The organism is Dyella choica (genome assembly GCF_003977665.1).
GTDB classification, from domain to species: Bacteria; Pseudomonadota; Gammaproteobacteria; order Xanthomonadales; family Rhodanobacteraceae; genus Dyella_B; species Dyella_B choica.
Map to the genome: position 1 here is coordinate 57,672 of NZ_RYYV01000007.1, position 230,686 is coordinate 288,357.

The following is a 230,686-nucleotide window of genomic DNA, read 5'->3' on the forward strand; positions in this document are numbered from 1 at the left end:
CCTCAATCTGCGCCACGTCGACGAACTGCAGGCTTTTCTCGCCACGGTCAATCAACCCGGCAGCGCGAACTACCGGCAATTCCTGACGCCCGCGCAATTCAAGGCACACTACGCGCCGACCAATGCGCAGGTGCAGGCCGTGGTCAAGCATCTGGAGGCTTACGGTTTCACCAACATCAAAGTCGCACCGAACCATTTGCTGGTCTCTGCGGACGGCTCAGCCGCGAATGCCAATGCGGCCTTCAACGCGAACATGAAGACGTTCAACTTCAAGGGCGAGCGCCACTTTGCCAACGCCAACGACGTAACCGTGCCGCAATCGCTCGGCGGCATCGTGGATGCCGTGCTCGGTCTGCAGGACTACGTCAAGCCGCACGTGATGTCGCATCGAATCAGCAGCGATGTCGCTCATGCCCAGGCCGCGGCTGGTGTGGCTGGGCACAACCCGACCGATTTCCCGCAGATCTACGACGCCGGCAACACGCCGACTGGTTCCAATACGGTGGTTGGCATCATCACCTGGGGCGACATGACCCAGACGATCAACGACCTCAATACCTTCACCCAGAACGCCGGCATAGCGACGGTGAACACGAAGACCGTAGCTGCCGGCACCGGCACCCTGGCCAATGATGGCAACCCGGGCGAATGGGATCTGGACAGCCAGGATATCGTTGCCATGTCCGGCGGCGTGAAGCAGCTGATTTTCTATGCCGCGGTCAACGGCGACGCCAACGACAGCGGGCTGACGGATGCCGGCATCACCGCGGCCTACAACAAGGCTGTTACCGACAACGTCGCCAAGATCATCAACGTATCGTTGGGCGAAGACGAAACGGCGGCCAACAGTTCCGGTACGCAGGCCGCGGACGACAAGGTGTTCGCGCAGGCCGTGGCACAGGGTCAGATCTTCTCGGTGTCCTCGGGTGATTCGGGCGTCTATCAATGGTCCAGCGACCCGACCGAGCATGCGCCCGGCTATGTCGCCGATGCGAACGGCACGGTGCAGATCGATCTAAGCCACTACAGCGTGAGCGAACCGGCTTCCTCGCCCAATGTCGTGGCGGTGGGCGGCACCACGCTGAGCACCAATGGCAACACCACCTGGGCCGGCGAAACGGTGTGGAACGAAGGCCTTGCCGCCGTCGATCCGAACAACAACGACAACAACCAGCGTTTGTGGGCCACCGGCGGCGGCGTGAGCCTGTTCGAAAATGCACCGGCGTGGCAGACCACCGCACTCGGTTCTTCGGTGACCAAGCGCCAGCTGCCCGACGTGGCCTTTGACGCCGCCTCCGGCTCGGGCGCGCTGATCGTGATCAACGGCCAGGCCAATCAGCAGGTGGGCGGCACCAGCCTTGCCTCCCCGCTGTTCGTGGGCCTGTGGGCGCGTATCGAGTCGGCCAACAATAACTCGCTGGGCCTGCCGACCCAGAACATGTACAGCTATTTCCCGAAGGACGGCTCGCCGCTGCATGACGTGACCTCGGGCAACAACGGTTACAACGGCTACGGCTACAACGCGGCCGCGGGTTATGACAACACCACCGGCTGGGGCAGTCTCGATATCTCCCTGTTCAACGCCTATGTCACCAAGTACTGGGGTGGTACGAGCGGCGGTGGCACCACTCCAGGCAAACCGGCGGCGAACTTCACCGATGCGGTGAACGGGCTCACGGTGAATTTCACCAACAGCTCCACCGACACCGGCGGCACGATCAGTTCGTATGCCTGGAATTTCGGCGATAACAGCACGTCCACTGCGGCCAGCCCCAGCCACACTTACGCAGCGGCCGGTACCTATACCGTCACGCTGACTGTGACAGACAACACCGGCGCCACCAGCAGCAAGTCCGGGTCGGTGACGGTAAGCAGCAGCAGCAGCGGCGGCACCGGCGGCGTGTTCAGCAACAACAAGCCGGTGGTGATCAACGACAATGCCACCGTCACCAGCAGCATCGCGGTAAGCGGCTTGTCCGGCAACGCCTCGGCCACGCTGAAGGTACATGCCAACATCACGCACAACTGGTCGGGCGATCTGACCATCGAGCTGGTCGCACCCAACGGTGCCTACGCCGTACTGCAAAACCCCGACTATGGCGATGACGGCAACATCAACACCACCTGGACGGTGAACGCCTCGTCGGTGCCGGCCAACGGCACGTGGAAGCTGAAGGTGATCGACAACGATCCGCAGTACTACGGCGACTACGGCACGCTCAGCAGTTGGAGCCTGGGCTTCTGACCTCAAGTTTTGGGTGCGCAAGGACGCGTACCGTTTTGCGAGTACCGGCCCCTGCCAGCCGGACCTGGAGCCCGTCCGCGTGCGCGCGGACGGGCTCTTGGGTTATGCGGTTATGCAGTTTGGGCCGCACGGGCGTCCCGCCTTGCCCTATCATCGAACTGCCCGGAACATACGGGTGGGTACATGTCCCTTGGCGGGGATGGGACGGGGAGGCCGAAGACCGGAATGCGCTGGAGCTGTGGGGGATGGATGCCGCGGTTTCGTTGGCCGCGCATCATCGGTGATGTTGGAGCGCCTGCCTCCCTGCTTCGTCACGCCATGCCGTGCCTGCCCTCGCTGCTACTGGGCGGCGTCACCGTCCTGTCCGCACCGCCCCTGGCGCTTGCTGCCCCATCCATGGCCAGGGAGCAAACCTATGCCGTCGCGGCCGGCGCCCTGCGCAATGCACTGGATACATTTGCCGCGCAAGGCGACATCCAGCTCGTCTATGACCCTGCCCTGGTGGCCGGAAAGAGCACGCGGGGGGTGTCCGGACGCCTTGCGCCGGCTGAAGCACTGCAACAATTGCTGGCCGGCACGGGCCTGAGCTGGAAAGTCATCAACGCCACCACTTTCGTGCTGGAACCGGCGGCCGTCATGCATCAACAGCCAGACCAGACGGCTGCCGTTGCCACCATCGGGAAACCCACCACGCTCAACGCCGTCACCGTCAGCGGCTCCTTGATCAGCAACGCGAACATCCAGACCGCCACGCCCACCTACACCATCGCCGCGACGGACATCCGTGCGCGCGGCTACAACAACCTGCCCGACGTACTGCAGAACCTGGTGTTGGCGACGGGTTCGGTGCAAGGGCCGCAAGCCGCACGTTCGTTCACGCAGGGCGCCCAGCCGGTGAGCCTGTTCGGACTGGGGCCGCAGTTCACCTTGGTGCTGCTGGACGGCAAGCCGGTGGCGAATTTCGGGCGGCTGTACAACGCCTCCATCAATTTCACCAGCGTGGCCAATTTTCCGGTGAGCCTGATCGACCATATCGACGTGATGCCGGGCGGCGCTTCGTCGATCTACGGCTCTCAGGCGATCGGCGGCGTGATCAACATCATCACCAGGTCACAACAGGACGGCGGCGAAATATCGGTGCGGACAGGCCGCTATTCGGATGGCGGGGGCGCCAATCAGCGCATCAGCGGCGCTTACGGCCGGGACAGTGGCCGTTGGCGCGTACTTGCCGCGTTTGAATTCGACAACGACTCGCCGATATGGGGTTATCAACGTTCCCTGACTGCCAATGACATGCCGCAGCCCGTCGTGCAATCCGACATCCTCGATTACGGTGCCCTGAGTACCTACAACGGCGCTCCCCAAGGCCACCACAATCCGCCCAATGGCTGCGCGAGCCAGCTTTTCGGCGGCAGCACGATGCCAGTTGCCAACCCGCTCCTGCCAGGGGTTTATTGCGGGTCGAGCAAGGTGGATGGCTATACGACCTACAGCAATCAGCTGCGCAACATCGATGGCATGCTGAAGCTCTCCTACCGATTTTCCGATCACGTGAGGCTGTACGGCGACGCGCTGGTCAATCAACAGCAGCAGCGTTGGTACCCTGGTGTCTCGGATTGGCATCGATGGATCGAGGACTCTGCGACCGGCCACTATCTCTATCTGGAAAAAGTCTTTGCGCCGGAAGAAATGCCAGGTGGCGTAGCAGGCCAGATGGATCGCCAGAACGATCTGCTCTACCAGGCCGATATCGGCGCCAACGGGCGATGGGGCGACTCAGGGTGGAACTGGGATATCTACTATCTGCGCAGCGGCGATCGCACGCATGTGGTGGAGCCCGTCTGGATCAAGGCCGACATCAATGCGTACTTCACCGGCCTGCTGGGTCCGGTCGTCGGAGTGGATCCGCAATACGGCGTCAACATGATCTATAACCGGAATTACGCCGCGTTCTTCCGCGCGAGCACACCCGCGCAATATGCAAGCTTCGCTCGCGGCATCGATGAGTTCAGCAACAGCTGGATCAACGATACCCGCGCCACGCTCAGCAACGCCTCGCTGTTCGCCCTGCCCGGCGGCGATGCGGGGTTCGCCATCCTGGCCGAAGGCGGCAGCGAAGCCTGGTACGAGCCCATCATTCCCTTGTTCACGCAGAATGCGGTCTACGAACACGCAACTACCGGTGGCGGCGGGCGGCGATCGCATGCGGCGACAGCGCTTGAATGGAATCTGCCGCTGTTGAAGGCGTTGACGCTAGACCTGTCTGCCCGTTACGACTACTACGCGCTCGATCAAGGCAGCAACAATCACAAATTCACGTACAAGGCCGGCGTGGAGTACCGACCGGTGGATACGCTGCTGTTGCGGGGCAATTACACCACCTCGTTCAAGGCACCGGATCTTTCCTCCATTTTCCTGGGTCCCGCCAATTTCTTTGTCCCAGGCAACGATTATTACCTCTGCGCGCTGGCCCACAGCACGGCTTGCGGCACGAATTTCCAGCTCTCCTCCATCCCCGGCGTAACGCTCGCCAATTCAACGCTGCAGCCGACCTCGGCGCAAAGCTGGAGCATGGGTGTGGTGTGGTCGCCCATGGACCATTTCGATCTCAGCCTGGATTACCTGCACATCGCGATCCGCAACGAAGTGGTGCAACAGGACACGGACTTGCTGCTGCACACCGAAGCCAATTGCAGGCTTGGCCAGCTTGCCGGCGATTCATCCGAATGCCGTGCGGCGCTCGCCCAGGTGCAGCGCGCGGGCAGCCAGGGCCCCATTACCGGCATCACCACCTATTACGAGAATCTCGCCAATGAAGTGACCAAGTCCGTCATCGGCAGTGCGCGTTATCGCTTCGCGATTTTTCATTTGGGCACGCTCGACCTGCACCTCGACTACAACGACATGCTGCATCACAGCTACCAGAACGCCCCTGGCCAGGCGCCGGTCAATCAGTTTGCCGATGCGCAATCCAGTACCGAATTCAAGAGCATAGCCAGCGGCAGCATAACTTGGACCAGCCCGGGCGCACGTTGGAGCAGCACGCTATATGGCCATCGCTACGGCCCGTCACCCAACTACCTCGCCAACAACAACGGCATCGGCTATCCCGGTGCCGCTCACGTATCGCCATGGGTCACCTTCAATGCCAGCGCCACCTATCGGCCCACCCGCAACCTCGCGCTGTCGCTGCTGGTCAACAACATTATGAACAAAATGCCGCCCAGCGACGGCGGCTACGCGGAATATCCCTATTTCAACAATGAGAACTACAACATTTACGGGCGGGAGATCATGCTGCAGATGGATTTGCGTTTGGGTGGCAGCGGACGGTAAGGGAAAAGCCGCTCATTCACTTATGTGATGGTGCCAGGCTGTCCCGAATCAGTGGAAACGACGTAGCCAGGTGCCGCTGCGAGTAAGAGAACAGCCGCATAGGGTCAGCTCAAGCATGGCGGTTCTTCCCGACCGGCGGCTGAGACCTTCGAAATGACGCGGCAACGTTTGGCATGCCATATGCTTGATCTTTGCTGCCAACGCCGTATCAAGATTCGAAGATCTGGGGGAGCAGTACGGTCCGTTGGCAGGTCTTCCGCGCCAGCCTGATCCTATGGCGCAACCCCTTAAAGCATCCTCGACAAGTGAGCCACCATGCTGTGGTATGCCTACCGCCGCTATGTTGCCCTGTGCGGCATCTCGCTGACCTTTCTCCTCTACGCCCTGCTTTTGACGGGGCGTGGTATCGAAGCGCCGCATTTTGTATTGGCCCCGGGCAGCGACAGCGTCAGGCACGCCAACACACAGGTCTGGCGAAGGGTCAGCGACTTCCTGGCCGGCCGCAAGTACGCCGTGCTGGCGTTTGATGGCGGTCCGTACGGCTACGGCGTGGACGAAGCGATCATGACAACGCTGCGCAAGCACCACGCGCACGCCGTGTTCTTCCTGGTGCGCCGTCAAATCAACGCTGCGAACCATGGCGTGCCCGCCAAGCTCCAAAGCGAGGGTCACCTGATCGATAATCAATGCTACGACCACCTCCGGCTGGACCCGCTTGCCGAGTCGGCAATGGCGCGTCAGATCGATGGCTGCAGCCAACGCCTGACGAAGCTCACCGGAATGAAACAGAGGCTAGGGAATGCCAACAGCGAAGATGGCCGGACTACAAAGCCGGAGCCGATTCTCACCGGCAGCGTCGAGCGGGCCGAAAACCAGTCGATCCTGCTGATGCATGAAAAGCCGGCTACCGAGGCGGCGCTCGACGAAGTGCTCACCCAGTTGGAACAGCGCGGCTTTCTCTTCGTGCTGCCGGATCAGCTTTCCGAAAAGGTCGCGATCGATTAACGCGGCACCCGCAGAGACGAATGGCGCAGCGCATCTTCATGCTGCACTTCGTCGTGAGCGGCGATTTCGACCATGTCCAGGTCGCTGTGATGCGGGCCGTGCATGGCGCCGGGAGGATTGGCGCCGTCTGTGCCGCCTTCGTTGTTGATGCTGGCATCGGCGTTAGGCTTGGTGCTCATGCGTGGCTCTCGGCGATAGTCTGCCTATTGTTGCACGGGTTTGGCGTTGGGCCGATCCGTTCGCGTCAGCTGGTCCGCCGACCAGCCGCCGCCCAGCGCGCGAATCAGCTGCACACTGGCGCGCAGGCGCTCGGTGTCCAGCTGGAGCAGGCCACGTTTTTCCTGCAGCTGGGTGGTTTGCGCCAGCACCACCTCCAGGTAGCTGACCGCACCCTGCTTGTACTGGCTCATCGAAAGATCCAGTGCATGCTGGGCCGCGTCGGCGGCATCTTTTTGATTAGCGCTGGCGGTGCCCAGGTGATCGAGCAGGGCAAGGTTGTCCTGCACTTGCTGGAAGGCGCCCAATACGACACCGCGATAGTTGGCGCCCGCTTCATCGGTCTTCGCCTTGGCCGCCTGGATGGTCGCCTTGCGGTAGCCCCCGTCGAACAGTTCCAGCGCCAGCGTCGGCCCGAGCGCCCAGATGCGGTTTCCCGCAGTGAGCAGGTTCGCCCAACCGGCGCTTTGAAAGCCGGCCTGCGCGTTGAGCGTCAACGAGGGGAACCATGCTGCCCGCGCAACGCCGATGCCTGCATTGGCTGCCGCAACCCGGCGCTCCGCCGCGGCCACGTCGGGGCGCCGCTGCAGCAAGGTGGAAGGTACGTCGAGCGGAACTACCGGCACGTCGATGGAGTCGGTGCCCGCAGGCAAGCTGAAGTTCGCGGCATTCTCGCCCACCAGCACGGCGATCGTATCCTGCATCAGGGCTCGCCGGGCGAGCGTTTGCGACCACTGCGACTTCGCATCGGAAAGCTGCGTTTGCGCGCGCGATACGTCCAGACCGGACACGATGCCGCCAGTGTGCAGGGTCTGCGTCAATTTCAGCGCTTTCTCATACGCCTGGATGGTCTGCTGCAGCAATTCGATCTGCTGATCGAGACCCCGCAACTGCATGTAGCTGTCGGCAAGCTGAGCCTGCAGGCTCAGCTGAGCGGAAGCGAGATCCGCCTGCGCGGCCAGCGCATTGTCACCCCCTGCTTCGACCGTGTTGCGCACCCGGCCCCACAGATCGACTTCATAACTGGCCTGCGCACCGACGGCGTAGCTGTTGTATTCGCCGGGCGCCTTGGGATTGCGCATCGGTGGCGCATGGTCGGATTGGCGCTGGCGTTGCCCGGTGGCGCCGACGCCGATTTGCGGAAACAATTCGGAACGTGCCTGCAGCGCATACGCCTGGGCTTGCTGGTAGTGGGCCAGCGCGGCGGCGAGATCGGCGTTGTTAGCCAGCAGTTTCGCCTGCAGCGCATCCAGCTCGGTATCCCGGTACAGCTGCCACAAGCTTTCGCGCGGCAACTGATCGGCCGGCTGTGCGGCTACCCATGGACCGACATCCCGATACGCTTGCGCGGATGGCGTGGCGGGCGCTTGATACGGCGGCGCGAGCGAGCAGCCGCCCAACGCCGCGGCGATCGCGACGAAAAGCAGGGACTCAAGCTTTTTCATGCGGCTTGGCCATGGTGTCTTCGGTGGCGATCTTCACGGCGTCTCCGTCCTTGAGGCCGTCGGGCGGACTGTCGATCACGCGATCGTCGGCGCCCAGGCCACTGCCGATTTCCACCGTCTTGCCGTAGTCGAACAGAATGCTCACCTTCCTGAAGGCAACCTTGCCGCCAGTACCCAGGGTCGCCACGCGCAAGCCGGCGTTGTCGAAGATCAGCGAGCTGGCCGGCACGCGCAGAGCGGCGGCATCCACTGGCAGGTCGAAGCGCACGTGCGCGTAAGCACCCGGCATGAGCTGGTTGCCGCCATTGTCGACCTGCAATTGCACCAGGGTGGTGCCCGAGGTGGCGTTGACCGCATTGGAGAGGGCGACCACCTGCGCATGGAATTCGCGGCCAGCGTATTCGGGCACTGTAAGCACGGCGCTGCTGCCTGGACGAATCGACGGCCCATAACGCTGCGGTACCTGCACGTACACGCGCAACTTGTGGATGTCCGAAACCACGAACAATTCAGGGCCCGTGCCACCACCCGCGTTGATCAGTGCGCCGACATCGGTATCACGTGCCGTCACCACGCCATCGAACGGTGCCACGATGCGTGCGAACGCCTTGGCCGCTTCCAGACGATCCACGTTCGCCTGCGCAGCCTTCATCTGCGCCAGCTTAGCGGTGTAATCGGCGGTGCGTTGATCCACGTCCTGCTGCGCCACCGAGTCGCTGACCAGCATTGCCTGCCAGCGCTTGGCGGTGACCGCAGCCAGATCCGCATTCGCCTTGGCGCTCGCCAGGTCCGCGCGTGTCTGCTGCAGCTGCTGATCCAATTCCGGCGTGGAGATTTCACCCAGCAGCTCACCGGCTTTCACCGGTGTACCGATGTCGGTCTTCCACGCTTTCAGGTAGCCGCTTACCTGCGCATAGATCGGTGCTCGCGTATAGGCCTGCAGCTGGCCGGGCAGATCCAGCACGGGGCCGGATTTGCCGGGCTCCGGCATCACCACGGCGACCGTAGGAACGGCCTGCTCCTGGGTCCAGGTTTTCAGGCTTTTCGCCTGCGTGGCGCGCGCGATGAGTCCGATCACCACGGTCACCACCAGAATCGTGACGACCGCGATGCCGGTAAGGCGCAATCCGCGCCTGGAAAGCTTTTGGGAAGGACGATTGGTTGCTTCAGACGACATAGCTTGGCTCTCCGGAAGCGTCTGCGTTCTTTGCTGCATGGCTGTGACGTCCATGGACGATGCTGAACACCACCGGCACGAACAGCAGCGTCGCGCAGGTGGCAAAAATCAGGCCGCCGATCACCGCGCGACCGAGCGGCGCGTTCTGTTCGCCGCCCTCGCCCAGGCCCAGCGCCATCGGCGCCATGCCGATGATCATCGCCAGGGCGGTCATGCAAACCGGGCGAAATCGCGTGAAACCGGCTTCAAGCGCCGCCAAGGCGGCATCGCCGTGTTCGGCCAGCCGCTCGCGACAGAAGCTCACCACCAGGATCGAGTTGGCGGTGGCCACGCCCATGCACATGATCGCGCCGGTCAGTGCCGGCACCGACAGCGATGTATGCGTGGCGAACAGCATCCACACGATGCCGGCCAAGGCGGCAGGCAGCGCGGTGATGATCACGAACGGATCGCTCCACGACTGGAAGTTCACCACGATCAGCAGGTAGATCAGCACCACGGCGCCGAGCAGGCCAAACAGCAAGCCGGAAAAGGCGCTGTTCATGGTTTGCACCTGGCCCAGCAGCACCACGTGCGCGCCCTTTGGCTGCTGGCTGGCCGTTTGCGCAATTAGTTTCTGCACGTCGGCCGCCACCGCGCCGAGATCGCGGTCTTGCGTGGCGGCATAAATCTGCACCAAGGACTGGATGTCGTACTGATCGACCACGGCGTTGGTGCCATTGCGCCTGAGAGTGGCGAGGCCGCCCAACACCTGTGACTGGCCGTTGCCGCCATTGATCGGCAGGTTGCGCAATTGCGTCAGGCTGTCCAGTGCGTATTGCGGCGTCTGCATCACGATCGGATACGACACGCCGTTGACGGGATTGAGCCAGAACGTCGGCGCGACCTGGCTGGAACCGGCCAGGTTCACCACCAGGCTGTTGGTGACATCGCGCTCGGTGATGCCGAGCAGCTGGGCTTGCGTGCGGTCCACGTTCACTTCAAAGCTGGGATAGGCCTGCGACTCCTGGATGCGTGCATCGACCACGCCGGGAATGTGCTTGATCTGCCCCAGCAAGTTGTCCGCGTAGGCGAAATTGGCTGCCAGGTTGGGTCCGCGAATCTGCAGATCGATCGGCGCGGGCGAGCCGAAGTTCAGGATCTGGCCGACGATATCCGCCGGCGGGAAGGAGAACGTCGCCGTCGGATACTTGCGTGGCAGAAGCTCCCGCAATTTGCGCACATACTCGGCCGTGGGGCGATGGCCTGGGTTGAGTGCGATCTGGATATCGCCGTCCTGCTCGCCGATCACGCCGGTATTGTTGTAGGTGGTGTTGATGCTGCTGCCGGAAAGACCCATGTTGTCCACCACCGTGCCCAGGTCTTCAGGCGGAATCACCGTGCGCACGGTACTCTCGATGCGGCTGAACAGATTGGCGGTTTCTTCGATGCGCGTGCCGACCTGCGCGCGCGCATGCATCAGGATCTGGCCGCCATCGACTTCCGGGAAAAAGTTGCGGCCCAGGAACGGCACCAGCAGGAACGACACCAGCACGAAGGCAAGGAACCCGAGCACGAACGGCCTGCGATGTTCCAGGGCAAGATCGAGCACGCCGTGATACGCAGCACGAATGCGTTCGAAGCGCGCTTCGAACGCCCGCTGGAAGCGCACCAGCGGATTGCGCGACGGCAGCGGCGTTACGGCTTTGCCGTGCTCGTCGACATGCGGCGCATGCGGCTTCAGCAGGAATTTCGCCATCGTCGGCACCAACGTGCGCGAGAGGATGAACGAGCACACCATGGCGAAGATCACCGATTCGGCCATGGGCACGAACAGGAAACGGGCGACACCCTCCAGGAAGAACATCGGCACGAACACGATGCAGATGCATAGCAGAGAAACGAACGCCGGCGTCACGATCTGCTTGGCGCCATCCATGATCGCCGTTTCTACGTCCTTGCCGTGCTCGAGGTGCCAGTTGATGTTCTCGATCGTTACCGTAGCGTCATCCACCAGGATGCCCACGGCGAGCGCCAGCCCGCCCAAGGTCATGATGTTGAGCGTTTCGCCGAAGGCGGACAGCAAGGCGATCGCTCCAAGGATCGCCAACGGGATCGATACGGCAATGATCACCGTGGAGCGCCAGCTGCCCAGGAACAGCAGGATCATCAGGCTGGTGAGCGCGGCCGCGATCACGCCTTCGCGCGCCACCCCGGTGATGGCGGCGCGCACAAACAATGACTGGTCGCCGATCGGCGCCACCTTGAGGTTATCCGGCAACAGGCCCTTGCTGTCGGCGAGGCGCTGCTTGATGCCGGCCACAATGGCCAGCGTGGAAGCCGAACCGTTCTTCAGAATGGTGAGCAGCACGGAACGGCTGCCGTCCACGTGCACGATATTGGTTTGCGGCGGTGCGCCGTCACGCACGTGGGCCACGTCGCGAATGTAGATCGTGGTGCCATTCACTTGCCTGATCGGCAGATTGCCCAGCTCGCTGATGTCAGCCGGCGAATTGTTGAGGTTCAGTGTGTACTCGAACGTACCGATCTTCTGCGTGCCGACCGGAGTGATCAGGTTTTGCGCCGCCAGCGCATTGGCAACATCTTGCGCGGACAATCCACGCGCCTGCAGCGCTGTGGAATCCACATCGATCTGCACCTGGCGCGTCTTGCCGCCGTAAGGATACGGAATCGCCGCGCCCGCCACCGACACGAGCTGGGGGCGCAGGATGTTCTGGCCGAGGTCGCCCAGGTTCTGCTCGCTGAGGCCCTTGCCAGACAACGCGAGCTGGAGGATGGGCACGGTCGAGGCGTTGTAGTTGAGGATCAACGGCGGCGTCGTGCCAGGCGGCAATTGCCTGAGCATGGTCTGCGACACCGCGGCCACCTGAGCGTTGGCCGTCGCGATGTTCACACCCGGCTGGAAGAAGATCTTGATGATGCCGTAGCCAGCAATGGACTTGGCCTCGATGTGCTCCACGTCGTTCACCGTGGTGGTGAGCACGCGCTCGAATGGCGAAGCGATGCGGCCAGCCATCTGGTCCGGCGGCAGGCCGGTGTACGTCCATGCCACGGCGATCACCGGAATCTTGATATCCGGAAAAATGTCGGTGGGCGTGCGCAAGGCTGCCAGCGGCCCGACAATCAGAATCAGCAGCGCAAGAACGACGAACGTGTAGGGCCGCTCCAGCGCAAGCCGTACAATCCTCAGCATGGTGGGTGTACTCCGGGGATGATTCGTCGCAACGAAGGGAGGAACCGATGGGCCGCCTCGATGTCAAACGGCGCCTTGAAAATCAATGCCTGCATGTCCTTTGCGAGTGCTCGTTTTCTGCCCTGCCGTCGCTCCTGACGTTCGAAGGGCATGGATGAGGGTGTAGTTGCCGGTAGCCATTGGGGACTGGCCACAGTACGTGAAGATTAGTTGTACGACTTGCTAAGATCGATACAGTTCCGCGAATGGCTTGATACGTATGACGAATGATTACCTCGAGCTGCGGCATCTGAAGTACTTCGTCACCGTGGCTGACGAATTGCATTTCGGTCGTGCCGCGGAACGATTGGGCATTTCGCAACCACCACTCAGCCAGCAGATTCATGCACTGGAAACACGCCTGGGCGCCAAGCTGTTCGAGCGCAAGGGCCGTGGCATCGCCTTGAGCGGCGCTGGCAGCGCACTGCTGCCTCGTGCGCGCGCCATTCTTACCCAGGCCGAGCGCGCGGCCGAATCCGTCGCCCGCTCACAGCGCGGAGAATTAGGCGAATTGCACCTGGGACTGGTGTCCTCCGTCCCGTTCACGGTGGTGGTGCCGCGCGTGCTGGCCCGTTTTCGCGAACGTCTGCCCGAGGTACGCCTGCTGATCCATGAAATGGCCACATCGCTGCAGATCGACGCACTGGAGCAAGGCCTGATCGACGTGGGCGTGATCCGTCCGGAGGCGCTGCCGCGTGGCATCAAGGCCATGGAGCTGTTCAAGGATTCGCTGACGGTGGCGATGCATGCCAGCAATCCGCTGGCCGCCGCCGCGGGACCGATCGACCTGCACGAACTGGCCGACGATGATTTCATCTTCTATCAGCGCCACTTGAGCGTACGCCTGTACGACGAAATCATCGCGCTGTGCACGCGTGCCGGCTTCAGCCCGCGCATTCTGTACGAAGTGCGCGAACTGCCGACCATCATCGGACTGATTTCCGGCGGCTTTGGCGTGGCGGTGCTGCCGGGATCGATCCAGCGCATGCAGGTGGAGAACGTGGTGTACCGCCCCTTGGCGGGCACGGGGGCGACCACCGCCGTATGGGCGATCTACCGCGAAGATGCGCATGACCCGATGGTGCAAGCGTTCCTGGACATTACCCAGTGCCAGGTGTCCAAGACCCTGGAAAGGCGCTGATTCCTGGCTTACGTCCCCCTGTCGTTTGCTTGAATCCCCTCCGCAACATTGAGTTGCCGCAGATGACACAAATATGGCTGGCAAGCTGACTTAATCATTTGTAAACTTTCTAGTACATAAACGCCCTTTCCCGATCCCCTACATAGGCTTCCTTCATGCGCTTACATCCCTTTACACGCATCGCCGCCGCCGTGCTGATGTTTGCCTTGCCGGCCCTTCCCGCCATGGCAGCCCGCTTCGAACTGCAGGGCGGCGTCAGCTACGTGGACAGCTATAGCGCGCCTGCCGCCTTCGGCGAAGTGATCTTCGACGAGCATCAGTTCGGCAGCAGCAACTTCAGCTGGGCGCCCGACCTCACCGCCGGCTGGATCAGCGGCCGCAACCTCAAGCGCTTCGACAACAGCCGCTACACCACCCGCGACGACATCGGTCTGGTGGCCGCCGGCGTGCGTTTCCACTATGGTCCCGCCAATGCGTGGTACCGGCACCTGTTCATCAGCGAGCAGCCCACCGTGCATACCGGGCGCACCATGGCGCTGAGCAGCGCCTTCGAATTCACCACCACGTTCGGCTACCAGGGCGACCATTGGAGCGTCGGCCTTCGCCATATCTCCAACGCCGGCATCCATGAACCCAATCGCGGCGAAACGATGGCGGTGGTTGGCTTCGCGTTCTAAGCGGCGCATCTGTCCATTAAAAAAGGGCCTCACTCGCGTGAGGCCCTTTTTGTTGCGCCCATGGCAGCGGGCGCGAGACTCAATGCCCGCCGCCGCCTGCCCCGGCCTTCGCCGTGAACGGCGGCTTGGCCATCCAGATCACCACCACCAACGACAGGAAGATCCAGCCGAGCACGTGGAAGATTTCGTTGAACGAAATCTGCAGGCCTTGCGCGCTGATGGTTTGATTCAACATGGCGAACGTCGTCGGCGTGTCGCCGCTCTGGCTGATCGCCTGTTGCGCCGTCGGATTGTACGGCGTGATCTGCTCGGCCAGCTGCGAATGGTGCAATACGCCGCGGCGCGACCACATGAAGCTGGTGAGCGAAGCGGCAAAGCTGGCGCCCACTGTGCGCAGGAAGGTGGCCACGCCGCCGCCGGAGGCGATTTCATGCGGCTTGAGGTCCGACAGCAGGATGGTGGTGACCGGCATGAAGAACAGCGCCACGCCCAGGCCTTGCAGCAATTGCACCGAGGCAACGTGCTGGAAATCCACACCGATGTAGAAACCCGAGCGCAGGAAGCAGGTCACGCCCATCACAACGAACGAAGCGGCGGTCAACATACGCAAGTCGAAGCGCGCAGCATAGCGGCCTACGAAAGGCGTGAGGATCACCGGCAGGATGCCCAAGGGCGCCGCGGCGAAGCCGGCCCAGGTGGCGGTGTAGCCCAGGTTGATCTGCAGCCACTGCGGCACCAGCAGGTTGATGGCGAAGAACGCCGCATATGCCAGCACCAGCGAGATGGTGCCCATGCGGAAGTTGCGATGGCGGAACAGCTTCAGGTCGACGATCGGCTCCCGGTCGGTCAGTTCCCAGATCAGGAAAATCGCGAGGGCGATGGCCGAGACGATCGAGGTGATGATGATGAAATTGGAATTGAACCAGTCTTCGTCATTGCCCTTGTCCAGCACCACCTGCAACGCGCCGATGCCGATCACCAGCGTGATCAGGCCCACGTAATCCATCTTCGGGCGTTGCGTCACCACTTCGCGCAGGCGCATCTGGTTGGCGACCACCAAGCCGGCGAAGATGCCGATCGGTACGTTGATGAAGAAGATCCACGGCCAGGAATAATTGTCGGTGATCCAGCCGCCGAGAATCGGTCCGGCGATCGGCGCCACCACGGTCACCATCGCCAGCAGCGCCAGCGCCATCGGCCGTTTGTTGGGTGGGTAGATGGACAGCAGCAAAGCCTGCGTCACCGGGTACATCGGCCCGGCCACCGCGCCCTGCAAGGTACGGAACAGGATCAGCATGCCCATGCTCTGCGCGATGCCGCACAGCAACGAAGCCACCGAGAATGCCATCGTGGCCCAGACGAACAGCTTCACTTCGCCGTAGCGCCGCGTGAGGAAGCCGGTAAGCGGCAAGGCAATCGCGTTGCTGACCGCGAACGAAGTGATCACCCAGGTGCTCTCGTCCGAACTCACGCCGAGATTGCCGGCGATGGTCGGCAGCGACACGTTGGCAATGGTGGTGTCCAGCACCTGCATGAACGTGGCCAGCGACAAGCCGATCGTCGCAAGAACCAGGTTGGGTGGACGGAAGTGGCTGCTCATCGAAAATCACCTGACAGGCGGTAATAGACCCCTCCCCCGCGGGAGAGGGGCGACAGGCAGCACGTTCAGCGCCCGCCCATGTTCTCGTGAATGACCCGCTCGATCTGCGCGTTCGCATCGGCGAGCTGGTCCTTGTAGACGTCCGTGCTGAAGCGCGGCCCGGTGCGCGGCGACTGCGCCAGCGTCGGGCCGTTCTGGTCATGCAGGTCCACCTCGGTGGTGAGCGACATGCCGATGCGCAACGGATGCTGATCGAGCTGCGCGGGATCGGTGAACACCACGCGCACCGGAATGCGCTGCACGATCTTGATCCAGTTGCCGGTGGCGTTCTGCGCCGGCAGCAGCGAGAACGCACTGCCCGTGCCCACGCCGAGGCTCTCCACCTTGCCCTGGTACTTCACCGAGCTGCCATACACGTCGGAGCTGATTTCCACCGGCTGGCCGATGCGCATGCGGGTGAGCTGCGTTTCCTTGAAGTTCGCGTCCACCCAAACTTCATGCAGAGGCACCACCGCCATCAGCGCTGCTCCCGGCTGCACGCGCTGACCCACCTGCACGGTGCGCTTGGCAACGTAGCCGGTAACCGGCGCCACCATCACGGTGCGCACATCGTCCAGATACGCCGCTCGATACTGGGCCGCGGCGGCTTTCACGTCGGGATGCGAGGCGACCGCGGTGTCATCCACCAGCACCTTGTTGGTCTGCAATTGCTGTTGGGACGTCGCCAAGGCGTTTTGCGCCGAGGTAAGCGCGTCGCGCGCATGTGCCAGCTCCTCGGCGGAAATCGCGCCGGTCCTGGCCAGGTCGCGGCGACGATTATAGTCGGCTTGCGCTTTTTCCAGCGCGACCTTGCCCACCGCAACCTGTGCCTGCGCGCCGGACACGGTGCTGTACAAGCCGCGCACGCGACGCACGGTGTTGGCGAGATTGGCAGTGGCGCGCTGCAGTTCGACGTCGGCATCGGAGCGGTCCAGCCGCACCATTACGTCACCCTGCTTCACCAGGTCGCCGTCATCGCCGCCGATGCTGATGACCGTGCCGGCGATGCGTGGCGTGATCTGTACGATATTGCCGTTGATGTAGGCGTCGTCAGTGCTCTCATGCCAGCGGCCTGCGAGGAAATACCAAGCCGCCCACGCAACGGCGGCGAGCACGATTACCGCCAGCAGCAGCCGCAACAGGATGCCGCGCCGGTTGTCGGCCGGCGGAGCCTGCACGGCGGACGTGTCGGCGGTATTGGGATTCGGACTGGACATGGGGCTGCCTCAGAAACGTTGGATTACCTGGAGGAAAGTTCGGCGTCGGCCTGCGGACGGAAGCCGCCGCCGAGCGCCTGGATCAGTTGCACGTTGAGATCGGATTGCTGCGCACGCAGTGCGGCCATGCGCTGTTCGGCAGCAAGCAGTTGCTGGCGCACGCTGAGCGCTTCCAGGTAGCTGCCGATGCCGGCTTTGTAGCGCTGTTCGGACAGCTTCCATGCATCGTTGGCCGCATCCAGGGCACGCTGCTGCGCCTGGATCTGCTCCTGCATCGAGGCGACGGCGTCGTAGTCGTCGGCCACTTCGTTCACCGCGGACACCAGCGTCTTGTTGTACTGCGCCACGGCGAGGTCGTACTGCGCGTCATTGCTGTTCAGATTGGCGCGGCGGCGGCCCCCATCGAACAGCGGCAGGCTGATGGCTGGCGCCACTTCGTAGAAACGGTTGCGCAGCGAGAACAAGTTTGCGCCGCCGAGATTGATCAGCCCGGCCATCGCACCGATGTTCACGTTCGGCAGGAATTGGGTCTTGGCCGACTTGATGTCCTTGCTTGCCGCTTCCACCTGCCAGCGCGCCGCCACCAGGTCGGCGCGATGACCGACCAATTCCACCGGCAGGTTCGCCGGTACCGTCAGCATCGCCGGCGGCAGCAACTGCGGGCGGGCGATTTCAAGGCCGCGATCGGGACCCTTGCCGAGCAACACCGACAAGGCCGTACGGGCCGCATCCACGGCGCGGTCGGCTTGCGCCTTTTGGCCTTGGGCGCTGGCGACTTCCGAATCGCTTTGCTTCAACTGCATCTGGTTGTCGATGCCGGCGGCTACGCGCTGGCGCGTGAGGTCGCGCGCTTCGCTGGCGCGATTGAGTTCCGCACTGGCAACATCCTGTTGCGTATAGGCATAGCCAAGCTGCACGTAGGCACGCGCCACATTGGTGGACAGCACGATGCGTGCCGCCTGGGTATCGACTTCAGCCGCGCGCTGCCGCCCCAGTGCGGCTTCCCAGGCTGCACGCTGGCCACCCCACAGGTCGATGTTCCACTTGAAACTGGCATCCACGTATTTCAGGGCGCCGACGTGGCCCGTGCCGAGTACCGGGATGGAGGTGGGAATACGTGCTTCGCCGAAGCTGGCGCTGGCGTTGACGCTGGGCTTGCGCGAAGCATCGGCGGCGCCGGCCGCAGCCTGTGCTTGGCGCGCGCGTGCATCGGCCACCGCCAGGTTAGGGTTGTCACGCAACGCCTCGGCAATCAAGGCGCTTAACTGAGCATCACCCAGGCCGGTCCACCAATCCTGCTTCGGCCAGGCCGCATCGGATACCTCCACGTTCGCCAGGCTGCGCCCGGCCTTGAGCGACGAGGGCTCGGTCAGCGTGCCATTGGGATGCAGGCCGCCACTGCTCGCACAGCCGGCCAAGGCAAAGCTGAGTCCGACAGCAGCCGCAAGAATTTGCAGACGCATGGCTTTCAATCTCGAAGTTTGAGGTGGATGAAGCAGACCATCGGGCAGCTCTCCCTGGCCTTCCGATTCGCCTGTACCGGCGCGTGCCGGCTGGCGTAAGCGCCGCGGGCGGCTTTCGCACCCGGTGCGCCACGGATCCTCCCTGGATCCGTCAGCTCTTAATTCTTGTCGCGCAGGGCGTGCAGAACACGACTCAGGTAGTCATGCAGACGCTCCCGCTCAACTTCGTCCAACGATCCCTGCGCCGCGTCCAGCACGCGGTCATTGCAACTGGTCAGCTGTTGCCACAGCGCGTTGCCGCGGTCGGTGAGTTCGATGCGCAGAGCCCGGCGATCCTGTTCATGCGGGCGACGCCGCAGGTAGCCCCTGCCCTCCAGTTGGTCGAGCTGACGAGTCATGGCGCCGCCATCCAGCTCTACCGAACGGGCCAGCTCGGTGGCCGACATCGGCCCCAGCATGGCCAGCCGCTTGAGCATGACGAACTGGATATAGCGCAGGTCCAGTCCCTTGGCGGCGATTTCCGCCTCGATGCTGCGCACCAGCTCTACCCGGACCAGGTTGATCAGCAGGCCCAGGCTTTCTTGGTGGGAGGGAGTGACGAGCGGTCCGGCGTTCATGGCCGCGTATTCTATTGCTCGCAAAATATTTGTCAAGGCAAATATATGTTACGCACCTTTTGTTACAGCAAATGGACAGTCATGAATCATTGTCCGCATGACGCCAGCAGTTCGGCCAGCTCGTCGGCCAGCCAGGCTTTCAGGGCCGGGTCACGCAGCTCGAACAGCTCGAACACACCCAGCGCCCGCAATGCCGTCAGTTGCGCCAGCAGACGAGGCTCCATCGCGCGCCTCACCGCCTCGGGAGTGGCGGGATCGAGCATCTGATGGGCGCAGGCGACGAAGGTCTCGAGCGGGGATCGGGACACCTCGGACTTCAGGGAAACCAGTTGCAGCGGGGACATGGCCTTTTCCTTTTCGATACATCGGATCGCTCTTAAGGACGGACGAACGAGGCCTGCCGTGACAGACATGGGGCACGCCCGGGCTACACCCATTGGCGCGGTCAGTGGAGGCCCCTGGAGTTCATCGGAAAAACCGCGAGCGGCGGCAGCGGCGAGGCTGACCCATGCTGTCGTCTGGTCAGCGAGAACAAGCATAGGCAAAGCCCATGACAAGCTGATAACGTCATTTGGCCAAAAAATGTCGAGATTCGGCCATACCACGGACCAAACAGGAGCTGTTCCAGCTCATCGAGCGTCTCGATGGCCCGGCCGTCATCGCCTACTGGGATGGCGGCGAAGCCCTCAGCGAATACAAGCAGGACACCCAGAGCTACGACTGGCACAGCCACGCGCGCGGACAGTTTTTCTATGTGGAAAGCGGCCTGGTGCACATGCACACCAAGCATGGATCCTGGCTGCTGCCACCGCACCGCGCCGGGTGGATGCCGCCGGGGGAAATGCACAAGGTCAGCATCAACGGACCGCTGACCGGCTGGGGCGTGTTTCTGCACCCGGACATCGCCCACTGCCTGCCCGCACGGCCGGGGGTGATCGGCGTCAACGCGCTGATGCGCGAACTGGTCCATCGCGCCAGTTCGTGGACCTGGAACCCTGAACTCAACGGGCGGCAGGAACGGGTGATGACGGTGCTGCTGGATGAGATTCGCGATGCACCGCTCGAACCCCTGCACCTGCCGATGCCGACGGATCGGCGCCTGCTGCGCATCGCCCAGGCCGTGCTGGAGCAGCCCGATGACAATCGCAGCCTGGAAGATTGGGCGGCCTGGGCCGGGCTTTCCGCGCGCACGCTCAGCCGCCTGTTCCGCGCGGAAACCGCCTTGAGCTTTGCGCAATGGCGCCAGCAGGCGCGGCTCACCAAAGGCCTGGAGCAACTGGCCGAGGGCTTGCCCGTCGCCACCGTCGCGGATGGCCTTGGCTACGCCAGCACCAGTGCTTTCATCGCGATGTTCCGTCGCTGCTTCGGTCACCCGCCGGCACGCTACTTCGGGCAACGCGCAGTGGCGTAGCAAAGGCCGCCGTCTCATGTTCTGAGACGCCTGTAGGCTGGGATGACAATCCCGGCATCGCGCGGCTGCAAGCATGGCAATGCCGGGTTTCTCAACCCAGCCTACGATTGTCATTCCAGCCTACACGACTGCCCAATCGCCCCTATGTCATGATCCACGAGCCTTGAGCCCGTGCGACTACGGGTTACTATCGATGCCCTTGCAAAACTTCCATCCCGCAGTTGCCGCCTGGTTCGGCAACACTTTTCCGGCGCCGACCTCCGCGCAGGCGGCCGCCTGGCCGGCGATCAGGGCAGGGCAACACACGCTGGTCGCCGCACCCACCGGTTCGGGCAAGACGCTGACCGCCTTTCTTGCCGCCATCGATCAGCTGGTGCGGGAGAGCGTGGCTCGCGGCGGCACCCTGCCGGACGAAACGCGCGTGGTGTATGTGTCGCCGCTGAAGGCGCTGTCCAACGACATCCACATCAACCTCGAAGCACCGCTGGAAGGCATCGGCGTCGAACTGGAAAAACGGGGCCTGCCAGGCGCCCCCATCCGCACCGCCGTACGCACTGGCGACACGCCGCAGGCCGAGCGCAGCCTGATGCGCAAGGCGCCTCCGCATATCCTGGTGACCACGCCGGAATCGCTGTACGTGCTGATGGGCTCGCTGTCCGGACGCGAAATGCTCAAGAGCGTGCGCAGCGTGATCGTCGACGAAATCCACGCCGTGGCGACGAGCAAGCGCGGCGCCCATCTGGCCATTACGCTGGAGCGGCTGGAGGCGTTATGCCAACGGCCGTTGCAGAGGATCGGCTTGTCGGCAACCCAGAAGCCGATTGAAGACGTAGCGCGATTTCTCGTAGGGAAGGGGACTGGCTTGGCCCCCTCTCCGCTGAGAGGAGAGGGCTGGGGCGAGGGGCAAAACGCGCCAGATGCTCCCGAAGAACCTCAGCTGTTTACGGCAGACCTCTTCGCAAAAGCCGACTCTCACCCCAACTCCCTCAGCGTAGGAGAGAGGGAGACGTCGTGCGCCATCATCGACGTCGGCCACACTCGCGCCCGCGACCTCGCTATCGTAGTGCCGCCGGTGCCGCTGGAAGCGGTGATGTCCAACGATGCCTGGGAACTGGTCTACAACCAGCTCACGCAGCTCGTCGAACAGCACCGCACCACCCTGGTGTTCGTCAACACGCGGCGCATGGCCGAACGCCTGGCGCGCCATTTGTCCGAACGCCTGGGCCACGAAGCCGTAGCCGCGCATCATGGCAGCATGGCGAAGGAACAGCGCCTGGATGCCGAGCAACGCCTCAAGCGTGGCGAGCTGAAAGTGCTGGTCGCCACGGCCTCGCTGGAGCTGGGCATCGATATCGGCGACGTGGACCTGGTGTGCCAGCTTTCTTCGCCGCGCTCCATCGCTGCGTTCCTGCAACGCGCCGGCCGTTCCGGTCACGCGGTGAACGGCACTCCGAAGGCACGCCTGTTTCCGACCAGCCGCGACGACCTGGTTGAGTGCGCCGCCATGCTCGACTGCGTGCGCCGTGGCGAACTGGACACCTTGGTCCAGCCGCCGCAACCGCTGGATGTGCTGGCCCAGCAGATCGTGGCCGAAGTTGCCTGCGCGCCATGGGATGAAGATGCACTGTTCGATCTGGTACGCCGCGCGTATCCGTATCGCACGTTGCCGCGCGACACTTTCCGTGCCGTGGTGCGCATGCTGGCTGAAGGTTTCACCACGCGGCGCGGCGCGCGTGCCGCTTATATCCATCGTGACGCCGTGCATCACGCACTGCGCGCACGACGCGGTGCGCGGCTTACCGCCGTAACTTCAGGCGGCACCATTCCCGATACCGCCGATTACCTGGTGGTGCTGGAACCGCAAGCCACCATCGTCGGCACCATCAACGAGGATTTCGCCATCGAAAGCATGGCCGGCGACATCTTCCAGCTCGGCAACACCAGCTATCGCATCCTTCGCGTGGAGCGTGATCGCGTGCGGGTGGAAGACGCGCAGGGAGCACCTCCCAGCCTGCCGTTCTGGCTGGGCGAGGCACCGGGCCGCAGCAATGAATTGTCCGTGGGCGTGTCGCGTTTGCGCGAAGAGCTCGCCAGCCGCATCGACGCCGGCGGCGTGCAGGCGGCCTTCGACTGGCTGCGCGAAACGCTGGGCTTGGGCGAATCCGCCGCCCAGCAGATCGTGGAATACCTGGCCAAGGCCAAGGCCGCGCTGGGCGTGATGCCTACACAGTCCACCCTGGTCTTGGAGCGTTTCTTCGACGAATCGGGCGGCACCCAACTGGTGATCCACACGCCATGGGGCAGTCGCATCAACAGGGCGTGGGGCCTGGCGTTACGCAAGCGCTTCTGCCGGCAATTCAACTTCGAGCTGCAGGCGGCGGCCACCGAAAACGCCATCGTGCTTTCGCTTTCCACCAGTCACAGCTTCCCGCTGATCGAGGTCGCGCGTTACCTGCACAGCAATAGCGCTGAACACGTGCTGGTGCAGGCGTTGCTCGATGCGCCGCTGTTCCCGGTGCGTTGGCGCTGGAACGCTGTCACCTCGCTGGCCTTGCCGCGCTTCACGGGCGGCAAGAAAGTACCGGCCCCGCTGCAGCGCATGAAGAGCGAAGACCTGCTCGCCAGCGTGTTCCCCGACCAGGTCGCCTGCCTGGAGAACATCGTGGGCGAGCGGCAGGTTCCCGATCACCCGCTGGTCAACCAGACCCTGCACGACTGTCTGCGCGAAGCGATGGACGTAGATGGCTTGCTGGACGTCCTGAAGAAGATGGAGTCCGGCGCCATCGACGTCGTCGCGTGCGACCTCACCGCACCCAGCCCGCTGGCCAGCGAAGTGCTCAATGCGGCGCCTTACGCTTTCCTCGACGACGCGCCGCTGGAAGAGCGCCGTACGCGTGCGGTGCAGACACGTCATTGGAACGGCATCGAGGACACCGACGACCTGGCCAAATTGGATCCGCAAGCCATCGCGGCCGTGCGCGACGAAGCGTGGCCGCAAGTGCGCAGTGCGGACGAAATGCACGAAGCGCTCAATGGGCTCGGTTTCGTCACAGCGCAAGAGGCACACGCCCATCAAGGATGGATCGATTGGCTGCATAAACTCGCCAAGGTCCATCGGGCGACGCTGTTTGCTCCTTCCCAGGGCGTATGGATCTGCGCAGAAAAGCTGCCCATGTGGCAGGCCGTGCATGCGCACGCTGCCCTGTCCCCGCCCATCAGCGCGCCGGCCGAATACGCCGCGCAAACCTGGACTCGCGAAGACGCACTGCTGGAACTTGTGCGCGGCCGCCTCAGCGGCCTTGGCCCCAGCACCGTGACTGCGCTCGCCGCCTCGATGCAGGTGGAAAGCACCGACATCGACCTCGCCCTGATCCGGCTGCAGTCCGAAGGCTACGTGATGCAGGGCCGCTTCTCGCCGGACGCAAGCGAAACCGAATGGTGCGAACGCCATCTGCTCGCGCGCATCCATCGCTACACCATCGGCCGCCTGCGCCGTGAAATCGAGCCGGTCAGTCGCCGCGACCTGATGCGCTTCCTGCTCGAATGGCAGCACGCCACGCCCGCTGCGAAACTGCGCGGCCCGGATGCATTGAGCGCGCTGCTCAACCAATTGGAGGGTTACGAAGCCGCTGCCGGCGCCTGGGAAAGCGAACTGCTCGCCAGCCGCATCGAGGATTATTCGAGCCGCTGGCTGGACGAACTGTGCCGCTCCGGCCGCATCGGCTGGAATCGCCTGCGCAGCGGTGGCGGCAGCGGCGGACCGGTACGCGCCACGCCCATCGTGCTGCTGCCACGCCGGCAGTTGGCGGTGTGGACGGCCATGGCCGATCGCAATCAGGAACAGGAAGCGCTGCTTTCGTCGCGCGCCCAGGCGGTTGCCGAGGCATTGGCCGCCCATGGCGCACTGTTCTTCGACGAGCTGCTCGACGCGGCACATCTATTGCGAACCGAACTGGAGGATGCGCTAGGCGAACTGGTTTCCGCCGGTCGAGTGACATCCGACAGCTTTGCCGGCTTGCGCGCCTTGCTCACGCCTGCGGCCAAACGCGAATCGCCTCGCCATCGCCGCGTGCGCCGGCATGCCTTGAGCGAAATCGAGGATGCCGGCCGCTGGTCATTGGTACGCAAGTTGCCCGCTGTCGCGGCCCCCCGGGGAGAAGCGGCGGCTTCGCGGGATGGTGCCGCTGACGATCCCATCGAACACATCGCGCGCGTACTGCTGCGCCGCTACGGCGTCGTTTTCTGGAAACTGCTCGAGCGCGAAGCTCCTTGGCTGCCTTCGTGGCGCGAATTGCTGCGCGTCTACCATCGCCTGGAAGCCCGCGGCGAGATCCGCGGCGGCCGTTTCGTGGAAGGACTGGTCGGCGAACAATTCGCCCTGCCCGAAGCCATCGCCCAGTTGCGCAGCATCCGCCAGCGACCGGCGGAACAACTGCGCGCTACGCTCAGCGGCAGCGATCCCCTGAACCTGGTCGGCACCGTCCTCGCCGGCGACCGCTTACCCGCCCTGGCCGGTACACGCGTGCTCTACGAAGATGGCGTGGCGGTGGCTGCCCTGGTCGCCAACAAGCCGCAGTGGCTGATCGAAGGCGATCTGACGCAGCAACGGCGCTGGTACAACGCCCTACTGAGACGCCCGGAACCTGACGGCACCAGTGATGTGACATACGCTCATCGCTGATTTCCTCCTTTGTCGGTCGCAAGCCATGGATCTGAAATCTCTCGACGATGAAATGCTCAGCTTTATTGTCAGGAGAGCGCGCAACTGGCTTTTGACCTGATCGAAAGCCTGGAATCGCTTTCACCGTTGGAAATCGAGCAGCTCTGGACGCAGGAAGCGCTACGCCGCAGTGAACACATTGATGCTCAATGGGTCGCTCTGACAGGCGCAGACGCTGTTTCAGCCAAAGCTCACGCGTTGTTACAGTGAGTATCTGGTTTCATCCTGCGGCCTATTCAATCGCTGTAGTCGGCGATATAAATCAACCGGCCTTCGCGTTCGCGATATTCACTGCGCCCATCCAGCTCGATGCTTTGCCCGGCGCGCACGCCGTTGGGAAGATCGACGGCGAAGGTGCCCAGAAAATGGACTTGCGCATAGGCCACGCCGGCCGCTTCGCTGTAGGTCGTGATGGTCTGGTGCCGCGCCGAAAACAGATATGTTGAATTTTCAGCAAGCTGGCGCAGCTCATGGATGCCTTCGGTGCGTACGCTGAGCACGCCGGCGGTGTAGTTCTCGAAGATCACCTCGCTGTGCATGGTAGCGAGCATGGCATCGACGTCGATGCGGTTGTAAGCGTCGATGTAGCGTTCGATAAGGGCGCGCATGAGGTTTCTCCCGGCAACGTAGGGGAGCATACCGGACTTGCGCAGCCTGCTGCCGCAATCAAGACGGCAGGCGTAAGATCGGCCGTATCGAGGCTCCACCCAGGAGGTATTGCGATGAAAGCATCCGTCTTCGTGGGCGTAAGCGTCGACGGCTTCATGGCCAGGCTCGACGGCGGCCTGGATTTCCTGCCGGCGGACGGCGGCGAGCCGCACGGCTATGAGGAGTTCATGAGCACGGTCGACGCCCTGGTCATCGGACGCAAGACCTATGAGACCGTGCTTGGCTTCGGCGGCTGGGCCTATGGTGAGAAGCCGGTCTTCGTATTGAGCTCGCACGAGCTTGCGCCGCCGCCGGCTGGCGCCATCGCACGGCACATGTCCGGGGAGCCGGGGGAGATCGCTGCCAAGCTCAGCGAGCAGGGCATCCGCCACATCTACGTGGACGGCGGCGTAACCATTCGAGGCTTTCTGCGCGCCGGGCTCATTCAACGGCTCGTCATTACCCGCGTGCCGGTGCTGATCGGCACGGGCATCCCGCTGTTCGCAGCGATCGAACGCGACATCCGGCTGAAACACGTTGCCACGCGCTCCTATACCAGCGGCTTGGTGCAGAGCGAGTATGAAGTCGTGACGTAGGCTGGGATGGCAATCGTAGGCTTACGTTGCGAAACCCAGCATTGCCATCACGCAATCCGCGATGCTGGGATTGCCACCCCAGCCTATCTGGCTAGTGTTTCTTGACGTTGTCCGTCTGCGCAATGAAGCGCGCCACGTTGTCATGCAACAGCTTCAACGAATCCTCGTGCGCATACACCATGTGTCCAGAGGGATACCACGCGTAGGTGACATTGTTCATCAGCGCGGGCTGGATCGGCATGTGATGCATCTCGTAGTCGGCCGCGTAGAACGGTGTGGCCAGATCGTAATAGCCGCCGTTGAGGAATACTTTCAGATCCGGGTTGGTCTTCATCGCCTTGGCCAGATCCGGCATCACGTTGACCGAGCCATCGTGGCCGTTGTGCTTGAAGCTCCAGTCATTGGCATCGGCGAATTCGCGGTAGACCTGGTCCTGGCCGAACTTGAGGTCCTTGCGCACGTAGTCGTTGAAGGCGGCGATATAGGCGGAACTGATCGCGGACGATTGCGGATCGTATTCGGCTTCCTTGCTCAGCGGATCGAGCGACGGGCCGGCAAAGCGGGAATCGAGCCGGCCGGTGGTGTCGCCGCTATCGCCCAGCAGTTCGTGTTCGAACATGCCGCCGGTGACGCGCAGGTCGGCCTTCAACAGATAGGCCACGGGCAGGCCGGTGTATTGGTGCAATTTTTCGGCGACGGCCTGTTTGCGCGCGTCGTCCAGGCGCGAGCCTTGCATCAAGGCCTGCGCATAATCGCCCAGCGCAAATTGCTCCACTTCCTGCAGAAAGGGTTCCAGCGCTGCCGTTTGCTGCGGCAGCTTGTGATGATAGTACGCGGTAGCCGCGAAGGTCGGCAGCGCCACTTCATAGGGCAGATCGACACCCGGATTCTGGTCGGAGCCGTCGATGCTGGTATCGAAGTTCAGGATCTGCGACAGCAGGATCACGCCGTTCAGATCAACGCTGTTTTCATTTTCCAGGTCGTTGGCCAGCACGGCGGAGCGCGTGGTGCCATAGCTTTCGCCGAACAGGTATTTGGGCGAATTCCAGCGCCCGTAGCGTGAAAGGAACTGGGTGACGAACTGGGCAAAGGCATGGCCGTCACCATCGACGCTGTAGATGTCCTTGCGTCGATCCTTCATCTGCTCCTCGCGCTTGGCGGCATCCGGGTCGTTGGCGATCAGGCGGCTGAAACCGGCGCCGGGCGCGTCGATGAACACCAGATCGGAGGCATCGAGCAGGCTGTAGTCATTGTTTACCAGCTGATAGGGTGCGGCCGGCGTATGGCTGTCGTCCTTGGTGAGGACGCGGCGCGGACCGAAAGCGCCCATGTGCAGCCAGACCGTGGCCGAGCCCGGCCCCCCGTTGTAGATGAAGGTGACGGGGCGCTTGGCGGCGTCTGCGCCTTTCTTGAAGTAGGCCACGTAGAACATGCTGACACTGGGCTCGTTTTCCTTGTCGCCTTTGCCGTGCAGGACGATGGTGCCGGCCACGGCCTGGTAGGCGATGTGCTGGCCTTCGACCGAAACCGAGCCTTCGCTGGCGGAGGCCTGGGGATGCACCAGTGCCGCTTCCGGCTTCGACTCGTCCGGCGCCTTGTCTTTTTTGTCGGCCGCGGCAGCGTTGCCTAGCAGCAGCGCGGCCAGGGCGAGAGCGAGCGGAAGCTTGCGCATGCAGATTCCTTGGGTAGAAAAGCGAAGCGGGACTCGCAGCTTAGGCGGCCGGCACGGCAGTTTTCATACGCCAGAAGTCACTGTGCCGTCGTATGCGCGAAGCGCTCGCGATAGCGGGCCGGGCTCACTTTCAGCACACGGCGGAAGTGGTGGCGTAGCGTATCGGCACTGCCGTAGCCGCAGGCATCGGCGATCCGCTCTACGGGCCACTGGCTGCCCTCCAGCAGTTCGCGTGCGCGGACCAGGCGTTCCTGTGTCAGCCATTGCTTGGGCGAACAGCCGGTGGCCTCGTCGAAACGGCGCAGGAACGTGCGCTCGCTCATGCGCGCGCGTTGCGCCAGTTCGGCCAGGGGCAGCTGCTGGTCCAGATGGCGGCGCATCCATTCCAGCAGCTTGCCGAGGGCAGCACCCTGCTCGGGCAGTGGCGCGGGAATGAATTGCGCCTGCCCGCCATCGCGATGCGTGGGTACCACCGCGCGGCGCGCCACCTGGTTGGCGACACGCGGGCCATAATCGCGGCGTATCAAGTGCAGGGAAAGATCGATGGCGGCAGCACTGCCGGCCGAAGTCAGCACGTCGCCCTCGTCGACGTACAGGACGTCCGGCTCGATCCGGATGCGCGGGTGACGCTGCGCCAGAGCTTCCGCATAACGCCAATGCGTTGTGGCAGAACGCCCATCCAGCAGTCCGGTCGCCGCCAGCACGAAGACGCCCGAGCAGAATGAAAGCAATCGCGCACCACGCTTGTGCCCTGCGCGGATGGCTTCGAGTAGCGCTGATGGAGGTACTGCATCCACACCGCGCCAACCCGGCACGATGATGGTGTCGGCTTGTGCAAGCAGCTCCAGCCCGCTATCGGCTTGTACACGCAGGCCACCGGCGGCGCGCAGCGGACCACGCTCTACCGCACACGAGGCAAAGCTGTACCAATGTTCGAATTCCGGCCGCTTGAGGCCAAACATTTCCACGGCAATGCCGTACTCGAACGTACACAGCCCGTCGTAGACCAGCGCTACGACGCGATGATTGGCCGGCCCTTGCCCGGCACGGGAACGCTTTGGCGATTTTTTCATGATACCTGGCATTCTTGCCAATGTCGCCCGGCAGCGCCAGTGCCCACACTGTGCCCATCCTCAGCACGGAGCATTACCCATGAGCACGGTCGTTACCCGCATTCCCGCCGCCGCGAGCCAGCAGGCACTGGCGCATTTCGAAGCACGGCTCGCCTATGAGACCGATTGCGCCGACGTCTGGTACGCCACCCGGCACGAAGCGAAGGATTTCGTGCTGTTGGACGTGCGTACGCCAACGCTGTTTGCAGCCGGCCACGTCCCCGGCGCAATCAATATGCCTACTCGCACGATCAGCGAGCAGCACCTGGCCGAGTACGCGCCCGATACGCTGTTCGTGGTGTATTGCGCCGGGCCGCATTGCAACGGCGCGAACAAGGCTGCCGTGAAGCTGGCGCAACTGGGACGGCCGGTCAAGGAGATGATCGGTGGCTTGACCGGCTGGATCGATGAAGGCTTTGGACTGGAACGCTAAAGATGGAGACCTCCGTGCAGGTTCGCCGCGCCGTTACGGCAGACGTCGCCTTGCTATTGCCGCTTTGTGCCGAGCATGCGGCGTTTGAGCGGCTGGCCCCTTCGAGCGAAGGCGGCGTGGAGGAGCTTGTGCGGGCGCTTGGCGCAGCGTCGACGCTATATGCGTGGATAGCCATGGCCGGTGATACAGCGGTTGGCTATTCCAGCGCCACGCTGGATTTTTCCACCTTGGATCGCGCGACTTATTTGCACATGGATTGCCTGTTCGTGCGCGACGGCTGGCGCAATCACGGCGTCGGCCGTTTGTTGTGGAATGCGGTGCATGCGTTCGCCGGCGAGCGGGGGTGCCGCAACGTGCAATGGCAGACGCCGGAATGGAATGCCGACGCGACGCGCTTCTATCGGCGGCTTGGTGCGTTGGAGACGATCAAGCGGCGGTATGTGCTGCCACTCAGAAGTACGGTGTAGGCTGGGTTGCGAAACCCAGCATTGCCATGCATGCAGCCGCGCGATGCTGGGATTGCCATCCCAGCCTACGCATAGGGCTGGTGCGACTTAGCCGTGCAGGGCGGCAGCTTCGCGCGCCAACTGCTCGATGCCAGCCCAGTCGCCTGCCTTCAGTTTGTCCCCCGGCGTAAGCCAAGAACCGCCCACGCACAGTACGTTGGGGAGCGAGAGGAAATCTTTCGCCGTAGCCAAGGAAATGCCGCCCGTGGGACAGAAGCGGATCTGCGGCAACGGGCTGGCCCACGCACCGAGGAGCTTCGCGCCACCGGCGGGAACGGCCGGGAAGAACTTCAGGTGGCGGTAACCGCGCTCCAGCAATGCCATGGCTTCACTCGCCGTGGCGATGCCCGGCAACAAGGGCAGGGCGCTGTCGTCCGCAGCGGCAAGCAGCCTGGGCGACATACCGGGCGAAACCGCGAAGCGGGCGCCGGCTTTTTCAGCCGCCTGCAAATCGTTTGCCGTGAGCACGGTGCCCACGCCGATCACTGCGCCCTCCACTTCCGCGGCAATCGCCCGAATCGCATCGAGCGCGGCCGGCGTGCGCAGCGTCACTTCGATCGCCGGAATACCGCCGGCTACCAGCGCGCGCGCCATCGGCACGGCATGCCTGGAGTCTTCGATGATCACCACCGGAATGACCGGGGCGAGGCGCATGGTGGCTTCGACTTGCTGTTGCTTGGCTTCGATGTTCATCGTTGTTCCGTAATGTTCTGTATGCCGTCATTCCCGCGAACGCGTGAATGACAGTTGCTTCAAAGCACGCCAGCGCCCAGATCGGCCGCGACGGCATTGCGCCGGAACAGCGTGAACAGCTCGCGCCCCATGCCGTGCTGGTGCCTGGAAAGATCCTCGACCGCCGGTGTGCGGGCATCGAATTCAGCGGCGTCGACCAGCACGTCGAGCGTACCCTTCACCGCATCCAGGCGAATGATGTCGCCGTCGCGCACCTTGGCAATCGGGCCACAGTCGTCCGCCTCCGGCGTTACATGGATCGCCGCCGGCACCCGGCCGCTGGCGCCGGACATGCGGCCGTCCGTAACCAGCGCGATGCGATGGCCGCGATCCTGCAAAACCGCCAGCGTGGGCGTCAGCTTGTGCAGTTCCGGCATGCCGATCGCGCGCGGCCCCTGGAAGCGCACCACCGCGATGAAGTCGCGATTGAGTTCGCCGCGGTCGAATGCGCGCTTGATGTCGTCCTGGTCGTGGAACACCACCGCCGGCGCTTCGATGACCAGGCGATCTTCCGGCACCGAAGACACCTTGATCACCGAACGGCCGAGATTGCCGTTGAGCATGCGCAAACCGCCATCGGCCCGAAATGGTTCGCTTACGCCGCGCAGCACGCCGCGATTGCCGCTTTCCTTCGACACCGGCTTCCAGCTGAGCTGGCCGTTTTCCAGTTCCGGTACCGTGGCATAAGCCGACAGTTCGCTGCCCGCGATGGTACGGGCGTCGCCATGCAGCAAGCCCCCACTCAGCAGCTGATCGATCAGGAACGCCATGCCACCCGCTTCGTGGAATTGATTCACGTCGGCATAGCCGTTCGGATACACGCGCGCCAGCAGCGGCACTACCGACGACAGCGCGTCGAAATCCTCCCAGCGCAGGGCGATGCCGGCCGCCTGCGCGATCGCCACCAGGTGCAGCAGATGATTGGTGGAGCCGCCGGTGGCATGCAGTCCGACCACGCCGTTGATGATGGCGCGCTCGTCGACGACATGGCCGATCGGCAGATGCTCGCCAGCCTTGCCCAGAGCCGCGCAACGATGCACTGCTTCGGCGGTAAGTGCATCGCGCAGCGGCGTTTCCGGCGCGACGAAGCTGGCGCCCGGCAGATGCAGGCCCATGATCTCCATCAGCATCTGGTTGGAGTTGGCCGTGCCGTAGAACGTACAGGTACCGGGCGAGTGGTACGAAGCGGCCTCCGCTTCCAGCAACTCCTCGCGGCTGGCCTTGCCTTCCGTATACGCCTGGCGCACTTTCGATTTCTGTTCATTGCTGATGCCGCTGGGCATCGGGCCACTGGGCACGAACACGCCGGGCAGATGGCCGAAGCTCAATGCGCCGATCAGCAGGCCCGGCACGATTTTGTCGCAGATACCCAGGTACAACGCGCCGTCGAACATGTCATGCGACAACGCCACGGCGGTAGTCATGGCGATCAGGTCGCGCGAGAACAGCGACAGCTCCATGCCCGCGCGACCTTGCGTAACGCCATCGCACATCGCCGGCACGCCGCCGGCCACCTGGGCCGTGATACCGGCCTGACGCGCCACCGCGCGCATGAATTCCGGATAGCGCTCATACGGCTGATGCGCCGAGAGCATGTCGTTGTAGGAAGTGACGATGGCGAGATTAGGCGTGTGCCCCTCACGCAAGGCGGCTTTGTCTTGCGTGTTGCAGGCGGCAAAACCGTGGGCCAGGTTGCCGCAGGAAAGCCGCGCGCGGTGCGGACCATCGATGATGGCGTTGTTGATACGCTCAAGATACGCCGTGCGCGTGTCGCGGCTGCGCTCGCGCAGGCGTTCGGTGACTTTGGCAACGACGGGGTGCAAACTCATTTCATACTCCGGCCGAGCTTGCTCGGCGTTGATGCTTTGCTTGAACTTGCTCTGCCGTCATTCCCGCGAAAGCGGGAATCCATCTTGCTCTAACGCAAACAGCAAAGATGGATTCCCGCTTTCACGGGAATGACGGCCATGTGGGGCGCGCCGATGCATCGGGGTGTTCCGCATTACGGACACCAGTAGATATCCAACGGCCGACCGGCGCGCAGCACACTGGCAATCGGCAGCTCACTGCCCGGCATTTCAGCCTGCGCCAGCAACTCGCGCTTGTCCTGGCCTTGAATATGCAGATACAGCGCCTGCGCCTTCAGTAGCACCGGCAAGGTGAAGGTGATGCGCGGCTCGCCCGCGCCCGGCGCACGCATTGGTAGCACCAGCGCAGTGTTGGACAGATCCAACGCCTCGCTCAGGCGATCGCCACCGGGAAAAAACGAAGCCGTGTGCCCATCCGGCCCCATGCCCAGCACGATCACGTCGAACGGCTGCTTCAACGCTGCTACTCGTGAACGCACTTCGCCAATGCCTGCTTCGGGCGTGGCTGTTTCCACGTACAGGGGCATGAATTCAGCATCTGCGGCCTTGTGTTGCAGCAGTAGCGACTCCACCAGCCGTGCGTTGGAACGCTCGTCGGTGTCGGGCACCCAGCGCTCGTCGACCAGCGTGACGGTAACGCGCGACCAATCCAGCACCTCGCCGGAAAGTGCTTCGAACAGGCGCTTGGGCGTGCTGCCGCCGGAAACGGCAATCAGCGCTTCGCCGCGCGCCTCGATGGCCACACGCAACTTGCCTGCGATGCTGGCCGACAAGGCCTTGGCCAGCGCCTGTCCATCGTCGAACGCATGCAAGGCGCGCTGCTCGCTCACTGTTCGAAGTCCTCGTCCCAGGTGCGGCCGTCGCGTTCGATCAGCGCTACCGCGGCGCTCGGACCCCAGGTTCCGGAGGTATACGGACGCGGCGCCTCACCGCCCGCCGCCCACGCGGCCAGGATCGGATCGGCCCAGTTCCAGGCGGCTTCCACTTCGTCGCGGCGCATGAACAAGGTGGGGTTGCCGCGTACCACATCGAGCAGCAGGCGCTCGTAGGCATCGGGCTGCTGCACGCCGAAGGCTTCGGCAAAACTCATGTCCAGCGGAACGTGGCGCAAACGCAGGCCGCCCGGGCCGGGGTGCTTGATGGTGAGCCACAGCTTCACCCCTTCATCCGGCTGCAGACGCAGCACCAGGCGGTTCTGCGCCAGCGGGCCGGCGGAGGCGGTGAAGATGGAGTGCGGCACCGGCTTGAACGCCACCACGATTTCAGACACGCGCTCGGCCAGGCGTTTGCCCGTGCGCAGATAGAACGGCACGCCGGACCAGCGCCAGTTGGCGATTTCCGCCTTGAGGGCCACGAAGGTTTCGGTGCTGGAATGCTCGACCTTCGATTTGCTGGTGCTGTTCAGGTCTTCGATATAGCCGGGCACGCTCTTCCCTTCGCCCACGCCAGCGCGGTACTGACCGCGCACGGTGAGCTGGGAAGCGTTGGTTTCGTTGATGGCTTTAAGCGCGTGCAGCACCTTCAGCTTTTCGTCGCGTACCGCATCGGGTGAAAGCGAGGAAGGCGGCTCCATCGCCACCATGCACAACAGTTGCAGCATATGGTTTTGCACCATGTCGCGCAGCGCGCCGGCGTGATCGTAGTACGGGCCCCGGCGTTCCACCCCCAGCGTTTCGGCCACGGTGATCTGCACGTGATCGATATGACCGGCGTTCCACAGCGGCTCGAACAGCGCGTTGCCGAAGCGCAGCGCCAGCAGGTTCTGCACCGTCTCCTTGCCGAGGTAGTGGTCGATACGGAAGGTCTGCGATTCGGCGAACACGCGGCCGACGTCGTCATTGATGCGGTTGGCGCTGGCCAGGTCGTGGCCGATCGGCTTTTCCAGCACCACGCGCGACTGGCCCTGGTTGAGGCCATAGCCGCCCAGGCGCTGGCAGATATCCACGAACAGGTCGGGCGAAGTGGACAGATAGAACACGCGTACGTGGTCGGGACACTCACCCATCAGCTGGGCGAATTCGTCCCAACCGGCGTCCTTGCGGGCATCCAGCGGACGGTATTTCACCAACTGGAGGAAAGCGTCGAGCTGGTCGCCCTGCTTGGCGGCCGCCCCATTGAGCGCGCTGCGAACCTGGTTGCGGTAACCATCGTCATCCAGGCCTTCGCGGGCCACGCCGATGATGCGGCTGCCGGGCTGGATCTGTCCGTCGACATAGCGGTGGAAGAGGGCAGGGAGCAATTTGCGTACGGCCAGATCGCCGGTGCCGCCGAAAATCACCAGATCGAACAGCTCGACCGGTAGTGCAGGTGCAGTCACAACTCACCTCTTTGGAATGCGGGCAGCCGCCAGGACGCAGCCGCCAGGGAAGCCCGATGGTACCAATGCCGTACCAGGCAATACCAGTCCTTTGTGCAGTGCAATCGTATGCAATTTTTTCCTAAGCTGGGCGGGCCTGGCGTCGCCCTCCGGTTGTGGGAGTGGTTACGCATTGGTATTGTGCAAGCATGCAAAATGCCTTGGCCGAGGAATACCGGCGCCTGAGCCGCGATACCACCACCCACCAGCCGCTGGCTTACCTGCGGCTGCGGCGGGCCATACGCAATGTGATCCAACATCGCGACATCGAACCCGGCCAGACCCTGCCCAGCGAGCGCGATCTATCGCAAGCCCTGGGTTTGTCGCGGGTGACGGTGCGCAAGGCGATTTCCGGCCTGGTCGAGGAAGGCTTGCTCACCCAGCGCCACGGCGCCGGCACCTTCGTGGCCGAGCGCATCATCAAGCCGATGTCGCGCCTCACCAGCTTCACCGAAGACCTGCGCGCGCGGGGCCTGCATCCGCGCTCCGAATTCTTCGAACGCAGCGTGGGCGAGGTGACGCCGGAGGAATCGATGGCGCTGAATCTTTCTCCCGGCGTGCTGGTGGCGCGACTGCACCGCGTGCGCTATGCGGAAGACGAGCCGTTGGCGATCGAGCGCAGCGTGGTGCCAGCCAGCGTGCTGCCGGATCCGCACGAAGTCCACGACTCGCTGTACGAGGCGCTGGAAAAGTACGACTGTCGTCCGGTGCGCGCCTTGCAACGCTTGCGGGCAGTGCTGCTTGGCGCACGACAGGCCCGGCTGCTGCATGTGAGCGCGGGCAGTGCGGGATTGCATATCGAGCGGCGCGGTTTTCTCGACGATGGGCGCGTGGTGGAGTTCACCACGTCGTGGTATCGCGGCGATATCTACGATTTCGTCGCGGAGCTGCAGACGGATTGAGCGATACCCCTATCGCATGACTCGGTAGCGCGCAGGCTGGGATGGCAATCCCAGCATCGGGCTTTCGCGTGCAAAGCCGGGATTGTCATCCCAGCCTACATGCTACTTGGCGCTGACGTGCCATGGCATGGGAAAGTCGATCATTTGTCCTGCGCCTGCTTAACCGCTACAGTGGCGCCCGTTCCAGGTGTCCCAAGGCTCAAGCCTGAAGGATGAAACGGGAAGCCGGTGCGCTGTTCGCACAGCAAGGCCGGCACTGCCCCCGCAACGGTAAGCGAGCATTTCGAGCGATCACGCGCCACTGTGCTAGAGCATGGGAAGGCATCGTTCGGCGGCATGCAGCGATGCATGCACTCGCGAGTCCGGAGACCGGCCTGGAACAGGTTCTGGCGCTCGCGGTGGGCGAGGCACGGAGTTCGCGCCGCGGTGCCTTGCGCCTGCCCGCTTTTCCGTTCCCCTGGCCCATCCGGCACCGGCTCGCTCATGCTTGCGCCGCGCGGGGACGTGCGGCAGGGAAACATCCATCGTGCTGAAGAAAACTTCGCTGGCAGCTGCTTTGCTGCTTCCACTGGCCGCACAGGCTGCTTACGCCCAATCCACCGCTGAACAGAACGGCACGCTGGAGCCGGTGATCGTTACCGCCACGCGCACTGCCGTCACGGCCAATGAGACGCTTTCGTCGGTGAGCGTGATCACGCGCGAGGACATCGAACGCTTGCAGCCGGTGTCGATAGCCGACCTGCTTACCGGACTGCCGGGCGTATCGATCGGGCAGGCCGGCGGCGTCGGCGCGCAAACCTCGCTGTACCTGCGCGGCAGCAATGCCACCCACGTGCTGGTCCTGATCGACGGCGTGCGTATCGGCTCGGTGAGCATCGGGCTGCCGGCGCTGGAGCAGATTCCGATGCAGGCCATCGACCGCATCGAACTCGTGCGCGGGCCGCGCGCCAGCCTTTATGGCTCCGATGCGATCGGCGGCGTGCTACAGGTTTTCACCAAGCACGGTCAGGCCGATGGCGGTATTTCGCCTTCGGTGAGCGTCACCGGCGGCAGCCACGGTTACGTCAGCGGACAGGCCGGCGTGTCCGGCGGCGATGCGCATCTTTGGTACAACGCCAGCCTTGGCGGCACCTACACCGGCGGCATTCCCAATTGCCGCATGGGCGCGGCGGAACTGGGGGTGGCGTGCTACGTGGACGATCCGCGCAACGACACCTACCGCAACTGGAACGGCTTCGCCAATTTCGGCTATCGCTGGGACAACGGCACTGAACTGGCCTTCAACTGGCTGCGCAGCAAGAGCAACGCAGAATTTGCCGGCAGTCCCTACGTGGGCAACGACAGCATTGAGGAGCAATACGTAGCCGGCGCGCGCTTGAGCTTCACGCCGCTGTCGCTGTGGAAAGTCACGCTCAATGCCGGACAGAGCCGCGATGATCTGGCTTCCTATTACCAGGGCAGCTACATCGGCAATTACTACCCTCGTATACCCACGGGCTATTTCAATTCGCGCCGCAACCAGGCCTCGTGGCAGAACGACATCACACTGGCCGCGAATCAGCTGCTTACCGTGGGCGTGGACTACCAGCAGGAACACGTCGCCAGCGACACCCGCTTCGAACGCACCTCACGCGGCGATACCGGTACGTTCGTGCAATATCAGGGCACGTTCGGCCGCAACGAGATTCAGCTGGCGGCACGCCACGACCACAACGACCAGTTTGGCAACCACAATACCGGCTCGGCGGCATGGGGCTACCACTTCGAGCACGGCCCGGTGCTGTCGGTGAGCTATGGCAGTGCCTTTCATGCACCAACCTTCGACGACCTGTATTTCCCGCCGTATGGGGCCATTCCCACCGCCAACCCGGATCTGAAGCCGGAAACTTCACGCAGCGCGGAGATCGGCCTCACGCAGCAGTTGCAGCACTGGAATTGGGGCGTCAATGCCTACCAGACCACCATCAACAACCTGATCGTGCTGGACAACAACTACGTGCCGCAAAACCTGAGCCGCGCACGCATCCGCGGCCTGGAGGGCCAGTTCGGCTTCCACCTGGACGATTGGCGCGTCGAGAGCTACCTCACCCTGATGCAGCCGAAAAACCATGACGGCGGCCCCAACAACGGCAAGCTGCTGCAGCGTCGTGCACAACGCACCGCACGCATCGACGTCGACCGCAAGCTGGGACAATTCAACCTGGGCGCCAGCTTCTTCGCCGCCAGCCAGCGTTACGACGATATCGCCAACACGCGCCGCATGGGTGGCTATGCGACCACCGACCTGCGCGCCAGCTATGCCTTCGCACCCGGCTGGCAGCTGGAAGCGAAACTGGCGAACGTGTTCGATCGCAACTATGAGACCGTGTATTACTACAACCAGCTGGGACGGACCTGGTATTTGACACTGCGCTATGCCCTTTGATCGAAGGCATTTGAATTCCCTTCCCGCTTGCGGGAAGAGCGCCTGTCGACTCCCCGTAATTCAGTGCCAGATCAAATCAGAGGTCGCCGGTTCGTTTTGAACTCGAAACTCGGCAGGCGTCAGTCCGCCGAGGCTGTCATGGGGAATTTCCTGGTTGTAGTCGGCCAGCCATTGCTCGGTATGTTCCGTTACCGTTTCAAGTTCCGGATAGGCGCAACTGTAACTTGCGTCGTTTGGCGTAAAGGGCGACCCGCAGGCATGGTCATTTGGACCACGGCGGCAGGCACAAAATAAAGAACGCAGCGTGTCCAGCATTCCGCTACGCAGAGACGGCGCGGGCACGGTTTCGACCTGGGAGCTATTCGAGAGGTCTCGCGTGATGGCTGGAATCGGGCAGCCATCGTCATTGGGTTGTTCACTGGTATCTTCGAGCCACACTCTGAAAGCAGGCACTCACGTGTGTAGTGCCATGTAAATATCTCATCCCTTCATTTGCGTCGTATCGCGTAACGCGTAGCTGGGATGGCAATCCCAGCATCAGGATGTCTCACTTGCAAATCCGGTATTGCACCCATGCTTAGGCGCGACCACTACGAGCTAGGAAGGGCATGGCTTTACGTTGCAGTGCACGCCTTGAGCAAACTTAGGCTTAGTTCCCTTCTGCGCGTGCAAGAAGGGATCCGGCATGGGGGTCTCACATGCAAAGCCGGGATTGTCATCCAAGTACCTACGCGCTAACCATCTGGGGATATGGATGAATCAGAACGGTCGACTATCGCCTTCATAGTCAATCATCGCGCCTGTTACTCCATTGCCAGAACACCAAATAATAATTTGTTCATCCTCTTTGGCCGCCTCTTTAAGCAGATTAAACGTCATCCGCCCGCTTGGGGTATCAAGGCCGTAGCCTGGATCGCTGGGAGCCTCAAGATATCCCAGTCCATCTTTATCGTGGAAGCCGACCCTGAATTTAGTCTTGTCTGCATTTGTTCCAGCTTCAAGAAAAGTGATGCGGTCTGCCACCCTCGCGCCAATGTCGGTTCCTACTACGCAAGCCGAGTAAGTAGGTCCCGCGTAGCTATTCAAGCACAGCATCGCAATCGCCATCGCACAGGTAGCCTTTGTCATGCATTTCATAGTTGATCCTCGCCTTTTCAGGACGTAAAGATGAATAGCCACTAGGCCATTAATTAGGTGAAGTGCTTCCGTCCTGAGTAAGCCAAAGGCCATCGATAGAAGTACCATCACAACGCACTTTGACCGTCGCCCCGGTAGCGTATCCTGCCAAAGCGATGGCAAGCATGGCTTTCCCATACTCAGTTTGCACACCATAACTCGATGAAAGATTGGACCAATCACCAGGCTTCTGGCTGCTGAAGTGTATTCTTGGATTGTAGTTCTTATTGTCGTACTGGAGGCCAGTTATATAAATGGGTTTACTTTGATCCGGACAGGTCCATCCAGCAAAGGCAAAATCAGAAACGAGAAGTGTGGATAAAGCAACCCATACCACAATGGGTTTTAAGGGCTTCATAGGTATAATTTCCTGTCGTGACGTTTTTTAAATTTAGGCCCTTTCATCTGCCATGGACGCGTACCCGAGTCATCGATGCAGGACCAAGTTATCGCTTTCTTTTCAATCAGCCAATGCAATGCTTCGTTGGGGATAAGTTACGTTATCCGATACCACCGCAAGGATAGCCACATCCGTTTTTCAATGAGCGTCATACCAAACTTGCCAGGTTATGGTAAGTATTCAATGACCGTTCTACCATCAACTAGGTGGCACGCTACCCGAATCGCTCATCCAGATGCTATTCACTGTGGGAGCTCCAGAAGCCCCAGAATTAATTACACAATCTACCTTGATTTTTCTGCCCGTAACATACGCTGTCAACGCGGTGGCCAGCATTGACTTCGCATAATTGCTTCTAACACCATAGTGGTACGCCAAGTAAGTCCAATAGCCTGGTGGTTGGCTTGCAAAGTGAATCCTTGGTTGGTAGTACTTATTGTCGTACCCAACACCTATTACAACTTGTTCTTGGTCCTTATTTGGACAGCTCCACTCAGCAAGAGCGTAGTTTGAAAAAAAAACATGGGTTAACACAACCAATATCCACACTTGCTTTTTCTTCGTGGTATTCATTTTTTACTCCCGCTGTAACGCTCGTTTTTTCCATTTAGCGCCACTAACAAAACCTGCACTAGCGACACCGTCATTCCGGTGAAGGCCGAGACGCTTCACAACAGCGAAGCTGGTCAATCCACACTTTGTGTGCGCCATGGATTCCGGCCTCCGCCGGAATGACGGCTTGAGACATCCCCTTGAGACATTCCTAGTGGCTCTTAGTGATGAAATGGATTCCATTGCCTTTCGCCGCCATGAAAAATCTCCAACGACCTTGCACTTTGAACTCGGTATGCATCGATCAGCGCATGGCTGTCTAGGCTAGAACACCGTCAGGTTCTGCAGTAACTTACGCGCTTTGAAGCCGTTCGCGTCAATTTACCGATACTGGGTCCACACCACCCATTTCCGCCGCGTTCCTTGGTCCATTAAATTTTCTATAAGGCTTGTTACGCCAAGGCCCTGCATGGTTGATATGGCCGACATCAATCGCCGCATTTACTTACGAGTCACTATCGATCGTGTCACTTTGTGCTTCAGCGGCTGATGCGGTGCGATAACTTACACTCGCCCTCCGCCTCAATTGTCTGGAATACCGCCATCGTCGGTAATCGTGAAACCTTGAATATCAGCGTAATAATTTCTGCCGTCTGAAGAATTAAAAAAAACACCACATCGTGTCCTGACCTGTGCTTGAGTTGAATACGCTGTTAATGCAATGGCTAGCATGACCATCCCGCGTGGCGTATCTACACCATGGGCGCTTGATAGCTTCGACCAATCTCCGTATTTCTGGTCGTCAAATTGAATCCTTGGTTGATAATCAGCCACGCCAAACCCCAGACCGTATACATGTCGACGGCCACCTTCAAAACTATCTTTATTTCGACATTCCCACCCAGCAAAGGCGTAATCAGACGCGAATAGCGCGCATAACCCGGCGAAAATGGTCGCAGATCTGACAAATATCATTATAAATCCTCGTTTTGTAGCTGACTCTCTTGGGCTCGATCCCATATTGAATAGGTCCAACTCCTTTGAACTTGAAATGCGCTGACCTGCGCTAACTCAGCCGACATGAAGGGAGATCGTTGCTTCCTTGCCATACAGCCGCCTTGATCCCTCGTTGAGTTCAGCCAAGTTACCTGCCAGCTCTGACACTGTGCGTCAGTTCCAGGCCGGATCAAGATAATTTGAACCTGTTACTCAAATAATTTCGCCTTCGAAGAAATTGTTTCAACGGATTATGGAAAGGTGCATGATGCAGCCAGAGGGGCAAGGCCCTCGTCGTTCGCCGATGCTGGGATGCCGATCCCCGCGTCGTCACGATTTAATGTGACGTTGGGAATACATCCGGCCTACAACGACGCTCCGAGCCTGAACGAGCGGAAGAAAGGCATCCAGTCGACGGTATTTCCGCGCAAGGAGGCACGCTTGAGAAGGGTTTCGTTTCCATTACCTGTGAGATTCACACAACCCAGCGTTCCATGCCTTCCGGCACGGCCCGACTTCAGGCACATTTACCCTTCTGGCCCCCAAGGCATAAAGGTGCCCATGAATGCGCCCTTCTTTTTGCTTGCGCCACGGCCTGCGCGGGATGCCTGCGGCCGTGGCTTACGCTTGCCTGACGCCCTGATGCGGGTGACGGCATGAATATCTTTGCGCCGATCGTGCGCCGGCCCATCGGCACCTCGCTGCTGGCGATCGGGCTGGTGCTGGCGGGTTTCTGCGCCTATCTGATGCTGGGCGTCGCGGCGCTGCCCACGCTCGATTTTCCCGGCGTGTTCGTGACCGTCGCCCAGCCAGGCGCCAGTGCGCAGACAATGGCCAACACGGTGCTGGCGCCATTGGAGCGCCACCTGGGCCGCATCCCGGGCGTGCAGGAGATGTACGGCAACGCCAACCAGGGCAGCGCCACGGTGATGGTGCGCTTCGATTTCGGACGTAACGTCGACAAGATCGCCACAGACGTACAGACCGCGATCAACGCCGCCCAGCCCGACCTGCCCACATCGCTGCCGAGCCCGCCGCAGTACTTCAAGTTCGACACCTCGCAGATTCCCATCCTGCACGTGGCGCTGACCTCCAGCAGCATGCCGCCGGACAAGCTCTACGATCTCACTGATACCCTGATCAGCCCGGCCCTTTCGCAAGTTCCGGGGGTGGCGCGCGTGCAATTGTTCGGCGGCACGCCGCACGCGGTACGGGTGGATGTGAACATCGCCGCGCTGTCCGCCAAGGGGCTGACCGCTAACGACATACGCAATACGCTGCGCGCCGCCAATGTCACCTCGCCGCAGGGCATTCTGAGCGACGGCCGGACGCAAATGACGGTGACAGCCACTGATGCGCTGCACACGCCGGACGATTTCGCCAGGCTGGTGATTGCCAACCATAAGGGCGTGCCGGTGTATCTGTCCGATGTGGCTGCCGTCGGCGGTGGCGAACAGGACAAATACCAGGCCGCCTGGTTCAACGGCACACGCACCGTGGGTCTGGAGATCAACAAGCGGCCGGAAGCCAATGCCGTCGCCACCGCCGAAGCGATCCGCGCCAAGCTGCCTGAACTGCGCCGGCTGTTGCCGGCCGACGTCCAGTTGACGCCGATCTTCGACTTCACCGAAAGCACCAAGGGCGCGCTGCACGAAGTGGAGGTGGCGCTGCTGATCAGTATCGTGCTGGTGTCGCTGGTAATGCTGGTGTTCCTGCGCCGGCTGCGCCCCACCCTGATCGCCGCGCTCAGCGTGCCGCTGTCGTTGGCCGGCGCCTTCGTGGTGATGTGGTCGCTGGGCTACACGCTCAATACGCTTTCGCTGGTGGCGTTGGTGTTGTGTATCGGTTTCGTGGTGGACGACGCCATCGTGGTGATCGAGAACATCTTCCGCCACATGGAGCATGGCGAGGCGCCGCTGGAGGCCTCGCTGCGCGGTGTGAGCGAGATCGGTTTCACGGTGATCTCGATCACCTTGTCGCTGATCGCGGTGTTCGCGCCGCTGCTGTTCGGCAACAACATGCTGATCATGCTGCTGCGCGAATTTTCGGTCACGCTCACGGCGGCCGTGGTGATTTCCGCGATCGTGTCGTTGACGCTCACGCCCGCGCTGTGCGGCCGTTTCCTGCAACCGGAAGCCGCCTTGAGCGCAGCGCCGTCGCGTATCGAACTAGCCTTGCAGCGTTTCGATCGCTGGCTGCACAGCCATTACGAACAGGCCCTGGACTGGGCCATGCGGCATCGCCGGCTGATGCGCTGGCAGCCGCTCACCTTGCTCCTTCTTACCGCGTTGCTCGGTTTTGTCACGGCGAAAACCGCGGGCGCGACTTTCATGCCGGACCAGGATACCGGCCAGCTCGCCGTCATGCTGCGCGCCGATGCCAACATCTCACCTACGATGCTTGCCGCACGCGTGCAACAAGCCAACAAGGTTCTGCAGGACGACCCTGCCACCCTCGACGTGCTGACCATTCTGGGTGCCGAGAACAATGGCGGCGGCGCCGTGGGCAATGCCGCGTCGATGTATGCGGATCTCAAGCCGCGCGGCAACGGTCCGGGCCAGCGCATGGAAGACATCAAGCAGGTGATCGAACGGCTGCAGAAGAAGTTCGAGCCGCTCGCCGGCCTGAAGGTGACGTTCAATCCGATCCAGTTCTTCAACGGCGGCGGCGCCGGCGACAACGCGGGGCAATACGAATTCCAGATCCTCGATACCAGCGGCGGCCAGGACCTGCAGCCGGTCACGTTGCAGATGGTGCGCAAGCTGCGCAGCATTCCCGAGCTCACCGACGTGAGCAGCAATTTCGACCTGGTGGGCAAGCAGCAGCAGATCACGATCGACCGCGAGAAGGCCGGCCGGCTGCTGGTCAATCTCGGCGACATCGATTCGGTGCTGCTCAATTCGTTCGGCCAGAACCAGGTCTCGGTGATTTATTCGGACATCAACCAGTACCGCGTGGTGCTGACTTCCTCCAGCTCCGAGTCGATGAGCGCCGCAGCGCTGCTCAACCTGTATATCCGCAACAGCAAGGGCCAGATGATTCCGCTGTCCGCGTTGGCCACGATTCTGCCGGACATGAGCCCGCTCGGCATCCGCCACCACGACCAGCAACAGGTCTCCACCATCAACTACAACCTCAAGCCCAAGGTGCAGCAAAACGAGGGCATCGAACTGGTAAAGCAGGCGTCGCTCGCGATACACATGCCGCCGGGGGCGCGGCTGGATTTCACCGGCGCCAACCAGCGATTGCAGGAGGCGCAATCGAATGGCGGCATTCTGCTGCTCGCGGCTATCGTTGCCATGTACATTGTGCTGGGCATCCTATACGAGAGCCTGGGCCATCCGCTGACCATTCTGTCCACCCTGCCGGCGGCGGGCATGGGTGCGTTCCTGGCCATGCTGGTCACCCACACGCCGCTGTCACTGATGGCGATCATCGCGGTGCTGATGTTGATCGGCATCGTGAAGAAGAACGCGATCCTGATGGTGGACTTCGCCCTGGTGGCACAACGCGAACGTGGCCTGGCGCCGCCGGACGCGATTCGCCAGGCGGCCTTGGTACGATTCCGCCCCATCACCATGACCACGCTGGTGGCAATGGGCGCGGCGTTGCCGCTGGCGATCGGCTTCGGCATCGGCTCGGAGATGCGCCAGCCGCTGGGCATCGCGATCGTTGGCGGATTGCTGGTATCGCAGTTGCTGACGCTGCTGAGTACGCCTGCCATTTATTTGTGGTCGTATGACTATGGCCTGCGCAAGGCGGCGCGCAAGGAGCGGCGCGCGGAGAAGCGGCGGCTGCGCGAATTGGGGTCGCAGTCGCCGGCGATCGAGGTTGAGTGACGAGGCAAGCGCACCAGTCTTGCCTCATCGTCATTCCGGCGCAGGCCGGAATCCAGTTTCAATACGCCGTGCGAAGCACTCAGAGCCCGGTTTTGTGTCCTGCGGACGCATATTGAGACTGGATTCCGGCCTGCGCCGGAATGACGGCGGGGTCTAGCGGCGGCGTAGGCTGGGACGGCAATCCCAGCGTGCGTGAGCCATAAGGAAGGCGGGGATCGTCATCCCAGCTACCGTCTGCCAAAAGGCTTGCCATGCCTTCCGGCACGGCCCTACTTCAAGCACATTTGCACGATGACGCATCAGTGTATGAAATAGGCATGGATACCTATCATTCGCACCATAGCCGTTCACGCGGCTTGTACATGGACGTCTCGTGCGCACGGATACAGACGCCGGCATGAACCTGTTCGAGCCGATCATCCGTCGTCCCATCGGCACGTCGCTGCTGGCGATCGGGCTGGTGCTGGCGGGCTTTTGCGCCTACCTGGTGCTGGGCATCGCTGCCTTCCCGTCCCTGCAATTCCCTGCCGTGGCAGTGACTGCCTTTTTCCCCGGCGCCAGCGCGCAGACAGTGGCTTCGACCGTGACAGCGCCACTGGAACGCCAGCTTGCGCGCATCCCCGGCATCCAGCGCATGACCTCGGACTCGAATGCGGGCGGGATGCTGATCCAGATCCAGTTCGAGATGTCGCGCAGCGCGGACCAGGCGGCCCGCGACGTGCAGGCCGCCCTCAATGCGGCCGGTCCGGACCTGCCGCCGGAGATGGCGCTGTTCCCACCGCAATACTTCAAGGCGGATACGTCGCAGATTCCTGTGCTGCTGATCGCGATGACGTCCACCAGCATGCCGCCGGACAAGCTCTACGATCTGGCCGATACGCTGATGCGCCCTGCGGTGGCGCAGATCACCGGTGTGGCGCAGGCGCAGTTGATCGGCGGCTCGCCGCATGCAGTGCGGGTGTCGTTGAATGGCGCGGCGCTGACCGCCAAAGGCCTGACCGCGAATGATGTTTCCAACGCACTGCGCGCGGCCAACGTCGCCTCGCCACAAGGCGTGCTCAGCGACGGCATGACGCAAATGACCGTGTCGGCCAATGACGGCCTGCGCACAGCTCAAGATTTCGCAGCGCTGGTCATAGCCAACCGGAATGGCGTTCCCGTGCGCCTGTCGGACGTGGCCTCCATCAGCAACGGTCAGGCGGACTCCACCCAGGCAGCCTGGTTCAACCATCAACCTGCCGCGATCATGCAGGTGATGAAGCGCCCCGAGGCGAACTCGGTACAAGTGGTGCAGGAGATCAACGCCACGCTGCCGAAGCTGCGAAGGCTGGTGCCGGCCGACGTGCAGGTCACGCCGATCTTCGATCTAACCAAATCCACCAAGTCCGCCTTGCACGAAGTGGAAGTGGCCCTGCTGCTCAGCATCGTGATGGTGGCGCTGGTGATGCTGCTATTTCTACGTCGCCTGCGTCCCACCATCATTGCGATGTTCAGCGTACCGCTGTCGTTGGCGGGCGCCTTTGTGCTGATGTACTCGCTCGGTTTCACGCTCAACATGCTGTCGCTGATCGCCCTGGTGTTGTGCGTCGGCTTCGTGGTGGACGACGCCATCGTAGTGATCGAAAACATCTTTCGCCACATGGAGCAGGGCGCCAAGCCGCTGGACGCCGCGCTGACCGGTGTACGCGAGATCGGCTTCACGGTGATCTCGATCACGCTGTCGCTGGTGGCCGTGTTCGCGCCGATGGTGTTCGGCAACAACCAGATGGTCATGCTGATGCGCGAATTCTCGGTGACGCTGATCGCCACCATCGTGATTTCCGCCGCAGTGTCGCTGACCCTAACGCCTGCGCTGTGTGGCCGCTATTTGATAGAAGAAACGGGTACGCGGTCGGCACCCGGCAAACTTGAAGCGGCCGTGGAACGCCTGGATCGCTGGTTGCTCGGCATTTATCGGCGTGCCTTGGACTGGGCCATGCATCACCGGCGCATGATGCGCTGGCAGCCGCTGATTTTGTTGGTGCTGACGTTTGGCCTGGCGGTGGCGGTGGCGAAGACCGCCGGCGGCGCGCTGATGCCGGAGGGTGATACCGGCATGCTGCAGGCCAACGTGGTGGCTGACGCGAACATTTCCCCCGAGCTGCTCGCCCAACGCACGCAGGCCGTGGAAGCCGTGATGCTGGCCGATCCGGCCGTGCTTGACGTGGGCTCCTTTCTGGGCGGCAACAACACCAACGGCGCGGTCGGCAACGAGGCGACGTTCTTCATCGACCTCAAGCCGCAGGGTGACGGGCCAGGACAACGCCGCGACCCTGCAGACAAGGTGATCAAACGGCTCAACGAGCAATACAAAAAGCTGACCGACGTGAACGTCGCGGTCACCAGCCTGGGCTTTTTCACCGACAGCGGCGGCAGCGAGGCGAAAGGAAAATACGCCTTCGCACTTACCAGCACCACCAGCCAACCCCTGCAGCAACCCACTCTGCGGATGGCGCAGATGATGCGCAAGATGAAGCAATTCAAGGACGTCAGCACCACCTTCGACAGCATCGGCAAGCAACAATTGCTTGAGATCGACCGCAATGCAGCCGCACGATTGCAGGTGAGCATCGGACAGATCGACCAGGCCCTGGCCGATGCCTTCGGACAGACACCGGCGTCGGTGATCTACTCCGACATCAACCAGTACCAGGTGATCCTGATCGCCGACAACGCCCATTCGCTCAGCCCCGCCACGCTGCTCAACGTATACGTGCGCAATGACCGCAACAAGATGGTGCCATTGTCGGCCCTGGCGCGCATCCGTCCACGGATCGAGCCTATCGACGTGCAGCACTACAACCAGCTGGAATCGGCAACGATCAATTACAACCTGGCCGAAGGCATCAGCCAGACCGACGGCCTGAAGTACATCGACCAGGCCATGTTCGCCGCACAACTGCCGCCCGGCGTGGTCAAGCAATACACCGGCGACAACGAGAAGCTGGTGGAGGCGGCCACCAACGCGGCGATCCTGTTCCTGGCCGTGATCCTGGCGATGTATATAGTGCTGGGCATCCTCTACGAAAGCCTGATCCATCCGCTGACCATTCTTTCGACCCTGCCCGCCGCCGGCATGGGCGCCTTTTTGGCCATGCTGATCACCCATACGCAAGTCAGCACGATGTCGGTGATCGCCGTGCTGATGCTGATCGGCATCGTGAAGAAGAATGCGATCCTGATGGTGGACTTTGCACTGGTCGCCGAGCGCGAAGGCGGCCTCACACCGCCGGAGGCGATCCGCGAAGCCGCGCTGGTACGTTTTCGCCCCATCACCATGACTACGCTGGTAGCGATGGGCGCGGCGTTGCCCTTGGCCATTGGCTTCGGTATCGGTTCGGAAATGCGCCAGCCGTTGGGTATTGCCATACTTGGCGGCTTGTTTGTGTCGCAGCTGCTGACCCTGCTCAGCACGCCGGCCATCTACCTATGGCAGCATGATCGCCGTGTGCGCAAGGCGATACGCAAGGCGCGGCGCGAGGAGAAGCGCAGGTCGCGGCAATTGGGCAAGCCGATTGCCGTACCTGAAGCGGAGAGGGTTGGGTGAGTGCCTACTGCGCGCGCGTCTGACGCAGCGTAAGCTGGGACGGCGATGGTGGGATTGTCATTCAAGCCTACGTACGAAACAGATCTGCAAATAGAGTTCCTGACACGGAGATTCGCCAGAAATGCATAAGCCCCCATCAGCCCCTGCCGTCCGCACATGGGTGTTCATGCTCCTGATGTTCACCTGCCTGGGAGTATCCGCAGCCGGTCAGCCAGGACAGTTTGGCATCGGATTCAAGGTGGAAACCGAGGGCTTCATGCTCAATCCTAAACTGAAGAGCGTCGTGGTGAGCGATCTGCAACCCGGGCTTCCGGCCGATAAGGCCGGCATCAAAGTCGGGGATGAAGTCGTCGAGGCCGATGGCAAGACCATCGCCGGAGCGAGTGCGTTCGGCATGCGGTCGACCATGCACAAAGATGCTGGCCAGGCCTTGACGTTGAAGCTCAAGCACCCGACTGGCGATAGCTACACCATAACCATGGTGGCAGTTCCCAAAACCTAAGGATGCCAAATCAAGCGCTTACGCGCCTGATTTGCGGCGGGCCTTCCTTGGCCCGCGGAACCTCTGAACTTATTCAGAGGTTCCCTAACGGGCTGGCGGGGCATCACCGAGGAAAAGTTCACGGACCAGGCTGCTCGCCAGCCCGGTCCTGAGACTCATGTTTCTTCACCATGGGAAGCGAATGCTTATTTGAGTAGCGCGTGTTTTCCCCACAGCAGTGATCGCTCCACGAAATGACTAGCAAGGCTGTGTCGCCACGGCGTCGTCAGGTGAAGCAGCCATGGGCCAGGGCCTCGCGCAAGACAGCGTTGATCGAGTTCGCGAACACGGCATCATTGAACGGCCTGGCATAGAAGCCGAAGGGGTTCCCTTTGTAGGCTTTGATCATTGGCGTAACGGCTTTCACGTAAAACTCCACCTCATCGCCATCACCCGTCAATCCCAGGTCTTCTTGCGAGGCAATCACTGCGCGCAGCGACAATTGGGACAACTTGAGGTTCTCGCCCTTCAGCGCAGGATACTTCCTGCTCTTGTCCAGCTGGTTTTTAGGATCCTTGAAGACAAGAATGCCACGCGTCCCCCCCCTGTCCAATCTGAAGCGCGTCACTGACTCTTCGACCCTCCCTACCATCCATTCGATGAAGAGCGTGGTTGGATTTTGCTTGGGTGCGTCGGGACCCAGTTTGGCAGAGCTTTTGCTGCTGCCGAGAAAAATGCCGGATTCAAGAATCGGCATCAGCGCATTGGTGGAATGTATGTAGATGCCGCTCACGTAAAAGCTCCATGCAGTGGTTTGAGTAGTTAATACGATCCGTACGCTTACGTTGCGAAACCCGGCATTGCTGTGTCGTGCGCTACGAGGATAGTCATCTCGGCCTAAGAGCTAGACGACGCATGCCATAGGGGTTTGCAGGCTGCGCACGAACCGGGCTAACCATCAGCCCGGTTCGTGCCCCTGCAAAACGGGCCGTCAATGCAACTCGTTGATCGCCGGATCGCGTTCCACCTTGAACACTTCCGGCGGCGGCGTGGCCGACTTCATCAGTTTGAGATGGAGCCTGCTGGCCTTCACGCAGGCATTGCCGCCGCCATCGATGAAAACACCGCCTTCATTGCATTTCCAGTCGTAGAAGTTGGCGATGCCCTGGGCGAGCTGCAGGCTGTAATCGGTGCTGAGCGCCCCGGCATCAAGGGGAACGCCGGCCTCTATGTTCTGGAACCAGCGCATCCAGCGGTCCGATCCCACCGGTGGAATCCTGGCGGGCGACAGGAAGGTGGGGTTCATCGGCGATAGCTGCGGACTTTCAGCAGTCATGTGACAGCTCAGGCAAGCACTTACCGGGTTGTCCACCGGACCGTTCAGGCGTCCATTCCAGCCCAGATGCGTGGGCGGCAGTTCGGGTTTGGCGTTGATGGCCGATTCCATGATCGCCGGATTGATCTTGGTGACGGTGGGCTGCTTGTTGGTGTAGTCGTCCTTGTTGTTTTTCGGATCGTTGCCCCACATCACACCGACCGGCACCAGGTTGCCCCAGCCTGACTTGCCGGTGACCGTGCCGTTGTACTGGAACGTGCCGAAGATCCAGCCGGTGCCCGGGACACGGCTGTCACGCACGGCGAAATCCATCTGGATCAGGGCGACGTTCTTGATCTGGCGGTTGGCCGAACTGAAGGTGTCGGTCACATAGGCCTGCCACAACACCGGATTGACCAGGAACGGCACCTGCTTCAGGTCGATGTCGGCAAACAGGGGTTTGCACACCACCGTACCGTCGTGAAAGCTGTTCGGCTTGGAGGTAACACTGGGATCAGGATCCTGCGGGTTCTTCCATACCTGGCCGATGGTGTAGCCGCCGATGTCGTTGTAGATGCCGACGGCATAGGTCGTGCCCGTGGCAGTTTGCGTGGCAGCAAGCTGCTGGGATTGGATCGGCGCTTCCTTGGTGAGCCCATGGATGCCTTCACGACCCGACGGTCCATAGTGCTGCCAGGGAATGTGATACCAACGACGGACCTTGTTCCTCTGCACGTCCCAGTCGGTGTCGACATTGCCTTCCAGGCAATACTTTTTCACGGCTTCCGCGTACGGACGCCATTGCTCGAAGTCGTTGCTGAACTTGGCGGGCAGCAGCTTGAAGAAAGCCGGCAGGGGCCCTTTCGGTAGGACCGCCGGATAATTCTGGCTCAAATGAAAATACGGCCCTGTATACGGCGCCGGCGGCTTGTAGCCGAAATCCGGGAAGGTCCCTGCATTGGCAACAGCCGTCATCATTGCTAATCCCGCCACGGTACCGGCTATTACGCCTTTGACGAAGTACATGCCTTGTTTCCCCTCTGTTGGTCATCCTCACCTCACGCAAGCATTGCGCCCGCGCACGTTGTCCGGTTGGTTCCGGCCCGGACGGCCTCCCACGGCCTATCGCGCGGTAACTTGAAGTTGCCGACGTCGTGGAAACGTGAAAGACGATCCTTGAAGGCGGTACGGGTTCGATCGGATCCGTTGCTGGAATCGCGGCCGATTGGGTAGTGATGTGCATCCCCACGCAGGCTGCAGGCTGGGAAGGCAACCCAGCAGCGGGAAGCGCAATGCCGCAAACCTTCCGTTGCTGCAGCGATCACTGGATGGCGCAGACAGGACATGGGTCCACATTGCTTTCCATCCCGGACATTGGCATCAGCCAACAGCGCACAAGCCAGTCGGCGAAAAACTCGCGAGAGGGTCTGAATCCTAGAACGGCATAAGCCTAGTCCATACACAAAGCAAAGAAGTATGTGCTTGCCATAAAGCAGCCCACCGTTCCTCAAACAGACCGACACCATGAGACTTTGCGAAACAAGGACGGCTCATCCGCTCGGCTCAGGCTTGAGCGTATCCGCGTATTGCTGCAGGAAATACACGGCCGCATGCAAGGCGGTGGTTTGCACGGGATTGAGCGGCCAGGAAACGGTCGTGCCGTGCAAGTCCGATAGCTTGGGCTGCTTGAGGGTTTCACTGCGTTCCAGCAGAGTACCGACGACATGGGTGGCCCATGAAATGCCGGCGAGTTTCGCGGCGTAACTGGTCAGCTTCTCCAGGTCCCGCTCTACGGAAAGGTGGCGCGGGTTGAATGGATTGCGCAGGGAAGATGGGTCGTTGCGAATGGAAAAGCATGCGTGTGCCACGTGATCTGTGCACGCCACGATCAACACTCCTCTTGTCGGGTTTGGTCAGCAGGTCGGGGGAGCTGCTTTCGCTCGGATGAAAGCGTAGGCCAGGGGGACCGGCCCAGCTATAAAACAAATCCGAAAGTGCAGGGATTTTGGTCCCCGCCTAACCTTTTGAACGGGAGTATGCCCGGTGGGCTGGAATCAGTCGGCAGGTCCGGTGCACGCTGCAAGGCGCTGGCCTTCGATCTCCAGTGCCGGCTGGCCATCCAGCATCAGCGTGCCTGCGAAATGTTGGGCCGAGTCCAGCTGTATGCGCGCGGTGCCTTTGTGTGCATCACAGCTGAGCTGCCATGCCAGCGCCGTGCTGGTGCGATGCTCATCGCTGCGTTGGCAGTTTTCGTCCGGCTCGGCGGTGTTCGCAAAGCTTGTCCACGGATCCGCGCCGTCGTAGAAGCATTTCCATTTCACCTGTCGCTGCCCATCCTTGAGGGTGTGCAGGGTGATCTTCCATAGGCCGGGCATGGCCTGGAAGTCGGCAGGATCGGCATGCGCACTGCTGCTGAGAGTGCCGGATGCGCCGATCAGCATCAGGGCGGCGATGGGGTTGGACCAGCGGCTCAGATAACCGGTAGAACGGGCTAGCAGGCTCATCGTTCGGATCGCGGGGGGCGGAAGGCTCTATTTGATAGGTGTTTTGTTACAGCTTGCGGACGCAAGCTTCGCTTGCGTTGCCCTCCCCCGCAAGCAGGGGAGGGCACCACAGTGCGGGAGTCCGCTCAGTTTTGCGCGTTGTCGTCGCCGTCCTCGCCCCCATGGCGATGGAAACGGAACATGTCCATCAAGTCGCCGATGGCCGGTGCATTGACCGGTACATACGGGTTGTTCGGCAGCGCGATCGGGTTCGGCAGGTTGTCACGGCTGCGGTGGGAGATGGTTTCGTCCAGGTCCCAGTTCGCTTCCACGAATTTGTCGAACGACACGTGATCGTAGTACGTGTGCACCACGCGGCCGCCTTTGGAGTACTTCGACACCACCAGCAGCGGAATGCGCGTGCCGTCGCCGAAGAAGTCGACCGGCTGCACGTAGCCGGAGTCGTAGTAGCCGCCGCCTTCATCGAAGGTGATCATCACCGCGGTGTTGTCCCACAGCTTCGGATTGGCCTTCACCATGTCGATGATTTTCTTCGCATAGCCCTCGAACAGCTCCAGCTTGGACGAGGACGGATGGCCGTCCAGCAGTCCGTCCGGCTTGGCGATGGAAACCGCCGGCAGGGTGCCGTTCTGGATGTCGCTGTAGAGGTTGTTGAGATCCTGGTTGTGCGCGCGCAGGGCCGGGTTGGTCATGATCTGCATGGAGTACAGGAAGGGATCGCAGATGTTGCAGAAGGTGCCGGCTTCGCCGTCTTCCTTGCCGGCGTCCCAGCCTTCACCGTAGTACTTCCAGCTCACGTGACGGCGCGTCAGCAGCAGGCCGAGGTTTTGCTGGCGGGTCGGCGGAAGGGTGAACTGGCTGGCGCCCAGCGGTGCAGGCGTGCCATCGCCCAGGTAACCGGGGTTGTAGTTGTTCACCAGGTAGTACGCACCCTTCTTGCAGTCGCCATGGCGGAAGGCGTGGTACGGCAGGCTCTTAAGGTATTTGCGCACCGCGGCAACGCCCGGTTGCCCGTCGTCCGAACAATTCACATAGGAACCGCCGCTGTAGCCATCCTGCACCCACCAATCGTTGGTGCCCGCTTGGGAATTCGGGTTTTCCACCTGGTTGGACGGCGGTACCGCCGGTTCGCCGTTGGCATCGGCGTAATAGATCAGGTCACCGAAGCCCAGCATGATGTGGTTGGCGCCCGTGCCGCCCATCACCGACTGGTGGAAGTTGTCGCTGAGCGCATATTCCTCGGCCAGCTGCTTGAAGTACGGCGCATCGCCCTGGGCCATGTTGAGGAACTGCATGGCGGTAGAGCCTTCATGCGTGCTCTGGTCGGTGAAGTTGGCCGGCTGTTGCTTGCCGTTGTTGCCGGCACCCAGGGTCACTTCCACCCACGGGAACAGGTCGGCGAGGCAGCCGCTGGGGTTTTTCCGCGTGGCGTGGCTCGCGTCGCAATCCAGCTGCTGCCACATCTGGAAGAAGCGGTGCACCGGACTGCTGGCGTAGTCGTTGTAGCTGATCGAGGCATGCATATCGACCGGCGCATTCGGCAACGTGGTCGGGAAGCGCGTATCGACCACGCCGTTAGGCAGTCCCGTGCCGCCTTCGGCCAGATAGGGGTAATAGTTCGTCGGCAAGCCCGGTTCAATCGCCTGGGCCTGGGCGGCCGAAGCAAGATAGGGCTGGGTGGGTGCGCCGCCGGTGTTGATCGACGGAAGGTTGGTGTAGGCGCTGGTCCGCTTGGGCGCCAGTTCAAAGTCACCGGATTGGGTGGCCTGCCATTGCTGAGCCAGGTCCACGTGTGGGCCGGGCGTGCCGTCGACATTGACGATGCCCTTGGACAGCAGATTGTCGACGGTTTGCCCGTGCGGCGGGGTGTAAGTGCCGTACACGTGATCGAAGGTGCGGTTTTCGCCGATCAGCAGGATCACGTGCTTGATCGGAGTGCGGGTGCGGGTGCTCGCGTCCTGCTCGAGATCCGGGCTGTAGAGGGTGACCGGGCCACCGGGCTGGCCGTTTACGGGTTTGCTAGCGGTGGCGGGTACGCTGGCGCGAAATTTTGCGTCATTGGATGCATCGGTATTCTGTGCGTTCGCCACCCCTACGAGACTGGTGATGAGCGCGCCGAATAAAAAAGGTTTCAACCGGGTACGGCCAAGCTTGGTGGGCATAGCTGGTGTCTCCTGCCGGCCTGTGGCGCAGGCCTGCGCAAATAGTCCCCCTGATTGCGGTCTGCGTTGTGCAAGGCCTCCGCAGACCGATCGGAAGTCTGCGCCGCCTACATGACGCAGCGTTGGCAGGAACGCGACACAGCGACACGGCGTGATGACAGTGCCGAGACAAACGTGACAAATGGCACGCGGGATTGACGTTATGTTTACGAATGCGCCGGCAACAGCTCAAAGGGCCGCATCATTTCGTTGTCCTCGTGCTCCAGGAAATGGCAATGCCAGACATAGCGGCCCGGCTCACCCTCGAAACGCATGGCGATGCGGGTGACCATGCCGGGATCGGCGCGCACGGTGTCCTTCCAGCCAAGTTCCTGCGCTTCCGGCGGCAGCGGCGGCCCGGTGAACACCAGCTTGCGATGCGCATTCCAGGCGAACAGATCGAACGGGCGGCGATCGATCACCTGGAAGCGCACCAGATGCAAATGGATCGGATGCGCGTCGCCGGTGAGATTGACGAAGCTCCAAGTTTCGACGCTGTGCTGGCGAGGGGTTTCCGTCACCGGATCAGACCAGCGCTTGCCGTCGAGCAGCATCGTCATGGCGTTGCCATTGGCGTCGTCGGTTTCGTTGAGGGTGAGGATACGGTTTTGCACCGCACTGGCCGGATCGATGCGTGCAACCGGGCGTAGCGAGGTCGGCACGGCGGATGTATCGCGATGGCCGTTGTCGCGGACACGAAACTCCAGTATGCCTAGCGATTCGTGGCGCAATTGCAGGGACTTGCCCGCAAAGCTCGAGAAGTCGATGACCACTTCGGCGCGTTCGGCGGGATACAGCTCGATTCGCGCCCGTTCCAAGGGCGCCGGCAGCAAGCCCTGATCGCTGGCGACCTGTTGCATGGCCTGATCGTGCGATAGCGAAAGATCGAAGAAGCGCGTGTTGGCGACATTGATCAGGCGCAAGCGATAACGTCGCGGCTCGACTTCCAGATAGGGAAATAGCTTGCCGTTCAACAACACGAGATTGCCGTTGCACTGCATGACCCACGGCGCGTCGGGGTCATCCGAAACCGGATAGTAGAGTTGACCGTCCTGCGCGACGAACCGGTCGCACAGCATCAACGGAATATCGTAATCGCCCGTGGGCAGGTTGAGCGCCTGTTCTTCCGCATCACGCACGATGTAGGCACCGAACAAGCCGGCATAGATGTTCAGACGCGTAATCCCCATCGCGTGGTCGTGGTACCAAAGCGTGGCTGCATCCTGCCCGTTGGCATAGCGATACAGTGCCGAGTGTCCCGGCGTATACCAGTCTTCCGGAAAACCGTCCGCGCCGGCCGACGCACGCGCACCATGCACGTGGGTCACAGCGCGTACTTCGGGCTGGCCTTTTTCCGCGCCATGCAGAGTGTGGTCGATCGGCAGGAAATGCTTCGCCGGCAAGGCATTCACCCATTCCACCATCAACGGCTCGCCACGTCTTGCCTCGATGGTTGGACCGGGAAACTGGCCGGCATAACCCCAGAGGGGCGTAGCGGGAATATCGCGATGCAGGCGCACCTTGCACGCGCGCATCTCGATCCGGTAGCAGGGCAGGGTGTGGCCGGGATTCGCCGGGTCCGCGCACTGTTGGGTAGCACGCGCCACGGATGGAACAGGGAGCGGATCGACGAATCTCGCCAGCGAAGTGGGATTGATCAGTGGCACCTTAGGCGCCGCCAAGGTGGCCGCGCCGGTGCGGACAGGCATCGCCATTGGCATGGTGGAGGCGCTTGCCGTGCACCTCACGTCACCAACCGCGTAAGCGCCGACGAATACGCCGGCGCCACGCAAAAAGTCCCGTCGCGTGATCGTCATGCGTTGCTCACGCGGTGGCGGTACGGATCGAGTCTGGGCATGGCCATTCCAACGACACTACGGGCGCGGCGTGACAGATACGTGGCAATGAGCCGTGGCGTATCGGGTGGGTTTATGCAATAAAACATGCATCGTGTACGAATCTTCATCATGACCAGCACCACCCAGCCCTTTCGAGTTCAATGGGTATTCGGCCAAGTGGCCGAAGCCCTGCGCCGCCAGATCGTCAGCTTCTGGTTGCAGCAAGGCGCCTTGAGCCATGCCGATGAAGCCTGGCGCCGATCCTTCGAAGTCGCGTGCGTGCTGCAGGAGGCAAGTGGCGGTCTCGCCGGTGTCTGCACCGTTGCGATCCACATCGATGACCAGGCTCGCTGCTACGGCTTCGTGCGCATGTTCATCCGGCCGGATTGCCGGCGGCCCGGGCTGAATATGCAGCTGATTGAGCGGACGATCGAGGGCTTCACTCAATTGGCGCGCGAACCGGGCGGCCCGCAGCGGCTGGTTGCGACGATCGAGAACCGCAAGCTGGAACGCAAAGCGGCGCAGCGCATCCTGGCCCGACTGGGTTTTGTTCACGCTGGCGTGGCGCCCCATGGTGAACGGGTGATGCAACGTAGGCTGGGATGACAATCCCAGCATCGCGTGACTTGCATGTATGGCAATGCTTGGTTTAGCAACATAAGCCTACGCTCCTGGACACCTTGCGGTGTCCAGGCACTGTCTGAGCATGCAGCTTAGAACTGCTTGGTGAAGCCCACGCTCACTGCGTTGTCTTTCAGATGACTGGCGAACTGACCCTGGTAATCCAGGTACAGACTCCATGACGCACCGGCTTGCGCTGTGATCCGCGCGCCCACCGTTGCCATGCCGCGCCCCAGGGTCTCACCCGGCATCACGAACGCCGTGCCATCCTGGCTGGTGGCCTGCACCATCGCGTTGCCGCCGTGCGTGTTATAGCGATAGCCGACGTCGAACTGCGGCAAGTAGCTGACGCCCTGGGCGACGAACGGATGCGAGAACTGCACGCGTGCATACGGCTGTAACGTGTTGTAAGTGCTATGCGCAGCTTGCAGCACGAAATCGTTGGCAAACGGATTTGTGCTGGCAAGCGACTCGTTGAAGCCGCCCAGGCTCTGATGCTGGTACAGCGCCCCGACCACCGGCATCACCTGCCACTGCGCCGCCGCGATCGGCCACGCGGCCTGCAGTGCCGCGGCCGTGTCATCGCCATCCGGACGAGCCACGCTGCGGCCGATGCCCGTTTGACGGTACGCGCTGTAGCGGCTGTGCGCCTCGTCAAGCGTGCCCGACAACACCACCGGCCCGACATCGGCGTAGGCGTATACGCCGCCGTGCACGCTGTCCACATTGGCGTTGCCGCCCAGGTGGTCGCTGCCATTTATGCGGCCAAAGCCCGCTTCCACGCCCAGATGCAGTGCATTGCCCACCGCGTGGTCGAAACCGCCCTGCAGTCCAAACAGCGAACTGTTCAAGCCGTTGCCGCCAGAAACCGATTCATTGCCGCCGCTGTATTGCACCCACAGATCGCCATGGCAGGACGGTGCAACGGTGTTGGCATGGGCGGTGTGAGCGTCGTTGCACGACGTTTCGCTGGGCCGAAGTGTTGCCCTGAGCACGGTATCCAGCGATTGCTGTCCGACCAGGTTCGCGCTTTGCAGCAGGTTGGCGTACAGGCCGCTGTCTGCGGGAGCGACGATCTTCTGCATCAGCAGCAGATCAGCTTGCGATTGCGTGTAGACCACTCTGGTGTCGAGGTTGCCCGGCACTCCGGTTGAGGTTGTGCTGGTGAAAGTCCCGCTCAGCGACGTAGCCTGTACCAAGGCGTAGCTGCTGGTGTTGTACGTGCCGGGGGCATAGACCAGGTGCAGCGCGCCGGCGAGACTGGCATGGCCATTGACCTGCAATTCAGACGCCCGCGTCGGCGTGACGTCGATCTGCAAAGTCGCGTCCGCGTTCTGCGTGTAGTTGCCGTTGATGCTAAGCATGCCCATCGAACCACCCGGCCAAACCGTGCCATCACTGGTCACGTTGCCGTTGATCGTGCCATGGCCGCGCAACGTGCCGTCTGCACCCACCGCCACGCTGCTTTGAATGGATGCGGCAGCATGCGAACTGTCGCCCACTTCCAGCGTGCCCGACCGCACCGCGGTTTCGCCGGCATAGGTATTCACGCCGTTGAGGATCAGCGTGCCGCCACCGATCTGCGCCAGGCTGCCGGTGCCGCTGATCCCGGCGCCGTAACTAACTGTGTCCGAGCGATCGAACGCCATCACGCCGTTGTTGACCACGTTGCCGCTCACCATGCCGTTGGTGTCGTGGTTTGCCACCTGCAGCATGCCGCCGAGGACGGTAGTGGTACCTGTATAGGTGTTGTTGGCCGTAAGCATCAGCGTGCCGCTGCCGGTCTTGCTCAGCGAACCGTTGCCGCTGATCAAACCGTTGTAGATGCCGTTGCTCGCTTGATCGAAGGTGAGGTTGGCGCTGCCGCCGTTCGCCGCTGCGAAGATCACATTGCCGACGATGCTGGTGCTGTTGCCCACCAACGTACCGTTGGTGATCGTCCAGGACTGGCTTGCATTGCCGGCGCTGGTCAAGGTCAGCGCACCACCGCCGCTCTTGGTCAGCGACCCGTTGCCGCTGATCGAACCGTTGTACACGCCGTTGGCCGTTTGATTGAACGTGAGGCCGGCACTGCCGCCATTCGCCGCGGCGAAGACCACATTGCCGACGATGCTGGCGCTGTTGCCAACCAACGTACCGTTGGTGATCGTCCAGGACTGGCTGGCGTTACCGGCGCCGGTCAAGCTCAGCGCGCCGCTGCCGTTCTTGGTCAGCGAGCCGTTGCCGCTGATCGAACCGTTGTACACGCCATCGCTCATTTGATTGAACGTGAGGCCGGCGCTAGCGCCACTCACTGGCGCGAACACCACGTTGCCAACGATATTGGCGCTGTTGCCGACCAGCATGCCGCTGGTGATGTTCCACGCCTGGCCCTCGCTTCCAGTGCCGGTCAACGTAAGCGTGCCGTTGCCGGCCTTGGTCAGCGTACCGTTGCCGCTGATCGAGCCGTTGTAGACGCCGTCGATCGCTTGATTGAATGTGAGGTTCGCACTGCCGCCGCTCACCGGCGCGAACGTTACATTGCCTACAATGCTATTGCTGTTGCCGACCAGCATGCCGTTGCTGATGGTCCACGGCTGGCTGGCGATGCCGCTACCAGACAGCGTCCAGGTGCTGGTGCCGGCTTTGCCGAACTGAGCAAATCCTTGGAAGGTCGCACTGCTGCCGACCGCTCCCAAGGCGCCCAAATTGAACGTCGCGTTGCTGCTGCCGCCCAACGTGAGGGTGTCTCCGCCGTTGGTACTGCCGCTTTGGCTGACTACGTTGCCGGTGAACGTGTAGCCCGCCACCAACCCGAGGTTGTTGCCGCCGCCGCTGAGGTCCACGGCGTCGGCTTGGGTTCCGGTAGAACTCACGCCTCCCGCAATGCCGCCTGCATTGGTGATCGTCGACCCGCCGGTGGAAACCACACCAACGCCCCCGGCACCGACGACGCCAGCAATGCCTGCCATGCCTCCGGCGGCAGTCGAACCTTGGACACCCGCCGCACCACCATTGCCACCGGTAATCGTGCCGGTATTGACCACCGTGAAGCCCGCTCCGCTGACGCCCGCGGCGCCGGCGCCACCATTGCCGCCATTGCCCGCAGTGCCGGTTGCGTTATACGTGGTTCCGCCATTGCCACCGGCACCACCTACACCACCGGTGATGGTGCCTGCGTTAGCAAGCGTGAAGCCCGTGCCGCTGACGCCGATGCCACCCGCGCCGGCGTTGCCACCCACGCCGGAGAGACCGGTGGCGCCAAACGGGCTTCCGGAAGTGCCGGGCGCGCCTTGGGCGCCGTTGCCACCTGCAGCGCCGGCGCCGCCAACAATGGCCTGGTTATTGGTGAGCATGAAGCCGCTGCCGGTTACGCCCGCACCCCCAGCACCCCCCTGGCCACCTTGGCCACCATTGCCACCGTTGCCGCCAGGGGTGGAGAGCGACCAACCGCCATTGCCGGAATGACCTCCATTCCCGCCAGCTCCACCGTTGCCGCCGGTAACGATGCCGTTGTTGGTAAGAGTGGCGTTGACCCCACTTACTGCCGCCCCGCCAGCACCGCCAGCGCCACCGGCACCACCGTTGCCGCCATTGCCGGCTATGCCGGTATGGGTGCTGCCGCCCACGCGTGAGCCTGTTGTGCCGCCTCCCGCACCGCCGGCGCCGCCTGTGACCGTACCGGAGTTGGTAAAGGTGAACTGGCTGCCTTCTACGCCGTTGCCGCCGGCACCGGCCGCGCCGCCGGCGCCACCGTCGCCGCCCCGACCAGCCGTGCCGCTATTGCTATAGCCGCCCGATCCACCGACACCGCCCACGCCACCGTTGCCACCTGCGCCACCGTTGATGTTCTGGCTGTTTGTGAGCGTAAAACCGACGCCGGCTACGCCTGCACCGCCCATGCTGCCCTGGCCGCCAGCACCACCCGCGCCCCCGTCCAGGGTGGGCGAGAAGGTCCCGCCATTGATGCCATTCAAGCCGTTGCCGCCAGCACCGCCCGCACCGCCATTGAGGGTGCCGTTGTTGATGACCGTGGCGTTGTTGCCATTCACCGCTGCACCGCCCGCGCCACCGGCATTGCCGGTACCTCCGCCAGTCCCGATGCTGGTGGCGCTCATGGGCGTGGCAAGCAGAGCGATCTCTCCGATCGGATAGAAACCGTTACCGCCGTTGCCCCCGGTCACGGTGCCATTGTTGGTGAACGTAAACTGGCCTCCGGCGACACCATCACCGCCTACGCCACCGATCCCGCCGCTACCGGCATTGCCCATCGAGCCCGCTGCAATGCTTTTGGCGACACCACCCAATCCAGCCCGGCCGCTCATGCCCGCGATGCCGCCAGCACCGCCACTGACGTTGTTGTTGTTGGTGAACGTAAAACCGATACCGATGACACCGGCGCCACCCGCACCGCCGCTGCCGCCCGCACCACCGTTGCCGCCATTGCCAGCAACACCGCTGGGAGTGGAGTTATTCATCGGAACGGGGAAGCCGCCGCGGCCACCGGTACCACCATGGCCACCGTTACCACCCACACCGCCGCTGAAGCTGCCGTTGTTGGTCGCCGTGAAATAGCCACCGCTCAACGCTGCGCCACCGGCTCCGCCAGCACCGCCAGCCCCGGCATCGGAGCCGTTGCCGCCGGCGGCATTCTGGGTCAGGCCACCCATCCCACCGAAGCCACCGTTGCCGCCATAGCCGCCGGTGCCGCCGATGGCGGACCCGCTATTGGTGAACGTGAATTGATTACCTTCCACCGCATTGCCGCCGGTGCCGCCGTTGCCTGCGGCTCCACCCGCCCCGCCAGCACCAGCATTGCCCCCGGAGTTGGCGCTACCCTGCCCACCCGGGCCGCCATTGCCGCCCTGGCTGCCATAGCCGCCACTGATTGAGCCGCTGTTGTTGAGGTTGAAAGAAGCGCCCGTTACCCCGGCACCGCCGCCACCGCCAGCTCCGCCCGTACCTCCCGCACCGCCTGCACTGGCATTGACAGTGCCACCGCTGAGGGGAGCGATGACCGAACCGCCGGGCCCACCCCGGCCGCCCATGCCGGCGTAACCACCGGTTCCACCCTGGATCGAACCACTGTTGACCAGCGTGCTCGCACCGGTCGCGTTGATGCCCGCGCCACCCTGGCCGCCGTTGCCCCCATTGCCGCCTGCACCACCCAGGCCTGACGTGCCGCCGGCTCCGGTTGCACTGCTGGGGAGGGACCTCGGGTTTTGGCCTGCGTATTTACCGCCCATGCCGCCGTCGCCGCCCTGGGCGCCATTACCGCCACGGCCGCCATTGATGCCGCCTGCATTGCTGACCGTCAGGGCCGAACCGCTTACACCTACGCCGCCAATTCCGCCCGCGCCGCCGGCGCCGCCATTGACGCCAGGCCCCGGCGTCGCATTGTTGAAGTAGGCGCCGCCCGGGGTACCCGACGTGACCATGGCCAAACCGCCATAGCCACCCGTACCACCGGCGCCGCCCAAGACCAGGCTCTGATTGTTCAGGGTAAAACCGCTGCCGCCGATCGCTGCACCACCGGCATAGCCTGAGGTGCCTGCTCCCGGTTGGGTGATCGCAACGCTGATTTGAACACCCGCAAAGGACTTGAAGCTGTTTTGGGGCGGGGCACCCATTTGGCCGGAACCACCCTGGGTGCCGGCCACCAGCACGCCGGGCACGCCGTTGACACCCACGGCCAGCGTGGTACCAGCGGCCATGCTGAAGCCGCCGTTGAAATTGCTGCCGATACCGGCCACATCCAACTCGCCGCCCTGCACCGACCAGCCTTCGTTGAGATTGACGGCGCCGGCCAGCGTCCAGGTGCTCTTGCCGGTTTTCTCATAGCTGGCAAAACCCTGGTATTGGGTGCCGCTGCCGGCTTCGCCGATCGATCCGTTCAACGTGGCGTTGCTGTCACCACCCAGGTTCAGCGTATCGCCACCGTTGGTGCTGCCACTGCTGCTGATGACGTTGCCGGCGATCGTGGAACCCGCCTGCAACACCAGCTGGTTGCCGCCACCGCTCAAATCGATCGCATCGGCCTGCCCGCCACCGGCACTTAGGCCACCGGCTATGCTGCCACTATTGGTAATGGTCGAACTGCCGGTCGATACGACACCGACGCCGCCTTGGCCGCCTTGGCCAGTGCCTCCCGCGTACCCGATGGACCCGGCAGGGATACCGCCTCCGCCGTAGGCGCCTCTACCGCCCGCCCCGGCTTGACCGCCGGAACCACCGCTGATGGCACCCGTATTGGTTAGCGTGAACGATGATCCGCTGACGCCAGCGCCGCCTGCGCCTGCATGGCCACCGTATCCTCCATTACCGCCAGGGCCGCCAGGCGCGAACATGCCGCTTCCGCCTACACCGCCGGCGCCGCCATGACCACCAGCGCCTCCCATACCACCGACGATCACGCCTGTGTTGTTGACGGTGAAGCCGGTGCCGGCAAGACCGGAGCCGCCATTTCCGCCAGCTCCCCCGTTACCACCGGCAGAGCCCGAACCGCCTTGACGGCCAAAATGATAGGCACCGGCAGCACCCGCGCCGCCGGCACCGCCAGCGCCACCTTGTCCACCCGCGACGACGGCACTGCTGGTGAGGCTGAAGCTCTGTCCGCTAAGGCCAGCAGACCCGCTGCCGCCGGCACCACCTGCAGATCCGCTTCCACCCCCAGGCCCTGATGCGCCGGCGGCGCCGGAAACGCCCGTGCCCGGATTGCTCACGGAGGCCGCGCTGCCTTGCAGCACCAGGGAAGAAGAAGACTGGGTCAGGCCCTGGGACAGGTTGTTGGCCGTGTTGGCGAAGGTCACCATGCCGGTACCCTGCAGCATCACCGGCGCCGTACCGGTGATGGCTGCATTGATGCTGACGTTGCCGGCGCTTTCGATGGTGGTTGCCGCGGTGATGGCCGGCAGGCTGCCGCTCACGCTGATGCTGTTGCCCGACGCCAGCGCAATGTCGATGATGCCCGGCGCGGCATTGCTCTGGGTGATGGCCCAACTCAAGGTGCCGGCGGTATTGCCGGTACCGTCATCGCTGGCTTGCGTGACGACGTATTGCAGCGGCGCCGCGAAGGCGTGCGGCGAGACAAGCAGCAACATGGGTGCGAGCACGCAAAGCAGGGCGCGCGCCAGCGGACGCACGGCCAGTTCGGGTGCGCGGTCATCCGCGTCTGCGCAAACGCCGCCTTGCGGCGCACTGGCAAATTCGGACGCCACTTGCATGACGCCCAAGGCACGATTCCAGACCAGTCGATAAATGCGATTCACGGCGAAGCTTCCTGTTAGATCTAAAGAGTTGTTGAGCGGCAATCGCCACGCGCAGATGCGGCGGTTGGCGAGCTATTTTTGATGGCAAAAAAAGTGCGCGCGTGCTGCGCTCAAACCACCAGGACGCCGCGCGGATTCAGCGCCGGATCCAGCCAGAACATGTCGTTCTCGAAGCGGCGAAATACGTCCGGCGGCAACACGCTGGTGCGCTCGTGCGCTTCGACTTTCTTGCGTACGGTGTGCAAGCCAGGAGTGCCGGCGCGCAGGTCGAATTCTTCCGCCTGATAGCTGATGTCGTCGAAGTCGTGTGCGTAGGGCTTTTCGCCGATGAAGTTGTAGACGGCGGCGATCGCGCGGGCCGGATTGCTGACCAGCGTTTCGTAGCGCAGCAACATCAAGTTGGCCGTGTCTTCGCCGTAGAACGCTTCCTTCAGCGCGTTGTAGGCAAAGCCGACCAGGCCCTCGCCGTTGGCCAGGCCCTCAGAGCGCGAGTACACCGTGCCGCCAGGCTGGTAATTGAAGAGGGAGGAGGGCTGGAACGCATTCTTGCGCACCAACTGCTCAATGCTGTTGATGATCCACGACACGTGCCGCACGCAGGCGATCACCTTGCCCTGCGGGAACAGTTCCCTCAGCTGCGGCAGCTTGCTGCACCAGCTGCGGTTGGTATCGAACACCATCTCGGCGCTGTACTCGGCGCCGTAATAGGTATCGAACAAGCCCCGCAACATGCGCTGGCGCTGCGCGTCGCTGATGAATACCGAATACTCGTTACGTCCGCTGAGCTCACCCAGCAGGGTATGAAAGGCGCCGCCCAGCGGGCCGCTCATGCCGGCGTGCAAGCGCGGGTTCTGGCTCAAAATGGCCGCAAGCAAGGTCGACCCGGACCTGGGCAGGCCCGAGATGAAATGAAACCGGCGTTCCATCGGTTGTCCCCTGTTTCCGCGCACGGCCGCTCCTCGCCGTGTCACGCGATTCAATTATGTGAAGTGCATCACTGCTTTGGGTGGCGCACAGCTTGTTGCCTGCGGCGCCGAGCGTCCATCCCCGAGCTCGGGGAGCGTCTACCTGGCGCGTAGGCTGGGATGGCAATCCCAGCATCGGGATGTCGCGTAGAAAGCTGGGATTGTCATCCCAGCCTACGCAGGGAGCGGGACGACCAATCTCAGGGTGACCCCAGCGCCCGGTTTGGCATCCAGCACCCAACTGCCGCCAAGGCGGTGCGCGCGGGCATTCAAGCTGCCGAGACCGGCGCCACTGCCGGTGGCGCGAGCGATGGCCGTGTCGAAGCCGCGGCCGTTGTCTTCCACCGTGACTTGCAGGTTGGCCTCGGCGGCCAGCATGGTCACCTGCACGCGTGTCGCGCCACTATGCTTCAGGACGTTGGTGAGCGTTTCCTGCAAAAAGCGCAGCAAGTCCAGTTGCTGCGCAGCACCCAGTTGCAAACCTTCCAGCGCTTGGAGCTGCCAGCGTGCTTCGATGTCGATCGCATCCAGGCGTTGCGTCCACCGGTGGCGGAACGGTCCCAACAACTGGGCCAGGTCCCGGCTGTGATCCTGCGCCGTGGTGTCGATGACCAGGCGCAAGTCGTCACGCAACTCTTTCAGCGTCTCGACGGTGGGTTTGGCTCCCTGCTCGGAGGCCGGATGCTCCAGGGCCGCGATAGTGCTGACCAGGCTGCCGCCGAAACCATCGTGCAGATCGCGCACCAGGTTCAGGCGCTCGCCCATGCGGGTGGCCGCCAGCGCCGATGCATGCTCGCGCTCGAGGCTGATGGACAGTTCAGTCGTCGCGGCAGCGACTTCGGCCTGCAGCTCGGCATTGAAGCCGTCCACGCGGCGCATCGCGGCGGAGAACCGGTACGCCAGGACGAAGCCCATGCCGACCAGCGTGAACGGCGCCGTCAGCGCCAGCAGATAAATGCGGTCGTGCACCAGTTCGTAGAACAGCAGGATATCGTGTGCCGATGCAACCATGGGAATGACCAGGCACAAGGCCAACACTCGCTGGTCGGTTCTCCGGCTGCGCCACGCGTGGAGCATGAACGTGGGCAGTGCGATGTAGTAGATCAGCGATGCGACGGCGATCCACGGCCCGCGCAAGGAACCCACCCAACCGGGCGCCCCCAGTGCACCGGCGAACGCGAACAAGGACAACGCGAACAGAACGCGCTCCAAACGTGGCCAGCGCCGTTCGCAATAGCGCAGCAGAAACACCGCGAAGCTGCACACATAGGCCACGTAGACGGCGACGTTGAAAGCCTCGAAACCATCCGTGCCGGAGAAGGGCCACACATCCGAGGCGATGTAGTTCCACTCGAACAGCGCACCGATCAGCACGTTGAGCGCATACCAGCCGTAAGTGGCGTCCTTGCGGCGGAACAGCCACATCATCAGGAACACGCCACCCAGTACCGCACTGATCGCGAAATCGAAAAAGCGCAGCTGGTAGCGCGCCAGCCAGGCCTGGCGATATTCCGCATAAGCCTGCTGCGGATCACCGTAGCGAACGGTTCCCAGGCCGGGCTGGTAAGCCGCCAGGCCCGACACGCGAATCAACACGATGTTGTCGCCGGATCGCAACAAGGGCTGGTCGAGCAAAAAATACTGGGGTGCGACCCAGCTGCGCGAAAGCGGCTCGGTCAGGCCGGGATCGCGGTGAACCAGGCTGCCGTTGACGTAGACCGCATCGGCAAGGCACACATAGTCGAGCAACAAGCCGATCGGCTGGCTCGCGTCGCGCACATGCATGTGCAAGCGATACCAGACCACACCGTCATGAGCCGGCCAACGCTTGCTCCAATCATCCAGCAGGCTTACCGGCATCCAGCCCTCAACCGGTGCATCGTTGGCTTGCCAGCTCCCCCGTACGGCATCGGCTTGGGTCAGGGTCACCAGCGCATCGCGATCGGTCGCACCGTGAGACGCGCACCCGGCCAAAACCCCCAACAGGAAGAGGCCGACCAGGACGCGCCACGTCACTTGAGCAACCCGAGGGAGTTGGCTTCGAAGACGGCCGCCATGCGCGAGTTCACCGCCAGCTTGCGATAGATCTTCTTGGTGTGATCCTCGATGGTGAAGCGCGACAGCCCGGTCATGGTGGCGATTTCGGGGTTGCTGTAGCCACGCGCGACCAGATGAAGAACTTCCAGCTCTCGCTCTGAAAGCTGTGGCGTGGGCGCGGTAACGGTCTCGACAACGGGTGCGGGCGTCGTCACCTGGGCCAGGATGCGCCGCGCGATCACCGGATCGATTGGGGCGCCTCCGCGTCGCAGGCTTTTCAGCGACAGGCCCAGCTCGATGTCTTCGCTTTCCTTGAGCAGGTAGCCGGTCGCCCCGCTGCGTAGCGCTGCCAGCACGGTGTCCTCGTGGCCCCAGCTGGAGATCACCACCGAAACGGTATCAGGGGCGTGCACGTGCAACCAGGCGATGACATCCACCCCATTGCCATCGGGCAGGCCCACGTCGACCAATGCCAGGGCGAAACGTCCCTCCCGGGTCGCCGCTATCGCCGATGCCACCGAATCGGCCATTGCAATAACGGCCTCGGTGCCGAGCAGCCCGACCAGTAGCGCATGCAGACGGCGCCGAGTGGCCGGATCGTCTTCGACGATGAGCGTCGGACTCAGCTCTATCGATGTCATTGACTGCCCTGCCCGATCGCTAGCTCTACCGATTGTGGATTATGCGTTAGGCGTCCCTTTTTGCGGAGAACCTGCTTACTTCATGCGGTGACTGAACAGGGCAGGTCAGCAGGATTTTTCATCGGCTCGGCGACAGTTCCACGGATTGCAGCTTTACCGGCAACGCGGCACCCTGTTGGAACGGCGCCGATGGCGTCAGCTCCACCTGCATGGCGTAAGGGTGGTTGGTGCGAATGCGACGGATGCGTACCACCTGGCTAGCAGCTACTTGCCCGTCCGTGGTCGCGGCGAGATCCAGCGGGTAGCGCTGGCCGTCGACCCACAGGTTCATTCGAGCGTGCTCGCTTGCAGCCGAGTAGCGCAGAGTGAGTGCATAGCTGTCCGCCTTGGCGTCCAGCTGCCAGCTCAGCTTGTAGAGCGTAGCCGGTGCTTCATAACCCTCGCCGTTGTAGTTGAGATATCGCTCGGCTTGCGCCGGCTGCAAAAGGAAGCTGCCGTCGGCTGACGCGGCGATCATCTCGGGGCGCACGCGCAACGGCCCCTTGAGCGGCAGCACGATGACCGGCATGAAGGCATTCACGTTGTCGTCGCTGGCAGCAGGCCAGTTGGCGAGATGATCCAGCGCAATGCTTATGTCGTGGCCGTTGCGTTGCACTTCCACCGTTGACCCAGGCGAACCCAATCGATACGCGGCGCCGAATGTGGTGTCGGCCAAGCCTGGCACGCGCAGCTGATGATTCGGCGGCAGCTTGTTGACGAACAAATAAAGCGCCTGCGAGCCGACTGTTGCGTAGCCGAAATCCAACGCCGCAAATGGTTGTTTGCGCGTGGCGTAGATGGCTTCACCGTTACGTTTCAACCAGGTACCCATGCCTTGCAATACCTGCGCCTCGTACGGCACAACCGAGCCATCGCCTTCCGGGCCGATATTGAGGATGTAGTTGCCGCCCTGGCTGACCACGCGCACCAGGCGCGTGATGTTCTCGCGGAGCTTGCCCGGCAGGTCTGCTCGTTGCTGCCACGAGCGATAGCCCCAGGTCTCAGGGAACATGGAGGCGGGTGATTGCCACGGCAGTTCCATGCCGACATCGGGCTCCGCGTTGTCGCCCATCACGGCGAAGTCGCCGTAGGCATTCCACACGCGGCCGGAGATCATGGTTTGCGGCTGCAGGGCATGCACGGTGTGAGCGAAGTGGGCGCTTTGCGCGGGCGTGGGCTTGCCCATGTCGAACCAGATTTCCGCGATGGGGCCGTAATGGCTCAGCAACTCCTTGAGCTGGGCCACGTTGAAGGCCTCCTGCCCAGGCGTGATCGGATTGCTGTTGCCTTCGATGTAGGTATTGCCACCCGGGTGATGCCAATCGATGGTCGAGTAATACACGCCGAACTTCAGGCCGGCGCGCGCGCAAGCCTCGGCCAGCTCCTTCACGATGTCCCGGTGATAAGGCGTGCCGTCCACCGCGTTGTAGGACGTCTGCGCGGTCTGGAACAGGTTGAAGCCGTCGTGATGCTTGGCGGTGATCACGATGAATTTCATGCCATTCGCCTTGGCCAGTGCAACGATCGCATCGGGATCGAATTGCTGCGGATCGAACTGTTGGACGAGCGCTTCGTAGTCCTGCGGGGGAATCGGCGCGTTGGCGAGAATCTGTTCGCTATAGCCATTGTCCACGCGCTTGCCTTGCCACTTGCCGCCGGCAATGGAATACAGCCCGAAGTGAATGAACATGCCGAACTTGCGGTCCTGCCAGTCCTTGATGGTTTGCGCGCTGGGGCCGGAGCCGGGCGGCGGCTGGGGCTGGTCGAGAGGGCGGCGGATCGCGGTGGTTGCCGCCATTGATGATGGTGCTGCGATAGCGCCCTGTGCGCAGCACGCCATGGATGCGACAAGCCATAGTGCGATTTGCTTACGTGCCCTAACAATCCCCATGCGAGCTTCGCCCCTGCCTTGAAAGTGAATGCGAAGGGCGACCTTGCCATGAAAGCGGGATTATCGGGGCAAACTCGCGAATGACTAATTCGCGGGCAGCTTGAGCCAAACCTCGCCGTCATTTCGGCGCAGGCCGGAATCCAGTTTTAATACGTCGTGCGAAGCACCCAAAACCTGGTTTAGTGTCCTTCGGACGCGTATTTGAACTGGATTCCGGCCTGCGCCGGAATGACGGTGAGGCGGGATCTGCTTGGCGCGTAAATGTGCGTATCTCGTCTTATGCCGCACAAACAACAACGGGCGCCGAAGCGCCCGTTGCATGCATACCCAAACGCAAGCGCGATCAGATCGCGTAGTACATCTGGAATTCCAGCGGATGGGTGCTGGCGCGGTAGCGCGTCACTTCCTGCATCTTCAGTTCGATGTAGGCATCGATGAAGTCGTCGGTGAACACGCCGCCGGCCTTGAGGAAGTCGCGGTCCTTGTCCAGCGCTTCCAGCGCGCCGTCGAGGCTGGAGCACACCTGCGGGATGTTCTTCTCTTCTTCCGGCGGCAGGTCGTACAGGTCCTTGTCGGCCGGCGCACCCGGATCGATCTTGTTCAGGATACCGTCGAGGCCGGCCATCATCAGCGCGGTGAAGGTGAGGTAACCGGACTGGATCGGGTCGGGGAAGCGCACTTCGATGCGGCGGCCCTTCGGGTTGGACACGAACGGAATGCGGCAGCTCGCCGAGCGGTTGCGCGCGGAATAGGCCAGCATCACCGGCGCCTCGAAGCCCGGCACCAGGCGCTTGTAGCTGTTGGTGGTGGAGTTGGCGAACGCGTTGATCGCCTTGGCGTGCTTGAAGATGCCGCCGATGTACCACAGCGCGATCTGTGACAGGCCGCCGTACAGGTCGCCGGAGAACAGGTTCTTGCCGTCCTTGCTCAGCGACTGGTGCACATGCATGCCGCTGCCGTTGTCGCCGACGATCGGCTTGGGCATGAAGGTGACAGTCTTGCCGTTCTGGTGCGCCACGTTCTTGATCACGTACTTGAGCGTCATCAGCTCGTCGGCTTTCGTCACCAGCGTGTTGAACTTCACGCCGATCTCGCACTGGCCGGCATTGGCCACTTCGTGGTGGTGCACTTCCACCACCTGGCCGAGCGATTCCAGCACCTTGCACATGTCGGCGCGCAGGTCACCCAGCGAGTCGACCGGGCTGACCGGGAAGTAGCCGCCCTTCACGCCCGGACGATGGCCGCTGTTGCCTTCGTCGTACTTGAAGCGCGAACTCCACGCGGCTTCCTGCGATTCGATTTCGTAGAACACGCGGCCCATGTCGTTCTGCCAGCGCACGGAATCGAAGATGAAGAATTCCGGCTCCGGACCGAAGTAGGCGGTGTCGGCCAGGCCGGTGGACTTCAGGTACGCCTCGGCGCGCTTGGCGATCGAGCGGGGGTCGCGGCCGTAGGCCTGCATGGTGCTCGGTTCCAGCACGTCGCAGTGCAGGACGAGCTGGGTGTGGGCGCTGAACGGATCGAGATAGGCGGTGGTCGGGTCGGGCAGCAGCACCATGTCCGATTCGTTGATGCCCTTCCAGCCGGAGATCGAGGAGCCGTCGAACATCTTGCCGTCTTCGAAGGTCGATTCGTCGATCTGGTGGGCCGGGAAGGTCACATGGTGATGCTTGCCGAGCATGTCGGCGAAACGCAGGTCGACGAACTCGACCTCTTTTTCCTGGATCAGGTCGAGCACTTGCTTGGCGGACATGTAAAACCTCGATGATTCGTGAAAGGGGATCGCGCGTGCTTCTGGAGCAAGCACCGTACCAACTTCAAAAGGCCCGGAACTTCAAATGATTGCACAAAAACGGGCTTTTCGCGTATCGCTCATTGCACCATGTTGGGGCATGTTTGCACCTATATGGTGCTAACGAAAGACCGACCCACCCCGGCCGCCGATACCGGCCGGGGTTGCACATCCTTCGCAGCAGGTCAGCCCGCTTCGTTGATACGAACGTGGTTGCCGGCAGGATCGCGGAAGGCGCAATCGCGCACCCCGTACGGCTGCGCGGTCGGCTCCTGGATCACCTCGGCGCCGGTGGCCTGGATCCGCTCGAAGGCGCCGTCCAGGTCCTTGGTGGCCAGGATAATCATGCCGTAGGTGCCCTTGGCCATCATTTCGGTAATGGTGCGGCGCTCGTCCTCGGTGAGGCCGGGGGTGACGGCCGGCGGGGTCAGCACGATGGACACGCCGGGCTGGCCGGCGGGGCCGACGGTGATCCAGCGCATTCCGCCGTAGGCGACATCATTGCGGACCTCGAAACCCAGGGTGTCGCGGTAGAAGGCCAGCGAGGCTTCCGGATCGGTTTGCGGGAGGAAGGTGGAGTGGATGCGGATGTTCATGGGCTTGAGTCCTGCGTTGAAAGGTGCGATCACTCTAGCGACGGCTCCGGCACCGGCGCTTCTCGATTCCTGATCGGTCGCGTGATTTGCTTCGCCACGCACGAAGGCATCCCCTCGGTCGCCTGGGCTTGGCTCCGGCGATAGGCACTGGGGGACACGCCGACCAGCTCGGTGAAGCGCGTGCTGAAAGTGCCCAGGGAAGCGCAGCCCACCTCGAAGCAGACATCGGTGACGCTGAGGTCACCCCGGCGCAGCAGCGCCATCGCGCGCTCGATGCGCCGCGTCATTAGATAGGAGTAAGGCGATTCGCCATAGGCAAGCCGGAACTGCCGGCTGAGGTGCCCGGCCGACATGTGCACGCCGCGGGCAAGCGCCTCCACGTCCAGCGGCTGCGTGTAGTCCCGGTCGATGCGGTCGCGCACGCGGCGCAACTTCGCCAGCTCGCGCAAATGCTGCCCTGTATCGGTAGGTTTGCTGGTCGTCATCGCGTCGCGCCGCATGGGGGTGCCTGCCGCAGTTGGCCACTCGGCAAGACGGAACTTAAGCCTTAGGCTATATCGTTTCGGCGCCGGCGTACGCCCTACCAGGAGCTTTCCGCGTGCACGACCTCATCCATGTGATCCTGCTCGGCGTCATCGAGGGCATTACCGAATTCCTGCCGGTCTCCAGTACCGGACACCTGCTGATCGCCGAGAGCTTCGGACTCGGCGCGCGATCGGACCTTTTCAACGTTGGCATCCAGGCCGGCGCCATCCTCGCCATCACGCTGATCTATTGGAAGCGCATCTGGGAATTGCTGACCCGCTGGCAGGAGCCGGCAAACCGCAGCTATTTGCTCAAGCTGCTGGCAGCCTTCCTGATTACCTGCGCACTGGGCTTCCTGGTCACGCACTACGGCTTCAAGCTGCCTGAAACCATCACGCCGATCGCGTGGGCCCTGCTGATCGGCGGATTCTGGATCCTGGGCGCGGAGGCCATCGCCGCCCGCCAGGTGGATCGGCGCGAGGTGACCTGGCGCGTGGCGATCCTGGTCGGCATCGCGCAGATCATCGCAGGCGTGTTTCCCGGCACTTCGCGCTCAGGCGCGACCATCTTCACCGCCATGCTCGCCGGCACCAGCAATCGCCCCGCGGCCACGGAGTTTTCGTTCCTGGTCGGCATTCCGACCATGTATGCGGCGACCGGTTACGAACTGCTGAAGGTACTCAAGGCCGGCGATTCGATGCACGAAGACTGGGGCGCCTTGGGCGTCGGCTTCGGGGTATCGCTAGTGGTGGCGTTCATCGCGGTGAAATGGCTGCTGAGCTACATCCGCACGCATCGCTTCACCTGGTTTGCGTGGTATCGCATCGCGCTCGGAGCGACACTGCTGCTGTTGGTGCCAGCAGGCGCTTGATTCGTAGGCCGGGATGGCCATCGTAGGCTTACGTTGCGAATCCCAGCATTGCCATGCATGCAGCCCGCGCGATGCTGGGATTGTCATCCCAGCCTACTGGGCAGCAGCCTTTCCTTCGTGACCAGCGGCATCGGCGGCCGGAACGCCTCCACCACCGGCGCGATCGGGCACACCGATTCGAACGGCCGCTCGAACAATTCGCGCGCCCACTCGATGAAAGCCTGCACGCGGGCGGAAAGGTGTTTCTTCTGCGGATAGACGATCCACACGTTCTTGCCGGTGGAGACGGTGTCGGTAAGGATCGGTTCGAGCTTGCCGATCTCCAGCGCACAGGTCGCCATCACGTGCGGAGCCTGGATGATGCCCAAGCCCGCCATGGCCGCCTGGATCACCGATTCGCCGTCGTTGATCAGCAAATGCGCGTTGACGTCGACTTCCATGCGGCCGTTGGGCGTATCGAATGACCACTGCCGCGGCTTGCCGTTCGGGTAGACGTAGTTGATGCAGCGATGGTTTTTCAGATCATCGATGCTGGCTGGCGTGCCATAGCGCGCAAGGTATTCCGGCGAGGCCAGCAGCACATTGCGCAGGTAGCCGATCTTGCGCGCGATCAGGCTGGAATCCTCCAGCTCGCCCATGCGGATGGCGCAATCCACCCCTTCCTCGTTCAGGTCGTAGGGGAAGTCGCACATCATCAATTCCAGGCGGATGTCTGGGTAGCGGCGCTGGAATTCGTCGAGCTTCGGCACGATCGCGGTGCGGCCGATCGAGGCCGACATGCCCACCCGCAGCTTGCCCTGTGGCTTCTGGTGGGCATAGCCCAGCGCTTCGGTCGCCTCGGCCAGATCAGCGAGGATCTCCTTGCAGCGGGTATAGAACGAGGCCCCGTCGTCGGTCAGACGAAGGGCACGAGTGGAGCGGAACAGCAGCCGCACACTCAGCTGCTCCTCCAGGCGGGAGACAGCCCGGCTGACGCCGGAAGGGGTCATGCCCAGCTGGGCCGCGGCGGACGCAAAACTCTTCGCTTCCACGACTCGGACGAAAGCGGAGATAGCGGAAAAGTCTTCCATAGCACGATCCAAAAGACGGACTGCTGGCGATTATGTACCCATTCCTGACTGTGAGTCACGAGTAGCTTGCGCAAGAAACGGATTTTCTAAACTGTACGGTATACCCATTATTCGTCCCGTCGCCGCCTTGCTGCATTGCGACAAGAAAAGTCTGACACGGCCCAAAGTCGTTTGTCAGCACAGGCTTGGGATGGCCTGGACGCGAATCCAGCATCGTAACCGCTTGATTTCGTTGTAACCGGGGCCGGGCATCCGCGCGGCTCGACGCTTTTGGGGAAGTGCAGGAGCGCTTTTTCCCCGGCATCTGAACAAGAACGGGAGTGAGTGATGTTGAAGAAAGCAATCCTGGCCAGCCTGGTCGTAGCAGCCATTGCCGGCAGTTGGGCACTGCTGGGCAGCCATGGCGGCGGAGCTCATGCCCAAGGCGCCAATGCACAGGGTGGCCCGCCTGCAGTAACCGTGGCCCCGGTGATGGTGCGCCCGGTTAGCGACAGTGCCGACTTCACCGGCCAGCTGCAGGCGGTCGATACCGTCGACGTGCGTCCGCGCGTAAGCGGGTATGTGGATAGCGTCCATTTCAAGGAAGGCACCGAGGTGCGTAAGGGCGACGTGCTGTTCGTGATCGATCCGCGTCCGTTCCAGGCCGAGGTCGACCGACTGACAGCCAATGTCGCACAGTCGAAAGCGCAGCTTGCGCTGGCACAGGCGAACGCGGACCGTGCGCGACGCCTGCTTGCCCAGCATGCGGTTTCGCAGGAGGAAGCCGACAGCCAGAGCACCGCCGAGCAAAGCGCCAAGGCCACGCTCGAAGCATCCACCGCGGCGCTCGCCACGGCGAAGCTCAATCTGGATTGGACCCAGGTACGCGCACCGATCGATGGCCGCGTAAGCAACGCGCGCATTCAGTCGGGCAACCTGGTATCCAGTTCGGACGTGCTCACCAGCGTGGTCTCGGTGAATCCCATCTACGCGTATTTCGACGTGGATGAACAGACCTGGCTCAAGCTCGATCGCCTGCGCCGCGATGCGATCAAGAACGGTCACGCACCGCGCATCGAAGCCACCATGGGTTTGGCCGACGAACAAGGCTATCCGCATGAGGGTCGCATCGATTTCGTCGACAACCAGGTGCGCGCAGGTTCCGGCACGATGCGTTTGCGCGCCGTGTTCGACGAGGAAAACGGCCTGCTCACACCAGGCTTGTATGCGCGCATGCACTTGCAGGCCGGCCAGCCGCGTCCGCGCGTGCTGATCGACGATCGCGCCGTCGGTACGGATCTGGGCAACCAGTTCGTCTACGTAGTGGACGGACAGCGTAAGGTGCAGTACCGCAGGGTCGACGTCGGTCCGCTGTTCCATGGCTTGCGCGTGATCGATGACGGCCTCAACGCCGGTGACGTGGTGGTGGTGAACGGCCTGCAGCACGTGCGTCCGGGTGCGGAAGTGAATCCGCAGCAGGTGGCGATGGATTCGCGACTGAGTGCGCAGGACAAGGCGCTGGTGGATGCCGCCGAGACGAACCCGGATGGCAAGGATGTGCGCACTGCGCAGGCGGATGACAGGAAAGCGCAAAAGCATTCGCAAGGTTGATCGTGCGCAAACTCCCAACGCCACAAGATGTTGCTCCCTCCCCTGCAACGGCAGGGAAGGGCCGGGCTGGGGTTGTATGGGCTTGCCGCACGGTTTGAGTTCATCGCGAGATTGCTTCACCCCACCCCAACCCTCCCCTACTACACGTAGGGGAGGGAGCAGAGAGATTGCGCGTCAACTAGCTCTTCGTTGAGTGCGTCATTCAAATGATTTGAGAACTGACATGAAAAACATCGCACAGTTTTTCGTCGACCGGCCGATCATGGCCGCGGTGCTCTCGCTGATCTTCGTGATCGCGGGCAGCATCGCGGTGTTCAAGCTGCCGATCAGCGAATATCCCGAAGTGGTGCCGCCCACCGTGGTGGTACATGCCAACTATCCAGGTGCCAGCCCGGAGGTGATCGGCGAAACCGTGGCCACGCCGCTGGAAGAACAGATCAACGGTGTGGAGGGCATGCTGTATTCGTCCTCGCAGGCCACCAGCGACGGCCAGATGACGCTTACCGTCACCTTCGCATTGGGCACCGACCTGAACAACGCGCAGGTGGAAGTGCAGAACCGCGTGTCGCAAGCCCTGCCGCGCCTGCCCGAAGAAGTGCAGCGGCTGGGCGTGACCACGCAGAAGAGCTCGCCCGACCTGACCATGGTCGTGCATCTGACTTCGCCGGATAAGCGTTACGACATGCTCTACCTGTCGAACTACGCGCGGCTGCACATCAGGGATACTCTGCTCCGCCTCGATGGCGTGGGCGACGTGCAGCTGTTCGGTGCCGGCGAGTACAGCATGCGCGTATGGCTGGACCCCAACAAGCTGGCCCAGCGCAACATGACCACCGGCGACATCGTGCATGCGATCCAGGAGCAGAACGTCGCCGTGGCGGCGGGCGCGCTGAATGCACCGCCGGTGCGCGGCAACACGGACTTCCAGCTCAACATCCACACGCAGGGCCGCCTCAGCACCACGGAGGAATTCGGCAACATCATCGTGCGCACCGATCCGGACGGCAGCGTGGTGCATCTGCGTGATATTGCTCGCGTCGAGCTGGGTTCCAATCAATACGCGCTGCGCAGCTTGCTGGACAACCAGCCGGCGGTGGCGATTCCGATCTTCGCACGCCCCGGCTCCAACGCCATCCAGATCTCCAACGAAGTGCGCAGCACGATGAAGGAGCTGAGCAAGGAGTTTCCGCAGGGTGTCGGGTACCAGATCGTCTACGACCCCACGGTCTTCGTGCGCGGCTCGATCGAAGCAGTGGCGCATACGCTGATCGAAGCGATCTTCCTGGTCGTGCTGGTCGTCATCCTGTTCCTGCAAACCTGGCGCGCCTCGGTGATCCCGCTGGTCGCCGTGCCGGTATCCCTGATCGGCACTTTTGCGATCATGTATGTGGCCGGCTTCTCGCTCAACGCGCTGTCGCTGTTCGGACTGGTGCTGGCGATCGGCATCGTGGTGGACGACGCGATCGTGGTGGTGGAGAACGTTGAGCGCAACATCGAGCTGGGCTACACGCCACGCGAAGCCACGCGCCGCGCCATGAACGAGGTGACCGGACCGATCATCGCCACGGCGCTGGTGCTGTGCGCGGTGTTCATCCCTACCGCCTTCATCAGCGGCCTTACCGGTCAGTTCTACCGCCAGTTCGCGCTGACCATCGCCATCTCCACGGTGATCTCGGCCTTCAATTCGCTCAGCCTGAGCCCGGCTCTCGCCGCCGTGCTGCTGAAGGGCCACGATGCGCCGAAGGACCGTGTTTCCATCCTGATGGACAAGGCGCTCGGCTGGATCTTCCGTCCGTTCAATCGCTTCTTCAAACGCAGCGCAGATCGCTACGTCGGTGGCGTGCGTCGAATCGTGGGTACGGGACCGGTGGCGGTGGTGCTGTACGTGGGCCTGATCGCGCTGGCGGGCTTCGGCTTCTATCACGTGCCGACCGGCTTCGTGCCGCAGCAGGACAAGCAGTACCTGGTGGCGTTCGCGCAGTTGCCGGATGCCGCTTCGCTGGACCGCACGGAAGACGTGATCCACCGCATGTCGGAGATTGCGCTCAAGCAGCCCGGCGTGCAGAACGCAGTGGCATTTCCGGGCTTGTCGATCAACGGATTCACCAATGCCACCAACGCAGGCATCGTATTCGTGCCGCTCAAGCCGTTCGAGGAGCGCCGCGATGCGTCGCTCTCCGCCGGCGCGATTGCCGGGGCCTTGAACCAGAAGTTCGCAGGCATCCAGGACGCGTATATCGCCATCTTCCCGCCGCCGCCCGTGCAGGGCCTGGGTACCATCGGCGGTTTCCGCATCCAGATCGAGGATCGCGGCCAGCTCGGTTTCGATGAGCTGTACAAGCAGACGCAGAACCTGGTTGCGCAGAGCCGCAAGGTACCGGCACTGGCGGGTCTGTTCTCCAGTTACCAGGTGAGCGTGCCGCAGATCGACGCCGACGTGAATCGCGAGAAGGCGAAGGCTGAAGGCGTCGACCTGAGCGATGCCAACGAAGCGCTGCAGGCCTACCTGGGCTCGCTGTACGTGAACGACTTCAATCGTTTCGGCCGCGTGTACCAGGTGAACGTCTCGGCCGAACCGGCGTTCCGGCATGAGGCGGAGAACATCCTGCAACTGAAGACGCGCAACAACAAAGGCGAAATGGTGCCGCTGGGTTCGTTCTTGACGGTGCGCCATACGGCCGGCCTGGAGCGCGTGCAGCATTACAACGGCTACATCACCGCGGAAATCAACGGCGGTGCGGCCCCGGGCTTCAGTTCGGGCCAGGCGCAGGCGGCGATGGAAAAGCTGGCGAAGGAGAACCTGCCCAACGGCATGAGCTACGAGTGGACCGAGCTGACCTACCAGCAGATCCTGGCCGGCAATACCGCCATCCTCGTGTTCCCGTTGTGCGTGTTGCTGGTCTTCTTCGTGCTGTCTTCGCTGTACGAGAGCTGGTCGCTGCCGCTGGCGGTGATCCTGATCGTGCCGATGGTGTTGCTCTCTGCCATCGCCGGCGTGTGGCTTTCGGGCGGCGACAACAACATCTTCACCCAGATCGGCCTGATCGTGCTGGTGGGGCTGGCGTGCAAGAACGCGATCCTGATCGTGGAATTCGCCCGCGAGCGCCAGCATGAAGGCATGGCCCGCTATGACGCGGTGCTGGAAGCGGCTCGCCTGCGCTTACGCCCGATCCTGATGACGTCGATCGCCTTCATCATGGGCGTGGTGCCGCTGGTGACCTCGCACGGCGCCGGTGCCGAAATGCGTCACGCGATGGGCGTGGCGGTGTTCTCCGGCATGCTGGGCGTGACCATCTTCGGCCTGATCTATACCCCGCTGTTCTACGTGCTGATCCGCGCCGTGGTGGAACGCCGCGAGGCGCGCAAGAAGCAGCACGCATCCGGCTTGCCCGCCTTGGAGGGGCATTGAGATGACTCCTTTTTTCAACAGTAAAGTACTGCGTAGCACCGCGTTGTTTGCCGCACTCGCGCTGGCCGGTTGCGTCAGCGTGGGGCCGGACTACAAAACCCCGGACACCCAGCCGGCCAACGTGCAGAACATTGACGCGGCGCGTGAAGCTCATGCGCAGTTCCAGGCCGCATGGTGGAAGCAGTTCAACGATCCGGTGCTGGATGCGCTGATCCAGCGCGCCGCCAAGGGCAGCCTTGATCTGCGCATTGCGCAGGCGCGGCTGACCGAGTCGCGCGCACTGCTCGGCACGGCCAAGTCTGACCAGATTCCGACCATCGGCACGACCATCGATTTCCAGCGCTCGCGTGAACAGCAGCCTGGCGTGGGCCCGAAACGCGTATCCGTCGATACCTACCAGGCGGGCTTCGATGCTTCCTGGGAGCTCGACCTGTTCGGCGGCATTCGCCGCTCGGTGGAAGCCGCACGGGGCGATCTGGGTGCGAGCGAAGCCTCGATGCATGACGCGCAGGTCAGCCTGTTTGCGGAAGTGGCGCGCAACTATTTCGAGTTGCGCGGCACGCAGCAGCGCCTGGCGATTGCCCAGCGCAATATCGCCAACCAGGCGGACTCGCTCAAGCTGATCAGCGCGCGTGCCGAGATCGGCACAGCGTCGGAGCAGGATGTAGCGAGCGCTAGCGCGCAGCTCAGCGCAGCCAAGGCGCAGTTGCCCGTGCTCGATGCGCAAACCCGCGCGTATGAGTACCGGCTGGCGGTGTTGCTCGGCGAACGCCCGGGCGAGCTGGATGTCGACGTGTCGCCCACCACCTTCAAGCCGATCGCCACCGTGTTGCCGATCGGCGAAAACGGTGATGTGCTGGCACGCCGTCCCGACGTGCGTATCGCGGAGCGGGAATACGCGGCGGCTACTGCGCGCATCGGCGTGGCCAAGGCAGAGTTCTTTCCGCACATCACGCTAGGCGGCTTCGTGGGCTTCCTGGCCGGACGCAGCAACGATTTCGGCGGCCCGGCCTCGCGCGCCTGGTCGTACATGCCCAGCATCACCTGGAACGGCCTGAACGTGGAACGCGTGCGCTCCAACTTGCATGCCAGCGAAGCGCGCGCCGGCGCGGCTGAAGCGAATTACCAGCGTACCGTACTGCAGGCGATCGAGGACGTGGACAACGCCGTCAGCAACTACAACGCTGAGCATGGGCGGGTGGAGCAGTTGATCGCCCAGGCACAGCAGAGCCGGCGTGCGGCCGAGCTGGCCCGTGTGCGCTACCAGGAAGGCGCAACCGGCTACCTTGAATTGCTGGACGCCGAACGCGTGCAGCTGGCCGCCGAGGATGCGCTTGCGCAGTCGGAAAGCGCGATCGATACGAGTGCAGTGGCGTTGTACAAGGCACTGGGCGGCGGTTGGCAGGCTTGCGATGACGCGAAGTGCTCGAACGTCGCGCAAGCACCCTGATGTCGGCCCCCTCCCCTGCTTGCTTGGCAGGGGAGGGTTAGGTCAATGCCCCAACAACCTGGTCGATAGACCTGATCCGTTTGCTTCCACAAGGATGACGCGGTCCTGCGCCATGGCGTCTGGCGCCACGCGACTTCGGATGGAGACATCCGGCGCGTAAAGCAAGAAGTTGCAACACGATGACCGGTGCACGAAACGGTTATTAAATAATTCTATTCTAGTCTAATACCCACCTGATTATTCAGGTGTTGCATCCTGACTCTTATTCCTGCGTCAGTATTTTGTTTTTTAGAGAAGCCGAGGGTAATCGATCGACGAAACATGATTCTTCGTAAATCCGTAGCCGCTTGATCTGTCAAACGGTGGCTGACTTCGGATGAAAATTATGAATTTTAGCTTGGTAATGACCAAGCATGTCCCTGGAATATTGCAGGATAGGAAAATGAAATGCAATTCGAAAAATATTCTATTTTTGTCGACTTTACTGAGTTCTTTTGCCATGAATACTCATGCGGTCACGGTACATGACAATAAGTTCAATTTTTATAGCGACAGCATTAATCCGGTACAGTCCATTAATTTTACATACAGTGATCAATATGACATCACTGGCGGGCAACCCTTGGATGGGGTGTATGTCTCAGGCGGCTACGTTGATGTGAAAGCCGGAAGGAAAGGGAGCCAGCCAGTAGCAAACAGTTTTAATGGCAACCTTCAAAATATGGACGCTCATATGCTCGGGTTGGAATCTGCCAGTTCCAAACCCTACACTCTAAACTTCTGGATCAAAGGCATCCTTACGATCAATGGAGATTCATTTCCCGTATATCTGGCTCAAGGTCACAATACGAAAAATAACTGGTGGATTGGAAGTCTTTCAGGCAGTGATGGCAAACCTTCCAAACATATGAATTTGACCAGCGACAATGGTCATGTGTACTGTATCGAGCAAGACCCCAATCATCCCGACGCTACCGATTACGCATTCATTGAAGATGCGAAATGTTCAGAATAGTCATTACTGAGATCCGAAGGGTCTCCCGGATGGAGCAGCAAGGCGGTGTCCTCGCTATCACCTTCATCATTCCGGTGCTTTTCCCACCCCCTGGACTCGGTTTGCCTGTAATGTCCGGCCTGTTATTGAATTGAAGGGTCTGCGAAATAGTTCGCTACTTTTACGGGTAGCCTGAGATGAGCACCCCAGCATGCTCGCGAGTTCCGAATGCTGGGATTTTCATCCCAGCCTACGCGGCTACACAGGCGAGGCCTAACGCTGCACCATCCGCGCAAACCATTCCCATCCGCGCACGCGTTCGGCGATCAGCTTCGCGCTGGTCAGCATCGGCACCGCCAGCAGCGCACCGGGCACGCCCCATAACCAGCCCCAGATCAGCAGCCAGATCAGGATCGCGATCGGGCTCACGCGCATGCGCCGACCCAGGATCATCGGCGTGATCAGGTTGCCTTCCACCGCCGTGATGCCGGCGAAGCACAAGGCCGGAAGCAGAGCGTTTGCCAGCACTTCGAAATGGATCAGCCCCACGAACAGCAAGGTCGTGGTGGTGACGATCGCGCCGACATAAGGAATGAAATTGGCGAACATCGCCACCGTGCCCCATAGCAGCGGATCGGGCATGTGCAGCAGATACAGCATGCCGGCCGTAGTGACACCCAGCGATGCGTTGATCACGATCGTGGTGAGGATGTAGCGCGAAACTTCGGTCTGGATGCCGCGCACGATGCTTACGGCGTGGCGCTTGTAGCCGAAGTTCGGCGCGATCTCGACCAGGCGGCGCAGGATGAGGTCGCCGTAGATGAGGAAGAAGAACACCAGCAACAGCACGGTGAGCACTGCCGCCAATACTTTGGGTGCGCCTGCCAGCACATCCCACACGTTGATCGCGACATCGCTGGGATTCTGTGCCGACGACAAGGTCGGGTGACCATTGACCAGCGCCTGCGTGGCGCGGCCGGCTGCTTCCAGCGGACGGGTGAAATGCTGCAGCTTGGGAATGAAGCTGTGGATCTGCGACGGCGCGCTATGCAGCCAGCCCAGCGCCGGCTGGGTCAGCATGCTGATGCCGGCGACGATGCCGGCGATCAACGTGGCCATCAGCACGCTTGCGCCCAGCCAACGCGGTACGTGGTGACGGGTGGCGCGCGCCACGATCGGGTTCAGGGCCAGACCGATGAAGGCGGCCAGCACCAGTGGAATGATCAGTGTCTTGACCAGGGCGACGGTGTAGAGCAGGGCGAGGATCAGCAGTGCATTGAACGCCAGGCGGATGGCGCGCAAATGGCTGTGCAGGCGATAGACGCCGCGCGTTGCCTGTTGCACTTGTTTCTCCACGCCGGCCGCAGTCCCCATCGCCGACCTGGCTTGCGGCATTTCATCCATGGGCGGCGGTTTCTGCAGAGCCGTGGGTTCGATGCCGGTCATGCTTCATCACTGTCGCCGGCGAGCTCGCCTGCGTCGATGCCCAGCTCGGCGATCAAGCGAGTTCCGTACGCCACGATTTCCGCCAGCCCGGTGCTCAGCCCCGAGACCAATCCAGGCACTCGCAAGGGGCCAACGCCCAGGCTACCGAGCACAAAGCCCGCACCGGCGGCAGCGCCTACCGTGGCCAACGGATGCCGATAGCCGCGTTCCAACAAGGCGGCGGCCGGCGCGGCCATTTCGCCACGATGCCGTGCCACGCGCTGGCGTGCCTGGTCCACTTTTTTCAGTTGCTTGAACAGGCTCATGTCATGTTCCCCCTTTGCCTGCATCGATATCCTGTTCGGCTCGTTGCAGCGTGTCGCGCATGATCGCATGCCATTCCTGGCGCGTACCCGGCAGGCTCATCCAGTGCATGCAGCGGCGGAACAGCACGATGGCGCCGAACAGGCCCAAGGCTTCCAGCACGGCCAGCACCACGAAGGCCCAGATCCAGGAGGCAAACCATTTGGCCAGCAGCAGGCCGATCAGGCCTAGCAGGGTGAGCCCCAGGCCCACGCCGGCGATGGTAGCGGCGAGGCCCGCCGCGAGCAGCCAGGAAACGGCGCTGCGCGCCAGCCCCAATTCGGCGGCAAGCAGGCTCAATTGCGCACCGAACAGGCTGCGCACGGCGCGCCCGAGCCGGCTCAGATCGTTCAACAGGCTGTTCGATGCCGCCTCATCCGAGGGCCCCGGCTGCGCCGCCGTTTCGTTGTCGTGCACGGAATCGTGCATTGCCCGCCTCCGTGCCTAAATGACGGTCAGGTTCAACGGCGCAGGATGCGGCCGAGCAACCAGCCGGCGCCCAGGGCAATGGCCACCGCCTGGACCGGTTTCTGGCGCACGTATTCGCGCACTTCCTCAAGCCATTCGTCGGCACGCTCCCTGGCGCCATCGTAGGCCTGGCGCCCGCGCTCAGTCGCTTCGGCAACCTTTTCGGTGGCGCGATTGGCGGCGCCGGCAGCCTTGTCGGTGGCGTGATGCACGCTTTCTTCCACCCGATCGGCCGCGCGATCAAATTTTTCCTTGCTGCTGGCCACGACATCGGAAGTGGCCTGCTTGATGCGCTCGGCCCCCTGGTCGATGCGTCCATGGAGATCGCTTTCATTCGCCTGGACTTCGTTGTTCATGACGTTGCTCCGTGGGATCAAGGGTATTTACTCTACCGGGTTGCCGCGCACTTGGCTGAACCGGCCGTCTCGCTGTTCAGCCGGCCCGCCGGAAAAAGGCGATCACCGTCAGGATCAGGAACAGCACGAACAGCAGCTTGGCGATCCACGCTGCGGTGCCGGCTATGCCGGTAAACCCGAGCAGGGCGGCAATGACGGCGATGATCAGGAAGATCAGGGCGTAATGCAGCATGGCGTGCCTCCTCAGATTCCAGGGGCATCCTGCCGCGAAAGCCGGTTTCCATGTGCCACAGGGGGCGCTGTCTGGGCGTGAAGGCTTTCTTCTTGTCTGCCCCATCGAGGGCGAGCGTAACCGGGGGGCCATGATCCGGTCGTGACAGCTCTGCTAACTTAGGCAACCTTGCTGGAGGAAGCATGAGCGAACTGGAAGACCTGAGCACACTGGTACGTGCCGCGACACCCTTGCTGGTGATCGAAACGATCGACGAACAACGGGTGATCGAGTGCTTTCGCCATGTCCTTGCCCAGGTACTGCACCCGTTGTGGCAGTGGACGCTCACCAATGGCCTGGAGCGTTTGGATTTCAGCGGCTCAGGCGACGCGGAGATCGCGCCTGACGCCACTTCGACGCTCAGCGCGATCCGCGAGACGCAAGAGCACAGCATCTATCTGCTGTTCGATTTCCAGCCCCTGCTGCAATACGCCGGGACCTTGCGCCAGATGCGCGAGATCGTGCAACGGCAGCGCTCGGCGGCGCATACGCTGGTGCTGGTCGGAGCGAAGGTGGAGCTGCCGCAAGAGCTGGATGCGCTGGCCACGCGCGTGCCGCTGGCGCTGCCCGACATCAAGGAACTGGCCGGTATCCTGCGCGGCGAAGCCACCGCGTGGCAGCGCGAGAACAACCGCAAACTGGAAGTGGACAACGAGGCGGCCCGCACCATCGTGCGCAACCTGGTAGGCCTCAGCGCACCGGATGCGCGGCGCATCGTACGCAAGCTGATCTACAACGACGGCGCGCTCAATGCGAGCGACCTGCCCGAGTTGATGAAGGCCAAGTTCGAGCTGCTCAACCGCTCCGGCCTTTTGCACTACGAGTACGCCACAGCGAGCTTCGCCGACGTGGCTGGCGTGAGCCAGGTGCGCGATTGGGTGCAGCGGCGGCGCGCGGTGTTTCTCGATCCCAAGCCCGCGCTCGATCCGCCCAAGGGCGTGCTGCTGCTTGGCGTGCAGGGCTGCGGCAAGAGCCTGGTTTCCAAGGCGATTGCCGGTGGTTTCGGGGTGCCGCTGGTACGGATGGATTTCGGCTCGCTCTACGACAAGTACCAGGGCGAAACCGAGAAGAACCTGCGTGAAGCGCTGGCGAGCTGTGAGGTGCTGGCGCCCTGCGTGCTGTGGATCGACGAGATCGAAAAAGGCCTGGCCAGCGGCGGCGAAGATGGTGGCGTCTCGCGACGCGTGCTCGGTTATCTGCTGACCTGGATGGCAGAACGCAAGGCCAAGGTGTTCGTGGTCGCCACGGCTAACGCGGTGCATGAGCTGCCGGCGGAGCTGCTGCGCAAGGGGCGCTTCGACGAAATCTTCTTCGTCGACCTGCCCAAGCCGGAGGTGCGCGCGGCGATCTTCGCCATGCATTTGAAGCGGCGCAAGCTGGACACGAACGAGTTCGACCTGGATGCGCTGGCGCGAGCCAGCGAAGGCTTTTCGGGCGCGGAGATCGAGCAGGCCGTCGTCAGTGCGCTTTACGATGCCAGCGGGAATGGCGGTGAGCTCGACCAGGCAACGTTGTTGCACTCTTTGCAGTCGACCAGACCGCTGTCAGTGCTGATGCACGAGCAGGTGGAAGCCTTGCGCGCGTGGGCTCAGGGGCGTTGCGTGCCAGCGGACTGAGCTAGGCCGGGATGACAATCGTGGGCGGGGTTGCAAAACCCAGCATCGCCATGCACGCAACATGCGCGATGCTGGGATCGTCATCCCAGCCTACATTAACCTGCTGGTTTAGCGGCCGCGGTGGCTTGCGCAAGCCATTGCTGCACCTTCGCCCACGGCGTAGGCCCCTGGTGCATGGCATAAACCGTGTCTACCTCAAGGTGTTCGCGGGCGACGGCCTGCGCCACTTCGTACATCAGCTCCGGGTCGTACAGCGTATCGTCGGGATTGAGTGCCAGCGTGTCGCTGGCGTACAACAGCTTGTACCGTGGGAAGTAAACCATGTATTGGCGTTCGGTCGATGCGCCTCGCAGCGGATACAACACGGCCTGATTCGCACCTTCGCCCAGCACGAGACGGTCACTCACACTGACCCAGTGCGGCGGCTTCGGATGCATCGCCAGATCATCCGGCTTGAGGTGATGCGGCGCCTCGACCAGGCGGTCCAGCAGCGGCCGATTGAGATCGAGCGCATAGACCGTCGCGCCCTCGGCGACAGCCTGCCTGACGCCGGCGATATGCGGCCATGAATCAGAGGTGCTGAGCACGCCCTTGAGCGGCGTTCCTGGATAGTCGTGGTGCACCTTGGCGAGGATGCCTTTCACGTAGCCGGGGGAGATCGGCGCTTCCAGCACGAGCACACCGTCGTCCTGCTTGATCAGCGTAGTGTTCCAGGCACCTTGGTAGAGTTCGATGCCGGGCGCTAGCTGGACGTGCTGCCGATCGCTGAAGGGGCGATTCCAGCCTGGGGACTGAACGCTCTGGGCGGCCGCGCCGGAATCCATGGCAAACGCCTTGTCGTCCAGGCCGACATTGAAGACCGGATTGAACAACTGGGTGGAAGCCAGCCACAGGCCGTTGCGCTGATCGATGCGATTGGTCGAAAAGAGCACGCCTTGCACCAGGTGCCAATCGTCGAAATAGATACGCTGTTCGACGTCGCCCCAGGCAAACCAGTAGTCATTGAAGCCGCGAGTGCGCTCCAGCGCATCCGGCAAGTGGTTGTAGGCATTCAGCAGCACTCGCATTGGCGTGCCTTGCCAGTTGAATTCCACGACGCTGTGCGGCGTGGCACGCAGCCACTGCGGTGCGGCGAAATGCAGATCGCCGGCGGCAGACGCCTGCAGCAACAGGCGTTCCGGGCTCAGCGCGAGGATGTCGCGGGTGGTGTCCAGATCGGTCAGCGAGCCTGGCGCATCACCCTGCTTGTCGCGGCGAATGGCGCCTTGTGGGGTCGCGACCAGCGTGGATGCCACGCTCTCGGTATTCGGATCGGCTTCCGGCCAGACGAATTGCTGATCGCTTGTCCAGCGCTGCTTCTCGAAATCGATGGTGACTTTGTCACGCGTATAGGAGGTCACGAACGGTTGCTGGCGATAAGACTGTTCGGCCGCGACCACATGCCCAAAGGCTTCATAGCGGATGCTGTGGATGCCTTCGAGCCGCTGCCTGCCGCCCATGGCGGCGATGGCTTGTTCGACACAGCTTTTTGCATCGACATGTTCGCAGCCCGGATGTGCGCCGGACTGCACAAGTCCACCGTCCTGCGGTGTATTCGATGCGATGCCGATGGTTGGCAGGACTAATGACAACAAGGCAGGCAAGACGGCGATGCGAAGGTTCATAGCAGCTTCCGGCGAAGGTGAGCGTCGAAGCTTACGCATGCACGCCTGCGACTTCCTCTGCGGGAAGTCACCATGCAAAAAGTCACACGCATTCAGGCGATGCAGGCGTGCTCTTCGGCGATCGCGTTGAAGCGCGCTGCGATGTAATTGTCGCAGTAGCTAGTCATGTCCCAGCCGCGGATGAAACCGCAGTGGCCACCATAGGTGGCGATATCCAGTTCGATATTGGCAGGCAGTTCCAGTTTCTCGAACGCGTCGACGGGAATCACCGGATCATCGCGCGCAGTGAGAATGGTGGCCGGAATCTGCATATTCGCCAGCGCACGGCCGGCGACCGAGTAGCCTTCCAGATAGGCTTCGAGCGAACCGAAATCGGTGTGCCGCAGCACCAGCGCTTCGGTAAGGCCACGCAGGTCCTGCTTCAGTTCCTGCAGTTCGAAGTATTGAACTTCAGGAAACGCTTTCTGCTTGGCGCGCAGCGAGCGCCGCCATTTGTTCATGAAATACGCCCGATAGAACCACGGCGCGGATTCCTCCAGCGAAAACAGGCCTTCGCTGGGATCGATGATCGGACATACGGCCAAGGCATAGTGCAGCGGAATGCCCTGTGCCGGTGCCTGCATCCCCACCCGCAGCGCGAAATTGCCGCCCAGCGAGAATCCGGCCAGGGCCATGACGCGTGCAGGCCAACGGCGCGCGATGTCACCCAGCGCATGCACCACTTCATCCAGCCGGCAGGAGTGGAACAGTGCCTCGTTGAGCCCGTGGCTTTCGCCGTGGTCACGGAAGTTGAGGCGAAAGACGTCCCAGCCGTCTTCGAGCAGCCGGCTGCCGGTTTGCAGCACGTAGGTGGAATCGACGCTGCCTTCCCAGCCATGGAACAGCACGGCCAGGCCACGCGATGCCGGCTGGACTTTTTGCGCCGTGAAGGAGCCGCTCAGGCGGATGCCCTCACCACCGTCTACCATCACCTCCTCGGCATTTTCCAGCACATGGTATGCGCGGCGCGGCAGCATTTTGCGCCGCACGCCACTGGAGGAGAGCATGGTTTGGATATGCCCGCTGGTCAGCGGCCAGCGCGGCTGGAAGTCGCGTCCTTGCGGCAAGCTCATGCTGGACGATCCTCAAGCGCAGCGGCAATGCGTTCGCGTGAGAGTTCCGCCATCCGGCGGCGGCCTTCGGGGCTCGCCGGCACGGCTTCAAGGAAATGCACTTCCGCATCCATCGCCGGCCCGCCAAGCATGCGCAGGAAATTCTGCAGGAAGTTCTCGTGCTCGCGAAAGCCGGCATCAATCTGCCGCCTGCCGTCGCGCACGAAGCGCAGCGCCACCGGCTGCACGGCTACTTCGGCATCGAGCGCGGCCTGGAAGATGCGCGCATGGAACACTTTCAGCACCCCATTGTGGCCGGTGCCGCCTTCAGGGAAAACCGCCACCGAACGTCCGCCATGCAGGCGCTCCACCATCACCTGCATCACCGCCGCCAGCGAATGGTTGCTGCCGCGTCGATGGAAAATGGTGCCGCCGCTGGCCGCCAGCCAGCCGACCAGCGGCCAGCCGGCGATTTCCGCCTTGGCCACGAAGCAGGCCGCGCGCTGACTGTGCAGCAGCTCGATGTCGATCCAGGACGTGTGATTGGCGACGAACAGCACCGGGTCGCGCAACGGCTGTCCGACGCGCACGGAGCGTAGGCCGAAGATGCGCATCAGCCCGGCGGACCATGCGCGGATCATGCGGTGGGTGAACGGTTCGCGCCCGTTCTTCATCACCGCGCCGCGGTTCCAGGTCAGGATCAGCCCGCACAGCAGGATGCCGAGCAGTACGTGCACCAGCAGCAACGGCACACGCCACAGGTAACGCAGTGGGCGCAACAGGTCGCGGTCAAGGGTAGAAACGGCTTCGATGCTCATCTGTGCGGTTAGTTTAGCGTTAATCGGCGTCCTGTCGGCAGTGCAGCATCTCGCCCTGACCGAAATGGGACCCGCTAGGGAAACTCTGAATAAGTTCAGAGTTTCCGCGGGCCAGGGACGGCTCGCCGCAAATCAGGCGCGTAAGCGCTTGATTTGGCGTAGCCGCGTCCGGGCGCGTATCGGGCGCAGCGCGGTTGAAAAAGTCCGTGACGGACTTTTTCAGCCCATCCCTAGATCGACGCCTCGATCAATCGCCGCGCCATCACGCCCAGCATCCGCGCCGGGCCGCCTTCGCCGAAGGCCTGACCGGAAACGTAGCTTCCCTCAAGCAGCAGCAGCAGCCCGTCCGCCAGCTCGTCCGGATCGCGCGCGCCCATCTCACGGCACATCTCACGCAGCCGTTCGCGCAGGTTTTGCTTGCTCTGAACGGCCACCTGGTGCGCGGGATGCTCGCGCTCGGGGTACTCGATCACTGCATTGGTGAGGCCGCAGCCACGATAGTCATCGTGACAGGCGCGGGTGGCCAGTCGGTCGAGGTAGGCGAGCAGGTGCGCCTTGGGATCGCGCGGATGCTCGGCGCCCGGGGCCTCGAAGCGTTCGCGGAAGCGCTGATCGTAATCGCGCAGGTAGGCGGCAATCAGCTCGTCCTTCGATTCGAAGGCGCGATACAGGCTGGGCTTGGTGACACCTGCCTGCGAGACGATTTCCTCCACGCCGACGGCACGGATGCCCTCGCGATAGAACAGGTCGAAGGCGGTCTCGCGGATACGGTCCGCCGCACGGCGCGGGGTTTCGGGAGCGGATTCGGGAATGGGTTTGGTACGCATGGCCATCAGCGAAGGATTGACAATGTTACCGATCGGTACGTATTCTGCACACCTACCCCGTACCGATCGGTAACATACGATGACTATACCGCACCGCCGGCCGTTCGGCCAAAAGTACGCTTTCGTGGTGATCGCCGTGGTGTTCCTGGCCCTGCTGGCTTCGGCCGGCATGCGCTCGACCCCCGGCGTTCTGATGCTGCCGCTGGGCCGCGCCTTCGGCTGGAGTCGGGACGACATTTCCTCCGCGGCCGCCGTTGGCATCCTGCTTTACGGCCTGATGGGCCCGTTCGCCGCCGCGCTGATGCAGCGCTTCGGGATCAAGCGGGTGCTGCTCATTGCATTGGCGGTGATGGCGCTGGCGGCGGCCTCCAGCGCCTTCATGACACGCCCCTGGCATCTGCTGCTGACCTGGGGCGTGCTATCGGGCGCCGGCACTGGCTGCGTGGCGGTGGTGCTGGGTGCCACCGTGGTGTCTCGCTGGTTCAGCACACACCGTGGCCTGATGATGGGCTTGCTTACCGCCAGCACGGCCACCGGCACCCTGATCTTCCTGCCCGGCCTGGCCGCCATCGCCGAATACGCCGGCTGGCGGCCGGTGGTGCTGACCATCGCCGCGGTTTGCGCGCTTTTGCTGCCGCTGGTGCTGTGGCTGATGCCGGAACGTCCTGCCGACATCGGCCTGACCCGCTACGGCGCCGCGCCGGATGAACGGATGGACGCCGGTGGTCCGACAGGAAACCTGTTCGTGCTGACGCTGGGCACCCTGCATCGCGCCAGCAAGCGCGGCGTGTTCTGGCTGTTGTTCGCCACCTTCTTCGTTTGCGGCTTCACCACCAACGGGCTGATCGGTACGCATTTCATTGCGCTATGCGGCGACCACGGCCTTCCGGAAGTGCGCGCTGCCGGCGTACTGGCGATGATGGGCATCTTCGATCTGTTTGGCACCACGGCGTCGGGCTGGCTGACCGACCGGTTCGACCCGCGCAAGCTGCTGTTTGCCTACTACGGGCTGCGCGGCCTTTCGCTGATGTACTTGCCCTACTCGGATTTCTCGCTCACCAGCCTGGCCGTGTTCGGCGTGTTCTATGGCCTGGACTGGATCGCCACGGTGCCGCCCACCTTGCGCCTTACGACCGACGCCTTCGGCGAGCGCGATGCCCCGGTGGTATTCGGCTGGGTCGTGGCCGGGCACCAGGTGGGTGCGGCAACGGCCGCCTTCATGGCGGGCGTGCTGAGGGTGCAATTGGGTAGCTATCTCACGCCCTTCGTGATTGCCGGTGCAGCCGGCGTGATCGCCGCATTCCTGGCTTTGCGCATTCAACGCCGCCTCGGTTCGGCGCCGCTGGAACTCGTGGGCGAAAACGGCTGACTCAGCGCTCCAGCTGGGTCAGCGGCAAGGACGCCGATCGCTTCACGGTGCGTAATACGAAGCTGGAATTCACGTCCGCCACGCCGGAGGCGTTGAGCAGGCGATCGAGCAGGAAGCGCGAGAAATGCTGCAGGTCGGCGACATAGATGTGCATGAGGTAGTCCATGTCGCCGGTGAGCGCGTAGCAGGCCACTACCTCGTCCCAGCCGTTCACCCGTTCTACGAAGCGCTCGATCACGTCGCTTTCGTGGCGGGTGAGCTGCACGCGCACGAACGCCTGCAGGCCCAGCCCTACCGCTTCCGGATCCACTTGCGCGCTATATCCGGCAAGCACGCCTTCGCTTTCCATCCGCTGCAGGCGGCGCAGACAGGCGGAAGGTGACAGATTGACCCGCTCCGCCAGGTCGGCGTTGGTAATACGTCCTTCGGCCTGCAACACGGCCAGCATGCGCAAGTCGGTACGATCCAGGTTCACCATGCACGATACCTTCATTTAATAATCACATTACGCATGATTATTGCGCCAGGGGCGCCAAGGTGCACAACAAAACAAAAAAAATGCACGAACCGGGACGTATTCTATTGATCAACCCGCAAGCTTTTTTCGGAGCTACCCATGGAAACCTCCCGCAACCCGCGCCGCGTCGAGCACCAGCAAACCGATCGCGGCTACGTTCCGGTCTACGCCACTGGCGTGGTGGAGCAGCCTTGGTCCAGCTACACCCGCACCGACCATGAGGTGTGGGACACGCTGTACCGGCGCCAGCGCGAGTTGCTGCCTGGCCGCGCTTGCCGCGAATTCCTGGACGGCCTGGAGCGCTTCGGCATGGGCGAGGGCGGCATTCCCAAGTTTGCCGAGCTCAACCAGGTGCTGGGCAAGGCCACCGGCTGGGAGCTGGTGGCGGTGGAGGGCCTGCTGCCGGACGAAGTGTTCTTCGACCATCTCGCCAACCGCCGTTTCCCGGTGAGCTGGTGGATACGCAAGCCCGAACAGCTGGACTACCTGAGCGAGCCGGATCTGTTCCATGACCTGTTCGGCCACGTGCCGCTACTGCTCAACCCGGTTTTCGCCGACTACATGCAGGCCTATGGCCGCGGTGGCATGAAGGCGTTCGGCATCGGCCCCGAGGCGCTGATGAACCTGACGCGGCTGTACTGGTATACGGTGGAATTCGGCCTTATCAACACCGATGAAGGCATGCGCATCTACGGAGCTGGCATCGTCAGTTCCAAGGGCGAATCCATTTACTGCCTGGATGCGCCGGCGCCGAACCGCATCGGCTTCGGCCTGGAGCGCGTGATGAACACGCGCTACCGCATCGACACCTACCAGCAGACCTATTTCGTGATCGACAGTTTCGAGCAGCTGTTCGAGACGACGCGGCCGGATTTCACCCCGATCTACGCCAAGCTGAAGCAGCACACCGCGCATGCGGCTGCTGATGTGCTGGGTAGTGATCGGGTGTTCAATCGTGGCACGCGCGAAGGGTTTGCGACCGACGCCGACACCTAGGCACGCTGGTGAGAGCCGTCATTCCCACGCAAACGGAGGCGCATTCACAACAGCGAATGGTGGTCAACCCATTTTGCTCTGGATGCGCCTTTGACCATGGATTCCCGCTTGCGCGGGAATGACGGCCATCAGGTGACGGCTGGTATCACCGTCCGTGCGCATTCAACCGCGCTTCAGCTCGTTTACCTCGAACACCTTCGCGATGCGTTCGCCATCCCAGCGATAGGTCAGGTGTTGCGCCTGCACACAGGGCGCGACGGCATCGGGATGGAACGCCGCCAGGCATTCACCGCCGCGATGGCGCACGCTGTCGTACACGATACCGTTTGAGCCCGTTTCGCGCAGCTTGCGCGCCAGCTTGACGCTATCGGCATAACTGTCCGGATCGTGCGCTTGCATCCAGCCGCCGCGAATATCGTGCAGCTTGCAGTCGACGCTGGTGCGATAGCAGCGCATCTCGATGTCGCAGGCCGGTTCCGCCGTGGCCGCCAGAAAGCGCTCACGGTGGTAGACCGTTTCTTCCACTGCGGTGATCACGTTGCGAGCCGCGTAGAACACACCCCAGGTACCGTCGGAAAAGCGGCTGCCTTCCGGATTGAGATGGGTGAAGGCGGCCATCACCGGGGTCGAACCCGGTCCGCTGATGCGGTGCTCTTTGGGCACCAGGCGCAACGCATCGGCCTCTTCGCGCAGGCGCGGATTGGTCATCGCTTCGATCGCAAAAATGGCGTCCAGGTCGGCCGGATTGGCAATGCGATCGAACAGCCCGGCCGGCGGAAAGCGGCTCGGCACGATGCGATAGGCATGGGTCCAGCGGATGCGGCGGGTAGGGGGCGTGTCGATAGACATGGTAAGGACCCTCTGATCTATTCCTACGTGCCCGGCATGACGTCCAGAAAGCCCGCAGGGTGTGTCGCGTGGCACAGGGCAGACTGGCCGTCTGGTCAAGCCGCGGGGCACAGCCTGCGGGCCTTCTGGACGTCACCCCGTCATAGAAATTCAAAACGTTTGGGCCGCACTGTTTGCGCGCCTCGCTTCGCCCCGCCGTCTAGACATACTCCCTGCCTTCCTCGCTCCTCAAACCAGGCACGTCCCTGTGCCTTCCCCGCGTGCGCCGACGGGGCGAAGCGAGGCGCGCATACAGTGTGGTGACGGGTACGTAGGAATAGATCAGAGGGTCCTTAAGTCCGCGGCGGCACATCACCGCATCGTTGGTCCGTTCCTGTTCGATGGGGAATGGTGCCGTAGGGGCTTCTCGCCGCCTGCGACGGGATACTTACCAGCCGCGCTGCGCGTCCAGGTATTGCCGTACTACGTACAGGTCGCTCACGTTGCCTGAAAGCATGCGATCGAGTGCCGACTGCCCGCCGAACAGCGGCGAGCGATTGGGTTTGTGCAACCAGGCATCGGCCTGCTCGACATTGGGAAACAGGATCTGCAGCGCCTTGTAGATGCCAAGCAGATAGCTGATGCGCTCCAGCGTGTCTCGTCCCAGTGTGCCGTCCTGGTGACGTTTCCACTTGTAGAAGGTGGATTCGGGCGGCTCGCCGAGCAGCCTGCGCTGTTCAGCGATGCGCAGGTGCCAGCGCTCGGCCATATTGAAGAAAGCTCGCAAAGCGGGGCCGTTCAGTTCTTCGGCGGGGGCCGGCCGGGTCAAGGCATGGGCTGTCATGACGAACTCTCCCAATAGAGCTTGAGCCAATACTACTTTATTGGTGAAGTTTTTGCCAAGACCGGGGCGAAGCCAGATCCGGGCCGAGCACATGGCCCATTCCCTCGCCTCCGCCCGATACGGATCAAGGCCCGTCGTTATTGGGTTTGGAATCAGGTCCCGCCGCGCCATAACTGGGTTCACGCCCTCCCTCCGCGATGAACCGGTCGATTCGTTGCTCCAGCAGCGGCAGTGGTACGGAACCTACCGCGAGCACCGTGTCATGGAAGGCGCGCAGGTCGAATTTTGGTCCGAGCGCCTGCTCGGCTTTCGCGCGCAGCTCCAGCATCTTCAGGTAGCCCAACTCGTACGACAGCGCCTGCCCCGGCCAGCTGATGTAACGATCGACCTCATTGGCGATTTCGCGATCGGACAGAGCGGTGTTCCCGGTCATGAAGTCGATTGCCTGCTGACGCGACCAGCCGAGGTGATGGATGCCGGTATCGACCACCAGGCGGCAAGCACGCCACATCTGGTAGGTGAGGTAGCCGAAGCGCTGGTAGGGCGTCTTGTAGATGCCCATCTCATTGCCGAGGTATTCCGAGTACAGCGCCCAGCCCTCGCCGTAGGCGGAAATGTAGCTGTTGCGGCGGAAGGCCGGCTGGTCGCGCTGCTCTGCGGCCAGCTCCAGTTGCAGGGCGTGGCCGGGATAGGACTCGTGCAGGGTCAGCGCGGGCATGTTGAAGAGCGGGCGAGCGGGCAAGTCGTAGGTGTTGACCAGGTAAACGTCCGGGCCGCCGCGGCCGGAGGTGTAGTACGGCGCGATGGCATCCGGCACCGGTTCGATGGTGAAGCGCGCACGCGGCAGGTGACCGAAGAACTTGCCGAGGCGGCCGTCCACTTCCTTCGCCACCCACGCGGTCTGGTCGAGCAGTTCCTGCGCGGTCTTGGCGTAGAACTGCGGATCGCTGCGCAGGAAATGCAGGAACTCGGCGAAGCTGCCCTTGAAGCCGGTTTCATGCATCGCATCGAGCATCTGTGCGTGGATTTTCTCCACCTGCTCCAGCCCGATCCGGTGGATGGCGTCGGGATCGAGATCGAGCGTGGTGTATTCGCGGATCTGCTGGCGGTAGTAGTCCTTGCCGTCCGGCAGCGCTTCCGCAGCCAGCGTGGTGCGCGCTTGCGGCACGTATTCGCCGCGGAAGAACGCGAGCAGTCTGCCGTAGGCGGGAATCACGTCGCGGCTGATCTTCGCGCGCGCATCGGCCTGGATGGCCGCGGCCGTTACCGCCGGAATGCTAGATGGCATGTGCCGCAGCGGTTCATAGAACGAGGATTGCGTGGGGTCCTTCATTTCCGCGACGGCGGCGATGGAGACATCGCGCCCTGCCAGCACCGCCTGCGGCACGCTGAAACCGCGCTTGAGACCCCCGCGCATGTTGGCGATTTCCTGGTCGAAATACACGCCCACCTGGCCCAGGCGATCCACATAGCGCCGGTAGTCCGATTCGTTGTGCAGAGAGTCGCTGCCGAGATCATTGTCCAGCTCGCTCCAGAACGCCGAATCACTGTTGAACGGCATCTGCCATTGCTTGAACTGCTGGTCGGCGATGAAATTGCGGATCTGCTCGTGGTAGATCGCGTAGTTCACCTGCTCGGCGGCCGAAAGTTGCTTCGGATCGATCGCGTCCAGCTGGCCCATCACCTTGCGCCAGTCATCCAGCCGTTCCTGCTGGCGCTTGGCATCGACCTGATCGAGGCGGCCATTGTTCGGCTGGGCTTCGCCCGAGGCGCTGACGCCGGCCTGCCCGGTACGCCAGGCCCATTCTTTTTCGTAAAGCTGCTTGAAGCGCGTATCCGCACTTTGCAGCGCGAGGGTCGGCATGGTCAGCAGCATGCCTGCGGCCAGGCAGCCGATCCGAGTGGCGTTTTTCACTTGGCTTGTTTTCCCGTTGAGGACGTCGCGGCGATGGATGCCGACACGGCATCTTCCACGCTCCAGCTATCCAATGCCTGTGACGAAAGCTGGGGCAATGCCGCACGCAGCAGCAACGCGCGTGTTTCATCCTTCAGGCGCGCCATGCGCAGACCTATCCCGCGCGTCTGCAGCCAGGCGGCGAAATCGCCAAGCGATTCCAGCGCGGTGCTGTCCAGATCGGGCGATGCCTCCAGGCTCAATACCAGCTGTTTCACGCCGGCATGCCCCTCCACCTGCTGGCGCGCCAGCGTCATCACCGATTCGGCATTGGCGAAGAACAAGGGCTCTTCCGGGCGCAGGATCAGCATGCCCGGTGGCGGTACCGCATCTGGGTGCTGCGCGATGTCCACGAAGTCGTGGCCGCCGGCAAGGCGGCCGAGCACGCTCACGCGTGCCGTGGCGAGCTGGCGCAGCAGCAGGATCAGGCTGAAAGCGATCGCAAACAGCAGCCCGTTGAGAATGCCCATCGACAGCACCGCCACGACCGCGGCGAGCGCGAGCAGGCGATCGCGCCGCCATTGCAGATAAGGACGAAATACCGATAGGCGCCACGACTTGCTTACCGCATGGATCACGATCGCGGCCAGTACGGCCAGCGGAATGCGTTCGATCCAGCGCAGCAGCAGCAAAACCATCAGCAGTACGGTGGCTGCTGCGATCAAGCCAGCCAGCCGCGACTGCGCGCCCCCGGCCTCGTTGGCGGAGGTGGCGGAATAGCCGGCGCCGACCGGCATGCCCTGGCACAGTCCGCTGAGCACATTGGCCACCCCAAGCACCAGCAGGTCGCGATTGGGCGCCACCGGATCGTTGTGCTTCAAGGCGAAACCGCGGATCGAACTGTACGACTCGGCATACAGGATCAGCAGCAACGCTGCAGCCAGTTCCACACTCGGCAGCCATTGACCACTGGCCGGCCAGACCGGCATGCCGATGCTCAGCTGCAGTTTGATGGCGCCGGTGAGCGGCACGCCATGCGCTGCCAGCCAATCGGAGGCAGCCACGCCCAGGGCGATCACCAGCAGGCTGCCCGGCAAACGGCGCAAACGCTCGCAGGCATACAACACCGCCAGCGCGAGCACACCGGTAAGCAGCGTCATGGCATGCACCTGTCCTGATGTGCGCACCAGGTTCGCCACCAGCAGCGGCACGAAGTCGCCATGCAGATCCGGCCAGCCGCCCAGATGCGGCAGCTGCTTGAGCGCGATCACGATCGCCAGCCCGAAGGTATAGCCACGCAGCACAGGGCGTGCGATCAGATGCGACAACCCGCCGAGACGAGCCGTACCGGCGACAAGAAAGCAGATGCCGCCCAACAGCACGAGGGCAGCGGCTACGGCCGTGCGATTCGCCCCGCCGCCGGCCAACAGCAGCGTGCCCGCTGCCAGCACTGCCGCGGATGACGAAGTGGAAGAAACGATCGCGTATCGGCTGGTACCCAATAGCCCGTAACAGATCAGCCCGACGAACAGAGCCACCACGCCGGCCTGCGGCGGCATGCCGGCGATGCCCGAATACGCGACCGCCTCGGGCAGCAGCAGGCCGGCTATCCCCAGACCCGCCAGCACGTCGGCAATACGTGCCGGCGGGACGGCCGTACCGCTCATTGGATTTGTCCGCTCCAGCCCGGCAGGTAGGCTGCTTCATGCGAATGCGCAAGCAGCAACGCGTCCTGCAATTGCTTGGGCGTAACGCGGTCGCCTTTTAGCTTGATGTTGCGCCGGTAGAAGTCCGCCCACAGGAATTCCGAATAGGGCGTGGCGTCCTTGGAGAAACCGCCGGTCTCGCGCACGCGCGCAGCCAGGGTGCGATAAGGATCGTCGACGAGGCCGGTCAGATTGCGCGGAATGGCGTCGTAGTCCTGCCGCTGGCCGAGCTCGTTGTAAGGATGCGCCCAACGGCTGAATTCCATGGTGCGCCAGAACACGTCCGGCTCCAGCCAGGAAAAGTCGCGCTGGATCATCACCGGCACTTCGTTGACACCCTCCTCGCACAGCGCGAGTCCGAGGTGATGGTGATCGACGATGTAGACCTGGCGCTTCGGCCCGAGCACGCCAGGAAACCAGTGCGCGGCCAGCAGCTCTTTGCGCTTCTTCTTGCCTAGCTTTTCCCAGTCCGCACGCTTCTGAGCTACTTCCGCCTTGCCCACCGTCATCTGGGTGGGACGCAGCTTGGCCGGTGCAATCGACAACAGAGGATGACGCACACCTGACGACATGGGACGACTCCTGCAATAACCCTGGTGGGCGCAGGGTAGCGTAAGCGGGGCCGGCAAGGGTGGGGCGAAACCCTGACGCGGCTTATTCCAGCCCCGAGAAGTAGCCGCGCATCGCCTGCAGATAGGAAGCCAGGTCGCGATTGGCCGCACTCTGGAACACTTCGCCGGTGTGCTCCATGCGATCGATGCGATCCGGACGGAAGTTGCGGAAGTCCTGGCGCAGGCGGCACCAGGTACCGAGCGTCCATTTACCGCCCCAGAACGACAGGCACAGCGGCTCCACGTCGCGCTCGCTGTCGCGGCCCAGCTCGTCCCGGTAGAACAGCCGCAGCACGTGCTGGGCTTCGATCGCCGCATGCAGCTGGTCGATGAGTTCGGCGAAGGCGGTGAAATGTTCGCTGCGCCAGATCGGTGCATAGATGCGTGTGCGTGAGGAACGTTCGCGCAGCTCGGGCGGCAGTACCGCCTCTATTTTCATCAGCGCAGCCTGCGCACCTGCGGCCAGCTTCTCGCCGGCAAATGCGCGAACGAAGCGCGTGCCGACCACCAGCGATTCGAGCTCTTCGGCGGTGAACATCAGCGGAGGAATGTCCGAGCCCTTGCGCAGCACGTAGCCGACGCCGGCTTCGCCTTCGATCGGCACGCCCGAAAGCTGGAGATCGGCCACGTCGCGGTAGACCGTGCGCAGCGATACCCCCAGCGTTTCAGCGAGCTGGCGTGCCTGCAACGCGGTACGGCGTCCACGCAGGGCGTTGATGATGAGAAAGAGGCGATCGGCGCGACGCATCCGCCCATGATCGCCCAGCTTGAGGTTACGGACCAGCGTCCGAAGTCATGCAGGATCATCGCAGGGTGCGAGATGGCCCTGTGCGCGCTGGACGAACACAGGGTCATGACCGCTCGCTCATTTCACGCCACCTGCAGCGCGACAAACTCGGCATCCCTGGCCGCCACACGCTGCATCGCAGGGCGCGTGATCACGCGATCGATATACGCGCGGATCTGCGGCGTTTCCGGCACCAGCTTGAACAGTGTGGTCCAATGCAAGGCGCCGCCCCACAAAACATCCGCCGCGGAGAATCGCTCGCCGAGCATGTACGGGCCGTTGGTCAGTTGCAGCTGCAAGGCTTGCATGACGTCGTCCCAGGTGCCGTAGGGAGAGGTGGACGGCGGAGCCGGATCACGATTCAGCGAGCGGTCGACCAGCGCCGGCTCGAAGCAGGATCCGTAGAAGACCAGCCAGCGCAGATAGGGACCGCGCAGCGGATCGTCGATGGCCGGGGCAAGCCCTGCTTCCGCATACAGGTCGGCCAGGTACATGAAGATGGCCGGCTGTTCGGTGATCAAGGCATCGCCATGCCGGATCGCTGGTACCTTACCCATCGGATTGATGGCCCGGTAGTCGGGTCGGCGCAGCTCGCCGGCCTTGAGGTTGAGCAAATGGAGCTCATAGTCCGCGCCCAGTTCCTCGAGCAGGGCAAACGTACCGCCCGAGCGGCTGTTGGGTGCGTGGTAAAAAACGATCTTCCGATCCATGTCGTCACCTTTGGGTTAGTGAAACTCTGAATAAGTTCAGAGTTTCCGCGGGCCACGGAAGGCCCGCCGCAAATCAGGCGCGTAAGCGCTTGATTTGGCGTAGCCGCGTCCGGGCGTGTACCGGACGCGGCGCGTCTGAACAAGTCCGTGACGGACTTGTTCAGACCATACTTACAGATGCCGCGTTTCGGCCGGCGCGTTCTGCCAGTTGTCGTGGCGTCCATCCGAAAAGTGCAGCGGCGCCTCGATCAGCTCCGACGGCTCGGCGTCATCCAGGCAGAACACGTTGACGAAATAGAACTCGCCGCCAAGCACATCCAGATTGCCCTTGCCGAACGGCCGGATGCCGCAATGCTTGCAGAACAAGTGGTGCATGCTTTGCGAACCGAACTGATAGTCGGAAAGCTCCGTTTCGCCGCCGGTGAGCCGGAACGCTTCGGGCTTCACCACCGTGCCCCACTGCCGCGCCTTGGCGCAGATGGAGCAATTGCAGCGCCCGGTACCTTGCGCCAGGTCGATATCCGCCTCGAAATGCACTGCGCCGCAATGGCAGCTGCCGTGATAGGTCTTTTGCATGATGAGTTCCTTGGGATGGATTCAGGCGCCGCTCAACCCGCCCGACGGTTCGTCGGCCGACGGCGCACGCAAATGGGCGGAATCTACGGCGGGGACAAGCAGCACCCGCTTGCGTTCGGGCTCGAACGCCGGCGTGACTTGCACCACCCGGTCGCCCTTTTGCGGTTTCTCTTCTTGCCTAGCGGGCGGGCGATATTGGCCATCCATCAGCAGGCCCCGCAGGTACATCGGCCGATAGGCCGCCAGAACGCGATCGATGAAATTATTCATGCCGTAGATGCCTTATGCCGCGCGAACGACTTCGACCGCTTCGCCGGCGAGCCACGGCGGCGGCACGGCGTGCTTGAACAGGCGGTACCAGTGTTCGCGGTCGCTGGCGCTGTACAGATCCAGCGTGTGGATGACTTCCCGCGCGAATTCAATGCTGCCCAGATGGCTGGCGGTGACGACGCCACCGTCGGCCACGGCAAGCACGTTGGCGTCGTATTGCCCGTGCCCTGCGTACGTCGCCACCGCACGGCCGATCTGTCCCGGCCAGTTGCCGGTGTGCCGACAATGCTCAAGCAAGCCGGCACGCGCCAGGGTCAGCACGCCTAGATCGATGGCGGCAATCGGCACACCAGCCTCATGCATCCGCCGCGCGACTGCAGTCGCTTGTTCCACCTGCGTCGACAACCATAAATGTCCACCGGGCAGGATCAGCAAGGCGGCGGCGTCCAGGTCGAGCTCTTCCAGGCTCACATCGGGCAACACCCGCATACCGCTCATCGAAGTGACCGGCTCGCGCGTGAAACCGGCACTGCGCACCTCCCATTCCCCCGGGCGCCGGATCTCGGCCAGCGCCAAGGCCACCTGCCAATCCGCAAACCCTTCGAACACCAGCACATAAACCGTATCGCGCATGGCAAGTCCCTCCTCTTCGATGCTGAGAGCTTGCGCCCCCCCTACTGCCAGCGTGTTGTCAGCAGGAGGGCACAGCCCAGCATGGATTTGCTCAGGACATCCCAAGCCGGGACAATGGCGGCCCCATAGTCTGCCGAGCCGTCATGAAGCCCATCTCGCTGATCCAGTTCCTGATCGAAGAACGCCGCGCCGGCCACGTCAACGCCGAGCTCAGCTTGCTGATCGAGGTGGTCGCGCGCGCCTGCAAGCGCATCGCCGTCGCCACCAACAAGGGCGCCATCGGCGGGGTGCTGGGCGAGGCGGGCACCGGCAACATCCAGGGTGAAGCGCAGAAGAAGCTGGATGTGATCTCCAACGAGATCCTGCTGGAAGCCAACGCCTGGGGTGGACAGCTCGCCGCGTGCGCCTCCGAGGAGATGGAAGATCCGCAGCCGATTCCCGACATGTACCCGAAGGGCAATCACCTGCTGCTGTTCGATCCGCTGGACGGCAGCTCGAATATCGACGTGAACATTTCTGTCGGCACCATCTTTTCCGTGCTGCGCTGCCCGGACGGTGTCACCAACCCGAAAGCCGAGCATTTCCTGCAAGCCGGCACCACCCAGCTCGCCGCCGGCTACGTGGTGTACGGCCCCGCCACTGTGCTGGTGCTGACGTTCGGCCACGGCACGCACGAGTTCACGCTCGATCGCGAAGTGGGCAGCTTCATCCTCAGCCGCCGCGACATCCGCATTCCCGAGGAAACCGGCGAATTCGCCATCAACATGTCGAACCAGCGCCATTGGGAAGCGCCGATGCAGCGCTATATCGGCGAGTTGCTCGCCGGCAAGGACGGCCCGCGCGGCCGGGACTTCAACATGCGCTGGGTCGCCTCGATGGTGGCCGACGTGCACCGCATCATCACCCGCGGCGGCGTGTTCTTCTATCCGCTGGATGCGAAGATCAAGAGCAAAGGCGGCAAGCTGCGCCTGATGTACGAGGCCAATCCGATGGCTTTCATCATCGAGCAGGCCGGTGGTGCGGCGACCACCGGTCGCGGGCGCTTGCTCGAACTACAGCCAACGGGCCTGCATCAACGCGTGCCGGTGTTCCTCGGCTCAAAGAAGGAAGTGGAAGTGGCTACGCACTATCACGTTGAAGCGGACAGGGCGCAGGGCTGACATCGACGCAGGCTGGGCTGAAAGCATTGCCCTCTCATGAGAGGGCAATGCGCGTTGCTTCAGGCGGGATCTGCAGGCAGGAACATGCCGACCAGCGCCAGCACCATGAGCAGCCCGCCGGCCGCTATGGCGATCCAGTTGGCGCCGCCGATTTTCTCGTTGGGCGGGTGATCGGGCGCTTCGTTCCGGTTGATGTCGTTGATGACCTTCTGGACGGGAACCAGGAAAAGTACCGAAGCCCAACTGATCATCCAAAAGGGCTCCGGTAACCGCCACATCATGCTGGTGATGATCCATCCGGCGGCCAGCCAACCGGCCGGCATTTCACCCTTGCCTGTTTCCCGTTGCCATTCGCGCACCTCGCTGAACAGCGCATAGCAGAAGAAATAACCAAAAAACGCGCGCCAGAACGGGGAGATATTCTCCTTCTCGCGCAGCTTGAAGGCTTGCCAGTTCTTGTAGAACCAATACAGTTCATACAGGCCAAACGTGAAAACCGACATCACCACGAGCTTCAAGAGTGAGACGGCGAAGAACGGCGCCTCGGTACCGGCCTTGTAGTTCGTCGGCAAAACCAGCTCGGCGCCGGGCGGCGAGTACGGATTGTCCTGCATGTTTGAAAGATCCCCTGGTATAGGCTGGGATGGTCGTCCCAGCCTGCGATTATGCGGCAAGCTCGCCGTAACGGCGCTGCCGCATCCACTTCGTGACGATCCATTTCTCGCCGCGTGTCACCGGCGAGCCGCCGTGCAAGGTGAGCTTGTCGAGCTGGTTCTGGCTGTTGGTGTATTCGAAATAGACGGCCGAACCCTGCTTGGGCACCACTTCCAGGCCGACCTCGGGGAAGATGGTGGTGCCGCCTTCCTCCACCTCGTTCAAATACATCACCATGGTGGAGACGCGCTGGCCGCCGATGGTCATCTGCACCTGGCTGCCGGGATCTTCCGGCGGGAAGTAGTCGAAATGCGGCTTGTATTCGCCGCCGATGCCGTAATGCAGGATCTGCAGGCCTTCGCCGTTTTCCTCCGGCCAGTTCATCACTTCGGCAATGCGCCGATCGAGACGGGCGATGAAGGGGTCGGCGTTGAGGGTGAAGAAGGTGCCTTCGCTGCTGCGGTCGGCGATCACCTCATGCTTGCCGGTAAGCGGGTCTACCGTGGTGGAACGGCGCATTTTGTCAGCGGAGCGGCGGATCAGCTCGTCGCATTCTTCCGCGCTCAGCACCCCGTCGAGCACGGCGATCATCGGGCGATGCACGCGCGTGACCACGCGCACGTCGCGATCGGACGTACGGATCAGGTTGCCGGCGTGCAGCCGCGGCGTTTCATAAAGGTAACCACTGGCGGCAGGCTTGGTTTGCGTCGGCGTGGCGGCGACGAAGGGACCGCTCATGACACCGTTGACCGCGGCACGTGCGAACACCGGGTCGAAATGATTGCGCACCATGTCGTCGATCAGCGATTGCGGAGCGCAGCCGCGCGCGAGGTTCTCCTGGATCCAGTTGTGCCATTCGGGCGGCAGTTGCGTGATCGCATTCATCGCGGACTCCAAAGCGCTGTCGACTCGGTACCGGTTCGCGCCGCCAATGATGGCAGGGCGTAGGCTGGGATGATAATCCCAGCTCCCACTCGGCATCCTGGTGCAGGGATTGCCATCCCAGCTACGCTCCTCCTCTCCCCATGCAGGGAGAGGAGCAACAAGCCCGTCACGACAAGCCCATCACACCAGGCCGTGGCTGCGCAGCAAGGCCTCCGGTTCCGGCTTGCGGCCCCGGAACGCGATGAAGCTTTCCAGGGCGGGCCGGCTTGCGCCCACCGCCAGGATCTCGCGGCGGAAGCGCGCCCCGGTCGCCGGGTCGATCACGCTGCGCCCATGGCCCGCATGCTCCTCGAACGCGCCAAAGGCATCCGCGCTCAGCAGTTCGGCCCACAGATAACTGTAGTAACCGGCCGCGTAGCCGCCCGCAAAGATATGCGTAAACGCATGCGGGAAACGCTGCCAGGCCGGTGGATGCAGCACGGCCACTTCGTGGCGCGCCTGCGCCAGCACTTCGAGCGTGCGCGCGCCCTTGGCCTGGTCGTACTGCAGGTGCAACTGGAAGTCGAACAGCGCGAATTCCAGCTGGCGCACGAGGAACATGCCGGAGTGGAAATGCCGTGCCGCCAGCATGCGTTCGAACAGCTCGTCGGGCAGGCGTTCGCCGGTTTGCCAATGCCTGGCGAACAGGTCCAGCGCTTCGCGGTTCCAGCCGAAATTCTCCATGAACTGGCTGGGCAGTTCCACCGCATCCCATTCCACGCCCTCGATGCCACCGACCGACGGCAGCGGCACTTCCGTCAGCAGCAGATGAAAGCCATGGCCGAATTCATGGAACAGCGTAAGCACGTCGTCGTGCGTTAGCAGCGCCGGACGGCCTTCGGTCGGCGGAGCGAAATTGCAGGTGAGGTAGGCCACCGGCAGCTCCAGCTGCGCGCCGTCATCGAAGCGCGCACGGCATACGTCCATCCAGGCGCCACCACGCTTGCCGGTGCGCGCGTAGAGATCGACGTAGGCGCCGGCAAAGATATGCCCGTCGGCGTCGACAACGTCGTAGTAGCGCACATCCGGATGCCACACGTCGATGCCGTCGCGCGGCTTCAAGCTTACGCCGTAAAGCCGTTGCACCAGGCCGAACAGGCCGTCGATCACGGCCGGCAAGGGGAAATATGGCTTGAGCTGCTCTTCATCCAGTGCGTACTGCTTCTGGCGCAGCTTTTCCGCGGCGTAGGCGACGTCCCAGGATTCAAGATTGTCCAGCTTCAGTTCCGTGGCGGCGAAGTCGCGCAGGGTGGCCAGTTCCTTTTGCGCCACCGGCTTGGCGCGTGATGCCAGATCATGCAGGAAGTTCAGCACTTCCTGCGGCGTGCCGGCCATCTTGGTCGCGAGCGATTCTTCCGCGGCGTTGGCAAAGCCCAGCAGCTGAGCCGCTTCGTGACGCAGGGCCATGATCTTTTCGATGCGCGCGCTGTTGTCGTACTTGCCCGCGTGCGGCCCTTGGTCGGAGGCACGCGTCTGGTACGCCCAGTACACTCGTTCGCGCAGGCCGCGGTTGCCGGCATAGGTCATCACCGCTTGCACGCTGGGCTGCTTGAGCGTCACCAGATAGCCTTCCAGGCCCCTTTCCTTCGCGTACTGGCGCAACACGGCGCGGCCCGATTCGGGGATGCCGGCCAGGTCGCGTTCGTCGGTGACGTGCTCCTGCCAGGCATCCGTAGCATCCAGCACAGCATTGGAGAATTCGGTGGAGAGCTTGGACAGTTCCACGCCGATATCGCGGAAACGCGAGCGCGCCGGCTCTTCCAGCGCTACGCCGGAAAGCTTGAAATCGCGCAGGGCGTGTTCGACCAGGGCGCGCTGCGCGCGGGACAGCCTGCCGAAATCCGGAGCATCGGCCACGGCCTGCACCGCGGCGTACAGATCGCGGTTCTGCCCGACTTCAATGGAGTAGTCGGTAAGCAGCTCTTCCGCGGGGCCATACACTTTGCGCAAGGCTTCGCTGTCGGCCACCGAATGCAGGTGGGAAACCGGTGACCACGCGTGCGAGATGCGCTGCTCGAAGCGCTCCTGGGGCAGCAGGACCGATTTGAAATCGCGCGGCGTACCGGGTGCAGTCAGCGCCGCGATGCCGGCGCGGCTTTCGGCCAGCAGGGCTTCGACCGCCGGCAACACGTGCTCGGGCTCGATACGGGAAAACGCGGGCAGGCTCGGGTCGGCCAGCAGGGGATTGTCTCGGCTCATGGTTTCACTCCTTACAGGCTTCGAAGGGTGCTGGCGGCGCAGATCGAAATCAAGCCGATCAGACGCATAACGTGTCATCGCGCCCGTCGTAACATCGCGCACATGCTACCTGCCGACGTCCATGCCCTGATCGGTCGCATCCCGCTGTTTGCGCATATGACCGATGCGCAGCGGTCGACGCTTGCCACCCATTTGCAGTGGATTTGCCTGCCCGGGGGCCAGTATCTGTACCGGGCGGGAGAAGTGGCCGAGGCCTTGTACCTGCTGCGCAGCGGAAGCCTGGGCGTCTTCGATGGCCCGACCGAGTTGATACGGCAGGTCGCGGCCGACGACTGCCTGGGTGAGATCAGCTTGCTGAGCGGCGAAGCGCTACGCTACAACGTGCGCGCGCTGCGGGATTGTGAGTTGCTGCGGCTCGATCGGCCCCATTTCGAGCTGCTGATCGAACAGCATCCACGCGCCATGATGGGTATGGCGCGGCAGGCCATGGATCGGATGATCCGGCGCGAACGCCATGTGGACCCGCCGGACAAGCCACGCACCTTCGCCATCCTGCCGGTGGATCAAAGCGTACCGGTGCGCGGCCTGGCGATGCAGCTGGCGCAGGCCCTGGAGAAGTTCGGCAGTTGCCTGGTGATCGATGCCGAGCTCGGTACGAACCGCGGCAGCGACTGGTTCGCCGAGCGCGAGGCGCAGGCGCGCTTCGTGATCTATCTGGACAGCACCGGGGATGCATCCTGGCGCCTGCGCTGCCTGCGCCAGGCTGACGTGCTGTTGCTGCCCGCGTTGGCCGCGCAGCCGGCGAGGCCATGGCCGGAAGCCGCGCCGGGGCATCCGGCACGTGTGCGGCATCGTCCCCGCCATCTTTTGCTGGTCCATTCCGGGCGCAAGGTGCAGCAGGGTGCAGCGCGACGTTGGCGCGCACAGTTCAGCGGCGAGCTTCAGCATCACCACATCTGCGGCGAAAACGACATACCGCGCATCGCACGCCTGATCAGCGGCCATGCGCGCGGGCTGGTGCTGGCAGGCGGCGGCGCGCGCGGCCTTGCCCATCTGGGCGCGTTGCGCGCCTTGCGTGAGGCCGGCCACGACTTCGATGCCATTGGCGGCACCAGTATCGGCGCCATCATCGGCGCGGGCGTCGCCAATATGTGGAGCATCGAGGAAATGATGCGCGCGTATTACGAGGCCTTCGTGCGCGGCAAGCCGCTTTCTGACTGGACGGTGCCACTGGTGGCGCTCACGCGCGGACGCCGCGCGGCGATCATGCTGCGGCGCGCCTTCGGCGCGATCGACATCGAGGATCTCGAACGGCCATTCTTCTGCGTTTCCACCAGTCTTTCCGGTCAAGGCAAGGTAGTGCATCGGCATGGTCCGCTGTGGCTGTGGCTGCGTGCCAGCAGTTCGATTCCCGGCATCCTGCCGCCGGTGCTGCACCACGGCCAGGTGTACGTGGACGGAGCCCTGGTCGACAACCTGCCGACCGACGTGATGGCGGAAGAGGGCATCGCCCACATCACCGCCGTAAGCATTCGCGCAGACATCGAACTGCGCGCGCAAACCGAAGAATTTGCCACCCCGCCGTGGTGGCGCCTGTGGATTCGCCAACGGCGCGGGACTGGCTGGCCGCGCCTCGTCTCCACGCTGACCCGTGCGGCCATGGTGAACAGCGAGGAGACCAGCGAGCGCTGCCGCGAGCGAGCGGACTTGTTGATTACCCCGCCGCTGGAGCATGTCGGCATGCTCGATTGGCGCGACTGGCAGCTGGCGGTGGATGCCGGTTACGAGGAAACCCTGCGTGTGCTCGAGGCCCAGCAGCACAGCCCGCCTGCCGCGGTCAGTTCAACACGACTGTCGCTCGAAGGCTAAAATACGCGAATGAATTCCCTGCGTCCCTTCAAGGGCATCCAGCCCACCCTCGGCGCCCGCGCCTATGTCGACCCGGCTGCCACCGTCATCGGTGACGTCGTGCTGGGCGACGATGTTTCCATCTGGCCCGGCGCGGTATTGCGCGGCGACGTGAATTACATTCGCGTCGGAGCGCGCAGCAACATCCAGGACGGCACCATCGTGCATGTAACGCACGACGGCCCGTATTCGCCCGGCGGCTTTCCCACCCTCATCGGCGAGGGCGTCACCATCGGCCATGCTGCGGTCATTCACGCCTGCATCATCGAGGATTACTGCCTGATCGGCATGCATGCCGTCGTGCTGGACGGCGCTACCATCAAGAAACACGGCTTCGTCGGCGCCGGCAGCGTAGTGCCACCGGGCAAGGTGGTAGGCGAGGGCGAACTATGGCTGGGTAACCCGGCCAAATGCGTGCGTTTGCTGACCGACAGGCAGATCGAGCAACTGCACTATTCGGCCGACCACTACGTCCGCCTGAAAGACGCGTATCTTGCGGGTTGACCGCCATGCGATCCCCTCATGGCCGTCATTCCCGCGCAAGCGCACTGCTGTCCGGGGAAATATTTTCTTTGGTGTGGCGAGCTGCCGGATTAGTGAAGCCTTTTGCAGCCAAGCAAAGCGGTGGACTTGAATTTCACCGTACACCCGCCTCTTACCTCACCGTCATTCCGGCGCAGGCCGGAATCCAGTTTCAATAGGGTGTGCGTAGCACTCAAAGCCCGGCTTTGTGTCCTTCGGGCGCGTATTTAAACTGGATTCCGGCCTGCGCCGGAATGACGGTGAGGTACGACAAGACCCTGCGACCAAGCGTCGAATTTTCCCCGGACAGCAGTGCGCGCAAGCGGGAATCCATTTTGACGGATGCATCAGGGCAAAATGGGTTCCCGCTTGCGCGGGAATGACGACCGCTCAGCGGCTATCCTGCTGCGCCTGGATGCGCGCCGCTTCCGCTTCGTGCCTGCGTCGCTCGATCACCCGCTGCGCATCGAGCACGCTGCCGAGCAGGGCGAGCTTGTAGTTGTGCGCGTCGTACTGCCGCAGCAAGCTGAGCTCGCGCTGCGCCTCATCCAGATCGCCATTGTTGATGGTGTTTTCCACCACGTCGCAGGCCGGCTTGAACGCATCGCGTAGCCGGCTCTCCGCCATGGCATTGTTCGGATCGAGCTGCAGCACGCTGAAATAGAACTCGTAGACGTTACTGCCGACCGGCGCCACCAGGTGTTTTTCCTTGTACGCCTGATCGGCCAGGCCCAGCATCACGCCCACTTCGCTGCCATCGTTGGCGGTATGGCCTTCGGTGGCTGACTTGCCGCTCATCGACGAGCGCGCATACCAGATTCCGCCACCGACCAGCAGCAGCAGCACTCCAGCGAGCGCGCCAAACAACAAACCACGCCGGTTGGCGTCGATGGAAACTGTAGAGGACATGCCGAGCCGCGCTTTGAAGCTAAGTAAAACGGCCGCCTAGCAGAAATGGCGGCACCCTGTTGCGATCAGGGTAACGCGGCAACGTGTCAGCAAAATGACTTCGGCGGCCGAACATGACAGTTCGGCTACAGCGCATCCCTAATGGAAATCGCCGCCGACGATGTGTCCTTGCGCGTCCAGGCTGGGGAAGAAGCGCGTGTTGTCGTAGCGGATTTCCATCGTGCTGACGCTGCCCGGAAGCATCAGCTGTACGTGCGGGTACGTCTTCTTGAATTCTTCCTGCGACGGATGCGTTCCGATGAAGGTCTCGAACGAAGCCATGTCGGTGACGCCCTGCTTGCTGTCCTGACGCGCGCCGTGATGGCAGCCGGCGAGGGCAACGGCCACGCCAAGAACGGAAAGGGCAAGCAGACGGGTACGCATCGGTAAGGGCTCCAGCGAGCGCTTTGGCTCAAGTGACTGCCGGCAAACCTAGCATGCCGGCGCCCCCTCCGGCCATCGGGAGGAGGCGCCTCGTTCACCCGCGCCTTACCAGGGCAGCAGGCTGTCGCCCAGATAGGGCGACCCGTCCGGATGCGAGAACCACAACACCCGGTTCTGTCCGCCCGGGCAGTCCTGGCCGATGCGGTAGGCCGTGACCAAGTTGTTGGCGGAACTCACGCTGCCGCGGTAGCAGCTGCCCAGCGAGTCGTGGAACGCAAAGTCCTGCGTAGCCTGTTGGCCGCTATGGCTGAGGATGTGGAAACTGCTGTTCAGCACCAGCGTGTCGGAGCCCGCCACATGGTTGTGCACATCGGCCGAATACAGCGGGAAGCCGCCTAGACTCAAACCCGTGTGCTGGTCGTAGCCCTGCTTGATCTTGGTGAGGATCGAATAATCCCCGTTCGACTCGGTGACCTGGTCGGAGTCCACATGCAGCGGATAGCGGAAACGCGCCTTGAATTCACCGCTGAGGAATCTGCCGATCCGGCTGCGGCTCACGCCTTCGACGCTGGTGAGCTGATCGGTGATCTGGTGATAGTCGGTGGCAGTGATGGCGAAGGACTGCGTATCCGCGAAGCCCACCGTCTGGTCTACGGTGGTGGTGACACGGCCATGGGAGGTATCGACGTAGCCTTCGATCACGAAATGACGGCTCAGATTGGTAGTGACCGCTCCGTTGACGTTGCCGGACGAATCCTGCTGCAGCGTGCTGCCGATGGTCGGCGTGGGTGATTGGCCCACCAGCGTGTTGCGCAGCAGTGCACCGCTTACCTGCTTCGCGCCCTGGTCCTGATAGACCAACAGACTGGCGGTGGCGGAGAAGTAGCTGTTTGCCCCCTGTACGCTGACCGCTACGGTATGTGGTGAACCGTTGCTCAGCATGCCGGCGAATGGCGTCAGGTCCACGCGATAGGGCATGAAGTTCAGCGTTTGCACGCCAGGCGTCGGCTTCCAGATGTACAGATCGACGCCGCCGGTATAGATCCAGGGATACACCGGCGCGACGCCGGCCGGCTGGCCGTCGATGCTGACCTCCGCTTCGCGGAAATTGCCGCCGCCGCACTCCTGGGCTTCGGCCGCGTACTGATCCGGCACGCAGACGTACCAGAACTCGTCATTGCTCTGGCTTTGCGTGAACACGTCCAGATAGGCGCGCTCCACATTGGCCGGCAAGGTCAGCGTAGCTGCCATCTGGCTGCTGGAATTGTTCAAGGTCACCGTGCTGCCCACCGGATCGCTACCCAAGGGGTACACCGCGTCAGGCACGCGCGGCGCGGGCGCCACCACCGATGCGGGGTAGAACAGCAAGCGCGCACTGCCATGCAATACGCCGGTATAGATGCTATTGACGATGTTGCCGATAAACGCCTGACCCGTGCCGGCACGGCGGAAAAGTGCGCTGTAATCCGTGAGATCGCGCTCGATATGCCAGTTGCGCCCTTCGGTGGACCCTGGCTCCTGCGTGGTGCCGAAATAGAGATTCACGCCACCCAGGAAAACGGTGGCGGTGCGGTCGTACTGCACGCCGGCAGTGATCGAGAAATCACCCTCCAGCACCACCTTCGACCAGCGCGTGCCGCAGCCGGCCGGCGGCGTGTACTGGAACGGCCGCGGACTGTAGTCATTGAACGTGTCGTCGCTGAAAAGCTGTACCGCGCACGGCTGGCCCTGCGGACGCGGCACGGTGGGATCGGCCACCGTCACATTGCCCGAACCGACCGGACTGCTGCCATCCGGCGCCGCCTGCGCGACACCCCCCAACGTCAAAGCAAGCCCGGCCACAGCCAGGCAACGGCTGAAACTCCCTCTCGGCAACAACATGGTGCAGCTCTCCCCACAAGTGATGCCCCCTGTTCGCTCACGCTAGCACGGGCTCCCGTTTAGAAAGGCCAAATCTGTGCTTGGTTGGGCGCATCGCATCGCATGCCCTCGCAAGAGAGCATCCAGCCTTGAAGTTTTGTGTCGCGTATGGAATTTCCGACTTGGTATGTAAGGCTTCTTTGAGATAGAGCGGCCCCTGGTTGACGATGCTCTCGTTGCTGTGGCGCTTGTACTCGACCATGACCGGGCACGAGTCGATGCGCACTCGATAAGTTTGCCGGTGGCATGCTGCGAATCGAGAGTGGCTCCCAACGGCCAGCGAAACTCCGGCCCCCAACTACAAACAGCGAGGGACCGGAGCGATCGCACAGCCTTCGCTAGTGGATGTGATTCACCGCCTGATCGGCGACTAGGCTGCCCCAGCCGGTGGTGTAGTCCCAGCCAGGCCCGGCGAAATAGCCGTTACTGCCGCCGGGAGTACTGATGTTGTTGCCGGAGGTAATGTCGTGGAAGGCGGTCGCGTAGAACCGACTTTGCGCGAGCGCATACAGTTTGGGGGATGCGAAGCCCGGGTTGTAGCCCTTGGCCTGGATGATGCGAACCCACGCGCCGACGAATATCGGTGAGGCGAGACTGGTGCCGGCGAGCGGGGTGATCACCGGCGTGCCCGCTGGCCTTCCCAGCACGCTGCTATCGGTGACGATCAAGGCTCCGGAATTCGTGTCCGCGTCGTAGGCAATATCCGGTACGGCGCGATACGTCTGGTTGGTGATTCCAGCAACGTTGCGTTGCCATGACGGTATCGGTTCGAACGTACTGGGGCTTCCCCCACCGCCGGTCCATGCCGTCTCGCCACTCCAGCTATTGAGCACCGGTGTGGCGGAAAGCGTAGTACCCCCCACCGCGATCACATAGGGCGAGCTCGCCGGATACCAAGGTGTCGTGCCTCCATTGCCGCACTCGTCGGCGCCCGAGTCGCCGGAAGCGACGGAGAAGGTGCGGCCCTGGCTCTGCGCGGCCTGGAAGAGCACGTCGCTGGCAACTAAGCCACTCGCCCGAGCGTCGTTCTCGCACTCGCCCAACGAGATATTGATGATCGGTGGCAGGTTGACTTGGTCAGTCAGTGCCAGGTAGAGCGTGGAGTAGATATCGGGATCGTTCAATGACACGCCGTCATACAGCACCAGCGACCGTACGCCGCCCATCCCGACGATGGCCTGCGTATCCAAGTCCCACTCGACATTGGCGCTTGTATCGCTACTGCCGGGACCGACCACGATCACGTTGACACTGGGCAAGCCATCGATCGCGGTGAAGAGCTTCAGGTGGGCTTTCGCTGCCGTCATATCGCCTGCGGTGATGATGCCCGGCGTAACCGAGGTCGCGGAAGGCAGATTGCGCGCCCCGTAGATGACAGGAAAATCGGTAGGGTTGTGCGGAAAGACTGCTCCCGGCAGCAAGGGGTCTGCGGTTCTCACTCCGGAACGGACATACGTACGCAGCCTGTGCACATTCTGCATACCAAGCACGGCGACTACGGAGCCTTGCCAGGCTGCCGGAATTTGCACATCACTGGCATTGGCGTAGCCATCGCGACCATCGTGCGTACGCACCTGCACAAGGTGAGTGGCAAATGCCACCTGCACGGCATCTACTGGACCGGAAGCTTCCACCATTAGTCGATTGGGCCCGACCCTCACGTCGGTCAAGCCCGCGCGACGGAGGTAGTTGGCCACTGCATCGGCCTGCGCTTGCGTGGGCGCGTATTTCGCATCGTACTGTTCCGGCGTCAGCGGTTTGAAGCCAGGGATCGCCATATAGGCATCCAATTGATCCTGGTTGCGCGGTTTCAGCGCAACCACCACATGCAAGGGCTGGGACGATAGCAGTGGCCCCACCACCGTGTCGCCCTGGCGCAGCAAGGTGGCGTGATGAAGGCCAACCATCGCGGCATCGTTCGTCGGCGCGGCCCATGAGTCCACCGCGGCAAGACTCATGGCGGTCATCAACAGCTTGATACGAAGACGATTCAACATATTCGACTCCTCAGCTGAAACGGCAGTGCAGCACCTCTGACGAGACTGCGTACACTCCGCAAAAAAGAAACGTCGCGCTAGCGCGCGACACCTTGGCTGGGCGGTTTGCCTTCGAGGCCGAGAGCGCCAATGCAACAATTCTCGCCCTCGCAAGCGGACAGCTGGCACAACGTAGAGGTGACGGGGTATTACTGTTGAATGGCACCGTTGGAGCGCAGCGAACCTCCGGCAACCGATAGCAGTTGATACGATCAACCCGATACCCTCCGCCAACACTCCGCGATAGCCTGAAAGCACCTCCCAGTAGTACGTCGACGAATAGGCAGAGGAGCAATCGACATGGCGATCTACCTCACGGCACCGGAACAGTCCGCCGTGACCCTTGGCGGGCTGGGAGAAACACTCTCGATTCGCGACCATCGCTCGCGGCTGCCGCCTGGTGAAAGGGCTGGACCTGGTCGGGGCCACGATTCCGCCGCTGGATACGCTACTGGTTGCCGAAGGCCACGATGTTCCAGCTCCATGGCGGCCGCCACCCCCAACGGTGCCTGATTAGCTTCGAATCTCAGCTGCACGATAGGTAGTTCCCTCCCCTGCTTGCAGGGGAGGGCTTGGGTGGGGTTGCACGAGCTTGCCGCCGTGTTTGAGTTCACCGCGAGGCTGCTTCACCCCACCCCAGCCCTCCCCTACTACACGTAGGGGAGGGAGCAGATTCCCGCCAACTGAGACATAGCGCTAATCAGGCAACGGTGGACCTTCAGTTTGATCACCATCGGTTGCCGCCAACTCGCCCATAAGGTTCGCGTGCGACGATCACCTTCGTCGTCCGGGTGGTAAAGGCGTGCGGCGCATCGTCCCAGTCGGCGACCAGCGTCGCGACCTTGAGGGGATCGAATAGGCCTTGCCGCACCAGTTCGATGACGTCTGGCAGGTCGCGCCTAGGGTGCGAAATACCCACGTGCAATGTCGTGCTATTGGCGTACATTTGCATCAGCGGCAAGCCAGTCTGCCTGGCGAAATAGAAACCTACGGCTGTGCAGTTCCCACCCGGCGCCAAGGAACGCAGCGCGTAGCGCAGCCCGGCGGCGGTGGAGCTGGCGTCTACGGAAACGAGATAACCCCCATGCACGCGTGGCGCGTGACGATCGAACCAAGCGGCGCCGCGCTTACTCTCTATCGCACTGGCACCAAGCGCTTCAGCTATGCGAAGCCGCTCGGGATCGTAGTCGACGTAGTCCACGCGCGAGGCGCCGAGCGCAACCGCCATGCCGGCAGCATAAAGCCCGATACTGCGCGCTCCACCACCAACCACCAGCACCGGTGCACCCGGTCGCTGGGCGAGTGCCGGACCGACACTGCGCCAGGCATCAGGCATGTTGTCGCTGGCGCTGGCGAGTTTGAGTGGCTCGATATCCGCCGGTACCGGTACCAGCATGGCATCGGCGAATGGTACGCGTAGCAGGTCGCAAACGGTTCCACCCCATGGCCCCATCGAGGCGCCAAAGCCATAGCCAGAGAGCAAGCTACTGCCGGCCTGAGTGCAATGGGAGGTGTGTCCTGTATGACAAGTCGGACAACTTCCGCACGATACCGACCAGGGTACGATGACTAGCTGACCTTTCTGGATTTGCTTGACTTCCTCGCCGCACTCGATCACCTCGGCAATACATTCGTGTCCGATCGCAAACGGTTTGCCATAGGGATATGGCCCCAGCAGCTCCGACACTAGCGGATCGAAATAATGCAACGCGACGCCCGCCCTGAGAGCGGTAGTCACATGATTGAAGATCGGCAGGTTGTCGCCATCGCAGCGGGCGGCAATCACCGGCCGTACCAGGGCTTCCCCCGGGCCTCCCAAAATCGGTGACGCCACCGATCGCCACTGAACCCGCCGGGTCTTGATAAACGCCAATTCCCTCATATACCCCTATCCGTTGTGGCACTGGGGGCAGTCTAAAGTCGGGACCTAAGCCCCAGGTCAAGAGCATTGAAACGACGATGGCCAGGAAGAAGGAGTGGGCATGAGAACGGGGATGCTGATCAAACGTGCGAGCGTCACGCGCGACACGCTGCGCTATTACGAACGCGAAGGCCTGATAACGCCACCGGTACGCCTGGCCAATGGCTATCGGGACTATCCGGAACGCGTCCTGGAGGAAATCCGCTTCATCCGATTGGGCCAATCCGTGGGCCTGCCGTTGCAGATCATCCGCAGTGCCATTCCGTACCTCATCACGCCACAGCCTGGCTGCCAGGAACTGCGCGCAGTCCTGGAAGCACAAATGCGCTCACTTGACGAGCAGATGGACAAATTGCGTTCGGCGAAGGCCCGTCTTGGCAAGTGGCTGCTGGCAAATCGCGCTGCGGCGATGGCCAGCTGATCCGCCAGATGCATGGCTGCATGACGCGCCCATGGGCACGATTCAGTCCCCAGGCTGATATATAATCCGGCTCGCTGCCGTTCGGTAGCCGTAAGCGTTCACGTCAACCAACGCCCAATTCAGCCACTGCTCTTTCGAGCCGTGGTTGCTGGGTGTTGTGTGGCGTCTGCAATGCGACCTATCCCGCGACCATGCTCGGAAATGAAGCGGCTCCTTCTTTAGTGGAGTCTGCAATGCTTAATGTTTCCAGCACCATGAAGTTCAATCACATCAGCTTTCCTTCGCAGGATGTGAGTGCGACTGCCTCCTTTTTTGTCCGGCATCTCGGTTGCTCTGTTTCGGACTTCGGCAGCAGCAAGATCCTGAAGCGGCACGATTTCGACATCGTCGTCGAAGACGCTACCGATCGCGCGGTGCACTGGCCCAACAACTTTCATATCGGGTTCGAATTGCCCAGTGCAGCCGATGTCCTCGCCCTTTATGAAGACTTCAAGGCGGCCGGTGTCGTGTTCGAGACCGATGTGATCCGGCATGTGCGGGGTTCGCGCTTCTTCTGCAAGATCCCTGGCGGCGTCGTGGTTGAGATCAATACGCGGGAAGACGCGGCCGAAGCCTACCGGGCCAGTTTTGGCCGGGCATAAGCGCCGATGGGAAGCGGGAGGCGTCACGCCTCCCGTTTTTCATGGCGCAGTCAGTTGCTCCATTTGGTCCAGCCAAAGCATGGCCTGTTGGCGGTCATTCCCACACATCTCCGCCGATGGTCGTAAGCTGCCGCAGAAACCGGGGCGCTCAGGTTTGCCGAAAATTAGGCAACGGTTGTCGTCAGCCAGTTGGACGCATCGAACACCAGCCGGCTTGCCGTTCGGCATGCCGGGAATCGGTGAAGTGATCGACGGCGCGATGCAGCATGCACCACAACCCGCGCGGCACTGCATGCTCACGTTTACGAACTTTGCGCGCGCAGCGCTTGATACACCGGTTCCGAGTCGGGGCGCTTGCCATGCCACAGTTCGAAGGTGTCAGCCGCCTGTTCCACCAGCATGCCGAGGCCGTCATACGCATAACGGGCGCCAGCCGCACGCGCCCACGCGACAAAGCCGAAAGCGGATTTGCCGTAGCCCAGGTCGTAGCAGGTGGCTCGCGACCCAAGCAACGTGAAAGGCAGGCTGAGCGACTGGCCCAGGGTACCGGCCGAGGTGGCATTGACGATCAGGTCGAAGCTGCCGATGTTGGCGAGGTCTTCCCAGTAGCGCGTATGCACGCGCGCCGGCTCGCCGATGGCATCGGCAAGCGAGTCGGCTGCCTCGGGCGAGCGGTTGACGATGGTCAGCGTCTGGACGCCCGCTTCGAACAGCGACCAGGCTACCGCGCGAGCTGCACCCCCGGCGCCGAGCAGCAGTGCGTCGTGACCGCGCAAGTCGAGGTCGTGACGGTCGGTAAGGTCGCGCACCAAGGCGGCACCGTCCGTGTTATGGGCGGATAGACGTCCATTTGCCAGATGCGTTAGCACATTGGCAGTGCCTGCGCGCGTAGCGGCTTGCGTGCGCTCGTCGGCCAGGGCGAAAGCGGCGGATTTGTGCGGCAAGGTGACGTTTGCGCCACGGCTGTCTTCGCCGTCGAAAAACCGCTTCACCGCATCGGCGAATTCTTCCGGTGCCGCATCGATGGCGCGGTATTCCAGCGCGATACCGAACTGCCGCGCGAAGGCCTGATGGATTTGCGGCGACAGGCTATGGGCGATCGGGTGGCCGAAGACGGCGAAATTCAGGGGATGGGACATGCGGCTGCTCCTGCGTGGCCATCCATTGTAGGCGCTTTGCGTCGTGATGATGCGCAATCGCTACGTGACACCCCCTCCCCTACAGGTAGAGGAGAGGGCTTCCTGCAGTCTCCTGTTCGCTTACCAGTGGTAGGTCACTTTGCCGTAGTAATAGCGGCCGTCGAAGCCAAACGGCGACAACGCCGAATACTGCAGGCCGTTCAAACGGTCCTCATAACCACCGTTGTTCGACAGCGCCACCTTGGTCGGATACTGGTTGGTGACGTTGTCCACGCCGGCAGCGAAGGTCCAGCTTTGCAGGTTGTAGTTGACGGCCAGGTTCATCAGCCAGCGCGCCGAGAACTTCTGCCCGACCAGGCCGATGCTGGGGTCGGAGACGTCGGTGACCGAACCGTAACGGACCAGGTCCGCGTGCACATCCCATCCATCTTTCAGCCAATCGCTGTACAGCGAGTACTTGGTGCGCGGCGTACCCTTGGTCAGCAGGCCCTGGTTGTAGGAACCCAGCAGGGCAGGATTGCTGATCGACTCGATATGCACCTGGTTGTAGTTGGCGCTGACGCCGTTGTTCAGACGCCCCCAGTTGCCGAGATCCTGGTTGTAGTTCACCACCAGGTCCGCGCCGCGGGTGCGTGTGTCGCCGCCGTTGACGAAGAACTGCAGCTGCGAGATCTGCGGGAAGTTGGGATTGGTGTTGGTGAGCGGATCGCTGTACAGGATCTGGTGCCAGATGCGGATCTGATACACGTCCAGGGTGGCGTTGATTCGATCGGACGGCGAGAACACCGCGCCGAAGGAGAAGTTCGACGATTTTTCCGGCGTCAGCGGCTTGGCGCCATACGCGATGGCCAATGGATTGTTCGGCCGCAGCGTACCTACCTGCACGAGTTGGCCGTTCGACACCAGCGTGACGGTAGAGCTGTAGTTGACCTGTGCCATTGAGGGTGCGCGAAAGCCGTTGGAGGCGGTGGCGCGCAGCGCAAAGTTGTCGGTGAGCTGGTAGCGCCCTGACAGCTTGCCGGAAACCACCGAGCCGACGTTGCCGGAATACTTCTCGTAGCGTACCGCCGCGCCTGCGGAGAACTTGTCGGTGATGTCGTTCTCAAGATCGAGATAAGCCGCGTAGTTATGCCGGCTGAAGTTGCCGGCGAGATCCGGCGTAATGCCCGGCCATACCTGCGAGCCGCCCGGATAGACGTTGCCGCTGGGATCGAGCGCGTTGGGATTGAAATACCAGGATGCCGGCTCGCCTGCACCTACGTCGTATTCGTCTTTCTTGTATTCCACGCCCCACGCCACCGTCAGCGGGTTCTTGAGGAAGCCCGGACTGAATTCGCGCACGGCGTCGAAATCCAGGACACCCAGTTTGGTGGCATATCTGCCGGAGAAGAAATGCGTCGGCGAGTAACCGGTGGAATGGTACAGATTGGTGTTGATGGAATTGGTGATGTCGAAGATCAGGTCGTTCTCGCCATAGGTGCCGGAGAGATCCCAGTTCCATCCCCAGGCCTGGCCCTTGAGCCCCAACGTGCCCTGGTAATCACGGGTCGGATTGACGATGTGCGGCAGGAAGCCGTTGGGATAGACCGCGGTCACGTTGCGATCAGGGTTGTTCCACATACGCCAGTAGCCGTTGGAGGTCACATCGCGCTTGCCCAAGATCAGGTTGCCGTACAGTTCGAGGGTACCCCCAAGGTGGTAATCGAGGTTGATCACGCCCTGCAAGACCTTCTCTGCAGGCTCACCGTAGCGCTCGTAAGGAGTCGGTGGCGGATAGGGATTGTTGATGAAGTCACGCGGCGGATAATTGAAGGTCGGATTTCTGTTCTCGGCGCGATTGGTATTCATCACGCTCTGGTAGTTCCACGAGAAGCGCGCCCAGCCGGGCGCCTTGCCCAGCTCGCCGCCCAGGGGAATGGCTACCGAACCCTCCACGCCATTGTTTTCGCCGTCGCCGGCATCCATCACGCCGCCGTAGACATCGATGCTGTTCTTGCCGGGACCGGGCGCGCCTTTGAGGATGATGTTGATCACGCCGGCGATAGCGTCCGAACCGTATTGCGCCGAAGCGCCATCACGCAACACTTCGACGTGGTCGATCGCAGAAATCGGAATCGAATTCAGATCCACCGGCGCCGAGCCGCGACCCACGCTTTCGTTGTAGTTGACGAGCGCGGAGGTGTGATAGCGCTTGCCGTTGACCAACACCAATACGTCATCGGGCGAAAGGCCGCGCAAGGTCGCCGGGCGCAACGCATCGTTGCCGTCGTTGATGGCCGGCTTGGGAAAATCCAATGACGGCAAAAGCATGTTCAGCGCGCTCGCCAGGTCTCCCGCGCCGGTCGCGGTGAGGTCCTTGGGACTCAATACGTCGATCGGTGCCAGTGACTCGCTCACCGTGCGGGTGGTGCTGCGCGTACCGGTAACGACGACCTGCTGTAGTTGCTTGGTTTTCTTGTTGTCTTGCGTGGTGCTGCTGGTGTCCTGTGCGTGGACTGAAGTTGCGCAAAGCAATGCGGATACGACCGACAGCCACAGCGCATGCCGTCGAAACGACGACTTATGCAAATCAATGGGCATGAGTTACCCCTCCCCGCCATGTGAGATGAAATGAAAGACTCAAGAATGGACAGCGTGTCTCCCCGACACGTCGGCCCACCCTCCCCGGCGGGCCAACTGCAAAGTAGGCCGAAAGTCACATGACGGTCAAGACGACGGCGCATGGATGGCGATCTTTGCGACCGAATGCACACCTGGCGTTCAGTGATGCATGAGCTTTGTCAGCCCCGGGCGAGTCGCCGAGCCGCCATTTCACGCCGCATTGACGCTGCCAAGGCTGTGCATGCCTGTCGAACACGTTTACCTATGCATCGCAACCTATGAGACGAGCGCCGGGCAAACTGCATCCATCGTGCAGCTCCGGAGTTCGCCCATGCGTAGCAAATCCGTCGATGTCAGTCGTCATCCCCGTCTTCTGGCCGTGGCTTTGCTATGGCTTTTCGCCGGCAGCTTGCTGCTTGCCACGACCCTTGTTCCAGCCCATACGGCATGGCTCGGCTGGACGCCGTTTTTCTGGCTGTTCATCGCGCCGCTCGCGGTGGCGCTTACGCTGGAACCTAGCCTGCCGACGCAATTGCTGAGCCTGCGCCGGCAACGCCGCCGCCATCCCTCGCAGTTGATCTGGAACTAAAACTTAGGGGTGGTCTGAAAAAGTCCGTCACGGACTTCCGCGCCGTGTCCGGTACGCGCCCGGACGCGGCTACGGCAAATCAAGCGCTTACGCGCCTGATTTGCGGCGGGCCATCCCTGGCCCGCAGAAACGCTGAACTTATTCAGAGTTCTTTAGATCGAATTCCGCTTGGCAGTGGAGCCATGGCGGCCGGAGGGCCGCATTCAAAGAGGATGATCGCCGGCTGGAAGGGAGTGGTCGCGGCTTGGCGGTCAGCGCGAAGGAACGCGCCAGCCATTCCGGTACACCCAGGGAAGGGTGGCCGGAATAGCCCTTGAAAGTGGGAGAGAGTCAAAAGGAGTGAGAGGGGAGCGCGATACCACGATTTCTTGCTCTCTCGCCCCGCTCCAGTCACTTCTATGCGACGAGGCCCATGCGCTTGCGCTCCATGCGGCGCAGCAGTTCCTGCATGATGCGCCGGTAAAGGTCTTCGCCCAGGTATCGGTCTTCCACGCCAGCGTCGATCGAGGGATTGTCGTTCACTTCGATCACCACCACCTTGTCGCCAACCTGCTTCAGGTCCACGCCATACAGCCCATCGCCTACAGCACCGGTGGCCTTGAGCGCGAGCTTCAACACCTCGGCCGGTGCATCGCGCACAGGAATGGTCTCGAAGCCGCCGGATTTGGCCGTGCCTTGGGCACCGTGGTTGTAGATCTGCCAGTGGCCGCGCGACATGTAGTACTTGCATGCATACAGCGGCTCGCGATTGAACACGCCGATGCGCCAGTCGAAGTCGGTGTAGACGAATTCTTGCGCCAGCAACAGCGCACTGTGCTGGAACAGCTCGGCAGCAGCTTTTTCCAGATGCTCTTCGCTTTCCACCTTGACCACGCCGCGTGAGAACGAACCGTCAGGAATTTTCAGCACCAGCGGAACACCGAGCTTCTCGGCGACCTCGCGCAGGCCTTTCGCATCGTCGCGGTACAGGATCTCGGTGCGCGGCACGGCGAGTTTGCGTGCCACCATCAAATCGTTGAGGAAGATCTTGTTGGTGCAGCGCAGGATCGAGCTGGGGTCGTCGATCACCACCATGCCCTCGCGTTCGGCACGATGCGCGAAGCTGTAGGTGTGGTTGTCGCTGGCGGTGGTTTCGCGAATGAACAGGCCGTCGTATTCGGCCAGGCGCTGGTAGTCGTTCTTGCCGATCGGGTCGACTTCTATACCTAGCTCCTTGCCGGCGGCGATGAACGACTTCAATGCCTTCTTGTTCGACGGCGGCATGCTTTCGTTCGGATCGACCAGCATGGCCAGGTCGTAGCGGTACAGCCGCCTTGCGCGAGGCTTGCGCCACAGTTTCTTGGAGAAGCGGTCCAGTTCCGCCGCGAAAGCGTCCTCCTGCGCGTCGTCCAGCGTATGCAGGCCAACCGGTTTCACTGACGCAATCTGCCAGACGCGCTCGCGCTCGAACTCGATGCGCAGCAGCGGGCACGGAAACATCTCGAACACCTGCCGCGCCAGGTCCTGCAGGGCGGGGTAGGCGGTTTCGCCGAAATAGACCAGGATGCCGAAGTCGGTGGTGTCGCGCCCCCCGGCCGGCAGGAAGTGCGTGAGCTTGGCATTGAGATCGTCGATGGCAATGCCGTACAGCGAGCGACGGCGCAGGTCGTTGACGGTACGCACGGACGGCATCACGCGATGTCCGCGCGCTTCGGCCAGCAGCGAGACGTAGTAGCCCGTGCCCAGGTACTTGTAGTTACGGCACAGGTTGATTACGTGGGTGCGCTCCTCGTCGCCGCCCACCGGCTCGCGCAAATAGTCCATGGCGCTGACGACGTCGACGGATGGATAGTAGGAGCCCCAGTCGGAAGCTTTCTCGACGACGATGACGAGTCGGGTCATGACACCTCAAGGAGAAGCAGGAGGAACGGAAGTCGCGTCGAGGGGAACGAGGCGGCGCAGCGCAAGGCGGCAGTGTCTTTCAGCTTGACGGGGCGCACAAGAGCGGCCGATGAAGCTGGCTTAAACGCACCGCCGGCCCCCTCCCTGCCGGATAGCAGGCGCGCGGCAAAAACTGGATGATTTCCGGCACGCAGTGCACTAGAGTGCCGCGCTTGCCCTGCCCGCCGTAACTCGTGAGTGCCGCTGATGAGCCAGACGCCTGCCACCGCCCCCGTGCGGGTGCGCCGCGCCGAACTTTCCGATCTTGATGACCTGGTCGCACTGGAACAGGCCACGTTCGACAGTGACCGGATCAGCCGTGCGCAGTTTCGCCGTCATCTGGACAGCGATTCGGCGCGCGTGCTGGTGGCCAGTGCGAACCATCGCCGCTTCCTGGGCACGGCCATGGTTTTCTTCCGCAAGGGCAGTCGCGTGGCGCGCCTGTATTCGATCGCCAGCCTGCCCGAAGCACGCGGCAAGGGCGTGGGCACGGCCTTGATCGAGGCGGCCGAATCCGCTGCGCGACAGCGGCGTTGCCAGTCGTTGCGACTGGAGGTACGCGTCGACAACGAAAGCGCGGTCCGGCTCTACGAGCGGCTGGGTTATCGGCGGGCTGGGCCGCTGAAAAAAGGCTTTTACGAAGACGGTTCAGACGCCTTCGTCTACCAGAAGGCGCTAGCCTGACAAAAGCAAAGGCCTCCCGCCAGGGGAGGCCCCCGCTGAGCGCAACGATCAGCGATGGTTGTCGTTGGAAGCTTCCGCGGCCTGCTTCAGTTCTGCGTTGGCCTGGTCGAGCAGTTCCTTGGCCTTGGCCGCGTGACCGCCCAGGTCGAATTCGTTGGCCTGCTGCGCAGCGGTAACACGCTTGTAGGCCTGGTCGACCAGCCGCTGGGCGGCGGCGATGTTGGGATGGCGCTTGGCGCTGACGTCACGTACCGGCTGCTGGGCGGCAGCGGTGGTGATCGCGGCAAGACCGGTGACCATGGCGACGAGTGCGATATGTTTCATGCGTTCTCCCCTTTTGTTGCCTGCAATGAAGGTTGTCGGTAGGGCGAATCTAGCAGTCCGCTGTGACAATGCCTTGGCGTGACTTTTTGCGATTCATGCATGGTTGGGTACGGGCGAACGGCGGTGCCCTGGTGGCGTCAGTTTTGAATTGTTGTCATGATCGGTTGGCGTGACTGGCTCTGCAGGGGAACGCAGCGGCAAGCCGGCACCAAGGCACGGATTCCAGCAAAAGGAAGGGGGAAAACATGATCATCTGGGGAACGCGCGGCAAGAACGCAGCGCTGCACGTGGTCGAGCATCGCGATTGCAAGACGTGCGAAAAGAACCAGCCGTTTCGCTTGATGCTGCAATACCAATACTCGCACCTGTACTACGTATTTCGTTGGGTCACGAAGAAGCAGTACTTTCTTGCCTGCGACATCTGCAAGCGTGGCTGGACGCTGGATGCGAAGAAGGTGGAGGCGGATTTCAAGCAGAAGCAGAAACCGCATCCGATTCCGTTCGGCGACCGCTACGGATGGGCTGCGTTGCTGGTGATCGTTGCGTTGATTGGGATAATGGCGCAGTTCAGTCACCCCGCCTGACACCCATCAACCGCCAAAGGACTGCCCGATGCGCTGGGCAGTGGCTTCGTCCGGGCGCGCCACCAGCGCGCCGGTGCGCATCAGGCTCACGCTGTAATGTCCGCCGTCGACCAGCGGCAGGAAGGCAGCGCTGCCGAACACTGTATCCACCTCGGGGAACCAGCCCGGCACCTGTTTCTTCAAATCGAACAGGTCACCCGCGCCGGCCTGGCTGAAATCGATTACCGTGCGTGCCGCAGTGGTTTCCTGGCTGGCGTCGTCATAGCGGCCGGACAGGCGATCGAGCCGGTACAGCGGCGGCACGCCGGCAAGCATGGCGGGCAGCTTCCACTTCAGCACGATGGCATCGATCTGGAAGTCGTCGCCGGCCAGCATCAGCTTGCGGGCGGCGCCGTCCGGCCAGGTTAGAGTGAGCGCCCAGCGCTGCGGCGACAGGATGCGGGCATCGATCTGCGCCACCGGCTGCTCTTCACTTAAAAATCGGTACCCGCGCAGCGACATGGCTGTGCCCCCAAGCAGGGCGGCGACCAACAGCAAGACCACCAGCAGCAATGAGTGCCCTGCGGCGGCGAGATGGCGGCGGTTGCGTACATGCTGGCGTGCGGCCAACAGCTGCGCCAGGACAAGCAACAGGACCACGCCCGTGAGCATGAGCAGCAGAGTGGTGGGCAGGCGCAGCACTTCGTTCCAGTTCATCGGGCACTCCAACGTCATGGAGGTTGGGGTGCAAACCTCAGCATCGCCATACGTAAACATAGCGATGCCGGGGTTCGCACCCAAGCCTACGCATGACAGACAGACGGGGTAGGCATGATAACGGTGGAAACGTCGAGCCTTGGCTATACTGCGGGCGTTTTCCGACGGATCTCACTCAATGCGCCGATCGATTCTGCTGCTGCTGCCGACCTGCCTCGCCTTCGCCGCGGTCACCGGTTGCGGCAACAAGGGCCCGCTGTACTATCCGCCGCCGGCCGCTCAAGCTGCGCCCAGTCCGGCTCCGGCGCATCCGGCCGCGGCTCCGGCCAGCGCCAGCAGCGCCGAAACCAGGCCGCTGGGTGGAAACTGACCACGCGATCAACGGCATGAGCTTGCGTTTTACCAAGATGCACGGCGCCGGCAACGATTTTGCGGTGATCGACAGCCGCGCAGGCGTGCTCGCGTTGGATCCCGCCACCATTCGCGCGATGGCCGATCGCCACACCGGTATCGGCTTTGACCAGTTGCTGAGCGTGGAACCGGCACGCGACGGGCTTAGCGCCTGCTATTACGGCATCTGGAATGCCGATGGTTCGCCGACGGGCCAGTGCGGTAATGGCGTACGTTGCGTGGCTGCGTGGCTGCAGCGTGCGGGTGCGCTGGCGATAGGCGAGGCCGTACAGATCCAAAGCCCGTCCGGTCCGGTGACGGTGCGCCTGCTCGACGCACATCGCGTCACGGTGGACATGGGCGAGCCGGTCTTCGAGCCGGCGCAGATTCCTTTCGATGCTTCGGCGGCTACCGATCGCTACACGCTGGACGTGGATGGACTCGCGCTGGACATCGGTGCGGTCTCCATGGGCAATCCGCATGCCGTAGTAGTGGTTGACGATCTTCAGTCGCCGGCCCTGCAGCAGCTTGGGCCGGCCGTGACCGGCCACGCGCGTTTTGCGGAAGGCGCCAATACCGGCTTCGTCCAGAAGCTGGGGCGAGGACATTTGCGTCTGCGCGTGCATGAACGCGGCTCGGCCTGGACGCTGGCCTGCGGCACCGGCGCCTGCGCGGCGATGGCGGTGCTGCGGCGCCGTGGCGAAGTGGATGCGCAGGTGCAGGTCGAACTTCCCGGCGGCACGCTTGAGATCCATTGGGCCGGTCCCGGGGAGCGCTTGTGGATGACTGGGCCGGCGGCATTCGTCTATGAAGGTGAATGGCTGGATGCTAGGTGATTGATGCCGGGGCGCCGTCCATCGCACACTGCGGCCAGGGTTTACAGAGGTTCCGCGCATGTCCAATGCCCTGCTCGACGAAACCATCAAAGCCAGCGATGTGGCGGCGTATCTGCGGCTGCATCCGGGCTTCCTCAGTGATTATCCGGAACTGGCCACGCTGCTGACCTTGCCGCGCGAACAGGGCGCCGTGGCATCGCTTGCGGCGTATCAGTTGCAGGCCTTGCGCGACAAAAACAGCGAACTGGAGCGCAAGCTCGCCGAACTCACGGCCATCGCCGCCGAGAACGAGCGTTTGATGCAGCGCGTACACGAGCTCAATGTGGCCGTGCTGCGCGCCAATACACCGGTCGTGGCGGCGCGCAGCGTGGTGGCCAAGCTGTCGGAAGATTTCAGCACCGACCAGACCCGCCTGATCCTGTTCGGCCCGCCGATGCTGCCGCCGGCCGACTGGCTGCTGCAGCTGCCCGACGGCCGCGCCGCCATGCCGGAATTCGCAGATTTCCAGGCCCACCACGGGCCGATCTCCGGACGCCTGTCCGTCGAGCGCCTGCAGCGGCTGTTCGGTATGCATGCACCACTCATCAAGTCGGCCGCCCTGATGCCGTTGGGCGAAATGGGCATGCTCGCACTGGGCAGCAGGGACCCGGATCACTTCCAGCCGGGCATGGGCACGGTGTTCCTCAAGATGATCGCGGCGACGGTCACCGCTGCGCTGGCACGGATGCAGGACGGGGCTTGAACGCAGCGATGGAAGCCGAGCCCCAAGTCGAGGCATGGCTCGCACGGCTGGGCAGCGAACGCAAAGCGTCGCCGCATACGATCGCCGGTTACCGCCGTGATCTGGACAAGCTGCTGCGCTACATGCAGAAGCAGCAGATTGCCGCCTTCGAGCAGCTGAAGCCGCATCACATGCGCAGCTTCGTGGCGGCCGAACATCGCGCAGGCCTCTCGCCCAAGAGCCTGCAGCGCCTGCTTTCCTCATGCCGCAGTCTGTTCCGCCAGCTCACGCGCGAAGCTTTGCTGGCGCACGATCCGCTGGCCGGCGTGCGCGGACCCAAGGTGCATCGCAAATTGCCGCAGGTGCTGGACGTTGATGAAGCCACCGCGCTGGTGGAAGGCGATGGCGCGCTGGATGTGCGCGATCGCGCAATGCTGGAACTGTTCTATTCCTCCGGCTTGCGTCTTTCCGAATTGACCGGCTTGCGCTGGCTGGACCTGGACCTCGATGCCGGGGAAGTGCGCGTACTCGGCAAGGGCCGCAAGACGCGCATCGTTCCGGTGGGCCGGCATGCCGTCGCCGCGCTGCGCAGCCTGGGTGACGCGCAAGGCCGGGAGCCCGAATCGCCGGTATTCCGCGGCCGCAACGGCGCTCCGATCAGTCCACGCACTGTGCAGACGCGCCTGAAAACACTGGCCTTGCGCCAGGGCTTCGCCAAGCACGTCCATCCGCATCTGCTGCGGCATACCTTCGCCAGCCATATGCTGGAGTCTTCCGGCGATCTGCGTGCCGTACAGGAGCTGCTCGGCCACGCCGACATCGCGACGACCCAGATCTACACGCACCTGGATTTCCAGCACCTGGCGAAGGTGTATGACGCGGCGCATCCGCGCGCACGCAGAAAATGACCGTCCGAATGCAGCTCTCTCTCCTGCTTGCTGGAGGAGGAGCAAGGAAGGCTGGGTCCCCTAATACACCCCGGAGAGGGAGCGGATACCCGCCACCCGAGACATAGCCAATCAGGCAAGCAGGAGGAGCGGCGTCCTTGGACGGCTTGGATTCCCTTCACGCGGCCCCACTTTTGGCGAATTCACTGTTTACGGAGTCCTGCATGGAATCCTTTCACGCCACTACCATCGTCTCGGTGCGCCGCCATGGACGTATCGTGATCGGCGGCGACGGCCAGGTCACGCTCGGCAACACCGTGATGAAGGCCAACGCCCGCAAGATCCGCCGCCTGGGCAAGGACAACAACGTGCTGGCCGGGTTCGCTGGCGCCACCGCCGACGCGTTCACGCTGTTCGAACTGTTCGAACTGAAGCTGGACAAGTACAGCGGCAACCTCACCCGCGCCGCCGTCGAACTGGCCAAGGAATGGCGCACCGATCGCCGTCTGGGGCGCCTCGAAGCCATGCTGGCCGTGGCCGACAAGGAAAGCTCGCTGCTGATCTCCGGCAACGGCGACGTGCTGGAACCGGAGCACGGCCTGATCGCCATCGGCTCCGGCGGACCCTATGCACAGTCCGCGGCGCTGGCGTTGCTGGAGAACACCGATCTGGACGCTCGCGCCATTGTCGAGCGCGCGTTGAAGATTGCCGGCGACATCTGCATCTACACCAATCACAACACCACGATCGAAGAACTTTGATTTCAGTCGCGAAACCTCATCCTCCGCGCGTACACGCGTTCTTCCATCCTGAGCTCCCTATTGCGGATTTAAACCCATGTCCGAACTCACCCCTCGTGAAATCGTCAACGAACTCGACCGCTACATCATCGGCCAGCACAACGCCAAGCGCGCTGTTGCGATCGCGTTGCGCAACCGCTGGCGCCGCATGCAGCTGGAACCGGCGCTGCGCGAAGAAGTGACACCCAAGAACATCCTGATGATCGGTCCTACCGGCGTGGGCAAGACGGAGATCGCGCGCCGTCTGGCAACGTTGGCCAATGCGCCGTTCGTGAAAGTGGAAGCGACCAAGTTCACCGAAGTGGGCTATGTCGGCAAGGATGTGGAGTCGATCGTGCGCGACCTCGCCGACGTGGCTTACAAGCTCACCCGCGAGCAGGCCATGAAGCGGGTGCGCACACAGGCCGAAGACCGCGCCGAGGATCGCATTCTGGATGCGCTGTTGCCGCGCCGCATGTCGCCGACCGACTGGTCGCACGACCCCGCGCCGGCCTCGACGCTGGAAAGCGACACGCGCCAGAAGCTGCGTAAGCAGCTGCGCGAAGGTGCCCTGGAGGATCGCGAGATCGAACTCGACGTCGCCATGAACATCGGCGTGGAGATCATGTCGCCGCCGGGCATGGAGGAAATGGGCCAGCAACTGCGCCAGATGTTTCAGAACCTGGGTGGCGCGCGCACCCAGAAGCGCAAGCTCGCGATCAAGGCCGCGCGGCCGCTGCTGATCGATGAAGAGGCGTCCCGGCTGCTCAACGACGAGGAAATTCGCGCGCAAGCCATGGAGTCGGCCGAACAGAACGGCATCGTCTTCATCGACGAGATCGACAAGATCGCCCAGCGCTCCGATTGGGGTGGGGCGGGCGTAAGCCGCGAGGGTGTGCAGCGCGACCTGCTGCCGCTGGTGGAAGGCTCCACCGTGTCCACCAAGTACGGCCCGATCAAGACCGACCACATGCTGTTCATCGCCTCGGGCGCTTTCTCGCTGGCCAAGCCATCGGACCTGATTCCGGAACTACAGGGCCGCCTGCCGATCCGGGTGGAGCTGGCGGCGCTCTCGGTGGACGACTTCAAGCGCATCCTGCGTGAGCCGCACAATGCGTTGACCAAGCAGTACGTCGCTCTGCTGGGTACCGAGGGCGTAAGCCTCAGCTTCGAGGAGACCGGGATCGACCGCCTGGCCGAGGTGGCCTACCAGGTGAACGAGCGCACCGAGAACATCGGCGCCCGCCGCCTGCACACGGTGATGGAGCGCTTGCTGGAGAAGATTTCCTACGAAGCTGCGGACAAATCCGGCGAAAACTACCTGATCGACGCCGAATATGTGGACAAAAACCTAGGTAGTCTGGTCAAGGACGAGGATCTCAGCCGCTACATCCTCTGAACCCCTCTTTTTTCGATATATTATTGTTTTTGTTTATTATTTGTCTTTTTAAGGGGGTCGTTAGCGCGCTGTAAACAAGCCGCCAGACCCCCTCTGATAAAATGGCCCCCATGGGTACGATCATTGAACTGAAGGCCACCGGCTCGCGCGCGCAGCTGCGCGAAGCGCAGCAAAAGCAGCAGCTGGTGCGGCTATGGCGCGGCGAATTGGAACACGGCAGCTTCTGCGGTTATGTCGCAAGCGTGGGCCGTGAATTTTTTCTGCTTTGGGTAGTAGGTGACGGCGTTACCTACGACGGCATGTATGTGATGCGGCATCGCGACATCACGGAACTGGAAACCCCGGACAAGCATGCCGTCTTCATGGAGAAGGCGCTGGTACTGAAAAACCTGGTGCCCCGCCTGCCCCGCAGCTTCCCGCTGGATGGCATTCGCGACGTCGTGCAGGCCGCGAGCGCCATGGCGCCGGTGATCGGCGTGCACGTGGACAGCGAAGACGAGTCCGAGGTCTGCTACATCGGCCGTCTGATCAGCGTCGAGGAAGACGGCTTCAACATGCAGGAAATCACTCCGGACGCGGAGTGGCTATGCGAGCCTTCGTTCTTTGCCTGGGACGAGGTGTCCACGGTGACGATGGAAGATGGCTACGCGCAATCCCTGCTCGCCGTGGCCGGCGCGCCACCGCCGCTGTTGCAGGGCGATTCCGGCGTGGGCCGGGCGCCATTGAGTCCTTAGAAGAAGCCCGCCGGAAAGGCGGGCTTTCTCTTTGCACACAGTTCAGACCAAGCTACCGCCCGAACAAATACCGGCGCGCTTCCTCGTCCGTGCGCAAATCCGTCTTGCCCTCGATCGTATCGGCGATCGCATACGCCCGGCGCGTGGCATCGCGACCACGAATACGCTCAAACCAGCGCTGCAAAGGCGGAAAATCCTCCAGTTGCATGCCCTGGCTTTCATACGGCACGATCCATGGATACGCCGCCATATCGGCGATGCTGTACTCACTGCCGGCGATGAAGTCCCGCCCTTCCAGGCGCTTGTCCAACACGCCGTACAAGCGACGGGTTTCGCGTACATAGCGGTCGATGGCGTAGGGAATCTTCTCCGGCGCGTAGCGGTTGAAGTGATGGTTTTGTCCCAGCATCGGGCCCAACCCGCCGACCTGCCAGAACAGCCATTCCATCACGGTCGCGCGGCCACGCGGATCCTTGGGCAGGAAGCGTCCGGTTTTCTCGGCCAGATACTGCAAGATCGCACCCGATTCGAACACGCTGATCGCATCGCCGCCATCCGCCGGTGCGGTATCCACGATGGCCGGCATGCGGTTGTTGGGGGAAATCTTGAGAAACGCCGGTTCGAATTGCTCGCCCTTGCCGATATTCACCGGCTTGATGGCATAGGGCAGGCCGGACTCTTCCAGGAACAAGGCGATCTTGTGGCCGTTCGGCGTGGGCCAGTAATGCAGCTCGATCATGCTCGGCTCCAGGGCTGAAAGTACTCAGCGTCGGGGTCGTGGCGATGGCTTTCAAGGTGACGCGAGCCGCCAGACGCATCCGCGTGCACTACCTATCGCCACGCTCGCTTCTACGTTTACCCTCACATGGAAGAACCCCTTTCTAGAGAGCCTCCATGCCCCGCATCGTCGTCGTCGGCAGCATCAATATGGATCTGGTCACCGTGGCGCAGCGCTTTCCTGCCCCTGGGGAAACCTTGCTCGGCGAGCGCTTTCTTTCCGTACACGGTGGCAAAGGCGGCAATCAGGCCGTGGCAGCGGCCCGGCTCGGCGCCGAGGTGCACATGGTCGGCGCCGTGGGCGACGATGCCTTCGCGACTTCGATGTGCGAAGAACTGAAGCACGAGGGCGTCGACATCTCACACGTCGCGCGAATCGAAAACTGTAGCAGCGGCACGGCTTCCATTACCGTTGCCGGCGGCGAAAACGAAATCGTCGTGGTGCCGGGTGCCAACGCACACCTGCAGCCATCCCATGTCGCCAAGGCACAGCACTTGATCGCCAGCGCCGATGCCGTTCTGGTGCAAATGGAAATTCCGCTCGAAACCGTTGAAGCCACGTTGCGCACAGCACACGCATTGCGCGTTCCAGTCATTCTCAATCCCGCGCCTGCGCAACGCTTGCCTACGGAGTGTCTGCAACTGGCTCGCTATATCACTCCGAATCAGCACGAACTGGCCATTCTGCTCGGTGCCGATGCCGACGAAGATTTTCTCAGCCTGATGCGTCGCGCACCATGCCCGGTAGTGCTGACCCGTGGTGCCGAAGGCGCTTGGTTTCGAGAGGAAAGTGAGCCGCAACATCAAGCAGGTTTCGCCGTAGATGCCGTCGACAGCACTGGTGCCGGTGACACCTTCAACGCAGCCCTTGCCGTATTCTTGCATGAAGGCTTGGCAGTCGCCGTGCGCAAAGCTTGCGCCGCCGCAGCGCTATCCGTCACACGTCTTGGCGCTCGCGGCGGAATGCCGCATCGCACCCAGTTGGAAACCCTGCTTGCGAAACATCAGGCATAGCCACGCTCATTGCGCTCTTTGCGCTCCCCCAATCAATCGTCCGCCATAGGCAAAGGACTCAAGGCGAAGTGCCGGTTCAGACGGTTCGATGCTCTTTGCGGGTCGCACTTCATTTCAAAGCGTCACCGGTGAAGATTTACATTGATGTGGACGACATGAATCAGCTCTTCGCTGGAATGCCAGTGATTGCTGGCATAGGCCCACTTCATTCGGTGATCGAACGTTTCCCCATGCTGACGTGCTGGGAGATCAGCATCTGCCCTTTTGCGTAGTTTGAGCACAAGCGCGGCAATGCCAGGCTTTTTGATGTACTCCACGACATAGCCGCGGCTTTGCCGCCCAGTGGAATAACGAGAGATCAGTTGTTCAATGGCCCGCTCATGGTAATCCGGCCCCGCGTAGATTTTCGCCTCGGCCAGGCGCCGTTGCGGAAATGTCATGCTTTCCGATTTGATCGTCAGATCGACGCGCCCGTTGCTGTACCCCTCACGGATCACGGCAAGGCCTGGCACGCTTAGGGCCGCGGCGAGAAACGCGGAAAGTTTTTCTTCGCTATCTGATGTCAAGTGATGCGCTTCGGCTTCCATGCGTTGAACGCATTCCTCAAAATGACGATCAAGAAAATCGTCGAACTCCTCGGCATTTTTGGCCTGAAATAATTTCCGCAACACGGGAAACCAGCCAAATAACGTTTTCAGACTATCGCCCATGCCCCCCCCTCTGTGCGTTCTGAAGCGTCCAGCGAATCGAAAGCTGTTCTGCCCAATCGCGCCCCTCGCTGCTCTGCGACGCTACGAGTCTAGTCTCGTCGAAATTCATCGTTCGTACGGCGTTGGATCTATCCACACGAATGAATTCTCGGTGCAGGATTCCCACATCGTTGGCCGACAGCAGGTTTAAGACGGGGAACAAGATGTGACTCACAGATAGCCCACTGACCTCCTCGATGACGGTTAAATCAGAAATGCCCAAGCTGATCCTTCCGCCTACCTCCAATCTTTCCCACAAAGTATCGACCGCTTTTGACCAGACCGCCGCAGCACCAAACCGCTCCCGAACAACGGTCAATGCGCGCATACGGACGTCGTCACCGCCGCCTTTAGCCTGGAAATGGCTCGGCTGGTAAGTCACGTCAAACACCACATCCGTGAGCCAGCGACTGAAGTTCTGGTTGTCGCTGAACAGCCTGTACAATTCGGTATGGTCGGAGAGTAACTCCTGCATGATCCGGTGAAGCGCCTTGTCGTGCTCCAGCTTGGCGTTCTGGCGGTCGGAATGGGTCTGAGCGTTCTGGTAGGCCCTATCCTGCGCCACGCGCAGCGGGATCTCCTCGGCAATGACCTTGCCGATCTTGTCGGCATCTTTCCAATCAATATTGCCGAACAAGTCGTTGAAGGTCTTGAGGATGTTGGACAGCTTGTCGATGTCCAGCTCGCCCTTGCCACCGCCGCCGCCCGGGGGAGCGGCCTCGACCTTGACGTCGTCGTCGTCCATCGCCATCTTGAGCGCGGCCCGTGCCTCGACGCGGTAGCTGTCCATGTCGACGGATTCAAGCACACCCTTGGACAGGTCTTCCTCTCTCGGCGCAGGCAGCTTCGGAATCAGAAAGTTCAGGAAGATCGACAGCATCTCCCACGCCGGGTGGCCGTAGCTCACGATGGCTGCGAGAAAGCCATAACTGCGCACGAAGGCTTTGGCGTTGCCCTTGAATTGAACCTGGCTGTCCTCGTCCAGGTCTTTCTTGTATTCCTCCACGCAACGGTCGAGGATGGGGTCGAGCTTGTCGCGCTCCGCCCCGCCTATATACAGCGCGACAAAATCCTCCACGTGCCGCCAGCTATACACCTGCTTGCCATCGAGGTCGGCTTTCAGGTCGTGCAAGGTGTTGGCATCGGTTTCGCCGATCTGGATCGTGGCGCGGTAGTAGTCCTGAAACGCCACCCTCACCGCCTCCGCGTTGTCGGCGAAGTCCAGCACGAAAGTGTCGTGCTTTTGCGGATGTGCGCGGTTAAGACGCGATAACGTCTGGACCGCCTGCACGCCGGCCAGCTTCTTGTCCACATACATCGTGTGCAGCAGCGGCTCGTCAAAGCCGGTGACGAATTTGTTGGCAACGATCAGGAAACGATACGGGTCTTGCTTGAGCTTGGACGGAATGTCCTTGCTCGGAAAATCATTGAGATCGGCTTCGGTCTTCTTCTCGCCCCCCATCTCGAACTCTCCAGAATACGCGACGATGGCTTTGTATGGGCTCCTGATCTCGTCAAGATAGTCAGACACTACGCGCCAGTAGTCGATGGCCCGCGCAATGCCGTTGCACACGATCATTGCCCGCGCTTTGCCGCCGATCTTCTTCGCGCCCATCACCTGGGCGATGAAGTGATCGACCATGATCTCCGCTTTGCGCCGGATGGCCTTGTCGTGTGACTCGACGTAGTGGCGGATCTTTTTGAGCGCCCGCATCTTGTCGAAATCCGGGTCGTTCTCCACCGTCTTGGCGACATGGTAGAAGCTGTCCAGCGTGGTGTAGTGGGCGATCACATCGAGAATGAAGCCCTCCTGTATCGCCTGCTTGGTGGTGTAGGTCAATTCCTCCGGCGAGCGGAATCGCACTTCGTCGCCGATCATGGTCTTCTCACCGAACAATTCCAGCGTCTTGGTCTTCGGCGTGGCGGTGAAAGCGAAGTAGCTGGCGTTCGGCAGCATCCGTCGCGAACGGATGCGTTTCTCGATTTCCGTGTTTACCGCGTCCTGCGTGGAATCTTCCTCGAAGGCTTCCTCGTCCGTCTTGCCAGAAAGGGCCTGGTGCATCCTGGCCGTGGTCTTGCCGCCCTGGCTGGAGTGCGCCTCGTCGATGAGCAACGCGAACCTCTTGCCCGACAGATCACCCAGTTCTTCAAGGATGAAGGGGAACTTCTGCACCGTGGTAACGATGATCTTCTTGCCCCGGCGCAGGTAGTCACGCAGCTCCTGCGCGTTGTCGGAGTGACCGAATATCGAAGCCACATGGTCATAGCCTTTGATCGTGCGCGCAATCTGCGTATCCAGCGCACGCCGGTCGGTGATGACGATGATGGAATCAAATTGCGCCGCTGTCGGGTCAGCGGCGGTGCGCAACTCCACCAGCTGGTGCGCCAGCCACGCAATGGTGTTGCTCTTGCCGCTGCCCGCGGAGTGCTGGATCAGGTAGCGTTTACCCACGCCATCCTGACGGGCGCGGCGCAGCAGGGCGCGCACTGTACGCAACTGGTGGAAGCGCGGAAACACCGGCCTGCGCTTTTTCTTCTTCCGTCCGGTGGCGGCGTCGGCTTCTTCCTCCACTACCACCTGCGCGAAGCTTTCGATGATGTTGGCCAACGACTCCATCGTCAGCACATGCTTCCAGAGGTAATCGGTTTTCAAACCGTTGGCGTTCGGCGGATTGCCCGCACCGCTATTCCAGCCCTGGTTGAACGGCAGGAACCACGATGCTTTGCCCTTCAACTCGGTGCAGAAATAAACTTCGGCGTCGTCCACCGCCATGTGCGCTATGCAGCGTCCCGGCTGGAACAGGAGGTCCTGCGGATTGCGCGTGGTCTGGTACTGGACGATGGCATCGGCCACAGTCTGTTTGGTCAGCGAATTCTTCAGCTCGAAAGTCAGCGCCGGCAGGCCGTTGACGAAGATCACCAGGTCGAGTTCGTTGCCGGAATCATGGCTGTAGCGCACCTGTCGGGTGACACTGAAGATGTTCTTGTCAAATGCTTGGGCGGCGTTGGCATTGCCTGGCGTGGGCAACAGCTTGTAGAGATCGACCGTCACCGGCCCATGGCTCACACCCTTGCGCAGCACGTCCACTACACCACGCTTGGTGATTTCACCTTGCAGCCGGTGCAAGAACTGCGTGCGCTTGATACCCTCGTGCGCCAGTTCCAGCGATTCAGCCGCATCGGGCTGCGTGGCTTGCAGAAAGGCCAGCAGCTGCGCCGTGTCCAACGCCAGGTCACGGTTGAAATCCGAAGCGCGACCCAGCGTGTAGCCGCCTGGTGCATACACGGCCGCCGGACTTCGCACCGCTTTGACGGGTACGGGCGGATCCTCGCTGATACCCGCCAGATGACGCACGATCAACCGTTCCAGCTCTTTTTCGCTGGTGTCGGAGGGTTTCATATGCTCTCCAGCAGGCGGGCTATGGCTTCAGGCGACGGCAACTGGTCCTTCAGCTTCTTCGGCAATGTCTTGGTGATTTCGTAAGTCGCCACGCCGATTGGCTTGCGCGCGTCGAGCAAGGCGTACTCGACGATGGTGCGCTTCTTTTCCTTGCACAGGATGATGCCGATGGACGGGTTCTCGTCCTGCTGCCGCGCCTGCGCGTCCAGTGCGGCTAAGTAGAACTGCATCTTGCCGACGAACTCCGGCTCGAACTCGCCGATCTTCAACTCGATGGCAACCAGCGCACGCAGACGCCGGTGGAAGAGCAGCAGGTCGATAAAGTATTCCTTGCCTTCCACCTCCAGCCGATACTGGCTGCCCATGAAGGCGAACATACCGCCCATCGCGCGTAGAAAGTCCTCGATTCGAGCGATTAGCGCACGCTCCAGTTCGCGTTCGCAATGCTGCTCGCCCAGTTCGAGAAAGTCGAAAGCGTATTCGTCCTTCACTGCCAGCTTGGCCTGCGCTCGCAGGGCCGGAGTCAGCGTCTTGTCGAAATTGGTCTGGCCCAGCAACGACTTCTCGTAGCTCTGGTTATCGATCTGGTGGTCGAGCACATTCTTCGACCAGCCGAACTTGCGCGTCATGCGCAGGTAGAATTCGCGCTCCTGCGCATCCTTGCAGCGTTCGAGGATCATCAGGTTGTGGCTCCAGCCAATTTCTCGCACCAGTGGTGCGAGTTTTGCCGCACTGCGGTAGGTCTCGAAGAAACTCTTCATCCGCCACAGGTTGGACGCCGAAAAGCCGGCCGTACCCGGAAAATCCCGCTGAAGGTCCGCGGAAAGCTGCGCCACCACGGCTTTGCCCCAACCTTCGCTCTGCTGTCGTTCCACGATCAATCGCCCGATGTCCCAGTACAGGCCGATCAGTTCTTTGTTGACCGCGCGCAACGCCACGTACTGCGCGGACAGAATGCGCGCCCTTATCTCAGCTAGCAAAGCTGGATAATGCTTGGCCAGACCTTCCTTGGCAGCGCTGGATTCCCGCGCCGCAGGTGCGAGTTTCTTGCGGGTGGTTTTCTTACTCGTCGCCATCAGCCTCCTCCTCATAAGCAGGGTCAGCTTCCTCATTTCCCAACGCGGCGAGGTCATCATCGCTGACTACATCGTCCGGGCCAGGCTGCCAGCCACGCACATCCACCTGGCCAGTGACGGCATCGGCGATCAAACGATCGCGGTATTCGCGGATGAGCGTGATCTCGTTCCAAATCCGCTCGATGACGGCGTCTTGTTCTGCTGTCGCGATTTGGAGCGCGCTTAGGATTTGATCCTGTTCGTCCAGAGGCGGTAGGGCGATTCGGAAATTTTTGACAAAATCAAGTGGCACACGCTGCTGGCCCGCCGCTCCCGTCATGGCATCAGCACCGAGAACCCGGAATGTCCTGAGCGATAAGAGCTTTGCCAAGAACGCAGGTCTGATTCTCCCAACCGCAGCCCTGAGCACAATGAACTCCGTCGTGCCAAAGCCGATCTCGGTCGGCAGCTCATCCAACAATCCCCCCTTTCCGTTCTCGAAACATGGCGTGATTTTGGCCATGACCACATCGTTGCGACGGAAGTAGGTGTAGCCCTCCCAGACTTCCGAGGTCCTTCTGCTTTCTACGTTTCGTAGCTTCCCATCCGTCTTGATGCACTCCATTGGAAGGAATGACACCGACTCATCGCTAAGGCGAAGTGCGACGCTCTCTGACCGTGACGGATTGAACACCGCAACGTGCTTGAGCTTGCATGTATCCCAATGAGTTGGGATCTGAAAAATCCAATTGATGCCCGAGTCGCGCTTTGCTGTGCTGGCATCAAGACCCTGCGTAACCGCGGCCTCGATGATAGTTTGCTTTTGCTCGGTCAGTAGATCGATGAGATCGCGCTTGGCCTTGATGAAGCGGGCGATATGCGCGTCCTGCGCGTGCAGGTAGGCGACGATCTGGTCTTGCTCAGCGCGTGCGGGTAACGGAATTTCGAGTGCCGCAAATCGGTCAGAGTAGAGTCGCAAGAAACCGGATGTACCAGTACCAAGCCCCTTCGATTCAGAACGGAACAAGCCACGCATCGGCCACGAACGGAACAGATGGCCGAGGTACTCCGGGTTGTCGTCGCGAAGCAGACGGAACACCGCATAGTCCGGACTTACCAAACCGGACTGGCGATTACGGAAGAACATCGCATTTCCCGCTTGCATCCTGTTCAACACCAGTTCGTTCGGCTGCGCCTTCTTATAGCCAATGAGGTTATCCGCGTCGATTCGCTTGGCTGAAACATCGTTGTGCGGTACCAAGCCACGGTGCTGACGCATCGACAGCAGGGTTTCTTCACCCGTTTTCGTCCGGTCGTCGATTTCCCGTAGGAAGTTCTTAGCACGCAGCGATGGCCAGTGTTCCGGCACACGCGAAATCCAGCGAGAACAAACTTGCCGATAGTTTGGATACGCGCCTGCCGCCATTACACCGTCCTCACTATCTTTTGAAGCAAGCCTTCAGTCTGCTGCTCAAGCATCAAAATGTCTGCGCGGATGTCTTCTAACGAGCGCAACGGTGCGGGCCGGTAGAAGTAGCGAGCGAAGGAAATCTCAAAGCCGATCTGGGTTTTCTCACTGTCGATCCACGCATCCGGCGCGTGCGGCAGCACTTCGCGCTCGAAGAAAGCGTCGATGCCGCCCGGTTCCTTCAGCGGCACCTGCTCGGTGTCGCGCAGGTCGCTGTCGGGTTCGTACTCCACCATAAAGCGATCCTTGCCCACGGTTTCCAGATATGCACCGTCGAAGCCCGCCTCGAAGTATTCGCCCTTCTTCAGCTTGCTGCGCTTGGCCACTACCGGCGGCGCTGCCTCGTCACGCCAGCTCACCGCCTTGAAGATGGCTTTCCTGTCCGCAGCAGTGGGTTTCTTGTCGTGCTTTTTCATCGCCGCGTCGAACTTCGCGCGGAAGACGTTGTGGTCGTCGAACACGGCGTCACCGAGTTCATGCCGGGCGAGCAGCGCCAGTTCCAATAGCGCCTTATCGCGTTGCCACGTCGAAGCATCGAGCAGCTTTTTGCGACGCTTTTCTGGCACGGCCTTCCTGGCAGGTACGCGGTCTTCGTCACCGTCCTCCATGACGTCTTCGTCCTCGCTGTCGCCCTTGAGCCATGCCTCGATTTCAGGCTTCAATTTGGAGAAGCGGGTGTAGAGCTTATCGCTGTGCTGAGTGTAGATTTCGGCGCGCAACGCCTCGTCGCCGCTGGCGTAACGCATGGCTTCGATGGCGCGGGTCTTCAATTGGCTTTTCAGGCGCAGCGGGCGTTCAACGGTGACCTTCCAATAGCCGAAGTCCTGCGTGTCGAACCATTTGGACTCCGCCGTTTCCGGTGCTTCGCCCAGATACAGGTCGAGGATGCGCTGGATGTCGGCCTCGGCCAGTTCGCAGTTCTTCTTGCCGAGGTTGCGACGCAGCGGCGCGAACCACTTGCCGGCGTCGATCAACTGCACTTTGCCCTTGCGATGCTTGGCCTTGCGATTGGCCAGCACCCAGATGTAGGTAGCAATGCCGGTGTTGTAGAAGATATTGAGCGGCAGGGCGATGATGGCCTCCAGCCAATCGTTTTCCAACACCCAGCGACGAATATTGCTTTCGCCTTGCCCCGCGTCGCCGGTGAACAGTGCCGAACCGTTGTGGACGAGGGCTATGCGACTGCCCAGCGCGGTGTCGTGCTTCATCTTGGAAAGCTTGTTCACTTGGAACATGAGCTGCCCGTCGCTGGAACGGGTGATGAGCTTGAACTCGGCATCGCCGCCATGCTTGATCATGAAGCGCGGGTCGTTGAATTCCTTCTTGCCGCCCATGCGCTCCAGATCCGTTTTCCAGCTTTTGCCGTAGGGCGGATTGGAGATCATGAAGTCGAACTCGCGGCTTCGGAATTGGTCAGCCGACAGCGTGGATTTGTCCGCGCCACCGACGATGTTCTCGGCCTCCGCCCCTTCGCCTTTCAACAAAAGGTCAGCCTTGCAGATGGCGTAGGTTTCATCGCTGATTTCCTGCCCGAACAGGTGGATGGAGACTTCCTTGCCGTGTTGTTCGGCCAGTTCCTGCAAGGCTTCTTCCGCCACGGTAAGCATGCCGCCAGTGCCGCAGGAGCCGTCGTAGAGCGAGTAGGTGGAGGATTCGATGCGTTCGGCCACGGGCAGGAACAGCAGCTTGGCCATGAGCTTGACCACGTCGCGCGGAGTAAAGTGCTCGCCCGCTTCTTCGTTGTTCTCTTCGTTGAAACGTCGGATCAACTCCTCGAACACGGTGCCCATGCCATGGTTGTCGAGCGCGGGTAGCTTAATGCGCCCGTCAACGTCCTTGACGGGCAGCGGCGAGAGATTGATCTCGGGGTCGAGAAAGTCTTCGAGCAAGTAGCCAAGGATGTGGGCATCGACCAGCTTCTGGATCTGGTTGCGGAAATTGAACTTGGTGAGGATTTCCTGCACGTTGGGCGAGAAGCCGTCCAGATAGGCGATGAAATCCTCGCGCAGGCGCTGACCTGCGGCGCTGGCCTTGAGCTTGGCCAATGTGAACGCTGAAATGTTGTAGAAGGCCTGCCCGGCCGCGGCCTGGAGCGCGCCTTCCTGATTCGCCACCTTGGCCTTGTCCAGCAGTTTCTTGCGCTCCAACACCGCCTGTTTGGTCGGTTCCAGCACCGCATCGATCCGCCGCAGCACGGTAAAGGGCAGGATTACGTCACGGTACTTGCCACGTACGTACACGTCGCGCAGACGGTCGTCGGCGATGTTCCAGATGAAGTCGGCGACCCATTTGATTTGGCTTTGGTCTGGTTGTCGTTTCTGCATCATGAGCGCTTCAATTCTTCATCCGGAAATACTTTTAGAGGCAAGCCATGGTTGACTTGCAATGGTCTGCAGTGTCACTGCCTGTGGCAAATCCATGTCTCTGGCCGTGCTTTTGCTGGCAGCGTGGATACACTTTGGTGAGGTCTTCGATGGTGAAGTCATTCATGCCCCATCAGTCCAACACGACAAGGAATTCAGTCGCCAACGCGGTCGGCTGGACATCCCGGACGTTTCGTTGCAGCGAGACCAGCCCGTAGTCCGCCATCAGCCGCAGGGTGCGCGACAGGTTCGGCACCTTGCGGCCGCTGAGTTCGGCCAGCTCCGTCAGTGACTTGGGTTGCTTGTCATGGATCAGGCGCAGCAGACGGCGGTTGTCGTCCGACAGCACCGCTGCCAGCGATGCCAGGGAGGGAAACCAAATACTTGGGATCTCGCGTCCCTGCGGGGGCGAGCCATCTGGCTGTCGGACACCTACAACGCAGCGCTTCATGATCGCTGATCCCATCACACGTTCAAGTACGATGATATCAGTGCCTGATAATCATAGTCGATCAAAATCGCGGCGAATCACAAAGGGTGCATTCGACAAGCCTTGGAAAGGGCAAGGGAACGGCGCACAAGGGACAACGGCTCGATCCGGAAAAAGATAGGGCCCTGACTCACGCTACAGGATTGTCCAATTGCACCAGGTCCGCCGATTGTCCGTGGACACTGTATTACTTCCCGATGCAGAACGAACTGAAGATCGCGCCCAGCAAGTCATCGCTGCTATAGGTGCCGGTGATTTCCCCGAGCGCATGCTGTGCCTGGCGAAGTTCTTCAGCGGCGAGCTCGCCGGCATGCGAATCGCGGAGCACGTAAGCGGTGCGGGCCAGATGATCGGAAACGTCTCCAAGTGCCAGGATATGGCGGCGGCGCGCACTGAAGGCACCTTCTCCGGCACCAGCGCCGGCTAGCTGCTTCAGTTGGTCGCGGAGCAGGTCGATGCCTTCACCTGTCTTGACCGAAAGCCATAGCCATCTCGCCTTGTCATGCGTTTCCGTACGCGATAGTTCGCCTTCAAGATCGATTTTGTTGACGACGACGATGCGTTCGATGCCGGCAGGAAGATCGTGTAGCCACGCCTGGTCTTCGCCTGCATGTTCAGCATCGGTGACCAGCAGCACAGCATCGGCGCGTTCCCGCTCGCTGTGCGCACGACGTACACCTTCACGTTCCACCGGGTCATGCGTGTCACGCAAACCGGCGGTGTCCGCCAATTCCAGCACGATGCCGTCGAGCGAGATGTTTTCGCGCAATACATCGCGAGTGGTGCCGGCGATATCGGTAACGATGGCACGTTCGCTGCCGGCGAGGGCATTGAGCAGACTTGATTTGCCGGCATTCGGCCGGCCGACGATGGCGACGCGCAAACCATCGGTCAGACGTACGCCGCGTTGCGCTTCGCGCAGCAGATCGGCAAGGTGCGCGCGCAAGGTTTCCAGTTTCAACGCAATCGCGGGATCGGCGAGGAAGTCGATTTCTTCCTCGGGAAAATCGATCGCCGCTTCGATATGCACGCGCAATGCGATCAGCGCTTGCAATAGTGCGTCGACTTTGCGCGAGAACACACCTTCCATCGATTGCAGCGCGGCACGTGCGCCAGCTTGCGATCGCGCGGCGATCAGGTCCGCTACGGCTTCCGCCTGAGCCAGGTCGAGTTTGCCGTTGAGGAAGGCACGCTCGGTGAATTCGCCCGGACGCGCCAGGCGTGCACCGAGTTCGCACATGCGGCGTAGCAGGGCATCGAGCAACACCACGCTGCCGTGGCCCTGCAGTTCGAGCACGTGTTCGCCGGTGTAAGAGCCTGGGGCAGGGAAGTACAACAGCAGGCCGCGATCGATCAGTTCATCGCGTGCATCACGGAACGCAGCAAAATGTGCATGGCGCGGTGAAGGCGCGCGACCCAGTAGATTTTTCGCGATGGCCGGCACCATTGGGCCGGAGACGCGCACCACCCCGATGCCTGCGGCGCCGGGTGCACTGGCGATGGCGGCGATGGTGTCGTCGTGCGGAGTATGGGCGGTCATCGCGTATCAGCATAACCGCAGCGGGCGGCTATGGGCCGCCCGCGCGAAGAGCTTTTCCTCAGGCCGCGGCCGGTGGTGCGGCATCGGCACGGCGCATCATCCACCACTGCTGCAGCAGACGGCAGATGCCGTTGACCGCGTAGTAGAGCACCAGGCCCGACGGGAAGAACAGGAAGATCACCGCGAACATCAGCGGCATGAACTTCATCATTTTCTGCTGGGCCGGGTCCATGCCCGGTTGCGCCGGCATCATCCACTGCTGGGCCAGCATCACGATGGTGTACAGCACCGGCAGCACGAAGTACGGATCGGCGGCCGACAGGTCATGGATCCAGCCGAAGAACGGCGCCTGGCGCAGCTCGACGCTGTCGCGCAGCACGTAATAGAGCCCGTAGAAGATGGGGATGGTGATCAGCAGCGGGAAGCAACCTGCGGCGGGGTTCACCTTCTCCTTCTTGTACAGCTCCATCATCGCCTGCTGCATCTTCTGGCGATCGTCGCCGTAGCGCTCCTTCAGCGCGTCGATGCGCGGCTTGAGCTTGCGCATCTTGTTCGCCGATTCGAACTGCGCGTTGGTCAGCTTGAAGGTGGCGAGATTGATCAGCAGCACCAAAAGGATGATGGCCACGCCCCAGTTGCCGGTAGCCTTTTGGAGCAGGGCCAGGACGCCGTGCAGCGGCACGGCAAAGAGCTTCAGCATGCCGTAGTCGATGGTGAGGTCCAGGCCTGGTGCTACTTTTTCCAGCACGTCGGGTAGTTTCGGACCTACGTAGAGCTGTGCCGAACTGCTGGCCCGCTGACCTGGCGCCACACTGAACTGCTGACCGACGCTGCGTATCACATACCGCGGCTTACCAGTTTCCTCATTGACCACGGTGCTGGAAAACTTATCCGCTTCCTTCGCCGGCCCAATCCACGCGCCGAGGAAGTAGTTCTGCATCACCGCCACCCAGCCGCCGGTCGCCGGCTGGTCCTGCAGCGGGGTCTTCTTGAAGTCGCCGAATTCCAGCTTCTTGAATTTCTCTTCCGGGCTGTACCACGCAGCGCCATAGAAGCCGTAGCGCGACTGGTCGGAAATGCGCTGCAGGAAGTTGCTGTACACCGCCGGTGGGCGGTCCGCGCGCTGCAGCTGACGATAGGCCTGGCCATCCCAGGTCTTGCCGCTGCCGTTGTCGATCTGCTGGTCGAGATCGATCACGTAGCTACCGCGATGCAGGGTGTAGCGCTTGGTCACCTTCACGCCGGAAGCATCGGTCCAGTTGAGGTCGACGTTCAGGGCGTCCTGGCCAGCCGCCAGTTCATAGTTGGCCTGCGCTGCCTGGAAAATCGCCCGATGATCGGGTGCGGCGCCGTCGGCACTCACCAGCCCGCTTTGCGCGCTGAAGTAATCGGCGTCGCCGTCGTCGAGCAGGCGGATCGGCGCCGGATTCGGATCCTTCTTCGTCCGTGGGGCGACCAGGTATTGCAGGAGTTCGGAACGCACGATGCTGCCACCACGCGTGTCGATGGTCAGGCGCAGGACATCCGTGCTTACAGTGATCAGTTGCGCGGTTCCCGCGCTTGCATTGCCGCCGGCGATGGTCGGTGTTGCACCCGGTTCGCTGCTGCTGCCTTGGGTGGCAGTCGCTGCGGTCGCTGGCGGTTTCGGGCCGTAATCCTGTTCCCACTGCTGGAACAGCAAATAGGCCACGCCCAGCAAGGCGAAGAGTAGGAAGGTGCGCGTTTGATTCATCGCGTAGCGATCCGGCAAGGGGTCCCGCCATGGCGGGCCAGGGGGACAGGAAGGGAGAAGATCAGCTAGCCATTGTGGAGCCGTCGCCTTCACGCTTCAACGGCGGCAATTTGCGCCACAGGGCGTCGAGTTCGGCCAGCAGCACGGAACCGGGGAGAGTGCAGGCTTGCTCGCGCGCCGTCACCATGAGATCTACCGGCGGCAGCCCGTGCAGGGCGCGGCGGAACGATTCACGCACCAGCCTTTTGATGCGGTTGCGATCCACGGCACGCTTGGAAACCCGCTTGGAAATGGCCAGGCCGAGCCGGGCGTGGCCCAGGCCGTTCTGGCGATAGCGCACAGAAAAACAGCGGCCGCCGAGGCGGCCGCTGGCTTGACGCAAGGCTGCAAAGTCACCGGCTCGGCAAATCCGCGCCTCGCGCGGCAGGCCGGCGGTGCCCATCGGCGCGATCGCTTACGGGATCAGGCGCTTGCGGCCCTTGGCGCGGCGGGCGTTGAGCACCTTGCGACCGTCGGCCGTGGCCATGCGAGCACGAAAGCCGTGCGTGCGGGCGCGCTTGAGCTTGCTGGGCTGGAAGGTCCGCTTCATGGCTTCCTCCTAATAGTGATTGGGTGAAAAAGATCGCGGATTATGCGGACCGGGAGCGGTCTGTGTCAAATACCGCCCGGTCGGCTGCTTGTGGATATCCATGTGGATAGTTACTGGGTAGGTGCTGGTAGACTTCCCGGTCCACCCTGCGCGAAAGCGCCCCTGCTGTGGTTGAAAGTATTCATGAGTGATCTGTGGCGGCGCTGTCTGGAGCGTCTTGAAGGCGAATTGAGCGCCGAGGACCTGCATACCTGGCTGATGCCACTGCAGGCACGCGACGATGCGGACGGTTTGCAGCTATACGCGCCCAATCCCTACACGTTGGACGCCGTTCGCGATCGCTACCTGCCGCGCATCGAGGCAGTATTGACCCTGCTCAACGGCCAGCGCCTGCCGGTTCGGCTTGAAGTGGGTTCCAGCGCCGTCGCGGCCGGCAACAGCCGGCCTGCCCCCGTCCCGACCGCGGCCAAGCCGGCCGCCGTGGTCGAGGCCGCTCCGGTGCATTTCCATCACAACCTGGACCCGCACTACACCTTCGAGACTTTCGTGGAGGGCAAGTCCAACCAGCTTGGCAAGGCTGCCGCGATGCAGGTGGCGCAGAACCCGGGGCGGGCCTACAACCCCCTGTTGCTGTATGGCGGTACCGGCCTGGGCAAGACCCACCTTATGCACGCCGCCGGCAACCTGATGCGCGAGCACAACCCGAATTTCAAGGTGTTGTACCTGCGCTCGGAGCAGTTCGTCGGCTCGATGATTGAAGCGCTGCGCACCAAGAGCATGGACGAATTCAAGCGTCGCTTCCGTTCGGTGGATGCGCTGTTGATCGACGACATCCAGTTTTTCGCCGGCAAGGACACCACCCAGGAGGAGTTCTTCCACACCTTCAACGCGCTGTTCGAATCCAAGCAGCAGATCATCCTCACCTGCGACCGCTATCCGAAAGAGGTGGACAAGCTGGAGCCGCGCCTGAAATCGCGCCTGGGGTGGGGTCTTTCAGTGGCGATCGAGCCGCCGGATTTCGAAACGCGCGCGGCGATCCTGTTGGCGAAGGCGCACGAAAAGGACGTGAAGGTAAGCGAAGACGTGGCGATGCTGTTGGCCAAGCGCATTCGCTCCAACGTGCGCGACTTGGAAGGTGCGCTCAATACGCTTGCAGCGCGCGCTAATTTCTACGGTCGGCCGATCACCACCGATTTTGCAGAGGAAACCCTACGCGATCTGCTCGCCACGCATGCGCAGGCGGTGACCGTGCCGAACATCCAGAAGATCGTCGCCGAATATTTTGGCGTGCGTTTGCAGGATCTGCTTTCCAAACGGCGCGTGCGTTCGCTGGCGCGGCCACGCCAGATCGCGATGGCGCTGTCCAAGGAACTCACCGAACACAGCCTGCCGGAAATTGGCGAGGCCTTCGGCGGGCGCGACCACACGACCGTGCTGCATGCCTGTCGCACCATCCGCAAGCTGTGCGAGACCGATACGCGCATGCGGCAGGATTGGGAGCAGCTGATTCGCACGCTTACCGGTTGATCAGCATGAATAAGCGCTTGAAAACTGGGCGCATATCCTGTGGATAATAGGTAGACGCCTTGACACGCCAAAGTTATCCACTAGTGATGCACAAGTCGCGAAGCGTGCAAGACACAGGGGGATTTTTCTTAACCCTTTGTTCTGTAAAGATAATTTGTACTTTTCAAGTTATCCACCGCCTCAACTGCAACCACTATCCTTCTTTTAAAAAACAGAACTGCAGATAGGGAAAGCACAATCATGCAATTCAGCATCCAACGAGAAGCACTGCTTAAGCCCCTGCAGCAGGTCGTCGGCGTGGTGGAACGTCGCCAGACCTTGCCGGTGCTTGCCAATCTTCTAGTCAAAGTCGGCAACGGCAAGCTGTCTTTCACCGGGACCGACCTCGAAGTCGAAATGGTGGCTGCTACCGATGCCGAGAAATTGGTGGATGGCGAAACCACGATTCCCGCGCGCAAGTTGTTCGATATCGTTCGGGCGTTGCCGGACGGTGCCAAGATCGAGTTGAAATTGAATGGCGATCGCGTCGCATTGAACGCGGGCCGCAGCCGTTTTACGTTGGCGACGCTGCCTGCTACGGAATTCCCGACCATCGATGAAATCGAATTGGTCGAACGCGTGAGCCTGCCGGAAGAAGTGTTGCGCGACTTGATGGAGCGAACCTCATTCGCCATGGCGAACCAGGATGTTCGCTATTACCTCAATGGCATGCTGCTGGATCTGCAGGAACATGCGTTGCGCTGCGTAGCTACCGACGGCCATAGACTGGCGTTGAAAGAGACACACCTTGAGAGCAAGGTGTCGGCTCGCCGCCAGATCATCATTCCCCGCAAGGGTGTGAATGAGTTGGTGGGTTTGCTGGAGTCCGGTGACGGATCGGTGGACCTGGAGTTCGGACGCAACCACCTGCGGGTACGTCGTGGTGAAGTGGTGTTCACTTCAAAATTGATTGACGGCCGTTTCCCGGATTACGAAGCGGTGATTCCGTTGGGCGCGGACAAGCGGGCCACGCTGGATCGGGAAATACTGCGTGGTGCCTTGCAGCGAGCTGCGATTCTCTCGAATGAGAAGTACCGCGGAGTGAAGCTGGAGTTCTCTCCAAGCAAGTTGCGCATCGTTGCGCATAACCCGGAGCAGGAAGAGGCCGTAGAGGAAGTCGAGGCGGATACCGGGGTTTCGGACCTGACCGTCGGCTTCAACGTGGGTTATTTGCTCGACGCTCTCGCGGCGCTGCGCGGTGATAAGGCGCGGTTGAGCCTGCGCGATGCGCAATCGAGCTGCCTGGTGCAGGAGGACGATAACGAGCAGTCGCGTCATGTGATCATGCCGCTGCGACTCTGACCTGCTAGCGCATGTTTGGTTGCAGGCAGTTGTTGCCCTTGCGACGCCGGAGCCCCAAGCTCCGGCGTCTTTGTTTGGAAGCCCGGAAGCTATGAGATTGGAGCGTCTGCACCTGCAGAGATTGCGCTGCATCAGCGATGCGAGCTTGGCATTCGCGCCAGGGTTCAACGTGCTGGTCGGAGCGAATGGGGCGGGTAAAACCTCGGTGCTGGAGGCCGCTTTTCTCCTTTCGCATGGGCGCTCGTTTCGCAGCGGAGCACGGGAAGCCTTGCTGCAGCGCGGGGGAGGCGGCTTGAATATTTTTTCGAGCGTGGCGCACGAGGGCGGAGCGGTCCATCGGCTGGGACTAGGCAGGGAGGGCTCGCGTTGGGAAGCTCGTCTCGACGGACAGGGCGTCACCGTTGGTGAGTTGATCCGGGAATGCGCCGTGGTGTGCTTCGAACCAGGATCCCACGCGTTGATTGCCGGTGGGGCGGAGGAGCGGCGACGTTTCCTTGACTGGGGTGTGTTCCACGTGGAACAGGAATTCCTGGTCACGTGGCGGCGCTACCAGCGCGCGCTAAAGCAGCGCAACAGCTTGCTTCGAGCTGGGTCTCCAGCCGATGACGCCTTGTTTGGCCCTTGGGAAGCAGAGCTCGCCCGCACGGGTACCTTGATCGACCAGTGGCGTCGGGCCTACCTGGATGCCCTGCTGCCGTTCCTCCGGGAGCAGGCTGCGCTGCTATTGCCCGAATTGGGTGCGATCGATTTGCGCTATCGCAAAGGTTGGTCGGAGGACGAGGATCTGGCGGCCGTGCTGGCAGCGCAGCGGTACAGGGATCAGGGCAGGGGACATACCAACTCGGGGGCCCATCGTGCAGACTGGTCGGTGTCGTTTCAGCTCGCGCCGCAACGGGAGCACCTTTCTCGTGGCCAGGAAAAGTTGACTGCGTTGATCTGTGTGCTCGCTCAAGCCTGGCTGGATGCGGGCAAGCGAGGAGAATGGCCCATCGTCTGCCTGGATGACCTGGCTTCCGAGCTGGATCTGGCCCATCAGGCAGCCGTGGTCGGTAGCCTGGAGCGAACGCCGGCACAGGTGCTCGTCACAGGCACCGAACTGCCCCAAGTGTTGGCTTCGCTGCCGATCAAGATGTTCCACGTGGAACAGGGGCATTTGACGCCCCTGCTATAATCGATCGATTGCATCCAGCCCGGCCCTCATGGCGCCGCACCGGGCGGACTATTGGCGTCGGAACATGGTTATTGCATGAACGCATCCTACGATTCGGACAGCATCAAGGTACTCAAAGGCCTCGAAGCGGTGCGCAAGCGCCCTGGCATGTACATCGGCGACACCGATGACGGCACCGGCCTCCATCACATGGTGTTCGAAGTCGTCGACAACTCCATCGACGAAGCCTTGGCTGGCTATTGCGACCACGTCATCGTAACCATCCATGACGATGGTTCGGTCAGCGTGCAGGACAATGGCCGCGGCATTCCGGTTTCCATCCACCCGGAAGAGGGCCGCTCCACCGCGGAAGTGGTCATGACGGTGCTGCATGCCGGCGGCAAATTCGACGCGAACTCCTACAAAGTGTCGGGTGGCTTGCACGGTGTGGGCGTGTCGGTGGTGAACGCGCTCAGCGACCACCTCTGGCTGACGATCTACCGCGACGGGCACGAATACCAGCAGGAATACAAGCTGGGCGAACCCCAGTATCCGGTGAAGCAGGTCGGTTCTTCCGAGAAGCGTGGCACCACCGTGCGCTTCCTGCCCAGCCCGCAAACCTTCTCCAACATCGAATTCCACTACGAAATCCTGGCCAAGCGCCTGCGCGAGCTGGCGTTCCTCAACTCCGGCGTCAGCATCGACTTGTACGATGAGCGTGGGGAAGGGCGCCACGATACATTTGCCTACGAGGGTGGCATCAAGTCCTTCGTGCAACATCTGGCGCAGCTCAAGACCGCGCTGCACCCGAACGTCATCAGCCTCACCGCCATGCAGGACGCGATCACCGTCGACCTCGCGATGCAATGGACGGACTCCTACCAGGAGACCATGTTCTGCTTCACCAACAACATCCCGCAGCGCGACGGCGGTACGCACCTGACCGGTTTCCGTGCTGCGCTGACCCGCGCCATCCAGGCCTATATCGAGAAGGAAGGCCTGGCCAAGAACGCCAAGGTCACGCTGTCCGGCGACGACATGCGCGAAGGCCTGATTGCGGTGCTGTCGGTGAAGGTGCCGGACCCGAAATTCTCCTCCCAGACCAAGGACAAGCTGGTTTCGTCCGAGGTCAAGACGGTGGTGGAGCAGGTGGTCTACGAAAAGCTCGGGGACTTCCTGCTCGAACACCCCAACGAAGCCAAGGCCATCGCCGTCAAGGTGGTGGATGCCGCCCGTGCGCGCGAAGCGGCCCGCAAGGCGCGCGAAATGACTCGCCGCAAGGGCGCCCTGGACATCGCGGGCCTGCCGGGTAAGTTGGCTGACTGCCAGGAAAAGGATCCTTCCCTGTGCGAATTGTTCCTGGTCGAGGGTGACTCCGCCGGCGGCTCTGCCAAGCAAGGCCGCAACCGCAGGACGCAGGCGGTACTGCCCTTGAAGGGCAAAATCCTCAACGTGGAAAAGGCACGCTTCGACAAAATGCTTTCCTCCGCCGAAGTCGGCACGCTGATCACCGCCCTTGGCACCGGCATCGGCAAAGAGGACTACAACCCCGACAAGCTGCGCTACCACCGCATCATCATCATGACCGACGCGGACGTGGACGGCTCGCATATCCGCACGCTGCTGTTGACCTTCTTCTACCGCCAGATGCCGGACCTGATCGAGCGCGGTCACGTCTACATCGGCCTGCCGCCGCTCTACAAGCTCAAACAGGGCAAGCAGGAGTTGTATCTGAAGGACGATGCCGCCCTCAACGCCTACCTGATTTCCAGCGCGGTGGACAATGCCGAGCTGGCGTACAGCACTGCCGCACCGCCGATCACAGGTGAGGCGCTGGAAAAGCTGCTGCGCGATTACCAGGTGGCGCTGGACCAGATCGAACGCCTCGGCCATCGGTTCGATGCCAACGTGCTCACCGCCATGGTCGAGCACGCGCCGATCGAACCACGTCACTGGGAAGAAGCGGCTGCGATGCAGGATTGGCTGGATGGACTCAGCCGCCACCTCGCCTCGAGCGGGCTGGGCAAACCCCGATATCGCTTGGCGTTCCGGAGCGCCCACGGCGAACAGCCGGCGGCGATCGAGGTCGTGCGCGAACAACATGGGCTCAGCCACACTTGGCTGCTGCCGCAGCCGTTCTTTGCGGGCTCGGAATTCCGTCCGATCCACACCATCAGCCAGCACCTGGCCGGATTGATCCAGACCGATGCCGTGATCCGCCGTGGTAACGCAACACGTGGCGTGCTGCGTTTTGGCGACGTGCGCAGCTGGTTGCTGGAAGAAGCGAAGAAAGGCCGCACTATCCAGCGCTTCAAGGGCCTGGGCGAAATGAACCCGGAGCAGCTGTGGGAAACCACGGTCAATCCGGAGACGCGCCGCATGCTGCAGGTCGGAGTCGAGGATGCCATCGCCGCCGACCAGATGTTCTCCATGCTGATGGGCGAAGCGGTCGAACCGCGTCGCGATTTCATCGAAGCCAACGCGCTGAAAGTGGCGAACCTCGACATCTGATCCGACATCCAGGCGCTGCGGCTCGCGGCGCCTCGATGCGGTCCATCGCACTAATGCATTAGCACATCAACACAACCCTACACATGATCGTCACCATGGTCGCTCGATCCTCGTGTCTGCGCGGGACACTTTTTAGCCCACAATGCGGCGGCGTATGGCTGTAATACCATAAGCATTTGATTTTAAAGAAACTTTAATGCGGCAATGCAGCTTGTTATCGGTAGCAAGCTCAGGTTAATCTCAGTGATCCCCCGCACAGCTCGTGCGTGAAAACCGACTCCTTTCATTTTGAGGAACGCCATGAAACATGCTTCCCTGAAGATGCTGGCCGGCGCAGCGTTTGCGTTGATGTTGGCAAGCACTCCGGCGCTAGCAAGCGACAAGTCGTCAGGCGACCAGCAGAAAGCGGCTCCGCTATACCCCAATGCGACCCGCAAAGAACCGAAGCTGGATCTGACCGACAAGAAAGAGCAGGAAGCGCTCAACAAGGGACTCGATGCCGCGCAGGCGAACGACAAGGATCAAGCGACGCAGTTGCTGCAACCGCTGATCGACAACAGCAAGAGCAAATACGTTCAAGCGATGGCGCAGCAGGGCCTGGCCCGCGTGCACGCGACGAACAACGATCTGCCGGGTGGCATCGATCTGCTCAAGCATGCGCTCGACAACGGCATCATGCCGAACGATGCGTACTTCCAGCTCGAATACGAACTGGCCACGTTCTACTTGCTCAACCAGCAGTACCAGCCGGCAATCGACGAAGTCGAGAAGTGGCGTAGCGAGGGCAAGAAGGAAACGCCCGAGTCCTACGCGCTGGAAGGTGAAGCCTATTACCGCATGCAGAAATATCCCGAATCGATCACTGCCATCAAGAAAGCGCAGACGATGACGGACAAGCCGGATCCGCGCTGGAACCAATTGCTGATGCTCGCGTACAACGACTCCGGCCAAAAGGACAAGGCGGCCGAGATCGCCAAGCAGCAGGTTGCGGCAACACCTACCGATCCCACCAGTTTCCACAACGCGCTGAGTCTGGACATCCAGATGAACAAGTACGATGACGCGTTGAAGCTGATGGAAGATGCCAAAGCGAAGGGTTTGCTCACCACGGAGAGCGACTACGTGACGCTGGCCAAGCTGTACATGAACAAGGCGCAGGATCAAAGCACGCAGGATCCGGGCCCGCTCACCGACAAAGCTGTGCAGGCGCTGCAGGATGGCATGAGCAAGGGCGTCGTGAAGTCCACAGTGGAAAACTATCTGCTGATGGGTGACGCGCACATGATCGGTGGCGACGCAGGTGCTGCAGCCGCTGCGTATGAGAAGGCTGTTCCGTTGGCGAGTGACGGTGAGCCTGCCTACAAAGCAGGCGTTGCACTGATTTCGCAGAACGAAAACAGCAAGGCCAAGCAGCTGCTGCAACAAGCCATCAACAAGGGCGTGAAGCACAAGGGCAAGGCCTACATGGCGCTCGCCCAGGCAAACGTTGGCCTAAAGGACAAGGCTGGTGCTGCCGAAGCAGTGCTGGAAGCCGAGAAGGACCCGGAAACCAAGGCTCAGGCCCAGAAGTGGCTGAAACAAGCCAATATTGGCGGTTGAAAAAGCATCCTGGCGAATGTGTTTGGCCGACCAGATGGACGTCTATAAGTTTGTCATCTTTCGCCTACACAAAAGCTATACAAACGCCATGTGCTGTTGTACCGTTGGACTTTTCCCGCGTTGTCCAGTGGCAAATGTCACCCCTAGGGGAGCGGACTTTGCCGGTGGCTGCTGCGACCACGTCTTTCCCCATTACTAGCTCCTGATTGAAAGCGACAGATGGCCTCAAGTAACCAAGATACCGGCGCTAAGCCGTTCAGTTGGGGGCGCACATGGGCGCTGGCGGTAGCCATCGCGCTGCATGGATTTGCGTTCCTGATCCTGATCGCGCCCGCAGCGCCGCCCAAAACGGCTGAAGTTCAGAAAGAAAAGATCGTGCAGGTGAACTTCATCGAGCCGCCGCCGCCGCCTCCCCCGCCGCCGCCGCCGCCGCCGGAGCCGCCTAAGCAGCCGCCGCCGAAAGTCGTCAAGCAGGTGATACCGCCGCCGAATCCGCCGCCGCCGGCGCCGCCGCCGGCCGTGGAAGAGCCGTCCAACAATCCGGCTCCGTCGCCGCCGCCTGCTCCGCCCGCTCCGCCGGCACCGCCTGCGGATATCAAGGCTGGCGTGGACCCCTCTTACCGCGACAAGCTGCAGCCGAAGTATCCGCCGCAGGCTATCCGCCAGCGGCACGAGGGTACGGTTATCCTCGAGGTCGTCGTCGGTATCGACGGCACTCCGAAGAGTGTCACGGTCAAGCAAAGCAGTGGTTTCCGCGAGCTTGATCGTGCAGCGATGGAATCGGTCCAGAAGGTCCACTTCAACGCTGAAATCAAGAACGGTAAGCCGGTCGAATCGACGGTAGATATTCCGATCACCTTCAACCTTAACCAGCTGTAGTCCCCATTACAGTTACAGTTCACGCCTGACTTCCAAGGGTAGCGCTTATGTTCCAACAGACTCCTGCTCCGACCGATGCCGCTCCGGCTCTGGGTGGCAATGCCAATGCCCAGGCCATGCAACAGATGGGCTTCGGCGACCTCATCCACCACTTCGATCCGCTCGGCTGGATCGTGTTCGTCGTGCTGGTGGTGATGTCGTTCTCCTCCTGGTACTTCATCGTCGCCAACGCCATCCGCAACGCTATGGTCCGTAGCCGCGCCGATGGCGTGATCAACGGCTTCTGGGCCAACAACTCCACGCAAGACGCGATTCGCGAGCTGGAAGCCCAGCCCAAGGGCGAACCCTTCTCGAAGATCGCTCTGGACGCGGCCTCCGCAGTGGCCCACCACCAGCAGGCCTCTGCTGGCGGCGGTCGCCTGGCCGAATCGCTGAGCCGTTCGGAATTCATCGATCGCGCCCTGCGCCAGGCCGTTGCCCGCGAAAGCTTGCGTCTGGAAGGCGGCATGACGCTGCTCGCCACCGTCGGTTCGTCCGCACCGTTCATCGGTTTGCTCGGTACCGTGTGGGGCATCTACCACGCCCTGATCCGTATCGCGGCTTCCGGTAATGCTTCGATGGAAGCGGTGGCGGGTCCCGTGGGTGAAGCCCTGATCATGACCGCGTTCGGTCTGTTCGTGGCTATTCCGGCCGTGCTCGCGTTCAACTTCTTCACCCGTTCCAACCGCCTGACCTACGCCCGTTTCGACGAATTCGCGCATGACCTGCACGACTTCTTCGCTACCGGTGCGCGCGTCGAAGGCGTTGCTCAATCTCAGAAGTGAGGTATTGACCCATGGCGATGAGCACCGGAGGATCCGAGTCCGGCGCGCCGATGTCGGAGATCAACGTCACGCCGCTGGTCGACGTGATGCTGGTGCTGTTGATCATCTTCATGATCACAGCACCGCTGATGTCGCACCGGATCACGGTAAAGCTGCCGACGGCAAATCCTCACCAGCAGGAGAACACCCCTCCGCCCGAGGTCGTGGATCTTGCGATCAAGGCGGACGGCAGCATGTACTTCCAGGACAATCAGAATCCGCTTACCGATGCGGAACTGAAGGCCCAGTTGCAGGCTTTGGCGCAACATTCGCCTCAGCCCGAGCTGCAGATTCGCGCAGCGCACGATGCTGAGTTCAAAGCGGTCCGTAAGGCCCTTGGCGACGCCAAGGAATCCGGTCTGGTCCACGTCGGCTTCATGACGACCGGCAAGGAGTGATGCGCCATGGCATTTAGTACAGGTGGCGGTAAGGGCCCGATGGCGGACATCAACGTCACGCCGCTGGTCGACGTGATGCTGGTGCTGCTGATCATCTTCATGATCACGGCGCCGATCCTGACCCACAAGGTCAAGATCGATTTGCCTCAGCCGAATCCGAACGTGATACCGCCAAGCAATCCGCCGGAGCCGATTCATCTGAAGATCGACCAGGGCGGTGCGTTCTACTGGAACGACACGCCGGTGGACGAGCAGCAGTTGAAGACGCAGATCGCGATCATTGCGACGAAGGCCGAAGCGGATCAGCCGGAAGTGCAGATCGATGCGGCCGATCAGGTGCCTTACCAGGTTGTCGCACGCGTGCTGGCTGACGCGAAGAGCTATAACTTGAACAAGATCGGCTTCACCGAAAGCGGGCAGTAAAAAAAGTAACGGTTGAATCGGAACAGTTCAACCGTTGCCCCAGGCGTTACCCACAGAACCCCCGCGCAAGCGGGGGTTTCTGTTTGCGTGCATGCCGGGAAGACAATCCCGGCCACATAAAGCGCAGAAGACGCTGGGATTGCCATCCCAGCCTACAAAATTTATAGCCGTCTAGACGGCCATACGTCAGCGAAGAATCTGCAGGTAGTTACGCACTGCATTGGCAAGCCCTTCATATAACGCTTCGCCAATCAACGCATGTCCGATGGACACCTCGGCCAATCCGGGAATGGCGGCCCGCAAGGTACCCAGGTTCGCCTGGCTCAGATCATGGCCTGCGTTCACCGCCAGGCCAGCCTGTTGCGCGCGGCGTGCCGTATCCACGCACAGTTCCAGCTGCTCCTTCGCATCCCCATCCGCGAAGGCTTGCGCATAAGGGCCGGTATAGATTTCCACGCGCTGTACGCCCAATGCCACTACGTGCTCGAAACCGGTGGCACCCGGATCGACGAACAGGCTCACCCTGCAACCAAGCTCGAGGAACTGGGCCACCAGGGGACGCAGGCGTTCGGCATCCTGCGCCAGGTCGAAGCCATGATCCGAGGTGATCTGCCCGTCGCTGTCGGGCACGAGGGTTACCTGGGTCGGGCGTACTTCGCGAGCCAGCGCGATCAGTCCGGGATATTCACCGCGTGGTGCCGCAAAGGGATTGCCCTCGATGTTGTACTCGACGCGTCCCCGCAGGATGCTGGCGAGCAGGCGCACGTCGTCCGGTCTCACGTGACGCTGATCGGGACGCGGATGCACGGTGATGCCGCCGCAGCCTGCTTCGATACAGGTCACTACGGCGCGGGCAATATCAGGTTCGTTGCCGCCGCGCGAGTTGCGCAGTACGGCGATCTTGTTGAGATTGACGCTGAGCAGGGTCATGGAGAACGAAGACCAAAGCGTGGGCCGGACACAGTGCTCCGATCAGCCGCTGTCGGCAAGTGTCCAACATGCCAACTCTCGCGCCGATCCCCGCCAGGCAACGCTGGCGACATGCCCGATATCCGGCGATAAGGGATGAAGCTGCCATTGCGTAGCATCGTCTCCATCCAGCCAGAGCAGGCCGGGTGAAGCCGGTGCTACCGCCAGCCTCAGACGCTCCAGGCCGAACGCGATGCCGCGACCCATGGCCTTGAGCACCGCCTCCTTCGCCGTCCAGAGTTGCAGAAAAGCCTGCTCGCGCTGCGACTCGTCCAGCTTGGCCAACGCCACGGTTTCTTCCGGGTGAAAGTAACGTTCGGCGAGCTGCATCGCTCGTGGACGCGGACGCAGCCGCTCGATATCGACGCCCGGCGAGCAATCGCGCGCTATCGCGACCAGCGCCGCCTTTCCCGTGTGCGACCAGTTGAATTGCAGTTGGCGGCCCCAGGGTTCGGCGAGTTCCGGCCGGCCATGCTCTCCTTCCACCAGCGTCACCGCACTGGCCGGCAAACCAAGATAGCTACCCAGCAGTGCGCACAAAGGCGCCCGCCGGTGGTCCCGGTCGTAGCCGAGCCGCCACACGTGGATCTGATCTTTGCCCAATCCGGCCGCGATGCCGGCGACATCCTGGCCCAGGCTCGTTCGCATGCGCGCATGCTGCCGGAAGGTCATGGCGCGATACAAGCACCGGAATCCCAATTCGTAGGCTGGGTTGCGAACCCAGCATTGACATGCATGCAACCTGCGCAATGCTGGGATTGCCATCCCCGCCTACGAGGCCCCCGGCGTAAGTCGAAGCAAGCGGCCACTCAGCGTATCAAGCGCTCATCCACCAGGTTCTTCACCACGGTCGGATCGGCCAATGTGGAAATATCGCCGAGCTGGTCAGGCTGGTTCTCGCCGATCTTGCGCAGGATGCGGCGCATGATCTTGCCCGAGCGCGTCTTCGGCAGGCCCGGCGCCCACTGCAGGTAATCAGGCGTGGCGATCGGACCGATTTCCTTGCGCACCCACGCCACCAGTTCCTTGCGCAGTTCCTCGCTGCCCTGTTCGCCGGCAACGAGCGTCACGAAGGCATAGATGCCCTGGCCCTTGATCTCGTGCGGGCAGCCGACCACCGCCGCTTCGGCGACTTTGGGATGCGCCACCAATGCGCTTTCCACTTCGGCGGTGCCGATGCGGTGGCCGGAAACGTTGATCACGTCGTCGACGCGCCCGGTGATCCAGTAATAACCGTCTTCATCGCGACGCACGCCGTCGCCGGTGAAGTAGTTGCCGGGATAAGCCTTGAAATAGGTTTCGATGAAACGCTCGTGATCGCCGTACACGGTGCGCATCTGGCCCGGCCAGGAATCGGTGATCAGCAGATTGCCTTCCGCCGGTCCTTCCAGCACGGTGCCGGTGGCGTCAACCACGGCCGGTTGGACGCCGAAGAACGGCAAGGTGGCCGAACCGGGTTTGGTATCGATGGCGCCGGCCAACGGTGTGATCAGGATGCCGCCCGTTTCGGTCTGCCACCAGGTATCCACGATCGGGCAGCGCTCGTCGCCCACCACGCGGTAGTACCACTCCCACGCTTCCGGATTGATCGGTTCACCCACCGAGCCGAGCAGGCGCAGGCTGGCGCGCGACCACTTCTTCACCGGGGCTTCGCCTTCGCGCATCAGCGCACGAATGGCCGTCGGCGCGGTGTAGAACAAGCTCACTTTGTGTTTGTCCACGACCTGCCAGAAGCGGCCGAAATCCGGGTAATTCGGCACGCCGTCGAACATCAAGGTGGTTGCGCCATTGGCAAGCGGACCGTAGACCACATAGCTGTGCCCGGTAACCCAGCCCACATCGGCCGTGCACCAATAGACGTCGTCCTCGCGCAGGTCGAACACCAGCTCGTGCGTGAAACTGGCGTAGACCAGGTAGCCGCCCGAGGTATGCAGGACGCCCTTGGGCTTGCCGGTGGAGCCGGAGGTGTAAAGGATGAACAGCGGGTGTTCCGCTTCCATCGGCTCGGCCGGGCAATCCGCCGACTGCCCTTCCATCAGCGCGTGGTAATAGCGATCGCGCGGCGACTGCATCGCCACCGCCGAGCCCGTGCGGCGCACCACGATCACGGTTTCCACGCTGTTGGTGCCGGGCCGTTGCAGGGCCGCATCGACGTTCGCCTTGAGCGGAATCTTCTTGCCGCCGCGCAGGCCCTCGTCCGCCGTCACCACTACCTTGGCGGTGGAATCGGCGATGCGGCCAGCGAGCGAATCGGGCGAGAAGCCGCCGAAAACCACCGAATGGATCGCGCCGATGCGCGCGCAAGCCAGCATCGCCACCGCCGCCTCGGGAATCATCGGCATGTAGATGGCGACGCGATCGCCCTTGCCTACGCCCAGATGCTTCAGCGTGTTGGCGAATTTGCACACTTCCGCATGCAGCTCCCGATAGCTGATGCGGCGTGATTCGGAAGGATCGTCGCCTTCGAAGATGATGGCGGTCTTGTCGCCGCGGGTGGCCAGATGGCGATCCAGGCAGTTGGCCGATACGTTGAGCTCGCCGTCGTCATACCAGCGGATGTGCAAGTCCCGCGGATCGAAGGAAACGTCGCGGATACGGCTGGGCTTCTTCGTCCACTCCAGCCTCTCGCCGATGCGGCCCCAGAAACCTTCGGGATCCTTCACGGATTCGGCATATAACTTTTCGTAATCAGCCTTGCGAAGGTGCGCGTTGGCGGCAAAAGTAGGATCGACCGGATAAATCTTTGACATGTCAGCCTCCTGCTCGCCGGTCTGCCGGGAGCACAACCAGTAAATGACCGCTTGACACCGCTCCGCGGTGTCACCCGCCCGAGTGTAGCGTTTGGATGGCTGAACCGGCAAAGACTGCGTTGCGGCAATCAGGCCTGCGGGGGCTTGTCACGCTGTTTACGCATAGCCGTCACGTCGAGCATGGTCTCCGGCCGCGCGTTCGCCTTGATGCGCGCCTGCGCAAAACCAAGCACGGTGGCGATCGCACCGGCGATGCCGGCGAACAGCCAGCAGGCCATCGCGCCTGGGCCATGCCGAGTGAAGCAAAGCACCCACGACAACAGCGTCGCGAACAGCAATAGCCAGCGCATGACAGGCCTCTGCATTTCCCCCCGAAACGGTTCCATCCTACCGGCGTTTCCTGGGCTGAACTGCGATCCCCTCCACCGGCTGGCCCTCGCCACCCTGGGCGGGGCCACTCCTGGGTCGGGCTGCCCGTTCCGGCTGGCGCCTGAAAAAGCAATCCGACCCTGAGACTTCCAAGCTAAGGAAAGCGAGGCTAGAAAAGCTCGCCTTGGGGCGATGGTGCCCGACACGGATTGAACTTGGACGTATCCAGTGTTTCAGTCCATGCCTTATCGAGACCGGCCTTGCGCGCCGCGACCAGCACCCGCTTGTGGATGATGTCAGCAAAGACGCCTTGGCCATGCATGCGCGTGGCGAAATGGCTGTCGTAGTCTTTGCCGCCGTTCATTTGCTGGATCAAGCTCATGATGTGGGAGGCCCGATCGGGATAGTGTTGGTCCAGCCATTCGCGGAACAGTTGCTTGAGCTCGTGAGGCAGCCGAATACAGGTGTAGCCGACAGAGTGTGCACCGTTGGTCGCGGCCCGTTCAATGATTTCCTCCAGATCACGCTCATTGAGCGCTGGAATGATGGGGGCAACAAGCACGCCTACCGGTACGCCGGCATCGTGCAGGGTTCGCACCGTTTGCAGTCGCCGGTGCGGTGCGGAGGCGCGGGGTTCGAGCTTGGACGCCAGCCGATTGTCCAGTGAGTTGATGGAGATGAAAACGTGGACGAGACGACGCTGCGCCATGGACACGAGAAGATCCAGGTCGCGCTCGATCAGCGCATTCTTGGTCACGATCGTACATGGATGATTGCACTCGCCCAGCAGTTCCAGCGCGGCGCGCGTCAGTCGCCATGATTTCTCGATCGGCTGATAGACATCGGTATTGCTTCCGATGTTGATCGGAGAGCAGGTGTAGCCGGGCTTGGCCAGTTCCTTGCGCAGGACCTCGACAAGGTTGGTCTTGACCGACAGCTTGGTCTCGAAGTCCAGGCCTGGCGAGAGATTGAGATAGGCATGGGAAGGCCGTGCATAGCAGTACACGCACCCGTGCTCGCATCCTCTATAGGGATTGATGGCTTGCGAAAACCCGACATCCGGCGAGTCGTTCCGGCTGATCACGGAGCGCGCGATTTCCTCGCGCACCTCCGTCCCGGGGCGTTCGGCGGCCTCCTCCCTATACCACCCGTCGTCTTCTGCGACAGCCTGGGTGGATTCGAAACGGCCCTCCGGATTGCTGAGCGCACCGCGGCCCTTGAAGGCAGTAGGAGTGGGAAGCTTGGACATCTGCCTATGATGCGACCGCGCTGTCTCGTTGTGCGCGACACGCTCGGCGCATCGGCCGCTTTACAAGGCGACGTGGATAGAAGACCCAACAACTTGTCGCCTACGCAAGCACGATCCCCAGATGCCGCCGCCCAGGCGGTCTATTGAGGCGGCAGATACTCCCCAAACCAGTTCAGCGCCCGCTGCAGCACATCGCGCTGATTGACGGGGTTGTAGAAGTGATGCCCTTCGTTCGGATACACCACCAACGACGTGGGTACACCCAGTGTGTGCAAGGCATGCCAGTACTCGAACGATTGCGGTGCCGGGCATTCCGCGTCGCGTTCGCCTACCACGATCAACGTGGGTGTCTTCACTTGCTTGATGAAGTTGATCGCCGAACTCTTCGCGTAGACGGCCGGATCGCCGTACACGGAAGCGCCGAAGAACGGAATCATCCATTGGTCGATCAGATTTTGCCCGTAATAGCTCTGCCAGTTGGCGATGCCGGCGCCGGCGACCACGGCACGAAAACGCTGCGTTTGCGTGGGCGCGAACATGCTCATGAAACCGCCATAGCTCCAGCCGGTCAGCCCCAGGCGGTGGTCGTCGACCGGGACTTTCTTTTCCACCGCATCCACGCCGGCCAGCGTGTCGCGCAGGTCACCATAGCCGAAATCCTTGCGATTGGCCTGCACGAAAGCCTCGCCCTGTCCGTAGCTGCCACGCGGATTGGGCATGAACACGAAGTAGCCCAGGGCGGAAAACGGCACGGCGCCGTAACCAACCGAAGGCCAACGCTGCATCTCGGCACCGGAAGGGCCCCCATGCACGTTGACGATCATCGGATAGCGCTTGCTGGGATCGTAATGGGCCGGATACAAAAGCCAGCCTTGAACGTGGAAGCCATCGTTGTCCCATTCGACCGATTCGGTCTTGCCCCAACTCGGTTTCAGTTCCGCGTTGATGGCGGTGACAGTGCGTGGCATGGCATTGCCAACGGGGCCGGCATACACCTCCGGCGCCATCTCGAAAGAGGACTGTGCAAACGCTACCTGGCGATGATCGGCCGAGAACGAAAGTCCGAGTATCGCGCTGCCATCGCCGATATAACCCGGCGCTGTGAACAGCACACGTTGCTGCTGCGCCTGGTGGGCGTCCACCGAATACTCCGCCAACTGCGCCGTGCCATTGCTGATCTGATCGACCAGCAGCGATTGCGGCGACTGCCATGCAAACCACGAAGGCGTGACGTGAATGCCTGGCGTAAGCTGGACCGGACTGCCGCCGGAGGCTGAAACAGCATAGATATCGCCGCCCGTGAAGCCCTGGTCGCTCATCAGGCCGCCGATGAAGGCGATCCGCGAACCATCCGGCGACCAGCGCGGCACGGCCATCTGCAAACCGTGCAACGGGCCGCTCAGCGTGTTCGGGTCGACTATCGCGCTACGCGATGCGTTCGGCTGCGCGGCCTGGACATAAAGCTGGGAGATCCACCAGTTGTTGTCTCCTGGTGGCGGCGCGGCTACATAGGCAAGGCGCGCGCCATCCGGCGCCCAGGCGAATTCGTAGACATGGCTGTCGGCCGGCGTCACTTGCTGCAAGCTGCCGCCTTGTGCCGGCAAGGTTGCAATGCGTTGCACTTCGACGCCTTCCACGCCGATCTCGCCTATCGCCGGTTTGGCGGCTGCCAGTGCGCTGGCTTGGCGCGTGCCGCCTTCCACATACAGGAAGGCCAATGTCTTGCCGTCCGGCGACCAGGTCAGGGCTTGCACAAAACCGTTGAGGTTGGACAGGCGCGCAGGTTTGGCTGGCGCCTGCGCATCGAGCACATAAATGTCAGCCTGCTGGTGGTCGCCCGCACCGGTCTTGCCGCCGGCACAGTTGGAAAGAAAAGCCAGATGTCGCGAATCCGGCGCCCATGCCAGGCTGTTTTCGCTGCAGGTGCCCGGTTTCGTGGCCAGGCCGACACTGTGCGCATTCTTGCCATCCGCATCGGCCAGCATGATGCCCGGCTTGTCCTGGGTTTCCACCACCCAGGCAAGCTGATGCCCATCCGGTGACAGCGCCACTTCCCTGATCTGGCGTACTTTACCCAATTGTCCGAGCAGCGTTTCGATGCGCGGATCGGCGGCGCTATGGGTATCGGCCAGCAGCACGGCTGGAGCCAGCAAAGCCGCCAGCATGGGCAGCAACAGACGAGATGACTTGAACACGAGGCGTCCCCTAGACGCGGAAAGGCCCCAACGCTAGCAGCCGGGCCGTCCTGACCCATGTGCATGAAGGCACGGCCCGGGCCCGCCGGACTGTCTGCGTCATCTTCATCCCGTACAATCCGTGCCCATGAAAATCGCCTCATGGAACGTGAACTCGCTGAAGGTGCGCATTCCGCACCTCACCCAGTGGCTGGCCGACGCGCGCCCGGACGTGGTGGCGCTGCAGGAAACCAAGCTGGAAGATGCCAAGTTTCCGGTCGACGAGCTGGCCGCCGCCGGCTACCAGGCGGTCTACGCCGGGCAGAAAACCTACAACGGCGTGGCGATCCTGGCGCGTAGCGACCAGGGCTTGAGCTTCGCTGACGTGGTCACGGATATTCCGGGTCTGGACGACCCGCAGCGGCGCATACTGGCCGCCACGATCGGCAGCGTGCGCGTGGTCGATCTCTATGTGGTGAACGGCAAGGCGGTGGGCGATGAGAAGTACGCCTATAAGCTCCACTGGCTCGAACGCGTGCGGGATTTCCTCGCCGAAGAAATCCGCCGCCATCCGAGGCTGGTGGTACTGGGCGACTTCAACATCGCTCCTGATGACCGTGACGTCCACGACCCGGTTGCCTGGGGCGAAGACATCCTGTGTTCCCCGCCCGAGCGCGCGGCCTTGAAAGCCTTGACGGACATGGGCTTGCACGACAGCTTTCGGCTGTTTGAACAAGCGGGCGGCCATTTCAGCTGGTGGGACTACCGGCAGGGCGCGTTCCGGCGCAACAATGGCTTGCGCATCGACTTGATCCTGCTTGGCGATGCCCTGAAATCTTCGGCCAGGGCTGCCACTATCGACCGCGAACCGCGGCGCTGGGAAAGGCCCTCCGACCACACTCCAGTCATGGTAGAACTGGATATTGAATGATGATGAGCGATACCAAGACCAACTGGCCCAGTTCGCTGGACGATGGCGAACTAGACGAGCTCGACGCTTACCTGCGCGCGCACGCCCAGGAAAACGAAGGCCATCTGCTGCTCGATGGCGTGCATGGCCTGCTGAGCGCCCTGGCCGTGGGGCCCACCCAGGTGCTGCCCGAAGAGTGGCTGCCCGAAGTGCTGCACGAACCGTTTGTCGATGAAACCGAAGGCAATCGCGTGCTGGCGCTGCTGGCCAAACTGAACGATTCGATCAGCGCCGAGCTCGATGTGGATGCCTATGAACCGATTCTCGGCGAGGTCGATAGCGAAGCCGGTCCTGCGCTTTCGGCGGCCGGATGGTGCGAAGGCTTCAGTCGCGGCATCGATCTGCGCGCGTCGCTGTGGGAAAAGCGCCTGGCCGATGATCCGCCGTTGATGGAAATGCTCGGCCCGGTGATGGCCCTGGCCGTGGACGAAGGCATCCTGAGCGCCGAAGCCGAGTTCGAAAAGCTCACCGACGATGAATACGACGACTGCCTCGCGCAGCTGCCTGCAGTGCTGGCGGCGGTCAATCACTATTGGTTCGAACATCCCGCCACCGAAGCGGAAATCGATGCGCTGCATCAAGCGACCGAGGCCAGGACCGAGCAGCAGCCACCGCCGCGGCAGCGCAGCGGGCATTGGGTGCACTGAATGGTTTCGTAGGCCGGGATCACCATCCCGGCCTACGTCGCTACGTCCATTTCCCGAAACAGTCCGTTCTTTTCGCCCTACTTGGGCCTACACTCCGGCACGACCATCATGGGCGTCAGATTTTTCTGATGGGAGTACACCATGGCCGAACGCCGCATCCTTCGCCGCATCCGCGGCAGCGATACTTCCGACGGTGCGGGCGTGAAGCTCAAGCGCATCATCGGCCAGCCAGGGCTGGACATGCTCGATCCGTTCCTGCTGCTGGACGAATTCCGCTCGGATCAAGCGGGCGACTATCTCGCCGGTTTTCCGGAGCATCCGCATCGCGGCTTCGAAACCGTCACCTACATGCTGGCCGGCCATATGCAGCATGGCGACAACCACGGCAACCGGGGTGATCTCAGACCCGGCAGCGTGCAATGGATGACCGCCGGCCGCGGCATCCTGCATTCGGAAATGCCGCAGCAGGAAAACGGCCTGATGTGGGGTTTCCAGTTGTGGGTGAATCTGCCTGCCGCGCAAAAAATGACCGAGCCCCGCTACCAAGATATTGATCCGGAACACATTCCGGTTGTGAATCCGGTCGCCGGAGTGACGCTCAAGGTCATTGCCGGCCATTTCGGTGACGTAGCCGGTCCGGTGTCGGGAATTGTCACCGCTCCGGTGTATCTGGACATTGCCGTGGAAGCCGGCGCGGCCATCGACGTCCCATTACCGGAATCGCATCACGCTTTTGCCTATGTTTTCGACGGCAACGATGCCCAGGTGGCCGGCGAGAAGCTTGCTCGTAGCGAACTGGCAGTGCTGTCGCAGGGGAGCAACGTGCGTATTGCTGGCCGCGAAGGCCCCGCTCGTGTGCTTTTGGTGGCCGGTCAGCCCCTCAATGAACCGGTCGCGCGCTACGGTCCGTTCGTGATGAACACGCCGGAACAGATCCACGAGGCCATTGCCGACTTCCGCGCCGGCAAATTCTGAGAACTGCTCCACTCAAGCGAAAACATCGCCCCGCCGATAAGCCTATCGGCGGGGCGATTTGCGTTTCGGGGCACGGACGATGCATCAGCTTCCACGCCAGCAAGTTAAAGATTTGCTGACGAAAGGGGCTTGCGGGAACGGAATTCGCGGCGTTAAATTGACATTAATCCGGGTTTCGACATACGCCTGTAGAATGTCCTTCCGTAAAGTTTTTAGAAACCGTAGTTAACTAGTTGTTTTAAAAGACTATGACTATCATGACTTTCACCATCTTCGTGGTTCTCGCGCTGGCCGCCGTGGCGGTGAAGCGTGTCCCGGTCGGGCAAGTCCACAGTCTTTATCGCTACGGCAAGCCGGTGCGTCTGCTGCAGCCGGGTACCCACGTGGTGCTGCCCCTGCTCGACCGCGTCGGCCATCGGATCGATCTCGGTGGTCGCCTGCTGCGTTTCGATGCCTCCTTTGCCGAAGCCATCCCCGTGCAAGGCACGATCTACTGGCAGGTGCTGGAACCCGAGCGCGTCGATGCGGTGATCGAAACGGCCGATCAGCTCATCCGTAGCGGCGTGGAGCAGGCGCTGCAAACCGAAACAGAAGCCGGCCAGCAGCGCCGCGAAGTCGCTACCCGCCTCAAGAGCAACCTCAACCAGCAGCTGCGCGCGCGCGGCGTGATGGTCACCCGCGTGGAACTGGACGCGGCGGCCTAAGCTAAACCGATCCGGCCAGGTTGCCCAAGAAGCGCCGGCCCAGGGGAATCTGAAAGCTTGACCCGCTGCGGCGGGTCTTCTTTTATCCGAAATTCAAAGGGATACTGCGCGGCCTCCCCGCATCCCAAGGCATCGCGATGACCGACCGCTCCGCCCTGCAAATCCAGCTCGAACAGGGCATTGCCGCGCTAGGTTTGGCCCTGCCGGCCGATGCCGTGCCGCGCCTGCTCGACTACCTCGCCCTGCTGGAGCGCTGGAACGCGGCCTACAACCTCACCGCAATCCGCAATCCGGCCGAGATGGTGACGCGGCATCTGCTCGATTCCCTGGCCATCCTGCCCCACGTGCGGGGCGAAACCCTGGCCGACCTCGGTACCGGTCCTGGCCTGCCGGGAATTCCGCTGGCAATTGCCGCGCCGGGCCGGCAACTGCTATTGGTGGATTCGAACGGCAAGAAGGTGCGCTTTCTGCGCGAAGCCATTCGTGCGCTGAAATTGGAAGGCGTGCGCGCCCTGCAATCGCGCGTGGAAGAGGTGGAAGGCCGTTTCGATTGCATTACCGCGCGCGCCTTCGCCAGCCTGGCGGACATGCTGGCCTGGGGTGGACATCTGCTGGCGCCGGGCGGGGTGTGGCTGGCGATGAAGGGCAAGACGCCGGACGAAGAGCTTGCCGGCATTCCCCCTGCCTTTGCCCTGCGCGGCGTCCACGCGCTGACCGTACCGGGACTGGGGGCGGCGGAGCGTCATCTGGTCGTCCTGGAGCGTGCAAAAGCCTAAAGGAGCCTCTGAGCCCTTCCTACAGTGCGGTGACGGACACGCAGGAAGGGCTCAGAGGCTCCTTTCATCAGGCCTTGCCGCCCCCTTCCTGCTAATCTAGCCGTCCTTTTCGAACCCCATCCACGGTACCGGACGAGACATGGCCCGTATCATCGCTGTCGCCAACCAGAAAGGTGGCGTCGGCAAGACCACTACCGCTGTCAATCTCGCCGCGGCGCTCGCTGCGGCGAAGCGCAAAGTGCTGCTGGTCGATCTCGACCCGCAGGGCAACGCGACCATGGCATCGGGCGTGGACAAGCATGAAGCCTCGCCCAGCGGCTGCGAAGTGCTGCTGGCCGAAGCGGCGATCGAGCAGGCCATCGTCACCACCGAAGCGCATTACGACTTACTGCCGGGCAACGGCGATCTGACCGCCGCCGAGTTGAAGCTGATGGACGCGCTGGCGCGCGAGAACCGGCTCAAGGAGCAGCTGGCGAAAGTCGACGGCAAGTACGACATCGTCCTGATCGACTGCCCGCCCACCCTGCATCTGCTCACCGTCAACGCGCTTACTGCGGCAACCAGCCTGCTGATCCCGGTGCAGTGCGAATACTTTGCGCTGGAAGGTCTTTCCAGTTTGCTCGACACGGTCAAAGCCGTGCGCCAGCACCTGAATCCGCAGCTGGAAATCGAAGGCCTGCTGCGCACCATGTACGATGTGCGCAACAACCTCGGCAACGAAGTTTCCGCGCAGCTCACCCAGCATTTCGGCGATAAGGTGCTGCGTTCGATCATTCCGCGCAACGTGCGCCTCGCCGAGGCGCCCAGCCATGGCCAGCCGATCCATCTCTACGACCGCAGTTCGCGTGGTGCGATCGCCTACATCGGCCTGGCCGGCGAAATCATTCGTCGCGAACGCGGCTCGCAGGCGGCGGTGGCGGCACTGCACGCCATGCACGGCGACTCCCCCGAGGAGTCGGTCGAGGCCTCGGCCCACCTGGATCAGGAGTAACACGCAAGCATGTCTGCCGCGAAGAAACGTGGATTGGGGCGCGGGCTCGACGCCCTGCTTGGCGGCGGCGAGACCGGCGCACCCTCGGTGATCGAGCAGGAAGGCGAACTGCGCGCGCTGCCCATCCAGTACATCCAGCCCGGCAAATACCAGCCGCGCCGTCACTGGAACGACGAAGCGCTGGACGAACTGGCCGCCTCGATTCGCGCGCAGGGCCTGATCCAACCGGTGGTGGTGCGCGCGCTCGGCAAGAACAGCTACGAGCTGATCGCCGGCGAGCGTCGCTGGCGCGCTGCGCAACGGGCGCAGCTCAGCGAGATTCCCGCGCTGGTGAAGGACGTGCCCGAAGTCGCCGTGCCGGCGATGGCGCTGATCGAAAACATCCAGCGCCAGGACCTCACGCCGCTGGAAGAGGCCGACGCGATCAAGCGCCTGATCGACGATTTCGATCTCACGCACCAGCAGGCTGCCGACGCCGTGGGCCGTTCGCGCGCTGCAGTTTCCAACATGCTGCGCCTGATCGACCTGCCGGCGTCGATCAAGCGACTGCTGGACGACGGCAAGCTGGAAATGGGGCATGCCCGCTGCCTGCTCACCCTGCCCGAATACCAGGCCGAGTCGCTGGCATTGGAAGCGGCGCGCCACAGCTGGAGCGTGCGCGAACTCGAAGACGCCGCCCGCAAGGCGCAGACCGCGCCCAAGGGCAAGGCCAAGAGTGCGCCGGCGCGCGATCCGAACATCGACGCGCTGGAGCGCGAACTGGGCGAACGCTTTGCCACCAAGGTGGAAGTGGCGCACGGCCGCGGCGGCCGCGGCAAGCTGGTGATCCATTACCACAGCAATGACGAGCTGGATGGAATTCTTTCCAAAATCAAGCGAGAGGGGTGAGACGTAAGCACCGAGAGGAAGCCTGTTCATCGCCCCTCTCGCCGTTCTCTTTAGCTTTCCCTCAAAACCCGCTCCTCTTCAATCACTCCTGGTTTCAAGTCATGCCGCAACTTTCCGTCGTCGTGCCCGTCTTCAACGAACGCGACAACATTCCCCCTCTGCTGGCCGAAATCGCTGCTGCCTTGCGTGGCAAGGTGGATTTCGAGATCGTGTACGTCGACGACGATTCCAGCGACGACAGCCGCGCGATCCTGCAGGCGCAGAAGGCCAGCTACCCGGAGCTGCGCGTGCTGCACCACGTTACGCGCAGCGGCCAGAGCACGGCGGTATGGAACGGCGTGCATGCCGCGCATTCCCCGTGGGTGGCCACGCTCGACGGCGATGGCCAGAACGATCCGGCCGACATTCCCAAGCTGCTGGCGGCGCGCGATACGGCCGGGCGGAACGTAAAACTGCTCGCCGGCTGGCGTACTACGCGGCGCGACAGTTTCAATAAACGCATCTCCTCCAAGATCGCCAATGCCGTGCGCTCGCGCATGCTGCGCGATGCGACGCCGGACACGGGTTGCGGCCTGAAGCTGTTCGAGCGCGAGGTCTTCCTGCGCCTGCCGTACTTCGATCACATGCACCGCTACCTGCCGGCCCTGGTTAAGCGCGCCGGCTTCGACAGCCAGAGCGTGCCGGTCGGACATCGCCCGCGCACGGCCGGCAAATCCAAGTACGGCATGCTCGATCGCCTGTGGGTTGGCATTGCCGACCTGCGCGGCGTCGCCTGGCTGATGCGCCGGGCGAAGGTCACAAGAGTCCAAGAGCTTTAAGAACCGGATCACATTCTGGGAATAGCGCCGGCGTATGCTTGACTGACGTGGCACCCCTCGGGAGGGTATCCGTGAGCATCGCCGTCAAACGTGTCTATGAACCCATCGACAAGTCGGATGGTTATCGCGTGCTGGTGGACCGTATCTGGCCACGCGGCCTGAAAAAGGAAGACGCCGCGCTGGATTTATGGGCGAAGGAACTGGCTCCCAGCACGGCCCTGCGCAAGTGGTTCGGCCATGATCCGGCATGCTGGGAGTCCTTTCGCCATCGCTACGCCAGCGAGCTCGACTCGCACAAGTTGTTCTGGCAGAAGTTGGTGACGCGTGCGGAGCGCCATCAGGTGACCCTGCTGTTTGGCGCGAAGGATGAAGATCACAACCAGGCGGTGGCGCTGAAGATGTATCTGGACAATTGGATGAAAGTGAACGGACTGCGCTGATGCATGTTGAGGGTCTGTACCCCACCTACCGCGGCGGCGGACGCCACGCCTTCAAGGCCATGCGCATCCTGTCCCGCCCCAGTTCGATCAGCTCCCGCGCGCGATAGAACTCATACGCGCTCGACACATTGCGCGCCAGCTGCACCACCAGATCCGGCTGGTACGCCGCCAGTCGCAGGCGCGACAGATTGGCCTGCATCAGGTCCATCGATTGCCCGAGCAGTTCCAGCGCGCCCGGCTCGCGTGGCTTGCCCGATTCCGTCGCCTTCGGGTCGGCAGAGGGCCGCAACCGCTCCCACAGGCGGCCGATGCCGCCCTTGGGTTTGCCGTTGCCGGCGGAATTCTCCAGCGGCAACGTCGCGTCGGCCGGCCCGTCGATGCTTACCGCCATCAGGTAATCGGCCGGCTTGCCGATCAGCGGCGTGACCGGCACCGGATTGAGCAGGGCGCCGTCCACCAGCAGGCGTCCGTCGACGGTATGCGGGCGGAACAGCGTGGGAATGGCGATCGACGCACGCACCGCATCGAACAGCGAACCTCGTGCCAGCCACACTTCGCGCTCGCGTTCGAGATCGGTGGCGACCGCGGTAAAGGCGATCGGCAAATCTTCAATGCGCACATCGCCGATCAGCTCGAGCATGGTGCCGATGATTTTCTCGCCCTTGATCAGGCCGCCGCCGGCAAAAGAAAACGACCAGTCCACCAGCTTCAGCACATCGAACTTGTCCAGCGTGCAAACCCAGTCGCGATAGATGTCCAGCTTGCCGGCCGCATGGATGCCGCCGATCATTGCGCCCATCGAGCAGCCGGCGATGGCGACGATGTTGAAGCCCTGCGCCTGAAGTTCCTCGATGGCGCCGATATGCGCCAGGCCTTTTGCGCCCCCCGCACCCAGCGCCAGGGCGACGCTAGGCTTGCGCGGAGTGTCGTTGTTGCCGGCGGGCGGTCGGATCTCGGTGGACGGCATGACTGGCGCGATATCGAAGTATCGATTTATTGGTAGCCGGTCAGCGCGAGCTGCAGCATGATCTTCATTTCCTCGCGCAAAGGCAGCGGCGCGGCGATCTCCGCATCCGGTCCGTATTTCAAGACATCCATCAGCAACTCGCGCGAATTGGAATAAGGCAGCTGCAGCTCGTAGCGCCCATCCGGCAGCCACGTACCCTTCTGCTGCGAATGCCAATGCTCGTCGGCCACCCAGCGCGCGGCGTGCGCCGAAAAGCGAATGGTGGCCCAGGCTTTCGGCTTGCCGGCGAAGATGCCATAGCTGGAAGCGAGCAGATCGTTGAGCTCGTTTTCGGCGACGTTGTTGGCGCCTCCTTCCAGCGCATGCGGATCGGCTATGCGATCCACCGCGAAGCTGCGCAACGCCTCCCGGTCGTGATCCCAGGCGTCCAGATACCAGTTGTCGCGATAGTGCGTCAGCCGCTGCGGCGATACCGTGCGCTTGCTTTCGTTGTTGGTGGTGCGCGCGCGATAGAGGAAACGCAGCTGCTTGCGGTCCAGCACCGCGCCGGCAGTGATGCGGAACACCTGCTGGTCCAGCTTGCGTTCGCCCCAGGGAATCACACGGATGCGCTCCACCGGCAAGGCCTTGCCGCTGGCGCGATCGGACAGCAGATGCTCGATGCGCGCCTTGAACGGCGCCAGTGCGCCGGCCAGCACGCCCGGCCCGCTGCGGCCGATCAACTCGTTCAAGGCCAGCAAGGCCGCCAGCTCATCCGAGGTGAGCCACAAGCCCGGCAGTTCGAACCGCTGGCCTTCGGTGGCTTCATAGCGGAACGCGGCATGTTCGCCGCCCGCACTCTCGATCGGGGCGCCCAGTGCGTCGCGCAGGAAGGCGATATCCCGGTAAAGGGTGGCGCGCGAGCATTCAAGCTCGTCCATCAGCCGGGGCAGCGGCACCGGGTAATGGGCCGATTTCAACAGACGGTGCAGGGTGAGAATGCGCTCGTAGCGATCCATGTCGACATTCAGCAGGGGGTTTTGTGTAGCATGGAGATGCTACGTGACGCCCGCAAGCGTCAGGGAGCTCCGAACTGTTCCTACGTCGCCGGAAGGACGGGCACGTAGGAAGAGATCAAAGGCTCCGCAAGGACTTTCCCCGGTCCACATGGTTACGCCCCCCAATCCAACGCAATCGGTCAACGGCGACCCGATGCCTCCACCAGTGGGGCTGGCGCCCATGCTTCTGGAGGTCCTGGCCTTATGTGGCTATGGCCTGTGGATGCTGCTCGGCCTGTCGCTGGCCCTCGGCATGTACAGCCCCGGGCGCGGCGAGGCCTTGGTACCGCTGGCGTTGGGCTGTGTCTTCGTCAGTGCCGGCCTGCTCGCCGCCTGCCTGCGCCTGCGTGCATTCTCCGAATGGCATGGCTGGCGGATCGCCCAGACGCAGCGGCCGACCCGCGAGGCCTTGCTGGCCCTGGCAACCTACCTGCCCATGCTCGGCCTGGCCGGCCTGGCACGGGGAAACGAGGCATTCTGGGCCACCCGCGCGGTCAGCGTGGTGCTGGCGCTAGGCAGCCTGGGCTGCCTGATCACCAGCGCCTACGGCTATCGCACGCGCCGCCTGGCCGACCAGGCTGGCGTGGCCGCCCAGCTGCCCATCAGCCGTGTGCTTTCGGCCTGCTACGGGGGCGGCTTGTGGCTGTGGGTCTGCCTGGTCTTCCAGGCGGATCTGCCGATCGACCGGGAAGATGCCTGGCCGTGGGTGATCAGCCTGCTGCTCCTGGCCATGCTGCTGGGCCTGGTCGATGGCGTGGGCTGGCAGTCGCTGCGCGGATCCGGTCTTGGCGAATGGCGACAACGACCGCAGCCAGGCTTGCAATGGCGGCGCTTCCTGGCCGCTGCCCTCATCTGCGCCATCCCCTGCCTCAGCCTTCTGCTGGTTTCCGTCATACCGGCGGGTCGCTGGCTGGCGCCGTTTGCGGCGGCTGCCTACATCGTTGGCAAGAGCCTGGAGCTATGGCTCTACGACTTTGCCTTGCGCCGCTTTGCCCTGTCGCACCCTTAAGCACGCGCCGGGTTTGTCATGACCCGGCCACTAAGATCGCTCTAAATGTTCACCAAAGATTCAAGCCGGGCGGCTAAAGTGGCCTGTCCCCCAACAGCTTTTTAACATTGAACGATCCAGTGATGAAAAACCTGCTGATCACCGGCTTGGCGCTCGCGACCCTGGCCACTTTCACCGCCCAGGCGCAGGACGCGTCCTCCGGCACCCAAACCAGTACCTGGACCGGCTCCGGCGAACTGGGTTTTGCCTCCACCACCGGCAACTCCCGTTCGCAGAACGTGAACGCGAAGCTGAATCTGAACCAGGAAACCGACCAGTGGAAGAACAGCTTCTTCGCCGACTGGCTGCGTTCCAAGGGGCAGGTCACGGTCACCAATGCGCAGGGCCAGGCGGTCAAGCAATTCGACACCACGGCCAACCGCTACGACCTCGGCGCCTCGGCCGGCTACAAGCTCGATCCGCGCAGCTACATCGTGGCCGCCGGCCGCTATGACCATGACGATTTCGCCGCCTACCGCTGGCAGGGCACGGTCTCGCTCGGCTACGGCTACATGGCGCTGAAAACCGCGCGCACCCAGCTGTCCTTCGAAATCGGCCCCGGTTACACCGAATACCAGCCGGCCACCGGCACGCGGATCGTCAATGGCGTCGAGGTGCCGTTCAAGGAACCGCGCCAGGGCCAGGCGGTGGCGCGCGGATTGGCGAACTACAAATACCGCCTCACCGACAACACTTCGCTCGACGACACCTTCCTGATGGAAGCGGGCAACAAGAACACCTATCTGCAGAACGACATGGGCCTGGCCGTCAGCATGACCAAGAAGCTCTCGCTCAAGCTGGGATTCCAAGTGCGCCACAACAGCGACGTGCTGCCCGGCATCCGCCACACCGATACGCTGACGACGACCAATATCGTCTACAACCTCTGATCGCGTGCTGCGGTTCCGCCGCTTCTCTCACCCCTCCGTGTGCAAGCACGGAGGGGTTTTTGCATCCCTAGGGATGCTCTGATCTATTCCACGTACCCGTCACCACACTGTATGCGCGTTTCGCTGCGACCCAGGGGCGAAGGCAGACTGGCTGTCTGTCTAGGCGCTGGGTCGCAGCGAAACGCGCATACAGTGCGGCCCCAACCTTTTAAATTTAAATGACGGGGTGACGTCCAGAAGGCCCGCAGGCTGTGCCCCGCGGCTTGAACAGACGGCCAGTCTGTCCTGTGCCACGCGACACACCCTGCGGGCCTTCTGGACGTCATGCCGGGTGCGTGGAATAGATCAGAGCATCCCTAGGTGTCCCTCGACGTGATGCTGGGCAATACCGCACATGGTTGTCAGCCTTGAACTACCTGCTTCCAGGCCGATAGCCGCTACATCGTCACCGCCACATCCCGAACACTCCCGGCTCATCAATTTTTTGTGAAGCGGTGCAGTCGCGATGCGACACGCACGGGCGTAGAGGGAGTAGTGCAGGTGTACGTGAAACATAAGACTCGAGTGGCATCGGCGATCGCGGTGGCGCTGATGGCCGGCATGTTGCAGGCGCAGGCGCAGGACGCCTCACAGGGACAGGGCAGCGCAGCGACAACCAAGCAGCTGCAAGCGATCACCGTCACCGGCTCGCGCATCCGCAGCGTGGACCTGGAAACGGCCCAGCCCGTCTTCAGCATCAACCACGACGAAATCCAGAAGCAGGGTTTCACCAATGTGGGCGACATCCTGTCGCACATTTCCGCGGTCGGCGCGCCCGGGTATTCCAAGTCGGCGGCGCTTGTGTCCAATACCTATGCCGGCGGTTCGTACATTGAATTGCGCGGCCTGGGTTTTGCCCGCACCCTGGTGCTGGTGGATGGTCGACGCTGGGGTACCAATGCGGATGGTTTCACCGACCTGGATACCATTCCATCCTCCATCATCGAACGCATCGACGTGCTGAAGGACGGTGCATCGGCCATCTATGGCTCGGATGCCATTGCGGGCGTCGTCAACATCATCACGCGTTCGAACTTCCATGGCGTGGAAGTGAACGCCTACGCCGGACAATTCGCCGGGCACAACGACAACACCACCCAGCAATACGACATTACCGTAGGCAATCGCGTCGGCAAATTTTCCTATATCGCCAATGCCACCTACAGCAAGGAAGATCCCATCTGGGCCAAGGATCGCGATTACTCCCGCTACCCGCGTGGACCGTATTATCCGAACTCCGGGCTATCCCCGTTCGGTCCCGGCGGTTTGATCACCGACAGCAAGGGCGACATGTACAAGTTGAATGCAGGCGGCAACCCGCTCAACTTCGCTGACTATCATGCCTACGATCTGGCCAAGGACAACTACAACGCCGATCAGCAGATGACGTTGATGCCCGGCTCCGAGCGCAAGTCGCTGTTCGGCAAGGCGCGCTATGAAATCACCGACAATGTCAGCGGGTTCATGGACGTCAACTTGATGCAACGCATCTCGACGGTCCAGATTTCAGGTTATCCGCTGGGGAACGGGCTGTCGCTGGACAAGGACAGCTATTACAACCCGCTGGGCAGCCAGCATGGCTACGCCGACCCGCAAGACATCCACTTCATGCGACGCATGGGGGAAATCCCGCGCCTGACCAAGAACACCAACAACACCTATCGCATCGGCACCGGCTTGGAAGGTGTGTTCGACGTAGGCTCCCGTCATTTCAATTGGGATGTCAGCGCCTACATGAACAAGAACCAGGGCGAGATCTACGGCACCGGCAACTACAGCATCCCCAACCTCAAGAACGCCTTGGGGCCTTCTTTCCTGGACCAGGATGGCAAGGTGAAATGCGGTACGCCGGGTCACGCGATGGCCGGTTGCGTACCCATGAACATTCTTGGCAATCCGGGCGACATCACGCCGGACATGCTCGACTATGCCAGTGTGCTCACCAACGCCAGGTATGGCACGCAAACCACGGGCTTTGCGGCAAACCTCGGCGGCGATGTCGTCGAACTGCCTGCGGGCACCATGCAATTTGCCACCGGCCTGGAACATCGCCGTGAATCAGGTTACTACCGCCCCGATAGCTTCTCGGCCACGGGCAACTCCACCGACCTGTCCAACGAGCCATTCTCCGGCAGCTACCAGGTCGATGAAGCGTATGCGGAGTTGAACGTACCTGTGCTGGCCAACCTGCCAGGTGCGCAACGGCTCAGCGTGGATCTGGCGACACGCTTCTCCCACTACAGCACGTTTGGCAACACCACCAACAGCAAATTCGGCCTGGAATGGAAGCCGGTCGACGACCTGCTGGTGCGTGGAAGCATCGGTCAAGGATTCCGATCACCCACCATCTCCGACCTGTATGGCGGGCAGTCGGCGACCTTTGATTACTACAGTGATCCCTGCGACGTGAAGACCGGCGCGGTGGCTACTGGCAACCCCACGGCCATAGCCAACTGCAAAGCGGCGGGCGTCGGGCCGAACTTCCGCCAGACGGATGCATCGGGAAAGCCCGTAGGCGGGCCCAATCAATCCGCCACGGAATTCACTGCCGGTTCCAATCCGAACCTCCAGCCGGAAACCTCGCTGAGCAAAACCTTGGGACTGGTGTATAGCCCCAGCTATGTGCGCGGGCTCAACATCTCGCTCGATTGGTACAGCGTTCGCATCAACAACCTCATCAGCGCCATCAGTTCGGACGATGTACTCGACGACTGCTATCTACGCGGCATCCAATCGGCCTGTGGGCAGTTCTCACGCGACCCCAAAACGCAGCAGGTGATCGGCCTCGTTCACACCCTCACCAACCGCGGCAAGCTGGAAACCGAGGGCTACGATCTAGGCGTCAGCTATGGCTTTGGCACGCCGATCGGCAACTTCGTCTTCAGAACGGACGCCAACTACGTCAGCAAATTCAACCTCGACCAGGGCGACGGCCATCCGATCCAGTATCAAAACGGGATGTATCCCAACTGGCGCATGCGCAACAACAGTTCGCTGGACTGGAGTCATGGCGACTTTGCCGCAACTTGGACGATCCGCTACTACTCCGGGTTGAAGGAAAGCTGCGTGGGCTACATCCTCGACACACAGGCATGCAACCTGCCGGACTACCAATCGCCGGGCGTCGGCATCACGCCAATGCGCAGGGTAGGTGCTGTTGCATTCAACGACCTGCAGGTGCGTTGGACGGCGCCTTGGAAAGGCACCATCGCCCTGGGCGTGAACAATGTTTTTGACCGGATGGGACCGTTGTTCTATGACGCGCCCAACAACAACAGCGCGTATGTCTACAACCCGTCCTATGATTACGGGCGCTTCGTCTATCTACGCTACAACCAGAAGTTCGATCTCTAAGGACCATACGATGGTCATCCCAGCGGCTGCGCTACGGTTTAAGCAGCGCAGCCGCTCCTTGTGCAAACAGCGCCTGCGCCACTTCATTGCCCAATCCTGCCGGATCGTCGCTGGTGCCTACAGCCTCGGCCAACAACAATTGTCCGCTCGACACGTCACCCACCATGCCGCGCAGGTGCAATCCTCGTTCGGTCACGGTGCACCATGCACCCACCGGCACCGTACAGCTTCCGCCCAGGGCCTGATTCATCGTCCGCTCGGCGGTCACCGCCAGCCGCGTCTCGGCATCGTCCAGCACGGCGAGTGCTTCGAGTACATCGGCTTGATCCGCGCGCGCCTCGATCGCGATGGCCGCCTGGCCGGGTGCGGGCAGCCAATTGGGCGCGCCCATCCGGCTGCGGATACGATCGTGCAGGCCAAGCCGTTCCAGGCCGGCGCAGGCGAGAATGATGGCGTCATACTGGCCGTCGTCCAGCTTCTTCAGACGCGTGCCGACATTGCCGCGCAGATCGAGCAGGGCCAGATCGGGCCGCACTGCACGCAATTGGGCTTGCCGGCGCAAGGACGAAGTGCCGACACGCGCACCCTGCGGCAGGGCCAGCACGTCGGCGTAATGATTGCTAACAAAGGCATCGGCGGCGTCCGCGCGAGGCAGTATGGCGGGCAGAGTGAAGCCGGCTTCCAGCTCGGCGGGGACGTCCTTAAGCGAATGCACCGCCAGTTCCGCGCGGCCTTCCAGCATGGCGACTTCCAATTCCTTCAGGAACAGTCCCTTGCCGCCTAGGGTCGCCAGCGGCTGGTCCACGATCTCGTCGCCGCGCGTGCTCAAGGGCACCAGTTCCACGCGCAGGCCCGGATGCGCCGCGCGCAGCAGGCCTGCCACGTGCTCGGCCTGCCATAAGGCAAGCGCGCTCTTGCGGGTGGCGATGCGCAACAGGGAAGGCGACATGACGGCTCCGGAGACGGCGGCAGCCGTTATTGTCGCGCACTCCTTAGCCCACGCGCAGCAGCTTGCGCAGCGCCGGCAGATTGCGGCGGCTGACTTCCGGGCTGAAATCAGTACCTGCAAGGCGCGCCAGCACGCGCCCGTCGGCCAGCGTCTTCAAGCCGATCAGCCGATTCGCCGGCACCAGGCAATTGCGGTGCAGGCGAATCAGGTGCTCCGGATAGGTTTCCTCGAGCTGGCGCAGCGAATCATCCAGCAGCAACTGATCGCCTGCGCGATGCGCCACCACGTATTTCTCTTCCGCCAGCAGGCAGATCACTTCATCCAGGGCAATGCGGATGGGCTCGCCGCGCACGCGTGCATGCAGCCAGCCCAGCGGTTCGCGTGCCTGCGAGTCGAGCCGCTGGCGCACGCGCCGGAGCGCATCGCGCAGCCGCTCCACGCGCACCGGCTTCAGCAAATAGTCGGCGGCACCCAATTCGAACGCATGCACGGCATGCGCTTCATAGGCCGTGCAAAACACCACCTGCGGGCGCGTGCGATGGGCCAACTGAGCGGCCAGCTGCTTGCCGTTCAGGCCGGGCATATTGATATCCAGCAGCAGCAAATCCGGCTGCTGTTCGGAAATCGCGGCCAAGGCGGCCTCGCCGTCGCTTACGCTGCCGATGACCTCCACGTCCGCGCATTCCTTCAGCAGGGCATCCAGGCGCGCCCGTGCCAGGGGTTCGTCGTCAACGATCAGTACGCGCATGACGCATCTCGATGGGCAGGTGCAGCTTCACCACGAACCGGCTTCCCTGCGGGCCGGCCTCCATGCTCGCCCTTGGCCCGAAATGATAGGTCACGCGTTGGCGCACGTTGTTCAGGCCGTGCCCGCTGCCGCCGGCCGTGGGGCTTTCGGCCAAGGGATTGTCGATCTCGATCCGCATCATGGCGCCTTCGCGTGTGCCGCGCAGTATCACCTCGCCGCCTTCGCGCAGTGGCTGCACGCCGTGACGCACTGCATTCTCGACCAGCGGCTGCAGCAGCAGGACGGGCATCGACGCATCCTGGGGCAGCTGATCGATTTCCCTTCTCACACGCAGCCGTTCGCCCAGCCGTAACTGCTCGATGTCCAGATAGCGGTCGACCAGCTTCAGCTCTTCGCCCAGCGTGCCGCTATGCGCATCGTCCTGTCCCAGGGCCGCCCGGAACAGCTCGGAAAGATCCTCCACCGTTCGCTCGGCCGCTTCCGGATCCACGCGCACCAGGGCCGCCACCGTGTTCATGCTGTTGAACAGAAAGTGGGGGCGAATGCGTGCCTGCAATGCCTCGACCTTGGCATGCGCTACCGCCGCCAGGCGCGCCTGCCATTCGGCCAGCACGTAGAAATAGCGCAGCATGGCCGCGCCGAGCAGGGCGGCGATCAGGGCGTTGTCACGCACGAAGGTACTGGAGCCGTCAGGGACAAGCTGCATCTGCAGCATGTGGTCCATCCATTGCGCCAGCAGGCTGCCCAGCACCACCAGCGACACCATCACCAGCCACACGCCGGCATAGGGCAGCAGGCCCGGCAGGCGCAGCAGCCATGGACGCAGCTTGCACAGCGCCACGCCGGTAACCATCGCCACCCATTCCACGAATAGCATGCCCACGCTGTAGCCGCGCCAGCCGCGCGTGCTCTGCGGTGCGAGCCATGCCAGGGTTACGCATAGCGCGCCTACCACCAGCAGGGCCGAGATCACCGGCAGGCTGCAAAAGTCCGGCAGCGGGCCGCGCGGCGCTGAAGAAGGTTTGGTAGTGGTCCCCGGCATGCACGCAAGTATGCCCGCTGCCGAGCCTAAGGAAACGTTGAATGGGTTCAGAGTTTCCGCGGGCCAGGGACGGCCCGCCGCAAATCAGGCGCGTAAGCGCTTGATTTGACCATCCCTAATCATCAGCGCAAGCGCTCGCCGATCCAGCGGCGCAGGTCGGCGATTTCCTCCGGATGCACCGCGTGCGGCATCGGGTAGGTATGCCAGTCCACCTTGTAGCCCAGTGCTTCCAACGTGGCACGCGAATTGGTGCCCCGCTGCAGCACCACCACCGGATCGAAGTTGCCATGCCCCCAGAAAATCGGCACGCCGGCGTTGGCCGCGCTGCGTTCCCCGGCCAGCGTATGGGCGATGGGCAGATAGGTGGACAGCGCGACGATGCCCGCCAGCTTTTGCGGGTGCCGCAAGCCTGCCGCCAGGGCGATCGCGCCACCCTGCGAGAACCCCGCCAGCAGAATGCGCTCGCTGGATACGCCGCGCGCATGCTCGCGGGCGATCAGTGCCTCCACCTGCGTGATCGCCTCGCGTGTGCCCTGCTCATCCTGCGGTGCTCCCGGCTCGAAGCTATAGATGTCGTACCAGGCGCGCATCGCCATGCCGTTGTTGATCGTCACCGGCCGCACCGGCGCATGCGGGAAGACGAAGCGCAGCGCCGGCCAGTCCGGCGACACCAGTTCCGGCACGATCGGCGCGAAGTCATGGCCGTCGGCCCCCAGGCCATGCAGCCAAATGATGCTGTACAGGGGGTTGGCGGCGGTTTCGTTTTCGACGGCGGGAAGCAAGGTCATAGCGCATCAATACAAAGCTGGGCAAGGCAGCATCGTAGCAGCAGTCGTGCAGTCCCCTACGCCGCCGCGCCTTGCGCCAACAAGGCCAACGCCCGCTGATGGGAAGCGTGAATGGTGTCGCGCTCCGGCACGCGGCCGGTGGCGATGCACTCCAGCCATTCGTCCGTGCTCAACACTGCGGCGTAGCGCGACTGCTGTACCACGCTGTAGACACGATGGATCTCTTCGGCGCTCGCAAACCCGGCACGGTTGGCATACGGCACCGTACCGGATGCATCGTGCAGAAATTCCACCTGCATACCGCGATCGAACGCATGCTTGATGGTGGTGTCGTCACAGTTGTGGGTCATGTAGCCCACCACTGCCAACGTGTCGATTTGCTGCGAGGCCAGCCATTGGGCCAGGTCGGTACCGGCGAAAGCGCTGGGCAGCAGCTTGGTCTGATAGTGATCGTGCGGACGCTTGGCCACGGTTTCGTGCAATTCCCAGCCCGGCGTGCCGATCGCGAACAGCGGCGCATCCGCCGGCGCATTTTGCTGAATCACGATGACCGGAATGCCGGCGGCGTGCGCACCGTCCATCGCGCGGCCGATATGGTGCAGCGAGGTACCCACCGGCGGGTACTGGATCTTGAGGTCGCCAGTGACGTATTCGTTCTGGACATCGATGACGACGAGGGCGCGGCGAGGAGTCTGGTGCATGACGGCATGTCCTTCTGAAGAAAGAGAGCGAACGGTGCTCCCGGTGAGCTCATCTTCCGCTTCGGCGCTCAGGCCCGGCAGTGGCCTGATTGCCATATAACGTTAGAATCGGGCCAAGCTGCCGGAGCGCTCGCCATGCATCCCGTCAAAGTCGCCATCGTCGCCTTCGACCAGATTCGCCCCTTCCATCTGTCCGTTCCTTGCGCGGTCTTCGACGAAAAGTCCGGGGCGCCGCAGCCGCTATTCCAGGTGCGCGTGTGCGCCGCAGAGCCCGGCGAGTTGCGCACCACCAGTGGCTTCAGCTTGGCCACGCGTTACGGCCTGCGCGAGCTGGCGAATGCCGATGTCATCGTGGTGCCCTCCTGGCGCGATCCGCACGAATCGGCGCCGGAGCCCCTGCTCGCCGCGCTGCGCCGAGCGCACAGACGCAGTGCCACCATCGTCGGGCTTTGCCTCGGCGCTTTCGTGTTGGCCGAGGCCGGCGTGCTGGACGGAAAGCTCGCCACCACCCACTGGCGCTGGACGGAACTGTTCAAGCAACGCTTTGCGCAGGTACGGCTTGATCCAAACGTGCTGTACGTCGATCAAGGCAACATCGTCACTTCGGCCGGCACGGCGGCGGGCATCGATTGCTGCCTGCACGTGGTGCGCAGGCAGTACGGCGCGGAGATCACCAACCGCATCGCCCGTACTTTGGTGGTGCCACCGCACCGGCAGGGCAGCCAGGCGCAGTACATCGAACAACCGGTGCTGAGCCAGGCGGCAGCCACACCGCTCACGAAAACGCTGAACTGGGCCGCGCAGCATCTGGACCAGGCTCACACGCTCGATTCGCTTGCCGCGCGCGCCCTGATGAGCCGGCGTAGTTTCACCCGGCACTTTCGTCAGCATACAGGGACTACGGTCGGGCAATGGTTGTTGTCCCAACGCCTCGGCCTGGCGCAACGCATGCTGGAAACCACCGATCAGCCGATCGAGCGCATTGCCGAACGCACTGGCTTCGGCACGGCATTGTCGATGCGTCAGCACTTCGGGGTGGCGTTCCATACGACGCCTTCGACGTATAGGCGAGAGTTTCGCGGAAGCTAAAGTGGACCGGCGGCCCAATGCGTAGGCTGGGATGACAATCCCAGCATCACGGATGCTGTGTGCAACGTGATGCTGGGTTTGGCAACCCAGCCTACGGCGATCTTCTCGAACGTCATTGTGCAGATAAACCCAACTCCTGCGCAAAGAACGTGAGCATGATTGCCGTATTGCCTACGCGCTGGCTGAAGGGCGCGCCAATGCCATGTCCGGCATTCATGCGCGTTAGCAGCAGGATCGGCTGATCCGACGTCGTGGCGTTCTGCAGCGTCGCCGTGAACTTGCGTGACTGCCACGGCGCCACGCGCGGATCATTCGCGCCGGTCGTCATGAACACGGCCGGATACGCGGTATGCGGCCGCACATTCTGCAGCGGCGAATACGCCAGCGTAGCCTTGAACTGCGCCGTATCGCTCACCGTGCCGAATTCGCTCACGTTGTACGCGCCGTTGGCAAAGTCGGTTTCATGGCGCATCACGTCATAGATGCCCACCATCGCCGCCACCGCACGATAATCGGCCGGATGCTGCACAAGTGAGGCACCCATCAGCAGGCCGCCATTGCTTTCGCCAAGAATTCCCAGATGGGCGCGGTCGGACCAGTGCGCATCGAACAGGGCCAGTGCGGCGGCATGGAAGTCGTCAAAGACGTTCTGCTTGTTGAGCATCTGGCCCTGCGCATGCCAGTCCTCCCCGTATTCGTTGCCACCACGGATGTTGGCGAAGGCCAGCACGCCGCCCCGTTCCAGCCACGCCAATTCAGGCCCGATGAAATGCGGTGCAATGGGAATGTCGTAGCCACCGTAGCTATAAAGAATCGTGGGGCGTTGGCCGTTCGGCGCGACGCCGCGCAGGCTCAGCAGTGTGACCGGTATCCGGGTGCCATCCTTGGAGACGCCTTCGAGACGGTGCGCCTCCACCTTGCTGTAATCGGCAGCGGGTTTCACTTCGAAGACCGTATGCAGGCTGCCGCTTTTCGCCTCGTAGTCGGCCCAGCGCGCAGGTAGCGTCCAGCCGCCGTAAGTCACCAGCGCGTGATCCCGGCCTTGCTCCGCGACGATGCCTGCGACGGTGATGTCGTGTTGGGGAAGCGGCACTCGGCGCACCAAGTTGCCACGCGCGTCGTATTGTTCCGCCCACCAATCCGGGCCCCAGCTGCGCGTGACCAGGAAGCCGTCTGCGATCGGCGCGACCTCCTGCAGGGCGCCTTCGCGCTGCGGCAGCACGGTGGTGACTTCGCCTTGTGCATCGATCGCAAGCAGCATGCCGCGTGGCGCATCGGCGAAGCTCGTCACCAGCAGGCGCGAACCTGCCCACGCCGCATTGCGCACATTCGCATCGTAGCCCAGCACCTTCTTCCACCCGGTACCTGTGCGCAGATACACCTCGGCCGATCCGCCGTCGCCGATGTTGGCGAGCACGGCAAGCTGCCTGGCACCCGGCGAGGTCCGCAAGCGGTACTCGGCCACTTTCGAATAGCCTTGGCCGAACACCGCTTCGTCGGTGCCCGCTGCACTGCCTAGTGTGTGGTGCACCAACGCGGCGTCGAACTGTTGCACTTCCGCACCGGCCGGCGGCAACGGGAAGCGCACGTAGACCAAGCCATGTTCATCGGCATCCCACGCAACGTCTTGCGGCGTGGTGCCGCCACCCGCATAGGGCAATGCGTCGCTCAATGTCTTGCCGTTGCTTACGTCGAGCAGGTGCAAAGTGGTCAATTCGCTGCCACCTTCCGCCGTGCCATACGCGAGATAACGCCCGCTGGGCGAAGGCCAGTAGCCGGTGATCGCGGTATTGCCGTCGCCGGCATTCAGATCCACCAGCACGCGGGCCTTGCCTACCGGCCAGGCTTGCGCCATCAGCTGCGGCTGTGGCTGTGGTGGGGTCTCCTGCAGGTAGAACAGCGTGCCGCCGGCAAGCAGCGGCGAGGAACGCGTAGTCGAGGTGATCGCCAGTTGCCGTACACGTTCGCTCATGGCCTTGCCGTCGGGCATCGCGGCAAGCACCGCTTCGGTGTACTCGTTCTGCGCCTTGATCCAGGTTTGCACCGCTGGATCGTGTGGGTTTTCCAGCCAACGATAGGGATCGTCCACCGTGGTGCCATGTAGGGTAGTGGCGGCAGATCGGCTAGGCGAAGCGGGGGGCTTGGCAGGGTCTCCGGCGTAGGCAGCCAGGCTTGCGAACAGGGCGACGGCGGGCAGGCAACGTAGGAAAACAGACATGCCTCAAGCTCCTGCAGCGAAGGGAAGAGACGGACCAGCCAGCCTATATCGGACCCAAGCCAAAGCGAAACGGGACGCTTGGCGCTTGCCACACCCATGCGCTTGGCTATGCTGGCCGATTTTCGTATTGAAGGAGTTTCCTGCATGCGCCGACTGCTGCTTGCGGGCCTTGTCGCCCTCACCGTCCTGCCCGTGGCGGCGCAAACCCCATCGAGCGCGCCCAAGCTCGACCTGGAAACCGTCATGGCCAATCCGGACTGGATGGGGCAGGCGGTGGAAAACCCGTACTGGAGCGTGGACGGCCGCAGCTTGTACTACCGCTTGAAGCGGGATGGCAGCCCGGTGCGCGACCTCTATCGCGTGGATCCGGCAAGCGGCACCAACAGCAAGCTCGATGCCGCCGAGATCGCCCAGGCGGAAGGTCCTGCCGTATACGATCGTGCGCATCGCCATGCGGCGTACCTTTTTCATGGCGACGTGTTCCTGGTGGACTTGAGCAGCGGCCGCCGTACGCAAGTCACGCGCAGCCCGTCGCCGGAATCGTCGCCGCGCTTTTCCGCGGACGGCCGCTCGCTGCAATTCCGTGAAGGCAACAGCTGGTATGTCTACGACCTGGCCAGCGGCGTGACTTCGCCGGCCGCGGTGCTGAAATTGTCTGACGATCCGCACGACAAGAAACCCGATGCGCTCGGCCAGCAGCAGCTCGACCTGTTCAAATCTCTGCGCGAAGACAGGGCGGACAAGGATGCCGTGCATGACAACGAGCAGGCGCTGGCCCACGCCGATCCCACCCGCGCGCCGCAGCCGTTCTATCTGGGCGACAAATCGCAGCTGGTGGATACCGAGCTGTCGCCGGACGGCCGCTGGATGCTGGTGGTAACGCAGCCGGCCCATCACGACGAGGGCAAGGCGCCGGACGTGATCCATTTCGTTACCGAATCCGGCTACACCGAAAACGAACCCTCGCGCCCCTATGTAGGACGCAACGAACCGGCGCCGCAGTCGGTACTGCTGCTGGATTTGAGCGCGCACAAGAGCTACCCGCTGGCCACCGACAACCTGCCCGGCATCAAGGACGATCCGCTCAAGGCGATCCGCGCCAGGACCGTGGCTGAACTCAAGAAGGCCGGCAAGGAAGACGAAGCCAAAGCGCTGAAAGCCCCGGATCTGCGGCCGGTCACGCTGTACAGCACGGACAGCGGCAGCGCCGGCATCGTGTGGAGCGATGACGGACGCAACGCCGCGCTGGTATTCACTGCCATCGACAGCAAGGATCGCTGGATCGCCAGTGTCGATTTCACGCAGCACGCCCTGGTGCCACAGCACCGCCTGCACAACGACGCATGGGTCAGCTGGAATTTCAACGACGTGGGCTGGCTCAAGGACAACCGCACGCTGTGGTATCTCAGCGAAGAGAGCGGTTACTCGCAGCTCTATGTGAAGCCGCTGGACGGTGTGGCCAAGGCGCTGACTTCCGGCAAGTTCGAGGTGAGCCAGCCGCAACTTGCCGGCGACGGCCGCTGGTTCTACCTGCGGACCAACAAGCTGGCACCCTACAGCTATGACGTTTATCGCGTGGCATCCAACGGCGGCGAACTCAGTCGCGTGACACAGTACGGCGGCATGGAGCAGTTCGTCCTGTCGCCTGACGACCGGCAGCTCGCCGTGCTGCACTCATCCGCCTATGTCCTGCCGCAGCTGGCCGTGCAAGGTACGGAGAGCGGCGCGGCGCGCGAACTCACCAGCACCATGAAGCCCGGCTTCAGCGCGCACAAGTGGATCGAACCGAAGATGGTTCAGGTGCCTTCTTCACACGGCGCCGGCGTGATTTACGCGAAGTACTACGGCCCGGCGGACGAAAGCGATGTGCCGGCTTCGCGTCCCGCCGTACTGTTCGTGCATGGCGCCGGTTATCTGCAGGACGTAAAGGCCGCCGCCACGTATTACCAGCACGAGCAGCTGTTCAACAACCTGCTGGTGCAGGAAGGCTACGTGGTGCTGGACATGGACTACCGCGCTTCCGAAGGTTACGGCAGCGCATGGCGGACGGCGATTTACCGCCAGATGGGCCATCCCGAACTGGAAGACCTGCTGGACGGCAAGGCCTGGCTGGTCAAGCAGCACGGCGTCGATCCCAGGCGTGTCGGGATTTACGGCGGCAGCTACGGCGGCTTCATGACCGAAATGGCGCTGTTGCGCGCACCCGGCGAATTCGCGGCCGGCGCGGCACAACGCCCGCCTTCCGACTGGGCGACCTACAACGATTCGTATACCTCGGCCATCCTCAATCATCCGCAGATCGACCCGGAAGCTTACCGAGTCAGCTCGCCGATTACTTATGCGGAGAGCCTGCGTGATCCGCTGCTGATCAATCACGGTCTGATCGACGACAACGTCATGGCCAGCGATTCGGTCCGCCTGTACCAGCGCTTCGTCGAATTGCACAAGCGAAACTTCTGGATCTCGCTGTATCCGCTGGAGCGGCATGAATTCGAACACGCGGATGCGTGGTATGACGAGTATCGGCGAATCAACGAATTGTTCGAGACCTGGGTGAAACCGTAGGCTGGGTTGCAAAACCCAGCATTGCCATGCCGCAGCGCACGCGATGCCGGGATTGTCATCCCGGCTTGCGCCTGCGCATCACTTGTCGTGGTTCTTGCGTCCCGCGGCGATTTCAGCCGCGGCGCGTTCGAGAATCTCGGCCACGCGTTGCGCCTCCGCCTTCCAGTCACTGCCGCGCATCAGCACCGCGTGCTTGAGCGCATGCATGGCCTTGCGCACCGACATCGGCACCGAAAGCTTGGCGAACAGGCGCGCGCTTTCGCGCGTGCGCTCGATGATGGCCTCCACGGTCGCGCGATTGGCTTCAAGAAAGGCACGGCCTTCGCCGGTAATGGCATACAGCTTGCGGCCGCCCTGCTCGTTCTCCACCGAGGCGTAGCCCAGTTCTTCCAGCATGGTCAGGGTCGGGTAGATGGCGCCGGGACTGGGCGAGTACTGGCCGAGGAACATCTCCTCGATGGTGCGGATCAGTTCATAGCCATGCCGTGGCTGTTGTTCGATCAGGGCCAGCAGCAGCAGCTTCAGATCGCCGTGACCCAGCATGCGGCCGCCGCCGCGACGCCCGCCGCCGTGCAGGTCGCCCCACTCGCCAAACGCTTCGCCGGGATGCCCGAACCCGCCATGCCGGCCGCGCCGGCCGTGGAATTCGAACTCCTCCTCGCCGAACCAGCCACCTTCACGCCAGCCCCCGCAGCCGCCGTCATGATGGCGGTGCATGAAGCGATGGAACAGGAAATGCCTGTGCATGATATAACTCCGATATATCGAAATCGTGGAAGAAACGATATATCGAAGTTGTATCGGATGCAAGCCCGCGGGCGGGCGTGGCCATTCCTGGCTACCACTTGTCTGTTTCCACACCCCCCGTTCGTCACTCACTTAGGGCACCCGTCAGGAGAAGCGAACATGACCCAGAATCCCACCCTCGTCCCCGCTGCCGAACTGGTCAGGCGTAACGCCGCCACCCAGCCGAACGAAAGTGAGCAATACCGCCACGCCCGCAACGAACTGCTGCGCGAGGAAATCGAACTGCGCCGCCATATCGAACGCGTAGCCCAGATGCGGCGTGCGTTGCCGCCGGGCGGCGAGGTGATCGGCGACTATCGCTTCCGGGGTGAAAACGGCCCCAGCGATTTCGCCGGATTGTTTGGCGACAAGCAGACCCTGGTCGTCTACAGCTACATGTTCGGCCCGCAACGCGAGCGGCCCTGCCCGATGTGCACATCGATGCTGAGCGCATGGGAAGGCGAGGCGCGCGACATGCAACAGCGCATTGCCCTGGCGGTGGTGGCGCGTTCGCCGATCGAGCGACTGGTAGCCTTCAAGCAAGAGCGCGGCTGGCGCGATCTGCCGCTGTACTCCGATTTAAATGGCAGCTTCACGCGCGACTATCACGGCATTGCCGAAGACGGCAGCGACGTGCCGGCGATCAATGTCTTCACCCGGCGCGACGGCCGCATCCGGCTGTTCTGGGCCGCGGAAATGGGTTTTGAAACGGTCGACCCCGGCCAGGATCCGCGGGGCGCACCCGATCCCATGCCGATATGGACCGTTTTCGACATGACGCCCGAGGGGCGCGGCACGGACTGGTATCCGAAGCTCGACTATCCGGCATAGCACGCATGGCAACGCTGGGTTTAGCAACGTAAGCCTACGATTGCCATCCCAGCCTGCGCGAGCACGTTTACGCGCGCAGCATGTCGTCCGTTGACTGCGGAGCTGCGACGAGCTGATTGCGGCCTTGCGCCTTGGCCTGGTACAGCGCCGTATCGGCGGCGTTGAGCAGATCCAGCCAGGTAATCACCACCGTATTGCCTTTCGCCACGCCGAAGCTCGCCGTCACGCTCAAGGCCGAGACGCCCGGTGCGCTGATGCTGTCGCCCGAAATGGCTCGACGAATGTCTTCCGCCAGCTGGCACAGCTCCTTCATCGACAAACCGTTGGTCAGCACCGCGAATTCCTCGCCGCCATAGCGGAAGGCCATATGCGGCTCTTTCACCAGATGCCGGATGCGTCCGGCGACTTCACGCAGCACCAGGTCGCCGACGATGTGCCCATGCTCGTCGTTGATTGGCTTGAAGTAATCGATGTCGATCAGGACCAGGCCGCGACCCTTGGAAAGGCGTACCGGCTCGGCCGAGAGATCGCCGGTGATCTCCTCCAAGGCATGGCGATTGTGCAGCCCGGTGAGTGCATCGGTATGCGCCTGCCGGCGCAGCGCCTTGCTCAATTCATCACGTTCAATGGCCAGCTGCATGCCGCGCATGTGCTGTTGCCGCAGCGTATCGATGGCTTCATGCAAGGCGCGCGCCTCCATGCTGTTGCCGGCACGCGGCGCTCGCCGCAGGTCGCCGTTGGCAAGCCCCACGATTTCTCGCTTCGCCAGCAGCAGCGGACGCACTACCAGGTTTTGCGCCGCCCGCAGCACGCTGAGCGCAAACACGATGAACGACACCAGGAAGGCGCCGATCAGCAGCATGTGCCGGCCTTCCGCCCGCTGCGTATCGGCCACCTGGGCCATGGCGCGAAGCATGAACAGGTCTTCCAGGTCCTCCAGCGCCATCAGGTCCGGACGCACCTGGCTGGTGAAGGCCGCGGCACGGATACCGTAATCCGCTCCCTGGGAGGCCACCAGCGCATCAGTCATGGCCAGCGTGTGCCCGAAGAAGCCGCGCTCGACGCGTGAGCGTACCTCCTGGATATCGTCGTCGTTCCGCCCGGGCAGGTGCATGTCGCCTGGCATCAGGTGATGCAATTCGTCGATATGACCGCGCAACGCAGCCATGCCGAGGCGGCGCATCGGATCGATGGGCTGCGGCGTGGACAAGGGCACCACCAGCATCGAAGCGAGCCGGCCGCCGTATTCACGCAGGTCGCTCAGGATCCGGGCCATCTGCATGATGCCGGTCTGATCCGGGGCCAGCTGCTGCGCCTGGTGGTAGAAATCGCCGATCAGCGGATCGAGTTCGCTGCGTGCCTCGATCAGCTTGTCGATGGCCGCTTGCAGATCCTGCGGCGAACGTTCGGCAGGCATATGGCGCGCCAGGGCGTCGTAAGCGGCTCGGGCCTGGGTCAGCGAAGCCCGTGCGCGCGCAAGCTGGCTGCCCTCCGCATCGGCCTGCGGCTGTGTGCGTATCAATTGTTGGAGTTGGCCAAGCGCGGCATCGGTACGTTGGCGTGACCCGGCGACTTCCGCCTGGATGGAGGCATAGCTAGTGGCGGAGTGCGGATCCAGGCTGAGCAGAATGTTGGAGGGGGCACGCTCGGTGGACGCCGCATTGCCGGCTTTCAGCGCCTGGTCAAAGGAGGTCAGCGCCTGCAGGTTGCGCGTGCTCTGCCGGTAGCCTTGGGCGTACCCGGCGAATACGTAGGATGAAATGCCCGCAGCCACCGCCAGCAAAAGCGCTGCCCCCACCCTTAGCTGTGCCTGTAGCTGCATCGATACCCGTTCCGCACCACGCTTGCGCCCATCACCCGTTCGGCCCCATTGATGGCACCCCGGACGGGTCCATCATGGTCGCAAGACGGCTGAGGCATCCCTGAATTTTTTGGCCTTGGGACAAAAAGTCCAAAGGGGCGGAATGCCCTATCGGCAGGATCGGGAAAAACCAAAGGCGTCTAGTCGAAACCTCGCAAGCGCGCGACCACGCCGACGGAAGCGATCAGCGCGCCCGAGAGCAGGCGCATGTCCATCGGCAAATGCCGGCGCCGCACGTCCAGCAGCAAGGCTATGCGCGGTTCATCGCTGTGATTGAACACTTCGTGCGGGTAGGTGTCGTCCCAAAGCAGGTATTCGCCCTGGCCAATGCGATGTTCGTGGCCATCGAGCGAAAGCACGGCCGCTGGCCTGCCTTGTCCGTCCACCGGCACCGACAAGCCGAGCTGGAAGCGCAGCACGCCCCGAAACGGACCGCGGTGCTGAGGAATATGCTTGCGGGGCGCGAGGAACGACAAAGTGGCCGAAAGCACGTCCGGCGTGGAGGCGATGAGTTGCGCCAGCGTGGGGCAGGCCGCCAGGTGCCGGGCAATGCCGGTGCCATAGACCTTCAGCAGATACACGCGCCAGTCCTTGCCGTCGTTGGCCGAAATCGACGTTTGCGCGGGCATCACCTCGTGAAAGCGTGGAATCGCCTGCATCTGCGTGGCCACCGCCAGCGCTTCGTCGCGAATGGCCTGCCACGCATCGCCAAAGCGGCTTGCAGCGGGAAAGTAGAGGCTCGCGTCCAGCACCGGCGGCGTATCGATGCGCGCATCGTAGAGACGGCGAACTGCATTGGCGGACAGGTCGTATAACAGGCTCATGCTTGTCGTCCCTAGTCGCAATGAATCCGATCGGAGGCCCTGGCGCCATCTATGCTGCGGTGTCTTGCGGCGGTACAACGTGAAGGCCGATCAGGTCGCGACAACGGATGACGCTCGCGGTGTGATACGCCGCATGATGTCGTCACGGGTAGGCAGGGTTTTAAGGTCATAGGTGGCCTGCAGGGCCAGCCAGCTTGCAGCGTCTCCCCCGAAGTAACGCGCGAGCCTTTCGGCGGTATCGGCTGTAACGGCGCGCCGCTCATTGACAATTTCGCGTATGCGCGTTGAGGGCACGCCAAGTGCCATGGCTAGCGCATTGACGCTCATGCCAAGAGACGACAGGAATTCCTCCCGCAGAATTTCACCGGGGTGGACAGGGCGCAGGCGATTGACAGGTTTAGTCATAGGGGCAACTCCCGATTAAATACCCTTCGCCGGAGCGAATGGCACACGCCGTGCATCACGCAGTGGCTGAGATCATCACGCAATTGCGCCCCGCGCGCTTGGCCTCGTACAGGGCGGTATCCGCGCGGCGCCGTGCGCCCATCATGTCCAGCTCGCCGGGATCGGCAATCGCGGCTCCGATGGAGACGGTCAGCGTATAGGCCTGTCCCGCGATATGGAACGAGGTGCGCTCGACCGCATTGCGGATGCGTTCGGCCAGCGCCAGCAGATCCGCTTCCTTCACGGACGGGGACAGCACCAGGAACTCTTCACCACCCACACGTCCGACCAGATCGCCGGTTCGTAGCATGCGCCGGATGCTGTAGACCAGCTCCAGCAACACGCGATCTCCGTCGTCGTGGCCGAAGCGGTCATTGATGCTCTTGAAGTGATCGGCATCGATCAGCAGCACGCCGATCGGCTCCCGCCTGCTGCGTGCCCGCGCAAGCAGGGTTTCCGAAGCTTCCAACAAACCCAGCCGATTGGTGACGCCGGTGAGCGGATCGATGCGCGCCAGGTCATGCAGCTCGCGCTGCAGGATTTCGTTGTACAGCAGCAGAAAGCCGACGCTGGCCATCAGTGGCTGCATGCCCAACAGGAACACGTACACCACGTTCACGACAGTCGGTGCGCCGATGCCTTGCGGTGGCGTAACGGCTGTCCACAAAGTGACGTTGCGCCATACCAGCAAGGCCACCGCCAAGAGATAGGCCCACAGCAGCAGGCATTGCGCACGTGTATCGCGCTTGCTGCATCCACCCCATAGCGCGGCAATATTGAGCGCGGCATTGCAGCTTAGGAAAACCGATCCCCACAGCACGCGCAACAGGTAATCCGGGTGCACGGTGGCGAAGTAGGTCACGCCCAGCCAGCCGGCCACGCCCAGGGCGATCGCTTCGCGCCAGCGCAGCGTGCGGTTCAGCACGATGCGTAGCGCCACGATGGTCAGCGCCTGCGCCGACAGGTTGAAGGTATTGCCTACCAGCAGCACGGTCAGCGACGAAAGCTTGAAATCGAACGCCAGTATGAAATCGCCGCAGGCCTCGATCAGCAGCGCCGTCGCGCGCATACGCAAACCCTGCACGGCATTGTTGCTGCCGTTGCGCGTGCCGAACCACAGCAACAACGCCAGCACCAAGGCCTGGCCGCCATTGATCAGCGCTAGCGTCTCGACATTCAAATGCATCGCGGATTCCCGGCATCGGAGAACCTCGGCCCGGTGCGTCTCGGCCAGGCCGCAGCGTCGATTCGCGCGCCGGCGCCGCCGAAGCGGCCAGCGTTATCGCGCATTGCAAATCGTCATGGCCGACATGGCTGTGCCTCTCCTTTCCGCAAACGGCTGGTCCGCATCTTTGGCAGGTGCGCGCGAATGCCTGAGATTTGAACTTTCCCGCGCTGTCTATGAGCAGGAAGGCAAAGACCATGCCATGAAAGGAGACGATGAGATGTCTGCCACGCCCGAGCATACGGCAGGCGTGGCATTCATCTTCGTGAATAAACCCGATTAGATCGAAATTTGCCGGCCGATATCGACGACCTGAGACGCGGGAATTTTCATGTAGTCGGTTACGCGCGCGCAGTTGCGCAACAGCATGGCGTACAGAATACGGATCCAGCGCGGCACACCGTGACCGTCTTCGCGCGCGACGATCTTCTCCATGCCGACGAAATAGGTCAGTTCACCGGGATGAATGGGGCAGCCGTGCGTGGCGATCTGCGTCATCAAGGCGGGCATGTCCGGCCGTTCCATGAAGCCGAAGGAGGCGGTGATCGACCAGTAGTTCGGTCCGGTCTCGGCCATGCTCAGGCGGCTCTTGGGCGCCACCCACGGCGTAGAAGCGATCTCCAGCGTCACCGCCAGCACGCGCCTGTGCAGTGATTTGCTGTGCTTCACGTACCATTGCAGCACCGGCGGCGTGATGGCCTTTGCGCGGGTGAGGAACACCGCCGTGCCCGGCACGCGCGCAACGCCGGTGCGTGTAAGCTCATCCAGGAAGACGTCCACCGGCACCGGGTCTTCGCTGGCGCGCGCGGCCACTGCCATCACGCCGCGATGCCAGACGTACATCACCAGGTACACCAGTGCCGCGAGCAGCAGCGGCACGTAACCGCCCTCGAACAGCTTCATCATGTTCGAAGCGAAGAACGAAGCATCGACGACGAAGAAAGCGCCCGCCACCGCCAGGCAAGCCGGCATGGGCCATCTCCATACCTCGCGCATGGCGATGAACAGCAGCGCCGTCGTCATCAGCATGGTCGCCGATACCGCTATGCCGTAGGCGCCGGCCAGGTTGTCGGATTTGCCGAAACCCAGCGCCAGTCCGATCGTCACCAGCATCAGCAGCCAGTTCACCGCCCCCACGTAGATCTGGCCGTAACCTTCCTCGGAAGTCTGTGACACCTTCAGCCGGGGCATCCAGCCAAGCTGGATCGCCTGGCGCGTCATGGAGAACGCGCCGGTGATGATCGACTGGCTAGCGATGATGGTGGCTACCGTCGACAGCACGATCAGCGGCAAGGTCAGCGCCGTCGGACACAGCCGATAGAAAATATTGCCCTCGGTCGGCGCCCCGGCCAGCACGATCGCACCCTGGCCGGCGTAATTGAGCACCAGGCTGGGAAACACCAGTGTCGACCACGCCAGCTTGATCGGGCCCGCACCGAAGTGGCCCATGTCTGCATACAGCGCTTCAGCGCCCGTCACACAAAGAAACACGCCGCCCAGCACCAGGAAGCCGCCGCTGCCTCCGTGCAGCAGATAGTGCAGCGCGTAGTAGGGATTGAGCGCCCACAGAATGCCCGGATGCCTGGCGATGCCCCATACCCCCAGCACCGCCATGGTGAGAAACCACAAGGCCATGACCGGTCCGAACATCCGCCCGATCCGCGCCGTGCCCATCGGCTGAAACGCGAACAGCCCCAACAGGATCAGCACCGTCAGCGGCAGCACGTAAGGCTGCAGGGAAGGGGCGGCGATATGCAGCCCTTCCAGCGCCGATAGCACGGAAATGGCCGGCGTGATCGCCCCATCTCCATAAATGAGCGCGGCGCCGAACAGCCCCGCCGCGACGATCACCGGCCGCTTGTTCCGCTTCACTCCGAGCAGGGCCATCAGGGCCAGGATGCCGCCTTCGCCGTCATTGTCGATGCGCATGGCGAAGCCGGCGTATTTCACCGAGGTGATGATGATGAGGGTCCAGACCAGCAGTGAAATCACGCCGAGGATGGTCTGTGGCGTATTCCCGCCGGTCATGTCCAGCACGGTCTTGAAGGTATACAGCGGGCTCGTGCCGATGTCCCCGAACACCACGCCCAGCGCGCCCACGCCGAGCAAAGCGGATTTTTTCAACGAGATCGTCGCGGTTTCCGGCATGGCTTGCGTGGCTCCTCCCAAAGCTTGCTGCGCAGTCTAGCCGCGAATGATGACATCGGCGTCATGCAATGGCGCGCTCGCCTGTTGCCTGCTTAGCCCGGCTGGCCTATGGTCACAGGCCCCTATTGCCTACAAGCCCATCTCCCATCCACCCCGCAGCAAGGAGTAGTCTCCATGGCCAAAGCCAACAAGGCCGACAAGGGCAAGCAATTGCGCAAGGCGCCGCTAAAAACGCCGAGCGCGCTCGGCGATGACGCACGCCGCGATATTTCCGCCGAGCTCAATACCCTGCTCGCCGACGTCTTCGCGCTTTACCTGAAAACCAAGAATTTCCACTGGCACATGAGCGGGCCGCATTTTCGCGACTACCATCTGCTGCTGGACGAGCAATCCGACGAGATCTACGCCACCACCGATCCGATCGCCGAACGCGTGCGTAAACTCGGTGGCACCAGCTTGCGCTCCATCGGCGACATCGCGCGCCATCAGCGGCTAGCCGACAACGACGCGGATTTCGTCACGCCCGCGGACATGCTGGCGGAGCTGCGCGAAGACAATGCGCGCCTGGCCGACTACATGCGCAAGACGCATGAGTTGTGCGACGAATACAACGACGTGGCCACCGCCAGCCTGCTGGAAAACTGGATCGACGAGGCCGAAAAGCGCGTGTGGTTCCTGTTCGAGACGGGCCGCGGTGCCGAGTAGGCACATCGCCCAACTATCCGTCATTCCCGCGGCAGCGGGAATGACGAAAAGTGACGATCAAGTCGCCAGTCCAACCTTCCCGTTGCGCGGCTGGCTGAATGAAAGCCACGGCAGCTCCCCGTACGAAGCCGCCACGATCCACCCGGCTGCCGTGAGCACCGCCGAAATCATCAACCCGGTCCAGGCGAACCGTTGCGACGGCGTGTTCATCACCATGGGAATCCACACCAACACGGTGAAGCCGCCCATCATCCACGCCTCCAGCGTCGCGGCCAACCGCGGCCAGACATTCAAGGCAATCGCCAAGCCGGCGGCGATGTGCGCGATGCCGGTGAGGTACGCCCAGCCCATGTGAAAGGGCAGCCAGCCAGGCACCATCTCGGCCGTTTCCTTCGCATAGACCAAGTGCTCCAGTCCGATCAGCGGTAGCGCCAGCGCAAACGCGATACGCGCAAGGCGCAGCGCATCCGCACTGGCCAACGCGGCAAAATAAGGTTTGTCCGAAGGTGTTGCCGTGCAGGCATACAGCACCCCGCACGCAGCCACCAGCATGAGGATTTCAGCGCAGCCGCCCCAGGTGACTTCATGCATCGGCGCCAGAATCACGCGGGGTACATGCAGCACCAGCAGCCACAACAGCGTGTAGGCGATCATCAGCAATGCAGCCGGCACCACTGTGCGTTTCAGCAGCAGTCCCGCGCCGCCTGCCGTCAGGAGGGCGCCGGATAGCATCGCCAGCAATGCGCGGCCCGGCAGATCCTGCGGAACGGGTTGCCACACGGAAGCAAAGTCCCGTGAGAACAGGCTGAGCAGGCCCAATGCCAGGAACGCCAGAGCGAACACGACGCGGCCGGTATCGGCTGTACGCATAAAAGTCTCCCCCAAAAGTCGGTACGTCCATTCAAACCGCCACGGCGCGCAGAGCAAGAGCCAATCGCAGTGCAGCCGAGCAAGCCATTGGACAAGCGCTTGCCCGGTTTTGCCATGATTTTCGCAGCCTGGCGGCCGACGGCGTGGCTAGCCTATCCGGCTACACGGATTTTCAGGGAGTTGAAGCCATGGATCGTCGAGACTTGCTCAAAGGCATGCTGGCCGGCGCGGCTGCGTTGGGTCTAAGCCCTTCGCTGTTGCTGGCCGGCACGGATGACGCCAACGCACGACTGGCGGCGTTGGAACGGCAATATGGCGGACGCCTCGGCGTGGCGATCCTGGATACCGCGAACGGAAGCCGTGCGAGCTATCGCGCGGACGAGCGTTTTCTTCTCTGCAGCACATTCAAGATGCTGCTGGCCGCCGCAGTGCTGGCACGTGTCGATCGCGGCACGGAGCAACTGGATAAACGTCTTGAGTTCGGCAAGGACGCCGTCGTCGACCATTCGCCCGTCACCAGCCTGCATATCGGGCCGCCGGGCATGAGCATCGCCGAACTTTGCAAAGCAGCGGTCAGCGTGACCGACAATACCGCGGCGAACGTATTGCTCAAGCACCTGGGCGGCCCCCATGTGATTACGGACCTGGCGCGGCAGCTCGGTGATCCGCTCACTCGCCTGGATCGTTACGAAGTGGAACTCAACCGGCCGGCTCCGGATGGCGTCAGTGACACGACCACGCCCAACGCGATGCTGGGCAACCTGCAAAAGCTGCTGCTGGGCAATGGACTATCCGAAGCATCGCGCAAGCAGCTGACCGAGTGGATGCTCGGCGCGGTCACCGGCCAGAAGCTGGTGCGTGCAGGCGTACCAGCCGGTTGGAAGATTGCGGAGAAGACCGGCGGCGGCAACTTCCAGACCAACGACGTAGCGATCCTGTGGCCGCCGGGACGCAAGCCGCTACTGGCGGCCGTATATTATGAAAATGCGGCGCGGGACATAGATGAACGCAGTGCCGTACTGGCCTCGGTAGGCCGCATCATGGCAGCGATCATGTAGGTTGGGTTGTGAACCCGAGCATCCTCCGCACGCGTTGCGATGTTGGGGTTTTGCGCTCCAACCTACGAACGCTCCGGCTTGCCCATGCGGTAATACATGCGCACCATGTAAAACAACGCCAGGCACCGCCAGATGCAGTGCACCAGCAACACCTTGTTTTGCGGGCTGCCGAAATCCGTCTGCGAAAACTGCAACAAGGTGTACGGCAACGACAGCAGCTGGTAGATGGTCAGCACGTATAGCGCAACCCTGCCCGGACGCATCCCCAGCCAGGTCAATCCGATCGACAGCAGCACGATATCGATCAGGCTGGCCCCAAGCAGCTGCCGGCTGATGGCCATGCCCAGTACGAACCACACCAGATGTCCGGCCTGCACACAGAACGCCGGAAGCATGATCTGCTTCGGTGCGCTGAAAAGCCTCTTGCCCGCCAACCACACCACCGTGCTTGCCACCAAGGGCACCAGCAGATTGAAGCCGGTATACATACCCAACGCCCAGCCGCCGAGCGCGACGACGACGCTCGCTGCCTTGGTTGAAGTACCGATGGTATCGTCGCTGGCCGATGCGGACCGCTTGGTGCGCACGGATTCTTCAGGATTCATGGAAATCCCCTGACTGCGCAGCGCGATCGGATTGGGCGGCGGGGATCGCGCGTTTGGTCCTCAGCTTAATGCCGTGACGGGTAAAATAAATGTCTAGGGATTGCGGTCTTCCTGCGGGATCGGCCAGGGCTACATAGGTATCCGGACGAATGAGATAGAGCGCGTCGCGCGCAAGGCCGGCAACCTGGTGCTGTGGCAGCCATTCGAAGACATGCAGCGAAAGGTTGCGATCAGCGCACCACTCGCACAGCGCCGGGCTTGCACGGCCGTACACATGAACCTGCCACAGCATGGATGTCAGGCTGGCAAAGTTGTCGTTGCCGCCCACCGCCACCCATGGCAGGCGATCTCCGCCGTGCACGTCGCCGGCCGAACCAGTGCTCAGCGGGCAGCCGCGATAATTCAAGGTTATTTGCGACACGGTGCGAAACAGAAACCCACGTAGGCCTTCAAAATGAAGGACGGCCGGAATGACTGCGGGCGCCAGTCGCGTGCGCACGATGTCGGCCATCCGGCCCTCGGCGCTGACAAAGCTGAATATACGGTCGGTCGTAGCGACCAGGCGACGTGCAAATCCGATGCGCTCCGCCTCATAGCTGTCGAGCAGGTCGTCAGGCGCTTGGCCGGCGAGGACAGCGGCAAGTTTCCAGGCGAGATTCACCGCATCGCCGATGCCGGTATTCATGCCTTGGCCGCCGGCGGGGCTATGGATATGCGCCGCATCGCCCAGCACAAACGCGCGGCCATGACGAAACTGCCCGGCCACGCGGTGATGCACGCGATAGGTGGAAAACCAATGCACCTGCTGCACGGAGACCTGCAAATGCGTGATGGCGCGGTCGCTCACATCCTCGAAGCGCAGCATTTCGGCATGTTCGGCGCGCTCGTCGCGCACCGTTCCGATCAGGCGCGCGCGGCCGGTGCTGCCCAAGGGAAAAACGGCCAGGAAATCCGCTTCGTCCAGATCGACGTGCAACTGCCCATCCAGCGCTGGCCCGGATGCATCCACGTCGGCCACATAGAACACCTGCTTGTAGGTACCGCCGGGGAAACCCAGCCCGAGGGATTCGCGCACGCGCGAACGCGCTCCATCGCAGCCGGCGAGATATTGCGTTTCCCAGACCTGCTCGCTGCCATCGGGGCCGCGCAGATAGGCCACAACGCGATGGCCCTCGTCGCTGAAGCGAACCAGCTCGGTCTGCCTTTGCACGGCGACGCCCAGCTGTTCCAGTCGTTCGATCAGCAGGCGTTCGTGCTGGTCCTGCGCAAAGATGTGCAGGAACGGGAACGGCGTGAGATCCGAACCGAGTGTCGTAAACTTCACCTGGGCTTTCTTGGCACCTTTCACCCACAGATTGATCGCGGGCACCTGGTGACCGCCGGCCACCACCGCGTCGGCCAGATCGAGCTGCCGGTAAAGCTCCAGGGTACGCGCCTGCACCGCCAGCGCGCGCGAAGTCGTGCCCGGTGCGGAAGTCCTGTCGACGATGTGCACGCGAATGCCGAGTTTGGTCAGCCACAACGCCAGCACCAGCCCGGTCGGGCCTGCTCCGACGATCAGGACATCGCAGCGCATCGTGTCCACCTCGTGAGGCTCTCTATCGCAGCTTGTAGCCTACTCCATGGATCGAGCGGACCGGATCTCGCCCGCCGCGCACTTCCATACGGCCGTCGTAGGCTGGGTTGCAAACCCAGCACTGCCGTCTCCGCACCTGCGCGATGCCGGGATAGTTATCCCGGCCCACGCTTTCAGCTTGCGTCGATCGCCACCACCTCGCTCGCCGCCATGCCGAACGACGGTGGCCGGTCTTCCAGCTTCGCGCCGAATTGCAGGTTCGGCGACTCCGACATGTGGAACTCCAGCACGCCGCCGGCAGTGAGCTCGGCATGGCTGATCCAGCTCTTCGTCCACGGCTTGCCGTTCCACGTGACCGACTGGATGTAAGGACGATTCGACCCATTGTTGAAAGTGCGGATCACCAGCTTACGCTCGCCGCCCAGCGCAATTTCCGCGTGATCCAGGATCGGGCTGCCGAACACATAGTTCGTGCTCACCGGATCGACCGCGTACAGGCCCAGCGCACTCATGATGTACCACGCGCTCATCTGGCCGCAGTCTTCGTTGCCGGCCAGGCCATCCGGCTCGGGCGGGTACATCGTTTCCACCAGCATGCGTACGCGTGCCTGCGTCTTGTGGTGTGCGCCGGTGTACGCATACAGGTAAGCCATGTGATGGCTGGGCTCGTTGCCGTGCGCATACTGGCCCACCATGCCGGCAATATCCGGTGGCGCATCGGCTGGCAGCTTGGAGCTGGTGGTGAACAACTCGTCCAGCTTGCGCTCGAACACCTCAGGGCCGCCGAACAGGCCCATGTAGGCGTACAGGTCGTGTTGATTGAGGAACGTGGCCTGCCACGAATTGGATTCAGTGAAGTCGCGCCACTGCTGCGAGTGGCCCATGCCGCGCGGATCGAACGGCTCCAGCCATTCGCCGTGTTCGCCACGCGGGCGCACGAAGTTCATCTTGGTATCGAACACATGGCGGTAGTTGCGCGAACGGCGACGCAGCGCATCGCCCAGGCTTTTTTCTCCCGCCGCATCGGCCATATGCGCCACGGCCCAGTCATCGTAGGAGTATTCCAGCGTCTTGCTGGCCGCTTCCCCTTCCTTGTCGCTGGGGATGTAGCCGAGTTTGCGGTAATAAGCCAGGCCGCGGTAATCGTCCTCCATCGCGCGCTTGCGGTAGATCGGCCAGGCACGGGCGTAGTCGATGCCGGTGAAGCCCTTCGCCTGCGCTTCGGCAATCACCACGGCCGAGTGGTAGCCGATCATGCAGCCGGTCTCCACGCCTTGCAGCGGCCACACCGGCGGACCCTCCGGGCTTTCTTCGGCCATGCGCACCAGGCCGTTGACCAGGTCCGGCACGCGGTCGGGCTGGTACAGCGTGTACAGCGGGTGCAGCGCGCGATAAGTGTCCCACAAAGAATAGGTGCTGTAGTTGTGCTGTCCTTGCTGCAACTGGTGGATACCCAAGTCCATGCCGCGATATCGTCCGTCCACGTCGCTGAACAGCGTCGGCGCCAGCATGGTGTGATACAGCGAGCTGTAGAACACCTTCAGCGTGCGCTCCGAAGAAGATTGCACGCGGATGCGGCTGAGCTCGTGTTCCCATGCATCGGCGACGGCCTGTTGCACCTGCCCGAAATCCCAGCCGGGGATTTCCGTTTCGAGATTGCGCAGCGCGCCGTCGATATCCACGGCGGAAATGCCCACCTTCACCAGCAGCGGTTCCTTCGCCACGTCATCGATGTGCAACGCCGCCTTCAGATGCATGCCCTTGAGCTCGCCGGTGCCGCTGGGTGCGGCGACATCCTCTGAATACAGCGTGGCCTGTGAGAACGGCCGCGAAACCCTCAGTGCGAAATACAGATAGCGCCCCGGCGCCCATTCATAGGCGCGTCGTCCGCCGACGATCGTGTCATTGCCGACCAGGCGCAATTGCACGTCGCTGACCTTCAGCGGGTCCTTGCCGAAATGGTAGCCATGCGTGAAATCCAGCAGTAGATGCCCGCTTCCCGCCTTATGGAAGGTGTAGCGGTGCAGACCCGCACGCGTCGTCGCGGTTAGTTCGGCAAGAATGTCGTGATCGGTCAGGTGCACGCTGTAGTAGCCAGGATGCGCGTGCTCCGCCGTATAGCGCGAACGATAGCCATGCCCAGGCTGCGCCTTGCTCTGCTCCGTCAGCTGCGGTCCGGAGCCGGCCGCGCCATCGAAACGCGAGTGATAGTTCACGTTCGGCAAACCGCGCTCACCCGGCTGCAGCAGCACTTCGCCCTGCGCCGGCATCACCAGCACGTCCAGCATGTCCGAGGCGCCAGTGCCGCTCAGATGGGTATGCGAAAAACCCATGATCGAGCCGTCGTTCAGATGGTAGCCCGAGCACGCATCCCAGCCGGTGTCATTGGTATCGGGGCTCAACTGCACCATGCCGAACGGCATCGTCGCACCCGGATACATATGGCCGTGGCCACCGGTGCCGACAAAGACATCCACATACCGCGATACGCCACCGGCCTTCGCCGCCGCACCTGTCGCGCGTGCGGAGCGTGCTGCGGGACTGTCAGCCAGCCTGGCTAGCGCGGGCAACGGACCACCCATCGCGGCCAGCGCACCCATGCCCTGCAGGAACCGTCTACGTGACACCATGCTGCTACTCCCCGGATGTTCTTGTTGTGGTGAAGTGGAGCGTCAACGCATAGCGTGCGCAACGCACTCACTTGCTAGAGAGCAGCGGCCCGATGGCGAGCCCTGCCCACCGGGCGACTGTAAACGAAAAATTTGCCTCGATCCAAATTTTTCTTTGCCAAATACAATTGGCTGATATCAAACACTTTTATCGAAATTTTGCGGCGATGCAAAATGATTCTGCTGCCGCCCGATTGCCGGTGTTGTTATACGGTGTCGTTTTTTCCCTATTCTTGTCGCGACCACATAACCCTGTCGCAGGCACAGCTATCAAGGTGGGTCACCACGGACGCACCGAGCACCTCGAAAGTTGGCATCGAAGCTGTGGCGGCCGCCTTGAAGTGGGGATATCTGAAGGTTTGCGCGCTGGCCTACGCGTTGGGCAACAAATGAATGACCCGCTCTACAAAAGCTTCGCGGCGGCTTTCAAAGGTCGCGCTATCCAACATGGACAATTTGTTGATGACCGCCATGGCCGCTAGCGCGGTCATTTTGTCCGGCGGCGGCACCTCCGCCGCCCCAGGCGGCGTTAGGCTTCCGCCGGACCAGCCCGTCGCAGCGGCCAACCAGGCACCAAGGGTGCGCTTTGGGTCCGCCGTCCAGAAATTCAGCGCTGCATAACGATGCGTTTCATTCGGTTCGCGCACCCACGCATTCGCCAGGGCCACACCAGCCCGATCATTCCATTCCAGCGGAATGTCACGCGTGCAGTCGCACAACCAGGCCACCACGTAGACCTTTGGCAATAGTCGCGCTATCAGCTTCAAAGCGTCAAAGCTATGTCCGCGATCGAGCAAAGTGCGCACGGCTGGCCGCGGAGCCATGCCGGATTGGAGGCAACCCAAAGCGGGCGCGGACAGTTCCATATCCAGCGCTCCTTGCATGACCGTCAGCATGGGACGTCCTCAGCCGATCATGATGAGGCCGCCGGAAACCTGCATCTCACCGCTGCCCTCGATGCTGGTCATCGCCCCCTTGATGCCGACCTGCGATTGTCCGTTGAACGTGAGGTTGACGCCGTTGACCTCGACCTCGCCGCTGCTCTTCAGGGTGATGCTTGCCGAGCCGCAAACCAGCTTTAGCTGTGAGCCCGCGGTCAGGGTGTAGTTCTGCTTGACGTTCTGCGTGTCGTTGTTGCCTATCGAATGCGAGCGGTCGCTCTTGATAGTGACTGTTTCGTTGTGGTCGATAGTAACCACCAGATCGTTTTCAACCTCTTGATGCATGTCCTTCTGTGCATGCATGAAGAAATCTTCGCTTCCTTTCTTGTCTTCAAAACGCCATTCATTGGCGTCTGCTGCCGTGCCAAGCAGGCTGCGGCTGATGACGCCGCTGCGGGTCTTGTTGTCGGGCAGGCTGTATGGCGGCATGTTGCTGGCGTTGTAGACGCTACCAATAATCAACGGGCGTTCAGGGTCACCCTCCAGAAAACTCACCACAACTTCCTGGCCTACGCGCGGAATGCTGACAGCGCCCCAATTCTTGCCGGCCCAAGACGACGCCACGCGTACCGGGCAGGAGCATTTGGCATTTTTCTTGTCCGGCATGTTCCAGTGGAAAGTGACCTCCACTCGGCCGTATTGATCGACCGCGATATCCTCTTCGGTTTCGCTGCCGGTGACCACTGCGGTCTGCAGGCCAACGATCTTCGGCTTTTCGGTCTCGATTTCCTTGCGAAAAGGAATGCGGCTTTCGAGCGCGTCGAAATAGCACTGGAAGGACTGCGAGCTGCCACTACCCGAAGCACGGCCACCGCCATGCATATACGTCTTGGTCCCAATGATCAGATATTCCTGGTTGAGTTCCGGGCGCGGGAAATCAGTCAGAGTGAAAAGGCCGCCTATCTGCGCACTGCAAGCCTCGGTCCTCGCCATGTATTTCGAGCGGGAAGCGGTAAACGCCTCGGCGCGCACGTTGGCATAGTGCTGGCCCAGGGCCGCGTCACCGTGTGCGCCTGGGAAATCAAAGACGCTGTAGCTGACCTCCGGCTGATGGCCCTCGGTGGTATCCAACGAGAGCAACGATGCCTTCGGCTTCAAAGGGTTGTAGTCGGTCAGCTTGAAGGTGGCCGCATCCACGCCCCGCGCCGAAGCGAAGCTGTTGATCGTCGCCTGTTTACGCAGCACGCTATCGACCTGGGATGCATAGGGCACCAGGGCGAAGCCATTTGTCGCGGAATGAGCGCCCAGACCATCAGCCAGCACCATGGTGTGCGTGCTCTCGTCATGGGTGAAGTAGTAATAGATGCCGTCCTGCTCCATCAGACGATGGATAAAGCTCAGGCAATCCTCGCGGTACTGCACGCAATACTCGCGGGGAGTGTAGTTGCCGGTAAGGCTGAGCTTCACGTCGCTATAGCCGGACTCGGTCAACAGCTGCTTGATGATGTCCGACGTGGTCATGTTGGTGAAAATGCGGCAATCCACGATCTGTCCAAGCAGCCAGAGCTTAGGCACCAACGTGACGGAATATTGCGCATACACCAGATTTTCGATCGATGTGACGCCGGTCTGCGCCGCCTCGCAGACCATCCCGTTGAAATAGCGGACGAAGCCGTTCTCGGTAGTCAACGTCACAGTCATCGGCGAACCGAGCAGTGAGCTGAGGTCGATATTAGGGTCCTGGGATTCAAACTTGACGCGGAACTTGAAGAGTTCGCCTAATTGCTCTTCCGCGTTCAATTCAATGAAATACAACTCGTCGCACTTGGCCGAGGTGATCGTCATGGCTACGGTCATGCGGCTACGCTCCCTGTAAATTAGATATCGTCCCCATAGATGATCCGATGGTAGCATTTTTCGACGGGATCACTACCATACCCGGCAAGGGGAGTCGATGCCTGAGAGGCCTATCGGGTTCGGCACCGCCGTACGATGAGTGGACATGTTTTCGCCTTTCCCCAAAAAGGCCCACAACAATGGCATAAGGATGGCACAGCGATATGCGCGAGTTTGATCCCCGATATGAAGTAAGCGGTCCAACGACGGGTACTGGTGCCCCCACCGAGTCGCAAAAGGCCATAGCGTTCTTTATTGGAGGCGCGGGCGACAAGGAGTCCTATTACGGCGCGGGGCCCTATCACAATATCGAGGTACCCAAAACCATACTCGATAATTGGGAAGGTGGTCTCAAAAGCAAAGACCTCTATATGTCGTATGACCTTGGGTATTACCAAATACACAGCGACTCAGACATAAAAAAGTTCGTCATCGATGTCATTCCCACGAGGTCCAACCCCGTGTATATCATCGGGCACAGCCTGGGAGGCTGGAACGGGGCGCATCTTTCGAGGAAGCTTGTCGATGCGGGCTACAACGTGCAGATGTTGGTGACGCTTGATCCGGTGGGTAAAGGTTTTCTGGTCGAGCTTTTTTCCGCCATCCCTTTCCATCCGGAAAACACGCCCAAAGCCAAATTCTGGATCAACGTCCATGCGACGCCGGCAACCTCCGATGCGTCAGATGGAGTCGCGGATTTTGGCGAGCGCTGGGTGATACCGTCCGGGCCCGATATCAATGTAGATTCCAATACGCACCACGCTGACGCCGGAGGGCTGTTCAACACCACGGCCAGCGACGGAAAGTCGGTGGCGGGCATGGTGTACCTGTCCATTCGGGGCAACACGGGTGGGCCCCCGGCAGATATCGACTCCGATGAGTGATCGCATGAAATGGCTACTGCCCATACCGCTGATGCTGAGCTGCGCGGGCTGCGTCAAGCACCTGCAAGAGCCGCCCGCAGCCGTAAGTTTCGTTCGGTTTGAAAAGACGAGCTACACCTACAAACTCACGTTCAATTCAAAAGCCGGTTTTCTTGCTGCTTCCTATACCGACAAGTTACCCGTCGTAGGACATTGGCTGATCTGCTCCCTCGATGGAGATACGGATTTCTCCATCGATCATGCGTTCTCCTTGCGACGGTTCATGCGAGGCATCACCGATTCAGCAGATCATGTAGGGAAAGGGCAGCAGTCCTTATTCGCTTATTCATCAGAGCTGACTTTCAGCGAAACGCTGGATGGGGGAACATCCGATCATGCTTTAAGCAAGACGGACGTCAACAGCCTGCTTGCAGGTCGCTCCAGCATCCCGTGCAAAGTGATCATGACCATCACCGGCTATGCGCCCTATTACTCGATGACCATGCAGGTTCCGGCCAAGGTCTTGCTGGACGAGGTGAACCGGTAACCGGTCAACCACCCAATAACACCGTAAAGGATCCAAGCACGACCACGCCCCCGTGTTCCGTTGCATCCCCCAATCGAGCAGCCGGCTGACCGCCGATTTTCACTTTGGATGAGCCAGCCGACAGGGAATCCGGCGGCCCCACGCATATCGCCATATCCCCAACGCGTGCCGCGGGCAAGCCACCGATCAGTACCTTGGGTGCGCCGGGAGCGCAGATCGGGCCTCCGACGTGCGGTACCGGCCCGGTGGTCATAGGGCAGGTATGCATATCGGTCAGACGCGCGGCGGGGCGCCCCATGCCGATCGGGGCCAGCGTCATGCCGGAAGAAAGTGCGTCGGACAAACTTGGCATAGGGGACGAATCGACGCCCAATGCGTCCGCGACCTCTTTGGATAGAACTACGCCTGACCCGCTTTTGGCGTTGAAAATACCGCGGGGGGCTGCGCGAACGAACGACGCTTGCACTTTCGGTAATACCGCCTTGGTACCGCCATGCGCATTCGCTGCGCGCAAATCCGTTACCGGTTGCTTGCCTAGGCTGGCCACGTGGCTATCGTTCAATACGGCCGGCACTTCGACCTGACCAAAAACACGATCCGGGCTGGCCGCGGAGGCCACCAACACCACATCGCCCTTCAAAGACGTGGCGAATTCATGCGATGCCTGCCCCCATAAACAGCCTCTCAAGGAGGTAGGGCTAGCTGCCGGGGCGCTCCCGCTGCCGTAAAGAAAGTTGGATGCTGCCGCTTTCGCCTCTGGCCACGGCATGCCCTGCGATTCCAGGATGTCTGCCGCGCGATCCTTGATCGCCTCTTCGGCGGCCACCAGGAAACCGGCTCTGGGGGTGCTATTGATGACGCTGTATCCAGTCTTGTCGGCAAGGGCCAGGGCAATCGATTCCGACTTCACCTCGCCAACGCGCCCGCTGTACAGGATGCCGCACTTGCCTGTGCCTTTTGCCGGATAACCGGCGGCAATCTTCTGAATATCCTCCAAAGAAGAAGCCTTGGATACCTTCGCTATGGATTGCGAATAGTCAATCATCGCCACGTCCTTATGTCTTTTGCTGCACGTGTTCCATCAATCGGCAATCGTATTGATCCAGCCGTCCTGAAACACCACTTTTCCCGTGAACCTGGATGTCTTGCCGCGGGAAAGTACGAATGGGGGATGATCACATTGGGACACAATATTAGCCAGCCGCGTCACCATGGTCTTGATCTTTTCAATATCGACCGCCGAATAAGCGGCTCGTGTAGACACTGGCATGCCGACATAACCTGATTCCTTGTAGCCGAAAGAGAGAATTTCCAAGCTAAAGCTATTCCCTTCCGGCTCGAAAACTTGAACGGCCTCTCCGTACCAGGATCCACCGTTCAATTCCGCGCAAAACGTCTCATGGCCGAGCTCGTCCCAACCTCGTATGCCGCCGGAAAAGCGCGCCCTGCCGTCCTCAAATTCAACCCAATCGTACATGTCCATTGACTACTGCCATGTTGGTCCGTTCGACAAATACTACCGCGAAATGGTCGGGCCATTGGAGTTAGGGTGGGCGTGGTCAGCTCGAACTAATCCATGCGCCAGGCGCGAAAGTCTCCTGGCCAAAGGTGGCTCCTTTCCATGACGAAGCGCACCTTGGAGTCGACAACAAAGTCCGCAAGGGCGAGATCGGGAGCCATCTGCCCAAGGCAGCGTCACTGGCATATGGATCAAGCGCGGTCGTAGGTCGACGTTGGTACGTGCCGGTGCACGATCAGAGTTGGGCACAAGCTGGAATCCGAGTGCTTACATCAACCGCCCAAGCGATTCGGGAAATGAAACGAGTCTGTCACATCGTAACATCTTGCAGCGATAGCCGCGTTGTCCGGGCTTTCGATGGCGGTAGGCGTGAGCCACCGATCGGCACTGGATCACCGCCATGGCCAGGGCTATTCTGAGTTCTTCATAGACACAATTCAGGGAGCGGAAGGGATGGCCATCACACGCCAGGTTATTACTTCGTTGCAGCGCGACGGCACGGACATGCTGGGCACCAAGGCGCTGGCGGTAAAGATTGTTGACGAAAGCATCGTGTCCGGTTCGTTGTTGACCGTGGAAAGCAATCACTTCTGCGTGCTCAAGTCGCGCGGCGCGGTGCTCAATGTCTATGAAACGGGCCAGTACGCCCTCACCACGCCGGACAAGCCGCTGCTGGGGTCCATCGCCCAGGGCTTTTTCGGTGGTTCGTCGCCCTGGGTTTACGAGGTCATCTACATCAATCGCTCCAAGCTGCTGGTGCGCAACACCGGCATCGCCACGAGCGCCGAAATGGCCGAAATGGCCTATCAGGTGGATTACTACATCCACGTCGACAGCAAGCAGGCGGCGCTTGACCTGATTACCCATCTTCCCTTCAACGGCAACTTCATCGATACCCGCGAAGTGGCTGACTACGCCGGTCCGGCCATCGAGCAGGCGATCAACCAGGTGGTGCAAGTCACCAAGATGGAAAACATCAACGAACACATCAACGATATCCGAGAGTTGGTGAAAAACCACCTGACCGACTTCCTGAAGATCTACGGCATCATGCTGAACGACCTGAAGGTCCTGATCCTGCCCAAGGACGATCGCATGCGCGAACTGATCTCGTTGCAGGCACTTGGCCTGACGCCAGTGCAAGCGGTCCGCTACTACCTGGCTTTGCGCATGGCCGAAAAGGGCCTGGTTTCCGCGCCCAATGCCGCCGCAGGCATGCCATTCAACATTGGTGGGCAACCCACGGGCATGTATTCGGTGAATGGCGGCACAGGTCTTCCCGCCAGCCCTCCTTCCCCTTGAGCGCCGATTTCTACAATGCCGGCCCCCTGCGGCAAGTTGCGATCAACCTTTTCCACGGTTGGGGCTACAACTTCTATCGCAAGGAAAACCAGCTTCGCGCCGACGACCTGTTGGTGCGAAGCAAGGCCGCGTGGCTGCTTGGAAGAGCCAGGGCCGGTGTGGAAGCGGCAGAGTCGGCCTATCGAAGGACGGAACTGCCGCCACCCACGCGAGAACATCCCTTTCCATCACCTCAAGCCGTGGCAGGCGCACAAAGTCTGGAGCGTCTGGCCCAAGCCATCGGCACGCTCAAGGGCAGGATTGAAGCGCTGCCCGTACCCGAAAACGATCGAATGACCCAGCGTTACCGAACCGAAGCGGCAACGCTGGTAGCACTGATCAGCCGCGATGAACAACTCATCGGCCAGGCCGAGCTGCTGCGCTCGCTGACTGAGGACGCAGACAGCACCGCATTGCTGGCCGCACTCCCTGATTTGGAACGCGGGTTGGCTGCTATCCAGGCGAGCTTGCATGATCGAGAGGCCGTGCTCACGAGCTTGATCGGTTGATCCGATCAAGCAGTCGAACACCTATCAAAACGCTGCACACTCCCCCTGTCTTCGCCTAGCAAGAAGCGCTTTTCATGGCCCTGGTATCTCTTCAAAAATGCCATGAATCGCCCCGATCCATCCTCCCGGGATAGATACACTGCAGATGTATGCCAATAAGGCGAATCCGCGATCAGGGGTGATGGAATGAACAGCTCGCTCGAGTGGCGCTTTGCTTTTGCTTGGCGGCGATGTCTTCTTGCCATGGTGGCGCTGACTCTGGCGTCAAGCGGCGAAGTGCAGGCCATGACACCTGGATCTTCCCTTTCTTATTGGAGACCTGAGCAGGTGCCCGGCCTGTCGGTCAGCGAAGTGGCATATCTTCAGCAAACCCATTGCATGATCGAATCCTATCGGGACGATTCGATGGCTCCGAGAAAGTCGGCTGCACCGGATGAGAATGACATCATGCTGCTGGCGCGTGGCGAGCTCGCTGCAAAAGGCCAGAACGACCTTGCCGTCTACTGCAAAGCCATGAATAGCCCGGAAGAGTTCTTCCTGGTCAAATGGGCTGGAAGCAAGCAATGCCCAGGCAAGTTCCTTTTGAGCGAGCACTCGATGTTCTTCAAGGAACACGGCCTGCAGCATGACTACTATGGCGACTCCCTGCGGGTCCTTCCTGCCAAGGAAGTGCTTGGAGATGTAGATGAACTGTATGGGGCAGGTTTCATGGAAACCGCGCCCCAGCAATGGCGGATCAATGCCAAGGATGTTCCGCCGATCGAACATGACGCCCTTGCATACGTCGGCTATTACGACCTCTATCTGTACTGTGACAAAGGCAAATGGTCGAAGCTGCTGGACCGATATTCAGACGAGATTGATTGACGCCAACCCTCGGCTTTACGGAGTGGGTGCGCCCGCGGGGGCCGGCACCAGCGCATCGTCGTCCTTGCTCCATGCCGGTGTCGCGACCGCAGGCTTCGTACGTATATCGTCCTTCCACGTGTAGGCTGGGATGACAATCCCAGCTTTCCATGCGGCATCGGATGCTGGGATTGTCATCCCAGCCTACTTGCTTTGTGCAATAGATCCTCATCGCGTCGAAACCTCGAGTGGCAGAAAGGCCAAGATCAGCCATGCCGCCAAGGCGATCAGGTTGAGCCACGCGAACCAGTCCCCCCATTGCGCATACAGCGTGTGCGTTTCGCGCAGCGGAAGATCGCCCACCAATTCGGCATCGCTGCGTTCGCTGGAAGCTTCCGCCACGACACGACCACGGTCGTCGCTCAGGGTGAGGCGGCCGCCGTGGGCGGCGCGCGCGATGGCGAAACCGCTTTCCACGCCACGCATGATCGCCATGCGGCTGTGCAGCCAGCCATCGACGATGAAATCCGAAGCGGGTACCAGCAGCGCTTGGGCATGGCGCGTTGCATAAGCATTGCCGATGTCGTGGAAATCCATGTCCTTGCAGATCGCCAATCCGATGCGCGGCGTACCTTCAAGCATGGTGTAGCTATCGCCCGGCGTGAACGGGTCCATGCCGATCAGCAGATGGTGTTTATTGTAGGTGGCCGGTGACATGGCACCTGGCTGGAACGCCAGCAACATATTGCGAGGGGCACGCGGATCGCCCTTGAAGTCGAGGCCGGTGCCTACGATCAGATCGCGCTGGTTCGCCAACTGGGCGAATGCGGGAATGGTCGCTTCAGCGGTGGCGAAGGTCGTTTCCGGAGCCAGCACGATGCGGGCTCCGTCATTCGCAAAGCGGCCGAACGCGTCGAGGTAACGCGTCTCCAGCGCCTGCCCACGTTGGCTGTTCAATGCCGCCTGGGTCGGCCTTTGCAGCGATACCAGACCGACGCGCACCGTTCCAGTCGACGGTGCCTGAAGTCGCCAGCCGCCATAGGCGAGAGTGCTGATGATCAGAAATGCCGTGAGCAAGGCCACCGTGACTCGGCCACGTTTCGTCGCTTGTGGTGCTACCTGCAAGGCGATGGCGGCCGCCAACAGGAGCAGGAGGAAGCCGATCCCCCAGATTCCCGTGACGGCGGCAACCTGAATGACCGCAAGCGCATCCATCTGCGTGTAGCCGATATTGAAGAACGTGGCATGCGGCGAAAGCAGGCTGTTTACGTATTCGGCGGCGACCCAGGTCGTCGGCACCGCCAATGCGGCAGCCAACGTATGTCCGCGTAGCAGCAATCGCCGGTATAGCAGTACGCATGGCGTCAGTATGGCGCTGGACAAACAGATGCCATACACCTCCACCGACAGAGGTAGGCCGATATACGTGTGGAGGTAGGTCCAGAGATTGAACCCACCCACGGTATACGCCACGAAGGCCGCCAATGCCGCCCAATGCGCGCGGACCCGGGGTGCGAGCCACAGCACCGGCAAAGGCGCGAGCCATGTTAGCCACCACAGCGGCTGCAAGCCGCTGCCGAACCACCAGCACAGAGCGGACAACGCTGTCGCCGCCAGCCAGGCCGGCAGCGCGAAATCGTTACGCTTGGATGCCATCGAGCAATCTCCTCAAGGACTGCATGTAGAAGGCGCGGAACTGCGCCTCGTCGTAGCTGAAGCGTCCGGCCCGATAGAGTGCGATCAAGCCATGCTGATGCCCCCACAGGGTCATCGTGACGTCGTAGGGATCGTCCTGTTTCAGCACGCCTTGGGCCATGCCTTCGATGACCGCGTCCAGTGCGACATTGAAGGTGGGCGAAAGGCGTGCGTGAAAATCCTCGGGATAGCGCCGCGCGTCATCGCGCCGCACCGAAAACGCATGATCGAACAGATGCGGATGAGTCAGCGCGTAGTCCAGGTAAGGTTCCTGCAGGGCTATCAGTCGCTTGAGCACATCCGGGTTGCGTGAGCGCGACTCCCATTCGTGCGCCTCACTCTTGAAGCTGTCGTCGGAGAGCTTCTTCAACAGCGCGTCCCGATTGGGAAAATGGCGATAGATGGCCATGGGCGTGATACCTACCGCATCGGCCACGCGACGCATGGTCACGGCATCGGCGCCTTCGCGTTCGAACAACGCGTGGGCGGCCTTGAGGATCTTTTCAGGGGTCGTGAGGCGAGTCATGTATACAGCGTATACTTGACCATCGTTACAACGCAACGGTGACCAATGGGCTATCGGTACCGTGCCACGCCGCCAACTGGCTCGCCCACAAGCATGACCAGCGGATGCCCCCTGGCGCCATCGACGAGTGACCCGATTTGGAATGGTATATTGAGAGGTCGGATGGATAGGAGGAAGCACGAATGGAAAGAATCAGCCGAGCCATTATTCTCTTTACCCTGCTGTCATACGCCGTTGCCGGTTACGCATCGGATTCCGTCACTTGTCCAGACGCATTGCGCGATGCGGTCGCGGACCATTTCCATCTTGCCAATTTCAGTGCGGACAAAGACCCACGCATTATTGGCGAGAGCTGCAAAATATGGCCGCACGACACGAATTTGATTCTGTCCGTCTTTGCTTATGATGAAGGCCAGGGCCAAGGTGGCAATGCTCCGGATCAATGGGTAAACATCCTGGTTTCGGTCTATGACAGCAGACAGGGCAAGCTGGTAAATGCCTATAACTATGCCATTGGCGAGGATGCCACGACGAAAGTGGGCCCGGAAAGCCTGACCCTGGATACAGCAAGCTATCCCTTGGCGAAAAATGTCTATGCCTTTGGCGTTCGGTTCGATAACGCGGCACATATGACGTCTGCTGCGGACCCCGATTTGATACTCGAAAACCATTTGACGCTGTTTATCCGCCAGGGAAACACGTTGCGCCCTGTGCTGAAGCAGTTCATGTATTACCAGAGTTTTTCCAGGGATGAAAAAAACCGGCGCGCGATCGTCTCGGTGGACAAGGAAAGGGCCATCATTCGCATACTGCCTAGCCAGACCAACGGCTTGCATGATCTGCTCCTCGCCTTCAAGCCGGAAGCAGCAGGTGCAGACAAGGATGAAGCAACCACCCCATCGCATGGCGAAGCTCTCAAGTACAACGGGGCCAGGTATGCCAACGCAAGAAAAGATGCTCTGAGTAGTGGCTGGCAGCGAGAAGACGAAGGTTTTTAGCCAGGCGCTGCAACCGCCCCACACTTCTCTTGCCGGTAGGCTGGGATGACAATCCCAGCATCGCGCGGGTTGCATGCATGGCAATGCTGGGGTTTGCACCCCAGCCTACGGATTGCCATCCGACGCGTTATCGTCCTACTTGAGCCGCGTCAGAGAAGCCTTGAACGCGGTCACCCAGGTCTGGCCGCCGTCCTGGGAGTAGGCGATCTCAAAGCGGTGGGCGTTGGCCGTGATGTCGGACCAGACTCCGCGTACCAGCACCGTGCGGCCCTTATAAACCGTGGTGCCGAACAGCTCGCCGCGACCGTCCTTGAAGCTGCCGATGGTCGGAGCTTCCATCTCCCCCGAGTCGCCGTCGATGTAGGTCTGGCTCCATTGCCTGGCCTTGGGGTTGTAGACGAACAGCGTCGCGCCTTCCCAATGGCCATTCGGGCCGTCGGCCTCGATTTCCTCCAGCCAGGCGTGACCATTCCAGACCGGCCGTGCCGTCTTCGTGCCATCCATGACCACCGTGTGGCTCCCACCATCGAACGGGTCGAGCACTTGCGTGGCATGGGTATGCCAAACACCGCGGGCGAAATCGAAATCATGCGCGCCGTCCCGGGGCGTATCGGCTCTTGCACTCAAGGACGAGCCTGCAAGTACGCCAGCAAGCATGACTCCACGTAACAGCAGTTTCCACTTCATCGCATTCTCCGCAGGGGCAATTCAGGCCGAAACTTTAGGAAAAACCAGCCGCCTGAGCGGGGCCAATCGGAGAAATTTAGGTTGGGCCAATTTGCGGCGACTAGAGCACGCGCCGTAAAGCGTCCAGACCCTGCTCGATACCCTCAAGGTCCACCGCCCCGTAGCCGAAAACTAGGCCTTCCGAGGTGGCCGCGCCGAAAAAATAGCGCTCGAAGGAATGCAGATGCACGTTGCGCTCCAACAACTTTGCGCTGACGCGTTCCAGGCGCCCGGGCTGGGTCGAGGACGCCGCTATATGCATGCCGTAGCTTGACTGCATCGGCGCAAATTCCTCGGCGAAGTCCGAGCGAAGGATCTCGCTTATGCGGTCTCGTCGCTTTTTGTATACGTCACGCAGCTTGCGCACGTGTTGCGCCAGATGCCCTTCCGCGATGTAACTGGCCACAGCCATCTGCGTCAAAGTCGGGCAATGCCAATCCAGACAGTTCTTCGCCGTAATCAGCGCCGGCATCGCCCACTGGGGCGCTAGCAAGAATCCCAGTCGCAACGCGGGGAACATGCATTTGGAAAAAGTGCCGACATAAAACACGTCATCCGCGGTCGCCGTGGATCGCAACGCCTGCAACGGAGTGCCGTCATAGCGGAATTCTCCATCGTAATCGTCCTCCACGATGACCGCCCCCTGCTTGCGCGCAAAATCCAGCAATGCCGATCGCCGCTGCGCGGACATCGATACGCCGAGCGGAAATTGGTGGGAAGGGCAGATGCAGACGATCTGCACCGGCACCGGCAGGGCATCGACCACCAGGCCTTGTGCATCCACGGGTATGGGCACGAGCTTGGCCCCGGCGGCAAGAAAGGCGGCGCGCATGGGTGGGTAGCCCGGATCTTCGATGGCCACCGTCGTGACCCCGGGCGTCACCAGGACACGGGCAAGCAGGTCGAAAGCTTGCTGTGCGCCGGCGGTAACCAGTACGTCGTCGGGTTGGCACACGATCGCGCGCGAGACACCAATGTGCGTCTCGATGGCGGTCCGCAGCGGGAAATGCCCTTGGTTGCCTTGCGGACTCTTGAATGTGGGCGGCTTCAATTCCATGCGCCGCAGCTGCTTGGCACTGATCCGGCGAAACACTTCGAACGGAAACAACCGTGGATCGACCAGCGCGGGCCGAAAATCCAGGAATGCACTTGGCTGTGACATGCTTGCACGCCGACTGTCATGCCAGAAGCTGAGCGCCTGCACGAGTTCGGGGCGCCGCCACAGCGAATTCAGGCGCGGATCGGGTGTCTGCCGTGTCGGGAAGGGTTCGCGCGGCGGACGAGTCTGCCTTGGCGCCACATACGTTCCCGACCCCTGCCTGGACTGCACCAGTCCCTCGATCGCGAGTTTTGCATAAGCCCTGGCCACGGTATTTCTCGATACACCGAAAAAGGCCGCCGACTGACGCTCCACCGGAAGCTGCGACCCGGGAACCAGGCGTCCATCGAGGATAGCGGCCCGCAGCTGCGCGTAGACGGATTGCGCGGATCGACGGCTTCCCTTGGGCGGCGGGGTAAAAGCAATCTCGAACAGACTGCTCGTACCCTTCATATCACTTGCCACAACTGCCTACCTCCGAAGTGGCTCCCTAGCGCGAGTCGGTGAAGAAGCTACCTGCGGCATCAAGCCATCGCAAGTCACTGGGTCCGCATCGATCGCGAAAATTTTCCCGCAAAACCAAGAAATGGATCGTGGCTACTGGCCAAGCCCAAGCGGATACGCCAGACCTCAGGCATTCATGACCTTCGGCCGATCCTGGTCACCAGCAGGCACGGCTAAGCTCGCCGCTCCGATCACGTAGGCTGGGATGCCAATCGTAGGCTGGGTTGCGAAACCCAGCATTGCCATGCTGCAACGCACGCGATGCTGGGATTGGCATCCCAGCCTACGCAACCAGCGCTATCCCGGTAGCGTTATTTCACCGACAAGGAGAAACCCATGGCTACGTTCGCAAAGCTTGTTTCGCTATCCGCACTGTTGATGCTGCTCCCTCTTTCGGCCATGGCGTGCGGCAATAAGGCGGCCGATCCGGTGAAGGTCGTCCAGGAACAGGTGGATGCCTACAACGCCCACGATATCGATGCATTTGCCGCATGCTACGCGGACAATGCCACGATCCGTGACCTCAGCGGCAAACGCCCGGTGATTACCGGCATCGCCGCCTTGAAGACGACCTTTGCCTTCCTTGCCAAGGTACCGAAGGACTATCACGTCGATATCGTCCAGCGTACCGTCACCGGCCCCACGGTGGTCGACCATGAGCGTGTGATGGGTCTTCCTGCCGGCAAGGGACAGCCGGAGGCCATCGCGGTCTATGAAGTGCGCGACGGCAAGATCCAGAATGTCTGGTTCCCGCCGCGGAGCTGATCGAAGGGGCGGCGACGATGAACAGTCGAGCAGGTTGGGTCGCTGACCCAGCCTGCTCGCTATTCATTACACGGCGAAGCGTTTGGCGGCATCGGATGCAGCGCGACAAAGCAAAATCTGCTTGGGCGAGGTCGCCGAAAACGTCTGCTCGTCGTAGTCGCCATAGCGGTGCACGACTTCCAGACCGCCGAGACGACACAGGGCGAGCAGTTCTTCAGGAAAAAAGCAGCGCATACGAACCTGTTTGGTGCGCAGGGACTGCGCGCCGCGCATGTAGAACAGCGTGAAGACCAGCACCTGAGTAGCTGGTTCGTAGTGACTGGCCGTTTCCACGCGAAGTTCGCGGCCCTGGTCGTCCGCCATGGTCTTATGCAGGTAACGCTGCGAAGCGGGGCGGGACAGCTTGGCGATGTCGGGATTGAAAACATCGAGTACCAACAGGCCATCCGCACGCAGGGCGCCGCGTACGCTGCCAAAGAACGCCTGGACCGAATCCAGGTCCTGCAGATGCTGCATGGCATTCGTGGCGGAGAAAATCAGCGAGAACGGTTGATCCACCCGGATATCCCGGCAATCCTGCTCCAGCCAGGTTACGGCCAATCGCTCTGCCTGCGCTTTGCGCTCGGCCAGCTCGAGCATGGGGCGTGAGACGTCAAGGCCGGTGATGCCAATGCCTTCCCGTGCAATGGGCAGCGTGATACGGCCGGTACCGCAGGCCACCTCGAGCACGGGGCCGTCTGCCTGCTTGGCCTGACGTACGAAAAACGGGATATCGTGGCTGCGCGTTGCGAACTCCTGGTCATAGAACGCAGCATCCGCGTAGACGTCCATGCAATCGAGCGGCTTCATGTTGCAACTCCGTTTTCGGCTGAAGCAAAGGATGTTGACAGGCTGGTAAGGATGCTTCCGTTCCAGTCCACGGCACCGAATGCGCTGGCAGGGATACCCAGTATCCGGTAACGCGCATGGATTACTTCCGCAGGTAAATCGACGGGAAACAAATAACATCCGGGTGTACGGCTCCCTGCATGGATGAGGCTGCTACGAAGCTCATCAGGCATGACCCCCATCCACCTGGCCGAGCGTCGGTCAAGCTCATCCGCGACCTGGGCCGGAAGTGCCGGTGCCTTCGACAGGAGCACATCGGCAAGACGCAACGCGTCCGGGCCCGGGGGATGATCCCGGAACACCTGCTCGAACCGCGTGTCGCCTTCACCGGTCAGGGCGATGCCGAATGTCTTCGGCCACAACCATCCTTTGGTCACCGAATGCAACAACACCGTGCGTCCGGTCGCATAGAGGCGCTGCGTGCTGTCGTGAAACGGCGCAGCAAAGTCGTAAACGCTGTCGACCAGCAGACGGCGCGAGGGCGAAGCCTCTAACCAGCGCAGCAGATGCGATTGCTCGTCTTCGTTGACATATCGGCCAAGCGGCTTCCACGGATTGGCGATCAGCAGATATTCGCTGCCGGCGCTTGGACTGGACGCAGGCAAGAGAGGGCTGGGCAGGGTGGCGTAGGTGCGCGGGGTGAGACCAGCGGCTTTAGCAAGTTCTCCGTACGTCGGGTACACGTCCTGCGGCAACCACAGTAGGGTTCCGTTCTTGGCCGCAAGCTCCCGGAATATCAACGATAGTGCATGCCGCACGCCGCCGCATACCAATGCGTTGCGCGACAGCGTGCTGGCATAGCCGTAGCGCGCCAACCACATCCGCGCCAGATCGCAGCGATGAATGGACCGGTTGCCTCCCGTGTTCTCCGGCCGCGGCTGCCACGCAGCCAGCGCGCGATACAGATTGGTTTCGCCGCAGTCCAGCAGATCGGGATCGGTACTCAGCGCTTGTTCGCGCCAGCTTTGGAAGTCGTGGAAATTCATGCCAGTTGCTCGCGTGTAATCTCGCTCGCATGGTCTTCCAGCGAAACGTAACAGCGCCCGTCAGCCATCATGTTCCAGCTCCTTGCGATGCCATGCGTGCGTTCCCAATACAGACTCGGTTCGGTATAGGCCGCAATGCGCAGCGGCGCGCCAAGCCATTCGCCGCGATAAACCGGCGCGCCCCACGGCAGGGTTTCCTGGAGGGCGAAACCACGTTCTTCGGCAAAGCGGGTTACCCATGACAGCGGTACCTGATGCTCGCGGCTCCACACGTTCGCTGCGTGGTCGTGATACACCGACTCGGTGCTGGTCGACACATACAGTTCCTTGAAGCAGACCTCTTCCACGCCCAGGCGGGAGGCCCATGACAGATAGCGTTCGATTTCGATCTGGTTTTCCACGCCGCTGCGCTGCAATACGCAGATCAGACGCAAGCGCAGCAGCGGCCAGCGCGCCCGATGTTCGCGCCAGGTGTGGATGACCGCTTCCACCGGCGTGTGCAGGCCCATCAGGCGCTCGTTGCGCGCAGCGTCGAAATGGTGGCGTGAGATCGCGAGCACGCGCAGCCCCGCGTCATAAAGCGCGCGCAGATGCCTCGACCGCTCTGCCTCAGGCAGCCTTGCCAGCTGATGGGCATTGGTGATCAACACAACCTTGTCGAAACGCTGGCCGCAAAAGGTGATGAGCTTCTGCAACGAGTTCGCTGGCAGCAAAGTAGGCTCGCCGCCGCCGGTGATCACCGCACGCTCGGCGCCGCGTGTCGCAGCGAGGTCCAGCCAATCCTCGATCATTCGCCAATCCGGTTTGGCATGCACTTGATCGTGCGAAATCGAAGCCTTCGAAAAACAGAAGGTGCAGCGAGCCTGGCAGGCGCTGGCGACGGGCAGAAAAGAGATCGTACGAGGCTTGACGTCAGCATAGGCATGCATGCGCTGATGGGCGAGCCCGAGCGAATCGGCCATGACATCCTCGACCTGGCGCGCCCGCAATTGGCCGTCATCTGCGCCGGGTTTCCAGTCGTATATCCGTGTCAGTGCGATCTGCCGATCGTGGATGAACTGCCCTCGACCGCTCACCGTGTGCGCATGCAACTGCGCGGGATCGACTTCGGTCTCCAGCACGATCAGCCGGTCGCCATGGATTCCCAGCTTATGCAGCAGCTTCGAGGCTTTCTCCACACCCACCGCCAATTCATGGCGGTGGAGCAGAAAGAACCGATCCGGAAAAGTGCTCTCGGATATGCCGGCCTTGGAATACGCATGCGCGTACTTGTCGAAGCCGCGTGCAAAGTTTGACAACACGGTTACGTGGTAAAGCTTGATCTTTTCTGTCATGGCTTGATGTGCATCCCTTGCGTCTCGCTACCAACCTTGGCGCTAAGCTCGGTTCTTATCCTACCTGAGGCCGGTCAGATGAGCTGGCTGCGCGCGCGCACCTCGTCAAAGCTCCAGTCGCACAGCAGCACGCCGTTTTCCCAGACGGTGGCCAGCGCGTGCTCCCAGCCGTGCGGCAGGGGCATTTCTTCGATGTTGGTGATGTCGGCCGGCACCGGCACCGTCCGATAGCTGCCGAAATCACGGTGGCGCAGCAAAGTGAGGCGTCCGCGCTGCGACACCTTGCCCGGATCCGTGACCGGTGCCTTGTAGACATCGATCCATTTGCCATCGATACGTGCGGCCGAGCATTTGAGCGCAAACTTCTGCGTATCGCGATTCATATGTTGCAGCAGTGCGCCACCCATGCCGAACGCGATGTTGTCAGCGGCGTAGCCGGCTCGCGTAACGCGTTCAAGAATCGCCCGGATGCTGTCGGGATTGACTCCGTCGCCCTGGATCAGACGTACGTGGTCGAGCACCTTGTAACCTTTGCTGTTGACCGTGCTGCCGAACGCCTCGTCCAGCAGCAGCATGCACTGGTGCACGACCTCGACCGGATCGCCCGAGTCGGGGCGGACCACGAGCGTGGCACCCGAGCGGATCACCTCTTCCCGCAGGGTCTGTCCCCAGTGTTCCTTGATCGCGCGATAGACGTCATAGCTGTCCGATACCACGGCGACCAGGCCGCCGGGTTTGGCGAACCGGGTCAGCATATTGCGGTAGGCGTCGACCTCATGGTCGCGTCCCCAGCTGGTGATCGTGCTGTGTTCCGCCGCTGGAATCGAATGACCCGCCATGGGCTCGCCGTAATAACGACGCGCCGCCAGCACACCCAGCACAGTGTCCGTACCTTGGAAGTTGACCAGATGCGCCATGCCGCCTAGCGCTGCGGATTCGGCGCTCGACACGCCGCGGGCGCCGAAGTCGTGCAATTTGAACGGCAGTTGCGCTTCAGGCGCTTCGCTGGTCCTTTCCAGAAAATCCTTGATGGTCTGCTTTACCTGCCAGCTGATCGTGGCCACGGTTACCGGATACCACAGGCGCAGCAACAGCGTTTCCAGATAGCTCGGCAGCCAGAACGCCTCCGGATCGGTGGATTCGATCGTCACCAGGGCCTGGTGGGTGGGCACCACGCTGCCTTCCGGCACCGCGCGGATGCGCAGCGGCAGCCGCCCATCATGGACGTCGACAATGCGGAGCCACCCGGCTTCATGGAAAGGCTCGCCATGGGCGGCAAAGAAATCACGTGCTTCGTCCACCTGCGCATGCGTGATGGGACGGGCGAGATACTCCTTGAGAATGGCCTGCAGGCCGAAGAACACCGTTCTGTCGAACTCGCCGCCGCGCGACTCGACATAGAAAAAGGTCTTGTCGGTACCGGGCGGATACTGCAGCCAATGGCTGGCCTTATAGCTGTCGGTGTTGAGGATGAGGTTTTCGAGGTGTTGCATGACGGAAGCTCCTTCGCGTCGTGGAAAGCCGGCGGTCTATCCGCAGGCAAGAAGTGGTGGGGGATCAGCCCCGCCCGAGGAAAAACGCCAGGATGTGCAGATGGTCTTCGAACAATTGCGGACCCATCTCCAGCGCCTGGCTGACCGGGAACCAGCGGGCCTTGTCGGCGTCGTCGCTGCCTTTGACCACAGGCAATTCGCCGGCGGGAAAGTCGAAGTGGAAAGCGTGCGTGATGGTGCGGCCGCGCAAAGAGCGATCGGGATGATCAAACACATGCTCACTCTTGATCGAGCCCCTGAGCACCGGCAGCGGGATCTTCAAACGGGTTTCTTCCCGCAGTTCGCGCAAGCACGCCGCCTGGATCGGTTCATCCTGCTGCACGAAGCCACCCGGTAGCGCCCATAGCCCTTTACCTGGCTCCGAACGGCGGCGGACCAGCAGCACATGTCCCGAATGCACCACCACGGCATCGGTGGTGACAAACATGGGCGGATAGGGAGCCTTTGCCCAGGCGCTGCGGTAGTCCTGGATGAAATGATATTCCCTGAGCAACTGGTCAAAGGCCGCGCCGTTCTTGCGGAACGCTTCCAGCATCTCGAACACCGGCGCCGGCACGTTGGCGCGAAGCATCAGCAAACCGCCGTGGAAATCCAGTTGCCCGGCCTCGAACAGGTAGCGGCGAAGCTCGGTGGCCGAGAGCGTCTCGGTGTGGCGCACGTCCATCAATGGCCATTGCGGGAATTCCTGCAGGTAGTAGCTGCTGGCGTCTTTTTCCTGTCCGATCAGGCCAATACGTGCGTCAGCGGCTCCTTTATCGGCCTTCACCGCGTCAGCCACCGTGCGTTGCACGGTTGTTACCCACTGCGCTTCGTTATAGAGATGATCGCGCAGCGGCAGGATGATCAGCCGATCGGACAATTCCTCCAGAGCGGCACGAATCATCACCGTACGTTCGGCGACGGTCCAGGGATTGCGAATCGAACGGGGGGTGTCGGCGGAACCGACAAGGAGGATCAGCTTGCGAGAATGACCCAGCGCGTGGCGCGCAACGGCGGCATGACCGATATGAAAAGGTTCGAAGCGGCCGATGAAGACCAGGTAATCGAAATCCATGAGAATCCCTCACGGTTAGTGGTCATCCCAGGTCTGTCCCAGGAAGTGAGACATATGCTACGCCTAGCCGTGATGGAGTCAACGGGCCATACCAGCGTAGGGCGGGATTTCTACCACCAGATCCAATCCTGCCGATTCGTCGCCCCGACGACTTTGACGATACGGGCGGTATGAGGTGCTCGCAGGCATTAGCTCCATCAGTGGCTGGTGAGACTGGGTGTTGGGGACAATCCGTGACCAAATACATGCGTCCGTCTGGGACGACAATCCCAGCATCGCGTGCGCAGCGGCATCGCAATGCTGGGTTTCGCAACCCAGCCTACCTGCTACTTCCGGCTCTTGATCACGCAGCAACGCCTTGCCCGCACTCAGGGCAGAAGCGGCTGCCGGCGGGGAGGGTGTGGTTGCAAGCGCGGCAATTGGCGGGTGCTGCAAGATTGTGTCCGCACTGAGGGCAGAATTTGGCGCCGCGCGTCTCGGCGTTACAGGACGGACAAACCAATTGGCGTGACGTCACGGTGTCGAGGTTGGCCGCGGCGCTGTTGCCGGCGAGGCGGGCCTGTTGCGTGGCAACTTCGATCGTCCCCGCATGCTTGGCCGTCTGGATCTCCGCGGCCAGGTCCGGAGCGCAACGCTGGCACAAGCCGCTGTCGATGTTCCAGCATCGCTCACAGACATAGCTGTGGCAATGCGCGCAGCGATGAAAATGCGCCTGCGCCGCGGCGATCGCATGCCGGAAAGCGTCGTCGCGCGCCGTGCCCCATCCGGCCCGGGCCAAGCCTTCGGCCGCGTTGTCGATCTGCGAGCCCATGCTGCCCAACAGGCCACTGAGCAGCCCGCTGGCCTGCTGCATCCATCCCGATGCCTGGCCGCTACGGTACGGCTCGAACGGCGAGCGCCACGTGTCGCTGCAACACTGGCAGTAAAACTCGAACTGAAAGCCCGCGCCGGTGCCGTGTTGCTGGCACAGATCGTGGTAGTTGTTCGAAAAATGCAGATCACTTGCTTCGCTCATGCCTTGCCCTGATCCCTGTTGGATTGCATCCATTCCACGCGGTGTGCGGGCCTTGCCCGCATCGAAAGTGGCCGACCCGATAACCTAATGGGTAATCTTGGCATTTGCCACCGCGTCTGGGCATAACCTGAGGATGGCCTTCCCTGGCCCGCGGAAACTCTGAACGTATTCAGAGTTTCCCTAAGGCGGACGGACTGCATGGGTGACTGGTGTCCTATCCCAGCCGGATGCCGCAGATGCTAATTTGAGGGACTGTCCACTTGCTCGACGGAGTCCCCCCATGTCCCATGTCCGTGCCCCCGCTACTGCAGTTGCTGCGCAACGCAGGCTTTCGCGCCTTGCCCTGGCGGTAGCGATGGTGCTTGCAGCCGGCGTTGCCGGTGCGCAGCAAGCGCACACGGATAGCGTGCCGCCACCACAGGACACGCCGTACCCTGGAACGGTGAGCCTGCATGTCGATGCCAACGACACGGCACAGGGCATCTTTCGCGTGTCTGAAACGATACCGGTGAAGGCCGGCGCTTTGACGCTGCTGTATCCGCAGTGGATACCCGGTGACCACTCGCCGACCGGCCCGATCAACATGCTCGCCGGCCTCAAGCTCAGTGCCAACGGCAAGCCGCTGCAATGGAAGCGCGACGAATACAATGTGTACGCCTTCCATGTAGACGTGCCCGCGGACGTCTCGGCCATCGACATGTCGTTCCAGTACCTGTCCGGCCGCACCGACAGCGAAGGCTTCGAGATGACCGACCGCATGATGGACATGGAGTGGAGCAAGGTGCTGCTCTATCCGGCCGGCTATTTCTCACGCGGCATCCGCTTCGAGCCCAGCGTGACCTTGCCGCACGGCTGGCAACTGGGCACCGCGTTGGAGACGGCTTCGCAGTCTGGTGACCGCACCAGCTTCAAGCCGGTGACGCTCAACAACCTGGTCGATTCGCCGATCTATGCGGGCGAACACTTCAAGCGCGTCGACCTCAACCCGGGCGGCGATGCCTCGGTGCACCTGGATATCGTTGCGGACGAGCCGAAGTATCTGGTGATGACGCCCGAGCAGCTGAAGGTGCACCGCGCGCTGGTCACCCAGGCGACGAAACTGTTCGGTTCGCATCATTACGACCATTACGATTTCCTGTTTTCGCTCTCGGACCAGCTGAGCGGCAACGGCACCGAACATCACCAGTCCAGCGAGAACGGCCTGGGCGCCGACTACTTCACCGCCTGGGACGAGGGCGCGCCCGATCGCGACCTGCTCCCCCACGAATACACCCATTCGTGGAACGGCAAGTTCCGCCGCCCCGCCGATTTGTGGACACCGGACTTCAACGTGCCGATGGGCGATTCGCTGCTGTGGGTCTATGAAGGGCAAACGCAGTACTGGGGATACATCCTGACCGCGCGCTCCGGCATGTGGTCATCGCAGCAATTCCGCGATGCGCTGGCGATGGTGGCGGCCACCTACGAGCGTAACCGCGAGGGCTTCCAGTGGCGCACACTCGAAGACACCACCAACGACCCCACTGCAGCCCGCCGTT

At 62.1% G+C, this 230,686-nt stretch carries 193 protein-coding genes, 2 pseudogenes and 1 riboswitch (2 of these 196 only partly in view); of the genes and pseudogenes, 76 read left to right on the top strand and 119 right to left on the bottom strand.

Going from position 1 to position 230,686, the window contains the following annotated elements; genetic code table 11:
• From EKH80_RS10965 to EKH80_RS10975, 3 genes are all read left to right on the top strand, one after another.
• Nucleotides 1-2,245 carry the 3' portion of a protease pro-enzyme activation domain-containing protein gene (locus EKH80_RS10965; RefSeq protein WP_158628821.1) on the top strand. 236 nt of this gene lie to the left of the window's left edge, so only the last 2,245 of its 2,481 coding nucleotides appear in the window; its start codon lies off the left edge, out of view; its stop codon occupies nucleotides 2,243-2,245.
• A 249-nt stretch (nucleotides 2,246-2,494) separates the two neighbouring features.
• Nucleotides 2,495-5,581 (top strand): TonB-dependent receptor, encoded by a 3,087-nt coding sequence (locus EKH80_RS10970; protein ID WP_158628822.1) that lies wholly within the window; start codon nucleotides 2,495-2,497, stop codon nucleotides 5,579-5,581.
• A 315-nt stretch (nucleotides 5,582-5,896) separates the two neighbouring features.
• Entirely contained in the window at nucleotides 5,897-6,586 is a 690-nt protein-coding gene (locus EKH80_RS10975) for a polysaccharide deacetylase family protein (protein WP_126684810.1), read from the top strand.
• On the opposite strand, the gene EKH80_RS10980 is transcribed toward EKH80_RS10975, so the two are convergent.
• The 4 genes from EKH80_RS10980 to EKH80_RS10995 are packed head-to-tail and all read right to left on the bottom strand — an operon-like array spanning nucleotide 6,583 to nucleotide 12,617.
• A complete protein-coding gene (locus EKH80_RS10980; protein WP_126684811.1) occupies nucleotides 6,583-6,765 on the bottom strand; it encodes a hypothetical protein in 183 nt (60 codons plus the stop codon). The two genes, EKH80_RS10975 and EKH80_RS10980, sit on opposite strands and share 4 nt — an antisense overlap.
• 24 nt (nucleotides 6,766-6,789) lie before the next feature.
• Nucleotides 6,790-8,247 (bottom strand): efflux transporter outer membrane subunit, encoded by a 1,458-nt coding sequence (locus tag EKH80_RS10985; RefSeq protein ID WP_126684812.1) that lies wholly within the window; start codon nucleotides 8,245-8,247, stop codon nucleotides 6,790-6,792.
• Nucleotides 8,234-9,424 carry an efflux RND transporter periplasmic adaptor subunit gene (locus EKH80_RS10990; protein WP_126684813.1) on the bottom strand — a complete coding sequence of 397 codons (1,191 nt, stop codon included), beginning with the start codon at nucleotides 9,422-9,424 and terminating at the stop codon, nucleotides 8,234-8,236. Before EKH80_RS10990 ends, EKH80_RS10985 begins: the two co-directional genes overlap by 14 nt.
• On the bottom strand, nucleotides 9,414-12,617 hold the full coding sequence (locus tag EKH80_RS10995) for an efflux RND transporter permease subunit (RefSeq protein ID WP_126684814.1): 3,204 nt from the start codon (nucleotides 12,615-12,617) through the stop codon (nucleotides 9,414-9,416). The genes EKH80_RS10990 and EKH80_RS10995 overlap by 11 nt, the downstream gene beginning before the upstream one ends.
• A 259-nt stretch (nucleotides 12,618-12,876) precedes the next feature.
• Between EKH80_RS10995 and EKH80_RS11000 the strand changes: the two genes are divergently transcribed.
• Both EKH80_RS11000 and EKH80_RS11005 read left to right on the top strand, forming a co-directional pair.
• Complete coding sequence (locus EKH80_RS11000) at nucleotides 12,877-13,797, top strand: LysR substrate-binding domain-containing protein (protein ID WP_126684815.1); 921 nt, start codon at nucleotides 12,877-12,879, stop codon at nucleotides 13,795-13,797.
• A gap of 155 nt (nucleotides 13,798-13,952) precedes the next feature.
• A complete protein-coding gene (locus EKH80_RS11005; protein WP_126684816.1) occupies nucleotides 13,953-14,474 on the top strand; it encodes an acyloxyacyl hydrolase in 522 nt (173 codons plus the stop codon).
• A gap of 79 nt (nucleotides 14,475-14,553) precedes the next feature.
• Here EKH80_RS11005 and EKH80_RS11010 read toward each other — a convergent pair whose 3' ends face one another.
• The 5 genes from EKH80_RS11010 to EKH80_RS11030 all read right to left on the bottom strand — a co-directional run bounded on the left by EKH80_RS11010 (nucleotide 14,554) and on the right by EKH80_RS11030 (nucleotide 19,754).
• Complete coding sequence (locus EKH80_RS11010) at nucleotides 14,554-16,074, bottom strand: DHA2 family efflux MFS transporter permease subunit (protein ID WP_126684817.1); 1,521 nt, start codon at nucleotides 16,072-16,074, stop codon at nucleotides 14,554-14,556.
• Nucleotides 16,075-16,139: 65 nt separating this feature from the next.
• Nucleotides 16,140-17,330, bottom strand: a complete 1,191-nt coding sequence (locus EKH80_RS11015; RefSeq protein ID WP_126684818.1) for an HlyD/EmrA/EmrK family protein — start codon at nucleotides 17,328-17,330, stop codon at nucleotides 16,140-16,142.
• A 23-nt stretch (nucleotides 17,331-17,353) separates the two neighbouring features.
• Entirely contained in the window at nucleotides 17,354-18,793 is a 1,440-nt protein-coding gene (locus EKH80_RS11020; protein WP_126684819.1) for an efflux transporter outer membrane subunit, read from the bottom strand.
• Nucleotides 18,794-18,951: 158 nt separating this feature from the next.
• Entirely contained in the window at nucleotides 18,952-19,410 is a 459-nt protein-coding gene (locus EKH80_RS11025) for a MarR family winged helix-turn-helix transcriptional regulator (RefSeq protein ID WP_126684820.1), read from the bottom strand.
• A gap of 86 nt (nucleotides 19,411-19,496) precedes the next feature.
• Complete coding sequence (locus EKH80_RS11030) at nucleotides 19,497-19,754, bottom strand: hypothetical protein (protein ID WP_126684821.1); 258 nt, start codon at nucleotides 19,752-19,754, stop codon at nucleotides 19,497-19,499.
• A gap of 227 nt (nucleotides 19,755-19,981) precedes the next feature.
• Here EKH80_RS11030 and EKH80_RS11035 point away from each other — a divergent pair, with 227 nt between their 5' ends.
• The 3 genes from EKH80_RS11035 (at nucleotide 19,982) to EKH80_RS24440 (ending at nucleotide 25,751) form a co-directional block, all read left to right on the top strand.
• Entirely contained in the window at nucleotides 19,982-20,821 is an 840-nt protein-coding gene (locus EKH80_RS11035) for an AraC family transcriptional regulator (RefSeq protein WP_230473620.1), read from the top strand.
• Between the two features lie 193 nt (nucleotides 20,822-21,014).
• A complete protein-coding gene (locus EKH80_RS11040; protein WP_126684822.1) occupies nucleotides 21,015-25,502 on the top strand; it encodes a DEAD/DEAH box helicase in 4,488 nt (1,495 codons plus the stop codon).
• 84 nt (nucleotides 25,503-25,586) lie between these two features.
• The gene (locus EKH80_RS24440) at nucleotides 25,587-25,751 is read left to right on the top strand and encodes an addiction module protein (protein WP_126684993.1); all 165 of its coding nucleotides are present in this window, start codon (nucleotides 25,587-25,589) and stop codon (nucleotides 25,749-25,751) included.
• A gap of 26 nt (nucleotides 25,752-25,777) precedes the next feature.
• On the opposite strand, the gene EKH80_RS11050 is transcribed toward EKH80_RS24440, so the two are convergent.
• Nucleotides 25,778-26,149, bottom strand: a complete 372-nt coding sequence (locus tag EKH80_RS11050) for a nuclear transport factor 2 family protein (RefSeq protein ID WP_126684823.1) — start codon at nucleotides 26,147-26,149, stop codon at nucleotides 25,778-25,780.
• Between the two features lie 114 nt (nucleotides 26,150-26,263).
• Here EKH80_RS11050 and EKH80_RS11055 point away from each other — a divergent pair, with 114 nt between their 5' ends.
• Nucleotides 26,264-26,785, top strand: coding sequence for a dihydrofolate reductase family protein (locus EKH80_RS11055; RefSeq protein ID WP_126684824.1), 522 nt, complete (start codon nucleotides 26,264-26,266; stop codon nucleotides 26,783-26,785).
• Between the two features lie 91 nt (nucleotides 26,786-26,876).
• On the opposite strand, the gene EKH80_RS11060 is transcribed toward EKH80_RS11055, so the two are convergent.
• A complete protein-coding gene (locus EKH80_RS11060; protein WP_126684825.1) occupies nucleotides 26,877-28,457 on the bottom strand; it encodes a S10 family peptidase in 1,581 nt (526 codons plus the stop codon).
• Nucleotides 28,458-28,534: 77 nt separating this feature from the next.
• Entirely contained in the window at nucleotides 28,535-29,530 is a 996-nt protein-coding gene (gene ftrA / locus EKH80_RS11065) for a transcriptional regulator FtrA (protein WP_126684826.1), read from the bottom strand.
• A 79-nt stretch (nucleotides 29,531-29,609) separates the two neighbouring features.
• Here ftrA and EKH80_RS11070 point away from each other — a divergent pair, with 79 nt between their 5' ends.
• Together EKH80_RS11070 and EKH80_RS11075 are read left to right on the top strand one after the other, a co-directional pair.
• Entirely contained in the window at nucleotides 29,610-30,002 is a 393-nt protein-coding gene (locus EKH80_RS11070) for a rhodanese-like domain-containing protein (RefSeq protein ID WP_126684827.1), read from the top strand.
• 2 nt (nucleotides 30,003-30,004) lie between these two features.
• Nucleotides 30,005-30,469: a GNAT family N-acetyltransferase gene (locus EKH80_RS11075; RefSeq protein ID WP_126684828.1), complete on the top strand. Its 465-nt coding sequence runs from the start codon at nucleotides 30,005-30,007 to the stop codon at nucleotides 30,467-30,469.
• 87 nt (nucleotides 30,470-30,556) lie between these two features.
• Here the strand turns inward: EKH80_RS11075 and EKH80_RS11080 are convergent, their stop codons facing one another.
• From EKH80_RS11080 to zwf, 4 genes are all read right to left on the bottom strand, one after another.
• Complete coding sequence (locus tag EKH80_RS11080) at nucleotides 30,557-31,201, bottom strand: bifunctional 4-hydroxy-2-oxoglutarate aldolase/2-dehydro-3-deoxy-phosphogluconate aldolase (protein ID WP_126684829.1); 645 nt, start codon at nucleotides 31,199-31,201, stop codon at nucleotides 30,557-30,559.
• Between the two features lie 59 nt (nucleotides 31,202-31,260).
• The gene (gene edd, locus EKH80_RS11085) at nucleotides 31,261-33,069 is read right to left on the bottom strand and encodes a phosphogluconate dehydratase (protein ID WP_126684830.1); all 1,809 of its coding nucleotides are present in this window, start codon (nucleotides 33,067-33,069) and stop codon (nucleotides 31,261-31,263) included.
• A gap of 173 nt (nucleotides 33,070-33,242) precedes the next feature.
• Nucleotides 33,243-33,938 (bottom strand): 6-phosphogluconolactonase, encoded by a 696-nt coding sequence (pgl, locus tag EKH80_RS11090; protein WP_126684831.1) that lies wholly within the window; start codon nucleotides 33,936-33,938, stop codon nucleotides 33,243-33,245.
• Nucleotides 33,935-35,425, bottom strand: a complete 1,491-nt coding sequence (gene zwf, locus EKH80_RS11095) for a glucose-6-phosphate dehydrogenase (protein WP_126684832.1) — start codon at nucleotides 35,423-35,425, stop codon at nucleotides 33,935-33,937. Before zwf ends, pgl begins: the two co-directional genes overlap by 4 nt.
• Nucleotides 35,426-35,613: 188 nt before the next feature.
• On the opposite strand from zwf, the gene EKH80_RS11100 reads away from it, so the two are divergent.
• Together EKH80_RS11100 and EKH80_RS11105 are read left to right on the top strand one after the other, a co-directional pair.
• Nucleotides 35,614-36,366, top strand: coding sequence for a GntR family transcriptional regulator (locus EKH80_RS11100; RefSeq protein ID WP_126684833.1), 753 nt, complete (start codon nucleotides 35,614-35,616; stop codon nucleotides 36,364-36,366).
• A 168-nt stretch (nucleotides 36,367-36,534) separates the two neighbouring features.
• Nucleotides 36,535-36,758: riboswitch (cobalamin riboswitch) on the top strand.
• Nucleotides 36,759-36,892: 134 nt separating this feature from the next.
• Nucleotides 36,893-38,791 (top strand): TonB-dependent receptor domain-containing protein, encoded by a 1,899-nt coding sequence (locus tag EKH80_RS11105; protein WP_329955479.1) that lies wholly within the window; start codon nucleotides 36,893-36,895, stop codon nucleotides 38,789-38,791.
• Nucleotides 38,792-38,851: 60 nt separating this feature from the next.
• On the opposite strand, the pseudogene EKH80_RS24445 reads toward EKH80_RS11105, so the two are convergent.
• The 5 genes and pseudogenes from EKH80_RS24445 to EKH80_RS11130 all read right to left on the bottom strand — a co-directional run.
• Nucleotides 38,852-38,992 (bottom strand): annotated as a pseudogene (locus EKH80_RS24445) (integrase core domain-containing protein); the annotation flags it as partial.
• 558 nt (nucleotides 38,993-39,550) lie between these two features.
• Complete coding sequence (locus EKH80_RS11115; RefSeq protein WP_126684834.1) at nucleotides 39,551-39,928, bottom strand: hypothetical protein; 378 nt, start codon at nucleotides 39,926-39,928, stop codon at nucleotides 39,551-39,553.
• A 49-nt stretch (nucleotides 39,929-39,977) separates the two neighbouring features.
• Nucleotides 39,978-40,325 (bottom strand): hypothetical protein, encoded by a 348-nt coding sequence (locus EKH80_RS11120; RefSeq protein WP_126684835.1) that lies wholly within the window; start codon nucleotides 40,323-40,325, stop codon nucleotides 39,978-39,980.
• A gap of 240 nt (nucleotides 40,326-40,565) precedes the next feature.
• Complete coding sequence (locus EKH80_RS11125) at nucleotides 40,566-40,940, bottom strand: hypothetical protein (RefSeq protein WP_126684836.1); 375 nt, start codon at nucleotides 40,938-40,940, stop codon at nucleotides 40,566-40,568.
• A 561-nt stretch (nucleotides 40,941-41,501) separates the two neighbouring features.
• The gene (locus EKH80_RS11130; protein WP_126684837.1) at nucleotides 41,502-41,894 is read right to left on the bottom strand and encodes a hypothetical protein; all 393 of its coding nucleotides are present in this window, start codon (nucleotides 41,892-41,894) and stop codon (nucleotides 41,502-41,504) included.
• A gap of 677 nt (nucleotides 41,895-42,571) precedes the next feature.
• On the opposite strand from EKH80_RS11130, the gene EKH80_RS11135 reads away from it, so the two are divergent.
• The 3 genes from EKH80_RS11135 to EKH80_RS11145 all read left to right on the top strand — a co-directional run bounded on the left by EKH80_RS11135 (nucleotide 42,572) and on the right by EKH80_RS11145 (nucleotide 49,842).
• Complete coding sequence (locus EKH80_RS11135) at nucleotides 42,572-45,754, top strand: efflux RND transporter permease subunit (RefSeq protein ID WP_126684838.1); 3,183 nt, start codon at nucleotides 42,572-42,574, stop codon at nucleotides 45,752-45,754.
• A 397-nt stretch (nucleotides 45,755-46,151) separates the two neighbouring features.
• Entirely contained in the window at nucleotides 46,152-49,340 is a 3,189-nt protein-coding gene (locus EKH80_RS11140) for an efflux RND transporter permease subunit (protein WP_126684995.1), read from the top strand.
• A gap of 166 nt (nucleotides 49,341-49,506) precedes the next feature.
• Complete coding sequence (locus tag EKH80_RS11145) at nucleotides 49,507-49,842, top strand: PDZ domain-containing protein (RefSeq protein WP_158628823.1); 336 nt, start codon at nucleotides 49,507-49,509, stop codon at nucleotides 49,840-49,842.
• Nucleotides 49,843-50,107: 265 nt separating this feature from the next.
• On the opposite strand, the gene EKH80_RS11150 is transcribed toward EKH80_RS11145, so the two are convergent.
• From EKH80_RS11150 to EKH80_RS11175, 6 genes are all read right to left on the bottom strand, one after another.
• Complete coding sequence (locus EKH80_RS11150; protein ID WP_126684840.1) at nucleotides 50,108-50,614, bottom strand: hypothetical protein; 507 nt, start codon at nucleotides 50,612-50,614, stop codon at nucleotides 50,108-50,110.
• A 198-nt stretch (nucleotides 50,615-50,812) separates the two neighbouring features.
• Nucleotides 50,813-52,162: a hypothetical protein gene (locus EKH80_RS11155; protein ID WP_126684841.1), complete on the bottom strand. Its 1,350-nt coding sequence runs from the start codon at nucleotides 52,160-52,162 to the stop codon at nucleotides 50,813-50,815.
• Between the two features lie 524 nt (nucleotides 52,163-52,686).
• Complete coding sequence (locus tag EKH80_RS11160) at nucleotides 52,687-53,022, bottom strand: hypothetical protein (protein WP_126684842.1); 336 nt, start codon at nucleotides 53,020-53,022, stop codon at nucleotides 52,687-52,689.
• Nucleotides 53,023-53,190: 168 nt separating this feature from the next.
• Nucleotides 53,191-53,640 carry a DUF3617 domain-containing protein gene (locus EKH80_RS11165; protein WP_126684843.1) on the bottom strand — a complete coding sequence of 150 codons (450 nt, stop codon included), beginning with the start codon at nucleotides 53,638-53,640 and terminating at the stop codon, nucleotides 53,191-53,193.
• 125 nt (nucleotides 53,641-53,765) lie between these two features.
• A complete protein-coding gene (locus EKH80_RS11170) occupies nucleotides 53,766-55,802 on the bottom strand; it encodes an alkaline phosphatase family protein (RefSeq protein ID WP_126684844.1) in 2,037 nt (678 codons plus the stop codon).
• A 206-nt stretch (nucleotides 55,803-56,008) separates the two neighbouring features.
• A complete protein-coding gene (locus EKH80_RS11175) occupies nucleotides 56,009-57,658 on the bottom strand; it encodes a multicopper oxidase family protein (RefSeq protein WP_126684845.1) in 1,650 nt (549 codons plus the stop codon).
• 150 nt (nucleotides 57,659-57,808) lie between these two features.
• Here EKH80_RS11175 and EKH80_RS11180 point away from each other — a divergent pair, with 150 nt between their 5' ends.
• On the top strand, nucleotides 57,809-58,285 hold the full coding sequence (locus EKH80_RS11180; RefSeq protein WP_126684846.1) for a GNAT family N-acetyltransferase: 477 nt from the start codon (nucleotides 57,809-57,811) through the stop codon (nucleotides 58,283-58,285).
• Between the two features lie 107 nt (nucleotides 58,286-58,392).
• On the opposite strand, the gene EKH80_RS24340 is transcribed toward EKH80_RS11180, so the two are convergent.
• The 8 genes from EKH80_RS24340 to EKH80_RS11235 form a co-directional block, all read right to left on the bottom strand.
• On the bottom strand, nucleotides 58,393-65,547 hold the full coding sequence (locus EKH80_RS24340) for an ESPR-type extended signal peptide-containing protein (protein ID WP_158628824.1): 7,155 nt from the start codon (nucleotides 65,545-65,547) through the stop codon (nucleotides 58,393-58,395).
• A gap of 110 nt (nucleotides 65,548-65,657) precedes the next feature.
• Entirely contained in the window at nucleotides 65,658-66,473 is an 816-nt protein-coding gene (locus tag EKH80_RS11205) for a sulfotransferase family protein (RefSeq protein ID WP_126684847.1), read from the bottom strand.
• A 213-nt stretch (nucleotides 66,474-66,686) separates the two neighbouring features.
• The gene (locus EKH80_RS11210) at nucleotides 66,687-68,528 is read right to left on the bottom strand and encodes a sensor histidine kinase (protein WP_126684848.1); all 1,842 of its coding nucleotides are present in this window, start codon (nucleotides 68,526-68,528) and stop codon (nucleotides 66,687-66,689) included.
• Nucleotides 68,525-69,190, bottom strand: a complete 666-nt coding sequence (locus tag EKH80_RS11215) for a response regulator (protein WP_126684849.1) — start codon at nucleotides 69,188-69,190, stop codon at nucleotides 68,525-68,527. The genes EKH80_RS11210 and EKH80_RS11215 overlap by 4 nt, the downstream gene beginning before the upstream one ends.
• A gap of 118 nt (nucleotides 69,191-69,308) precedes the next feature.
• Complete coding sequence (locus tag EKH80_RS11220) at nucleotides 69,309-71,027, bottom strand: alpha-L-fucosidase (protein WP_230473622.1); 1,719 nt, start codon at nucleotides 71,025-71,027, stop codon at nucleotides 69,309-69,311.
• Nucleotides 71,028-71,463: 436 nt separating this feature from the next.
• A complete protein-coding gene (gene glnA, locus EKH80_RS11225; protein ID WP_126684851.1) occupies nucleotides 71,464-72,873 on the bottom strand; it encodes a type I glutamate--ammonia ligase in 1,410 nt (469 codons plus the stop codon).
• A gap of 224 nt (nucleotides 72,874-73,097) precedes the next feature.
• Entirely contained in the window at nucleotides 73,098-73,508 is a 411-nt protein-coding gene (locus EKH80_RS11230) for a VOC family protein (RefSeq protein ID WP_126684852.1), read from the bottom strand.
• A gap of 29 nt (nucleotides 73,509-73,537) precedes the next feature.
• Nucleotides 73,538-73,993 (bottom strand): helix-turn-helix transcriptional regulator, encoded by a 456-nt coding sequence (locus EKH80_RS11235; RefSeq protein WP_126684853.1) that lies wholly within the window; start codon nucleotides 73,991-73,993, stop codon nucleotides 73,538-73,540.
• Between the two features lie 113 nt (nucleotides 73,994-74,106).
• Here EKH80_RS11235 and EKH80_RS11240 point away from each other — a divergent pair, with 113 nt between their 5' ends.
• On the top strand, nucleotides 74,107-74,904 hold the full coding sequence (locus EKH80_RS11240) for an undecaprenyl-diphosphate phosphatase (protein ID WP_126684854.1): 798 nt from the start codon (nucleotides 74,107-74,109) through the stop codon (nucleotides 74,902-74,904).
• An 83-nt stretch (nucleotides 74,905-74,987) separates the two neighbouring features.
• On the opposite strand, the gene EKH80_RS11245 is transcribed toward EKH80_RS11240, so the two are convergent.
• Nucleotides 74,988-75,974, bottom strand: coding sequence for a LysR family transcriptional regulator (locus EKH80_RS11245; RefSeq protein ID WP_126684855.1), 987 nt, complete (start codon nucleotides 75,972-75,974; stop codon nucleotides 74,988-74,990).
• Between the two features lie 327 nt (nucleotides 75,975-76,301).
• Here EKH80_RS11245 and EKH80_RS11250 point away from each other — a divergent pair, with 327 nt between their 5' ends.
• The 4 genes from EKH80_RS11250 to EKH80_RS11265 all read left to right on the top strand — a co-directional run bounded on the left by EKH80_RS11250 (nucleotide 76,302) and on the right by EKH80_RS11265 (nucleotide 83,438).
• A complete protein-coding gene (locus tag EKH80_RS11250) occupies nucleotides 76,302-77,564 on the top strand; it encodes an efflux RND transporter periplasmic adaptor subunit (protein ID WP_126684856.1) in 1,263 nt (420 codons plus the stop codon).
• 223 nt (nucleotides 77,565-77,787) lie between these two features.
• A complete protein-coding gene (locus tag EKH80_RS11255) occupies nucleotides 77,788-80,973 on the top strand; it encodes an efflux RND transporter permease subunit (RefSeq protein WP_126684857.1) in 3,186 nt (1,061 codons plus the stop codon).
• A 1-nt stretch (nucleotide 80,974) separates the two neighbouring features.
• Nucleotides 80,975-82,423, top strand: a complete 1,449-nt coding sequence (locus tag EKH80_RS11260) for an efflux transporter outer membrane subunit (protein WP_126684858.1) — start codon at nucleotides 80,975-80,977, stop codon at nucleotides 82,421-82,423.
• 442 nt (nucleotides 82,424-82,865) lie between these two features.
• Nucleotides 82,866-83,438 (top strand): hypothetical protein, encoded by a 573-nt coding sequence (locus EKH80_RS11265; protein ID WP_126684859.1) that lies wholly within the window; start codon nucleotides 82,866-82,868, stop codon nucleotides 83,436-83,438.
• A gap of 252 nt (nucleotides 83,439-83,690) precedes the next feature.
• Here the strand turns inward: EKH80_RS11265 and EKH80_RS11270 are convergent, their stop codons facing one another.
• From EKH80_RS11270 to EKH80_RS11290, 5 genes are all read right to left on the bottom strand, one after another.
• Nucleotides 83,691-84,863: an AI-2E family transporter gene (locus EKH80_RS11270; RefSeq protein ID WP_126684860.1), complete on the bottom strand. Its 1,173-nt coding sequence runs from the start codon at nucleotides 84,861-84,863 to the stop codon at nucleotides 83,691-83,693.
• Entirely contained in the window at nucleotides 84,860-85,168 is a 309-nt protein-coding gene (locus tag EKH80_RS11275) for a hypothetical protein (protein WP_126684861.1), read from the bottom strand. Before EKH80_RS11275 ends, EKH80_RS11270 begins: the two co-directional genes overlap by 4 nt.
• Nucleotide 85,169: 1 nt before the next feature.
• Entirely contained in the window at nucleotides 85,170-85,634 is a 465-nt protein-coding gene (locus EKH80_RS11280; protein WP_126684862.1) for an ABC transporter ATP-binding protein, read from the bottom strand.
• Nucleotides 85,635-85,666: 32 nt separating this feature from the next.
• Nucleotides 85,667-86,029: an ElaB/YgaM/YqjD family protein gene (locus EKH80_RS11285; protein ID WP_126684863.1), complete on the bottom strand. Its 363-nt coding sequence runs from the start codon at nucleotides 86,027-86,029 to the stop codon at nucleotides 85,667-85,669.
• A 76-nt stretch (nucleotides 86,030-86,105) separates the two neighbouring features.
• The gene (locus EKH80_RS11290) at nucleotides 86,106-86,261 is read right to left on the bottom strand and encodes a DUF1328 domain-containing protein (RefSeq protein ID WP_126684864.1); all 156 of its coding nucleotides are present in this window, start codon (nucleotides 86,259-86,261) and stop codon (nucleotides 86,106-86,108) included.
• Between the two features lie 182 nt (nucleotides 86,262-86,443).
• Here EKH80_RS11290 and EKH80_RS11295 point away from each other — a divergent pair, with 182 nt between their 5' ends.
• The gene (locus tag EKH80_RS11295; protein WP_126684865.1) at nucleotides 86,444-87,916 is read left to right on the top strand and encodes an AAA family ATPase; all 1,473 of its coding nucleotides are present in this window, start codon (nucleotides 86,444-86,446) and stop codon (nucleotides 87,914-87,916) included.
• A 95-nt stretch (nucleotides 87,917-88,011) separates the two neighbouring features.
• Here the strand turns inward: EKH80_RS11295 and EKH80_RS11300 are convergent, their stop codons facing one another.
• From EKH80_RS11300 to EKH80_RS11315, 4 genes are all read right to left on the bottom strand, one after another.
• A complete protein-coding gene (locus EKH80_RS11300; RefSeq protein ID WP_126684866.1) occupies nucleotides 88,012-89,580 on the bottom strand; it encodes an MBL fold metallo-hydrolase in 1,569 nt (522 codons plus the stop codon).
• A 92-nt stretch (nucleotides 89,581-89,672) separates the two neighbouring features.
• Nucleotides 89,673-90,692 carry a YheT family hydrolase gene (locus EKH80_RS11305; protein ID WP_126684867.1) on the bottom strand — a complete coding sequence of 340 codons (1,020 nt, stop codon included), beginning with the start codon at nucleotides 90,690-90,692 and terminating at the stop codon, nucleotides 89,673-89,675.
• Nucleotides 90,689-91,489: a lysophospholipid acyltransferase family protein gene (locus tag EKH80_RS11310; protein WP_126684868.1), complete on the bottom strand. Its 801-nt coding sequence runs from the start codon at nucleotides 91,487-91,489 to the stop codon at nucleotides 90,689-90,691. The genes EKH80_RS11305 and EKH80_RS11310 overlap by 4 nt, the downstream gene beginning before the upstream one ends.
• Nucleotides 91,490-91,719: 230 nt before the next feature.
• Nucleotides 91,720-92,316 (bottom strand): TetR/AcrR family transcriptional regulator, encoded by a 597-nt coding sequence (locus EKH80_RS11315; protein WP_230473623.1) that lies wholly within the window; start codon nucleotides 92,314-92,316, stop codon nucleotides 91,720-91,722.
• Between the two features lie 79 nt (nucleotides 92,317-92,395).
• Between EKH80_RS11315 and EKH80_RS11320 the strand changes: the two genes are divergently transcribed.
• A complete protein-coding gene (locus EKH80_RS11320; RefSeq protein WP_126684870.1) occupies nucleotides 92,396-93,685 on the top strand; it encodes an MFS transporter in 1,290 nt (429 codons plus the stop codon).
• Between the two features lies 1 nt (nucleotide 93,686).
• Here the strand turns inward: EKH80_RS11320 and EKH80_RS11325 are convergent, their stop codons facing one another.
• Nucleotides 93,687-94,163, bottom strand: coding sequence for an Lrp/AsnC family transcriptional regulator (locus EKH80_RS11325; RefSeq protein ID WP_126684871.1), 477 nt, complete (start codon nucleotides 94,161-94,163; stop codon nucleotides 93,687-93,689).
• A gap of 138 nt (nucleotides 94,164-94,301) precedes the next feature.
• Between EKH80_RS11325 and phhA the strand changes: the two genes are divergently transcribed.
• Nucleotides 94,302-95,198: a phenylalanine 4-monooxygenase gene (gene phhA, locus EKH80_RS11330; protein ID WP_126684872.1), complete on the top strand. Its 897-nt coding sequence runs from the start codon at nucleotides 94,302-94,304 to the stop codon at nucleotides 95,196-95,198.
• A 162-nt stretch (nucleotides 95,199-95,360) separates the two neighbouring features.
• Here the strand turns inward: phhA and EKH80_RS11335 are convergent, their stop codons facing one another.
• The 10 genes from EKH80_RS11335 to EKH80_RS11380 form a co-directional block, all read right to left on the bottom strand.
• A complete protein-coding gene (locus EKH80_RS11335) occupies nucleotides 95,361-96,047 on the bottom strand; it encodes an RES family NAD+ phosphorylase (protein ID WP_126684873.1) in 687 nt (228 codons plus the stop codon).
• Nucleotides 96,048-96,474: 427 nt separating this feature from the next.
• Nucleotides 96,475-96,870 carry an MbcA/ParS/Xre antitoxin family protein gene (locus EKH80_RS11340; RefSeq protein ID WP_126684874.1) on the bottom strand — a complete coding sequence of 132 codons (396 nt, stop codon included), beginning with the start codon at nucleotides 96,868-96,870 and terminating at the stop codon, nucleotides 96,475-96,477.
• Between the two features lie 124 nt (nucleotides 96,871-96,994).
• Complete coding sequence (locus EKH80_RS11345) at nucleotides 96,995-98,746, bottom strand: DUF885 domain-containing protein (protein WP_126684996.1); 1,752 nt, start codon at nucleotides 98,744-98,746, stop codon at nucleotides 96,995-96,997.
• Nucleotides 98,747-98,781: 35 nt separating this feature from the next.
• Nucleotides 98,782-100,431, bottom strand: coding sequence for a SulP family inorganic anion transporter (locus EKH80_RS11350; protein ID WP_126684875.1), 1,650 nt, complete (start codon nucleotides 100,429-100,431; stop codon nucleotides 98,782-98,784).
• Nucleotides 100,428-101,042 (bottom strand): ParB-like protein, encoded by a 615-nt coding sequence (locus tag EKH80_RS11355; protein ID WP_126684876.1) that lies wholly within the window; start codon nucleotides 101,040-101,042, stop codon nucleotides 100,428-100,430. Before EKH80_RS11355 ends, EKH80_RS11350 begins: the two co-directional genes overlap by 4 nt.
• 82 nt (nucleotides 101,043-101,124) lie before the next feature.
• Nucleotides 101,125-101,829 carry a helix-turn-helix transcriptional regulator gene (locus EKH80_RS11360; RefSeq protein WP_126684877.1) on the bottom strand — a complete coding sequence of 235 codons (705 nt, stop codon included), beginning with the start codon at nucleotides 101,827-101,829 and terminating at the stop codon, nucleotides 101,125-101,127.
• A 122-nt stretch (nucleotides 101,830-101,951) separates the two neighbouring features.
• Complete coding sequence (locus EKH80_RS11365) at nucleotides 101,952-102,578, bottom strand: glutathione S-transferase family protein (protein WP_126684878.1); 627 nt, start codon at nucleotides 102,576-102,578, stop codon at nucleotides 101,952-101,954.
• A 171-nt stretch (nucleotides 102,579-102,749) separates the two neighbouring features.
• A complete protein-coding gene (locus EKH80_RS11370; protein WP_126684879.1) occupies nucleotides 102,750-103,154 on the bottom strand; it encodes a GFA family protein in 405 nt (134 codons plus the stop codon).
• A gap of 21 nt (nucleotides 103,155-103,175) precedes the next feature.
• Nucleotides 103,176-103,424 (bottom strand): hypothetical protein, encoded by a 249-nt coding sequence (locus tag EKH80_RS11375; protein ID WP_126684880.1) that lies wholly within the window; start codon nucleotides 103,422-103,424, stop codon nucleotides 103,176-103,178.
• A gap of 12 nt (nucleotides 103,425-103,436) precedes the next feature.
• Complete coding sequence (locus tag EKH80_RS11380; RefSeq protein WP_126684881.1) at nucleotides 103,437-104,057, bottom strand: DJ-1/PfpI family protein; 621 nt, start codon at nucleotides 104,055-104,057, stop codon at nucleotides 103,437-103,439.
• A gap of 143 nt (nucleotides 104,058-104,200) precedes the next feature.
• Between EKH80_RS11380 and EKH80_RS11385 the strand changes: the two genes are divergently transcribed.
• Nucleotides 104,201-105,217 carry a class 1 fructose-bisphosphatase gene (locus tag EKH80_RS11385; protein WP_126684882.1) on the top strand — a complete coding sequence of 339 codons (1,017 nt, stop codon included), beginning with the start codon at nucleotides 104,201-104,203 and terminating at the stop codon, nucleotides 105,215-105,217.
• Between the two features lie 59 nt (nucleotides 105,218-105,276).
• Here the strand turns inward: EKH80_RS11385 and EKH80_RS11390 are convergent, their stop codons facing one another.
• From EKH80_RS11390 to EKH80_RS11400, 3 genes are all read right to left on the bottom strand, one after another.
• Entirely contained in the window at nucleotides 105,277-105,831 is a 555-nt protein-coding gene (locus tag EKH80_RS11390; RefSeq protein ID WP_126684883.1) for a DUF4234 domain-containing protein, read from the bottom strand.
• Nucleotides 105,832-105,880: 49 nt separating this feature from the next.
• Nucleotides 105,881-106,756 (bottom strand): 2OG-Fe(II) oxygenase, encoded by an 876-nt coding sequence (locus EKH80_RS11395; RefSeq protein WP_126684884.1) that lies wholly within the window; start codon nucleotides 106,754-106,756, stop codon nucleotides 105,881-105,883.
• Nucleotides 106,757-106,936: 180 nt separating this feature from the next.
• On the bottom strand, nucleotides 106,937-108,994 hold the full coding sequence (locus EKH80_RS11400; RefSeq protein WP_126684885.1) for a M3 family metallopeptidase: 2,058 nt from the start codon (nucleotides 108,992-108,994) through the stop codon (nucleotides 106,937-106,939).
• Nucleotides 108,995-109,096: 102 nt separating this feature from the next.
• Between EKH80_RS11400 and EKH80_RS11405 the strand changes: the two genes are divergently transcribed.
• Together EKH80_RS11405 and EKH80_RS11410 are read left to right on the top strand one after the other, a co-directional pair.
• On the top strand, nucleotides 109,097-110,863 hold the full coding sequence (locus EKH80_RS11405) for a patatin-like phospholipase family protein (protein ID WP_126684886.1): 1,767 nt from the start codon (nucleotides 109,097-109,099) through the stop codon (nucleotides 110,861-110,863).
• A 9-nt stretch (nucleotides 110,864-110,872) separates the two neighbouring features.
• Entirely contained in the window at nucleotides 110,873-111,406 is a 534-nt protein-coding gene (locus EKH80_RS11410; protein WP_126684887.1) for a gamma carbonic anhydrase family protein, read from the top strand.
• A 408-nt stretch (nucleotides 111,407-111,814) separates the two neighbouring features.
• Here EKH80_RS11410 and EKH80_RS11415 read toward each other — a convergent pair whose 3' ends face one another.
• From EKH80_RS11415 to EKH80_RS11435, 5 genes are all read right to left on the bottom strand, one after another.
• Entirely contained in the window at nucleotides 111,815-112,333 is a 519-nt protein-coding gene (locus EKH80_RS11415) for a hypothetical protein (protein WP_126684888.1), read from the bottom strand.
• Between the two features lie 138 nt (nucleotides 112,334-112,471).
• On the bottom strand, nucleotides 112,472-112,756 hold the full coding sequence (locus tag EKH80_RS11420; RefSeq protein ID WP_126684889.1) for a hypothetical protein: 285 nt from the start codon (nucleotides 112,754-112,756) through the stop codon (nucleotides 112,472-112,474).
• A gap of 105 nt (nucleotides 112,757-112,861) precedes the next feature.
• Entirely contained in the window at nucleotides 112,862-114,637 is a 1,776-nt protein-coding gene (locus EKH80_RS11425; protein WP_230473625.1) for a peptide-N4-asparagine amidase, read from the bottom strand.
• A gap of 377 nt (nucleotides 114,638-115,014) precedes the next feature.
• Nucleotides 115,015-116,673 (bottom strand): S53 family peptidase, encoded by a 1,659-nt coding sequence (locus EKH80_RS11430; protein ID WP_158628825.1) that lies wholly within the window; start codon nucleotides 116,671-116,673, stop codon nucleotides 115,015-115,017.
• Between the two features lie 766 nt (nucleotides 116,674-117,439).
• A complete protein-coding gene (locus tag EKH80_RS11435; protein ID WP_230473627.1) occupies nucleotides 117,440-118,546 on the bottom strand; it encodes a zinc-dependent alcohol dehydrogenase in 1,107 nt (368 codons plus the stop codon).
• Between the two features lie 160 nt (nucleotides 118,547-118,706).
• On the opposite strand from EKH80_RS11435, the gene EKH80_RS11440 reads away from it, so the two are divergent.
• Nucleotides 118,707-119,054 carry a MerR family DNA-binding transcriptional regulator gene (locus EKH80_RS11440; RefSeq protein WP_158628826.1) on the top strand — a complete coding sequence of 116 codons (348 nt, stop codon included), beginning with the start codon at nucleotides 118,707-118,709 and terminating at the stop codon, nucleotides 119,052-119,054.
• 191 nt (nucleotides 119,055-119,245) lie between these two features.
• Nucleotides 119,246-119,695, top strand: a complete 450-nt coding sequence (locus EKH80_RS11445) for a VOC family protein (RefSeq protein WP_230473629.1) — start codon at nucleotides 119,246-119,248, stop codon at nucleotides 119,693-119,695.
• Between the two features lie 39 nt (nucleotides 119,696-119,734).
• Here EKH80_RS11445 and EKH80_RS11450 read toward each other — a convergent pair whose 3' ends face one another.
• The 3 genes from EKH80_RS11450 to EKH80_RS11460 form a co-directional block, all read right to left on the bottom strand.
• Complete coding sequence (locus EKH80_RS11450) at nucleotides 119,735-119,989, bottom strand: YkgJ family cysteine cluster protein (RefSeq protein ID WP_126684999.1); 255 nt, start codon at nucleotides 119,987-119,989, stop codon at nucleotides 119,735-119,737.
• An 8-nt stretch (nucleotides 119,990-119,997) separates the two neighbouring features.
• A complete protein-coding gene (gene aroE / locus EKH80_RS11455; protein WP_126684893.1) occupies nucleotides 119,998-120,834 on the bottom strand; it encodes a shikimate dehydrogenase in 837 nt (278 codons plus the stop codon).
• Between the two features lie 120 nt (nucleotides 120,835-120,954).
• Complete coding sequence (locus EKH80_RS11460) at nucleotides 120,955-123,402, bottom strand: TonB-dependent receptor plug domain-containing protein (protein ID WP_425481142.1); 2,448 nt, start codon at nucleotides 123,400-123,402, stop codon at nucleotides 120,955-120,957.
• 364 nt (nucleotides 123,403-123,766) lie between these two features.
• Here EKH80_RS11460 and EKH80_RS11465 point away from each other — a divergent pair, with 364 nt between their 5' ends.
• The gene (locus tag EKH80_RS11465; RefSeq protein ID WP_126684895.1) at nucleotides 123,767-124,024 is read left to right on the top strand and encodes a hypothetical protein; all 258 of its coding nucleotides are present in this window, start codon (nucleotides 123,767-123,769) and stop codon (nucleotides 124,022-124,024) included.
• 396 nt (nucleotides 124,025-124,420) lie between these two features.
• On the opposite strand, the gene EKH80_RS11470 is transcribed toward EKH80_RS11465, so the two are convergent.
• Entirely contained in the window at nucleotides 124,421-125,905 is a 1,485-nt protein-coding gene (locus EKH80_RS11470) for a RimK family protein (RefSeq protein ID WP_126684896.1), read from the bottom strand.
• Nucleotides 125,906-126,151: 246 nt separating this feature from the next.
• Here EKH80_RS11470 and EKH80_RS11475 point away from each other — a divergent pair, with 246 nt between their 5' ends.
• Entirely contained in the window at nucleotides 126,152-126,628 is a 477-nt protein-coding gene (locus EKH80_RS11475; RefSeq protein WP_126684897.1) for a GNAT family N-acetyltransferase, read from the top strand.
• 48 nt (nucleotides 126,629-126,676) lie between these two features.
• Here the strand turns inward: EKH80_RS11475 and EKH80_RS11480 are convergent, their stop codons facing one another.
• Nucleotides 126,677-126,952 carry a hypothetical protein gene (locus tag EKH80_RS11480; RefSeq protein ID WP_126684898.1) on the bottom strand — a complete coding sequence of 92 codons (276 nt, stop codon included), beginning with the start codon at nucleotides 126,950-126,952 and terminating at the stop codon, nucleotides 126,677-126,679.
• A 245-nt stretch (nucleotides 126,953-127,197) separates the two neighbouring features.
• Here EKH80_RS11480 and EKH80_RS11485 point away from each other — a divergent pair, with 245 nt between their 5' ends.
• Nucleotides 127,198-127,536, top strand: coding sequence for a DUF3149 domain-containing protein (locus tag EKH80_RS11485; RefSeq protein ID WP_126684899.1), 339 nt, complete (start codon nucleotides 127,198-127,200; stop codon nucleotides 127,534-127,536).
• A 6-nt stretch (nucleotides 127,537-127,542) separates the two neighbouring features.
• On the opposite strand, the gene EKH80_RS11490 is transcribed toward EKH80_RS11485, so the two are convergent.
• The gene (locus EKH80_RS11490; RefSeq protein ID WP_126684900.1) at nucleotides 127,543-128,232 is read right to left on the bottom strand and encodes a hypothetical protein; all 690 of its coding nucleotides are present in this window, start codon (nucleotides 128,230-128,232) and stop codon (nucleotides 127,543-127,545) included.
• A 178-nt stretch (nucleotides 128,233-128,410) separates the two neighbouring features.
• Between EKH80_RS11490 and lptM the strand changes: the two genes are divergently transcribed.
• From lptM to EKH80_RS11525, 7 genes are all read left to right on the top strand, one after another.
• Nucleotides 128,411-128,602: an LPS translocon maturation chaperone LptM gene (gene lptM, locus EKH80_RS11495; protein ID WP_126684901.1), complete on the top strand. Its 192-nt coding sequence runs from the start codon at nucleotides 128,411-128,413 to the stop codon at nucleotides 128,600-128,602.
• Between the two features lie 16 nt (nucleotides 128,603-128,618).
• Nucleotides 128,619-129,458 (top strand): diaminopimelate epimerase, encoded by an 840-nt coding sequence (dapF, locus tag EKH80_RS11500; protein ID WP_126685000.1) that lies wholly within the window; start codon nucleotides 128,619-128,621, stop codon nucleotides 129,456-129,458.
• Between the two features lie 58 nt (nucleotides 129,459-129,516).
• Nucleotides 129,517-130,200, top strand: coding sequence for a DUF484 family protein (locus EKH80_RS11505; RefSeq protein ID WP_126684902.1), 684 nt, complete (start codon nucleotides 129,517-129,519; stop codon nucleotides 130,198-130,200).
• Between the two features lie 8 nt (nucleotides 130,201-130,208).
• Entirely contained in the window at nucleotides 130,209-131,087 is an 879-nt protein-coding gene (gene xerC / locus EKH80_RS11510) for a tyrosine recombinase XerC (RefSeq protein WP_126685001.1), read from the top strand.
• 203 nt (nucleotides 131,088-131,290) lie between these two features.
• Complete coding sequence (hslV, locus tag EKH80_RS11515; RefSeq protein ID WP_126684903.1) at nucleotides 131,291-131,827, top strand: ATP-dependent protease subunit HslV; 537 nt, start codon at nucleotides 131,291-131,293, stop codon at nucleotides 131,825-131,827.
• Between the two features lie 76 nt (nucleotides 131,828-131,903).
• Nucleotides 131,904-133,244, top strand: a complete 1,341-nt coding sequence (gene hslU, locus EKH80_RS11520; RefSeq protein WP_126684904.1) for an ATP-dependent protease ATPase subunit HslU — start codon at nucleotides 131,904-131,906, stop codon at nucleotides 133,242-133,244.
• Nucleotides 133,245-133,354: 110 nt separating this feature from the next.
• Complete coding sequence (locus EKH80_RS11525) at nucleotides 133,355-133,978, top strand: hypothetical protein (protein WP_126684905.1); 624 nt, start codon at nucleotides 133,355-133,357, stop codon at nucleotides 133,976-133,978.
• A gap of 52 nt (nucleotides 133,979-134,030) precedes the next feature.
• Here the strand turns inward: EKH80_RS11525 and EKH80_RS11530 are convergent, their stop codons facing one another.
• Nucleotides 134,031-134,717 carry a glutathione binding-like protein gene (locus tag EKH80_RS11530; protein WP_126684906.1) on the bottom strand — a complete coding sequence of 229 codons (687 nt, stop codon included), beginning with the start codon at nucleotides 134,715-134,717 and terminating at the stop codon, nucleotides 134,031-134,033.
• Between the two features lie 155 nt (nucleotides 134,718-134,872).
• On the opposite strand from EKH80_RS11530, the gene rbsK reads away from it, so the two are divergent.
• Nucleotides 134,873-135,769 (top strand): ribokinase, encoded by an 897-nt coding sequence (gene rbsK, locus EKH80_RS11535; RefSeq protein ID WP_126684907.1) that lies wholly within the window; start codon nucleotides 134,873-134,875, stop codon nucleotides 135,767-135,769.
• Between the two features lie 122 nt (nucleotides 135,770-135,891).
• Here rbsK and EKH80_RS11540 read toward each other — a convergent pair whose 3' ends face one another.
• From EKH80_RS11540 to rpmH, 10 genes and pseudogenes are all read right to left on the bottom strand, one after another.
• The gene (locus EKH80_RS11540; RefSeq protein ID WP_126684908.1) at nucleotides 135,892-136,479 is read right to left on the bottom strand and encodes a hypothetical protein; all 588 of its coding nucleotides are present in this window, start codon (nucleotides 136,477-136,479) and stop codon (nucleotides 135,892-135,894) included.
• 409 nt (nucleotides 136,480-136,888) lie between these two features.
• A pseudogene (locus tag EKH80_RS11545) lies at nucleotides 136,889-139,768 on the bottom strand (type I restriction endonuclease subunit R); the annotation flags it as partial.
• Between the two features lie 146 nt (nucleotides 139,769-139,914).
• The gene (locus EKH80_RS11550) at nucleotides 139,915-140,994 is read right to left on the bottom strand and encodes a PDDEXK nuclease domain-containing protein (RefSeq protein ID WP_126684910.1); all 1,080 of its coding nucleotides are present in this window, start codon (nucleotides 140,992-140,994) and stop codon (nucleotides 139,915-139,917) included.
• Nucleotides 140,981-142,399 (bottom strand): restriction endonuclease subunit S, encoded by a 1,419-nt coding sequence (locus EKH80_RS11555; protein ID WP_126684911.1) that lies wholly within the window; start codon nucleotides 142,397-142,399, stop codon nucleotides 140,981-140,983. Before EKH80_RS11555 ends, EKH80_RS11550 begins: the two co-directional genes overlap by 14 nt.
• A complete protein-coding gene (locus tag EKH80_RS11560) occupies nucleotides 142,399-144,765 on the bottom strand; it encodes a type I restriction-modification system subunit M (protein ID WP_126685002.1) in 2,367 nt (788 codons plus the stop codon). The genes EKH80_RS11555 and EKH80_RS11560 overlap by 1 nt, the downstream gene beginning before the upstream one ends.
• A gap of 172 nt (nucleotides 144,766-144,937) precedes the next feature.
• Nucleotides 144,938-145,255 carry an HVO_A0114 family putative DNA-binding protein gene (locus tag EKH80_RS11565; protein WP_126684912.1) on the bottom strand — a complete coding sequence of 106 codons (318 nt, stop codon included), beginning with the start codon at nucleotides 145,253-145,255 and terminating at the stop codon, nucleotides 144,938-144,940.
• A 226-nt stretch (nucleotides 145,256-145,481) separates the two neighbouring features.
• Entirely contained in the window at nucleotides 145,482-146,834 is a 1,353-nt protein-coding gene (gene mnmE / locus EKH80_RS11570; RefSeq protein ID WP_126684913.1) for a tRNA uridine-5-carboxymethylaminomethyl(34) synthesis GTPase MnmE, read from the bottom strand.
• Nucleotides 146,835-146,892: 58 nt separating this feature from the next.
• Nucleotides 146,893-148,566 carry a membrane protein insertase YidC gene (yidC, locus tag EKH80_RS11575; protein WP_126684914.1) on the bottom strand — a complete coding sequence of 558 codons (1,674 nt, stop codon included), beginning with the start codon at nucleotides 148,564-148,566 and terminating at the stop codon, nucleotides 146,893-146,895.
• Nucleotides 148,567-148,627: 61 nt separating this feature from the next.
• A complete protein-coding gene (gene rnpA / locus EKH80_RS11580; RefSeq protein WP_126684915.1) occupies nucleotides 148,628-149,008 on the bottom strand; it encodes a ribonuclease P protein component in 381 nt (126 codons plus the stop codon).
• A gap of 12 nt (nucleotides 149,009-149,020) precedes the next feature.
• Nucleotides 149,021-149,155, bottom strand: coding sequence for a 50S ribosomal protein L34 (rpmH, locus tag EKH80_RS11585; RefSeq protein ID WP_007510029.1), 135 nt, complete (start codon nucleotides 149,153-149,155; stop codon nucleotides 149,021-149,023).
• A 183-nt stretch (nucleotides 149,156-149,338) separates the two neighbouring features.
• Between rpmH and dnaA the strand changes: the two genes are divergently transcribed.
• The 9 genes from dnaA (at nucleotide 149,339) to EKH80_RS11630 (ending at nucleotide 159,846) form a co-directional block, all read left to right on the top strand.
• A complete protein-coding gene (gene dnaA / locus EKH80_RS11590) occupies nucleotides 149,339-150,682 on the top strand; it encodes a chromosomal replication initiator protein DnaA (protein ID WP_126684916.1) in 1,344 nt (447 codons plus the stop codon).
• 240 nt (nucleotides 150,683-150,922) lie between these two features.
• On the top strand, nucleotides 150,923-152,023 hold the full coding sequence (gene dnaN, locus EKH80_RS11595; protein ID WP_126684917.1) for a DNA polymerase III subunit beta: 1,101 nt from the start codon (nucleotides 150,923-150,925) through the stop codon (nucleotides 152,021-152,023).
• A gap of 91 nt (nucleotides 152,024-152,114) precedes the next feature.
• The gene (recF, locus tag EKH80_RS11600; RefSeq protein ID WP_126684918.1) at nucleotides 152,115-153,194 is read left to right on the top strand and encodes a DNA replication/repair protein RecF; all 1,080 of its coding nucleotides are present in this window, start codon (nucleotides 152,115-152,117) and stop codon (nucleotides 153,192-153,194) included.
• 75 nt (nucleotides 153,195-153,269) lie between these two features.
• The gene (gene gyrB / locus EKH80_RS11605; RefSeq protein ID WP_126684919.1) at nucleotides 153,270-155,684 is read left to right on the top strand and encodes a DNA topoisomerase (ATP-hydrolyzing) subunit B; all 2,415 of its coding nucleotides are present in this window, start codon (nucleotides 153,270-153,272) and stop codon (nucleotides 155,682-155,684) included.
• 300 nt (nucleotides 155,685-155,984) lie between these two features.
• Entirely contained in the window at nucleotides 155,985-157,283 is a 1,299-nt protein-coding gene (locus tag EKH80_RS11610) for a tetratricopeptide repeat protein (RefSeq protein ID WP_196240378.1), read from the top strand.
• A 219-nt stretch (nucleotides 157,284-157,502) separates the two neighbouring features.
• Complete coding sequence (locus tag EKH80_RS11615; RefSeq protein ID WP_126684920.1) at nucleotides 157,503-158,162, top strand: energy transducer TonB; 660 nt, start codon at nucleotides 157,503-157,505, stop codon at nucleotides 158,160-158,162.
• Between the two features lie 47 nt (nucleotides 158,163-158,209).
• Nucleotides 158,210-158,986: a MotA/TolQ/ExbB proton channel family protein gene (locus EKH80_RS11620; RefSeq protein WP_196240379.1), complete on the top strand. Its 777-nt coding sequence runs from the start codon at nucleotides 158,210-158,212 to the stop codon at nucleotides 158,984-158,986.
• 11 nt (nucleotides 158,987-158,997) lie between these two features.
• Nucleotides 158,998-159,423 (top strand): ExbD/TolR family protein, encoded by a 426-nt coding sequence (locus tag EKH80_RS11625; protein ID WP_126684921.1) that lies wholly within the window; start codon nucleotides 158,998-159,000, stop codon nucleotides 159,421-159,423.
• A 6-nt stretch (nucleotides 159,424-159,429) separates the two neighbouring features.
• A complete protein-coding gene (locus EKH80_RS11630; RefSeq protein ID WP_126684922.1) occupies nucleotides 159,430-159,846 on the top strand; it encodes an ExbD/TolR family protein in 417 nt (138 codons plus the stop codon).
• 186 nt (nucleotides 159,847-160,032) lie between these two features.
• On the opposite strand, the gene EKH80_RS11635 is transcribed toward EKH80_RS11630, so the two are convergent.
• The 6 genes from EKH80_RS11635 to EKH80_RS11660 all read right to left on the bottom strand — a co-directional run bounded on the left by EKH80_RS11635 (nucleotide 160,033) and on the right by EKH80_RS11660 (nucleotide 167,378).
• Entirely contained in the window at nucleotides 160,033-160,776 is a 744-nt protein-coding gene (locus EKH80_RS11635) for a pyridoxine 5'-phosphate synthase (protein WP_126684923.1), read from the bottom strand.
• A gap of 42 nt (nucleotides 160,777-160,818) precedes the next feature.
• On the bottom strand, nucleotides 160,819-161,463 hold the full coding sequence (locus tag EKH80_RS11640; RefSeq protein WP_126684924.1) for a 4'-phosphopantetheinyl transferase family protein: 645 nt from the start codon (nucleotides 161,461-161,463) through the stop codon (nucleotides 160,819-160,821).
• Nucleotides 161,464-161,624: 161 nt separating this feature from the next.
• The gene (gene acs, locus EKH80_RS11645; RefSeq protein WP_126684925.1) at nucleotides 161,625-163,565 is read right to left on the bottom strand and encodes an acetate--CoA ligase; all 1,941 of its coding nucleotides are present in this window, start codon (nucleotides 163,563-163,565) and stop codon (nucleotides 161,625-161,627) included.
• Nucleotides 163,566-163,693: 128 nt separating this feature from the next.
• Entirely contained in the window at nucleotides 163,694-163,915 is a 222-nt protein-coding gene (locus tag EKH80_RS11650) for a hypothetical protein (RefSeq protein WP_126684926.1), read from the bottom strand.
• Between the two features lie 188 nt (nucleotides 163,916-164,103).
• Nucleotides 164,104-165,183: a PA0069 family radical SAM protein gene (locus EKH80_RS11655; RefSeq protein ID WP_126684927.1), complete on the bottom strand. Its 1,080-nt coding sequence runs from the start codon at nucleotides 165,181-165,183 to the stop codon at nucleotides 164,104-164,106.
• Nucleotides 165,184-165,323: 140 nt separating this feature from the next.
• Nucleotides 165,324-167,378 (bottom strand): S9 family peptidase, encoded by a 2,055-nt coding sequence (locus tag EKH80_RS11660; protein ID WP_126684928.1) that lies wholly within the window; start codon nucleotides 167,376-167,378, stop codon nucleotides 165,324-165,326.
• 127 nt (nucleotides 167,379-167,505) lie between these two features.
• On the opposite strand from EKH80_RS11660, the gene xth reads away from it, so the two are divergent.
• The 9 genes from xth to EKH80_RS11705 all read left to right on the top strand — a co-directional run bounded on the left by xth (nucleotide 167,506) and on the right by EKH80_RS11705 (nucleotide 174,566).
• Complete coding sequence (gene xth, locus EKH80_RS11665) at nucleotides 167,506-168,288, top strand: exodeoxyribonuclease III (RefSeq protein ID WP_126684929.1); 783 nt, start codon at nucleotides 167,506-167,508, stop codon at nucleotides 168,286-168,288.
• A 2-nt stretch (nucleotides 168,289-168,290) separates the two neighbouring features.
• The gene (locus EKH80_RS11670; protein ID WP_126684930.1) at nucleotides 168,291-168,974 is read left to right on the top strand and encodes a YecA/YgfB family protein; all 684 of its coding nucleotides are present in this window, start codon (nucleotides 168,291-168,293) and stop codon (nucleotides 168,972-168,974) included.
• Nucleotides 168,975-169,115: 141 nt separating this feature from the next.
• Nucleotides 169,116-169,949 (top strand): pirin family protein, encoded by an 834-nt coding sequence (locus EKH80_RS11675; protein WP_126684931.1) that lies wholly within the window; start codon nucleotides 169,116-169,118, stop codon nucleotides 169,947-169,949.
• A gap of 257 nt (nucleotides 169,950-170,206) precedes the next feature.
• The gene (locus EKH80_RS11680) at nucleotides 170,207-170,653 is read left to right on the top strand and encodes an SPFH domain-containing protein (RefSeq protein WP_230473632.1); all 447 of its coding nucleotides are present in this window, start codon (nucleotides 170,207-170,209) and stop codon (nucleotides 170,651-170,653) included.
• A gap of 137 nt (nucleotides 170,654-170,790) precedes the next feature.
• Nucleotides 170,791-171,429 carry a 16S rRNA (guanine(527)-N(7))-methyltransferase RsmG gene (rsmG, locus tag EKH80_RS11685; RefSeq protein WP_126684933.1) on the top strand — a complete coding sequence of 213 codons (639 nt, stop codon included), beginning with the start codon at nucleotides 170,791-170,793 and terminating at the stop codon, nucleotides 171,427-171,429.
• Between the two features lie 139 nt (nucleotides 171,430-171,568).
• On the top strand, nucleotides 171,569-172,420 hold the full coding sequence (locus tag EKH80_RS11690) for a ParA family protein (protein ID WP_126684934.1): 852 nt from the start codon (nucleotides 171,569-171,571) through the stop codon (nucleotides 172,418-172,420).
• 9 nt (nucleotides 172,421-172,429) lie between these two features.
• A complete protein-coding gene (locus EKH80_RS11695) occupies nucleotides 172,430-173,308 on the top strand; it encodes a ParB/RepB/Spo0J family partition protein (protein WP_196240380.1) in 879 nt (292 codons plus the stop codon).
• Between the two features lie 101 nt (nucleotides 173,309-173,409).
• Nucleotides 173,410-174,126, top strand: a complete 717-nt coding sequence (locus tag EKH80_RS11700) for a glycosyltransferase (RefSeq protein ID WP_126684935.1) — start codon at nucleotides 173,410-173,412, stop codon at nucleotides 174,124-174,126.
• Between the two features lie 71 nt (nucleotides 174,127-174,197).
• A complete protein-coding gene (locus tag EKH80_RS11705) occupies nucleotides 174,198-174,566 on the top strand; it encodes a DUF488 domain-containing protein (RefSeq protein WP_126684936.1) in 369 nt (122 codons plus the stop codon).
• A gap of 25 nt (nucleotides 174,567-174,591) precedes the next feature.
• On the opposite strand, the gene EKH80_RS11710 is transcribed toward EKH80_RS11705, so the two are convergent.
• Both EKH80_RS11710 and EKH80_RS11715 read right to left on the bottom strand, forming a co-directional pair.
• On the bottom strand, nucleotides 174,592-175,533 hold the full coding sequence (locus tag EKH80_RS11710; protein ID WP_126684937.1) for a patatin-like phospholipase family protein: 942 nt from the start codon (nucleotides 175,531-175,533) through the stop codon (nucleotides 174,592-174,594).
• A gap of 26 nt (nucleotides 175,534-175,559) precedes the next feature.
• Nucleotides 175,560-176,531: a helix-turn-helix transcriptional regulator gene (locus tag EKH80_RS11715; protein ID WP_126684938.1), complete on the bottom strand. Its 972-nt coding sequence runs from the start codon at nucleotides 176,529-176,531 to the stop codon at nucleotides 175,560-175,562.
• Between the two features lie 220 nt (nucleotides 176,532-176,751).
• Here EKH80_RS11715 and EKH80_RS11720 point away from each other — a divergent pair, with 220 nt between their 5' ends.
• The 3 genes from EKH80_RS11720 (at nucleotide 176,752) to EKH80_RS11730 (ending at nucleotide 181,901) form a co-directional block, all read left to right on the top strand.
• Nucleotides 176,752-177,579: a hypothetical protein gene (locus tag EKH80_RS11720; RefSeq protein ID WP_126684939.1), complete on the top strand. Its 828-nt coding sequence runs from the start codon at nucleotides 176,752-176,754 to the stop codon at nucleotides 177,577-177,579.
• A 122-nt stretch (nucleotides 177,580-177,701) separates the two neighbouring features.
• Nucleotides 177,702-178,508 carry a DUF481 domain-containing protein gene (locus EKH80_RS11725; RefSeq protein WP_126684940.1) on the top strand — a complete coding sequence of 269 codons (807 nt, stop codon included), beginning with the start codon at nucleotides 177,702-177,704 and terminating at the stop codon, nucleotides 178,506-178,508.
• A gap of 546 nt (nucleotides 178,509-179,054) precedes the next feature.
• A complete protein-coding gene (locus EKH80_RS11730) occupies nucleotides 179,055-181,901 on the top strand; it encodes a TonB-dependent receptor plug domain-containing protein (RefSeq protein ID WP_126684941.1) in 2,847 nt (948 codons plus the stop codon).
• A 31-nt stretch (nucleotides 181,902-181,932) separates the two neighbouring features.
• Here EKH80_RS11730 and hemC read toward each other — a convergent pair whose 3' ends face one another.
• The 5 genes from hemC to EKH80_RS11755 form a co-directional block, all read right to left on the bottom strand.
• Nucleotides 181,933-182,850 (bottom strand): hydroxymethylbilane synthase, encoded by a 918-nt coding sequence (hemC, locus tag EKH80_RS11735; protein WP_126684942.1) that lies wholly within the window; start codon nucleotides 182,848-182,850, stop codon nucleotides 181,933-181,935.
• Nucleotides 182,851-182,893: 43 nt separating this feature from the next.
• Nucleotides 182,894-183,598: a LytR/AlgR family response regulator transcription factor gene (locus tag EKH80_RS11740; RefSeq protein WP_126684943.1), complete on the bottom strand. Its 705-nt coding sequence runs from the start codon at nucleotides 183,596-183,598 to the stop codon at nucleotides 182,894-182,896.
• Complete coding sequence (locus EKH80_RS11745) at nucleotides 183,579-184,640, bottom strand: sensor histidine kinase (RefSeq protein WP_126684944.1); 1,062 nt, start codon at nucleotides 184,638-184,640, stop codon at nucleotides 183,579-183,581. Before EKH80_RS11745 ends, EKH80_RS11740 begins: the two co-directional genes overlap by 20 nt.
• A 122-nt stretch (nucleotides 184,641-184,762) precedes the next feature.
• Complete coding sequence (locus EKH80_RS11750; RefSeq protein ID WP_126684945.1) at nucleotides 184,763-185,428, bottom strand: alpha/beta hydrolase; 666 nt, start codon at nucleotides 185,426-185,428, stop codon at nucleotides 184,763-184,765.
• A 56-nt stretch (nucleotides 185,429-185,484) separates the two neighbouring features.
• Nucleotides 185,485-186,129 carry a cysteine hydrolase family protein gene (locus EKH80_RS11755; RefSeq protein ID WP_126684946.1) on the bottom strand — a complete coding sequence of 215 codons (645 nt, stop codon included), beginning with the start codon at nucleotides 186,127-186,129 and terminating at the stop codon, nucleotides 185,485-185,487.
• A 135-nt stretch (nucleotides 186,130-186,264) separates the two neighbouring features.
• Between EKH80_RS11755 and EKH80_RS11760 the strand changes: the two genes are divergently transcribed.
• Nucleotides 186,265-187,218: a helix-turn-helix domain-containing protein gene (locus tag EKH80_RS11760; protein WP_126684947.1), complete on the top strand. Its 954-nt coding sequence runs from the start codon at nucleotides 186,265-186,267 to the stop codon at nucleotides 187,216-187,218.
• Between the two features lie 112 nt (nucleotides 187,219-187,330).
• Here the strand turns inward: EKH80_RS11760 and EKH80_RS11765 are convergent, their stop codons facing one another.
• A complete protein-coding gene (locus tag EKH80_RS11765) occupies nucleotides 187,331-189,436 on the bottom strand; it encodes a prolyl oligopeptidase family serine peptidase (protein WP_126684948.1) in 2,106 nt (701 codons plus the stop codon).
• A gap of 144 nt (nucleotides 189,437-189,580) precedes the next feature.
• Between EKH80_RS11765 and EKH80_RS11770 the strand changes: the two genes are divergently transcribed.
• Nucleotides 189,581-192,001: a S9 family peptidase gene (locus EKH80_RS11770; protein ID WP_126684949.1), complete on the top strand. Its 2,421-nt coding sequence runs from the start codon at nucleotides 189,581-189,583 to the stop codon at nucleotides 191,999-192,001.
• Between the two features lie 78 nt (nucleotides 192,002-192,079).
• On the opposite strand, the gene EKH80_RS11775 is transcribed toward EKH80_RS11770, so the two are convergent.
• The gene (locus EKH80_RS11775) at nucleotides 192,080-192,748 is read right to left on the bottom strand and encodes a PadR family transcriptional regulator (RefSeq protein WP_230473634.1); all 669 of its coding nucleotides are present in this window, start codon (nucleotides 192,746-192,748) and stop codon (nucleotides 192,080-192,082) included.
• Nucleotides 192,749-192,907: 159 nt separating this feature from the next.
• Here EKH80_RS11775 and EKH80_RS11780 point away from each other — a divergent pair, with 159 nt between their 5' ends.
• Nucleotides 192,908-193,618 (top strand): DUF899 family protein, encoded by a 711-nt coding sequence (locus EKH80_RS11780; protein WP_126684950.1) that lies wholly within the window; start codon nucleotides 192,908-192,910, stop codon nucleotides 193,616-193,618.
• A 67-nt stretch (nucleotides 193,619-193,685) separates the two neighbouring features.
• Here EKH80_RS11780 and EKH80_RS11785 read toward each other — a convergent pair whose 3' ends face one another.
• The 4 genes from EKH80_RS11785 to EKH80_RS11800 all read right to left on the bottom strand — a co-directional run bounded on the left by EKH80_RS11785 (nucleotide 193,686) and on the right by EKH80_RS11800 (nucleotide 197,933).
• Nucleotides 193,686-195,440 carry a GGDEF domain-containing protein gene (locus EKH80_RS11785; protein WP_126684951.1) on the bottom strand — a complete coding sequence of 585 codons (1,755 nt, stop codon included), beginning with the start codon at nucleotides 195,438-195,440 and terminating at the stop codon, nucleotides 193,686-193,688.
• A 179-nt stretch (nucleotides 195,441-195,619) separates the two neighbouring features.
• Nucleotides 195,620-196,303 (bottom strand): aspartyl/asparaginyl beta-hydroxylase domain-containing protein, encoded by a 684-nt coding sequence (locus tag EKH80_RS11790; protein WP_126684952.1) that lies wholly within the window; start codon nucleotides 196,301-196,303, stop codon nucleotides 195,620-195,622.
• Between the two features lie 90 nt (nucleotides 196,304-196,393).
• Nucleotides 196,394-196,708, bottom strand: coding sequence for a HigA family addiction module antitoxin (locus EKH80_RS11795; RefSeq protein ID WP_126684953.1), 315 nt, complete (start codon nucleotides 196,706-196,708; stop codon nucleotides 196,394-196,396).
• 55 nt (nucleotides 196,709-196,763) lie between these two features.
• Nucleotides 196,764-197,933, bottom strand: a complete 1,170-nt coding sequence (locus tag EKH80_RS11800) for a GGDEF domain-containing protein (RefSeq protein ID WP_126684954.1) — start codon at nucleotides 197,931-197,933, stop codon at nucleotides 196,764-196,766.
• Nucleotides 197,934-198,048: 115 nt separating this feature from the next.
• Between EKH80_RS11800 and EKH80_RS11805 the strand changes: the two genes are divergently transcribed.
• Nucleotides 198,049-198,255 carry a hypothetical protein gene (locus EKH80_RS11805; protein WP_126684955.1) on the top strand — a complete coding sequence of 69 codons (207 nt, stop codon included), beginning with the start codon at nucleotides 198,049-198,051 and terminating at the stop codon, nucleotides 198,253-198,255.
• Here the strand turns inward: EKH80_RS11805 and EKH80_RS11810 are convergent.
• Nucleotides 198,252-200,120, bottom strand: coding sequence for a potassium transporter Kup (locus EKH80_RS11810; RefSeq protein WP_126684956.1), 1,869 nt, complete (start codon nucleotides 200,118-200,120; stop codon nucleotides 198,252-198,254). The two genes, EKH80_RS11805 and EKH80_RS11810, sit on opposite strands and share 4 nt — an antisense overlap.
• Before the next feature lie 174 nt (nucleotides 200,121-200,294).
• Here EKH80_RS11810 and EKH80_RS11815 point away from each other — a divergent pair, with 174 nt between their 5' ends.
• Nucleotides 200,295-200,825 carry a Dps family protein gene (locus EKH80_RS11815; protein ID WP_126684957.1) on the top strand — a complete coding sequence of 177 codons (531 nt, stop codon included), beginning with the start codon at nucleotides 200,295-200,297 and terminating at the stop codon, nucleotides 200,823-200,825.
• 57 nt (nucleotides 200,826-200,882) lie between these two features.
• On the opposite strand, the gene EKH80_RS11820 is transcribed toward EKH80_RS11815, so the two are convergent.
• The gene (locus EKH80_RS11820) at nucleotides 200,883-201,695 is read right to left on the bottom strand and encodes a DoxX family membrane protein (protein ID WP_126684958.1); all 813 of its coding nucleotides are present in this window, start codon (nucleotides 201,693-201,695) and stop codon (nucleotides 200,883-200,885) included.
• A 188-nt stretch (nucleotides 201,696-201,883) separates the two neighbouring features.
• Between EKH80_RS11820 and bla the strand changes: the two genes are divergently transcribed.
• On the top strand, nucleotides 201,884-202,753 hold the full coding sequence (bla, locus tag EKH80_RS11825; RefSeq protein ID WP_126684959.1) for a class A beta-lactamase: 870 nt from the start codon (nucleotides 201,884-201,886) through the stop codon (nucleotides 202,751-202,753).
• Between the two features lie 62 nt (nucleotides 202,754-202,815).
• On the opposite strand, the gene EKH80_RS11830 is transcribed toward bla, so the two are convergent.
• The 5 genes from EKH80_RS11830 to EKH80_RS11850 form a co-directional block, all read right to left on the bottom strand.
• A complete protein-coding gene (locus EKH80_RS11830) occupies nucleotides 202,816-203,358 on the bottom strand; it encodes a hypothetical protein (RefSeq protein WP_126684960.1) in 543 nt (180 codons plus the stop codon).
• A complete protein-coding gene (locus tag EKH80_RS11835) occupies nucleotides 203,348-204,934 on the bottom strand; it encodes an FAD-dependent oxidoreductase (RefSeq protein ID WP_126684961.1) in 1,587 nt (528 codons plus the stop codon). The genes EKH80_RS11830 and EKH80_RS11835 overlap by 11 nt, the downstream gene beginning before the upstream one ends.
• Before the next feature lie 173 nt (nucleotides 204,935-205,107).
• Entirely contained in the window at nucleotides 205,108-207,564 is a 2,457-nt protein-coding gene (locus EKH80_RS11840) for a GH92 family glycosyl hydrolase (protein WP_126684962.1), read from the bottom strand.
• A 410-nt stretch (nucleotides 207,565-207,974) separates the two neighbouring features.
• The gene (locus EKH80_RS11845) at nucleotides 207,975-208,499 is read right to left on the bottom strand and encodes a DUF6931 family protein (protein ID WP_126684963.1); all 525 of its coding nucleotides are present in this window, start codon (nucleotides 208,497-208,499) and stop codon (nucleotides 207,975-207,977) included.
• Nucleotides 208,500-208,508: 9 nt separating this feature from the next.
• A complete protein-coding gene (locus EKH80_RS11850) occupies nucleotides 208,509-210,341 on the bottom strand; it encodes a type VI secretion system Vgr family protein (protein ID WP_126684964.1) in 1,833 nt (610 codons plus the stop codon).
• A gap of 203 nt (nucleotides 210,342-210,544) precedes the next feature.
• On the opposite strand from EKH80_RS11850, the gene EKH80_RS11855 reads away from it, so the two are divergent.
• Together EKH80_RS11855 and EKH80_RS11860 are read left to right on the top strand one after the other, a co-directional pair.
• Nucleotides 210,545-211,264 (top strand): alpha/beta hydrolase, encoded by a 720-nt coding sequence (locus EKH80_RS11855; protein WP_126684965.1) that lies wholly within the window; start codon nucleotides 210,545-210,547, stop codon nucleotides 211,262-211,264.
• A gap of 4 nt (nucleotides 211,265-211,268) precedes the next feature.
• A complete protein-coding gene (locus EKH80_RS11860; protein ID WP_126684966.1) occupies nucleotides 211,269-211,790 on the top strand; it encodes a hypothetical protein in 522 nt (173 codons plus the stop codon).
• Between the two features lie 4 nt (nucleotides 211,791-211,794).
• On the opposite strand, the gene EKH80_RS11865 is transcribed toward EKH80_RS11860, so the two are convergent.
• Both EKH80_RS11865 and EKH80_RS11870 read right to left on the bottom strand, forming a co-directional pair.
• A complete protein-coding gene (locus EKH80_RS11865; RefSeq protein ID WP_230473636.1) occupies nucleotides 211,795-212,109 on the bottom strand; it encodes a PAAR domain-containing protein in 315 nt (104 codons plus the stop codon).
• Between the two features lie 762 nt (nucleotides 212,110-212,871).
• Complete coding sequence (locus EKH80_RS11870) at nucleotides 212,872-213,273, bottom strand: hypothetical protein (RefSeq protein WP_126684967.1); 402 nt, start codon at nucleotides 213,271-213,273, stop codon at nucleotides 212,872-212,874.
• A 489-nt stretch (nucleotides 213,274-213,762) separates the two neighbouring features.
• Between EKH80_RS11870 and EKH80_RS11875 the strand changes: the two genes are divergently transcribed.
• From EKH80_RS11875 to EKH80_RS11885, 3 genes are all read left to right on the top strand, one after another.
• Nucleotides 213,763-214,611 (top strand): SPFH domain-containing protein, encoded by an 849-nt coding sequence (locus EKH80_RS11875; protein WP_126684968.1) that lies wholly within the window; start codon nucleotides 213,763-213,765, stop codon nucleotides 214,609-214,611.
• Entirely contained in the window at nucleotides 214,608-215,159 is a 552-nt protein-coding gene (locus tag EKH80_RS11880) for a hypothetical protein (protein ID WP_126684969.1), read from the top strand. The genes EKH80_RS11875 and EKH80_RS11880 overlap by 4 nt, the downstream gene beginning before the upstream one ends.
• Nucleotides 215,160-215,345: 186 nt before the next feature.
• The gene (locus EKH80_RS11885; protein WP_126684970.1) at nucleotides 215,346-216,026 is read left to right on the top strand and encodes a hypothetical protein; all 681 of its coding nucleotides are present in this window, start codon (nucleotides 215,346-215,348) and stop codon (nucleotides 216,024-216,026) included.
• A gap of 207 nt (nucleotides 216,027-216,233) precedes the next feature.
• Here EKH80_RS11885 and EKH80_RS11890 read toward each other — a convergent pair whose 3' ends face one another.
• Together EKH80_RS11890 and EKH80_RS11895 are read right to left on the bottom strand one after the other, a co-directional pair.
• On the bottom strand, nucleotides 216,234-217,661 hold the full coding sequence (locus EKH80_RS11890; protein ID WP_126684971.1) for a nitrilase-related carbon-nitrogen hydrolase: 1,428 nt from the start codon (nucleotides 217,659-217,661) through the stop codon (nucleotides 216,234-216,236).
• Nucleotides 217,645-218,226 (bottom strand): TetR/AcrR family transcriptional regulator, encoded by a 582-nt coding sequence (locus EKH80_RS11895; protein WP_126684972.1) that lies wholly within the window; start codon nucleotides 218,224-218,226, stop codon nucleotides 217,645-217,647. The genes EKH80_RS11890 and EKH80_RS11895 overlap by 17 nt, the downstream gene beginning before the upstream one ends.
• 182 nt (nucleotides 218,227-218,408) lie before the next feature.
• Between EKH80_RS11895 and EKH80_RS11900 the strand changes: the two genes are divergently transcribed.
• A complete protein-coding gene (locus EKH80_RS11900; RefSeq protein ID WP_126684973.1) occupies nucleotides 218,409-219,224 on the top strand; it encodes a PA3715 family protein in 816 nt (271 codons plus the stop codon).
• A gap of 135 nt (nucleotides 219,225-219,359) precedes the next feature.
• Here the strand turns inward: EKH80_RS11900 and EKH80_RS11905 are convergent, their stop codons facing one another.
• A complete protein-coding gene (locus tag EKH80_RS11905) occupies nucleotides 219,360-219,911 on the bottom strand; it encodes a hypothetical protein (RefSeq protein ID WP_126684974.1) in 552 nt (183 codons plus the stop codon).
• A 100-nt stretch (nucleotides 219,912-220,011) separates the two neighbouring features.
• Nucleotides 220,012-221,502: a MocR-like pyridoxine biosynthesis transcription factor PdxR gene (gene pdxR / locus EKH80_RS11910; protein ID WP_126684975.1), complete on the bottom strand. Its 1,491-nt coding sequence runs from the start codon at nucleotides 221,500-221,502 to the stop codon at nucleotides 220,012-220,014.
• A 387-nt stretch (nucleotides 221,503-221,889) separates the two neighbouring features.
• Here pdxR and EKH80_RS11915 point away from each other — a divergent pair, with 387 nt between their 5' ends.
• Nucleotides 221,890-222,318 (top strand): nuclear transport factor 2 family protein, encoded by a 429-nt coding sequence (locus EKH80_RS11915; protein WP_126684976.1) that lies wholly within the window; start codon nucleotides 221,890-221,892, stop codon nucleotides 222,316-222,318.
• 66 nt (nucleotides 222,319-222,384) lie between these two features.
• On the opposite strand, the gene EKH80_RS11920 is transcribed toward EKH80_RS11915, so the two are convergent.
• From EKH80_RS11920 to EKH80_RS11945, 6 genes are all read right to left on the bottom strand, one after another.
• A complete protein-coding gene (locus tag EKH80_RS11920) occupies nucleotides 222,385-223,167 on the bottom strand; it encodes a class I SAM-dependent methyltransferase (RefSeq protein WP_126684977.1) in 783 nt (260 codons plus the stop codon).
• Complete coding sequence (locus EKH80_RS11925) at nucleotides 223,164-224,192, bottom strand: aminotransferase class I/II-fold pyridoxal phosphate-dependent enzyme (protein WP_126684978.1); 1,029 nt, start codon at nucleotides 224,190-224,192, stop codon at nucleotides 223,164-223,166. Before EKH80_RS11925 ends, EKH80_RS11920 begins: the two co-directional genes overlap by 4 nt.
• The gene (locus tag EKH80_RS11930) at nucleotides 224,189-225,526 is read right to left on the bottom strand and encodes a radical SAM protein (RefSeq protein WP_126684979.1); all 1,338 of its coding nucleotides are present in this window, start codon (nucleotides 225,524-225,526) and stop codon (nucleotides 224,189-224,191) included. The genes EKH80_RS11925 and EKH80_RS11930 overlap by 4 nt, the downstream gene beginning before the upstream one ends.
• A 74-nt stretch (nucleotides 225,527-225,600) precedes the next feature.
• On the bottom strand, nucleotides 225,601-227,019 hold the full coding sequence (locus tag EKH80_RS11935; RefSeq protein WP_126684980.1) for a nicotinate phosphoribosyltransferase: 1,419 nt from the start codon (nucleotides 227,017-227,019) through the stop codon (nucleotides 225,601-225,603).
• 64 nt (nucleotides 227,020-227,083) lie between these two features.
• A complete protein-coding gene (locus EKH80_RS11940; protein WP_126684981.1) occupies nucleotides 227,084-228,133 on the bottom strand; it encodes a bifunctional nicotinamide-nucleotide adenylyltransferase/Nudix hydroxylase in 1,050 nt (349 codons plus the stop codon).
• Between the two features lie 343 nt (nucleotides 228,134-228,476).
• Nucleotides 228,477-229,148, bottom strand: coding sequence for a zinc ribbon domain-containing protein (locus tag EKH80_RS11945; RefSeq protein WP_126684982.1), 672 nt, complete (start codon nucleotides 229,146-229,148; stop codon nucleotides 228,477-228,479).
• A 406-nt stretch (nucleotides 229,149-229,554) separates the two neighbouring features.
• On the opposite strand from EKH80_RS11945, the gene EKH80_RS11950 reads away from it, so the two are divergent.
• On the top strand, nucleotides 229,555-230,686 hold the 5' portion of the coding sequence (locus tag EKH80_RS11950; protein WP_484481969.1) for a M61 family metallopeptidase. Its footprint extends 701 nt past the window's final position; 1,132 of the gene's 1,833 nt are visible here — the first part of the coding sequence; it begins with the start codon at nucleotides 229,555-229,557; its stop codon lies off the right edge, out of view.

What these genes read in the sequence shown, in the direction of transcription:
- EKH80_RS10970 (WP_158628822.1), top strand. Translation starts at nt 2,495, where the DNA reads ATGCCGCGGTTTCGTTGGCCGCGCATCATCGGTGATGTTGGAGCGCCT.
- EKH80_RS10975 (WP_126684810.1), top strand. Translation starts at nt 5,897, where the DNA reads ATGCTGTGGTATGCCTACCGCCGCTATGTTGCCCTGTGCGGCATCTCG.
- EKH80_RS10980 (WP_126684811.1), bottom strand. Translation starts at nt 6,765, where the DNA reads ATGAGCACCAAGCCTAACGCCGATGCCAGCATCAACAACGAAGGCGGC.
- EKH80_RS10985 (WP_126684812.1), bottom strand. Translation starts at nt 8,247, where the DNA reads ATGAAAAAGCTTGAGTCCCTGCTTTTCGTCGCGATCGCCGCGGCGTTG.
- EKH80_RS10990 (WP_126684813.1), bottom strand. Translation starts at nt 9,424, where the DNA reads ATGTCGTCTGAAGCAACCAATCGTCCTTCCCAAAAGCTTTCCAGGCGC.
- EKH80_RS10995 (WP_126684814.1), bottom strand. Translation starts at nt 12,617, where the DNA reads ATGCTGAGGATTGTACGGCTTGCGCTGGAGCGGCCCTACACGTTCGTC.
- EKH80_RS11000 (WP_126684815.1), top strand. Translation starts at nt 12,877, where the DNA reads ATGACGAATGATTACCTCGAGCTGCGGCATCTGAAGTACTTCGTCACC.
- EKH80_RS11005 (WP_126684816.1), top strand. Translation starts at nt 13,953, where the DNA reads ATGCGCTTACATCCCTTTACACGCATCGCCGCCGCCGTGCTGATGTTT.
- EKH80_RS11010 (WP_126684817.1), bottom strand. Translation starts at nt 16,074, where the DNA reads ATGAGCAGCCACTTCCGTCCACCCAACCTGGTTCTTGCGACGATCGGC.
- EKH80_RS11015 (WP_126684818.1), bottom strand. Translation starts at nt 17,330, where the DNA reads ATGTCCAGTCCGAATCCCAATACCGCCGACACGTCCGCCGTGCAGGCT.
- EKH80_RS11020 (WP_126684819.1), bottom strand. Translation starts at nt 18,793, where the DNA reads ATGCGTCTGCAAATTCTTGCGGCTGCTGTCGGACTCAGCTTTGCCTTG.
- EKH80_RS11025 (WP_126684820.1), bottom strand. Translation starts at nt 19,410, where the DNA reads ATGAACGCCGGACCGCTCGTCACTCCCTCCCACCAAGAAAGCCTGGGC.
- EKH80_RS11030 (WP_126684821.1), bottom strand. Translation starts at nt 19,754, where the DNA reads ATGTCCCCGCTGCAACTGGTTTCCCTGAAGTCCGAGGTGTCCCGATCC.
- EKH80_RS11040 (WP_126684822.1), top strand. Translation starts at nt 21,015, where the DNA reads ATGCCCTTGCAAAACTTCCATCCCGCAGTTGCCGCCTGGTTCGGCAAC.
- EKH80_RS11050 (WP_126684823.1), bottom strand. Translation starts at nt 26,149, where the DNA reads ATGCGCGCCCTTATCGAACGCTACATCGACGCTTACAACCGCATCGAC.
- EKH80_RS11055 (WP_126684824.1), top strand. Translation starts at nt 26,264, where the DNA reads ATGAAAGCATCCGTCTTCGTGGGCGTAAGCGTCGACGGCTTCATGGCC.
- EKH80_RS11060 (WP_126684825.1), bottom strand. Translation starts at nt 28,457, where the DNA reads ATGCGCAAGCTTCCGCTCGCTCTCGCCCTGGCCGCGCTGCTGCTAGGC.
- ftrA (WP_126684826.1), bottom strand. Translation starts at nt 29,530, where the DNA reads ATGAAAAAATCGCCAAAGCGTTCCCGTGCCGGGCAAGGGCCGGCCAAT.
- EKH80_RS11070 (WP_126684827.1), top strand. Translation starts at nt 29,610, where the DNA reads ATGAGCACGGTCGTTACCCGCATTCCCGCCGCCGCGAGCCAGCAGGCA.
- EKH80_RS11075 (WP_126684828.1), top strand. Translation starts at nt 30,005, where the DNA reads ATGGAGACCTCCGTGCAGGTTCGCCGCGCCGTTACGGCAGACGTCGCC.
- EKH80_RS11080 (WP_126684829.1), bottom strand. Translation starts at nt 31,201, where the DNA reads ATGAACATCGAAGCCAAGCAACAGCAAGTCGAAGCCACCATGCGCCTC.
- edd (WP_126684830.1), bottom strand. Translation starts at nt 33,069, where the DNA reads ATGAGTTTGCACCCCGTCGTTGCCAAAGTCACCGAACGCCTGCGCGAG.
- EKH80_RS11100 (WP_126684833.1), top strand. Translation starts at nt 35,614, where the DNA reads ATGCAAAATGCCTTGGCCGAGGAATACCGGCGCCTGAGCCGCGATACC.
- EKH80_RS11115 (WP_126684834.1), bottom strand. Translation starts at nt 39,928, where the DNA reads ATGAAATGCATGACAAAGGCTACCTGTGCGATGGCGATTGCGATGCTG.
- EKH80_RS11120 (WP_126684835.1), bottom strand. Translation starts at nt 40,325, where the DNA reads ATGAAGCCCTTAAAACCCATTGTGGTATGGGTTGCTTTATCCACACTT.
- EKH80_RS11125 (WP_126684836.1), bottom strand. Translation starts at nt 40,940, where the DNA reads ATGAATACCACGAAGAAAAAGCAAGTGTGGATATTGGTTGTGTTAACC.
- EKH80_RS11130 (WP_126684837.1), bottom strand. Translation starts at nt 41,894, where the DNA reads ATGATATTTGTCAGATCTGCGACCATTTTCGCCGGGTTATGCGCGCTA.
- EKH80_RS11135 (WP_126684838.1), top strand. Translation starts at nt 42,572, where the DNA reads ATGAATATCTTTGCGCCGATCGTGCGCCGGCCCATCGGCACCTCGCTG.
- EKH80_RS11140 (WP_126684995.1), top strand. Translation starts at nt 46,152, where the DNA reads ATGAACCTGTTCGAGCCGATCATCCGTCGTCCCATCGGCACGTCGCTG.
- EKH80_RS11145 (WP_158628823.1), top strand. Translation starts at nt 49,507, where the DNA reads ATGCTCCTGATGTTCACCTGCCTGGGAGTATCCGCAGCCGGTCAGCCA.
- EKH80_RS11155 (WP_126684841.1), bottom strand. Translation starts at nt 52,162, where the DNA reads ATGTACTTCGTCAAAGGCGTAATAGCCGGTACCGTGGCGGGATTAGCA.
- EKH80_RS11165 (WP_126684843.1), bottom strand. Translation starts at nt 53,640, where the DNA reads ATGAGCCTGCTAGCCCGTTCTACCGGTTATCTGAGCCGCTGGTCCAAC.
- EKH80_RS11170 (WP_126684844.1), bottom strand. Translation starts at nt 55,802, where the DNA reads ATGCCCACCAAGCTTGGCCGTACCCGGTTGAAACCTTTTTTATTCGGC.
- EKH80_RS11175 (WP_126684845.1), bottom strand. Translation starts at nt 57,658, where the DNA reads ATGACGATCACGCGACGGGACTTTTTGCGTGGCGCCGGCGTATTCGTC.
- EKH80_RS11180 (WP_126684846.1), top strand. Translation starts at nt 57,809, where the DNA reads ATGACCAGCACCACCCAGCCCTTTCGAGTTCAATGGGTATTCGGCCAA.
- EKH80_RS11205 (WP_126684847.1), bottom strand. Translation starts at nt 66,473, where the DNA reads ATGGAACGCCGGTTTCATTTCATCTCGGGCCTGCCCAGGTCCGGGTCG.
- EKH80_RS11215 (WP_126684849.1), bottom strand. Translation starts at nt 69,190, where the DNA reads ATGACATCGATAGAGCTGAGTCCGACGCTCATCGTCGAAGACGATCCG.
- EKH80_RS11220 (WP_230473622.1), bottom strand. Translation starts at nt 71,027, where the DNA reads ATGGCGGCAACCACCGCGATCCGCCGCCCTCTCGACCAGCCCCAGCCG.
- glnA (WP_126684851.1), bottom strand. Translation starts at nt 72,873, where the DNA reads ATGTCCGCCAAGCAAGTGCTCGACCTGATCCAGGAAAAAGAGGTCGAG.
- EKH80_RS11230 (WP_126684852.1), bottom strand. Translation starts at nt 73,508, where the DNA reads ATGAACATCCGCATCCACTCCACCTTCCTCCCGCAAACCGATCCGGAA.
- EKH80_RS11235 (WP_126684853.1), bottom strand. Translation starts at nt 73,993, where the DNA reads ATGACGACCAGCAAACCTACCGATACAGGGCAGCATTTGCGCGAGCTG.
- EKH80_RS11245 (WP_126684855.1), bottom strand. Translation starts at nt 75,974, where the DNA reads ATGGAAGACTTTTCCGCTATCTCCGCTTTCGTCCGAGTCGTGGAAGCG.
- EKH80_RS11250 (WP_126684856.1), top strand. Translation starts at nt 76,302, where the DNA reads ATGTTGAAGAAAGCAATCCTGGCCAGCCTGGTCGTAGCAGCCATTGCC.
- EKH80_RS11255 (WP_126684857.1), top strand. Translation starts at nt 77,788, where the DNA reads ATGAAAAACATCGCACAGTTTTTCGTCGACCGGCCGATCATGGCCGCG.
- EKH80_RS11260 (WP_126684858.1), top strand. Translation starts at nt 80,975, where the DNA reads ATGACTCCTTTTTTCAACAGTAAAGTACTGCGTAGCACCGCGTTGTTT.
- EKH80_RS11265 (WP_126684859.1), top strand. Translation starts at nt 82,866, where the DNA reads ATGAAATGCAATTCGAAAAATATTCTATTTTTGTCGACTTTACTGAGT.
- EKH80_RS11270 (WP_126684860.1), bottom strand. Translation starts at nt 84,863, where the DNA reads ATGACCGGCATCGAACCCACGGCTCTGCAGAAACCGCCGCCCATGGAT.
- EKH80_RS11275 (WP_126684861.1), bottom strand. Translation starts at nt 85,168, where the DNA reads ATGAGCCTGTTCAAGCAACTGAAAAAAGTGGACCAGGCACGCCAGCGC.
- EKH80_RS11280 (WP_126684862.1), bottom strand. Translation starts at nt 85,634, where the DNA reads ATGCACGATTCCGTGCACGACAACGAAACGGCGGCGCAGCCGGGGCCC.
- EKH80_RS11285 (WP_126684863.1), bottom strand. Translation starts at nt 86,029, where the DNA reads ATGAACAACGAAGTCCAGGCGAATGAAAGCGATCTCCATGGACGCATC.
- EKH80_RS11290 (WP_126684864.1), bottom strand. Translation starts at nt 86,261, where the DNA reads ATGCTGCATTACGCCCTGATCTTCCTGATCATCGCCGTCATTGCCGCC.
- EKH80_RS11295 (WP_126684865.1), top strand. Translation starts at nt 86,444, where the DNA reads ATGAGCGAACTGGAAGACCTGAGCACACTGGTACGTGCCGCGACACCC.
- EKH80_RS11300 (WP_126684866.1), bottom strand. Translation starts at nt 89,580, where the DNA reads ATGAACCTTCGCATCGCCGTCTTGCCTGCCTTGTTGTCATTAGTCCTG.
- EKH80_RS11305 (WP_126684867.1), bottom strand. Translation starts at nt 90,692, where the DNA reads ATGAGCTTGCCGCAAGGACGCGACTTCCAGCCGCGCTGGCCGCTGACC.
- EKH80_RS11310 (WP_126684868.1), bottom strand. Translation starts at nt 91,489, where the DNA reads ATGAGCATCGAAGCCGTTTCTACCCTTGACCGCGACCTGTTGCGCCCA.
- EKH80_RS11315 (WP_230473623.1), bottom strand. Translation starts at nt 92,316, where the DNA reads ATGCGTACCAAACCCATTCCCGAATCCGCTCCCGAAACCCCGCGCCGT.
- EKH80_RS11320 (WP_126684870.1), top strand. Translation starts at nt 92,396, where the DNA reads ATGACTATACCGCACCGCCGGCCGTTCGGCCAAAAGTACGCTTTCGTG.
- EKH80_RS11325 (WP_126684871.1), bottom strand. Translation starts at nt 94,163, where the DNA reads ATGGTGAACCTGGATCGTACCGACTTGCGCATGCTGGCCGTGTTGCAG.
- phhA (WP_126684872.1), top strand. Translation starts at nt 94,302, where the DNA reads ATGGAAACCTCCCGCAACCCGCGCCGCGTCGAGCACCAGCAAACCGAT.
- EKH80_RS11335 (WP_126684873.1), bottom strand. Translation starts at nt 96,047, where the DNA reads ATGTCTATCGACACGCCCCCTACCCGCCGCATCCGCTGGACCCATGCC.
- EKH80_RS11340 (WP_126684874.1), bottom strand. Translation starts at nt 96,870, where the DNA reads ATGACAGCCCATGCCTTGACCCGGCCGGCCCCCGCCGAAGAACTGAAC.
- EKH80_RS11345 (WP_126684996.1), bottom strand. Translation starts at nt 98,746, where the DNA reads ATGCTGCTGACCATGCCGACCCTCGCGCTGCAAAGTGCGGATACGCGC.
- EKH80_RS11350 (WP_126684875.1), bottom strand. Translation starts at nt 100,431, where the DNA reads ATGAGCGGTACGGCCGTCCCGCCGGCACGTATTGCCGACGTGCTGGCG.
- EKH80_RS11355 (WP_126684876.1), bottom strand. Translation starts at nt 101,042, where the DNA reads ATGTCGTCAGGTGTGCGTCATCCTCTGTTGTCGATTGCACCGGCCAAG.
- EKH80_RS11360 (WP_126684877.1), bottom strand. Translation starts at nt 101,829, where the DNA reads ATGCGTCGCGCCGATCGCCTCTTTCTCATCATCAACGCCCTGCGTGGA.
- EKH80_RS11365 (WP_126684878.1), bottom strand. Translation starts at nt 102,578, where the DNA reads ATGGATCGGAAGATCGTTTTTTACCACGCACCCAACAGCCGCTCGGGC.
- EKH80_RS11370 (WP_126684879.1), bottom strand. Translation starts at nt 103,154, where the DNA reads ATGCAAAAGACCTATCACGGCAGCTGCCATTGCGGCGCAGTGCATTTC.
- EKH80_RS11375 (WP_126684880.1), bottom strand. Translation starts at nt 103,424, where the DNA reads ATGAATAATTTCATCGATCGCGTTCTGGCGGCCTATCGGCCGATGTAC.
- EKH80_RS11380 (WP_126684881.1), bottom strand. Translation starts at nt 104,057, where the DNA reads ATGCGCGATACGGTTTATGTGCTGGTGTTCGAAGGGTTTGCGGATTGG.
- EKH80_RS11385 (WP_126684882.1), top strand. Translation starts at nt 104,201, where the DNA reads ATGAAGCCCATCTCGCTGATCCAGTTCCTGATCGAAGAACGCCGCGCC.
- EKH80_RS11390 (WP_126684883.1), bottom strand. Translation starts at nt 105,831, where the DNA reads ATGCAGGACAATCCGTACTCGCCGCCCGGCGCCGAGCTGGTTTTGCCG.
- EKH80_RS11395 (WP_126684884.1), bottom strand. Translation starts at nt 106,756, where the DNA reads ATGAATGCGATCACGCAACTGCCGCCCGAATGGCACAACTGGATCCAG.
- EKH80_RS11400 (WP_126684885.1), bottom strand. Translation starts at nt 108,994, where the DNA reads ATGAGCCGAGACAATCCCCTGCTGGCCGACCCGAGCCTGCCCGCGTTT.
- EKH80_RS11405 (WP_126684886.1), top strand. Translation starts at nt 109,097, where the DNA reads ATGCTACCTGCCGACGTCCATGCCCTGATCGGTCGCATCCCGCTGTTT.
- EKH80_RS11410 (WP_126684887.1), top strand. Translation starts at nt 110,873, where the DNA reads ATGAATTCCCTGCGTCCCTTCAAGGGCATCCAGCCCACCCTCGGCGCC.
- EKH80_RS11415 (WP_126684888.1), bottom strand. Translation starts at nt 112,333, where the DNA reads ATGTCCTCTACAGTTTCCATCGACGCCAACCGGCGTGGTTTGTTGTTT.
- EKH80_RS11420 (WP_126684889.1), bottom strand. Translation starts at nt 112,756, where the DNA reads ATGCGTACCCGTCTGCTTGCCCTTTCCGTTCTTGGCGTGGCCGTTGCC.
- EKH80_RS11425 (WP_230473625.1), bottom strand. Translation starts at nt 114,637, where the DNA reads ATGTTGTTGCCGAGAGGGAGTTTCAGCCGTTGCCTGGCTGTGGCCGGG.
- EKH80_RS11430 (WP_158628825.1), bottom strand. Translation starts at nt 116,673, where the DNA reads ATGTTGAATCGTCTTCGTATCAAGCTGTTGATGACCGCCATGAGTCTT.
- EKH80_RS11440 (WP_158628826.1), top strand. Translation starts at nt 118,707, where the DNA reads ATGCTGATCAAACGTGCGAGCGTCACGCGCGACACGCTGCGCTATTAC.
- EKH80_RS11445 (WP_230473629.1), top strand. Translation starts at nt 119,246, where the DNA reads ATGCTCGGAAATGAAGCGGCTCCTTCTTTAGTGGAGTCTGCAATGCTT.
- EKH80_RS11450 (WP_126684999.1), bottom strand. Translation starts at nt 119,989, where the DNA reads ATGCAGTGCCGCGCGGGTTGTGGTGCATGCTGCATCGCGCCGTCGATC.
- aroE (WP_126684893.1), bottom strand. Translation starts at nt 120,834, where the DNA reads ATGTCCCATCCCCTGAATTTCGCCGTCTTCGGCCACCCGATCGCCCAT.
- EKH80_RS11465 (WP_126684895.1), top strand. Translation starts at nt 123,767, where the DNA reads ATGCGTAGCAAATCCGTCGATGTCAGTCGTCATCCCCGTCTTCTGGCC.
- EKH80_RS11470 (WP_126684896.1), bottom strand. Translation starts at nt 125,905, where the DNA reads ATGACCCGACTCGTCATCGTCGTCGAGAAAGCTTCCGACTGGGGCTCC.
- EKH80_RS11475 (WP_126684897.1), top strand. Translation starts at nt 126,152, where the DNA reads ATGAGCCAGACGCCTGCCACCGCCCCCGTGCGGGTGCGCCGCGCCGAA.
- EKH80_RS11480 (WP_126684898.1), bottom strand. Translation starts at nt 126,952, where the DNA reads ATGAAACATATCGCACTCGTCGCCATGGTCACCGGTCTTGCCGCGATC.
- EKH80_RS11485 (WP_126684899.1), top strand. Translation starts at nt 127,198, where the DNA reads ATGATCATCTGGGGAACGCGCGGCAAGAACGCAGCGCTGCACGTGGTC.
- EKH80_RS11490 (WP_126684900.1), bottom strand. Translation starts at nt 128,232, where the DNA reads ATGAACTGGAACGAAGTGCTGCGCCTGCCCACCACTCTGCTGCTCATG.
- lptM (WP_126684901.1), top strand. Translation starts at nt 128,411, where the DNA reads ATGCGCCGATCGATTCTGCTGCTGCTGCCGACCTGCCTCGCCTTCGCC.
- dapF (WP_126685000.1), top strand. Translation starts at nt 128,619, where the DNA reads ATGAGCTTGCGTTTTACCAAGATGCACGGCGCCGGCAACGATTTTGCG.
- EKH80_RS11505 (WP_126684902.1), top strand. Translation starts at nt 129,517, where the DNA reads ATGTCCAATGCCCTGCTCGACGAAACCATCAAAGCCAGCGATGTGGCG.
- xerC (WP_126685001.1), top strand. Translation starts at nt 130,209, where the DNA reads ATGGAAGCCGAGCCCCAAGTCGAGGCATGGCTCGCACGGCTGGGCAGC.
- hslV (WP_126684903.1), top strand. Translation starts at nt 131,291, where the DNA reads ATGGAATCCTTTCACGCCACTACCATCGTCTCGGTGCGCCGCCATGGA.
- hslU (WP_126684904.1), top strand. Translation starts at nt 131,904, where the DNA reads ATGTCCGAACTCACCCCTCGTGAAATCGTCAACGAACTCGACCGCTAC.
- EKH80_RS11525 (WP_126684905.1), top strand. Translation starts at nt 133,355, where the DNA reads ATGGGTACGATCATTGAACTGAAGGCCACCGGCTCGCGCGCGCAGCTG.
- EKH80_RS11530 (WP_126684906.1), bottom strand. Translation starts at nt 134,717, where the DNA reads ATGATCGAGCTGCATTACTGGCCCACGCCGAACGGCCACAAGATCGCC.
- rbsK (WP_126684907.1), top strand. Translation starts at nt 134,873, where the DNA reads ATGCCCCGCATCGTCGTCGTCGGCAGCATCAATATGGATCTGGTCACC.
- EKH80_RS11540 (WP_126684908.1), bottom strand. Translation starts at nt 136,479, where the DNA reads ATGGGCGATAGTCTGAAAACGTTATTTGGCTGGTTTCCCGTGTTGCGG.
- EKH80_RS11550 (WP_126684910.1), bottom strand. Translation starts at nt 140,994, where the DNA reads ATGGCGACGAGTAAGAAAACCACCCGCAAGAAACTCGCACCTGCGGCG.
- EKH80_RS11555 (WP_126684911.1), bottom strand. Translation starts at nt 142,399, where the DNA reads ATGGCGGCAGGCGCGTATCCAAACTATCGGCAAGTTTGTTCTCGCTGG.
- EKH80_RS11560 (WP_126685002.1), bottom strand. Translation starts at nt 144,765, where the DNA reads ATGCAGAAACGACAACCAGACCAAAGCCAAATCAAATGGGTCGCCGAC.
- EKH80_RS11565 (WP_126684912.1), bottom strand. Translation starts at nt 145,255, where the DNA reads ATGAAGCGCTGCGTTGTAGGTGTCCGACAGCCAGATGGCTCGCCCCCG.
- mnmE (WP_126684913.1), bottom strand. Translation starts at nt 146,834, where the DNA reads ATGACCGCCCATACTCCGCACGACGACACCATCGCCGCCATCGCCAGT.
- yidC (WP_126684914.1), bottom strand. Translation starts at nt 148,566, where the DNA reads ATGAATCAAACGCGCACCTTCCTACTCTTCGCCTTGCTGGGCGTGGCC.
- rnpA (WP_126684915.1), bottom strand. Translation starts at nt 149,008, where the DNA reads ATGGGCACCGCCGGCCTGCCGCGCGAGGCGCGGATTTGCCGAGCCGGT.
- rpmH (WP_007510029.1), bottom strand. Translation starts at nt 149,155, where the DNA reads ATGAAGCGGACCTTCCAGCCCAGCAAGCTCAAGCGCGCCCGCACGCAC.
- dnaA (WP_126684916.1), top strand. Translation starts at nt 149,339, where the DNA reads ATGAGTGATCTGTGGCGGCGCTGTCTGGAGCGTCTTGAAGGCGAATTG.
- dnaN (WP_126684917.1), top strand. Translation starts at nt 150,923, where the DNA reads ATGCAATTCAGCATCCAACGAGAAGCACTGCTTAAGCCCCTGCAGCAG.
- recF (WP_126684918.1), top strand. Translation starts at nt 152,115, where the DNA reads ATGAGATTGGAGCGTCTGCACCTGCAGAGATTGCGCTGCATCAGCGAT.
- gyrB (WP_126684919.1), top strand. Translation starts at nt 153,270, where the DNA reads ATGAACGCATCCTACGATTCGGACAGCATCAAGGTACTCAAAGGCCTC.
- EKH80_RS11610 (WP_196240378.1), top strand. Translation starts at nt 155,985, where the DNA reads ATGAAACATGCTTCCCTGAAGATGCTGGCCGGCGCAGCGTTTGCGTTG.
- EKH80_RS11615 (WP_126684920.1), top strand. Translation starts at nt 157,503, where the DNA reads ATGGCCTCAAGTAACCAAGATACCGGCGCTAAGCCGTTCAGTTGGGGG.
- EKH80_RS11620 (WP_196240379.1), top strand. Translation starts at nt 158,210, where the DNA reads ATGTTCCAACAGACTCCTGCTCCGACCGATGCCGCTCCGGCTCTGGGT.
- EKH80_RS11625 (WP_126684921.1), top strand. Translation starts at nt 158,998, where the DNA reads ATGGCGATGAGCACCGGAGGATCCGAGTCCGGCGCGCCGATGTCGGAG.
- EKH80_RS11630 (WP_126684922.1), top strand. Translation starts at nt 159,430, where the DNA reads ATGGCATTTAGTACAGGTGGCGGTAAGGGCCCGATGGCGGACATCAAC.
- EKH80_RS11635 (WP_126684923.1), bottom strand. Translation starts at nt 160,776, where the DNA reads ATGACCCTGCTCAGCGTCAATCTCAACAAGATCGCCGTACTGCGCAAC.
- EKH80_RS11640 (WP_126684924.1), bottom strand. Translation starts at nt 161,463, where the DNA reads ATGCGAACGAGCCTGGGCCAGGATGTCGCCGGCATCGCGGCCGGATTG.
- acs (WP_126684925.1), bottom strand. Translation starts at nt 163,565, where the DNA reads ATGTCAAAGATTTATCCGGTCGATCCTACTTTTGCCGCCAACGCGCAC.
- EKH80_RS11650 (WP_126684926.1), bottom strand. Translation starts at nt 163,915, where the DNA reads ATGCGCTGGCTATTGCTGTTCGCGACGCTGTTGTCGTGGGTGCTTTGC.
- EKH80_RS11655 (WP_126684927.1), bottom strand. Translation starts at nt 165,183, where the DNA reads ATGTCCAAGCTTCCCACTCCTACTGCCTTCAAGGGCCGCGGTGCGCTC.
- xth (WP_126684929.1), top strand. Translation starts at nt 167,506, where the DNA reads ATGAAAATCGCCTCATGGAACGTGAACTCGCTGAAGGTGCGCATTCCG.
- EKH80_RS11670 (WP_126684930.1), top strand. Translation starts at nt 168,291, where the DNA reads ATGAGCGATACCAAGACCAACTGGCCCAGTTCGCTGGACGATGGCGAA.
- EKH80_RS11675 (WP_126684931.1), top strand. Translation starts at nt 169,116, where the DNA reads ATGGCCGAACGCCGCATCCTTCGCCGCATCCGCGGCAGCGATACTTCC.
- EKH80_RS11680 (WP_230473632.1), top strand. Translation starts at nt 170,207, where the DNA reads ATGACTTTCACCATCTTCGTGGTTCTCGCGCTGGCCGCCGTGGCGGTG.
- rsmG (WP_126684933.1), top strand. Translation starts at nt 170,791, where the DNA reads ATGACCGACCGCTCCGCCCTGCAAATCCAGCTCGAACAGGGCATTGCC.
- EKH80_RS11690 (WP_126684934.1), top strand. Translation starts at nt 171,569, where the DNA reads ATGGCCCGTATCATCGCTGTCGCCAACCAGAAAGGTGGCGTCGGCAAG.
- EKH80_RS11695 (WP_196240380.1), top strand. Translation starts at nt 172,430, where the DNA reads ATGTCTGCCGCGAAGAAACGTGGATTGGGGCGCGGGCTCGACGCCCTG.
- EKH80_RS11700 (WP_126684935.1), top strand. Translation starts at nt 173,410, where the DNA reads ATGCCGCAACTTTCCGTCGTCGTGCCCGTCTTCAACGAACGCGACAAC.
- EKH80_RS11710 (WP_126684937.1), bottom strand. Translation starts at nt 175,533, where the DNA reads ATGCCGTCCACCGAGATCCGACCGCCCGCCGGCAACAACGACACTCCG.
- EKH80_RS11715 (WP_126684938.1), bottom strand. Translation starts at nt 176,531, where the DNA reads ATGGATCGCTACGAGCGCATTCTCACCCTGCACCGTCTGTTGAAATCG.
- EKH80_RS11720 (WP_126684939.1), top strand. Translation starts at nt 176,752, where the DNA reads ATGCTTCTGGAGGTCCTGGCCTTATGTGGCTATGGCCTGTGGATGCTG.
- EKH80_RS11725 (WP_126684940.1), top strand. Translation starts at nt 177,702, where the DNA reads ATGAAAAACCTGCTGATCACCGGCTTGGCGCTCGCGACCCTGGCCACT.
- hemC (WP_126684942.1), bottom strand. Translation starts at nt 182,850, where the DNA reads ATGTCGCCTTCCCTGTTGCGCATCGCCACCCGCAAGAGCGCGCTTGCC.
- EKH80_RS11740 (WP_126684943.1), bottom strand. Translation starts at nt 183,598, where the DNA reads ATGCGCGTACTGATCGTTGACGACGAACCCCTGGCACGGGCGCGCCTG.
- EKH80_RS11745 (WP_126684944.1), bottom strand. Translation starts at nt 184,640, where the DNA reads ATGCCGGGGACCACTACCAAACCTTCTTCAGCGCCGCGCGGCCCGCTG.
- EKH80_RS11750 (WP_126684945.1), bottom strand. Translation starts at nt 185,428, where the DNA reads ATGACCTTGCTTCCCGCCGTCGAAAACGAAACCGCCGCCAACCCCCTG.
- EKH80_RS11755 (WP_126684946.1), bottom strand. Translation starts at nt 186,129, where the DNA reads ATGCACCAGACTCCTCGCCGCGCCCTCGTCGTCATCGATGTCCAGAAC.
- EKH80_RS11760 (WP_126684947.1), top strand. Translation starts at nt 186,265, where the DNA reads ATGCATCCCGTCAAAGTCGCCATCGTCGCCTTCGACCAGATTCGCCCC.
- EKH80_RS11765 (WP_126684948.1), bottom strand. Translation starts at nt 189,436, where the DNA reads ATGTCTGTTTTCCTACGTTGCCTGCCCGCCGTCGCCCTGTTCGCAAGC.
- EKH80_RS11770 (WP_126684949.1), top strand. Translation starts at nt 189,581, where the DNA reads ATGCGCCGACTGCTGCTTGCGGGCCTTGTCGCCCTCACCGTCCTGCCC.
- EKH80_RS11775 (WP_230473634.1), bottom strand. Translation starts at nt 192,748, where the DNA reads ATGCACAGGCATTTCCTGTTCCATCGCTTCATGCACCGCCATCATGAC.
- EKH80_RS11780 (WP_126684950.1), top strand. Translation starts at nt 192,908, where the DNA reads ATGACCCAGAATCCCACCCTCGTCCCCGCTGCCGAACTGGTCAGGCGT.
- EKH80_RS11785 (WP_126684951.1), bottom strand. Translation starts at nt 195,440, where the DNA reads ATGCAGCTACAGGCACAGCTAAGGGTGGGGGCAGCGCTTTTGCTGGCG.
- EKH80_RS11790 (WP_126684952.1), bottom strand. Translation starts at nt 196,303, where the DNA reads ATGAGCCTGTTATACGACCTGTCCGCCAATGCAGTTCGCCGTCTCTAC.
- EKH80_RS11795 (WP_126684953.1), bottom strand. Translation starts at nt 196,708, where the DNA reads ATGACTAAACCTGTCAATCGCCTGCGCCCTGTCCACCCCGGTGAAATT.
- EKH80_RS11800 (WP_126684954.1), bottom strand. Translation starts at nt 197,933, where the DNA reads ATGCATTTGAATGTCGAGACGCTAGCGCTGATCAATGGCGGCCAGGCC.
- EKH80_RS11805 (WP_126684955.1), top strand. Translation starts at nt 198,049, where the DNA reads ATGGCCGACATGGCTGTGCCTCTCCTTTCCGCAAACGGCTGGTCCGCA.
- EKH80_RS11810 (WP_126684956.1), bottom strand. Translation starts at nt 200,120, where the DNA reads ATGCCGGAAACCGCGACGATCTCGTTGAAAAAATCCGCTTTGCTCGGC.
- EKH80_RS11815 (WP_126684957.1), top strand. Translation starts at nt 200,295, where the DNA reads ATGGCCAAAGCCAACAAGGCCGACAAGGGCAAGCAATTGCGCAAGGCG.
- EKH80_RS11820 (WP_126684958.1), bottom strand. Translation starts at nt 201,695, where the DNA reads ATGCGTACAGCCGATACCGGCCGCGTCGTGTTCGCTCTGGCGTTCCTG.
- bla (WP_126684959.1), top strand. Translation starts at nt 201,884, where the DNA reads ATGGATCGTCGAGACTTGCTCAAAGGCATGCTGGCCGGCGCGGCTGCG.
- EKH80_RS11830 (WP_126684960.1), bottom strand. Translation starts at nt 203,358, where the DNA reads ATGAATCCTGAAGAATCCGTGCGCACCAAGCGGTCCGCATCGGCCAGC.
- EKH80_RS11835 (WP_126684961.1), bottom strand. Translation starts at nt 204,934, where the DNA reads ATGCGCTGCGATGTCCTGATCGTCGGAGCAGGCCCGACCGGGCTGGTG.
- EKH80_RS11840 (WP_126684962.1), bottom strand. Translation starts at nt 207,564, where the DNA reads ATGGTGTCACGTAGACGGTTCCTGCAGGGCATGGGTGCGCTGGCCGCG.
- EKH80_RS11845 (WP_126684963.1), bottom strand. Translation starts at nt 208,499, where the DNA reads ATGCTGACGGTCATGCAAGGAGCGCTGGATATGGAACTGTCCGCGCCC.
- EKH80_RS11850 (WP_126684964.1), bottom strand. Translation starts at nt 210,341, where the DNA reads ATGACCGTAGCCATGACGATCACCTCGGCCAAGTGCGACGAGTTGTAT.
- EKH80_RS11855 (WP_126684965.1), top strand. Translation starts at nt 210,545, where the DNA reads ATGCGCGAGTTTGATCCCCGATATGAAGTAAGCGGTCCAACGACGGGT.
- EKH80_RS11860 (WP_126684966.1), top strand. Translation starts at nt 211,269, where the DNA reads ATGAAATGGCTACTGCCCATACCGCTGATGCTGAGCTGCGCGGGCTGC.
- EKH80_RS11865 (WP_230473636.1), bottom strand. Translation starts at nt 212,109, where the DNA reads ATGACGCTGGCCCCGATCGGCATGGGGCGCCCCGCCGCGCGTCTGACC.
- EKH80_RS11870 (WP_126684967.1), bottom strand. Translation starts at nt 213,273, where the DNA reads ATGGACATGTACGATTGGGTTGAATTTGAGGACGGCAGGGCGCGCTTT.
- EKH80_RS11875 (WP_126684968.1), top strand. Translation starts at nt 213,763, where the DNA reads ATGGCCATCACACGCCAGGTTATTACTTCGTTGCAGCGCGACGGCACG.
- EKH80_RS11885 (WP_126684970.1), top strand. Translation starts at nt 215,346, where the DNA reads ATGAACAGCTCGCTCGAGTGGCGCTTTGCTTTTGCTTGGCGGCGATGT.
- EKH80_RS11890 (WP_126684971.1), bottom strand. Translation starts at nt 217,661, where the DNA reads ATGGCATCCAAGCGTAACGATTTCGCGCTGCCGGCCTGGCTGGCGGCG.
- EKH80_RS11895 (WP_126684972.1), bottom strand. Translation starts at nt 218,226, where the DNA reads ATGACTCGCCTCACGACCCCTGAAAAGATCCTCAAGGCCGCCCACGCG.
- EKH80_RS11900 (WP_126684973.1), top strand. Translation starts at nt 218,409, where the DNA reads ATGGAAAGAATCAGCCGAGCCATTATTCTCTTTACCCTGCTGTCATAC.
- EKH80_RS11905 (WP_126684974.1), bottom strand. Translation starts at nt 219,911, where the DNA reads ATGAAGTGGAAACTGCTGTTACGTGGAGTCATGCTTGCTGGCGTACTT.
- pdxR (WP_126684975.1), bottom strand. Translation starts at nt 221,502, where the DNA reads ATGAAGGGTACGAGCAGTCTGTTCGAGATTGCTTTTACCCCGCCGCCC.
- EKH80_RS11915 (WP_126684976.1), top strand. Translation starts at nt 221,890, where the DNA reads ATGGCTACGTTCGCAAAGCTTGTTTCGCTATCCGCACTGTTGATGCTG.
- EKH80_RS11920 (WP_126684977.1), bottom strand. Translation starts at nt 223,167, where the DNA reads ATGAAGCCGCTCGATTGCATGGACGTCTACGCGGATGCTGCGTTCTAT.
- EKH80_RS11925 (WP_126684978.1), bottom strand. Translation starts at nt 224,192, where the DNA reads ATGAATTTCCACGACTTCCAAAGCTGGCGCGAACAAGCGCTGAGTACC.
- EKH80_RS11930 (WP_126684979.1), bottom strand. Translation starts at nt 225,526, where the DNA reads ATGACAGAAAAGATCAAGCTTTACCACGTAACCGTGTTGTCAAACTTT.
- EKH80_RS11935 (WP_126684980.1), bottom strand. Translation starts at nt 227,019, where the DNA reads ATGCAACACCTCGAAAACCTCATCCTCAACACCGACAGCTATAAGGCC.
- EKH80_RS11940 (WP_126684981.1), bottom strand. Translation starts at nt 228,133, where the DNA reads ATGGATTTCGATTACCTGGTCTTCATCGGCCGCTTCGAACCTTTTCAT.
- EKH80_RS11945 (WP_126684982.1), bottom strand. Translation starts at nt 229,148, where the DNA reads ATGAGCGAAGCAAGTGATCTGCATTTTTCGAACAACTACCACGATCTG.